The following is a 219,578-nucleotide window of genomic DNA, read 5'->3' as shown; positions in this document are numbered from 1 at the left end:
CGCGACGCCGACGTTGGCGACGACGTCTACGGCGGCGACCCGACCGTGAACGAACTCGAAGCGCGCGCCGCCGAGTTATTCGGCAAAGAGGCCGGACTCTTCGTGCCCTCCGGCACGATGGGCAACCAAATCGCCGCTCGCGTCCACACCGCCCCCGGCCAAGAGGCACTCGTCGATGCGAAAGCCCACGTCTACAAGTGGGAAGTCGGTGGTTTTGCCCAACTCTCCAGTCTTCAGGTTCGCGCCTACGACGCTGGCGAGCGCGGTGCGCCCACACCCGAACAGGTCCGCGAGGGTGCGAGAGAAGAATCGCTCCACATCGCCGGAACCGGCCTGCTCTGTCTCGAAAACACCCACAACGCCCGTGGCGGTATCGCCATCCCGAAAACCGATATCGACGCCGCAGCACAGGCCGCACACGACCTCGGGATTCCGGTTCACCTCGACGGCGCGCGCGTCCTCAACGCCTGTGTCGCACTCGACGAAGACCCCGTCGCGATGGCAGAACACGCCGACAGCGTGATGTTCTGTCTCTCGAAGGGCCTCGGCGCGCCGGTCGGGTCGATGCTCGTCGGCACCGAGGAGTTCATCGAAGACGCAACTCGCGTCCGCAAGCAGTTCGGCGGCGGCATGCGACAGGCCGGTATCATCGCCGCACCGGGTCTCGTTGCGCTCGAAAATATCGACCGCCTCGCCGACGACCACGCGAATGCAAAGATTCTCGCTGAAGGGTTGGATGCCGTCGAAGGCCTCTCGGTCCCGACGCCAGACACGAACATCGTCGTCGTCGATTCCGAGGCCGCAGGGATGACGTCGGACGAATTTGTGGAACTCTGTGAGTCTGTAGACGTTCTCGGCGGTGGATTCGGCGAGTACCACACCCGCCTCACGACGAACCTAAACGTCTCGCGCGAAGATGTCGAAGAAGCAGTCGAACGAATCGCCGACGCGGTCGAATCGCGGTAATCGAGCGTCTACCTACAACTCGGGTTCGATGTAGACGAAGTGGATGCGGTCGTCGGCTTCGCGCAGTTTGTCTTCGATGTCGGTGATGAGGTCGTCCATCTCTTCGACGTCGAGTTCGGGGTCGAAACTCACGTCGAGGGTGACGAGCAGTTTCTCGGGGCCGACGTACACCGCCCGGAAGTGGTCGATGTGGACGACGTGCGATTGGTCAGAGATGATTGTTTTGAGTTTCTGCTCTTCGTCGAGCGGAAGGTTCTCACCGAGGAGGAGGCGTTTGTTCTCCCACGCGAGCGCGACCGCGAAGCCCATGAGCATCACCCCGATGAGGAGCGCCGTGAGCGCGTCGAACATCGGGTTACCCGTCACCTCGGTCAGGCCGATGCCGACGAGTGCGAGCATCGCACCACCGAGTGCAATCGTATCCTCGGTGTAGGCCGTGAGCGTCGTCACGTCGCTCGTCTTGCGGAACGCCTCTCTGAGACCACTCCACTCGTACTCTTTGATTTGACGCTGGAGTTCGGCGTTCGCCTTGAGGTAGGCGTAACTCTCGAAGGCGATTGCGCCGAGGAGGATGGCGACGTTGATGTAGACGGGTGGGATGCTCATCCCGAGGAGAACGACTGCTTCACTGCCGCCGCTGTGGGCGGGGTGCATCAGCGCCTCGTAGCCGTGTTTCAGTGACTCCCAACCAGCGATACCGAACAGAAGGACCGAGACGAGAAACGAGTAGAAGAACTGTGCTTTACCGTACCCGAATGGGTGCGCTTGGGTAGCCTTGCGACCACTGTAGCGAATTCCGACGAGGAGAAAGACCTGGTTACCAGTGTCAGAGATAGAATGATAGGTCTCTGACAACATGGAGGGACTCCCGGTTGCGAGAAAGCCGAGGAACTTGAGGACGGCAATCGCCCCGTTTGCGAAGAGGGCGGCGATAACGACGGACGTACTGCCTGCCATGAGTGGGTGTCAGGCGCGTGTCGGATAGCTGTTCCGACGAGGGTTTCGGTCGATACGTTTCAGTCCCCTCGGTTTCTATACCGAGTATGCTCGTCCTCGTCTCCGACACCCACAGCACAGACTCCCACCGACTCTCTGGACGGACGCTCGAAGCCGTCCGCGAGGCCGACCTCGTCGTCCACGCTGGTGACTTCATGCGCGAATCCGTTCTCGACGCCTTCATCGACGAATCGTCGCAGTTGCTCGCCGTCTACGGCAACAACGACGACGCCGGAATTCGTGAGCGCGTCCCAGAAGCCCGCAACTTCACCTACGGCGGCGTCGAGTTCGCCATGACACATACACGTCGCGGTGGCGCAACCGCGCTCACGCTCTTCGGCCGCGAACGCGGTGCAGACGCCGTCATCTTCGGACACAGCCATCGACCGACGTTCGACGCGACGGGTGCGATTCCACTCCTCAATCCGGGAAGTCACGCCCAGCCACGCGGTAATCGAAAAGCACACGCAGAACTCGAACCGCTTCCGGACGGTGGCCTTCGCGGGCGACTCGTAACGGTCGATGGCTCGGTGTTCAAACGATTCACACTCGAACCGCACGGACGTAACTGAAAACGGCGTGGGAGGGCCGAAAAATCAGCGGGGCAGGTTGTGAAAACCTGTGGGGGCAGCTCGAGACTCCGACGCTGAGACGACGGGGGCAGGGGGCAACAGCGGGGTGGAACGAACCGTCGTCCGGCGGGCGTGAAGCCTCGTATTTACTCAGTAGACAGCGAGGCCCAAATACACACCGTAAGCTCAAATGGGCGTTTTAGTTACGGACGAGTCCGAGTCCAATCCACAGACAGAGGACCGTCACACCACCGAGGAAGAACAGGAGTCCGGGCGAGAGACTGGCGATAGTTTCGCCGATTCCCGGTGCGCCGCTCGTGAGCGCCATCGCCGTATCGGTGGCCTGCTGGGTCGCCTCTGGTGTGGGTGTCGGGGTTGCAGTAGCGGCCTGTTCCGTCATGGTTCGCGTCGCTTCGACTGCCTCTTCGGTGACCGCCTGTGTCGCCTCGGATGTCGTCGTCGCCTCCGCGATACTGTATCCACCATCGCCGCTCGATTCGGCCACCGTTTCGGCGGCGGTCGTCGGCGACGGTGTTGCAGTCGGCGTCTGTGTCGCTGTCGTCGCTGCATCGGTCGCCGTCTCGTTCCCGCCGGTGGACACCTGGTACGTGCCGTCTCCGCTCGCGGCCCCACCTGACTCCTCGCTTGCGCCGCTTGTCGCAACGAACGGGAAGATGTTCCCCGACTCCGCAAGCCGATTTATTACTGCCGCGCCGATGCCGAGGACGCCGACACCGCCGATGAGTTGTGAGAGTGCGCTTTTCAGCCCCGTCGTCTCGTCTGAGCGTCCGGCGACGACGACGAGCGCCCGGTCAGCGGGACCGAAGACGTTCATCTCGCGTCCTTTCTCGGAGTAGCGCATATCGACGACTTCGATGAGTCCGGCCTCTTCGAGGTTGCCGAGGTGGTACTGGACGTTCTGGAGCGACGTGTCCACCTTGTTCGAGAGGTCGGTCGCCGTCGCGGGCGATTCGTGAAGGTTGGAGAGGACGCTCCGAGCGGTCGAAGAGGAGATGGCGGCGAGTAACTCGTCGGCCTCGTCGCTGTCGAGACCGATGACGCGAGGGTCACGGTCGTCGGGTGCGTCGGGACCGTCGTCAGGGCCGGAAGAGGAGGGCAGGAGGTCGGCCATTGTTCGTCCGTACTCGGATGTTCCTGATGAGTGTTCGTGTTATTCTGCGTCCGCACGCCGAAATGGATATACGGTGGGGCCTCGGATTCCCGCCACATGACTCGCCCCTTGTTCGTAGACGGCGTCATCGACTTTCTCGCGGGTGACCCTGTGTTCACGGGGTTGCTCGTGGCGATGTTGCTCTTCGTCTTCTTCGGCTATCTTCTCGTCCGCCGGACGCTCTTGGGGTTACGAGAGGGATTCGACGAGGGACGCCGCCGTTGATATGACTGGACACAGCCGATTTTCAGGCTACGGAGACGTACTGTGGTAGCCGCTGCAACGCTTCTCGCGTTCGTCGTCGCCGCACTCGCCAGTCTCTTTATGGCGTGGGCAATCGGCGCTGGGTCGTCGGGCTCGACCCCGTTCGCGCCCGCAGTCGGTGCCAACGCCATCTCGGTGATGCGCGCCGGGTTCATCGTCGGCGTCCTCGGATTTCTCGGCGCAGTGTTACAGGGTGCGAACGTCACGAACGCCGTTGGCCGCGAACTCATCGGCGGTGTCGTCCTCACCGCCCCCGCCGCCGTCGTCGCTCTCTTGACCGCTGCGACCCTCGTCGCAGTCGGCGTCTTCGCGGGCTATCCAATCGCAACCGCGTTCACCGTCACGGGCGCGGTTATCGGCGTCGGCTTCGCACTGGGCGGGACTCCTGTTTGGCCCAAGTACCAGCAGATCGTGACGCTCTGGGTACTGACGCCATTCGTTGGCGGCGGTGTCGCGTACGCGACTGCCCGCGCACTCAGAAGTGACAGAATCTCCGAAACGTGGCTCGTCCCCGTTCTCGCCGGTGTCGTTGGCATTCTCGTCGCCAACATGGAGTTTGCGTCGCTCGGCCCGCCCGGTGAATCGGCGTCGATTGCTCGTATCACCGCGCTGTCGTTGGTGGGCGACGGGTCCGCACACCTGCTTTGGCTTGCCACCGTCTCGTTGCTCGTCGGTCTCGCCGGAACCGCGCTCGTCGCTCGCTGGATGGTGACCGACGAAAATCGCGCACAGCGGCGCTTTTTACTCGTCCTCGGCGGCCTCGTCGCGTTCTCTGCCGGTGGGAGTCAGGTCGGCCTCGCAATCGGCCCGCTCGTTCCCTTGCTCGACGCAGTAACCGTCCCGCTTCCCGCCCTGCTCGTCGGTGGTGGACTTGGGTTGCTTATCGGGTCGTGGACTGGTGCGCCACGCATGATTAAGGCGCTCGCACAGGACTACTCGACTCTCGGCCCACGGCGGTCGATTGCCGCGATGATTCCGTCGTTCGCTATCGCACAGACCGCAGTCGCACTCGGCGTGCCCGTCTCGTTCAACGAAATCATCGTCAGCGCAATTATCGGGTCGGGATACGCCGCCGGAAGTGCGGGTGTCTCGAAGCGAAAGATGCTCTACACCGTCCTCGCGTGGGTGGGGTCGCTCGCCCTCGCACTGGGTGTGGGATACGGCGTCTTTACACTCGTGTCGGGCATACTCCCGGTGTGAACGGTCGCAATCTTCAGGCTGACCTGGCGACGCTATTTGCGGCCCTCTGGGCTATCTTCGGTGTCTATCACATCGGGATGGCCATGGTCACAGGCATCTCGATTCGCGGATTCACTTTCGGCACAGTCGGGTTGGGAGCGTTCTTTCTCGCAATTCGGTTTCGGGCGCGTTCGAGTCGCCTCCGCCGAAACGTCGAGGCTCGGCGCGAACTCGTCTTTCTGACGCTCGTGTCGCTCGCGCTAATTTTGCTGTCGTTTACGCTCCTCGGCTGAGGAGTGTAGAAAGAGTGTGGTTCGAATCTACGCGTCGGGTTCGACTTCGGCCTCTTCTTCTTCTTCGTCGTCGTCGTCGAGACCAATGTTCGTCTCGATGCGCGCTTTCATGATGCGCGTGTTATCGACTTCTTCGATGCCGATTATCACGTCGTCGTAGGTGAGTTCTTCGCCCTCTTCGACGAGACGGCCCGCGCGGTTGAAGATGAATCCGGCGAGCGTCTCGAACTCTTCGCCCTCCGGGAGGTCGATTTCGAGTACTTCGTTCACTTCGTCGATGTTGACCTCGCCGCGGACGAGGAAGGTGTTCTCGCTAATCTCCTCGAACGGTTCTTCCTCGTCGCCTTCGAGGATGTCGCCGACGATTTCTTCGACCATGTCTTCGAGCGTGATGAGGCCCTCAGTGGTCCCGAACTCGTCGATGACGATGACCATCTGCATCCGCGTGTCCTGCATCTCGGCCATCAGTTCGTCCACGTTCTTCGACTCGGGGACGTGCAGGGTCGGCGAGACGATGTCTGCGAGTTTCACGCCGCGTTCGCCGTAGTACTTCTCACGGACGAGGTTGCGGATGTTGACGATGCCGATGACGTTGTCGAGGTTGCCGTCGTAGACGGGCACGCGTTCGTGGTCCGCCTGCACACACGTCTCGATTGCCTCGTCGATAGTGGCGTCTTTCGGCACGGCGGTCATGTCGAGACGAGGCGTCATGACCTCCTTCGCGATGGTCTTGTTGAACCGGAAGATGCGGTCCAGCATCTCGCGTTCTTCTTCTTCGATGACACCCTCGCGCTCGCCCGTCTCGATGAGATTTTGAATCTCGTCACGAGTGACGTACGTCGCTTCGATTGCAGTCTGTCCGCCCGTGATGCGGTTGATGAGCCTCGTCAGGTAGTCGAAGACGATGACCAGCGGCATCAAGAATAACTCGGCGTACTTGAGCGGGCGCGCGATGCGAAGCGACCACGACTCGGTGTGCTCGACGGCGTAGGACTTCGGCGCGCTCTCGCCGAACAGCAAGACGAGCGTCGTGATGCCGAGCGTCGAGATGAGTACGGACTGGCCGGGCGAGAAGTCGAGGACGGCCAAGAGTCCCGTGGCGAGCGCCGACATCGCGATGTTGACGACGTTGTTGCCGACGAGAATCGTGACGAGCAGACGGTGTGGGTCCTCTTTCAGTGCTTTGACTCGCTCCGCACCGGGAACGCCGTCTTCGACGAGGGAATCGACGCGGTGCTTTGCGAGCGAGAACATCGCGATCTCGGAAGACGAGAAGAACGCCGAGAGGGCGATGAGAATGAGAATCGCAATCGAACCAAGGATTGCAATCGTGAAATCGTCCAGCGGCACGTTCGAGGCCTGTATGGCCGCGATTTTGGTGGCTGGGAGCATATGAAGCGGCGACAAACCCATGTAACTACGAACACTTGCGCGGGGGCGAAATTAAGGGTTACTCCTTGCCAGACGGTGGCTGATGTCCATCGATTCGAGACTATGCTATGACATAGAGTGTCAGACTCGCTCGTTCCCACCAGTTCAGCGGAGCATCGACGTGACCGATATTGCGGCGCGGATGCCCGCGAGCGAAGCGCTTAGGCGACAGGATTTCTAATCGTGTGCCATGTCCGACGACCAGCCTGCGATTACCCTGTATCGGTTGCAGGCGTGCCCGTACTGCGAGCGAGTCGTTCGTGTACTGAACGAGAAGGGACTCGACTACCAATCGCGGTTCGTCGAACCGATGCACGCCGACCGGAACGTCGTCAAGCGTGTTTCCGGCAAGCGCAGCGTCCCAGCCATCGTAGACGAGAACACCGGCGTCACCATGTCTGAGTCGGCGAACATCGTCGAGTACCTCGAAAACACCTACGAGGAGGCCGCATAATGGTCGATTTCGACATCGTCGAACTCCCCGAACACGACGCACCTGGCGTCGGTGAGACGGCCCCGGACTTCACGCGACCACTCGTCAACCAAGAGTTCTGGGAAGACGCGTCACTGTCGGACCTTACCGACGAAGAACCAGTTCTACTCGTCTTCCATCCGATGGATGGCGCGTTCCCCACGACGTACGTCTGGAACAACCTGCGTGACCATGGCGTCCTCGAGGAGATTCGAACGGTGGGAATCTCGATTTCGTCGCCCTATGAACACAAGACGCTCCTCAAAGAGCGCGACGTCGATGCACAGGTCTTCTCGGACCCCGCTGCTGGCGTCGCCACCGAGTACGGTCTCGAACACGACCTCGACGCGATGAACGGCATCACGGAGCATCGACCCGCAGTGTTCCTCCTCGACGAGGACCGAGAGATTCAGTACCAGTGGGTCGCCGAGACGTGGCCGGACTTCCCCGACTACGACGAGGTTGCCGACGCGGTTTCCAGCCTGTAACCGCGCTTCGTCACGCTTTTTCTGACCGCTCACATCCGTCTCGATATGAGTGACGACATCGTGACGCAGGCCGCGAGTGCGATTCAGCACGGCGAGGCCGTCGTCTACCCGACCGAGACCGTCTACGGGATGGGTGCCGACGCGACGAACGCTACGGCTGTCGAACGCGTCTTCGAAATCAAAGGACGGAGCCGCGACAAACCACTCTCTGCGGGATTCCCTGATGTCGATGCCGCACTGGAGTACGTCGTCGCAACCGACCGCGAGGAAGCTTTCATGCGTCGGTTCCTCCCCGGTCCGGTGACCGTCGTCGTCGAACGCCGCGAGTCGCTTCCGGACGTTCTCGTCGGCGGCCGCGACCGGGTCGGTGTCCGTATTCCCGACCACGAACTCGCACAGCGACTCTTCAGTGAGGCCGGAACACCCGTCACCGCGACGAGCGCCAATCGCTCGGGAACTGGCTCGATTACGCACCCCGACCAACTCTCCGACGAAATCCGTGAACAGGCCGCTGTCGTCGTCGACGGCGGTGATGCCCCCGGAACTGAGAGTACGGTCGTGGACCCCGGACAGGGAATCATCCACCGTCACGGTGCGATGGCCGACGAGATTGCGGCGTGGTTGGACGAGCATTAGAACCCCAAGAGCGACTTCAACGACCGCGTTTTTACTCCACACATCGTCCGGTACTCGCACGACTCACACTTCGCTGAGTTCCCGAGTCGCGGCGGCACGAAATCCAGTGTTCGAGCAATCGTGAGCGCCCGCCGATAGGCCGCCGTGTTGTGAACCGTGAGCCGAACCGTTCGGACGATGCCGTAGGCTGGATACTCCACGATGGCCCGCTCGACTGCTTCTTCGCGCTCCCACGCGAGCGCCTTCGCCAGTCCGACTGCGCGAACTCGCTGTGGTTCCCATACGCCGCGTTCCGGTGGTTCGCCGGGCGAGACGAGTACTGGAATCGGTGGGTCACCGACGAGTTTGTGGGCGATACCGCGGCAGTCTTTCCCGGTCACGAGTGTGTCGCGGGCGAGTGGGTCGGTGATGTCGTCCCACACGTCTCGGTCGCGGAGTCGAGTGAGATTCGCTCGGTAGGTCGTTGGCGACGATGCAACCGGCGAACTTCGGAGTTCCTCGTCGCTCGCGGCGAGCAACTGTGGGTACTCGAACGCGAGGGTGCGAATCGAACTGACTTCGGGCGGTGGCGCTCGCTCGTCGTCCTGTCGCGCATAGTAGAGTTGACGCGGACAGTACGCGGCCCGAGCGAGTTCCGAGAGTGGAACCAACGACACGGCGGGTTTGGTCCCGTCATCTGGTATGAAGCTTCGGGCGGCATCGCTCGTTTTCCGCCGTTGTGTGGTTTATTACCTGTCTCTCCCTACGTGTGCCATGGCAGAGACGCCCTCCCTTTCGTCCATGCAGTTGACGCGCCCCGAGTTGGCGGTGTTCGTCTCCGGCGTCGCCAGCATGGGCCTGGAGATTCTCGCGGGACGACTCATCGCTCCGGAGTTCGGCAGTAGTATCTACACGTGGGGAAGCATCATCGGCGTCTTTCTCGCCGCGCTGAGCCTCGGCTACTATCGCGGCGGAAAACAAGCGGCGGTGCGGGCATCGAATCCCCGACTTGCCCGCCTGTTCGTTGCGACTGCGTTCTACGTGGCCGGGTTGATTCTCTTCGGCGAACTGATGTTGCAGTCACTCGCTGGGATTCCGCTTCCGAGTCGATTCGCGTCGCTCCCCGCGATTACCGTCCTCTTCGGGCCGCCGACCTACTTGCTGGGTTTCGTCAGCCCCTACGCCGCCGAACTGTCCGACCAAACCAACGTCGGTGCCGCTTCGGGTCACGTCTACGCTGTCGGCACGATTGGAAGCATTGTCGGCGCGTTCGCCACGACGTTCTTCCTCATTCCGACGCTCAGCGTCGCCGAAATTGGACTCATCTTCGGCCTGCTCTCGGTCGTAACGGCGCTCGCACTGCTTCGACCGAACATCGGTGGCGACGAAGCAGTCTGGAGCATCGCCGTGACGATACTCCTCGTTGCGGGCGCGGTCACGGGCGGTATCGGCCTCGACACCGCCGGAAACTCCGTCTATCATACCCAGACTGCGTATCAAGAGCTCCGCGTCGTCGATTCCGGCGGCACACGAACGCTCTATCTCGACGGCCAACCCCACAGCGCGATGGACCTCGACCAACCAACGCGGCACGTCTTCGACTACACGTCGCACTTCCATACGCCATTTCTCTACTCCGAGGACGTAGAGCGCGTACTCTTCGTCGGTGGCGGCGGGTTCACCGGCCCGCGGGTGTTTCTCGAAACCTACCCGAACGTGACCGTGGACGTGGTCGAAATCGACCCCGAAGTCGTCTCGACTGCCAAACAGTACTTCGCTATCGAAGAGTCTGACCGCCTCAACATCTACACGATGGACGGTCGCCGGTACCTCGAAGAGACCGACGAGACGTACGACGTCATCGTCCTCGACGCCTACCGGAAAGACAAGGTGCCGTTCGAACTCACCACCGTCGAATTCATGCAACTCACCGCCGACCGCTTGGACGAAGATGGCGTCCTCGTCGCCAACGTCATCTCTGCCCCGAGCGGCCCGGCCTCTCAGTTCTACCGCGCCGAGTACAAGACGATACAGCAGGTCTACCCGCAGGTCTACAGTTTCCCCACCGTGGGCGGTGTCGTCGTCCAGAACATCGAAGTCGTGGCCACGAAAGATTCGACGCTCGTCACCAGTGAAGAACTCCAAGCACGGAACGAACGCCGTGATATCGGCATCGACCTCTCGTCTGAGATTTCGTCCTACCGTAACAGCGAACCGACCGACGACGTGCCGATATTGCGTGACGACCGCGCGCCCGTCGATAGCCTGCTGGACCCGATGGTCGGCCAGCGATACGTCATCGCTCGCTCGAACGAGACTGACACGAACACGAGTGGGTCGAACACGACGCTGATTCGCCCCGTACAGTTCGGATAGCGTCGGTTAGTAGCTTGGACGAAGAACGGTGTCTCGACTGTTCTACAGGGGAAGACCAGCTATGCGACAGGGGAGCCAACTATGGCCAACCGTCTGGCAACTCGTCTTGATGGGCATCCATCAACCGAAGCAATGGCTCGATTTCACTGAACCGAGGGCCACGTTCAAGCGTCTCTGTTTCTCCATCCCAGTCGATGAACCGGTGATTGTTCAGTTTGGGAAGATGGGTGTGGATAAGTTTGAGTCGAAGTATATCGGGTTCATTACGCTCATGCGCGAGCAGATTTAGTTTGATTCCTCTGTTGGCTTCTGCTTGGGGAGTCACGAGTGCCCAGAGAATTCGACGACGGTACTCATTGCTGAGGATGTCGAACAGTTCACTGAGTGGAGTTGCTGTGGTTGTGCCGTTCATATATTCACACCGAATGGGTTTTGTGGAACTGTTCGCTAGCCGTGCGTCCCACGCGACCATCGCGCGAAGAGAAAAGGGAAGGTGCTGAGCGGAGTATTCCGCTTCAAGTGGCCTTCTCGGTGAGAACCAAACGCGTACTATTCGAGTTCCGTGTCATACGATAGTTTCTCACGGGGTAAGTAGCTGTTGCAGAGTGAGCGAATTCATACTAACGCAGGTCACTGTCACGTCCTTGCGCTGGACTCTGAGAGAATTGGATTGTACACGCCTTCGGCGTCGGCCCAACACAGCATAACGAGTGTTAACCGCCTGTAACGTCAACCGTCTGTATGTCACACTACAAGGCTACGTTCGCCATCGACTCAAAATCGGATTTGTACGCTGTACAACGGATGCTCGAACAAGTGTACGACACCGTTCGAGAAGAGTCTCGGCACGTCGAAGCGGGGACAGACGACGGAAGCAAACTCCTTCAGGAGTTCAACGTGCTTCGAGACGCGGTCCAGCGCCCATCGACAGGCAAACTGACGATTACCTACGAACGCTACGGCGATGAACTCGGTAATTGAGGGTGCGAACAATTCTCTCTTTAACTCTGTTCGATTGAGTACTGCCCGGTGAGTAATCGGACTCGGCCACGACGACACCTACAGTTCGGCGAGTCGGCGCTCCATCTCGGCTTCGACCGACGTGGTGAACTCGGACTCGGGTTCGTCCACTAACTCCAACCACTTGTCGATGTAGCCACTGACGCCGAGGAACCGGACTGCTTCGTAGATGGGCTTGCGCTCGGCGTATCCGCGAGGGAGGTCTCCTGCGACCGACCGATATCCGTCGTGCAGTGCGGAGACGAGGTGTTCCGGGTCGGACGACCGAAACGAGCCGAACTGTTGGCTCTGCGCTCGGTGTAGTTCGCGGGCAGGGTCGCCGATGTGGGTGATTTCCCAGTCCAAGAACCCGGTTTCGTCGTCTCTCTGGAAGGAGTTCGGTTGTGCCGGGTCGCCGTGAACGAGTGTCGCCGGTGCGGCGTCCAACACGTCACGATTCCGCAAGACGGCGTCTTTCACTCGGTCGAAGTGAGCGTCGAATCTGTCGTCTGAGGCGAGTCCACGCATCTGCTCGATTCGGCCAGAAAGCACGTCTGCCCACTGCCCACGCTCGAATTCGAGTTCGTTTGGACCGCCACCGACGATGTTCCCGTGGGCGTCGAACGTCATCGAGTGTACTCGGGCCAGTGCCGCCCCAACACTTCGGATAAGTTCGGTTTTGTCTCCGTCGTCCCACAGTTCCAAGACGACCTGCCCATCGACCGGTGCTGTCACGAGATACGGGATTTCGTGGTCTGGGTCGTGTGCGACGACGTTCGGTGTGGGAACCAACTCATCGGCCCCAACACGCTCGATAACTGCGCGCTCGCGGGCGATTCGGGTACTATCGCCGTCGACCGAGATTTTGGCGAAGACGTGTGTCCCGTCTTCGAACTCGACACCAACCGTGTGGTTGCTGTCGTTCCACGACGGGCCGGTGGCGTGCATCTCGGCGATGTCGCGGACGGGGAACGCGTGAGCGAGTGCGGATGCGACGCGACTGTCCATAGGTGGTGCTGTACGTCGTTCGTGGTGTACCTTGTGGTGATGCCCCGGTGACACGTGGTGGTGCTGAAATCGTTTTAGTAACTTCTGAAAAAGTTTCTTTTAGCCTGCTCACGTCCTTCCGGTGTGCTTCCTGTCATTCAGTCACTACTACTGGGGACACTCGTTCTCGACAGAGTGACGTCGGGAATGCTCGTTGTCGGTGCGATTCTCGTGGCCGCAATCGTGTTGTTCGTCACGGAGTGGCTTCCAATCGACGTGACGGCGATTGCGGTGATGGTCGCGCTCATGGTGTTGGAACCATGGACAGAGATTTCTGTGTCTGAAGGTATCTCCGGCTTTTCGAGTCCGGCGACCATTACGGTTCTCGCCATGTTGATTCTCAGTGCGGGTATCAGTCAAACTGGACTCGTCCAGACACTTGGTCGACGAATTTCGCGATTCTCCGGCGAGAGCCTCACCCGGCAGTTGGCCGCGACAATCAGTGTCGTCGGTCCTGTCTCCGGTTTTATCAACAACACGCCAGTCGTTGCGATTCTGGTTCCCGTCATCTCTGATGTCGCACACAAAGGAAAGACGTCGCCATCGAAGCTTCTCATCCCGCTCTCCTACGCATCACAGTTTGGTGGGATGCTGACGCTCATCGGCACTTCGACCAACATCCTCGCCAGTAACACTGCGGCACGACTCTCGGAGACGTACCCTGAGTTACACCCCTTTTCGTTCTTCGAGTTCACCACGCTCGGGGTCATCGTGCTCGTCACCGGGTCGGTGTACCTCGTCACCGTTGGCCATCGCTTGCTCCCCGAGCGAATTCCACCCGAAGAGGACTACGTCGAAGAGTACGAGATGGAAGATTACCTCTCTGAGGTCATCGTCGAAGAGGCGTCATCCATCGTGGGTCAGACTGTCGAAGAGATAATCGACCCCGAGATGTTCGACGCCCACATTCTTCAGCTCATCAGAGACGGCGAGCGCTTCTCTGACCCGCTAGGCGCGAAAGAGATACGCCCCGGTGACATGCTCTTGATTCGCGCCAGCAGAGAGACACTTCAACGTCTCGCTGTCGCCGACGACCTAACGATTCGGAGTTCGATTGACACGGCGTCAGATATCGAGTCACCACAGACGCTTCAGAGCATCCTCGAGGTCGTTATCCCAGTTCGTTCGACACTCGTCGGGGAGACACTCGATAGTTCGACCTTCCGCGAGCGATACGACGCAAACGTCCTCGCGCTACGTAGCCGTGGCGAGGTGTTTCGTGACCGACTCGAAGGACTTCGAATCCGTGCCGGTGACACACTGCTCATCCAAGCCGACTCAGGTAGTATCGACCGACTCGCACAGAACCGGGATTTCATTCTCGCCCAAGAGGCCCCGGAACCGGGCTATCGAACCGAGAAAATCCCCCACGCAATCGCCATCATGGTGGGTGTCGTCGGCTTTGTTGCGGTTCCGTGGGCCGCAGTCGGCGAGTCACTCGCGTCGGTGACTGGTCTACCACAGTTCCTCCTTCTCGCCGGGTTCCAACAGGATATCCTCGTTACTGCGCTGGCAGGAGTCGTCGCTATGGTCGTCGCCGGTGTGCTCAAACCCAACGAACTGTACAGCTCTGTGGATTGGAACGTCATCTTCCTCCTCGCTGGCGTGATTCCACTCGGCATCGCCCTCGAACAGACCGGAGCGGCGACACTGCTCGGAACCGGCGTCGCTGCCGCCGCGAACGTGTTTCCCGTCATCGTCGTCCTTTGGTTGTTCTACATTGCAACCGGCCTCGTCACCGAAGTTATCAGCAATAACGCGAGCGTGGTACTCATGATTCCCGTCGCTGCGGCCGCCGCAACGACGATTGGTGCGAGTCCGTTTTCGTTCGTCCTCGCGGTGACGTTCGCCGCTTCAACGTCGTTTCTCGGCCCTATCGGTTATCAGACGAACCTGTTCGTCTACGGTCCCGGCGGCTACAAATTCACAGACTACTTTCGCATTGGTGCACCGCTTCAATTACTGCTTTCTGTCGTCACCGTCGCAGGTATCGCGTTGATTTGGGGTGTGTGAGACCATCCCTCTCCTCGGGTGTTTCACCCTCGTCAGCTCAGCAACGAGTCGAACACTTTCCGCTCGGCAGTTCGGAGGTGTTGGTGGAACGTCGAGGGGCTGATGTCGAGCAATTCTGCGATATCTTCGCCCGAACTAGCTCGTGGCCACTCGAAAAAGCCAGCGTGGAAACTCGCTTCGAGGCTGGCGCGCTGGCGGTCGGTTAGTTCGTTGGTCAGCGTATCCTCGACGTCTGGTTCGAGCCGGTTCACCTGCCGCCGCGCGGTCATCTTGGTCCCTGGATACGCCGTCTGCACCACGTCGGTGATGGCTCGAACGTCTGTACCGGGCGGTAAGTGGAAACGAAGGTGAATCGTCCCATCGACGATACGTGATTCGACTACCTCACCGCCTTGTTCGGCGACTTCGGAAGTGACCGGTGCTTTCGAGAGTGAGATTTGGAACGTTTGCTCTCCTGAGGCAGACTCGCTGAGCGAGAGTTCGTCCCACCCCGAATTGGCCTCGAAGAGCTTTTTCAGTGCATCGAGGCCCTCGTCTGTGACTGTTCCGTAGGCGAGATATTGTTCCTCGCTCACCTCGACCGTTTTCTCGATCGTGACCGTCCCCTCCAGTTCCGACGAGATACCGAGTATCTCCCCAAAGTCAGGCGTTCGGAACTGAAGCTCGACGACTTCTTGGCTCATCAGTGCCCGCTTGCGCTCGATACTCGCAAACGAGTGACCGATGAGTTCTCCGAGGTGCGTGATCGCTCCCCGTTCGTCGTCGCCAAACGCACCGATTCGGTCCGTCGAAACTGTCAACACGCCGAATATAAGTCCCTCGTGGACGATGGGAATGCAGACGGTGGACCGAACCTGACTTTCGGTGAGGAGCGTCCGGAATAACTGGTCGGCAACATCGGCCGTGTCTGTCTTGCCTTGCATCCATTCGTCGGCAGCATCGTTGTGTCTGACTTGGACCGTTTGGGTTTGAAGTGCGTCGGCGACCATCTCACCGTAGGCCGTGCGACGTTCCGCATCGATAGAGAGGTCCATTCCCGAAATCTCGCCGCATCCCGAAGTCGCTTTGATGCGAACGCTATCGAGCGAGCGTTCGAGTTCTCCAATCCACGCGAATTGAGTGGTTTCAGTATCGGCGAATCGGTCACAGACTACCTGTTCGACCTCTGCTCGGGTCGATTGACTGATGACGGCGTCCGTGATGCCGTGAATGACGTCGTTCAGGTCGTTCAGTGCGACGAGTTGTTCGCGCCGACGTTCGAGTTGTCGCTCGCGCTCACGTCGCCGAGTCGTATCGCGGACCACACCAACGGTTCCGCCAAACAGGTCGTCGTTCGCTTTGCTCTCGGCTTTCGGTAACGGCGTAAACCGACTCTCGGCGTAGAATTGAGACCCGTCCGCCCGCTCGATTTCGGCTTCGAGCATCGCGTGGTCGTCGTTGCCGACCAGCGAGCGTGACCAGTCGGCCGCTTGCTTCGAAATTTCTTCGCCGACGACGAGCGAACAGTGCGCACCGAGCAACTCCGACCGACTGTACCCCATCATCTCACTGTAGGCCTGGTTGACTTTGGTGAAGTGATAGTCTTCGTCGAGGACGTACACCCCGTCGTCGATGGTTTCGACGATGGTCTCGTAATGTTCGAGTTGGCGCTCGTACTCCTGTCGATTAATCGCTGCGGTGAGAATGTGAGCGACCGATTGGACGAAGTTCACGTCGTGGTCGGTGAACGTTTTTCGCTCACAGTCGTGCGTTCCGAGAATTCCCCACGGGTCGTCGAATGGACCGATGATCGTACTGATTCCACTCAACACCTCGTGCGACGTCAGTAACTCAGGCCCGCTAAATCGACGCTCTTCGCTGAGGTCTTCGACGACGACCGGTTGTGCTGTTTGGAGGGTGTAGGCCGCCTGTGAGTCGTCTTCGGTGGCTGAGACACTCACGTGGCCGACGATACCGTCGTCCCACCCTGTTCCTTGCCGAAGTAACAGTTCCTCGTTCGACGCATCGAGTTCGAGGACCTTGCAGTAGTCGTTGCCGAGTGTGTCGGCGACGACGGTCGATACTCGCTGCATCAGACGGTCGATATCGCGGGATTCGAGCGCGAGGTGACCGAGTTCGGTAATGACTTCTTGCTGGCGAACCTGCGTTTCGATCTCTCGCTGGCGCTGTTTGCGTTCTCGGATGTCGCGGACGACGCCGACGCGACCGTATCTGTCGTCCCCCAGCGGAAGAAGCGCAAACTGGGTCTCTACCGGAATCTCTTGGCCGTCTTTCGTGACGAGCGTCGTCTCGACGGTCGTGACGCCGTCACCGAGTTCAACGAGGTCGTCACGTCGTCGCTCGGCCAACGCGAGGTCCGCTTCCGTCGTGACGAGCGACCCGTGTGCGCCGAGGAGTTCCGAACGGTCGTATCCAGTGAGTTCACACTCTGCTCGGTTCACCATGAGAAATCGACTCTCGTCGTCGACGATGTAAACGCCGTCTCCAATGGTTTCGATTGCTGCCTCGTACCGTGCGAGTTCACGGTTGTCTCTCGCGTCTCCGTTACTTGTTGTGGCCGTATCCAACGACGGACGCCACCAGACACGCCCGCGTGCCCCGACCTTTTTCGTTTCGAGCGCACCGGAATTGGCGAGTTGCTCTAATCGGTTGTACGCGGCGCGGCGGGTGCAATCGAGGTTGTCGCTCACCTCACGGGTCGTAAGCGGTTCACCGGGGTACTCAGTTCGCTCGAACACGGCGAGCGTCTCTGTAAGTCGCTCTTTACTTCCGCTCCCCATCGTAGTCCAGTGTCCTCGTCAACTCGCTTAGCTCTTCCGTCAACGGAAGCGGATTGTTGGAACATCTGATGAGTGGGTCGTCACACCCTTCTGTATAGTTAGCAAACACGGAATGAGTACCAAAATATTTGGGCGTCGGGGCTATTCGGAACGGCATCCACAAGCAAATAGCGATGAGCTCAGACTACCGACCGCACCCCCGACAGAATGCACTCAAACTGTGTGCGTGTTCGCCCTCCACGATTCGGGTCCTCGAAGAGCCCTTCCGACGGGCTATCTTGCGCGTGTTGCTGGAGCGAACCCCAGTTTCGACGACTGAACTGTCTTCGCTCCTCACGCTCGCACTCGCATCTGACATTTCGGATGGTAAGTCGCTGTCCCCTGACAGCGTTGCTATCGAACTCCATCACACCCACTTGCCAAAACTTGTGGCCGCCGGGCTGATAACCGTGGACGAAGACCGGGGTGTACTCTCTCTCCGGACACACCCCGACGTCGATGGCGGTCCACTCACCAAACAACGGCTGACGGCAGTTGGCCAAGCACAGTGGGACGTACTCGCCACGATCCACACTGATAGCCAACGGAGTGAACTCCTCAAACGACTCGACCAGTCTGAGGGAACCGAGACCCTGAGCGCAGTAGCGACAGCACTCGCCGAGGCGAATACGCCCGAATCTGTCCCCGCCTGCCCCGACGAGATTGCAATCTCTCTCCACCACTACCACCTCCCGGTCCTCGAGGAGGCTGGAGTGGTCACCTACGACGCTTCGGCCCACGAGATTTCGTACGCTGGAACAGAGCTATTCTCCCTCTCTGAACTCGCTTCAGCCCTCCGATAACGGAACTATCGAGTTCATTGCGTACAGGTCCCCACTGGCGCGCTTTGTGTTGACGACTTTTTGATTTTCTACACTCTCCAGCGTTCAGCGTACGCTGTCGGTACTCATGGTTAGTCGCTCGGCTGTCGTCCGAACCGGCCTATGTGGAGGGGACAAATTCTCGAGTACGAACGGTGTGGGCTACGCGTCGTTGCCGACGAAGGAGTGAGGCCACCCGGATTGTGAACCATGCCGAGACCTCACTTCGTTCGGTCTCGTCGGGTTCAAATCCGACTTTCGTCCACACACTGCGAACTCGGTGTCCCTCGTACACGCTACGCGATGCTCGGTAGGTGAGTTCGCATAGAAGTGGGACCGCCCGGATTGTGAACCTCAGTCGTTCCGCTTCGCTTCACTCCTTGGTTCAAACCGGTCGCTCGGATACGATTTACTCCTCACGTTTGTTCGTCGCAAAATCGGATGGGACCGCCCGGATTTGAACCGGGGTCACGGGCACCCAAGGCCCGAAGTATACCAGGCTAACCCACGGTCCCGCGTTTATTCGTCATGCCGTCTCGTTCTAAAGGGTTTCGTTCCGTCGTTTCAAACCAGTGGGAAGAAATACGCCACCCCGAGAGTCGTTACAACCGCGAATACCAGTTGGAGCGGTCCTCCAACGCGGATATAGTCCGTGAACTTGTAGCCGCCGGGACCGTAGACGAACAGATTCGTCTGATACCCAACGGGCGTCATGAACGCCGTCGATGCCGCGAACATGACCGCGACGACGAACGAGAACGGTCGCGCGCCCAACGTCGTCGCCGCTTCGATAGCGACTGGAATCATGAGTACGACACTCGCGTTGTTCGAGATGACGTTCGTCAAGAGGGCGGTCACGAGGTAGAACACGCCCAAGACGGCGAGTAGTGGGAGGAAATCGCCGGTCATGACGACCATCGACGCGAGCAACTCTGCGGCCCCCGAGTTCTCCATCGCGATGCCGAGGGGGATGACCCCGGCGAGGAGAAAGATAACGTCCCATTGGACGGCGTCGTACAGTTCGGTCGGGCGAAGACATCGGGTCACTACCATCAACAGTGCGCCGAGAAGCGCCGCGACGACGATTGGGAGGATATCGAGCGCGGCGAGACCGACGACGCCCGCGACGATACCGAGTGCGACTGGAATCTTTCCGTCTCGGTAGTCGTGGCGTTCGATTTCTTGGGCGACGATGAAGTCTCGATTCAGGTCGAGGCGTTCGACACTCTCGACGGTCGCCTGTACCAGCAGGGTGTCACCGACGCGGAGCGGAAGATTGTCCATGCGACGGCGAATGAGTTCGCCACCACGCCGGACAGCGAGGACTGTCGCGTCGTAGCGTTGGCGGAAACCCGCGGACGCGAGCGACTCGCCAACGAGCGACGAACCGGGTGCGACGACGACTTCGACGAGGTTCTGCCCTTTATCGGCAATTTCGAGGTCGTCTTCGGTGACCGTGATGGGCATGAGGTCGAGCCCCTCGACGTCGATGAGGTTGACGAGCGTGTTGCGGTCGGTCCTGACCGTGAACACGTCACCTGCTTGGATTTCTTTCGGCCCGAGTGGTTCGAGAAACACCGTCTCGCCGCGAATCAGTTGGAGCAAGTCGACGTCGAATTCCGTCTCGACGAGCGCCTTTTGCACCTGTTGTCCGATGAGTGGCGAGTCGGCGCGGACGACGACTTCCGTCAGGTAGTCTGCCATCTCGAACTCTTCTGTGAGGTCACGGCGCGGTTCGATGCGCATGGGAGTGAGCGTTCGCCCGACAGTCAGCAAGTAGACCATGCCGACGACCATCACGACCGCACCGAGCGCAGTGAACTCGAACATCGAAAACCCCGCTTCGCCTGTAATCCGCGAGTATACGTCGCTTGCAAGGATGTTCGTGGAGGTGCCGATGATCGTCAGCATGCCTCCGAACATCGAGGCGTACGAGAGCGGCAAGAGTAGTTTCGAGGGCGAGGTCCCGCCGCGTTCTGCGAGGTCGGTCACCATCGGGAGTAAGATAGCGACTGCGGCGGTGTTGTTGATAAAGCCGGAAATCGGCCCGACGAGACCGACAGTCGCACCGAGTTGCTTCAACTCGCTGTTGCCGGTGAATGTTGATATCTTCGCGCCGAGCATCTGGATAACGCCGGTTCGCTGGATGCCCTCGCTCAGAATGAACATCGCAAGCACCGTCAGTGTCGCCGTGTTCGCAAAGCCAGATAGTGCGTCGCCGGGGTACGACTCGAACAGCACGATTGGCTCTGCGAGTATGCCAACGGAGACCAGCGCCGCTGACGCCGGTTGGATGAGCATGAGCGTCACCATAATGCCGATTGCCGTCACGTCAACCGGAACCGGCTCGGTTGCAAACAACAGCAAGGCGAGAATGATAACGAGAAAGACGACGACGATACCCGGCGTAATCCCTACCACGCGCAGAGGGACGCGCTGGCACCCGAAAAGCGTGGCGGCATTGTGACCACTCCACACCGACAGCTCAGAAAACGTGACCGGCCGAAAACTGCTCTCTTATCGGCCTTCGTCGGCCAGTTCGAGGTCGGCAACGATATCGTAGGGCGACAAGCCATTTCGGATGCCGTTGAGGATGCGGAAGGCGTCGGCAGGCGAGAGGAAGTGCGACGTAATCGCGCGACCGAGCGGCGTCGGTTGGAGTCCATCGATGAAGTCCCATTCGAGCAGTTTCCCGACTGCGTGGGTGGTTGGGACATCGCCGAGCATCCTATCGTTGAGCGATTTTGCTTTCTTCCCGGCGACGACGATGTTTGCTAAGGTCTCTTCGACCGCCGAAGACTCGTCGTACACTGTTCGAACCTCCTCCATCTCGCCTTTCAGGAGTTTGAACGCGACTTCGTCTTCGGTCATCTCCATCGTGTTGTGATAACTCGCGTCGGGTTCGACGAGGAGATAGACGGTCCCTCTGTCGTGGTAGTCGGGTCGACCTGCCCGCCCAAGCATCTGGCTGAACTCTTGGACCGAGAGCCACTCGATACCCATCGCGAGCGTGTCGAAGATGACCTGCGAGGCCGGGAAGTCCACACCGGCGGCGAGCGCGGCGGTCGTGACGACTGCGGCGAGGTCCTGATTGGCGAACTGCCGTTCGACCCGCTTTCTGCGTTTGTAGTCCAACCCGGCGTGGTATGGCGCGGCGTTGTATTCGAGTTTACGCGAGATCTCGTGACACCGACGCCGCGAGTTGGTGAAGATAATCGTCTGCCCCCGGTAGCCTTTCGAGGACTTGGTGTCGAACGCCCGCTTGACGAGTCGGTTCTCAATTCGCGGTTTCTCCTGGCCGTTGGCGAACGTGACGTGGCGCTCGATTGGAATCGGGCGGTCTTCGTACTCGATGAGTTTGGCACGCAGATTCTCGCTCAGCCACTTCGGATTCCCGACGGTCGCAGAGAGGTAAATCCACTGTGCGCCGTCGTAGCCCTCGTGCTGACGAGTGCGCTTCTCGCAGTAGTACTTGAGCCGAGAAATCATCCCGTCGAGGCGGTGGCCGCGCTCTTCTTCTTTCAGGGTGTGGACCTCGTCGATGACGACGGTTCCGATGTCGCCGAGGTCTTTGCCCGTCCGGAGTGCGTGGTCGATACCTTCGTAGGTGCCGACGATAACGTCCGCGCCGGGGTCGAATCGGTTGCCGTCGTCGTTGATTCTGCTCGCGCCGACGCGAATCGTCACCTTCCCGAGGTGGCCGTAGCGTTCCTTGAAGTCCTCGTGTTTCTGGTTGGCGAGCGCGACGAGAGGGACCAGAAAGAGCATCTTCCCCTTGCCCTTGAGCATGCGGTCGATGCCCGCCATCTCACCGATGAGCGTCTTCCCTGTCGCCGTCGCACTCACGACGAGTTGGTCGTCGCCTTGGAGGAGGCCGTTGTTCACAGAGAGACTCTGTACCGGGAGGAGGGTGTCGAATCGTCCCGTCAGCATCGACTTCAGATTCGGATGGATATCCACGGAATCGGTTTCGACGAGGTCCACGTCCTCCGTCGTCGCACTGATGGTGTCGAACTTCGTGAGGTCGGGGTCCAACTCTCCTTGGAGGAGGTTCGTGATTTTCGTGAGGTCTTGGGTCTCGAAGAGGAGTTCTTCGAGGCGGTCCTGGGCCGCTCTCGTGAGGCCGCCAGCGAAGGAGAGTTCCTGTTCGAGTTCCTTGACGGCGCAGTCGTGGCAGATGTACTCGCGTTCGGCTTTGATGGCTGTATCGTCGGTAATCGGCGAGTAGCGACTGCTCGAAGAACACCGCCGACAGGTGCGGACGACGAGCGCCTCTAACTGGTAGCCGTCGAGCATCTCTTTCAGCTCTTGGCGGCCCGCCTGTGAGGTCTGTTGCGAGATGCGAATGCGCGATGCTGCGCGGGCGAGGTCGACGAACTTCGAGGGGTCGCGTGGGTCTTCCTGCCCCTTTCGCATGACGAGGAATCGCAGTGGACGCGGTCCGGCGTTCGTCTCTTTCAGTTCGAGTTTCCCGCGGAGTACCCGCTTGCCGTCTCGGCGGACGACGACGAGATAGTCTGCTCCCGTTTGGTGGAGAAAGAGCGTGTCCACGCGGGTGACCTGTTGAGACACGATAGGTGATATGGAGAGGGGCTATTTCAGCGGTTCGTCTGCGTCTTCGGCGAGAACGATTTCGTCGTCGCCGTTCGGGACCGCACAGAGGAACGAGCCTTCGTCGTCGGATTCGTTTCGATACCAGTGGACCACACCAGCAGGAATAAAGAGTGAGTCACCCGCTCCGACTTCGTACTCTTCGTCACCGATGCCAACGACGTAAGTTCCCGAGAGAACGTGTTGTTCGTGTTCGACTTCGTTGGTGTGCTTGGGCACTTCCGCACCAGCGTCGAGGACGAATCGGCGAATCGCGAAGTTCGGTGCGCCGTCCGCATCCGAGATGAGGACGCCCTTTTTCATCCCCGCGGCCGCGCCGACGGCGTCGTACTCGATGTCGTTGCCGCGTTTGACAACTGGGTTCGGTCGAGAATCGCTCATGTACTGCTAGGCATCACCGGCCCGCGTAAGCTTTCCCCTGTGAAACGAGCCTGATTGCTTAAGACCCTTCCACGGCTAGTAGCCGGTATGCGAGGTATTCGAATCGGAAGCGCCTTCGGCATCCCGATTAAGTTGGACCTGACGTTCCTCGTAGTGCTCCCACTCTTCGCGTGGCTCATCGGCACCGACGTGGCGCAACTCACCGCGCTCGTGAACGACCTCTTCGGTTCCACAATCGACGGGGCCGCGCTCGCCACGCCGCCGACCCAGTGGATACTCGGCACCGCCGCCGCGACGGGGTTGTTCCTCGGCGTGCTTCTCCACGAGTTCGGCCACTCGCTCGTCGCCATGCGCTACGGCTACACTATCGAGTCGATTACGCTCTGGCTCTTCGGCGGCGTCGCCCGCTTTACCGACATCCCCGAAGACTGGAAACAAGAACTCACCATCGCAATCGCGGGGCCGGTCGTCTCCATCCTCATCGGCATCGTCGCCTACGCCGGGTTCCTCGTCGCCCCGAGTTCCCTCCCCGAATTCAAGTTCGTCCTCGGCTACCTCGCGCTGATGAACATCACGCTCGCGGTGTTCAACATGCTCCCCGGGTTCCCGATGGACGGCGGGCGCGTCCTCCGGGCACTCCTCGCTCGCACTCGCCCGCACGCGAAAGCCACGCAGATGGCCGCCGAAGTCGGGAAGGTCTTCGCCTTCCTACTCGGCATCTTCGGGTTGTTCTTCAACCTCTTTCTCGTCGCGCTCGCGTTCTTCATCTACATCGGCGCGTCCGGTGAGGCCCAACAGAGCGTCCTCAAAGCGACGTTCCAAGACGTGGTCGTCCGCGATATCATGACCGCCCGCGAGAACCTCAGCACCGTCGAAGAGACGACGAGTGTCACCGACCTGCTCCAACAGATGTTCATCGAACGCCACACCGGCTATCCCGTCCTCCGAGACGGCGATTTGGTTGGTATGGTGACGCTCGACGACGCCCGCTCAGTGAGAGAAGTCGAGCGCGATGCCTACCGCGTCGAGGACGTGATGAGCCACGAACTCGCGACAATCAGCCCCGATGCCGACGCGATGGACGCTATCGCACTCATGCAAGAGCGCGGTGTGGGTCGCCTCCCAGTGATTGACGACGATGACGTCCTCGTCGGACTCGTCTCCCGGTCGGACCTCGTGACCGCCTTCAACATCATCCGCAGTCGTGGCTCACTCGATGCGATGCCGCGACCCGATTCGGGGCTCATCTCACCTCGCTAAGTTCGACTCTCTTTGGATTCTACTGCCAATTGCTCCGTCTCGAACAGTTCCATCGAGACGTTGGCTTCGAACCACGAACTCGCCGCATCGAGTTCTCTCTCGTCGCCTGCGGTGAGTTTGATCCGTGTTGGCCCACCCCGGTTCGGGTAGCTTCCGACCTCCACGTCGAACCGCCCCTGTACCTCGGTGAGTATCTCTGCAACTGCGCCCTCGGGGACGTTCGCGTACCACGACTGAGAGTGGCGCTCGCCTGCGAACCGCTCGGCGATGGACTCGAACATCGGTTTCATCTCTTCGGGGATGCCGGGCAGGACGTAGACGTTCCCCGCCAAACACCCGGGTGCGAGTCCCTCGCTATTCGGCAATACTTCGGCTCCTTCGGGCATCGACGCGTACCACGCCACGTCGAGTTCGAAGTCGATATCGGGCCGTCGTTCCAGAATCGCCTCGATTGTCGCTGTCACTTGTTCGGCCGCCTCGTCGTTGAGGACGAACTCTCTTCCCATCCCGGCGGCGACCGCTTCCATCGTGATGTCGTCCGGCGTCCCGCCCAACCCGCCGGTGACGATGACCGCATCGAAGGCGTCGCTCCACTCGGCAACAACGTCGGCAATGACCTCGTGGTCGTCGGGGACCGTCTGAACTCGTGTCACTGTCGCACCTCCCTCGGTGAGTCGCCGGGCTAACCACGTCGCGTTCGTGTTTTCGATATCACCCGCGAGCAACTCGTTGCCGACGGTGAGGATGGCGACCTGCATACGAGATTTGAGGCTCTCTCTGGTGATAGTCGTGGGGCTTTTCGTCGTCTCAACGATTATCTAATTGGCTCGCGTATGGTACCGTGCCACATTCGTGGTGGTGTTACCCGTGTCAAAACACGTAAACTGCCGAGAAGCCGGATTCGACTGTGATTTTGAAGCCGAATCCGACGATGACGACGAACTCGTACGAACCGTCCAAGAACATGCAAAGAAAGTTCACCACGTTGACTTTAGCAAGGACGACGTGATGGGCATCGCAGTCTCTGTGTGACTGCACTCGACTACATTTTCTCGGACTACGGTTGTCAGAAAATCAGGACTGGGACACTCGCCGAGTCGTCGTTTCGTTAACGAAGTACGTGGCTTCGTTAACTGAATCTGTTTCTAATTCGCCATTCGTGTAGTAGTACTCCTGGGTGACGTGAATGTAGTATCCAGAGTGTGTGACGTTTATGACCTCCGATGACGGCTGGTAGACCCCGTAGCTGTCGTAGTGGTCGATGTATCTGCGGGTCAGCTCGTCGTGGTCTGCCTCGGCCCGCGCTTTTGCCTCGTCGGCAGAAATATCGGGCGAGGCGAGTACGCCGCCGAGACATCCCGTCGTGAGGAATACCAAGGAGAGAACGAGAGACACTTTGGAGGGCTTCATAGCATTTTGTCAGATGGTGTGTAAATGAGTTTTCTGGGGTTTGGGACAGAGAAGAAGGAACACCACATCGGCTCAGTACCAGTACACCTGCCGCAACGTCGTCTCGTTCACAAAGTAGGTCGCTTCGTTGACGCCGTCTGCCTCTTGGTCGCCACTCGTGTACCAGTACTCCTGTTGGACGCGGACGTAGATGCCAGTCGATGAAACGTTCACAACCCCTGCATCCGGTCTGCCGACCCCGGCGTCGTCGTAGTGGTCGATGAGCGACCGGGTCTGTTCGTCGTGGTAGGTGATTGCCTTCGTTCGCGCCGTCCCGTTCGAGATGGTCGGTGTGGCGGCTTGGGTCGTAGTTGTCGTTTGTACTGTCGTCGATTGCTCTGTTTCGGCAGTTGGTGTTCCCCCGAGACACCCCGCTGTGAGAAGGAGAAAGGAGAAAATGAGAGACGCCTTGGAGGGTTTCATAGCGTGATGTCAGACGATGTGCAAATGAGCTTTGTGGGGCGTGGTACGGGGATGAAAATCCAACTGTGAGAATTGAACGCCACCCTTCGCGTCGCCGTTCGTCGTCTTGCTGGCTTGCCAAATACTTATGTCAATTACTTTTGTCTGAAATTTATGGGGTTTGACTTGTGTTTTTCTCGACGGCGGTTTCTTCGGGCCGGTGGTGCCAGTGCAATGTTGGGTTGCCTCGCTGGCTGTACCCAAACGGCCAGTGACGAGCCGACGCCTCCAACCGAGGTAACGACTGAAAGAACCGAAACAGAAACGAGTACACCATCGACATCGACCGAGACAACCACGCCTCACGATGACCGAAAAGTCGAGCTTAGCTCGGAGGTTTTTGCATCGTCTCCCAGCTCGGCACACGCCCCGACCGATGGATATGCGAGTGCGGACTGGCTCGATTCCACCCCACTCGAAGTCGTCAAAGTAACCAACCTCGACAACTACGACGAGGGCTCGCTTCGCTGGGCAGTCGAACGAACAGAGCCTCGGCTCATCGTCTTCGAAGTCGGGGGTGTCATCGACCTCGCCGGTTTTAATTTACGAATCAACGAAGAGAATGGGAACGTCGTTATCGCAGGCCAGACCGCGCCTGACCCTGGAATAACGCTCATCCGTGACTCGTTCGACGTTATCAACGCACAGAACGTGATTATTCAACACCTGCGCGTTCGCCCTGGGACGGAGACGGTGAGTTCAGAAGACGAGTGGGGGAACGAGGGCTACGCCGTCGATGCGATGAACGTCGGTGGCTCAGACGGACAGGAGGTCATCGTGGACCACTGTTCGATGACGTGGGGCTCCGACGAGGTACTCAGCACCAGTGGGCGGAACTCGACGGCCTCGAATCCCTTTACCATCGCCAACACGATTATCGCCGAAGGGCAGGCGAACACCCAAGTCCACCCCGAAGACGAGCACGCCTACGGCTCGCTCATTTCGGGTGGACACGACACGAGCATCATCGGGAATCTGTACGCAAATAATCACTATCGTAATCCGTACGTCGGTCGCTGGGTTGGGATTGATGCACAGGTCGTGAACAATCTCATCTTTAACTGTGGTGGCGGTGTCGTCGCCGATATCAACGGACGAAACCGACTCTCGATTATTGGAAACAAGGCGACGACGCCGGAACCAATCGAATTCGGTCTCGGTACCTACGGCGAACACGAAGACGAAGTGTACCTCGACGACAACCAGGGGCCCCGCGAATCGATGCCCGTGACCGGTGCGGACATCGAGTCAGTTACGCTCGCCGACGAGCCACCGATTCCACTGGGGTCGCTCACGCCTATTCCGGCAGCTGATGTCGAGGCCCACCACACGCAGTCCGTCGGTGCGCGACCTGCAGCACGAACGCCGCACGATGAGCGAATACTGACGCAACTAGCAGAGAGAGACGGGGCGTTCATTGATACGTTCGAAGACGTCGGTGGCTACCCAGACTTGGCTGAGACGACCCGAAAACTGAACGTCCCCTCCGACTCCGACGCACTCGGTGACTGGCTCTCCCAGCACACCAAAGCAGTTGAATTGCCAGCAGAGTCCCCTCCATCGTAGTGTGTTCGAATACCTGCCCGTGATGGCTTTCGCTGTACTGCTCGAGTGAAATTTGTAGAAGAGGTCCAGGTGCGAGAATTGAACGTTGGTCGCTCACTGCGTTCGCTCACGAGCTCAATTCTCTCCGTCGGACTTCGCATATTCCCGGTCGGTACTCGCGGTACTCACCGGCGTGAGTACACGCTCGAAGGTGTGAGAATATGAAGAAGGTCCAGGTGCGAGAATTGAACCCGCGTCTCAGCCTCCACAAGGCTGAAGGATAGTCCACTACCCCAACCCGGACACGCTGCAACCATTCCTAATTCGCTACGACTAAAATACGTTACGTTACGGGATTGGAGTGAGACGACTTCACAGTGCGAGCGACTACTGCACTGCTTTGAACGCGTGACTCCACGTCCCGAGATTCGACCCGACGCGAACCCACAGCGGAACCATCGCCTCCAAGTAGCGCGCAGATTTGATGTCGCCCACGTCCATCGCACTTGGCCACCCGAGTTCGACGAGAATCTCCTCAGTTCGCGCTTTCGCCCACTCGTCGTCACCGCAGATGAGCATCGGCGGCGTCTCTTCCTCGAATTCGGGGTCTACCATCTGACTGTTCGTCACGGTATTGAAGCACTTCACGACCGACGCGTCCGGGATTCGCGCCTGGATGCGCTCGCCGAGTGAGTCGGTGCCGCCGTAGAGGAGGTGTGCAGAGCCCTCCGAGAAGTCGAGCGGATTCGTCGCGTCGAGGACGAGCTTCCCTGCGAAGTTGTCAGGACCGGCCATGTCCACGACTGTCTCCGCGGCCTCGCCGAGGACGGCGATTACGACCACGTCGCCGTGACTCGCCGCCTCGTCGAACGTCCCGACAGAGACGGTTCCTGTCGTCTCGTCCGCCCACTTTTCGAGGTTGCCGGGGCTTCGAGTCCCGACTTTCACGTCCCACCCGTGGCGGGCGAATCCGCGTCCGAGTGCTTGCCCTACGTCACCGCTCCCGAGGATACCGATACGATTTGCAGCCATGCCAATTATTGATTTTTCAACAAGTTAAGCAGGTGTGTGAACAGTCTTGACAGTCGGAATCGAGTGGGATTCGAACGGGAGTCTTTTGGAGTGCGACCCGTTACAAGGTTCCAACAGTGGCCATCACGGACAAAATCTATCTGAAAAACCACCGGCAAATCGTCTCCCAACTGGATACGAACATCCCGAAGCGCGTCTTCAGCGGGGCGACCCTCGAAGTACTCTACTCCGGTGAGGGCCTCTCGAAAGTCGACGATGCGACGCGAGACCGGTTACTCGATTTCGCACAGGACTTCATGGACTGCGAGGACGCCGACGACATCTACACCGGCTATCCCGAGCGCAAGTTCATCGCCTACTTGCTCGACTTGCGGGCACAGGGCCTCGGTCCGGACGCCATCGTGGACGTGATGAGCGACGAGTACATGGTTTATGCCTACCCCGGCGACATCCTCTCTTTCTTGGACGACGCGGTTCGCACACTCGAATCGGTCGAGTCACTCGCGGGTGTCGAGAAGAATCGAGAAGCCGAAACCGAGGCACGACAGGCCAGAAAAGACCTCGTCGGGCCGCGTTGATGTGTTGGAGACGTAGGGTCGAACTCAGCCGAGTCGGAACGGCGGTTCGTCGCTCGGTGCGTCGAGGTCTTCGAGTTGGATGACCTCTTCGACGTCGTCGTCGTCGCTCTCGAGTTGCTCGTGCAGGTAGTTCACGTAGCGTTTGTGTTCTTCTAACTGCTCGCGGAGGTGGTCGGCTTCGAGTTCGAGACGCTCGTGTTCGCGGATGAAGCTCTTGGGAACCTCGATAGTCGGTGGGAACGATTGTTCTTCGCCGTCGCGGAGCGTTTCGAGTTCGTGTTCGGGGACGACCTGCACCTGTCCGTCGTGGGCAACTAACGTGTCCACGTAGTCGCGGAAGACGGCGGACAAGGAGATGTCTCGCTCTTCGGCAATCTCCCGAAGGGTCTCGAATGCGTCTTCGTTGACGCGGAACGAGATGGTTTTGTTCTTGTTGCCCATGATACCCGTCGCTGTGCAGGCCGTCCACTTAATGGTTTGTCAGACGAGCGGGATGCTCGTGGGAATTTCGTCAGTCGTGTCGAAAAATGGGCGTGTGCTGGTTGGAAATGGACCAGCGGGAGTTAGGCGCTGAGTTCGTCGGCCTGTTCGAGGCTTTCGAGTGCTTCGATGACGCTCTCGCTGTACGTCTCCACCGGGAAGTCGTAGTTCTCGCGCGCCATGCGAGCGTACTCGTTGCCTTCGTCGTCGAACGTCTCGATGCGTTCGAGCGTTCGCGCTGCGGTCTCGGTCACCCAGCGGTCGCGCGTCGCGGCATCGACTTCCGTAATCGATTCGGGGCGGACGGAGACGTTGATGTTGCCATCGTCGGTCTCGTAGGTTCGCGGCTTACCGACGACAGCGACGTACGCGGGCGCTTCGAGGTCACGAAGCGCGCTTGCGGCTTCTGGCTGGTACTGACCGGCGTAGACGAAGAACGTCCCCGTCGGGTCGACGATGCGTCCGCGCCAGTACTCGTTGTCTTCGCCGACGTCTTCTTTCTCGGTCAGCGTGCCGACGAGGAAGATGCGGTTCGCACTCTCACCCGTCGGGAGCAACAGGTAGACGGGTGCGCGCTCGTCGTCGGACTCTTTGAACGTGTAACCGGCGTCGTTGAACTCCTGTGCGAAGACGCGCCGGGCAACCTCTCGGGTAGGGATTTCGTTAGAACTCATTTACATCGACCTCGCTTTGATAAGCAGTTCTTCAGCATCTGTTGGCGCGCCGAGTTGCTCGACTTCGTCCGCAAGGACGTAGCGGCCGAACGTCGGCCCGTTGACGCGGTAGTAGACGCCGATGAGGTCGCCCCGCATCTCTTCTTCGACGATGGTGGTGTCGAGGGCGTCCATGGCCATCTGCTTTGCTTCGTCTAATTCGATGCCGGTCAGTTCTTCTGTCATCTCACGGTTGAAGATGACTTCGTGGACCTCGTTGCCGTCGTCGAGGACGGCCTTGATACGCAGGTCGAACTCGCCTTCGACGTTCCCGTGTTCGGAACAGCGTCCGTTCTGGAGGACGCGCGTGCAGTCCTCTTCGGGACAGCGTTTGATGAGACCACTCCCGGACTGGATGTCCACGAGCGCGCCATCGACGCTGGTCGAGTCGTCGCCGACTTCGATTTCTTCGTCTAATTCGGTGATGCTCGTCGTCCGGTTGAGCTTCACGGAGAAGTTGCCCTGGTACTCGTCGGTGACGACGTTCCCGAGGGCGTAGGACTTCCCTTCTTCGAGTTCGGGAAGTTCAGACGTCGTAAAGGAGACGAACTTGAGGCGGCCAGACTCGTCGCCGAGGAGGCCGACTTGCGAGATGGATTCACTGCGGGGGTCCCACAGCTCGACGACTTTTGCGCGCACATCGACCCACTGCTCGTCTTGGTCGATTTCGTTGAGTAAGATTTGCTCGTTACCGCCAGCACCGCCACCGAGTTGGTCGCGGTCGATGCCCGCTTCGTCGAGGTAATTGTTGACGACGCTGCGGCGTGCCTCGTCGACGGGCACACGGTATTCACTCACGAGCGCTTCGAGTCGTGCTTCGACATCTTCTTCTGAGATGTCTAGATGGTCCGAGAACTGTTCAGCTATCTCTGCTGCATGGGTTTGCAGATCGGTCATGGTTTTCCTCGCCTCCACCTTGGTTTCCATTGGGAGGCATACGACCGTTGGTTCCGTATTCATATAAAAAGTTGCAAAGCCGGGTGAAAGTGAACGTCACCCCCCGTAGAGCGAGGAATTGATAGGTTCGCGGTTCACATGACTGGGCATGGACGACCGCCTCGAAAGCATCATCCGAAGCGCCGCCCGCAACGCTGGCAAGCGGTACGAGGAGGTCAAGCGCGCCTACCGCGAGGGTCGCTCGGCACCCGACGCCGAATCGATACCCCGCGACGACGAAAACCGAGCCAAAATCGTCTGCCGTCGCCACGTCGAACGCCGTGCCGTCGCCCTCGACTCGAAGGGCCGACCTGCCTGCTTCGACCCCGACCACCCCGACTGTCAGGGCTGTGTCGAAGACATCCGTGAGGGTGTCATCGAGACGTGGTGAGGTTCTAAACGCCGCCGTGATTTTGACCCTCCCCCGCGTGGTCTCAGTATGGACCGCCCACTCGTCGCCCTCGTTCTCGCGGGCGGCACCGGCACGCGACTCTACCCTGCGAGCAGAAGCGACCGACCCAAGCAGTTTCTCTCCTTCGACGGCGAACAATCACTCCTCGAAGCGACCGTCTCCCGCGCCGACTTCGCCGACCACGTCGTCGTCGCCACCCGTCCGGAGTTCGCTGACGAAATTCCGTCACACGCCCCTGATGCGGACGTTCTCACCGAACCCGTCGCCAAAGACACCGGCCCGGCGCTCGTCTATGCGACCCACCGAATCGCCGCCGAGTACGACGACCCCGTAATTCTCGTCCTCCCGAGTGACCACCACGTCGGCGACGGCTTTTCGGATGCGATGCAGCGCGGTGCGCGCGTTGCCCACGAGACGAACTCGCTGGTCGCCTTCGGCGTCGAACCCTCCCGACCCGATACTGGCTACGGATACATCGAACCCGGAACGAGCTACGGAACTCACCGCGACCTCGCCGCCTTCCACGAGAAACCCGACGCCGAGACGGCATCGAGATACGTCGAATCGGGCTATCTCTGGAACGCCGGGATGTTCGCGTGGACGCCCGACGCACTCCTCACCGCCGCCCGCGACTCCCCGCTCGAACCACTCGTTGACGCCCTCGACGCCGGAACCCCAACTGCTGGATTCGAGGCCGTCACCGAGACGAGCATCGACTACGCGGTGATGGAACGCGTCGAAAACGCCGCTGTCGTGCCCGTCTCCTTCGCCTGGGACGATTTGGGTGCGTGGGACGCGCTCACCCGAGTTCTCCCCACCGACGCCGATGGAAACGTGGTCCTCGGCGACGACCCAATCGTGGTCGATTCGGCCGACAACGTGGTCGCAACCGATGGTACGAACGTCTCACTCGTCGGTGTCTCCGACCTCGCCGTCGTCGCGTGGGACGACCGAGTACTCGTGATTCCGAAAGCCGAGGCACAGCGAGTCAGAGAGGCGGTCTCACGACTGAAAGGCCGAGGTGACTTTTGAGACCACCGCTCGAGTAGTTTTACAATCTGGGGTTGGGACTCTCACTGTATGACTCGCGACTCGCGCGGTGTGTTGCTGTCGAAAGCGACAGACATCACCGCCGTTCTCATCACGGGCATTTGGCTGTCTGCGCTCTTACTTGGGTTCGTGTGGTAGCTCGTGGCGCTCTTGCTTGGCTACGTCGTCGTCCTTCCAATCGTGGATATGCTCACCGACGGCTATTCGAGTTCCTTGCCGGACGAGTTCGAGAAGACGTGGGACGAGACGTTCAACACTGACACAGAAGAGTCAGATAACGACCGACGAGAGACGACCAGCCGCGACCCACTCGACACCCTCCGCGACCGATACGCCCGCGGCGAACTCACCGACGAACAGTTCGAGCGAAAACTCGAACGTTTACTCGAAACAGAGTCGCTCGAAGACGTCGAAGAGCGTCTCGGAGAGCGCGAACGCGCTTAAATCGCCGAACTACGCACTTCTGAGCGTCCCGCCATCGACGGGGACGCACGCGCCGTTGACGAAACTCGCCTTGTCGCTGGCGAGGAAGGCAACGACGTCGCCCAGTTCCCGTGGGTCGCCGATTCGACCCATCGGAATCCCGTTCGACCACTCCGCGAGTCCTTCTTCGTAGGTGTCGTGATCGCCGCGTTCGACCGCCGCATCGACTAACTCCTGAATCCGACCCGTCTCGTGTGCGCCGGGGAGGACCGCGTTCGTTCGCACGTCGGGTGCGAGTTCCCACGAGAGCGATTTGACGAGTCCGATGACGCCTCGGCGGACTGCATTCGAGAGAATCAGGTCGTCTACGACTTCTTTGACCGTCCGCGAGGTGATACAGGTAACCGTTCCTTTGTCGCTCGCTTCGAGGTGTGGCAGTGCCGCTTTAATCGTCCAGACGGCGCTCATCACGAGCATATCGTACGCCCCGTACCAGTCTTTCTCGGTGAGGTCGGTGAATCCGCCCGGCGGGACGCCGCCTGCCGAGGTGACGACGTGGTCGATGCCACCGAACTCCTCGACGGCCGCTTCGACGAGTGCATCGAGTTCGTTCTTGCTCGTGATGTCTGTCTGGACACTAACTACATCGCCTGCAAGGTCGCTCAGTTCCGATTCGGTCTCGGCTAGTCGGTCGGCATCGCGCCCACAGATGACGACGTTCGCTCCCTCTGCTGCCAGTGCTTCGGCGCTCGCACGCCCGAGTCCGGCCGAACTCGCCGTGACGAGGGCGGTGTCGCCCGCAATTCCAAGGTCCATGGCTGGAGTGACGACGAGGGCGGTGAAAAACGTGGGCGTCGCGGAAGTCGAGAATCGGGCGCTGGGGTGCGAAGAATCAGGCGCTGGGATGCCGACGAACGCGAACCTGTCCGTCGCTGGTGACGCCGACGAAGAGTTGTTCTTTGACTTCTCGACCATCGACCGCATCGCCTGCCGCATCGGAGATGACTTTCATCAGGTCCGGGGCAGTGTGGCTGACTTTGACGCCGGAGTCGTCGCAGGCGTCGTAGATGAGCTTTGGAACGTCGTAGAGGTCGGTCTCCCCCGGCACTTCGACCCGAACCGGGGCAGTGAGCGTATCGACGAAGGTGACCGTCTCGCGCGCCTTTTCGATGTTGTTGCGGGCGCTCGCTTCGATGCTCGAGACGTTGGCCCGAGACGTGCCGAGAAACTCCGCAATCGTCGATTGGCGGACGCCCTGCTCGCGGAGTGCGAGGACTTCGGCCTGTCGCCGCGTGAGGATACTCGTCTCGGGGTCGAACCCTGCTCGTTCGAGCAGGTCGTCTACGTCGGGGACCGAATCGTCGGCGTCGCTCATACTCGGCGATAGAACGCGGGGGTGAAAAAAGATACAGCAGGCTGACTGTCCACAGTGCGTCGGAGACGCGGGGGGTTATTCGCCCCAGAAGTTGTCGCGGCTACCGAGGCGCTCGGGGCGCTTCGGTTTGCGGCGCTTGCGACCTTGTCCTTCGGATGCAGACGACGAGGATGACGAAGACGGGGAAGGCGACGATTCGTCATCTTGTTCTTCTTCCTCGGGGTCGAACGGCAGGCGCTCGATGACCTTCTTCGCGCGAGCGTGGCTTCCTTTCACTTGGTCGATTCGAACCACTGCGCGCGCATCGGGAAGCAGGCCGTCGATGAAGACGATAAATCCGTCTTCGGTTCGGCCAACACCGGCACCACTCTCGTGGATGTCTTCGACGGTGACGATGACCTCTTCGCCGGGTTTGACGGGTTGCTCTTTGAGTTCGTAAATCGGGCGTTCGTAGTGGTCACACCACTCTGCACCACCGCGGTCACTGTAGTACTGGCACCCCATACCAGCGATTCGTTCTGAGAAACTCGGGCACTCATCCGCAAGTGGACAGTCCGGCATGTTCGGAGGTACACGAGGGGTGCTCTAAACGCTTGCGGGTAGCCTTTCGGGCGTCGAAACGCTTTCCGTCGCTCGAACCAACCCGGATGCATGTCCCGATACGTCCCCGAAATCTCGCTCCTCACCGGGGTCTTTCTCGGCCTCTCTGCGACGCTTTCTGGGGTCGTCCTCACCGGTCGATTCTTCCCGTCGCTCCTCTTCGGCGTCGTCGTCTGTGTCCCCTTCGCCGCCTTCGGCGTCGTCCGCTCCGACGACCCGACAGAGGCGCTTCCACCGCGGGTTATCCTCGGCTTCGGCGTCGTCCTCGGCGGGTTGACCCTGCTCGCTGGACTCGTCGATACGCCTCGTGTTCCGTTCTTCTCCGCCCTGCTGGCCGCGCTCCTCGTCGCGCTTCCGACCGTCATCTACGCGGCGAAGTTCCACGCCGACGTGAATCCACTGTCGCCCATTCAGTCGCTCGTCGGGAGCGCCGTCGTCGGCGTGGTCTTTCTCGCAATTGCGCCACTCGTCGGCGCACTCAGCGCGGTTATCGGCCTTCTCGTCGGGCTTTCGGGTGCGCTCTACGCCGAAAACCGGGGATTCTCCCCGACACCCCGACAGCAACGACTCGGTATGGTTGCGGGCGTGGTTCTCGGGCTTGCAGTCGCGTCCTTTGGTCTCGTCATGCGACTCCCGTTGGCGGCGACGACGGCGGCCGCTGGGGTGTTGGTAATTGCGCCGAGTCTGTTCGTCGCAGTGACGGGGAGTGAGTAAGCGATGCGTTCCTTGTACTCCCCCCGATTGCTGACCGGTGCTGGACTGGTCGTCGCTGTCTGCGGACTACTGCTCTTTCTGAACGGAGTCGGAACTGCGTTGCACTTCATGTACGGGCAATCACATCCAGTCGCACCGAGGGTCGCATTTTCGTTAGAGATAGAACACACCGTCGGCGGGGCGCTCTTGCTGGTCGCTGGGTGTGGAATCGCGGTACGAAACTGGCTTCGGTAACGAACCGAGCGTAAAAATCAGGGAGTAAAATTCAGGCCAACGGCGTCCGTTCGACCACAGTCCCGTCGTAGGTCGGGTACTGCTCGACGATTTCGCCGTCTTCGACGTCGCCTTCTTCTATCATCTCTTCGAGGAGCCACCACGCGACTTCGACGTGGTTCGATTTGATGGTGTAGAACTCCTCGGGGACGCCGAGGTCGATGAAGGTCTCGGCTGGAGTATGCGTTTTCCCGTAGACGAGGGTGCCGTCGTCGGTCACGTCGTCGAAGGGGCGGCGGATGTTGCGGGCCATGCGCTTCAGGCGGTTACGGTGCTGGGCGGCGTCCTTGAACACAGACGTACAGAAGTAGACGCGCTCGTGGTCGCCCATCTCGTCGAGGATGGCCTGTTTCGAGCCATCGACCGCCGACATGTGGCCATCTTGGAGTTCGTAGCCCTTCTCCTGCATTCGGCGGTAGTTACCGTCCGACATCTCGAACTCGTTGATGTTACAGAACTCGGCGGCTCCTTCGTCGAGGAATTCGAGGAACTCGGGTTCGGCGCGGATACCGGGAATCTCGAACGCGGGAGTGAGTCCTTCCTCGCGGGCGATGTAGAGAATCTCTTCCCACTCGGTGCCGTGCATGTCGCCCCAGAGTTCGAGCGGCGGGTGGAAGCGAATCTCGTCCAGTCCGGCCTCGGCGAGACGGCGCATGTTCTCGCGCCCACCGGGGATTCCCGTGTAGAGGTGGATGTGGTGGTCCTCGCCGAACTCGTCTTTCAGCAGTGAGATGTAGTGACAGGTCTTGTCGAGCGCCTCTTGGGGTTCGCCGCCGGTGATAGACGACCCGAGTGCCTCCATGCGCTTTGCTTCCTCGATGACGTCCTCGTCGGATTCGACTAACCGCTCGTTGGCGTAGACGTCGGTGACGTTCTTGCGGTTCTCGCCGAGCGGACAGTAGAAACAATCGCGCTGGTCGCAGTACCCGTAGACAAACATTACCATCTTTCCGCCCATGGCGCACTGTTCGCAGCCCTTCGAAATCATTCGATTACGGATGTCTACTGGATGGAGCGTCAAAAGCCGTGCGAATCGTCTCGGTGAGGGCATACCATTAATAGCACACACGTGTCAATATCACAAAATGTATGTCGAGGACGTGATGGATTCGGGAGGCTCCATTCGTGTTCTTCTCGCTACCGACGACACTGGTTATAGGGACGAAATCGAGCAGTGTCTCGCGGCCAACGGCGAATTCAGTATCATCGATTGCACCGATTCAACGTCGATTTTAGAGCAGTTCGAACACCAGCCAGTCGATTGCCTCGTCGTAGACGACTCTCTGCACTCCACATCACCACTGGCCGTGATTCAGGCAGTCCGAGATGTCGATTCTTCTCTCCCGATTCTTCTCTTGGTCGGCACCGACGCGGACGAACTCGTTCGACAGACGCTGGCTCTCGACGGCGAGGTAACGTACGTCCCGAAAGCCGCCGAAACGGAGACGTTTGACCTTCTCACCAGTCGAATCTTCACCGCCATCGATACCGCCCGGCGCACGCAGGCACAATCGAACAAGCAGATGTGGTCTCGTGCGGTCGTCGAACACTCGCACGTCGGCTTGTTTGCACTCGAAGACGGGCGGGTCGCATTCGTGAACGACCACCTTGCGGACCTTCTCGGAATCTCCCCCGAGACTCTCATCGGCCAGCAGGTTTTCGGCGAATCCCCTTCGTTGCTCGACCTCGTCCACATCGACGACCGAACCCAATTCTCCCGGCAGATTTCGGCGATGGCAGACGACATCTCCCGCGATTCTCCTGCCGACCACTACACATTCGAATTTCGAGTTATTCAGGACGGAACCGACGCTGTCCGATGGCTCATGGTTCACGCGATTCCCGTCCCCACCGACGACGGTAACAGGAACGTCCTTGGCTACGTCACCGACCTCACCGACCGAATCACGCACGAACTCGAACTCGCACAACAGAACGCGCGACTCGAAGCGTTCGCTCACGTCCTCTCACACGATATTCGTGGTCCACTGGCGGTCGCCCAAGGATGGCTCGACCTCGCGCGCGAATCGTGTAAACCCGTTCACTTCGACCGTATCGAGCAAGCTCATACACGAATCACCGAACTCGTCGAAGACGTTCTCTCGCTCGCCCGAGACGGAGCGAACGAGAGCGACGAAACCGAGGTTGTCTTAGCGGACGCGGCGGCCGCTGCATGGGAGATGTGCGACACCGACGCTCTCGATGCGCGGTGTGAGGTTTCCGAACTTCCCATCGTCACGGGTGACGAAGGACAACTCAAACGCGTCTTCGAAAACCTGTTCCGTAACGCGATTCAGCACGGCACGACCGACGATGGTTCGCTCGTCGTCCGAGTCGGTCCACTTCCCTCCGCAGGTGGGTTTTACGTCGAAGACGAGGGAACCGGGATTCCAGAGGATATTCGAGACGACATCTTTCTCCCCGGTGTCAGCACGAAAAACCAAGAGATTGAGGCGGGACTCGGACTCGATATCGTCCAACACATCGTCGATATGAATGGGTGGTCGATTCGCGTTGCGGACAGTGAGAATGGAGGTGCTCGATTTGAAATCCTCTTCGACCCACTGGGAGATGAATACACGTCCGTGTAGGTCCACGCCGTCCCCTGGTGAGTGTGCGACCGCGCCCCCGAAAGCAGATATATCCCCACGGCATACTGGACGATAATGCTCTTGGTCCTCTGTGTCGACCTCGACGACGACCTCGGACGCAAGACGGGGTACAATACGCCCGTTATCGGGCGCAATCGCGTCGAGGAGGCAGCCGTGGCGCTCGCCACCGCCGACCCAGAGGATTCTGACGTGAACGTCCTCTTTCAGGGAATTCGCGTCTACGACCAACTGCTCGAAGACGAAGACGAAGAGGTCGAAGTCGCGGCCGTCACGGGACTCGAAGGCAGCGACGTGAAGGCGAACCGGGCAATCGGTGAGGAAATCGACACCGTTCTGGCGAGTCTCTCGACCGGCGAGTCGGTCCACGCTATCGTCATCACTGACGGCGCACAGGACGAGTCGGTCCTCCCAGTGATTCGCTCTCGGGTCCCTATCGATGGGGTTCGCCGCGTCGTCGTCCGACAGGCACAGAACCTCGAATCGATGTACTACACGATGAAGCAGGTGCTTGCGGACCCCGAGACCCGTGGGACGATTCTCGTTCCCCTCGGGATTCTGCTCCTCATCTATCCCTTCGTGACGATTGCGAGTTTCTTCGACGTGCCCGGCGCGGTCGTCCTCGGACTCATCTCGGCACTGCTAGGTCTCTACACCCTCTTCCGCGGCCTCGGCCTCGAAACCGCAGTCGATGACGCCGTCGAACGCGCCCGCAACGTCCTCTATGCGGGCCGTGTCACGATTATCACCTACGTCGCGGCCGCCGCGTTACTCGTCGTCGGTGGTTTCCGCGGTGTCGAACTTCTGCAACTCACCTCCGACCAGTTCGGTGGGAGTCTCCCACCGGGACTCATGCTCGCCGCCCTCGTCCACGGGTCTATCGAGTGGTTCGCCGCCGCCGGTATCACGAGCAGTCTCGGACAGGTGACCGACGAGTACCTCCACGACCGATTCAAGTGGCGTTATCTCAACGCGCCGTTCTACGTCGGTGCGATTGCGCTCGTACTCTACGCTCTCTCGGGATTCTTCCTACCCGCAGGCTTGCCGGGCGTCCAGACGGTCGGACTTACTGACCTCGCCGTCGCACTCACAGTCGGGACGCTTCTCGGCGTGTTGAGTACACTCACTTTCGCGGTTGCCGAGTCACGATACCCGACGACACCCGACGGAGAACAAGTAGTATAGAAATTAGCTTTCGCGGACGACGACGAACTCCGCGAGGTCACGGAGGTATTCGAGCGATTCTGAGTCATCGACACCCGACGAGTCGAGCGCGCGGAGTGCGCCATCGGCCTGTTCGCGGGCGCGACGGTTCGCCTCTTCGGGCGTGAGTTCTGTCACTTGCACCAGCGACGGCCGACCCATCTCGGCGTCTTGACCCGTTGGCTTGCCCAGTTCTTCGGCATCTGCGGTCGCATCGAGGACGTCGTCTCGAATCTGGAAGGCGACGCCGACACGTTCTGCGTACTCGCCGAAGGCTTCGACGACGTGGCTGTCGGCACCGGCGGCGACGGCACCGAGTTCGGCGGCCGCACGGAACAGCGCGCCCGTCTTTCGACGTGCGAGTTCCATGTACTCTTGTTCGTTCGAGGGAATCGCAACGAGTTCGACCGCTTCGCCTTCGCCGAGCTCGACCATCGATTCAGCGACGATTTGGGTTGCTCTGTCACTCGAAGAGAGAAGCGCGAACGCTTCGCCGAGCAGTCCGTCAGAGGCGATGATTGCCGAGCCGTATCCGTACTCTGCCCACGCGCTGGGCGTGCCGCGACGAATGTCCGACCGGTCGATGATGTCGTCGATAACGAGCGAGGCGTTGTGGACGAGTTCGACGCCGACCGCAAAATCGACTGCATCCTCAGGAGTGCCGCCGATGGCTTCGCAGGCTAAGATGGTCACGGCGGGTCGAACCCGTTTGCCCCCTGCGAGGGCGACGTGGTCGAGTTGGTCAGCGAGGTCCGACGGTTCGACCGTCGCAACGACCTCTTCGAGTCGGTCGTTTACCATCGCCACCCGGCGCTCCAAATATTCCATTGTCGGTTCGTAGGGTCCGGTAGGGAAGTACGTACCGGATTATCGGCAAACGCGAACCGCGAGACCGGAGCCCAATTAGACGGTTACTGTCTGATTCCCGCGCGGATACAGAGAAACGTCGTCGTCCCCGAAATTCGCTCGTAGGTTTCCGGCGCTTTTTCCCTGAATTGCTCGGTTGGTTTCGCTTCCAGCATGCGTTCGAGGACGAACCCCGCATCGAGAAGTGGGTTTACGATTTGCTCCATGGGTCGCCGATAGAACGTCACGTCAACGGGGTCGCCGAAGCCGTCCCACGTCTCTGTCACTTCTTCGACCGCGAAGTAGTCGTCCGGCTCCAACCTCGACGCGTCGTCGAACGGGTGCTGTGTCGAGAACACGAGGTTCCCACCCGACCGAAGCACACGCGCAAATTCCGAGAAGAGTGCGTTCCAATCTTCGACGTAGGTTATCGCCAGCGACGAGTAGATGAGGTCGAAGGAGTCGTCCGAAAATGGCAGTCGATGTCCGAGGTCGAGGCGGACGAACTCTGCGTCGCGGCCGACGCGCTCGCGTGCGTGATGGAGCATACGAGGGCTCAGGTCCACGCCGACGACGTTCGCGCCCTCGCTGACGAGGTGCTCGGTCGTGATTCCCGGACCACAGCCCGCATCGAGTACGTCTAACCCATCGAGATTCGGACAAAGCGACTGTGTTGCCGGGCGCTCCAAATCGGCGTTGAACGGTTTTTCGGGCGCACGTGCGGCGTACTCGTCGGCCATGGCTTCGTAGGCATCGAGCGCGACGGGAGATGGAGGCTCGGACATGAAGCGAGTGGACCCGCTATGGGTGCAAGTAGTCGTCGGAACGGTAGTAAAAAATGAAGTCGAAACGGAGTACGTCCTCAGTTGAACTGCTCGATAAGTTCTGAAACCACGTGCGACCACCTTTTTCCGTGTCTCACTTCGTTCGACCCGCAAAAATCTGGACCAAAAAGGTAGCGTGCTTAGCTAAACTGCTCGATGAGCTCAGGCACCACGTCGAACAGGTCGCCAACGACACCGTAGTCGGCGATGTCGAAGATAGGCGCGTCGGGGTCGGTGTTGACCGCGATAATCGTCTCTGCACCCTTCATACCAGCGACGTGCTGGACAGCGCCGGAGATACCGATTGCGAGGTAGACCTTCGGCGTGACGACCTTACCGGACTGGCCGACCTGCCGGTCCTTCGGGAGCCAGCCGTTGTCCACGATTGGACGCGAAGACGAGAGGGTTGCGCCGAGTGCGTCGGCGAGGTCTTGGACGAGTTCGAGGTTCTCTTCTTCCTCGATACCGCGGCCGACGGAGACGAGGATGTCGGCGTCGGTGATGTCGACGTCGCCGCTTCCGACTTCTTCGAAGCCGGTGACCGTCGAGCGAACGCGCGACTCGTCGAGGTCGAAGTCGAACGCTTCGATACCGGGTTCGCCTGCGTCTTCGGTGTCGTCCCATTCGCCGGGGCGGATGGTGACTGCGGCGCGGTCGGCATCGACTTCGATGGTGGATTGGACCTTCGAGGCGTACATCTCGCGGGTCGCCACGAGGCCGTCTTCGTAACCCAGTTCGATTGCGTCGGTCACGAGCGGGAGTTCGAGTACATCCGCGACGGCGGGCGCGTAGTCGAGTCCGTTGACGGTGTTGCCCATGAGGACGAACGTCGGGTCGAGTTCCTCGGCGAGCGCGGTCACTGCTTGGACGTACACGTCGTGGTTGAACTCGTCGCCTTCGGCGACGGTGTGGATCGCATCGACACCCGACAGCGAGAGTTCCTCGGCGAAGGCATCGACGTCGCCGCCGATGATGGCGAGATGGAGTTCTTCGCCTGCTTGTTCGGCGAGTTCTGCGCCTGCGGTCACGAGTTCGAACGACACGTCGCGGAGCGCACCGCGGCGGTGTTCGACGACTGCGAGGACGCTCATTGGGCACCCGCCCCCTTCTCGCGCAGCACAGTCGCAAGGTCGGCGGCCTGCGCTCCTGCGTCGCCGTCGAAGTAGGTCACGTCGGACTCGACTTCTGGTTCGTACACGTCGGCGAGGACGAGGTCGGATTCGACCGCCGAGGCGTCGAGACCGAGGTCAGACAACGACAGCGGCTTGATCTCTTTCGACTGGGCCTGCCGGATTCCGCGCAGACTCGCGTAGCGCGGTTCGTTGATACCCGTCTGAATCGTGAGGACGGCGGGCAGTTCCACGTCGGTGAGTTCTTCGACGCCACCTTCGAGTTCGCGGCGGACGTGTGCGACGCCACCATCGACGTCGAGGTCGAGGGCGTTGACGACCGCGGCCCACTCGAAGTCGATTGCAGAGGCGAGCGAGACGCCAGTTGCACCGAAACTGTCGTCGTTCGCCTGCACGCCTGTCAGAATGAGGTCGGGGTCCTCGTCGGCGACGACTGCCGAGAGGAGTTTTGCCTTTGCGCCAACGTCGAGGAGGTCAACGCCGTCGAGGGCGTCGTCCCACACGCGAATCGCGCGGTCCACACCTTTCGCGAGGGCCATCCGGATGGTCTCTTCGGACCGCTCCGGGCCGATGGTTACGCTGACGACTTCCACGTCGTCGTTCTCCTCGGCGATTTGGACGGCCTCTTCGACTGCGTACTCGTCCCACTCGTTGAGGTCGTAGTCGAGATACTCTTCCGCCACGTGTAGGCCGTCGAGTTGGAAGTCTTCTTCCACCTCGGCAACCTCCTTGACGGTTACGAGAACCTTCATCAACGTTCACTATTTTCGGCGGCGAATAAACGTTTTCGACCCGTGACTAGGATATCCCCCGACCGATTACTCGGTTACTTCGTTCTCGTCTGGGAGTGAAATGAGGTTCTCACGACCCAGACGGAGTTTCTCGACGCGTCCTTCGTCCGCCATCGAAGAGAGCAACTGCGAGACCTTCGCGTCGGACCACCCGGTCTCTTTGACGATGTTGGCCTGTTTCATTCGGCCACCGCTCTGCTCGAGCATGAATTCGACGCGCTCTTCGTCCGACAGGAGGTCGAGGTCGATGCCCGTTTCTTGGTCGTCCTCGCTCTCGTCTTGGTCTGGTTCTGCTATCGGCCCTTCCAGCGGTTCGTCACGCCGCTCGGGTGGGTCGTCGTTCCGCTCCGAAGCGACAGCAGACGCAGGTCCATCTCCGTTTTCTGGCCGCCGTCGGACGTACAAGACCGCAGCGACGGCAAAGAGCGCAACGACGCCAGCGCCGATGAGAATCCACTGTGAATCGAACGCGCCAGTTCCAGTCGAACGATAGCTCACTTCGAGTTCGTTCGGCGATTGGAACGTTCGTGGCCCTTCGACGACGATAGCGTTGTTTCGAATCGGGAGGCTCGTACTGTTGACTGCGTAGCCCGGTGGCGTCTGAATCGTGAGGTTCTGATTCGCCCGCAACGAGGTCAACCACGGTTCGTCAGACTCGGCGAGGAAGGCGTCTCCGAGTTGGAGTCCGCTGTTGGTGCGTTCGAGGAAGTTCGTCCACGTAAACGAGAGTCGAAGCACGCCCGTGTCGTTCTGGACGGTTCCTTGTCGAGTGACGTTCTCGATACTCATCGAGCGCCCGGTCTGTTCTTCGGCCGAGGACGCCACGCGCTCGAAGAGTTCGCCATCGAGTCCAACGTCTGTCTCACCGCTTTCGTACTCGCGCGCCAGCTGCTCGAACGCCGCCGTCTCGTTCTCGGTTTCGAGCATGTACCGCATCTCGATGCGCCATCTCGCCGACTGGTCGCTCCGTAACTCGACGGTGATGTCAGTCGTCGGTGCCTGGTCGAGCGTGGACTGTTGTGCGACGACTTGTGAGCCGTCGAGTGCTGCGTTCGACGTACCGTCCGCGCCAAGCGCGGCAGCGTCGACTGCGGCAACTGGTGTTACGACACCAGCGAGGAGTGTGAGGAGGGCAACGAGGGGGACGACGCTCCGCATATACGTGAATTGGTTTCGTGCGGCGATGAAAACGCTTTCCATCGACTCAACGTCATAATTCACGACGAACTGGCTCGCATCCAACAAGAGGGCCATTTTTGTATCGCCCCCGTGTAGCCTTCCACCAATGAAGGCCCTCCCCCTTGTTCTGGTCGTGGTGCTGGTGGCCTCGCCAGCCCTCGGCGCGGTCGGTCCAGAACCCTTCGCCGCTCCATCTGCGGACCTCGGAGAGACACAACCGATGCAGGTCGAAGGGTCGGCCAACGATACGGTTCACGTCCTCGATATTCCTGAACCACAGGTCGCACGCTCGTCGCTCGACGACGAACACGTCGACCTCGGCCCAGCACTCGGATTCTCTACGATTCACGCGAATGGTCGCCTCCAAACACTCACTTCTATCGAGCGAATCGAAGCGACCGAAGACAACAACCTCCGCCAGCAACAGATTCTCGGCGAGATAAACCGAATCGAACAGCGTACAATCGCTCTCCAGAGCCAGCAACAAAACGCACTTTCGGCTTACAATGCTGGTGAACTTTCTGCGCGCGGACTCATCGTCGAACTCGCTCGTATCGACGCTGAAGCACGCAACCTCAACGACCGCCGGACCGAACTCCGCGAACTCGCCATCGAAACGCCCGACTTCTCTGTCGATTCCGGTCGGCTTGCCGCACTGGAACGCGAACTCGATACGTTCACTGGGCCGGTCCGTGCGCAGGCCGCCGCAGTGATGGCTGGTCGTGCTGACCCGGGTCGTTTTTTCGTTCGAACGAGCGAGACTGGTGTCGTTCTCAGTACGATTGCCGACGGCACCTACATCCGCGAAGTCTACCGTTCGGACCTCCGTGACCGCGAAAATACCGGTGTGACGCCCGCGAGGGCACTCGACGTGGTCGCAGAGAACTACCCGACCATCTGGGAATCTCGTGCATCCGAAAACGGTGCGGACGTGGTCGGTGCAGGTGACAGCTATCTCGTTCGTATCTCCCACAGCACGGGTCAACTGTTCGCCTACGTCGACAGCGGAAGCGGACGTGTGTTCAAAGAAGCTCAAATCCGCCCGCTCAACAACGAGTTTGCCAGTGAACCGGCAACCCAGGTCAAAGATGGACTCAATCTCACAGTCTACCGAACGTACCCCGGCGGGCCGATGCGCATCACGCTCAACGAGAGTGCGACTGACAATCCAGTACGCGCGAACGTGACACTCGGCGTCGAAGCGAGCCAAGAGAGTACGCTCCTCGGTCGGACCGATTCTGACGGGAGTATCTGGACCCTCTCACCGGGGAGCAGATTCACGGTCACGGTCATCCGTGGAAATGCGGCAGTGGTCCTCACTGTCGAACCAACCGCAGTTCCAGAACTCGAAACGAACTCGACGAGTACCACCACGAACGTCGGTGACTCCACCGGCGGGAGCGAGTCTGGAACTGAGACGCCTGCAAGCGTCGCGCGCGCAATCGCGTAACGAAATCAATCGACACACCACACCCAATTCGAATCCACGCGAAGAGCCCACGTTCCTCCGAACCTTCATCACCGAAGACGCAGCCATGCCGACCCGATGGTACGGAACGTTTCGTCGGCAACCCGTGGTCTCTCACCGGTCTTCGGTGTCGTCTTGCTCGTCGGCACGGTGGTCGTCCTTTCGAGTGTCGTCGGTGTGATGGCACTGGAGATGGCGGCATCGACGCCGTCGCCGTCACAACCAGTGGCGCTCTCGCTCGACGTGACTGAGCAGACGATTGCGTTCACACACGAGGCAGGGCCACCGCTCGACGTTCGGTCGCTTCGGCTTACTCTCTCGGTGGACGGAACCCCACTGCGGTATCAACCACCGATTCCGTTCTTCGCTACTCGTGGGTTCTCTCCCGGTCCAACCGGGCCGTTCAACGCTGCGTCGGACTCGACGTGGACCGTCGGTGAAACCGCGAGTTTCGAACTGGCGGGGACGAACGCGCCAACAATCGAATCGGGGTCAGAAGTCGTGGTTCGGGTCTTCCAAGGCGACGCACAAATCGCGTCGCTCCGAGCGACTGTTGGGTGAGCGAACGACTCGTTACTGTGCGGAAAACGCGGAGCGTGTACTTACTCTTCGGGGGCGCGTGCGACAGTCACGATAGCGCGCGGGCTACCGGGTTGTCGCTGGAGGATGTGGTGTTCGATATCGACGAAGCCTGCGTCTTGGAACATGCGGTCGGCCTCTTCTTCGTCGTAGAACAGCATGATTGCGTCAGCGAGTTTCTGGAAGAGACCGGTCTTCGGGTAGTCGGGGCCGACGACGAGGACTTTGTTCCCTGGCTTGACGACGCGGCGGAACTCTTCGAGTGCGGTCACGGGGTTCGGCCAGTATTCGATAGAGCCCGACGACCAGATGGTGTCGAACGAGTCGTCGGCAAACGGCAGGCGCTCGGCGTCGCCGCGGTAGAATCGAACTTCGTCGTTCTTACCGAACTTCTTCCACGCCTTCTGCATCTGGTGGATACTCTGGTCGAGGCCGTGTACGTCGTCCGTGTAGCGAAGCAGGCCTTCAGTGCCGAAGCCGGTGCCACAGCCAACGTCGAGGACGCGGTCGCCCTGCTGGATGTCGAGCAGTTCGAGTGCCTCGTCGCGCATCTCCTCGTTCCAGATAAAGGGGTTGACCTGGTCGTACACCTTCGAGAGATACTTGTAGAACAGGCGCGCCCGCGCTTTGTTTTCGAGGACTCCCATTGGCGCGGGGTTAGGACTCACTCATGATAACGGTGCGGATTCATCGCGCACGTTCGTTCCCATACCGGCGCGGTCGCTCACTCCGTGTCAGCAACTTTCCGCAAACACCTTATACGGCGCTCGTGCAACGTTCCTGTGATACGAGTATGCCGAGACAAGAGGTTCTCGAAGAAATCAAATCGGTCGAGCAGGAGGCCGACGACATCGTTGAAAAGGCCGAGGCCGAACGTGAGGAGCTCGTCGCGGAGGCACGCCGCGAGGCGGACGAGATTCGCTCTGAAGCCGAAGATGAAGCGAACGAACTCGAGTCGGAGCGCTTAGCGGAAGGTCGTGAAGACATCGAGGAAGAGCGTGCGCGCATCCGTGAAGAGGGTGAAGAAGCCCGCGACGAACTAATTGAAGAGGCGGAAAGCCGCATTGACGATGCGGTCGAGTACGCCATCAGTACGTTCGAGGAGGCGGTGAATGCTCAGACCTGAACAAATGAGCAAGGTCTCGGTGACCGGTTCCAAGGGCATCATGTCCGAGGTCATTGAGGCGCTTCATGAGCTGAAACTGCTCCACGTCTCCGAGTACGACGGTTCCTGGCAAGACGAGTACGGCTTCGACTCCGGTAACCCAATCGAGGGTGCAGAGTCGGCGTCGGACAAACTCGTCACCGTCCGGTCGCTCAAGAGTATCCTCGGCGTCGAAGCGAACGACGCTGGCCGTCAGCGTATCGTCCCTGACGACGCGCTCGGCGAACCTCTCGAAGAGATTCGAGAGAAGGTCAACTCCCTCGACGACCGACGCTCGGAACTGGAAGGGAAACTCCGTGACGTCGAAGAAGAAATCGACGCGATGGAGCCCTACGTTGACCTCGGTCTCGACCTCGACTTGCTGTCGGGATACGACTCGCTCCAAGTCGTCGTCGGCCAAGGCAAACTCGACGCCGTCGAGCGCGCTGTCCTCGACGCCGACGACATCGACACGTTCGAAGTGTTCTCGGGCGAGAAAACACACGCCATCTTCGCACACCCCATTTCGGGTGCATCGGAGACGGCACTCATCGACGCGCTCGTCGGAACGGAGTTCACGACGCTCGAAATTCCGGACGCTTCGGGAAGCCCCGAAGAACACATCCGTGACCTCGAACAGGACAAGCGCGAGTTCGAATCGAAACTCGACACCGTCGAGTCCGAACTCGACGACCTGAAAGTCGAAGAAGGCGAATTCCTGCTCGCTGCTGAAGAGCGCCTCGCAATCGACGTGCAGAAGACCGAGGCACCGCTCTCCTTTGCGACGACCGAAAACGCGTTCGTCGCGGAAGGCTGGATTCCAACCGGCGACTACAACGCCTTCGCGAGCGCGCTGAAGGACGCCGTTGGCGAGCGAATCGACGTGGAAGAACTCGAACGCGCGCAGTTCACCCACGACGGCCACGACCACGCGACCGAAAGCGTCGCTGAGACTGGCGGCACCGCCGCGGCGACCGACGGTGGCGTCGTCACGATGGCGAACGACGAACCACCAGTGGTTCAAGAGAACAGTGGTGCGGTCAAGCCGTTCGAACTGCTCGTCCAGGCAGTCAGCCGACCGAACTACCACGAACTCGACCCGACGGTTATCCTCTTCCTCACGTTCCCGGCGTTCTTCGGGTTCATGATTGGGGACCTCGGGTACGGGCTTATCTACACCGCAATCGGATACTATCTGTACGCGAACTTCGACAGTGACGCGTTCAAGAGCATGGGTGGCGTCACCATCGCGGCCGGTGTGTCCACCATGCTGTTCGGTATCCTCTACGGTGAAATCTTCGGCCTGCACCTCATCACGGAGTACTTCTGGGTCGGAACGCTCGGCCTCGAACACCCGCCCATCGAGAAGGGTCTCTCGCCAGCGACCGCAGACTGGGCACTCGGTTGGCTCACCGTGAGCGTCATGGTCGGTATCCTTCACCTGAACATCGGGTACATCTTCGACTTCGTGGACCGGACGAACCTCCACGGTGTCAAAGACGCAGTCCTCGAAGCCGGTTCGTGGATTCTGATGCTCAACGGTCTGTGGATTTGGATTTACAGCCCCGCGCTCGGTGACATCCCACCGCGCTTCCTGTTCACGACGTTCGCCGCAGGCGGTGTCCTCCCAATCGGGTTCACCGGCTTCCCGGCAATCGTCGGCTGGGCTGGTCTCGGTGCGTTCTTCCTCGGCCTCGCGCTCCTCGCGATGGCTGAGCCCGCAGAACTCGTCGAGTTCATCAGCGTCCTCTCGAACGTGCTGTCGTACACTCGTCTTGCCGCAGTGTTGCTCGCGAAGGCCGGAATGGCGTTCGCAGTCAACCTGCTGTTCTTCGGGGCGTACGAACACCACGGCGAGTTCCACTTCCTGCTCAACTACGGGCCGGAGTACGCGCTCGAACATTACGAAGGAGCAGTCATCCTGTTCCCCGGTCTGATGCACTCCGGTGCAGCAGGGCTGGTTGGCGGACTCCTCGTCCTCGTCCTCGGCCACGCACTCGTCCTCGCACTCGGTGTCACGAGCGCCGGTCTGCAGGCAGTGCGTCTCGAGTACGTCGAGTTCTTCGGCAAGTTCTTCGAGGGTGGCGGCCGCGAGTACGAACCGTTCGGCTACGAACGGACGTTCACCACCGAAGACTGACACTCACTCGAACACCACTTTTTTCTATTTCGTCCAGTTAGCGACGCCGCTTTTCTGAGAAACCGGATAGACGGGCCGAGGGACCCGTTTTTCCCGAAGATTTTGGGAACCTTTATGAGACGCCTTGCTACACATACGAACGTTCGGAGACGACAATCCGGTACTTAGGAACACACAATGATCGAAGCAATTGAACCCCTCATGACTGCACTGCAGAGTGAAGCATCCGGTCCCGCCCTTACCGCCTCCGCCGCCGCGGCTCTCGCCGTTGGCCTCGCCGCTTTCGGCGCAGGCTACGCAGAGCGTGGCATCGGTTCCGCCGCAATGGGAGCCATCGCAGAAGACGAGTCTCTTTTCGTTAACGGACTGATTCTGACGGTCCTTCCCGAGACGCTCGTCATTCTCGCGCTGGTCGTTGTCTTCCTGGTCTAAACCACCCCTTCCTTTCCCATCATGAGTTTGGACAACGTCGTTGAGGATATCCGAGAAGAAGCCCGCGCACGTGCGGAGGAAATCAAAGAGAGCGGTGAGGAGCGAGCCGAAGAGATTCGCTCCGAAGCCGAAGCCGAAGCCGAAGCGCTCGTCGAAGAGCGTGAGGCCGCTGTCGAACGCCAGCTCGAACGCGAGCGGGAACAGGCAGTCTCGAGCGCCAAACTCGAAGCCAAGCAGGCTCGACTCGGTGCCCGCCGTGACGTGCTGGAGCGCGTCCGCTCTCAGGTCGAAAGCGAACTTGCCGACCTCGAAGGCGACCGACGTGAGGAGCTGACCCGTACGCTTCTCGACGCGGCATCGGTCGAATTCGAAGACGAAGACGAAGTCTCCGTCTACGGTCGTGCAGACGACGCCGACCTCCTCGAAACCATCCTCGCCGACTACGACGGTTACGAACTGTCCGGTGAGCGCGACTGCCTCGGTGGCGTCGTGGTCGAGGGCGCGAACTCGCGCGTTCGAGTGAACAACACCTTCGACTCGGTCCTCGACAGTCTCTGGGAGGACAATCTGAAGGAAGTGAGCACGCGACTATTCGACGACCAATGAGTACTGCAGGCGGCTCGAATCCAGAATACGTAATCGCTCGTGTTCGAGCGCGACGCAGTGCCCTGTTCGGGGACGAAGAGTACCGCAAACTGGTCCGTATGGGGCCAGCCGAAATTGCCCGCTTTATGGAGGAGTCTGAGTACGAACGTGAGATCAACGCACTGGGGAGTCGCTTCTCCGGCGTTGACCTCATCGAATACGGGCTGAACCAGAATCTGGCGAAGCAGTACAACGACATCCTTAGCTGGGCAGACGGCTCGCTCTACGGTCTCATCGCTCGGTACCTTCGGAAGTTCGACGCGTGGAACGTCAAGACCATCATCCGTGGCATCTACTCCGAGACCGACCGCGACACGGTCGAAGCCGACCTGATTCGCGCCGGTGAGTTCGATGACCGCCTCCTCTCTCGTCTGCTCGACGCAGTCGAAATCGAGGAAGTCATCGAGATTCTCTCGGGGACGATGTTCGGCGATGGTCTCGCGGCCGCCTTCGACGACTACGAGAACGTCGGCGTTCTCGTGCCGTTGGAAAACGCCATCGACCGCGCCTTCTACGAGCAACTGCTCGAAGGCCTCGTCGTCGGCGAAGAGGCACAGCAGTACCGCGAGTTCCTCGAAGCGGAAATCGACTTCCGTAACGCCCGCAACGCACTTCGTATCGCACGCAGCGGTGCCGACCTCGACCCTGTCGAATACTTCATTCAGGGCGGCACCCTGTTCCGTGCGAGCGAACTCGCCGCGCTGGCAAACAACCCGAACGAACTGGTCTCGAAGATTCGAGACAGTCGTTACGGTGACCGACTCTCCGGTGTACTCGCTGACCTCGAAGAGGCAGACAGTCTCATCGGCTTCGAGCGCGCCCTCGACGCGGCGCTCTTGAAGTACGCAGACTCCCTCGGGCACGTGTACCCACTTTCGGTCACACCAATCATCTCGTATATCCTCGCCAAGCAGCGCGAGGTAGACAACATTCGGGCTATCGCTCGTGGCCGCGAGGCCGGGCTTGACCCCGATGCAATCGAGGAGGAACTGGTCATCCTATGAGCCAGGAAATCGCAGTAATTGGCAGTTCGGACTTTACGACCGGCTTCCGCCTTGCGGGTGTCCGCAAGTGTGAGAATGTCCCGGACGACGAGAAGTCCGAAGCACTCGACGGAGCTGTGACCCGCACGCTCGAGGACGAGGACGTCGGCATCATCGTGATGCACGAAGACGACCTCGACTACCTCTCGCGCGGTGTCCGCCAGTCCGTCGAACGCAGTATCGAGCCGACACTCGTGACGCTCGGCGGGTCTGGTGGCGCAAGCGGCCTCCGCGACCAGATCAAGAGAGCAATCGGTATCGATCTGATGGACGAATAACAACAATGAGTCAGGCAACACAAGATTCCGTCCGCGAAGACGGCATCATCGCAAGCGTGAGTGGTCCGGTCGTGATCGCCCGCGACCTTGACGCCCGTATGAACGACGTTGTGTACGTCGGAAATGAAGGGCTGATGGGCGAAGTCATCGAAATCGAGGGCGACCTCACGACCATTCAGGTGTACGAGGAGACCTCCGGTGTCGGTCCCGGCGAACCCGTCGAAAACACGGGCGAACCGCTGACCGTCGACCTGGGTCCCGGCATGCTCGACGCCATCTATGATGGTGTCCAGCGTCCGCTGGACGTGCTCGAGTCCAAGATGGACTCGGCATTCCTCGACCGTGGTGTTGACGCACCCGGTATCGACCTCGAAAAGAAATGGGAATTCGAACCCGTCGTCTCCGAAGGCGACGAAGTCGAACCTGGTGACATCGTTGGTACCGTCGACGAGACGGTCACCATCGAGCACAAGGTCATGGTCCCGCCAAACTTCGAAGGCGGCGAAGTCGTCGCAATCGAGGCAGGCGAGTTCTCTGTCACCGAGGCAGTCGTCGAACTCGACAACGGCGAAGAAGTCACCATGCACCAGGAGTGGCCGGTTCGTCGTACCCGCCCATCCCAAGACAAGAAGACGCCCCGCGAACCCCTCGTTTCGGGTCAGCGTATTCTCGACGGTCTGTTCCCCATCGCAAAGGGTGGAACGGCCGCAATTCCGGGTCCGTTCGGCTCCGGGAAGACTGTCACTCAGCACCAGCTCGCCAAGTGGGCTGACGCAGACATCGTCGTCTACGTCGGCTGTGGTGAGCGCGGTAACGAGATGACCGAGGTTATCGAGGACTTCCCGGAACTCGACGACCCGAAGACGGGCAACCCGCTCATGGCTCGGACGTGCCTCATCGCGAACACGTCCAACATGCCTGTGGCAGCACGCGAGTCGTGTGTGTACACCGGCATCACCATCGCGGAGTACTACCGTGACATGGGCTACGACGTCGCGCTGATGGCCGACTCCACCTCCCGGTGGGCAGAGGCGATGCGCGAAATCTCCTCGCGTCTCGAGGAGATGCCCGGTGAAGAAGGGTACCCCGCGTACCTCTCGGCACGTCTCTCCGCGTTCTACGAGCGCGCAGGCTACTTCACGACCATCAACGGTCAGGAAGGTTCCGTCTCGGTTATCGGCGCAGTGTCGCCGCCGGGCGGCGACTTCTCCGAGCCAGTGACGCAGAACACCCTGCGTATCGTCAAGACCTTCTGGGCACTCGACGCAGACCTCGCAGAGCGTCGTCACTTCCCGGCTATCAACTGGAACGAGTCCTACTCGCTCTACCAGAACCAGCTTGACCCGTGGTTCGTCGAGAACGTCAAGGACGACTGGCCAGAAGAGCGCCAGTGGGCCGTCGACGTACTCGACGAAGAGGCCGAGCTGCGAGAAATCGTTCAGCTCGTCGGTAAGGACGCACTCCCGGAGGACCAGCAGTTGACGCTCGAAGTCGCTCGCTACCTTCGTGAGGCGTACCTCCAGCAGAACGCGTTCCACCCGACGGACACGTTCTGTGAACCGGAGAAGACCTACGGTATCCTCACCGCCATCCACACGTTCAACGACGAGGCGTTCAAGGCACTCGAAGCCGGCGTCACCGTCGAAGAAATTCAGTCCATCGACGCCGCGCCACAGCTGAACCGTATCGGTGTCCAGGAAGACTGGGATGCGTTCATCGAGGACCTCAAAGATGAGATTACGGAGCAACTCCGCGCACTGTACTGAACCATGAAAGAATACCAAACTATCACCGAAATCAGCGGCCCGCTGGTGTTCGCCGAAGTCGACGAGCCGATCGGTTACGACGAAATCGTCGAAATCGAGACGCCGCAAGGCGAGACCAAGCGTGGACAGGTCCTCGAATCCAGCGAGGGTCTCGTCGCGATTCAGGTGTTCGAAGGTACGACTGGTATCGACCGGAACGCGTCCGTCAAGTTCCTCGGAGAGACGCTCAAGATGCCCGTGACCGAGGACCTCCTCGGTCGCGTGCTCGACGGGTCCGGCCAGCCGATCGACGGCGGCCCAGACATCGTCCCCGACGAGCGTCACGACATCGTCGGCGCTGCAATCAACCCCTTCTCGCGCGAGTACCCCGAAGAGTTCATTCAGACGGGTGTCTCCTCGATCGACGGGATGAACACGCTCGTGCGTGGCCAGAAGCTCCCGATCTTCTCGGGCTCTGGACTTCCGCACAACGACCTCGCACTGCAGATTGCTCGTCAGGCAACGGTGCCTGAAGAAGGCGAGGGGGACGACGACGAAGGCTCCGAATTCGCAGTGATTTTCGGCGCGATGGGTATCACCGCAGAAGAGGCAAACGAGTTCATGGAAGACTTCGAGCGCACGGGCGCACTCGAACGCTCTGTCGTCTTCATGAACCTCGCGGACGACCCCGCAGTCGAGCGGACGGTCACGCCGCGTCTTGCACTCACCACCGCAGAGTACCTCGCGTTCGAGAAGGACTACCACGTCCTCGTTATCCTCACGGACATGACGAACTACTGTGAGGCACTCCGCGAAATCGGTGCGGCCCGTGAAGAGGTTCCGGGTCGCCGTGGTTACCCCGGTTACATGTACACTGACCTTGCACAGCTCTACGAGCGTGCAGGTCGTATCAAGGGTCGTGAAGGGTCTGTGACGCAGATTCCGATTCTCACCATGCCCGGTGACGACGACACGCACCCGATTCCTGACCTGACCGGTTACATTACCGAGGGTCAGATTGTGATGGACCGTGACCTCAACAGTCAGGGTCTCCGTCCACCGGTGAACGTGCTGCCGTCGCTGTCGCGTCTCATGGACGACGGTATCGGTGAGGGCCTCACCCGTGAGGACCACGCCGACGTCTCCGACCAGATGTACGCGGCGTACGCAGAGGGTGAAGACCTTCGCGACCTCGTGAACATTGTCGGTCGTGAAGCACTCTCCGAGCGCGACAACAAGTACCTCGACTTCGCCGAGCGCTTCGAAGAGGAGTTCGTCAATCAGGGCTACGACACCGACCGCCCGATTGCCGAGACGCTCGACATCGGTTGGGACCTCCTCTCGACGCTGCCGAAGACGGAGCTCAACCGTATCGACGAAGAGCTCATCGAAGAGTACTACAAAGAAGACGCCGACGCTGTCGAAGCCGAAGCGTAATCTCACAGTTTCTTTCTCTTTATCGACGCCGCGAGCGACAGCGTTTGCGACCAACAGCAGGAAGTGACACCGCCGCTGTCGTCGCCGTCTCCGTCGCCACATAGAACCTTATTCACCGATGACGTGTCCCCGGTATGCGCAGTTCTCACGGCATCCCGATTCGCGTCGTCGCACTCGTGGATGCCCCGTATCGCGACCGGGTCGAGGGCGTCTTGTCGCCGCTGTCGCCGGAGATTGTCGCGTCGGTTGCCGACGTTCACTCACGCCTTGCCAACGACCCACCCGAGTGCGTCGTCGTCGCCAGCGACGACCGAGCGCGAATCGAAACTACCCTCGCCGAACTCACCGACGTGCCGGTCGTCGTCGTCCAACCGCTCGACAGCGACCTCAGTGTCGCCGCGGCGTTCGATGCTGGGGCGGCGGATGTCGTCCCGATAACCGAGACAAACGTGTTCGCACGCCTGCCCGACCGAATCGAGAGCGTGGTCACCTGGCGACGCGACCACGAATCTGCGAGCGAGCGAATCACCGAAGACCTCAAAGAGCGCTCGATGGACGCCGCGCCGGTCGGTATCTCACTTGCCGACGCGTCGCTTCCTGACCAACCGCTCGTCTACATCAACGACTTCTTCGAGTCGATGACTGGCTACGGACCCACCGAGGCGTTGGGTCGCAACTGCCGGTACTTGCAAGGCCCCGAAACCGACTTAGAACACGTCGCCGAACTTCGTGAGGCCGTGAACGCCGAAACTCCGGCTTCGGTCGAACTCGTCAACTACCGGCGCGATGGCACGTCGTTCTGGAACCGTATCGACCTCGCCCCGATTCGTGACGAGAGGGGCGACGTCACCCACTTCGTCGGATTCCAGACCGACATCACCGAGCGCGTTCGCGCCGAAGAGGACGCCGCACGCTACGCCGCCGAAGTCGAAACCGAGCGCGCCCGACTCCAACGTCTCGTCGAACACATCGAAGGTTTGCTCGAAGACGTGACGAGCGTCCTCGTCCGGGCCGAGTCACGCGCCGAACTGGAGCAATCCGTCTGTAACCAAGTCGCGGCGACACCCGAGTTTGCCAGCGCGTGGATTGGTGGATTGGACCTCTCTCCCGACGCTATCGTCCCATCGGTGTGGTGCGGAACGGACACCGATTCGCTGACGACGTTACGTATCGACCGCGACGATGCGGACCCGGTCGCTGAGGCCGTCAGAACACAGACTGTCCAGACCGCGTACGACCCGACTGGTGGAATACACCCCGACGCGAACGTCCCATTTTCGGGTGTAATTGCAGTGCCGCTAGTCCACCGCGAGACGCTTTACGGCGTCCTCTGTGTCTACGCCGACGATGACGCCATCGAAGACGACGTGTACGTCGTCTTCGGAACGCTCGGTCGGGCGGTCGGTGCGGCCATCGACGCCTTCGAGAGTCGGCGCACGTTGCTCTCGAACGCGGTGGTCGAACTCGAAATCGACCTGCTCGAGCCGATGCAACCGCTCGTCGAGTTCGCCTCGCTCGTGGAATGCCGACTCGAATACGAGGGCGTTGTTTCGCACGACGACGGCACGGTGAGTCTCTTCGTTTCGATGACGCCAGCAGACAGACTTGACGACCTGAGCGACTCTATTTCTGGGATTCAGTCGGTGACGAATCTCGTCCAGCGCGACGGTGCAGGGCTCGCAGAAATTCGACTCGAATCGGGGTCGGTAATCGAACAAATCGCAGACAGCGGCGGGCGACTGTTCGACCTCGTTGCCGACGAAGATGGGTGTCGGGTGATGGTTGTCGTTTCTGACCGCGCTGTTGGGCGCGCACTGCTCGACGACCTCCGAACCGACCACGGTGACATCGAACTCCGCGCAGTCAGAGAGCGTGAAACCCCACCACAGACCCGTAGAGAGTTCGTCTCGGAACTCGGTGACGAACTCACTCCGCGACAGTACGCCGCCCTCCAGGTCGCCTACCTCGGCGGGTTTTTCGACTGGCCGCACGGCATCACTGGTGACGAACTCGCGGCGACGATGAACATCTCACGGGCGACGTACCACCAACACCTGCGGGCCGCAGAGCGAAAACTCGTCTCGCACTTTTTCGAAGCCACGCCAAGCTAACTTGTGGCTGGTCTTGACGTCGCTCTTTATTGTTCAGGAATACATCCGATTTTTCGAGTGAGTATTTGGTGGCAGTCACTGCGCAACCCGAGACCCAACCGCCCGGTGAAACACGCCGTGTTGCACGGCTTATCTTCGAATATACGTGGCTCGTCGTCGCGGTTGCCACCCTTTTGTGGTCAGTCGGTGGGACACTTCCGTCGGAGTATCGCTACGTCCCGTTGCTTTTGAGTATGGTCATCTTCGGTCTCCCGCACGGCGCGCTCGACCACGTGACGCTCCCTCGCGAACGCGGCACCAACCTCTCGGTGCGCTCGCTCGCAGTGGTTGGGTTATTGTATGCACTCTTCGCGACTGCCTACGCCGCCGTCTGGTTTACCGCCCCGACGCTCGCGTTCGTCACGTTCCTCCTCTTGACGTGGTTTCACTGGGGGACTGGAGACCTGTTTCCGCTCGTTCTCTTAGTCGAGCGAACCCACCTCGACACGCGACTCCAGCGGGTATTCGTCGCGACTGCACGCGGCGCGATTCCGCTTCTCGTTCCGATTATCGCCCACCCGGTGACGTATCGAGAAGCCGCAACTGCCGTCGTTCAACTGTTCGACCCGACTCTCTCACTGACGTGGTTGACCGCACCCACCTTTCGGACCGCGCTCGGAATCGGATTCACCGCGCTGACGTTGACTGCGTTGTTCGCTGGTCGCCTCGGCGTCGTCGATGCCGAGACGCGTCGCTCGTGGTACTACGACCTCACCGAGACGGCGTTGTTGATACTGCTCTTTGTCGTCTTGCCACCCATCGTCGCACTGGGAGTGTACTTCCCGCTGTGGCACTCGACGCGGCATCTCGCGCGGATTGCGTTACTCGACGACCGGACTGCGGGGCCGCTCCGCGATGGTCGAATCGGCACTGCCGCACTGAAACTCGGCATCGACGCGATACCGATGACGGTTGGTGCGCTCGTCATCTTCGCACTGCTCGCGGTTGCTGTCCCGACACAACTCGGGTCGATGCAAGACCTCGCGGACGCCTACCTCGTCTTGCTCGCCGTCTTCACCCTCCCTCACACGATAATTGTCACGTGGCTAGACAAAATACAGCACATCTGGTGAGATTCGACCTCGAATTTTGCCCTGAAGGCTTCGCACGCACGAGCGCGACAGTAAAAGATTAACACCACAGAAGAACAACCCCCGCCAACGATGGCCGAAGACGTCAAGCCGACTCGCAAAAATCTGATGGCGATTGAGGATCGCATCGAACTCTCCGAGCGAGGTCACGACACGCTCGAACAGAAGCGAGACGGTCTCATCATGGAATTCATGGACATCCTCGACCAGGCGCAGGACGTGCGCGCCAACCTCAACGGGGCCTACGACCACGCACAGGACACGATCAACATGGCGCGCGCCATGGAGGGCGACGTCGCCGTTCGCGGTGCCGCCGCCGCGCTCAAGGAGTACCCAGAAATCACGACGCAGTCGAAGAACATCATGGGTGTCGTCGTCCCGCAAATCGAGTCCTCGCGCGTCAAGAAGAGCCTCGACCAGCGTGGCTACGGTCTCCTCGGCTCTTCGGCCCGCATCGACGAGGCCGCCGACGCCTACGAGGAACTCCTCGAAGCAGTCATCCTCGCCGCAGAGGTCGAGACGGCGATGAAGAAGATGCTCGAAGAGATCGAGACCACGAAGCGCCGTGTCAACGCGCTCGAATTCAAACTCCTCCCCGAACTCTACGAGAACCAAGAGTTCATCGAGCAGAAACTCGAAGAACAGGAGCGCGAGGAAATCTTCCGGATGAAGAAGATCAAGGCGAAGAAGGAAGAAGAAGAGAAGGAAGCCCGCAAGGAAGCAGAGGCAGAAGCGGAAGCCGAAGCCGCCGCCGCGAACTAACGCTCTCTATCTCTCTCCCAATCGATTTTCACCACCCACCTCGTAGCCCTCGCTATGTCTTGTCCAATGTGTGGTGGTGACACGGCCGTCTTTGCCGTTCCCGAGGAACTGTCTGCGCACGCACCCGACGATACTGACCGAGTCGCACTCTGTGGTGACTGTCTTCGCGTACACGCGAGCGACGCTCCTGTCACGACCGATTCGAACCGGCCACTCGCGGAGATTGTTCCTGCTACCGACGGCGGCGCGGCGTTGGCGCTCGTGATTGGGATGCTCGATTCGCTCGCGCTCAACCGTGCGGCTATCGTCTCGTGTCTCGAATACGCGGAAGCAGAAGGTGTGGACGTGCATCTCGCATTAGCTCGGCTGGACGATTCAGTCCCAGCGGCGCACTTCGACATCGAGCGTCGAACTACACAACTTGATTCGTTTCTCGATTCGTGAGGAGGTAACATCGAGACGAGTCGGTCACCTCCGACCACGACAGACACACTTCCGAACCCCTTTTAGTGTGTTTGCGTAACCAGTGGCAGAGATGAATCGAATCGCGACCGAATTTGCGTGCGTCACCTTCGGGCCTCCGGACGAACTGCGATGGTGAGCGTGCGCAGTCGAATCGGTGGCGTCGCGGACGAAACCCGCGTCGTCCTCGGTGCAGTCATCGTCAGCACGTTCTTCATCGGATTCGGTGGGGGAGTTATCTTCCCGATATTGCCGAATCTCGGGGCTGTCCTCGGCATCTCGCCGTTTCTCGTGGGGATTATCCTGAGTGCGAATCGCTTCTCGCGGTTGGTCGCAAACGCTCCTGCCGGGAGTCTCGTGGACCGAATCGGGACACGTACGCCCTTCGTGGTTGGCATGTTCATCCAAGGACTCGCCACGTTCGGCTACGTACTCGCGATGGTTTCGCCGCTCCCCGAAGCGTGGTTTCTCACCGCTCGTCTACTGTGGGGTGCTGGAAGTGCGCTCGTCTTTGCGACTGCCTACACCATCGCCGCCGACGTGAGCGACGACGGGTCACGGGGGACGAACATGGGACTCATCAGAGGCGGCGTCCTCTTCGGGTTCCCGACCGGCGTGGTCATCGGTGGCGTCGTGAGCGAACTCACCACGACGGTCACTGCATTCGGCGTCGCCACCGTCTTCGCCTTTCTCGCCAGCATCGTCGCGTACGTGACAGTTCCCGAGACGCACGTCGAATCGGGACAGAACAAATCGGTCAAACCGTGGGATATCAACACCAGTCTCCCCGCACTCACCGTCGGATTGGTGAACTTCTCGGTTCTGTTCGTCTATATCGGTGCGCTGTTCGCCACGCTCGTGTTGTTTCTCAACCAGAACGACCTCAGCGTCTTGGGATTCGACGCCCAGGGCTCGTCGGGTATCTTCATGGGTCTCACCGTCGTCGCGGCGGGCGTTTCGATGTACTTCGGCGGCTACGTGAGCGACCAGCGTGGGTCGCGTATTCCGACGTTACTGTGCTTTTTGGGAGCGACGTCGCTCGGATTCGTCTTGCTCACGTTTGCGGACTCGAACCTGTCGTTAGCCCTCGCGTGTCTGTGTATTGGCATCGGACAGGGCGGGACGAGCGGGCCGTTGATGGCGCTGTTGGGTGACCTCATCCCCGACGACGAGATGGGTCGCGCCGTCGGGACGAGCAACGTCTTCGGCGACATCGGCGGTGGATTCGGCCCAATCGTCACTCTCCCACTAATCGATACCATCGGCTTCTCGCCGATTTATCTCGCCTGTGCGGTGTTGCCTATCGTCGCGGCCGTGATTCTACTCGGTGGCGTCCGTCGAGAGACTGGTCACTTCGTTCCGAACGTTCGCTGACTGGAGGCAAACCGTATCGAGACTGGTGTCTCCGGTCTCTCGCTGCGAAAGAGAAAAACGCCGAGGAGAGCGTGTTTAGACGCCGGTGGAGTAGCGAAGGATTCCGGCGATACCGCCGAAGGCGTCGTAGAGTTGTTCGCCTTTCTCGAAGTCCGTGCTGATGAACTTGGTCTCCGTTCCGCGCTGGTCGGCGAGATTCATCAGGAACTCGATGACGTCTTCGCGTTCTTTGAGTTCCGCCTCACCGCCGTCCTCGCACTCGTGGGAGGGCGTACTGTGGCGCTGGTCGATGAGTTCGTACTCGTCTTGGCCGTTGCAGTCGAAGATGGCGACGTCCTTACGAAGGTCCTCGGAGATGAGGAGTCGGTCCACAGAGCCCATGACGAGGTTCTTTCGCGTCGCTTCGAACCCGTAGGTGGACTCGTTGCCGCGGTGGAGTTTCTCGAAGAACTCCTCCATCTGCTTTTTGTCCTTGATGACTTCCTGGTCGGCGAGAGCCTCTTGTCCGGCATCGACGAGGTCGTAGAGGCCGGATTCGTCGGTGTAGGCGACGTCGAACTTGCCGACGACGAGGTCCTGAATCTCGTGGTGAAGGTAGTCGCCATCGAGGAACTCGTCTTTGGTCGGCGATGGGCCGCCGACGAGGACGCCGTCCATCTCGTGGCGCTTGGGGACGAACAGGTCGTTGGCCATGCCTGCGACTTCCTGATAGAAGTTGTCGATGGCTTCGAGGCGCAGACGGGCGAAACGCTGGGCGGACTGACCACCCTTTCGCTGTTTGCCGGGGACGAGCGACGAGGCGCTCTTGACCGGTTCGACGCGTTTGCCTTTCAGCCACCCGACGTTCGCCTCGCGGCGGTCGAGGACGACGAGGCCGAACAGGCCCTTGTCCATGAGCATGTCTTCGAGCGGTCCGGTGAGGAAGTTCGAATCACAGTGGTACCGGAACGACTGAATCGGCTCTGGTGGGCTATCGAGAACCTTCGTGACCATCGTGGTCTGTCCGCCGCCGGAGTTGACCGCGCCGGAGAACATGACGATACCGCGCTCTGGCGGGAAGGTGTCGTAGTATCGCAGACGGTCCTTGATACTCGTAAGCGCGTCTTGGACGTTCGTTCGCGTCTGTTTGGACTTGATGTTCGAGGCTTCGCTGTGTTCCGTGATGACGTGTTCGACCACGTCGGAAATCTGCTTGTCCTCGGGGATGTATATCGTGACGAGTTGGGTTCCGGAGCCTTCGTACTCTTTGAGGTCTTCGATGACCTTCTTGAATTCGTACTTCCGGCGTTCTTCACCCGCCTCCTCGGCGTCGCTACTCATTACTCCACATAGTCCGGCCAGTGGCTAAGTAACCTTTGACTGGTCGCGTCTCTCGGTATCATACGCCACGTTTTCCGCCGATTCGGTGGTCGGCTCGGTTCGGTGCCATGGTCGGAGAACCTTTATGTGCCTGTCACGGGTGGATTTCGACAGTAGCAATATGGCACGGGTCTACGCAGTCGCCAGCGCGAAAGGCGGGGTTGGAAAAACGACCACGACAGCCAACCTCGGAACCGTCCTCGCGATGGCCGGTCACGACGTCCTCGTCGTCGACGGCGACCTTGGCATGCCGAATCTCGCGTCCGCACTCGGCGTCGAACCCGACAGAACGACCCTCCACGACGTACTCACCGGCGATTCGCCGGTCTCTGAGGCGATTTACGAGGGTCCTGCCGGGCTCGATGTTCTTCCGGGTTCGCCGGCGCTCGAAGCGTTCGCCAAGGCAGAATCGACAGGACTGGAATCGATTATTCCCTCGCTGGAATCTCAGTACGACATCATCATCGTCGATACGGGTGCGGGACTGAGTAACGACACCTTCGTCCCGATGAAACTCGCCGACGAGGTGCTGTTGGTCTCGACGACCGAGCGCAGTTCGCTCGGCGACACTGAAAAGACGCGACAACTAGCCAAACGAATCGGCGCAGAGACGGTCGGTGTCGTCCTCACGCGCGTCGATCAGACGAATCCGAACGCCGACGAAGTCGCCTCTCGACTCGATGCGGGCGTCATCGCCGTCGTTCCCGAAGACTCCGCAATCCGCGAGGCGCTCAACAGCCAAGCACCTGCAGTGCTTCGTTCACCCGACAGTATCGCGTCGGCAGGCTACCGCGCGCTCGCAGAGGCGCTTATCGGCCAACCGGTCCCCGCACCGCAATCGGACGAATCGATGGACGACGAATCGGTGGCCGAGGCTGAGACTGTCGAGACGGCATCCGACCCAGAACCCACGCCCGAACAGACCGTGGTCGAGATGGACCACGATACGAACGACGGCGATGCTGAGGCCGACGCTGACGACGACGCGGAAGATTCTCTCTCTGAGTCAGTCGAAGAACCCGACGCCGTCGCCGAGTCGGACCCAGTACCCGCTGCCGAACCCGACCCAGAAGTGGTCGAAGAGCCGGAGTCTGTGCCGGACTCGGAACCTACGACAGAAGCCGAAACCCCGTCGCTCTCGTTCGATTCGAACCCCGAGTCACACGGCGAGGACGAGGAAGATGAGTTCTCTGAAGCGGATGCGATTCCGTTCTCGTCTGGGTCGGTTTCCGAACCTGCCGCGGATGGCGACGATACCGATGAACCGGTCGAAGAACCCGCTACCGCCGCCGCCACCGCCGACGTTGAGGCCGACGCCGACGAACTTGCACAGGAGTCCGAACCTGCGCACGACCCACTGGCAGAAGCCGCGCCAGCGCCGAGCGAAGACGAACCAGACCCACTGGCGGCTGACCCACTCGAATCGACCGATGATATCGGTCCGCTCGCCGATGCAGACGACGTTGCGAGCGTTACCGGCGGTCCGTCCCCCGACTCTACTCCCACCGAGTCGATGGCCGACGACCCCCTCGCGGCAGATGCCGAACCGATGGGAGAGCCACTTCACGAGGAGACGACGACGGAATCGGCTCCGGACCCGACGCCCGAAACGACCCCGGAACCAGACCACCAAGCCGCCGAGAACGACCCAAACGAACCAGTCAAATCCGAGAGCGAGACTGTCGCTCACGACTCGGCGTCGCAGGAGTCCGAATCACAGACGCCTGAACCGGCAGTCACTGACGAGAACGACGAACCACTCGTCGCCGAGGCGGAACCGACTACGTCCGAGGCGGAGGTCATCGAACACGAAGACGAAGAGACCGAAGACGAGGACGAAGATGGCGTCTACACTACGTCGCTGGTCGAGGAGATAGAGTCGTTGGACGACGACGAACCCAAAGAGAAGAAGAAGGGCTTTTTCAGCCGATTCCTCGGCTAACTCCTCTCGTCCGACGAAACGAGAGACCTTTTATTCGCGTCTGTGGAACGGCCTCGTATGGCAGAATCCGATTCGATACCATTCTGGTGGATCGTACTTTTCCTAGTCCTCGCGCTCGGTGCGGGCGGTGCAGTCGTCCTCGCCGTCGGCGGGTCGCTCATCTCGGCACTGGCGTCGCTCCCACTCCTCTTCTAAAAAATCGCTCGAACGCGGTTACATCGAGTTCGGGGCTTCCACGCCGAGAATCGAGAGCGCGTTAGCCACGGTGTTGCGGGATGCCTTGACGAGTGCGAGGCGTGCCGCACCGACTTCGGGTTCGGCATCGAGTACCGAACACTCGCGGTAGAACTTGTTGAACACTTCTGCGAACTCGCGGGCGAACGTCGCAATCGCGTGGGGTTCGAGGTCGTCAGCCGCCTCTTCGATGGCCGCTGGGAACCGCGCGACGACGCGGAGGAGGTCGCGTTCGGCCTGCGTGTCGAGTACCGAGGGGTCGATATCGTTGGCGTCGATGCCTGCGGCGTCGGCTTCGTTGACGATACCGCAACAGCGGGCGTGGACGTACTGGATGTACGGTGCGGACTGAGCCTCGAAGTTGAGTGCCTGGTCCCACTCGAAAGTGATTGCCTTCGCGGGCTGTTTGGAGACGATATCGTATCGGACCGCACCGATACCGACCTGTCGCGCGATGCGCTCGACGTCGTCTTCGGTGAGGTCGTCGTCGCGGATGCGGTCTTCCATGCGCATCTCGACTTCTTCGCGGGCGCGTGCGATTGCCTCGTCGAGGAGGTCGTCGAGCATCACGCCGGTGCCTTGGCGAGTGGACATCGTCTCGCCGCCGGGGAGATTGACCCACGAGTAGATGACGTTCTCCAGTTTGTCCACGTCGTTGCCGAGGATGTCGAGGGCGGCGCGGAGTTGTCCAGCCTGAAGTTTGTGGTCCTCGCCGAGGACGGTCACGGCGCGGTCGTAGTTGTCGAACTTCCACTCGTGGTGCGCGAGGTCGCGCGTCGTGTAGAGTGAGGTGTCATCGGAGCGGAGGAAGACGAGGTTCTTCTCGAAGCCGTACTCGTCGAGTTCGAGTTGCCAGGCGTCCTCTTCGTAGACGGCGTATTCGGTCTCTTTGAGGCGGTCTGCGAGGTCGCGGGTGCGCCCGTCGAACATGAAGCGGGTCTCTTTGACGAACTCGTCGAACTCGGCGGGGAGACGTTCGAGGCACTCGCGCATGCCGCCGAGGACTTGGTCCACGACGTTCTCGACGCGGGCGTAGGTGTCTTCGTCGCCTTCTTCGAGACCTTGCAGAATCGCCGTAATCTTCTCTTCGGCGGCTTCTGCGTCCGGTTCGTCTGCCTCTTCGAGGTAGGCGTTACCCTTGCGGTAGTAGCGCACGAGGTCGTATTCGATACGGTCGCGTTCGGGTTCGCCGTCGAGGTCCTCCTCGTCGAAGGTCTCGTAGGCCCACGTGAAGAGGGCCATCTGGCGACCGGCGTCGTTGACGTAGTAGTGGCGTTCGACGTCGTTGCCTGCGAATTCGAGCAGGTTAGCGACGGCGTCACCGATAACAGGGTTCCGAGTACGGCCGACGTGGACTGGGCCGGTCGGGTTCGCACTCGTGTGTTCGACGACGACGCTGTCGCCGGTCGATGGCAAGTGGCCGTAGTCGATATCGTCGGCCGCGTCTTCGAGCGTGTCGTCGTAGTAGGCGTCCGTAACGTGGAAGTTCACGTAGGGGCCTTGGGTATCGACCGCGCCGAGGTAGTCGTAGCCCTCGACGGAGATTTCGTCAGCGATGTCGATAGCAATCTTGGGTGGCGCAGCGCCAACGACACCCGCGAGTCGGAACGCCACGCTGGAGGCGAGCGTTGCAGGTACGTCCTCCGGTGGTTCCTCGACTCCGAGGTCGTCGGTGGGAAGGTCGAGCGACGAGAGCGCCGCAGAAAGCGCCGTCTCAACCTCCTCGCGGAACTGTCTGAACATGCACGCGGATTCACGGCAGTCGGCTAAAGGCCTTTCCGAACGCCCCGGAGCAGGCGCGTTCGCTCACGAACCTCATGACCTGTCCACCTGTACCATACTAGTTAGGTAGTATCGGTATTTCACTTGCAGGCCTCTCTCTATGTGCGACGGGGCACCTGCCGCCCCTTCGACCCACCCCACCACCAATGAGTCGATGTACCTACTGCAAGTCGTTCGTTTCCGGAAACTTCGTTCGCGTATTCGGTGACGACGATGGCAACGTCTACGCCTGTCCGAACTGCTCAGCAAACGAAGGAATCTCGGTTATGAGCGCCCGACGAAAGTCGAGTGTCATCTGACCTTCCTCATCCCTTCTGACCTCACCCTCCCTGTAACCGACGGACTTAGGAGCGACGCGACGAATCGTTGTACCAGAACGACTCTCGGGGCGGAACGTCACCGTTCTCGCGCCCATTCCATTTTTGGGATACATTCCATTTACGATACGCTTATGGCTCATCCATCCAAATAGTGAGATATGTCAGAATCGGCAGTCGCCGCTGTAGTTGGCTACGACGAGTTGGCCACGCTCAAACTCATCGCCCTCGACGGCGGCCGCTCCGGGCCGGTCAAGGTCTCCTGCGCCGGTCTCGCAACTCGACTGGATGTCTCGAATCAGACGGCATCCCGTCGCCTCCAGCAACTCGACGAAGCCGACTTCATCGACCGCGAAGTCGTCGCAGACGGCCAGTGGATCACGATTACAGAAGCCGGTGAAGGCGCGCTCCGCAAGGAGTACGCCGACTACCGTCGCATCTTCGAGACGCCCTCGACGGTCACGCTCGACGGAACTGTCACCGGTGGGATGGGCGAAGGACGCCACTACATCTCCCTGTCGGGCTACATGGAGCAGTTCATCGAGCGACTCGGCTACGAACCCTTCCCCGGGACGCTGAACGTCAAACTGACCGAAGACGCGATTCACGCCCGCGCGGGCATGTCGTCGCTCGATGCGGTCCCAATCGATGGCTGGGAAGACGACGAACGAACGTTCGGCCCGGCGACGTGCTATGCCGCACAAATCGATGCGGGCGACGAGACGTACGAACCGGTCCACATCATCGTCCCCGAGCGAACCCATCACGACGAGTCGCAACTCGAAATCATCGCACCCGACAAACTCCGTGACGAACTCGAACTCGAAGACGATGACTCGATTGCCGTCCGCGTCGAGGAGGTCGAATCCGAATGAGTCGCGCCACCGAAACCGACCTCGACGCGTTCGAGCAAGTGCGCGATGCCTTCGGCGCAGGCGACCCCGTCCTCATCCACGACTTCGACGACCGCGAAGGTGAGACGGACCTCGTCTACCCCGCAGCGTCGGTTGACCCCGCCGCCGTCGCTCGCATGCGTAACGACGCCGGTGGACTCGTCTGTGTCGCACTCGCCGACGACGTGGCCGAGTCTCTTGCACTTCCCTTCATGGACGACGTACTCGACCACCCGGCGACTGCTTCACACGACCTCGCCTACGACTCGCGTTCGTCGTTCTCCTTCACCGTGAACCACCGCGACTCGTTTACGGGCATCACCGACCGCGACCGGGCGATGACGATTTCACGCCTCGCTCCCGTCGCCGACGCCGCCCGCGCGGGCGACTACGACGCGACCGACTTCGGCAACGAGTTCCGCGCACCCGGCCACGTTCATCTGCTCCGCGGCGCGCCGAATCTCCTCGACGACCGCCAAGGACACACCGAACTCGGTCTCGCACTCGCCGACGAGGTCGACCTCCCGCCCGCCGTCGTCGTCTGTGAGATGCTCGACGACCACTCCGGTTCGGCACTCTCTGTCTCTGCGGCCCGCGAATACGCCACGCGACACGAACTCGCCTTTATCGACGGCGACAGCCTCCTCGACGAACTCGCCTAATCGAAGGTCTGAATTCGCTTACTGTCGCCACGACCACTCGGGTTTCCACCCGAGTACCTCGTTTGCTTTCTCGGTCGAGACGAGCGACTGATTCGCGCTCAATTCTGCTCGAATCTCTGCATCCGGATAGACCTCACGCGCGAGCGTCGCGGACGGGACCGGCGTACTCGTGTCTGCGGCCGCGAGCCAGAGGACTTCGTGCCCCTCGAACTCGGCTTCGATGGCGAGTCGAACTGCGCGCGCCGCGTCCTCACGACCGAGATAGGAAAAGAGGGTGTTGCGGGCGGTGTGGAAGAACCCCGCTTCTCGAAGTCCATCGAGTGACCGGTCCGACTCGGCGAACGTCGCTCGGGCCTCGTCCTCGCTCGGCATCCACGGGAAGCGGAGACTGGTGATGGTCTTCGGAGCGTCCGTTCTGCGAGCGAACCCATCCGCGGTCTGCTCGGCCAGTCGCTTGCCGAGTCCGTACGGATTCGACGGCGTTGTCCGATGAGATTCATCGACCGGGAGGTAGTCGATTCGCGCCGGGTCGGGTTCGAACCCCCCGCCGATGGCGCTCATGCTGGAGGCGAGGACGACGTGGTCGATATCGAGCGCGGCGGCGACTTCGAGGACGTTGTAGGTCGATTGGACGTTGCTCTCGAAGACGCGGTGGCCGGGGTCGTTCGTCGGCGTCGAAATCGTACCGAGGTGGACCACTGCGTCCGCATCGACGGCGGCGAGTGTGGCAGTCAAATCGCCCGAATTCAGGGCGTCCGTGCGGAAGTCGCGGTCGGCGACGACCGACCCGCCGCTCCTGCTAGCGTTGGTGACGGTGTAGCCGTGGGCTTGGAGATGTTCGATAACGGTCGGCCCGATGTTCCCGGTTCCGCCCGTGACGACGACGGAGTTGACAGACATACACCGAAGATGGATGTCACTGCCAAAATGTCTGAGGAACGGATGGACGGTTCGTCATGATTTTAGAGGGGGGCCTCCGAAAGCCTGTACATGGGATTCGACGACATGGATGTGTCCACGATTTGGATGAACGGAGAGTACGTGGACTGGGAGGACGCGAAGATTCACGTCCTCACGCACGGCCTCCACTACGGGACTGGCGTCTTCGAGGGCGTTCGCGCCTACTCGACAGACCGCGGTCCGGCAATCTTCCGCTGGGAAGAACACCTCGAACGGCTGTACGCCTCCGGCAAGCCGTACAACATGGAGATTCCGCACTCGCCCGAAGAACTCACCGAGGCGACGCTGGAAGTCATCCGTCGCAACGACCTCGAATCGTGTTACATCCGCCCCATCGCCTACTTCGGCTACGACTCGCTCGGCGTGAGTCCCCAGGACAACCCGACGGACGTCGCCATCGCGGCGTGGCCGTGGGGTGCGTACCTCGGCGAAGAAGCCCTCGAACAGGGTGTCGATGTGATGGTCTCTTCGTGGCGCAAGCACGCCTCCAGCCAGATTCCGACGAACGCCAAGACGACGGGTCTGTACGTGAACTCCCTGCTCGCAGGTGAGGAAGCCCGCCGCAACGGCTACACCGAAGCAATCGTCCTCAACAAAGAGGGCAACGTCGCAGAAGGCCCCGGCGAGAACATCTTCCTCGTCCGCGACGGCAAGATTCTCACGCCCGGTCTCTCGCAGAGTATCCTCGACGGCATCACTCGGGATACCGTCATCACGCTCGCCCGCGAACGCGGCTACGAAGTCGACGACAGCGCGACTATCAGCCGTGGCGAACTCCACACTGCCGACGAACTGTTCTTCACCGGCAGCGCTGCAGAGGTCACGCCGATTCGCAAGGTAGACAACGTCATCATCGGCGACGGGTCGCGCGGCCCGGTCACCGAAGAACTCCAGACTGCGTTCTTCGACCTCGTGGAACGTCGCACCGACGACCACGAAGAGTGGTTCACCTACGTCGACGAGCAGTAAACGCTGACTGCGACTTTTTCAAAAACTGCATTCGAGCGGCTAGCTCTCGGTTTGGGAGGCCGGTGCTTGTTCTTCTTTGACTTCGATATCGAAGTTGCTCGTGTGGTCTTCTTCGGCGAATCCTGCGGAGAGAATCCGCGTCAGTGCCTCTTCGACCCGTTCACCGGTCTCTTCGATATCGTCGGGTTCGACTTCCATCACGAATCCGGTCGTGATGTTCGGTGCAGTGGGCATGAAGATGATATCTTTGCCGTCTTTGGTCTTCTTTCCCGTCTTGAACGCCGTCATGCGGACGCCCGGCCACACTTCGAGGCGGACGGGTTTCTGGAGGTCTTCGGTCCCAGTGAGTGCAGTTTCCACTGCGAGTTTCGAGGCGTTGTAGAGAATGCGAACGAGTGGGACTTTGTTCATCGCGCCGTCGAGACCGGATTCGAGCAAGCGCCCTGCGGTGGTCCGCATGAGGTACCCCACCGAGAGGACGAGCATCAAGAACACCACGATGGCGACGAAGAAACCAGTCGGCTCAGGGAGGTTTCTGATGATTGGTAGCTTGACGATACTGGTGTACAGAATAGACAGGACGTACGTAATGACAAGAAGCGGAACGAGGACCACGAGCCCGCTTGCGAAATCGCGTCTCCACGAGGACATTGATACGCGGTAGGTGTACCCGTGGGCTTAAGGGGATTTCTAGTGACGACGCATCTTGCCCAGATTTCAAATTCCAACGATTGCGCGGAGTGCAAAGAGAGCATTCTCCTTGCGTTCGCGGACGCGACGATAGAAGTACGAGAACCACTTGCCGCCGTAGGGAGCGTACTGCCAGACTTCGACACCCTCGCCCGCGAGGTTTCGTTGTTCATCTTCGCGCACGCCCATGAGCATCTGAATCTCGTAGTCACGGTCGTACTGCGCGCCGAGTTCCTTCGCGTACGAAATCATCTTCGGGTCGTGACTGCCCACGGCGACGCCGCCGACGTACTCGTCGAAGAGGTACTCCAGCAACTCTTTGTACACTTCGTCCACTTTCGCCTTGTTCTTGTGTGCGATGTTGGCTGGTTCGTCGTAGGCACCTTTGACGAGTCGAATCTTCCCCGGCACGTCTGAGAGACGTTCGAGGTCGTCGGGCGTGCGCTTGAGGTTCGCCTGCACACAGAGACCCATCCCACCGTCGAACTCGCGGGCGAGTTCTTCGAACGCGTCGAGCGTCGCGTCGGTCGTCTCGTGGTCTTCCATGTCGCACCAGACGAACACGTCGTGTTCGTCGGCGGCCTCCGCGATGCGGCGGTAGTTCTCCGAGAAGACATCTGCGCCCATGTCGAGGCCGATTTGCGAGGGCTTGACCGAGACACAGGCGTCGAGGTCGGTTTCGGCGATGTCTTCGACTAATTTGATGTAGATGTCGGCGTCTTCGTCCGCAGGGCCGCGTTCGTGATAGTGCTCGCCGAGCAGGTTCAGAATAACCGCCACGCCGTCTTCGTTCATGCGTCGGGCGTGGTCGAGCGCCGCCGCCTCAGACTCTCCGGCGACGAATTTGCTCGCGATGGGCGGAATCATAATGGTCGATTGCAAGCGTTCGATTATCAGACTTACCATCCCTGCTTTGTGCGAAACCGCGCGACGACGCCCTGCTACGACAAACCGTCGGAACTTACATGTCTCCCACTAGACCACCCAGTATGGTCATCTCTCTTATCGTCACTGCCTTCTGGGCGATGTTGCCCGCCTATATTCCGAACAACGCCGCCGTCCTCGCTGGCGGCGGCCGCCCCATCGACGGCGGCAGAACCATGGGCGGCCGTCGCATCCTCGGCGACGGCAAGACGTGGCGCGGAACTGCGGCGGGAACGCTCGCCGGGTTAGCCGTCGCGCTCGCACTCAACGTGGTCCAACCAACCCTGTCTTCTCTAGTCGGTTTCTCTCTTCCTTCTTTCCCCGTCGCCGCCGGATTCGCCCTCGCCCTCGGCGCGATGCTCGGCGACATCGGTGCGTCCTTCCTCAAGCGCCGAACCGGGCGCGAGCGCGGCGCGGCCTTCCCCGGTCTCGACCAACTCGACTTCGTCGTCGGCGCGCTCGTTCTCGCCTTCGTTCTCGCCCCCGCGTGGTTCACCGCGACGTTTACGCTTCCGCTCCTCGCCGTCGTCCTCGTGATGACGCCCGTACTCCACGTCGTGACGAACGTGGGCGCGTATGTGCTTGGACTGAAGAACGAGCCCTACTAACCCACTTTTTTACTCCTCGGGGTCGCCTCCGGCGACCCGCTCGGAGCAAAAACCTGTCTTCGTGAGCGTCAGCGAGCGAAGGCTCGTGAGGCGCGAAGCGTCTCACGGTGGAGGAAAAAAGCCGCGAGACTCGGCCTTCGGACTCGCTCGCGGTGCAGTGGCTTGCATTCTTGAGTGAGTGATTTATGTCAATGCAGAATCCAATCTTGACTATGGAATTGCAGTACTCACGGCGACGACTCAGTGGCCGTGGCTTGGTCGTCGCCGGTGTCGGCGGGGCCGTCGTGCTGTACATTCAAAATTTTCCACTCGCTGGTGCGTTGCTCTTTCTTGGCGCGGTTGCTGGCGTATTTGCGCTCCTGCAAAAACAGAAAGCGTACGCAGTCTCGCTCGTTTTTGTGGGTTTTTACGCACTCGCAACCGCGTTCGTCGGCTTTCTCTCTCAGGGAGATTTGCTGCTCACGATACTGTATCTACTCCTCGCCGTCGTCGCACTCGCCCGTGGGTGGCAGGGTTTCAGATGATGGTGTAACTCTCCATACGCCCGAACCGCCCCGTTTAAGCGCCTCCCTGTTGCCTCTCGAAACAACATGGCGAACGACGAACTCATCGCGGCCCTGCGCGCGGCGAACGCGGTCCAGTTTGGCGAGTTCGAGTTGTCCCACGGCGGCACCTCGAACTACTACGTGGACAAGTACCTCTTCGAGACTGACCCCAAGTGTCTCGCACTCATCGCCGAGGCATTCGCCGAACTCGTCGCCGACGACGAGAAGCTCGCGGGTGTCGCACTCGGTGCAGTCCCACTCGTGGCCGCCACCGCGGTCGAGACCGAGAAACCCTACGTCATCGCGCGCAAGAAGGCCAAAGAGTACGGCACGGCCAAGCGCATCGAAGGCGCACTCGAAGATGGCGAAGAAGTCGTCGTTCTCGAAGACATCGCCACGACGGGCCAGAGCGCGGTCGATGCCGTCGAAGCACTCCGCGATGCTGGCGCAGTCGTAGACCGCGTTATCGTCGTCGTTGACCGCCAAGAAGGCGCTTCAGAACTTCTCGCGGAACACGACATCGAACTGCAAGCACTCCTCACCGCCGAAGACTTGCTCGCCGACGCCGACAACTGATACACGTCTGTGAGTAAGTAGCGCACAATCTACAATCGAAGTATTCATTTTTGTGCAAACGCGAACACGAGGGTATGAACAGAGCAGAGAAAGCCGCACTCCAGTTGCAGGCTGTCTCCGTCCTCCGGATGCTCAAGGAAACGCGGACCTACGACGAACTCGCCGCTCTCACTGGACTCCCGGCAGGTGACCTCAATCGCTACGTCAACGGCCACGTCCTCCCCGGCGTCGAACGCGCTCGTGAAGTCGTCGAAGGTGTCGGCCGCGACGCACTGTCCGACGAACTCGAAGCCCGCGTCCGATTCGACGACGAGGGCTACGTCGACAACTCCGGTGTCGTCTTCGACCAGTCTTTTCTCGACCTCATCGCACCCGTCGCCGCGAACGCGCTCAACCTCGAACGGCCCGACGTCGTCTTGACCGCCGCAACCGACGGGATTACCCTCGGTGCCGCGATGGCGAGCTACTTCGGCGCGCGTCTCGCCTACGCGAAGAAGTCGAAAGAGACGGCCGTCGAGGACTTCATCGAATCTCGCCAGCGTCTCGCCTCGGGTATCGAACTCACCTACTATCTCCCCCAGAGCGCCATCGACGCCGGACAGCGCGTCCTCGTCGTGGACGACCTGATTCGCTCCGGCGAGACGCAGGAACTCCTCGTGGACATCGCACAGCAAGCGAACGCCGATATCGCGGGTGTCTTCGCACTCATCGCCGTCGGCGACGAAGGTGTCAACCGCGCCCGCGAACTCACTGACGCACCGGTCGGCGCACTCAGTCAGTTCGAGTAATTCCCACGACGGACCGGGAACGCGGTCGCATTTCGACCCGTTTTCTCACTATTTTCACCATTTCTCACTCGAAAATAGTCACGCCCGTGTTGGTGGATTCTGTATTTCTCCGAAATTAATTCACGAACGTGCATATTTTCTGGTCTCTCAATGGTAATGCTTATGTGTGAATTGCAAGGTATGCTTACTCGTGCATCATGGGGCTTGTTGAATCCCTCTCAAACTACTTCGACGTGCATAAACACGGGTCCTCAGTTGGGACCGAGATAATCGCAGGTATCACGACGTTCCTGACGATGTCCTACATCGTTGTCGTCAACCCCGCCATCATGACGGGGATTCCAGACGCGAAACCGGGCGTCATCATCTCCGGATTCGCGCCGGGTCAGGTCCAGTCGATGCTTGCGGTCGTAACCATCCTCGCTGCCGCAATCGCCACACTGGTGATGGCATTCTACGCTAATCGACCGTTCGCGCAAGCGCCCGGTCTTGGCCTGAACGCCTTCTTCGCCTTCACGGTTATCGGCGCACTCGGCGTCTCCTGGCAAACTGCGCTCGCCGCCGTCTTCGTCGAAGGGCTGATTTTCATCGCCCTCACGGCCGTCGGCGCACGTGAAGCCATCATCAAGGTCTTCCCACAGCCGGTCAAGATGGCCGTCGGAACGGGTATCGGCCTGTTCCTGACGATTATCGGACTCCAAGCGATGGGAATCGTCGTGAACGATCCCGCGACGCTCCTCACGCTCGGCAACCTCGCTTCGAACCCCGTCGCAATCGTCTCCATCGTCGGCCTGTTCCTCACGTTCGCGCTCTACGCCGCGGGCATCCCCGGGTCGATTATCATCGGCATCGCCGCCACGACGATTATCGGATGGGCGCTCACCACGTTCGGTGTTGTCTCGCCCGAAGCTGGTCTCGTCGCTGGCTCCTCGGCCGCAACCTACGACATCACGCCGCTCGCCGGTGCGTTCATCTCCGGCTTCGGCGGCATCGAGGCGTTCAGTTTCGCCCTCATCGTTTTCACGTTCTTCTTCGTGGACTTCTTCGACACCGCGGGTACCCTCGTCGGCGTCGGACAGGCCGCGAACTTCCTCGACGAAGACGGTAACCTCCCCGACATCGACAAGCCACTCATGGCCGACGCAATCGGTACCACTGCGGGTGCCATGCTCGGCACCTCGACGGTCACGACGTACATCGAGTCCGCGACGGGTGTCGAAGAGGGCGGTCGCACGGGCCTCACCGCGCTCGTCGTCGCCGTCTTGTTCATCGCCTCGCTCGCACTCATCCCACTCGCAACCGCCGTTCCGCTCTACGCCTCGCACATCGCGCTCGTCGTCATCGGCGTCGTGATGTTGCAGAACGTCATCGACATCGAATGGGACAACATCACCCACACGATTCCGGCAGGCATGACCATCCTCATCATGCCCTTCACGTACTCCATCGCGTACGGCATCGCCGCGGGCATCGTCTCCTACCCGCTCGTCAAAGTCGCCGCCGGTGAGTACGACGACATCAGCGCCGGGCAGTGGGCGCTCTCTGCGGCCTTCTTCGTCTACTTCATCGTCCGGACTTCGGGCATGTTGCAGGCGACAATCTAACGGCGAAAATTACTTTTTATAGCCGTTTTCTTTCTCTCCGACGATACTGTCTGGTCGAGTTGAACTCACGGGACTCGGAACTGTCTGTAAAAATGACGGACAAAATACATTATATCGTGTATGCCGTCTCTTCTCTGGATGAAACTGCCCTCCAGACGCACCGTTCTCCGGTTCGGTGTGTTTCTCCTCATCGCTGCGTTGATTTCGCCAGCGGCAGTCTCCGCGGTGACGTACAATCCACAGACTGAACCGGACCTCGTGCCGGGGACGATTACGAGCCCTGCAAACGGTTCGACAGTCGTCAGCGTTCAGGGGTACACGTTCCGTGGGAATACGAACCCGAAGAAACCCGCTCGACTCATCTCGGTCGGCGAACGAGGGTCGCTCGAGTGGACGTACAACAGTACCACCGACGACCGTGGGTGGTTCTTCGACGTGGACCCGCTCCCGAACGGCAACCTGCTCGTCTCGTCACCTGTCCAAAAACAGACGGTCATCTTCGAATTAGACCCTGAGACGGGCGAGCGCGTCTGGGAGACGACACTCGATATGGACGACACCCACGACGTGGATTACCTCGGCGGCGACGAGTTCGTCATCGCCAACATGCGCGCGTGGAACGAAACCACGGGACAGAGTGACGACCGAATCGTCGTCTACAATCGCTCGACAGAGGAGATTACGTGGGAGTGGTACTTCAGAGACCACTTCCCCGAGGAGACTGACGGCGGCTTCAACGACGACTGGACCCACGTCAACGACGTGGACCCCATCGGCGACGGCAAACTGCTCTTGTCACCACGGAACTTCGACCAAGCGGTCGTCATCGACATGGAGACCGGCGAAATCGTCGAGCGCCTCGGCACCGACGACGACTACGAGATTATGAACGAGCAGCACAACCCCGATTGGTTGCTCAGCGAGAACGGCACGCCGACGATTCTCGTCGCCGACAGCGGAAACAACCGCGTCGTCGAGTACGCCAAAGAGAACGGCGAGTGGGTCCAAACGTGGTCAGTCGGCGAGAACATCCTCAACTGGCCGCGTGATGCCGACCGCCTGCCGAACGGAAACACGCTCATCGTGGACACGCTCAACCACCGCGTCATGGAAATCACGCCGACCGGCGAAGTCGTCTGGGAGTACTATGCGACGTGGGGTCCGTACGACGCCGAGCGAGTGGCTCACGGTGACGAGTCCTCGGGGCCGACTATCCGTGACCTCGGGGCGAGTGGAACCTACCCCATTACCGGAAGCGCGAACCTCACTGCCGGAAGCGGTGAGAGCGTGGGCTTCGTCGGACAGATGCGCGCGACCTTCGCGGGGACGGTACTCGAAGCCCCGATGAACGAGTTCGCAGTTCGGTGGGCGCACGTCACACCGTGGCTTCGACCAGTGTGGATGTCCGGGTGGGACTTCGTCTGGGTGATTTGCGGCGCACTCGTCGGCGGGGTTTGGCTCGTCGGCGAACTCGCCGTGGGTATCCGTCGGAAAATCGACCGGTGACGAACTCCAGGCTCACCCACCACCCACTGCTTTCGGCGGTGTGCATCTCGGCTGCACACGACCACGCCACTCTTTAGGTCGCCGTCCATACCAACAGGCGATGTCGAATCTCATCTTGTACGAACTCGAAGGCTGTCCGTACTGTGCCAAGGTCAAGAACAAACTCGCCGAACTGGGCCTTGAGTACGAGTCACAGATGGTCCCGCGTGCCCACTCCGAGCGCACGGAAGTACAGGAAGTAAGCGGCCAGACCGGCGTCCCCGTCCTCATCGACGAGGAACACGACGTGGATGGCATGCCCGAGAGCGACGATATCGTCGCATATCTGGAAGAGACCTACGGCTCCGCCGCGTAAGTTCGAGTTTTCGCGTCACCGACGACGCTCTTTTTCAAAAGAAGCCCTGAGCGTGTCGCTTACCCTTCGGCCGGGTCGCGGGCGCGTTCGCGAATCAGGTCGCGAATCAGGTCGGGGTCGTCGATGGCGGCGAGTTCCTCGCAACTAACGATGCCCGTCCCATCGACCGAGGTGCGCTTTTGGGTCTCTTCGACGAAGTATACCGAGCGCGTCTGCGTAATCTCACCCAGCGAGGACATGATTTCGGCGCGCTTCTGGGCGCTTCGTGTGAACGGCGAGTGACCTGTGAGCATGTTCGTTCGTTCGCGGCGGTCCTCGTCTTCGCTGACGGCTTTGAACGGCGCGCGAGCAGTGGGGTGGACTCTAAACCCGGCACTCGTGAGTACCGAGACGATGTGTTCGTCCGCGGGGTCCGCCGCGGGGTCTGCGGGCGTCGGTTCCGAATCCCGAACGTCGTCCGCCCCATCGAGTACGTCCACTGGGTTGGAGAAGGGCCGATTGAACAGGTCTTCGAGTTGGACCGCCACTTCGATGCTGGCGTTCATCCCGTCTTCGTACTTCGAGACGGTTCGGCGTGAGACGCCGAGTTCGGTCGCGAGACGGCCAAGGCTCCAGCCACGCTCTTTGCGCTCTTCGGCGAGGATGTCGCCATCGAGGCTCACGTACAGACCGCCGGGGGCGGCGTAGATGAGCGGTGGGACGCCCTCGACGAAGAAGTCCATCGCGGTGTCCGGGTTGATGACCGGGACGCCGTGACGGAAGTAGACGACACCGGGTTTGAGGTTCTCGTCGCGGGTGCGGAGGCCAATCACCAGTGGTGTCGCATTGAGGTACGACCCCAGTCGTCGCATCTCGGACCCGATGATGCCGTCGAAGGCGTCGATGTTTCCGAGTATCTTCAAGAGAACCAAGTCCTCACCTCTGCGTGCGGCAAGGTCGAAGCTCTTCGGCCGGATGGCGATGCGGTCGCTCACGACAAAGCCCGCGTCTTGGAGCATCGCGGCGACGTTACCAACCAGCGCTGACCGGGACATAGGGGGCATTAAGTGATTCGGCCCATAAAGCATTTTCCCCGTATCGAGGCTTGCGTCCCCTGATTACTCCGTGGTTCCCCACTCAGTTATATAGTTGAAACCGACCCGAAAGGTGTTACCCTGCGCTGAAGCTATCTCCGTTGATGACCGTCATCGGCCTCGACGACACTGACTCGCGCACCTTGGGGATGTGTACGACGTACCTCGCGACACTCGTCGCCGAGGCCATCGAAGCACACGGGGGACGCATCGAGCGGATGCTCTTGATTCGGTTGAATCCCGCCGTCGAACACAAGACGCGCGGGAACGCCGCACTGGCGATTCACACAGACTTCCCCGCAGGACAGGCCTTCGACCTCGCGCGCGCCGAACTCGAACGGTGGGCTGTCATCGACGACGAGCGAACCAGCCCCGGAGTCGTCGTCGCACCGGGGTCTGCCGATACGGTTCCGACGAACGTCACCCAGTTCGCACGCGACGCAGTCCGCGACTTTCACACGACCGATGACGCGGTCGAAACGGCCTCTCGGTCCGGGTTCCTCACGCAGGGATGGCACGGTGGCCGCGGCCAAATCGGGGCACTCGCGGCGATTGGCGCGTGGGCCGCGTTCGATACGTGGACCTACGAACACATCTCGTATCGAGAGTTTCATCGCTGTGGGACGCCGCGTGAGGTCGATATCGACTCGGTGTTCGAGTCGGCCGATGCTGGCTATCCGACTGCGTGGGACACCGTGGACCACGGCGAAGGCGAGGCCGTGTGCGTGCCGAACGCACCCGGCCCGATTCTACACGGGATTCGCGGCGACGACCCCGACGTGGTTCGCGACGTCGCCGAACACATCGACGCCGAACCCGTGGACCGCGAGGCGACATTTCTCACCAATCAGGGGACCGATATGCACCTCCAGCCGGGAGATATCGCCGACCTTCGAGACGGCCACGCCTACCGCGTGACTGGAAGCGTCGAATCCGACCCCGAGACGCGACGCGGCGGCCACGTCTTCTTCACGCTCTCGGACGACGACACGAACCTTCCCGTCGCGGCGTTCGAACCCACCAAACGCTTCCGAAACCGCGTTCGCTCGCTCCGCAGTGGCGACGAACTCACCGTCTGTGGCGAAGTGACCGACGGCACGCTCAAATTAGAGAAGTTTGCCGTCCGCGACCTCGTAGAGAGCGAGGAGACGACGCCGACGTGCCCCGAATGTGGGCGAACGATGAAGAGCGCGGGGCGAAATCAGGGCTATCGGTGCCGCGACTGCGGGACGTCTGAACCCGGAAAAGTCGAGACCGAAATCGAACGTGACCTCGAACTCGGGTGGTACGAAGTGCCGCCGTGTGCGCGACGACACATCGCCAAACCACTGGTTCGCGGCGGGTTCGACGCGGCAACGCATCCCGAACGCTGAGTTTTGAATTAAGAGTTGAGTTAGGACGACACCACCAGAATTTTCGTGTTCTCGCGACGGTCCACGAACGAACTTCCGGCAGGCGGTTTCACGTCCACGATGAGTGTGCCGTCTTCTCGGTTGGGACCGAGTTGCGGGTTAATATTCATCGTCACTTCCCCGCCACTTTCTGTTTCATCGTGTTCGACTGTTTCGAGGTCTGCTGTTCCCGATTTCACGATAACTGTCGCGCCCTCGACGGGATTGCCTTCGTGGTCAACGACGGTGAACGTGATATCCTGTGCGCCCGGCGTGACGACATCCGGAGAGGGCTTCACGTCGAGTTCCGACGTCGCCAACCCCTGCACGCCGGAGAGCATGTTGAGCATGACACTCATGCTGGCGACGCCGACGACGAGCGCGATAACGAGACGAATCGGGAGTCCTTCGATAGCGCGGGTGTCCGAGTTGAATGCTTCGAGCATAGACCGTCTGGTCCCGTGTTCACGTATAAACCCTCGTCCGGAGGTTCAAGTACGAAGTCGGGACCACTCCCGTCCATGCACGTCATTGGCCGCCACGAGGATTCGACCGGACCAGTGTGTGACCTCGGCGCGTACCGCGCCCGCGACGGGAGTACAGGGGCGTCTGTCGCGCTCGATATCGACCGACCACACGCCGCCGTCGTCGTCGGCAAACGCGGCGCTGGCAAGTCGCACACGCTGGGCGTCGTCGCAGAAGGCCTCGCACGTGCCCCCGGTGTCGCGCCCGTCGTCATCGACCCGATGGGTGTCTTCGATGGTCTCGTCGATGCCGACGCGCTGAACTCGGGGACAGTCCACCGAAATCCAACCATCCGTGCCGATGCGTTGCCGCCGCGAGCGTGGCCACTGATGCTCGGTCTGTCGCCGACCGAACCAGCAGGGTCGGCTATCTGGCGGGCTGCGACAGAAGCAGAGGCGCTCGACGGAATGCAAGAATTCGTCGCCGCCGCGGACGTGGCAGATTCGACACGACGTGCCGCCGCGAACCATCTCTCCCTTGCCGAGTCGTGGGGCGTCTTCGACTCCGACGGCATCGACCCAGTTTCGCTCTGTACACCCGCCCCCGACGTACTGGACCTCTCGGGTCTCGATAGCGAACCGGCACGAGCGGTGACCCGAGTCGTCGCTCGCGGCCTCTACGAAGCAAGAGTCGCTGACGAAGCCGAGACGATTCCGTGGCTTCTCATCGACGAGGCACACGCGTTCGCGGGCGACGTGGCTGCGCCCGCAATCGAGTTACTTCTCACGCGTGGGCGCACGCCCGGCGTCGGTGTCGTACTCGCAACCCAGCGCCCGTCAGCACTCTCGGACGTTGCCGTCTCGCAAGCCGACCTTCGAATCGTCCACCGACTCACTGCTGGTCCCGATATCGAAGCCATGGCCACGGCCGACCCGACGTACCTCGATGGAACGCTGACTGCGCGACTCCCACACGAACGTGGCTGTGCGCTCGTCGTCGATGACAGCACTGAATCGGTCCACGAGGTCCGTATTCGAGCGCGACGAACGAGAGACGGCGGGGCGACACCACGGGCATCTGAGTCGCCTGCGTGTTTCGAAACGGTCGAATAGCCCGCGTGAGCAGAGGGTGTATGGAACGGTCCGAACTGGCGCTCGTCGGTCTCGGCGGCTTCGTCGGCGCGATATTGCGCCACGCCGTCGCCGTCCTCGTCCCCGGTGCCGGTGGAACGCTCGTCGTGAACGTCCTCGGAAGCTTCGTTCTCGGCGTCTTCATCACAGCCATCACGTCTCGCCGTGCGCAGTTGCTTCTCGCAACCGGACTGCTCTCTTCGTTTACGACCTACAGCACCTTCGCCGTCCAAACCGCCTCGCTCACGACGTTCGGTGGACTGACCAACGTGGGTGCGAACTACGTCCTCGGATTCACCGCCGCGTTTCTCGGACTCGTCGTCGGGAGGAAGCGATGACGCCCGCGACGACTGCCGTCCTCGTCGGCCTCGGCGGCGTCTTTGGGGCCACCTCCCGGCACGTAATCGACCAGCAAATCATCGGTAAGTGGAGTACATTCACGGTGAACATACTCGGGAGCATCGCGTTGGGATTCATCGTCGCCGCACCAGTTGGCGACGCGGCGGCGACGATGGCGGGCACTGGGTTCTGCGGTGCGTTCACGACGTTCTCGTCGTTCGCGGTCGGTGTCGCCGAACTCCTCGATGCTGGTGAGTACCTGACTGCGGCGTGGTACGCCTTCGGGACGTTGCTGGCGGCGTTGGTTGGGGTTGCGATTGGTGGGGTTCTCGCTGGGGTCGTCGGCTAACAATCGAGGTCACTCGTCCGAAACCGTGAACTGAACGCCGAGCGCGTAGTCTGTCTCGAATTCCTCTCGCTCTTCTTTCTCACTCGTGATTCCCCAGTAGACGAACCGGTACGTTCCCGATTCGACGGGGCCACAGACGCCAAGTCCGTCGTGTGCGATGTCTTCGAAACCCGCCTTGGTGAACGGGAACTCCCACGTGAATCCCGTTCGCGGGAGGTGTTCGATTGCCACATCGATGAACGCCGCCGTCTCACCAGATTCCGTTCCGTACACTGTCCGCCACCCGTCTTCGTGCTTGTACTGCACGTCGAACTTCGACTGGATGCCCGACAATTGGGGGCTGAGCGTCGCATTCCGCAGTTTGCATCGAAACGTGTCTCCCAGTGCGAGTTCTCGTCGATTCACCGTGAGTTTGAACCCGCCGAACGGGCCGGGGCCTTCGACGATGTACCACGGTTCGAACGGTTCGTACCCAGCGGGGCACGACTTCGCTGGACCTGCGGAGCCTTCGTCTGTCGATGGCGTTGTGTTCCCGCCCACGGCTGGTGGCTCAGCACCGAGACATCCGGCGACTCCGAGACTGGTCACGACTGCGCCGAGGGACAGTGCCTCTCTGCGGGTGAACTGCATCCGTATTGGGAAATTGATGGGTGCAGTAAGTAGCTTGTGTCAGATGGGTTGTCTGTGTGGGTGGTGAGATAACTGTCTCACGTGTTCAAATCCCTCTGTCGGGGTTTACACATTCCAACCGACCGCTCGGCGACGAGACGCCTCGCTCAGAGGTTGGAAAGTAGAGAAACGCCCGGACCGGGATTTGAACCCGGGTCACGACCGTGACAGGGTCGTATGATGGGCCACTACACCATCCGGGCAGACTGAAGTGATTTGGAACGGAGAGCGCCCGAGCCGGGATTTGAACCCGGGTCACGACCGTGACAGGGTCGTATGATGGGCCACTACACCACCCGGGCCCTCCGTCTGCACTCAATCGTAACCGAGGTTTGTAGATAAGACTTACCATCTTCTCTGGCCTTGTCCCGCGGTACCGCGATTCCTGGCCCGAAAAGATATATAGGACAATCCCGGATGTCAAAGCGTGACGCATCACGCATTGACGCTGCGTGACCTCCGCTAGCCGCGCTTTTCTCAGACCAAGTTGGCAAGTGTTAAATGGCCTGGTCCCAAAATCTGCCGTAGTATCCCGTGACAGCTTCTCCCAGCACCCTGATAACCCATACATGGTAGACGTAAGCCAACACACACTGGTTCCGGAGCACACGCTTCTCGACGATGAGGACGTCGAGGACGTGCTGCAAGAGTACAACGTCAAAAAGACGAATCTTCCGAAGATTGTGACGAAAGACCCGGCGCTTCCTGAGGACGCGGAGCCCGGCGACGTCATCAAAATCGTTCGAGATTCGAGAACGACCGACAAGGCGGTCACATATCGACTGGTAATCGAATGAATCGACAAGCACGACGCGAAGTATCTCGAAAGTACTTCTCTGAAGAACGGCTCGCTGAACACCACTTCCGCTCGTTTAACGCCTTCCTCGAACGCGGCATGGAGGAAGTCGTCGAAGAAAAAGGCACCATCGAAACCGACATCGGCGACAAAGAAGGCGAAGAACCCGTCTACGTCGAACTCGGTGGCGTCCGCGTCGAGACGCCCCGTGTCCGCGAGGCAGACGGGTCCGAAGAACTGCTCTTCCCACAAGAGGCGCGCCTGCGTAACATCACGTACTCCGCGCCCGTCTTCATGGAGATGTCCATCGTCCGTGGCGGCGAGGAAGAAGAGGAAGTCGTCGTCGACAGCTCCGAGACGAAAGTCGGCCGCATGCCTATCATGGTCGGCTCGTCGAAGTGTAACATCGCAGAACTCTCCGACGAAGACCTCGTCGAAATCGGTGAAGACCCCGTCGACCCCGGTGGCTACTTCATCGTCAACGGGTCCGAGCGCGTACTCATGACCTCGGAGGACCTCGCACCCAACAAGATTCTCGCCGAGTACGACACGAAGTACGGCGACGAGATTCAGGTCGCCAAGACCTTCAGTCAGCGCCGTGGTTACCGCGCACTCGTTCTCTGTGAGCGCAACCGCGAAGGTCTGCTCGAAGTGTCGTTCCCATCGGTCTCGGGCAGCGTCAACTTCGTCACGCTCGTTCGCGCACTCGGTCTCGAATCTGACGAGGAAATCGTCCACCGCGTCTCCGACGACCCGGAAGTTGTGAAGTTCATGCTCGAGAACCTCGAAGAGGCCGACGTTCAGACCCAAGAACAGGCCATCGAGGCACTCGGCAAGCGCGTCGCTGGCGGCCAAGGTAAGAACTACCAGCTCAAGCGCGCCAACTACGTCATCGACCGTTACCTGCTTCCGCACCTCCACGAAGAGGGCGCAGAAGAAGAGGAAGTCCGCATCAACAAGGCGTTCTACCTCTGTCGGATGGCCGAGGCGTGTTTCGAACTCGCACTCCACCGACGCGACTCGGACGACAAAGACCACTACGCCAACAAGCGCCTCAAGGTCTCCGGCGACCTGATGAAGGACCTGTTCCGGACGGCGCTCAACAAGCTCGCACGTGACGTGAAGTACCAGCTCGAACGCGCGAACATGCGTAACCGCAATCTCACGGTCAACACCGTGGTTCGGTCCGACGTTCTCACCGAGCGTCTCGAACACCCGATTGCGACGGGTAACTGGGTCGGTGGCCGCTCCGGTGTGTCCCAACTCGTGGACCGCACCGACTACATGGGTGTGCTGTCCCACCTGCGCCGTCTGCGCAGCCCGCTGTCGCGCTCCCAGCCTCACTTCGAGGCACGCGACCTGCACGCGACCCAGTGGGGTCGCATCTGCCCCTCGGAGACTCCCGAAGGGCCGAACTGTGGTCTGGTGAAGAACTTCGCGCAGGCGATGGAACTCTCCCAGAACGTCGAAGACGAACAGGCACTGAAACGAGAACTCGCGTCGATGGGTGTCGAGGGTATCCCCGGCATCGACAGCATCGACGCCACCCCAGCGGACGACTAACATGGCTCAGGCACAGCGAGAAGCGAAAGTATACGTCAACGGTAGTCTCGTCGGGACGCACCCCGACCCAGAACAGCTCGCGGCACAGATTCGCGAGGCACGTCGCCGCGGCGACGTCAGTCAGATGGTGAACGTCTCTGTCAAAGAGCGTACCCGCGAAGTCATCATCAACGCCGACGCCGGACGCGCTCGGCGCCCCCTCATCGTCGTCGAAGATGGCGAACCCCTCCTCGACGACGAACACATCGAGGCCCTTCGCAACGAAGAACTCGACTTCGAAGACATGGTCAGCCGTGGCCTGGTCGAGTTCATCGACGCCGAGGAAGAAGAGGACATCTACGTCGGCGTCGACGAAGACGAACTGACCGAGGACCACACGCACCTCGAAATCGACCCACAGCTCATCTTCGGTATCGGTGCCGGGATGATTCCGTACCCCGAACACAACGCCTCGCCGCGTATTACGATGGGGTCGGGGATGATGAAGCAGTCGCTGGGTCTTCCGGCGGCTAACTACCGCATCCGTCCCGACACGCGTCAGCACCTCCTGCACTACCCGCAGTTGTCGATGGTCAAGACGCAGACGACCGAACAGATTGGCTTCGACGAGCGCCCGGCCGCACAGAACTTCGTCGTCGCCGTGATGTCCTACGAGGGCTTCAACATCGAGGACGCGCTCGTCATGAACAAGGGCTCGGTCGAACGTGCCCTCGCTCGCTCGCACTTCTTCCGTACGTACGAAGGCGAAGAGCGCCGGTATCCCGGTGGACAGGAAGACCGCTTCGAGATGCCGTCCCAAGACGTGCGCGGCGCACGCGGTGAAGACGCCTACTCGCACCTCGACGAAGACGGTCTCGTGAACCCCGAAACCGTCGTCGACGAGAACTCCGTCCTCCTCGGCAAGACCTCGCCACCGCGGTTCCTCGAAGAACCCGACGACATGGCAGGTCTCTCGCCACAGAAGCGTCGTGAAACCTCCGTGACGATGCGCTCGGGCGAGAACGGTGTCGTCGACACCGTCACCCTGATGGAGGGTGAAGATGGTTCGAAACTCGCCAAGGTCTCCGTCCGCGACCAGCGGATTCCGGAACTCGGCGACAAGTTCGCATCCCGCCACGGGCAGAAGGGTGTCGTGGGCCACCTTGCGCCGCAGGAAGACATGCCATTTACGGCAGACGGCGTCGTGCCCGACCTCGTCCTCAACCCGCACGCACTGCCGTCACGGATGACGGTCGGCCACGTGCTGGAGATGCTCGGCGGCAAAGTCGGCGCACTCGAAGGCCGCCGCGTCGACGGCACCGCCTTCCAAGGCGAAAACGAAGAAGAACTCCGCTCGGCACTCGAAGAACGTGGCTACCTCTCCTCCGGGAAGGAAGTCATGTACTCCGGTGTGACCGGCGAGAAGGTCGAGGCCGAAATCTTCGTCGGCATCATCTTCTACCACAAACTGTACCACATGGTGAGCAACAAACTGCACGCCCGCTCGCGCGGTCCGGTGCAGGTGCTTACCCGTCAGCCAACTGAAGGTCGTGCCCGTGAGGGTGGTCTCCGTCTCGGTGAGATGGAGCGTGACACCGTCATCGGTCACGGTGCCGCGATGGTCCTGCAGGAACGCCTGCTCGACTCCTCCGACAAGGAGAAAGTCTACATCTCCGCAGACACCGGCATGGTCGCCGTCGAGGACCGCGACCAGCGCCGCATTTACGACCCAGTTACCGGTGACGAAGACAACATCCACGAAATCGAGATCAGCTACGCGTTCAAGCTGCTGCTCGACGAGATGGTCGCCCTCGGCGTCCGTCCACGAATCGAACTGAAGGACGCGGTCTAAGTACACATGTCAATGCAGACACCCAAAGAAATCGGAAGCATCCAGTTCGGGTTGATGGACCCGGAGACGTACCGAGACATGTCCGCCACGAAGGTCATCACGGCGGACACCTACGACGACGACGGCTACCCAATCGACATGGGTCTCATGGACCCGCGTCTGGGCGTCATCGACCCCGGTCTCCAGTGCCGCACCTGCGGCCAGCACTCGGGTTCGTGTAACGGCCACTTCGGCCACATCGAACTCGCCGCACCGGTCATCCACGTCGGATTTACGAAGCTCATCCGTCGCCTGCTCCGTTCGACCTGCCGCGAGTGCGGTCGTCTCGCGCTCACCGACGAGGAAGCAGAGGAGTACCGTGGAAAGCTCAAGCGCACGAAGGAACTCGGCGACGACTGGAGCGACGTGATGAAAGCGGCAGTCCGGCAGGCCCGCAAGGCCCACCGCTGTCCGCACTGTGGCTCCGGCCAGCACGACATCAAACACGAGAAGCCGACGACCTACTACGAGGTCCAGAACGTGCTGTCGGGCGACTACTCGGAACTCATCGCCTCGGCGATGCAGCCCGACCCCGACGACGAGGACGACAACGGCATCGCGCCTGTCGACCTCGCCGAGAAGGCCGACCTTCCGGCAGAGCGCATCAACGAAATCCTCGCAGGCGAGTTCCGCCCAGTGGGCGACGACCGCAAGGCGCTCGAAAAGGCGCTCAGCATCGACCTCACCGAAGAGGACATGAACAAGCTGATGCCCTCGGATATCCGCGACTGGTTCGAGGACATCCCGGACGAAGACCTCGTCACGCTCGGTATCGACCCATCGCGCTCGCGTCCCGAGTGGATGATTCTCACCGTCCTGCCCGTCCCGCCAGTGACTGCCCGTCCGTCGATTACGCTCGACAACGGCCAGCGGTCTGAGGACGACCTGACCCACAAGCTCGTGGACATCATCCGCATCAACCAGCGGTTCATGGAGAACCGCGAGGCAGGTGCACCACAGCTGATTATCGAGGACTTGTGGGAACTGCTCCAGTACCACGTCACGACCTTCATCGACAACGAGATTTCGGGGACGCCACCGGCACGCCACCGTTCCGGTCGCCCGCTCAAGACGCTCAGTCAGCGTCTCAAAGGCAAGGAAGGGCGCTTCCGTGGTTCCCTGTCCGGAAAGCGTGTGAACTTCTCCGCGCGTACCGTCATCTCGCCGGACCCGACGCTTTCGCTCAACGAGGTCGGTGTTCCGGACCGCGTTGCGACCGAGATGACCCAGACGATGAACGTCACCGAGCGCAACATCGAAGAGGCTCAGCAGTACGTCCGCAACGGACCTGAAGCGCACCCCGGTGCGAACTACGTCCGTCGTCCGGACGGCCGCCGCCTGAAGGTGACCGAGAAGAACTGCGAAGAACTCGCAGAGAAAGTCGAACTCGGTTGGGAAGTCAACCGCCACCTCGTGGACGGCGACATCGTCATCTTCAACCGGCAGCCATCGCTGCACCGCATGTCGATTATGGCGCACGAAGTCGTCGTGATGCCGTACAAGACGTTCCGCCTGAACACCGTTGTCTGCCCACCGTACAACGCAGACTTCGACGGCGACGAGATGAACATGCACGCCCTCCAGAACGAGGAGGCCCGTGCAGAGGCTCGCGTCCTCATGCGTGTCCAAGAGCAGATTCTCTCGCCCCGCTTCGGTGAGAACATCATCGGCGCGATTCAGGACCACATCTCGGGAACGTACCTGCTGACCCACGACAACCCGCACTTCGTCGAGACGCAGGCGCTCGACTTGCTCCGTGCGACGCGCGTGGACACGCTCCCCGAACCCGCAGGCGAAGAAGACGACGGCACGCCGTACTGGACGGGCCAGCAAATCTTCTCCGAACTGCTCCCCGACGACCTGAACCTGCAGTTCACGTCGAAGGTCGGTGACACGGTCACCATCGAAGATGGTCAACTCATCGAGGGGACCATCGACGAGGACGCAGTCGGTGCCTTCGGTGGGGAAATCGTCGACATCCTCGCCAAGGACTACTCGAAGACGCGCTCGCGCATCTTCATCAACGAGATTGCCTCGTTGGCGATGCGCGCTATCATGCACTTCGGTCTGTCTATCGGTATCGACGACGAGTCGATTCCGGACGAGGCGACGGCGCAGGTGGACGAAGCCATCGACGCCGCCTACGACAGCATTCAGGAACTCATCGAGATTTACGAGGCAGGCGAACTCGAATCCCTGCCGGGTCGCTCGGTGGACGAGACGCTCGAGATGAAGATCATGCAGCGCCTCGGCAAGGCACGTGACTCTGCTGGTGAAATCGCAGAGGACCACTTCGCAGAGGACAACCCCGCAGTGGTGATGTCCAAGTCCGGTGCGCGTGCATCCATGCTCAACCTGACTCAGATGGCTGGCTGTGTCGGCCAGCAGGCAGTTCGGGGCGAGCGCATCAACCGCGGCTACGAAGGCCGCACGCTCAGCCACTACAAGCCAGGTGACCTCTCGGCAGAAGCACACGGCTTCGTCGAGAACTCCTACCGCGCTGGTCTCACCCCACGTGAGTTCTTCTTCCACGCGATGGGTGGCCGCGAGGGTCTCGTGGACACGGCAGTCCGTACCTCGAAGTCCGGGTACCTCCAGCGTCGTCTCATCAACGCACTCTCCGAACTCGAAGCACAGTACGACGGTTCCGTCCGCGACACCTCCGGTACCATCGTGCAGTTCGAATTCGGTGAGGACGGGACGAGTCCGGTGAAGGTTTCGTCGGACGACGAGACGCCAGTCGACGTGGACGCCATCGCGGACCGCGTCATGGACTCGGAGTTCTCCTCCGACGAAGAGAAAGAACGCTTCCTTGGAGAACGCGCACCGCCGACGAACCTCTCCGAACACGCCGAACCGCGCATCAGCTCCCGTGCGGAGGTGGAATCCGATGACTGAAGAAATCGAACCTTCGAACTACGAATACGTCGATGACGAACTCATCGACCTCGTCGAGTCCAAAGACCTGACTCGACGACTCAAGGACCGCATCTACCAGACCATCGAAGAGCGCGAAGGCGTCTCCTTCGAGCAAGCGACCGAAATCGCACAGGCAGTCGAGACCCGCTACCTCGACACGCGTGTCGACCCGCTCGACCCCGTCGGAACCGTCTCTGCTCAGTCCATCGGTGAACCGGGGACGCAGATGACGATGAACACGTTCCACTACGCGGGTGTCGCAGAGATCGACGTGACGCAGGGCCTGCCGCGCCTCATCGAACTCGTGGACGCGCGTAAGACGCCGGACACACCGATGATGACGGTCTACCTCGAAGACGACTACGCGGTCGAACGCGACCTCGCACACCAGGTCGTCTGGGACATCGAATCCACGAAGATTCTCGCACTCGGTGACATCTCGACGAACGTGGCCGACATGGTCGTCCAAATCGACCTCAACGACGACACGCTCCAAGAGCGCTGGCCGACCTACGACGATGTGGGCGTCATCGCGAGCGAAGTCGCCGAAACCATCGAAGACGCACTCGGCGTCAAGACGCGCCGACAGGGAACCATCATCGAGTTCGGTCCCGAGACGCCGAGCTACCGGCGCCTCCTCCAACTCGTCGAGGAACTCCGCGAAATCGTCTTCAAGGGTATCGAGGAAGTCTCGCGCGTCGTCATCCGCAAAGAGCAGAACGAAAAGACGGACGACGAAGAGTTCGTCCTCTACACCGAAGGGTCGGCCTTCGGCGACGTACTCGCTATCGAGGGCGTCGATGCCTCGCGGACCACCTCGAACAACATCCACGAGGTCTACAAACAACTCGGCGTCGAGGCCGCCCGCGAAGCCATCATCAACGAGACGATGAACACGCTCGAAGAACAGGGTCTCTCCGACGTGAACATCCGTCACCTGATGCTGGTCGCAGACATCATGTGTAACAACGGTGAAATCGAATCCATCGGTCGTCACGGGATTTCGGGTTCGAAGGAGTCCGTCCTCGCCCGCGCAGCATTCGAGGTTACGGTCAACCACCTCCTCGATGCGGCAATCCACGGCGAGAAAGACGACCTCGACGGCGTCATCGAGAACGTCATCGTCGGCAAGCCGATTGCAATCGGCACTGGTGACGTGAAACTCCGCATGGGCTCTATCGAGGCCGACGATGTGGACACGACGGCCGCTGTCGAACCCTCTGACGACTAACGATGAAAATCACGCTGTCGGACGCGGCCCGTCGCTACATCGCCCTCTTCGAAGAGGAGACTGAGGCGACAGCGCGGGACTGCCTCGTCTTCGACGACCGCGTCGTCTTCCTCGTTTCGGCGGGGGAGATGGCGACGGCTATCGGACCCGGCGGGAGTGAGGTGAAAGCCCTCGAAGAACGCATCGGTCGCCGCGTCGAACTGGTCGAAGACGCGGACACGCCCGAGGCGTTCGTCGCAAGTGCGCTCGCACCGGCGGCCGTCCGGCACGTGACCATCTCGCGGCAGAACGACGTCGTCGCGTACGTCGAAGTCGCAACCGAGGACCGTGGCGTCGCCATCGGTGGCGGCGGCAAGACTATCGAAACGGCGCGAACCCTCGCACGACGACACTACGACATCGACGACATCCAGTTGACCTGAACTGGACCACACTCTTTTAGTGACGCCGCCCGCCCGAGTAGCCATGCTGTCGTTTGGTGTGGAGTCAGTCGGACAGTTGGTCTCATCTTCCCTCCAGATAGATTTCGGCCCGTTTCTCGCCTACGAAGACCTCGCAGGGGCACTCGTCGGGTTCGTCGCTGGCGCGCTCATCAGCGGATTGTTTCTCGTCGCCGACCCCGATTTCAACGTCGGTGACTGGATTTCGTGGCCCGGTGGCGAGGGCGTCGTCGAAGCGGTCGATTTCCGCGTCACGCGCGTGCGGACAATCCAATAACGAGACGCTCACCGTCCCTAACACGGAACTCACGACGAACGCGCTCGTCAGGCCCTACGGCCGAGAACGCTACCGAATCACCGAGCGAGTGGATATCTCCTACCGCGACGACGCGGAGTTGGCTCTGCGCGAACTGGTCGAGACGGCCCGTGAGGACGACCGAATCCTGGCGGACTCCGAACCGACCGCTCGAATCATCCAGTTCGCCGATAGCAGTGTCGGCCTTAGAACGGAGTTCTGGGTGGTCTCACCGATGGATGTGGACCTCGTAGACGTTCGCTCGAAGTTCAGGCGTCGGGTGAAACGCCGGTTCGACTCAGAGGGGCTGACCCTCGGTCCGTCGTCGGGCCGTGACGTGAGCGGCCACCTCGACGTGGACATTGTAAACCATTGACACACCAGCGACGAATAACCACTTCTCCGGGCACGTTAGTCCCTCTTCGCCATCGTGCGTCCGTCGTTCTGGTCAGTCTCATTTCGTGAAACGTCCTCAGATTCGTCCTTAGGGGTCGCTAATGGCCACTGAATCCGTTTCGGCAGATTCGAAAAGGGAGGCTTAAGTAGCTCCATTTGGAAGTTGTGTTCACTATGGCAAACGGCAAATACGCCGCGCGCAAGCTCAAAAAGGACCGGCAGAAGCGCCGATGGTCCGACTCTGAGTACGCGCGCCGTGAGCGCGGTCTTGGCAAGAAATCTGACCCGCTCGAAGGCGCACCGCAGGGTCGCGGTATCGTCCTCGAGAAGGTTGGTATCGAAGCAAAGCAGCCGAACTCGGCAATCCGAAAGTGTGTCCGTGTTCAGCTCATCAAGAACGGAAAGCAGGTCACTGCATTCTGTCCTGGTGACGGTGCAATCTCGTTCATCGACGAGCACGACGAAGTGACCATCGCCGGTATCGGTGGTGCAAAGGGTCGTGCAATGGGTGACCTTTCCGGTGTCAACTACAAGGTTGAGAAGGTCAACGGTGTCTCGATGATTGAACTCGTCCGCGGTAACGCAGAGAAGCCGGTGCGATAAGATGTCTGAGAACGAATCCCCCGAACCCGAGTCCCCCGCAAGCAGCGAGGAAGCAAAACAGAACGCGCTTCTGTTCGGTGTCTACGACGTCTCGGAAATCGAGTACACCGAGCCTGGCATGGACCGCTACATCAAGGTCACGCCGATTGCCCACACGATGGGCCGCCACGCCTCGAAGCAGTTCCAGAAGAGCGAAATCAGCATCGTCGAGCGCCTCGTCAACCGTCTGATGCAGACCGAAGACAACACGGGTCACAAGCAGAAGACGATGAAGATCGTCAAGGAAGCGCTCGCAATCGTCGACGAGCGCTCCGACGAGAACCCGGTTCAGATCCTCGTCCGCGCTGTCGAGAACGCAGGTCCCCGCGAGGAGACCGTCCGCCTTAAGTACGGTGGCATCTCCGTCCCGCAGGCCGTCGACGTCGCACCCCAGCGCCGTGTTGACCAGGCCCTGAAGTTCATCGCAAAGGGTACTCTCAGCGCCTCGTACAAGTCCAAGACCAGCGCTGCCGAAGCACTCGCAACGCAGCTCATCGGTGCCGCCGACTACGACCTTCAGTCTGGGCCAATCTCCCAGAAGGAAGAGCGCGAACGCGTCGCACAGGCAGCCCGATAATCTATCTCTCTCTCTTTCGTTTTTCGCCTCGGTGAGCGACTGCTCTGTCTGTCGCGGGTAGTGTTTCGCTGGTACCCACAGCCTCACTACGCCGTCAGTCGGCGGCCACCGACGGGCCAACGACGTAGCGCCGGACGACATCGACGAGTGTTCGGCGGTACTCGCTCTTCGAGGGGTCCTCAGCGAGCGTCCGGAAGTGTTCTTTGAACGTCTCCAGCGAGATGTTCGGCGCGTCGTCCGCGGCTGCGTGCGCGAGGTCGTACAGTCGGTGGTCGGGTGAGATGAGGTCGTGACGTTCGACGAGTGCGAGCGCGAACGCGGCGTTGACTGCGGTGATGTCTGGGTCTGAGCCGGGTGTGACCAGTTGATACTCGGGACTAATCGTGGTCTGTGGCCGGTTCATCAACGACGCCGCGAGTTGCGATTCGAGGAACTGGACGAGTTTGTCCGCGGGCGCGACCGCGAGCGTCAAGTCGTCGGCGTAGATGTCTTTGCAGTGATTCGCAATCTGGTAGCAGTGAGCGAGTTTTCGGCGTTCGACCGTCCGCCCCGCGAGGGCGAGAAAGACGGCTTCTTCGGTCGATTGGAAGTGAGAGACGTGCCGCTCTTCGTTCCGAGCCACGTGCGACAGTTCGTGCAAGGCGAACTCGCGCGCCATCGCGCTCGTTGCGGCCTGCCGAGAGATATTGAGTACGTGGTGGTCTTCGTAGTGACCGACCCACGTCCGCGAGTCAGGGTCGTCGCGGACGTTGACGAAGACGGGGTACTCGACAGAAAACTCGGTTTCGAACACGTCGGCGGCGCTCAAGAACGGGTCTGCGGGTGCGCCTCCGAGTACACGGAGGTCCATCTATTGTGTGTATTGTTGTCATGGAACATGACTCTTCCGACCAGATGGATACTGCGCATCTCCGACCAACTCCGTTCTCGTTCCGTCTCTGGAGTCATTCCGTCTATCATGACAAAAATGCTCATACCCCGGGAGTAGGGGGCCTGACGAGGGGGATTCCGCTCGGCAAAAACACTACTCTTTTGACCCTCCTGCCGGTAGACCCCTGTATAATGGGCCGACGAAAGAAAATTGTCCAAGAATGTGAGAAATTGATGGACAAGCCGGAACAGATCCGGAACATCGCCATCGCTGCTCACGTCGACCACGGTAAGACAACCCTCTCCGACAACCTCCTCGCAGGTGCAGGCATGATCTCTGACGAGACTGCTGGCCAGCAACTTGCGATGGACACGAAAGAGGACGAGCAAGAACGTGGTATCACCATCGACGCGGCAAACGTTTCGATGACCCACGAGTGGGAAGACAAGAACCACCTCATCAACCTCATCGACACGCCGGGCCACGTCGACTTCGGTGGCGACGTGACGCGCGCAATGCGTGCTGTCGACGGCGCACTCGTCGTTGTGGACGCTGTCGAGGGCGCAATGCCGCAGACCGAGACGGTTCTGCGTCAGGCCCTCCGCGAGGGTGTCAAGCCCGCACTGTTCATCAACAAGGTCGACCGCCTCATCAACGAACTGCAGGAAGGTCCCGAGGAGATGCAGCAGCGTCTCGTCGACGTCATCTCCGACGTTAACGAACTCATCCGCGGGATGACCGAAGAGAAGGACTACGACTGGACGGTTTCGGTCGAAGAAGGCACCGTCGCCTTCGGGTCCGCTCTCTACAAGTGGGGTGTCTCCATGCCGTCGATGCAAGAGACCGGTATCTCCTTCGGCGACATCATGGAACTCGAACGCGCTGGCGACCGCCAGGAACTCCACGAGCGCACGCCGCTCTCGGACGTCGTTCTCGACATGGTTGCGGAGCACTTCCCCAACCCACTCGACGCCCAGCCCCGTCGTATCCCGACGGTCTGGCGTGGTGACTCCGAGTCCGAACTCGCACGACAGATGCGCGAAGTCGACGACGACGGCGAAGTCGTCTTCATGGCGACCGACATCTCGATGGACCCCCACGCGGGCGAAATCGCAACCGGTCGTCTGTTCTCCGGTACCATCCGCAAGGGTCAGGAACTCTACGTCTCCGGTACCGCAGGCAAGAACCGCGTCCAGTCCGTCGGTGTCTTCATGGGTGGCGAGCGCGAGGAACTCGACCGTGGCGTCCCCGCAGGGAACATCGCCGCAGTCACCGGCCTCCGCGACGCTATCGCTGGCTCGACCGTCTCGTCTGTCGAGATGACGCCGTTCGAGTCCATCGAACACATCTCCGAGCCTGTCATCACGAAGTCCGTCGAGGCAGAGCGCATGGACGACCTTCCGAAGCTCATCCAGACGCTTCAGCAGGTCGCAAAGGAAGACCCGACCATCCGTGTCGAAATTAACGAGGACACTGGTGAGCACCTGATCTCCGGTCAGGGCGAACTCCACCTCGAGGTCATCACCCAGCGCATCCGCGACAACCAGGGCATCCCGGTCCGCACCGGTGAGCCGATTGTCGTCTACCGCGAGCAGGTTCAGGGCAAGTCCCACGAAGTCGAGGGTGTCTCCCCGAACCGCCACAACAAGTTCTACATCACGGCGGAACCCCTCTCGCAGGACATCGTCGACTCCATCAAGCTCGGCGAAATCTCGATGGACATGCCCGAACTGGAGCGCCGTGAGGCACTGCAGGAAGCAGGCATGGACAAGGACACCTCCCAGAACGTCGAACACATCCACGGGACGAACATCCTCATCGACGACACGAAGGGTATCCAGCACCTGAACGAGACGATGGAACTCGTCATCGAGGGTCTCGAAGAGGCACTCGACGACGGTCCACTCGCCGCAGAGCCCGTTCAGGGTACGCTCCTGCGTCTCCACGACGCAAAGCTCCACGAGGACACCATCCACCGCGGTCCCGCACAGGTTATCCCTGCAACGCGTGACGCGGTCCACCGCTCGCTCATCGCGGGTCAGGTCAAGCTCCTCGAACCCATCCAAAACGTCCGCATCGACGTTGCCTCCGAATACATGGGCTCGGCATCCGGCGAGATTCAGGGTCGCCGTGGCCGCGTCGACGACATGTACCAAGAGGGTGACCTCATGGTCATCGAGGGTATCGCACCCGTCGAAGAGATGATTGGCTTCTCCTCCGACATCCGCTCTGCGACCGAAGGTCGCGCATCCTGGAACACGGAGAACGCTGGCTTCCGCGTCCTCTCGGACAACCTCCAGCGCGAGAAGATCATGGAGATTCGAGAGCGCAAGGGCATGAAGCTCGAACTCTCGCAGGCTATCGACTACATCTAAGCGCGACACATCGCGCCTTTCTTTCGTTTATTCTCCCACCAGCGACAGCACTATCGTGTCGGGTCATCGGTCCTTCGACATGTCTGCTGGAAAAAAGCCGTTCGAGCCGAATTAGAGCGATAAGCCTGCCCAAGGAACCTCCCCTTCGCTGACGATGTTCTCTGGGGCTAGCTCGGGTGCGGCCAACACGGTTCCGGCGTTCGGGATTTCAAGTGGGCCGTAGTCGTCTGTGGGGACCTCGTCGCCATCGGAGACCACGATTCGCATGACCATGCCAAGCTCCAGGTGTGGAAGGCAAAGCAGGTCGTAGACGCCCGGTTCTGTGAACCGATAGAGCCACGCGTCGCCGTCGACGACGGGCGGTGACGTAAAGCCATACTCAGTCGGCACCCGTTGTGGGAGCGTGAATATCGGTGGTTCGCTGAACTTCGGGTGGAACGACGTCACGGTGTGGAGTCCAAAGCCGACTCTAAACTCCACAACTTCGTTTGGATTTACGGCCAACCCAACCGGGTCGAAGATGAACTCTGGGAGTTCGTCTCCCGACTCCGGGGTCGCTGTCTCTGTGGTGGTTGCTGTTTCTGTACTCGCTGTCTCGGTCGTCGTGGTGTCTGTGGTCGTCTCCGTCGATTCGGTGGTCGCAGTCTCCGTCGTGGTCATCTCCCCGCCGCCCATCTCTTGGGATGCAGGGTCGACCGGGAACCCGTCGTACGCCCCACCCTCGTTGATGGTCACGACGACAGTGTGGTCCACGAGGCCCGGTGGGACGGATTCGTCTGCGGAGTACGGCGCACCGTACACCTCGTCGATTTGGGCCGATTGGGCGCTACTCGCTGTTGCTGTTCCACCGATGGTCGATGCGACTGCTCCCACCCCGAGCAGTTTCATCAGTGTTCGGCGTCTTATTCCGTAGTTTTTCAAGGCCTCTATCAGGTCAGTATCACTGAGTGTGAGGCCGTCTTGCTTCGATTTCTCGCCCATAGGAAATTCTCTTCTCCTCACCCAACCGCTTGACGAGTCAAGTGGCAGGCACGTAGATAATCGATGTAAGAGGACTTTGGTACGCAATAGATACCCTCGATATGTGTGACTTAAATATGATTTATCGCGTGTTAGCACTGTCAGGAATGGTGTCAACCGGTCCGGCGACTGGATGCGTGGTTATGACCGTGTGAAATGCCATCATTGTCTGATTTCCGGCAAACTGTGTCATCTGCGAAGGCTTATACCGCGTGGCCGAATGACGAGTAGGTATGCGTAGGGGCACGTATCCCGACTCCCGGCGCGACGACGCGAAACCACCGCAGAGCCACGCGTCGCCGACAACACGGTCGGGGCGTCCCACGGAGGTGGTCAGATGAGCGCCCAAGACGTCGAGCAAGAGGAAACCGAGACCGATGGTGGCGAACTGCCACAGGCACACACCATCCGACTCGAACTGGTCGACGAACCCGGCCAGTTGCTCGATGCGCTCAAACCCATCGCCGACAACGGTGGTAACCTCCTCTCGATTTTCCACGAACGAGGAAACCTCACGCCGCGCGGCCACATCCCGGTCGAAGTGGACCTCGAATGTCTGCCCGCGCGGTTCGAGACGATTGTCGATGCGGTCCGCGACGCTGGCATCAACGTCATCCGCGCGGATGCCGAACACTTCGGCGAGGAACTCATCTTGCTGCTCGTCGGTGACCTCGTCGATTCGGACCTCTCTGATACGCTTCATCGCGTCGAGGAGGCCGCAGACGCCACGGTGACGGATTTGTCGCTGTCGGCTCCCTCGGGGACGCAAGAACACTCCAGTGCGCGCCTGCGGCTTGCGACGCGCTCTGGGAAGTCTGAGGTGGTACTCTCGGTCGTTCGCGACATCGCGGTCGAAAAAGACCTGCACGTCATCGAACCGCTCACGGAGGAGACCGCATGAGCCTTCGACTCGCGGTCCTCGGTGCGGGTGCAGTCGGCAGTTCGGTCCTCGAACTCGCGGGCGAGTACGGCCACGAAGTCGTCTCGTTCGCAGACTCGTCCTCCTCGGTCTCGGACCCCGATGGACTGAATCCACAGCGCGTTCTCGAACGGAAAGCACAGGAGGGCGTCGTCGGCCCTGACGACGCCTCAGTGCTGTTCGACAGCGACTACGACGTGTTAGTCGAAGCGACGCCGACGACGCTCGGTGACGCAGAGCCGGGCTTCTCGCACGTCGAGCGCGCGCTCGAAGCGGACAAGCACGTCGTCCTCGCCAACAAAGGGCCGGTCGCAGAACGCTACGGCGACCTGCGCGCGCTCGAAGCACAGAGCAAAGGTCGCGTCCAGTTCGAGGCCGCGGTCGGTGGTGCAATTCCTATCCTCTCGACGATTGCGGACCTCGGCCCGTCACAGGTTACGGCCGCGCGCGGCGTGTTGAACGGGACGGCCAACTTCATCCTCTCGCGCATGGCCGCGGAGGGACTCGACTACGAACACGTTCTCGCCGAGGCTCAGGACCTTGGTGTCGCGGAAGCCGACCCGACGTTCGACGTTGACGGCATCGACGCGGCGCTGAAGTTCGTCATCCTCGCAAACGTTCTGAGTGATGGAGATGCCGAATACCGCCTCGACGACGCCGACGTCGAAGGAATTCGAAACGTTCCCGGCACGGCACTCGACCTTGCCGCAGAAGACGGGCGGACGGTTCGGCTCATCGGCGAGGCGACCCCGTCGGGTGTGCGCGTCGCGCCGCGTCTCGTTCCGACCGGCTCTGCCTTGGCCGTCACTGGCACACAGAATATCGTGCAACTTGAGACCACACACGCAGGCCAATTGAACGTCAGCGGTCGTGGTGCGGGTGGTCCAGAGACGGCAACCGCGGTTCTTTCGGACGTCTCTCGATTAGAATAACCGCGTTTGAGGCCTCGAGACCGAGCTTTTTGCGACAATTAGATCGGGCGCCATTTCTTGACACTCTGACCCATGGTATGGTTCGGCAAATCGCAGTACGGCGCTTAGACGGCCTGTAGTGCGTATCGAAATCGTTTTAGGGGTTTCAGCAAAAACATCCCCCACAGAGCGCCTTAGCGCGTGAACATACCAATGAGCGACAAACCCCACCAGAACTTGGCCATCATCGGCCACGTCGACCACGGTAAGAGTACGCTCGTCGGCCGACTCCTGTTCGAGACCGGTTCCGTCCCGGAACACGTTATCGAGCAGCACCGAGAAGAGGCCGAGGAGAAAGGCAAGGGCGGATTCGAATTCGCCTACGTCATGGACAACCTCGCAGAAGAGCGCGAGCGCGGTGTCACTATCGACATCGCCCACCAGGAATTCGACACTGACGAGTTCTACTTCACCATTGTCGACTGTCCCGGTCACCGCGACTTCGTCAAGAACATGATCACCGGTGCCTCGCAGGCTGACAACGCAGTTCTCGTCGTCGCAGCTGACGACGGTGTTGCACCTCAGACCCGCGAGCACGTCTTCCTCGCCCGTACCCTCGGTATCGGCGAACTCATCATCGGCGTCAACAAGATGGACGTCGTTGACTACAGCGAAGACTCCTACAACGAGGTCAAAGAACAGGTCTCGAAGCTCCTCAAGCAGGTCCGCTTCGACGCAGACAACGCGACGTTCGTCCCAATCTCGGCATTCGAGGGCGACAACATCGCAGAGCGCTCCGAGAACACCTCCTGGTACGACGGAGACATCCTCCTCGAAGCACTCAACAACCTGCCAGCACCGCAGCCACCGACGGACGCGCCGCTGCGCCTGCCTATCCAGGACGTTTACACCATCTCGGGTATCGGTACCGTCCCTGTCGGACGTATCGAAACCGGTACGATGAGCGCTGGCGACAACGTCTCCTTCCAGCCGTCTGACGTTGGCGGCGAAGTGAAGACCGTCGAGATGCACCACGAAGAAGTTCCCCAGGCCGGTCCTGGTGACAACGTTGGTTTCAACGTTCGTGGCGTCGGCAAGGACGACATCCGCCGCGGCGACGTTTGTGGCCCGGCTGACGACCCGCCAAAGGTCGCCGAGACCTTCAAGGCACAGGTCGTTGTCATGCAGCACCCTTCGGTCATCACCGCTGGCTACACGCCGGTCTTCCACGCCCACACGGCGCAGGTCGCGTGTACCATCGAGTCCATCGACCAGAAGCTCGACCCCGCATCGGGTGAGGTCGCAGAAGAGAACCCTGACTTCATCAAGTCGGGCGACGCTGCAATCGTGACGGTCCGTCCGCAGAAGCCGCTCAGCATCGAGCCGTCTGGCGAGATTCCGGAACTCGGCAGCTTCGCTGTCCGTGACATGGGTCAGACCATCGCGGCCGGCAAAGTGCTCGAAGTCAACGAGCGATAACGATGCAACAGGCACGCGTTCGGCTCGCCGGCACGAGCCCGGAAGACCTCGACGAGATCTGCGACGACGTTCGCGAGATCGCAAACAAGACGGGCGTCAACCTCAGCGGGCCGATTCCGCTGCCCACGAAGACGCTCGAAGTCCCTACCCGCAAATCGCCTGACGGCGAGGGGACCGCGACGTGGGAACACTGGGAGATGCGCGTCCACAAGCGCCTCATCGACCTCGACGCTGATGAACGCGCTCTGCGCCAGCTGATGCGCGTTCAGGTTCCCAACGACGTCAGTATCGAGATCGTCCTCGAGGACTAAGCAACGGTTCTGTCCGACATTTCGGACACACCGTCCTGATAGCTCCGTGCTATCATTTGCGGCTGTCGAGGCGCGCGTCCGGAGGACTCTGCCTCCGAGCTGGTTACAGCGCTAAGGCGCGTGTCATCTCACACTCTTCGACACGCCGAGACAGCGCCCCTGTACTGCCATCGTGCGATTGCGATGGGTTGAAACAGAGGGTATAAATGCATCCCACGACTCCGTGGGAATGAGGGCTCGTAGATCAGTGGCAGATCGCTTCCTTCGCAAGGAAGAGGCCCCGGGTTCAAATCCCGGCGAGTCCATCGCCGTTTTCACAACGTTCTGAAGGTCCGAGAAACATCCGTCTCTCGGCCTGTAGCCGCATCGTTCACCGAACAGCACCCGCAAAAAACAGATTTCAAAAATCGAGTTCCTGTTTCTACCAAGTCCGGGTTCTCGCAGTTGGTCCATTTCACGGAGGGATTTGCGGCATGAGCTACCTCCCGAAGTGCCACGACTGCGACGCCGAGATGCCGGAGCCAATCGACTCGAAGCACACGGCACAGAACCTCGCAGACTTCCACGCCGACAGTGCAGGCCACCGCGCCTACGTTGAGGAGGTCGATCCCCGATGAGTTCCAGCGAGCGACTACACGCGAAGTGTCTCCGCTGTGGTTGGCACGTCCGGGCGAACGACTGGATGGCCGCCGATCTCGTTGCAGACGCGCACGCAGACGAGACGGGTCACGAGACGACGACTATCTCTGACGGAGAACTGGAGTTCTCGAAGGCATCTGAGGTCGGTGGTTCGGCATGAGCACGGACGAACCCTCGGCTGGACAGCCCGCAGGTCCGTCTCTCGACCACCTCGAAGTCGTCGCGTTCAGGAAGCTTCTCAACACGCTCGCCGTCCCTGACGAAGACGAGCGGATGGATGCGGAGCTAACCCCACTCGACGCCGCCGGTCGCATCATCGACCGTCTCGACCGCCTCGAAAGCGAACTGGAACAGGAACGGGAAGCACGAAAGCGTGCCGAGCAGGTCGCGCAGGACGCACTGGCGATGAGCAAGCAGATCGACGACGGACGCCGCCCGGACGGTGGCCCGTCGAAGAAGGAGGTCGCAATGCGCATCGCCCGAGACGAGGTTATCGTCCAGACTGCGAAGGGGAAGAACGCGGGCGCACGCAACGCCGCAGGGAAGCGAGCAGACCGTATCGGGTCCGTGTCGAACTCAGAGGTCCAAGCGATGGCTCGACCACAGCACGACCTTCACTGGCAGTCTGTGGACGATGCGTGGAAAGAACTCGTCTCGACCTTCGAGGCGTTCCACGTCGATGACTCGGGCGACGAAAAGCGGCTCACGGTGAACCCCGAACTTCTCGGCGGGTCGCTCGTTCGGACGGTCGAGCGTTCTGTGGGTCGGAGTGACCTCGCCAAGCGACTTGTTGGTGACTCCAAGAGTGACGGGGGTCGATAGCCGATGAAACACACGTCGGATCGTCCACCACCGATTCAATAACTAAGAATACAGCAGTACAGCCTCTCGTAAGCAACTATTCATTAGTCGTAGGTACGTCGGTCGGAGCGTCGTCGGAGCGTTGTCGGTGCGGGTTTTCTGGGTGCTTGGTGGCTTCGAGGCCGCCAACAAGTCGCTTGGCGGGTTCTCTATTGGGACTAACGACTACCCTCCGCTAATTTAAACCCGTTTGAAACCAATCAGGCATTAAGAATGAGTGGAGATAAAGAGTGTTTTGTCATTTGCCCAATTGGTGATGAAGGGAGTGAAACACGAGATGATGCCGATAAACTCATGGAGTATATTATCAACAAAGCAGTTGAAGAATTCGGGTATACCACAAATAGAGCCGATGAAATGCCAGAACCGGGTAATATCACGACACAGATTATTGAGAAAGTAATCGAAAGTGAACTTGTAATCGCAGACCTAACAGACCATAATCCAAACGTCTTCTACGAATTGGCACTCCGCCATGCTACGGGCAAACCCTTTATTCAATTAATCGATTCATCTCAAAGTATTCCATTCGACATCTCGGAAGTGCGTACCATTCATTATGATTTTGATGTCCGAGACGCAGACCGAGCTTCTGAAAAAATAAAAGCACAGATTGAAGCAATAGAACAGGACGACTCTGAGATTGAGAATCCCATATCTCGTGCGGCAGATATGAAATCTTGGCGTGAGAGCGATGATCCAGTTGAGAAGAGCCTTGTAGAGATCTTAGAAAGAATTGGATCCTTAAATAACCGTGTCGAAGGGGTTGAGAAAGAAATTAAACAATCATCTACAAAAAGTCGTCATTCAAAAACCAAGGTTCCTACTTTCTCAGAGAGTACCACGTTATATGATGTTGATAGGGACGAATTCATTGTACCTCAACAGTCTATTGATGAAGTGTTTGACTCTATTGAATCTGATTCAGAAAATAATGAATAAAGTCCCAAAAATTCAATTGTCTCAACTATCTGTTTTGTCCTCTTTCACGAGCCACTGCAAATATTCGATGGTAGCCTGCCAAGGTAAGTACCAGCCACAATGGTAATTCTACTGTCTGCGTCAAACCCTCAATCATCGTCCACGACCTCACCACCATCGGGAATATACACGTTCTCCAGTCGCCCAATGCGCGAGCGAACAGCCCGAAGATCATCCTGAATCGTCGCCTTCACCTCGCGGATATACCCTGCAAGCATGATCAAGAGCAGCGAGACTACTGGATCGGTCGTCTTCAGCAGCAGGTCGAGTAGTTCACTCATTGTCACCACCTGCGACTGCCACTCCCAATTCGAGCAGCGGGGAGACGAGATAGAGAACGACCAGTGACCCAACCGCGATGAGCAGGATTTTCGTCTTCGTCTCGGCGGCACTGTGCGTCTCACCCTCGCGTTCGGCGACTACATCGACAACACTGCCTTCCGAACCCCACAGTCCGGGGCCGAACAGGTCGATAGAATCCTCCCTGCCGTTCAGCGTGCCGTCGTACTCCATCACCGCGTCGTAGGCCGAGCGAGCGAAGTCGCCCCTGAGGAACCGATTGTGGTAGGTGTCCGTCTCCGAGTCGTTTCCTTCGCCCGTTCGTCCAACGTCGGCGAAGCCGCCGCCAACCTCGTCGTCAAACTGCCGACCGATGGATTCGTCTACCGAACCGGCGAGATGGTCGAGACCGCCCGCGATGGAACCGAAGACGCTCAACGTGAGTCACCACCGCCGAGCATCCCGAGTAGTCCAACGAGAAGGGCGATGAAGACAGCCACAACCCCAAGGGTAGCGGCTCCGAAACCACCCTGCGAACCGGGTTGCACCTCACCCATTCCCGCGAGGTCTTCGCGGAGGTCACGGATCGCCTCCTGGACGTTACCGAGTTCGCCCACCGAGGACGACGGCGTGCTTCCGCCGAGCAGGTCCGAGACGTTCTGCCGAATCTCATCGACGGTTCGATTCGTCCGGTCGGTATCGACTGAAGCCGAACCGTCTGGGTTGATCGTCACCTCGTCGCCGTCGCTGTTCTCGTTCGGGTCAGGACTGACGATATCGTTCGTCGGCGTTCCTGCACCCGGCATCCCAGATTCCGAGTCGTTCAGGTCGTCGTCGGAAACGAGATCGTCGTAGGTCTGCCGGTCGTCGTCATCATCGTCGCTGCTGGACGACGATCCCCACGTCACTGCAGGGTCGTCCAAAACCGAACCAACGTCTGTGCTACTGCCGCCTTCGATATCGTCTGGTGTGATGAGCATCGCTAGTTACCTCCGCTAACCGCTGCAATCTCGGCATCGAGGAGTTCCTGATACCGTGACCGGACAGATTCGGCTTCTGAATCCGAGAGTTCGACCGGGTAGACGGTCTCTCCGGTAACCTCGGTCATCGCCTGCGTTGCGAGTTCGTCCGCACGAGTCTGCGTGACGCCGCTTCCGCTGGGTGCAATTGGATGCCAGCAGAGTTCGACGCCCTCGACGTTCCGCGTGTAGAACGTCATAGCTTCCACCCCCGGATGATCATGATTGCGGGTTCGCCACCCTCGGTCAGTTGGTCGCCCTCGAACAACCACGTCCCTTCCAGTTCAGGGACGGAATCGAGGTTCCGCGAGGACGTTGCCGAGACACTCGTTCCGTTGATGTTCATACTCGTCTCGTAGTTGGTCGTCTGAGCGAACAGGCAGGACGTGATGTACCACTTGTCGCCAGTGGGGACAGTGACGGATTCGCCTGCAGCGGTGTCGATTTTCAGGCGTTCGGCGTCGTTGTAGATCGCGCCGCCTGCAGCCTTCGGACTCACGAAGCTCATTCGCCAGCCCACCCGCCTGCGAGACGTGCTGCAGTGCCGTTCGGGTCACGGAACTCCACGGTGTCGATCTCCCACTTATCGACTGCGACGACGCTACCTGCGAGAGGGAAGTCGAAGGTATCGCCGCCAGTCGTCGTGATGTGGGCGACGATATCGCCTGCGGTCGTGATGATGAGTTCCTGAATCGTCTCCGCCGGATTCAGCGAGTACGGATAGGCCGAACCGTCGAAGTCGAAGGCATCGCCGTGGGCATAGTTGTCCGTCTCGACGGTCCCTTGCGTGCTCGTAGCGAGGATACCGCCCGACCCACGGACTTCCTGACTGAATTGCTCAACACCCATCAGAACACCCTCCGTAGGTGGCTGAGAAAGGAGTCGAACGGACGTGCCGCACCTCCGGCACGGTCGATAGCCATGTCCACTGCGTAGTCGTAGGTGTTCGATTCATCGACGTTGCGCACCTCGACGCCGAGGACTTCGCCTTCGTGGACGGCTTCGCTCGTCGGAAAGATCCAGTAGTCGTTGTCCCCGTCGATGAAGTCCTTCCCGCGAAGCTCGACCAGGGGAACTCGGTCACGGTATCCCGGCTCGCCACGCTCGATGAACGGAACGACACGGAGATCGAGGCGCGGACCTTGGTAGATTCGCACCGCCACCTCCTCGACAGTCGCATCGTTTTGGAGGGTGTACGTCTCTGTCTCCACGTCGTCAGGGCCGACACTTCCGCCGAAGCGGAGGCTACTCTTGCGGTCTGCGTTAGATGGCATGAAAGAGGGACCTCCGAGTTAGCCGAGCTTCCCGTAGTAGATACGGGCGCTGGATGCGCTCGGGTCGATCTCGACGCCATCGGATGCAGGGTCCGCGATGACACGGAGTTGAATCCGCTGGTCCTCGCGTGCGATAGGTGCGAGGGCGGGCATGATGGGTCGCTCAGTGCGCGGGTCGCCTGCAGCATTGGCGAGGGTTTCGAGGTCGCCGATGGTGTAGCGGTGAAGCACATCGCGGCCTTCCGAGTCGGTGATAACTGCTTCGAGGTCGCCCTGGACTGCGTCACCCGCCGTACCGGTGCCGTTGCCCGACGCCTTCAGCTGGGCGTAGATGTGCGAGGCGTTGCCCGCCTGCTTGTTCCGATAGCCGAAGCCCCAGAACAGGTACTTGTCGGCGGGACAGGTCTCCTCGTAGACAACGATATCGTTGCCTGCGCGGAGGGTCGTCTGCTTGAACATCGCCCCTTTGACCGGACGCGAGTTACCGCCCTCTGCGAGTTCGGTGTTGTAGCTGAGTGGCGTTGGCACGCTTACTCACCTGCCACCGGGATGCCGGTCCCCTGCTCGACGCCGGTCGTCTCCTTTGCCTTGTCGTAGAGCCACGTCCCCGCGCCCATGACGGCGAGGAAGAGCATGACCCCGATCGTTGCGAAACCGAGGTTCTGTGCCGATTCTCCGGGTTCGTCCGTATCGACTTCCGTGTCGAGGAACGGAACACCAACTTTTGGCATTGCATTCGATCTGATGGGTGGGTGTTCAAAAGCCGAATATGCAGTGTACAGCACTCAATGCTCAATAATTGAGTGTTGAGACTGGTAGGCGTTTCATATAGTCACGTCGAGATGAATGTTCCATGCCCGTACTTGGCTATCCGACACTCGTTCTTGGGGCGCTCATCGCCTACCTTCGGGCGTCTGAGGATGCACAACCGTTCGTTAGGAATGCGTTCGTTCTCGGCGTTGCAGGCGAGTGTGGCGCACTCACTGGTATCGTACACACCACTGGTTCAGTGGGGTCGAGCATCGCTGCAGGACTCAATTTTGTGGTGGGGACTGTCGCATGAGCGGCGGAACCTACGAACCGAAATCAGCCACAGACCAGCAGTGTGAGCACTGTGGACTGTATTTCCGCGCACAGGGAATCCACAATCACGAGTCTTCGTGCTACCTCCAAGACCACGACACGATGATTCAGCCACTCGATGACCCAGTTTCAGTACGCGAGGCTGAGTCCCCGACACTGGACGAATCGCCCGACGTGGAAGTGCCGGACACTGAGCCGTCTATCGAGGCTGTGACTGACGGGGGCAATCCCGCGCTCGATGCCCCGGAGCCTGCCGAGGGAGTCGTCACGGACGGGGGAAGGCCGGAGGAACCGGAGTGTCCGGACTGTGGAAGCGACCGCTACGGTGTCGTAGACGACCACCGCCGCGCACTGCCGACGTGGGCGCACGAGTACGACTACATCTGTGCCGACTGCAAGGAGGTCTACAATGCCTGAAGGCCCGCCGTCGCCCGGTGAGATGCTGTCTTCAGAGGAAGCAGTGGCGGCGTCCCACGCCGCTGCAGAGGGCGCACCCGCAGAGGAAACGATGGGGTCGGCATCTACAGTCCGTGACCTTCTGTTTGCGACCGAGCCGCATCGCTCGCTCGACGCGATGGAATCGCCGTGGGACCCGGAGCGCGGTGGTCCGAAGCGACTGGTTCGCGGGTTGATGAAGATGGCCGACGTGGACGGCATTCCCGCTATCGTGGACGTGGGGCTTGGTACGCTGGAGACGTTCGTGGTCATGCGCGAGCGCGTGGAACAGACCCAACAGGCGCGTGAGGACGGACAGGACGACGAGCAGGGCATTGACCCCGACCTCGCGGCGCTGGTGTCGTCAGGAGAGCAGTAATGGACCGGTATCACGTCACGGTCGTCGGGGATTCTGGGTCAGGAAAGACCACCTTCCTCCGCGAGATGCACGACACGTTCCCCGGCCTGTCGATCTGGATAGACGACACCGACGCGGGTGGCATCTCCGGGCGCGACCTCGAGGACGCTACCACGGTTTACTCCGCAGCGGAGGCTCGACGAGCGACCGCCTCGCGCATCCGGTGGGTGTGCGACGACGCGATGGACGTGATTGAGCATGTACGCGCCATCGCGCACGAGTACTACGAACAGACCGGCTATCCCGTGCAGGTCGTCGTAGACGAAGCACACCGCCACCTCCCCGACTCGAAGAAGGAATCCAGCGCGAAGGTCAACACGCTGGCCGCGATGCTCCACGAGGACCGAGACAAAGGCGTCAAGGTCGTCATCGCCTCGCAGGACCCGCAGGACTTCTACTATCCGCCGGTCAAGCAGTGCAAGTACCTCGTCTGGGTCGGTGCGCCCTCGACGTTCCACCGGGGGTTCATCCGCTACTACAATCTCAAAGATCTCGACGGCGACGGTCTACCCTCGGATCGGTGGCAATACGTCGTCATCCGACCGACTGAGCCACCGAGTGCCGTGTATCGGGGAGAGACGAAGGAGGTGTACGGATGACCTTCGACGTTGAACTGTTTCGCTCGATCGTAGATTCCTGCCTTCCGTTCGCTATCTCGTTCGGGTGGGCCTACGGGATGGGTCGCTTCGCAAAGCGGGGGTGGGTTGACGGATGAAGATCGTCCGAATGCGCGACCTCTCGCGGCGTCAGCAAGAGCGACTGCAGAGCGGTGAGACAGGCTACCTCGCCGAGCAGTTGGTGGCAGAGGTGTACGGTTTGGACCACAAGCCCGACGAAGCCGACTGGTACGATTGCGTGCATCCGAACAGTGCCGCGAAGACGGAGGTCAAATCGACGTCGGTGCGGATCGGCGAGAAGTATCCTGCTCGAGGTCGCTTCCGGCTTCGACGTGATCAGACGCGATCACTACTCTCGTCGGATGCTCGCGGGGTTGCGTGGTACGCCTTCGTGCTGTACGACTTCGAGAAAGGCGAGATACGGATTCGACGGGCGAAGCCCTCGACGGTGAATGCATGGGTGCGTGAGGCTGGTGGGTGGAACGAAGCGGGCCACGAGGAGTTTGAGAAGCAGCGGAAAGCCTCCCTGCAGACAGTATTGAACTGACGGATGTAAGTAATCTGTACTGTCAGTCTAAAAAGACTTATATGACTAATTGAATATTCATCACTTATGGATGAAACAAAATTCTATTTTGGTCGTATCAGTTTCAAGCATCAATTGCAGGGTCTTGATGACTTTGCTGAGGGGGCGGAAGAATTTAACAAGGTTGACCGAATTCGAGAACGTCTGCTAAAATATACAAAATCGACAGAACCTGTCTATGCTGACGAAGATGCAGTATGGAGGTTTGGTCGAGTTGAGGAACACGGAGAGACGATTATTGGACGCTTTGGTAAGGTCTTCACTGATCAGCCGATGCAGTTCGATGACGATGAAAAAGACTTCGTCCAATCTGATGATAATGAAGAGATTGCAGACGTTTCTCACTTTATCATTTATCCAAGTAAGAATGTCATCGCATTTAATCGTAAAAAACACATCGGACACAAGCAGTTTGTAAAGGTCTTCGCTGCAGGGTACGGGAACTTCTACGGGATGCCAGAAGGCATCACGATCAGCCTGCTAAAGAACAGTATTGAGGTTGAAGAACTACTCTCTGTCGCCGAGCGAATTCACGAACTTGACTTCGATCTTGTTCCAACCAACCCAATCAGAGACGATGAAATGAAAGTGCTAGACGAACCAATGCGAGAGATTGGTGCTGACGAATTTAGTATTGCCGCAGAAAGCGAGACTGGCTCGCTGAACCCTCGAAATTCATTCGTTCGCTCCGGCTTCGCTCTCAGCAATAATGGATACGGTGACTTCAAAATCACCTATGAGGTTGGTGGTGAAACAAAATTCTACGATTCACGAGATAAGCCTGCAACGCTTGAAATTGAGGAGCCCGACGGAATCGGCGGCTTGCGCGTCTCTTCAGAAACAATATTCAATCAAGTTAAACAACTTACAATCTCAGAAGACTAGCGATTGATATTTTCTTCAACAATCTGGTCGAAGTTGAGGCGTTCTTCCTTCATGAATTGGATTTGTTCGTCAATGCTGTCCAGCAATACACTGACCCACTCTGCGATAATTTGCTGATCGTCGGTCGGTGCTGACGATGAAACAACGAATGGTGAATGTGCAGTTACTCTAGATGGGACGGTTTCCGCGAATATTTCATCTTCTGCACGGATCAGCTCCTCATCCTGTGTAACTCTCCCAATTACTGCTTCTGTGTCCACTTCCTCGTCAAATTCAATTTTGAATACTGTCTCTGGACCTTCGTAATCTTCGCGTCCGTTGAGGCCCGCGTGCCAACTTGGGTCACCAAGATATGAAATTGTCACTCCTATTCCAGACTTCTTCAATACTGTTTCAACACTGTTTGGGCCACCGTTTATCGAATTTCCGTTTCCGTACCCTTGTTGAAGTTGCATTTCGATGAAACTCTCCAACTTAGTTATCGTCTTTTCCATGTCCTTGAGATCCACTCTCCGGATATCTTCCTCAACAGACTCTACGGAACCTGAAATATTTTCCAGACTCTTCGATACCTTGCTCATCCTGTCAATGTAGAATACCAGAAGCCCAACCAGGACGAACGCTGCAGCCACCCCCTGTACAATCGCCCCGATTTGTATTTGTAACATAATTGTAACTGGAGATTGTTTGACTTAATAATTCTCCGAAAGTGTTTTTATCATACTAAATAACTCCGTCATTCGCTATTTGCACCAGCCTCTCGCTTTCGTCGCTCAACTTCTCTCTTTACGGCAGCTTCGATCAGTTCTTGGCGCTTGTCGTACTGGTACGGCTCATATACCTGATCGAGAACTTCCTCCACCTGCATAACCGACTTTATCGCGTAGCGATACCACGCGCTCTTAGCCTGTCCGTACACCAATCGGCTCTCGACATAGTCTTCTAAACTATCATCAAGCTGGAAACTCGCGCGGGCCATCTTTCACTAGTGAATAATTCATTGACTTACTAATAGGTGAAGGTTCATAACCTGCTGAAGCTGCTTATTCTGGTGAATTCGGTCGTCTTGAAGACGCTTGTCCAACTCATATATTTGAATTAACATTCTTCATAAGATGCACCAGGTTGAGCAACAATTAAGTTTCACCAGTTGGTTAGTGACTAATGCAATGGCACTTAGCGTGAATGTCACCATCTCCATGCCGCCGGAGATGGTCGAGAAGATCGACGGACAAAGCCGAAGTCACGGGATGAGCCGAGCGCAGTATGTTCGCCACCTCATCCAGCAAGCACCGGATTCACCGTTTGACGAACCAGACCTGCAGCTCAACCAGAGTTCGCAGGTAGACGCTTAGAACGGGGGACAAGGAGCCTTGGAAACGTACCTTCCCCCCATTCAGATTCATCCGCGCGGCGCACGTAAGCGTGCCGCTCGGGAGGTGTCTGAATGACCGACCTCGAACCACTCGCTCCCGAAGAAGGCGTCGAGCGATTCATCGCCTACCGCGAGCCGTCGGTTCGGAAATCGACCCTGCAGAACGCGAAGACCCGTCTCGGTCACTTCCTCGATTGGTGTGAAGTCGCGGGTCTCGACAACCTCAACGACCTCACCGGACGGAAGTTGAACGACTTCGTTGCGTGGCGGCAGGGCGAAGTCGCGCCGATCACGCTGCAGAAGCAGATCAGTAGCGTGCGTATGGCGCTCGATTTCTGGGCCAACCTCGATGCCGTCGAACCCGGCCTGCGAGAGAAGATACACGCGCCCGAACTCCCCGACGGAGCCGAAGCGCGTGATATCCACATCAAAGGAGTCACCGCACAGGCTGTTCTCGAATATCTGGACCGCTACCAGTACGCGAGCCGGATGCACGCCATCATGGCGCTCATCTGGCGTACTGGGATGCGGAGAGGCACAGTGTGTTCGCTCGACGTGGACGACCTCCACGAAGACGAGCACGCTATCGAAATCAACCACCGCCCGAAGACCGGCACGGCACTGAAGAACGGCAACAAGGGCGAACGCTGGATCTACCTCGGTCCTCGCTGGACGCAGGTAATCAGCGAGTACATCAGCGAGAATAGAAACCCGATTACCGACGACTACGGCCGTCGCCCCCTGATTACGACGCGCTTCGGGCGCATCACGGGCGACACCGTCTACAAGATCGTCAACCGAGCCACCCAGCCCTGCGAGTACGGGATGCCGTGTCCACACGACCGTGACCCAGTTACTTGCGAGGCTCGCGGTCCAAACAGTCTCCCAAACAAGTGCCCATCCTCGAAGTCACCCCACGCGGTTCGTCGAGGACACATCACGCACTACCTCTCGGAGGACGTTGAGCCGGAAATCATCTCGGAACGTTCCGACGTTTCGCTCGAAATCCTGTACCAACACTACGACGCACGCACCGCCCGCGAGAAGATGGAAGTTAGAAAACAACACCTACCACAATGAGTCAAGAAGTCGCTCCCCGGCGAGTCCATTTCTGAACGTAGTGAAGAAATGGCGAGCCGAGCGTTTGGCTTGCCAAACGCGTGGATTTGAAGCCCTGCCAGTCGCGCACAGCGAACGAAGTGAGCGAGCACGTCTGGCTTTGGGTTCAAATCCCGTGAATGAAGTTCACAACCTTCGGTTTGCTCAGTCCCTACGAGTCTACTATTCTCTTCGCTATCACACTCTGAGCAGTGGCTCCGTCAGGACTCCGTCTCGCCCTTTCGGTGTCGTCAAAGTCGTGCCTGTTCGAGACGGGAGGTGAGCGAACGGGATGATTGGGTTTCAAATACTTATCTTCGAAAATCCTCGAAATCAGAGGGATAAGAAGCCTGATCGAATCATTTCGAACTTTCATCTTCTTTTTCAGGGATTAAGTAGAATTTCAGTGATTCTATGAGAGTGTTTTTGACCTGAGTAGTTTCAGAACGATCAACCTTTGTGAGCATACTTGCAGATTGGATTATTCCTGCGATAAATACTAACGAAAGGACCAGAGTTGATGATGTAGCGAATCGAATCGCGAGGTCGTTCATTGTTAAGTCAGCCACTATTTGTCTTCGGGGACCGACTACAGCCTCGGCTGAAAATAAAAGTAACAGAATGGCTGGTGTCAGCACGAGGTTTCTAATGAAAACTCGTGTTTTGTTCGGTTTGTCATATATGAGGTAGATGGCAATCAGGAATGCAAGAACAAATAACACTGATGATATTGACTGGACCATTTCAAATCCTTCAGGAATTGTAACTGCAGCAAATGCCAGTATGAAAACGATTACTGTGGGTCCATCAACTGAGCGACGGATGCGAGTAAACTGAGCAACCTGTTCGCGTTGAATTTTAGATGATATCGACTCATAGGACATAATCAATACCAACCCAAGAGTTGGAATCACAACACCTGCACTTCTAGTGATGAAAATTGTACTGAATATTAGTACCGCTAATCCGGTATGCTCAACGCCTTTCTTTGCAGTGTTGACGCATTGATCCCATCTATGTTTTAGCTCTCCAACTAATGCAGAATTTTGTTGAAACATCTGGTGGTACTCGTCGGATAATTCCTTTTTTATTTTACTTATTGAACCACAACGAGGTTCCTGTAACTTGGAATTCTTTCTCAGTTTTGAGAGTCTTTGTAACTCTAGTGCTTGACTTGGAACCTCAATGATTAGCTTCCTTAGTCCCGAATATAGTGCAAAAGATAGAGAAATGAATAAGAAAACCACTATAAGCTGGGCGATTTCTTGCTGAAAAACATTTGACAATTCTTGGACCGTTGATTCTACTGATGCTCCAGAAACCAGGCTCGAGATCTCATCTGCACCCGTACGGATACTCAACGAGAGTGCTGCAATTACGATACCAAAAGTGGTCAGTATCGTTCTGAGTAACCTACTAGCACGCTTTGCGATTTCGTTTTCTGTCTTTGCTTGATCGGTGACCTTTCTTTGTAGCTCAAAATACCGGATTGATTCCCAACTCTCTCCTGGCCAGAGACTATGTTGGTTTTGAGTTGATGGCCTTTCTGTACTATCTTCCACTTTTACTTCACTCATGTATTGTTTTCAAATAGAACTCCACGATTGATCCAGATTGGTGGGCAATAGGATAGCCCCTGTGTGTATTCCTTGGAGTAACTATCTATTTTCAAGAAGATATGCAATACTGAAAAAACTTCACGTGAAAATATGGCACTACCATATTAAGAAAAATCCTCAATCCCCCAAACCTGACAACGACTCTATACTCTCTTCCAACCAACTACCTCCACATGCCCAGTTTGAAACGCCGCGTGTGGAAAGTCGTCGCCCCCGAGACGAAAGACCACACAGGCCAGCGAATCGACTCCGCCAAACTCGTGTTGGCGACGCTGAACGTGGTCGCCGTCATCTTTCAGAGCGTCGATTCCCTCTACGATGCGGTCCCACTGTTGTTCCAAGGATTCGCCGTCGTGTCGGTCTTGCTGTTCATGGCGTTGTACGTCGCTCGCCTGTGGGCCGCACCACCCACACAGGAGTACGGTGGGACCGAAGGCCGATTGCGACTCGCCCGGCGACCCTTCGCACTCCTCGATTTGGTCGTCATCGTGGTGTTCTGGGTCGAAATCCTGTTTCTCGGCAACACGTTGGGAGGCGTTCGCGTACTCTGGTTCGCACGGGTTTTTGACCTCCCGCGATTCAAGCGCTCCCGAGCGCGATTCAGTCGGGTCATCGCTGCCCAGCGCGAAGACCTCGCAATCGCCTTTAGCGGGATGGGGATGCTCGTCCTCCTGTCCTCGACGCTCATGTTCTTCGTCGAGAGTCGCGCCCAACCCGTGAAGTTCGGGTCGATTCCCGCCGCGCTCTGGTGGGGTGTCGTGACACTCTCGACCGTCGGCTACGGTGACGTGATCCCGATGACGCCACTGGGTCGCCTCCTCGGAGGGATTACGACGATTGGTGGCATCGCCTTCTTCGCACTCCCGGCGAGCATTCTCGCGGCGGGATTCCTGACCGAACGAGAGCGAGAACAACGAGAAGCCACCACGACAGCTGCTGACTCTCCAACGCAATGCCCACACTGCGGGGAGTCTCTCGACCCCACTGGGACGGCGCAGAACTGAGACGAGCGCGCAGACTCGATAGTGACTCACTCGAACTGGTGCCGTACTATCGGATAATCTCAAATAACCTTGGATAAATAGCATTTCCCATTGACAAGTGTGGCAATTCAGACCAATATGCGTGTGTTTGTCATTGTCAGAACAGAATTACTATATCCACCAACTTGGAATTGCTGAATAATGTCGAGCGTGATTCGAGCATTACACGTAGATGACGACCCTAATTTCGGGGAGTTAACTGCGGTGTTCCTCGAACGCGAGAACGACCGACTCAGCGTGGAGTCTGAGACGAACGCAGGAGATGGGTTATCCCGACTGGCCGAGCGCGATATCGACTGTGTCGTCAGCGACTACGATATGCCCGGACAGAACGGAATCGACTTTCTCAGAGCAGTCCGCGAGGAGTATCCCGAACTTCCGTTTATCCTGTTTACGGGCAAAGGCTCCGAAGAAGTCGCTGCCGACGCGCTTTCGGCGGGAGCGACCGACTACATCCAAAAAGAGAGTGGTACCAGCCAGTACACCGTTCTCGCCAATCGAATCACCAACAGCGTCGCTCAGTATCGTGCCCGACGCCAGTCTGAACGCGCCAGCCAGCGGCGACGGTTGACGCTCCGGCAAATCACCGACGGATTCATCGAGTTGGACGACTCGCTCACCGTCACGGACGTGAACGAGCAGGCGGTCGAACTCACGGGACTCTCGCGCGAGGAACTGTGCGGAATGAGCTACCGTAGGTCGTTTGCCGAACATAGCTCAGACCAGTCACTCGTTGAGTACGAGCGCGTCCTCCGAACTGGCGACCCGAAGATAATCGAGGCCCAGTCGGATATCAACGACAGCCAGTGGCTCGAAGAGCGCATCTTTCCCACCGAACACGGCGATGGTATCTACGTCTACTTCTGTGACATCACCGAGCGCAAGAAGCGCGAGCAAAAACTGGAGGCGCAAACACGACAGCTACAGGGCGTCCTCGACAGCGTGCAGGCCGCCCTCTGGATGCGCGATACCGAGAGTCGGTTCATCTTGATGAACCAGAACTACCGTGACCGATTTACTATCGACAGCGACGCGGATGTCGCCGGGTTGCGTCCAGAAGACCTGTTCACACCGGAACTCGCTGCACAGTTCAGAGCGAACGACGAGCGTGCAATCGCTGCGGGCGACTTCATCGAACTCGAAGAAGAAGTCGAGACGGTCGAAGGGCGGCGCGTGTACCTCTCGAGAATCACACCCCTGTTCGACGACGATGGCGAGGTGTTTGCGACAGTTGGGGCCGCCGTCGATATTACCGTTCGAAAAGAACGCGAGCAAACCCTGACGGCACTCCACACCGCCGCACAGAAAATCGAGCAATCGACCGACGAGCAGACCGTCTACGAGACGCTCATCGAAACCGCTGAGAACGTCCTCAACTTCGACCTCGTCGCGGTCGATATCGAACAGGATGGCTACCTGATTCAAGAGGCGTGGAAGCTCAACACCGACAACGAGGGCTACTACGAGAAGACTTCTCTCGAAGAGAACATGACCTTCGCCGCACGGGCGTACAACCGCCAAGAGACAATCGTCGTCGACGACCTTCGAGAGTCGGATATCACGCCCGCAGACCCTGACTACCGGTCGGCCATAACCGTCCCGATTGGCGAGTTTGGGACGTTCCAGGCAGTGTTCAGCGAGACCAACGCGTTCGACGAGAACGACCAAGAGTTCGCTGAACTGCTCGTGGACCACGCCCGCGTAAAACTCGCGCAATTCGATGGCATCTTCGGCACAGACGACTGAATTCTCGCAGGCAACGATTTCACTTCCACCGAATCGTTCACTTTCACTCCGCCCTTGGCGGACCCTCTTAACGCATCATTGCAAGGCCATCGTATGGAAACAGAACCGGGTGAACCGCCATCGGACCCTTCTGCTCTCTTCCGAGACCTCGTCTCGACGCTGCGCGAGACGCGACGAGGCGTCTACCAGCATCGAATGGCGCAGGCGCTCCTCCAGAAAGACGCCAACGGCGCGCGACTCGTCGGTCTCTCTGCCGACATCGAGCGCGCGGTGTTTTTCAACCCTGCCTCGCAGACCTTGGAGTCGATTCCGTTCGACCGCGAAGGAACACGCGAATCGGACGCCGAGGTTCTCTCCTCACAACTGAGCGACCCCGCGTCGTGGGTCGAAACCCACACGACACGACTGGGGTGGATTCATCCGCACTTTCGATGGGTGTGTGGATTGGAAGACGAATGTGTTCGACCGTGAAGAATTAAACACCCTCACTGCACAGGATACTCGTATGAACGACGAAGAACTGGACGAACTTCGCTCCTCGCTCACGCCTCACGAGTCCAGCGGCGGCGTCACCACCTACCGCAACACCGTCGCTATCGCCTGTCCGGCCTGCGAGAAACCCTTCGACGACCTGGTCGTCTGCGAGGACGACTACAACAGTCTCGAACTGAGTATGATGTTAGACCTCTGTGTGACGACCCACGACGGCGACGTACTCCTCTTTACGCACAAACAGTAGCCAGACACGGAATCGCGTTCAGACACGGAACCGCTGTCAGTCGCTCCACCCGACGGTCACGCGCTCGTCGTCTATCGTCGTCTCGTTCGCAATCGTATCAGCTTCGACGAGGCCGAAGATGACCCACGTGAGCGCCGCGGAAATCACACCACCTGCGATACCTGCGCGCAGGCCGTTCTTCCAGCCACCGGTGATACTCCCGACGGCGAACGCGACGAGAAAGCCAACTGCGCCGTCAGCGAGTGCTACATGCAATCGGTTCATACGCTCACAACGCACTGGAAGACGAAAATTGTAGTCGGCCCGTGTGGGCCATTCGAACGTGGTCAGTCGTCGCAACGACTATTCTTTCGGCGGCAGACCCTTGTCGTTGATGACGTCGCCATCTTCGTCGATGGTGACGATGCCGCGGTTGTTGACCGCGTAAGGGTCTAAGCCGACTTCTTGGAGGAACTGCTTGTAGAGACGTTCTGCCGTCTCGGCGTCTTTCTGGCGGTCAGAAGCCCGGTCACAGAGTTCTACGAGGTCTTCGGGCACGTCGTTCTCGTGGACGATCCAGTGGTTGATGAGGTCCGAGAGACGGCGGATGGGCGACGTGAAGTGCCCGTAGATGTCGAAGTTGAGCGCGTAGTGGCCGCCGAAGGGGTCGTTCATGTACTTCGCACGGGGCATCACCTTGAGCACGGCGCGCTGAACCTTGTTGAGCGTTCGCGAGTTCGCGCTTTCGAGGGCGTCGTTGACGGCCTTTCGAGGTTCGTCCCACGAGGTGGACTTGATGCTCACGCCGTCGAGTTCCGTAATCTCACGGAGCGCCTTGTCCCACTGGTCGGGCGTGGGTTGGGGGTGAACGCGGTACATGGCTTCGACGCCGCGGCTCCACATGAGTTCGTGCGTGACGGCCTTGTTCGCTTTCAGCATGCACTCTTCGATGATGGTGTGCGCGCGGTCACGGCTGGGGTTGAGGACGAGCGACCCGTCTTCTTTCCGCTGCTCGTGCAGTTGGTCTGCGAGGTCGTAGACCAGTGTGTTCTCCTCGTGGAGTGGGAGTTCGGGGTCGTCGAGGCGGTTCTCACACTGCGTGTAGGTGAGGCGCTCGTTGGAGTGGATGACAGATTTGTAGATGTCGATGGACTCGAACGAGAGGGTGTCCTTCTTGATTTCCATCTCGACGGTGTGGGCCAGTCGGTCCTCGTTGGGGACGAGCGAACACACTGTCTCTGCGAGTTGGGGTGGGAGCATGTGGATGGTGTAGGCGGGGAGGTACACCGTGTTCCCACGCTTGACGGCTTCTGCCCACATCTCCGAGCCGGGGTGGACGTAGTGGGTCACGTCGGCGATGTGGACCCACAGCGTGTACGTCTCTTCGTTCTCACGGATGCTGATTGCGTCGTCGAAGTCCTGTGCGTCGACCGGGTCGGTGGTCCACGTCGTCAGGTCTCGAAGGTCTTGGCGGTGTTCGAGTTCGTCTTCGATTTCGGCTTCGACACCCTCGGTGCGGGCGCGTGCTTCCGAGCGCACTTCTGGCGGGAATTGGTCTCGAATTTCGAACTCTTCGAATAGCTCCTCGCGCTTATTTTGGAGATGTCGCGCGAGTTCGGCGTCGATTTCGACCGGCCCTTGCCCTTCGGCGGTCCCGGCGTACGCCTGCGCGTCGTCTGACATAGCCCCGACTAAACGGGGCAGGGAGAAATGCGTGTCGGGCACGCGCTTGGAAAAAACGAATAAATCACGTCAATCGCATCGGCGACGTTTCGGTGACTAACCTCAGCGTTCGTGTTCTTCGGGTGGGTCGTATCGTTCTTTGACGGCGCTGAAATACCGGTGGAGGAATTCCTCTTGGGAGGTGCCGTGTTCTTCGATATCGACGAGGAGAGATTCTAGCTCTTCGCGTGGCTGATGGCAGAGCCCGCGGTAGCAGGATTTACAGAGGTGTTCGAACCGCTTGCCGTGTCGTTCCCAGCGGTTCCCCTCTTTGTCGTATTCTCGCGCCGCCGACCGAAGGACAGAATCGCCACACGAAATGCACACGACTGTCGTTCGGTCCCGGTTTGTCCGGGAGCGCCACATACCGATGTGGTGGTTCCAGCCGTACTTATCGTTTGTTCCGCGGCGTCCGACGCGCGTCACACGAAGACGGGCTAACTGCCGACTCATTCGATGACTAAAACTGTCGAACGCCGACACGGAACGGGCGATTTATCGGCCACGGGCGACGATTGTGGTGTATGAAAGTCAAATCTCGCCATCACCTCCGAAGCGACGAAATCGACTCGTTGAAAGCCTCGATTCAGGGCTCTCTCGGCGTCGAACTCGACGGTGACGCCTTCGAAGACGTCGAACTCGCCGACGCCGACTACGACCTCGTCCTCGTCGATGGCGAACCCGCCGTCATGTACATCGGCGACGAACCCTTCTTGACGGTCAAAGGTGCGAACCTCTTCCCACCAACAAAGCGCATCGTGACCGTCGATTCGGGTGCCGTCTCGTTCGTCTCCAGTGGTGCCGACGTGATGCGCCCGGGTATCACCGAAGCAGACGAACTCATCGCCTCCGGCGACCTCGTGGCTATCGCCGAAGAGACCCACGGAAAAGTCCTCGCGGTCGGGCGCGCACTCGAAGACGGCGACGACCTCGTAGGCGACTCCGGCAAGGTCATCGAGTCGATTCACCACGTCGGCGACGACCTCTTCGAATTTTCGGTCTAACTACGCGCCCGCGTTCTCGTCGTTATCGACCTCATCTGCGTATTTCTCCAGGGCCGCCTCGTAGCCCTGTGTCGCCTTCTCGAACGTCTCACGGAGGTCCACAATCGGCGTCTCGGTCGCATCGACGCGCAGGTCGTTGTAGTACGGGTCCATCACCATCTCTTCTGTCGTCTTCACGATGAGCGCCGCACTCTGGATTTCGAGGTCCTCGCGCTTGTCGCCGCCCTGTTCGTGGCCTGCTTCGAGTGCGTCGATGAGTCGCTTGGCCAGCGGGTCGTCGCGGTCGCTGGATTCGTAGGTCTCTGCTGTCGCTTCGATGACCGACTCGCCGGTGAGCAGGTTGCCCGCGACGGTGTAGTTCGGGCCTTCGACGTGACCGAACCAGTCGAGACACTCGTCACCCGAGAAGGCGAACGTTCCTTGCGCGCCGACACCGTGGAGTTGTCGCTTCTCGCGTCCGTCGTCGCTGCTGAGAAGCGACTGGAGCGCGACTTCGACGCCGAGGCCGTTGTTCAGGTGTTCGATACCCTTCGCTCCGAGTTCGACGTTGACGAGCGCCTGTGTTGCGACCGCGCCGTGTTCACTTGCAAACGGACAGAGTGTCCCGACACCGGGGAGGCGCGTCGTCACGGCCACGCCAAACCGTCGTTGCGACTCTCCCTCGTCGTCCGTGTACTCCTCGTGGACGCAGATACTGAATGTCATACGCGCCCCGACGAGGGGGATGCTAAAACACGCGCTGAAACCGGTTGCCGACGCCGGTTCCGTCTCGAAAATCTAATTCCACGTGTGAAAGTGTCGAATACTAGACTCTCGTCTGACGCAAGAACTAACCCAGTTGTCCCGTTGTAGGTACTATGGGCATCATGAGCAAGATTCTCGGTGGTGGGGGTTCCCGTACAACCGAGGACTACGTCGAACTCGACTTAGACGACTTCGACACCGCCCGCGGCGAGGCCGGAATCTCGGTCCACATCGCGGACATCGGTGGCCAGCAAGACGTCATTGCCATCAAAGACGCTGTCTACGACGGTGACCTCGTTATCGCGGACATCACGCGACATACGACCAGTGACAGCACGATGGAACACATCATCGACGACCTCCAGCAGGTCGCACACGAAGTCGATGGCGACATCGTCCAAAAGGGCGACGACCAGATTATCATCACGCCAACCGGCGTGAGTATCTCACGAAAGAAAATCACCTCCTAAGCGGCTGTTTTTCGCGGAGCTTCCACGTTCGTTCGCGGCTCGAACATGCGGGTCAAATGACCCGAACCGATGGGTATTCGGTCCCGAAGTTCATAGTGAAATCAGAATGAGCAAGGACTACATCGAGGTTCGTGGTGCCGAAGAGCACAACCTCAAGGACCTCGACGTCCGCATCCCCCGCGAGACGTTCACCGTCGTCACCGGACTGTCGGGCTCGGGGAAGTCGTCGCTCGCGTTCGACACGGTCTACGCCGAAGGCCAGCGACGCTACATCGAGTCGCTGTCCGCCTACGCCCGTAACTTCCTCGGGCAGATGGACAAGCCGAAAGTCGAGGCTGTCGAGGGACTGTCTCCCGCCATCTCCATCGACCAGAAGAACGGAGCCAACAATCCTCGGTCTACGGTCGGGACGGTCACCGAACTTCACGACTACCTTCGCCTGCTGTATGCCCGCGTCGGCACGCAGTACGACCCTATCACGGGCGAAGAAGTCGGTGAGCAGTCCGCACAGGACATGGTCGAACAAATCCTCGAACTCCCCGAAGGCACACGCGCGATGATTGCCGCGCCGGTCGCCCGCGACCAGAAAGGCGAGTTCAAAGACCTCTTTTCGGAACTCGTCGCAGAAGGCTACGCCCGCGTCGAGGTCGATGGTGACTCCTACGACCTCTCGTTCGAGACGCCCGAACTCGACAAGAACTACGACCACACCATCGACGTCATCGTCGACCGCATCAAGGTCTCGCCCGAGTCGCGTTCTCGGATTGCGGACTCGGTCGAAACCGCGCTCGACAAGGCAAACGGCGTCTTGAAACTCATCGTCCCCGACCCGCCGGAAGACCTGCCTTTCGCGTCGAATACGCGTTCGACGGGCGCACTCGGCGACGAGGGTGAAGCCGACGACCGACTCGTCGTCGAATTCTCGGAGGAACTCGGCAACCCCAACTCGTCGTTCCGCTTCTCTGAAATCGAGACCCGGTCGTTCTCGTTCAACAGCCCGCACGGGGCATGTCCCGAGTGTGAGGGCCTCGGCAAGGCAAAAGAGGTGGACCCGGACCTCATCGTCACCAACCCCTCCCAAAAGCTCAAACACGTCTTCGAGCCGTGGAGCTACAACCGCACTTACTACCGGCGACAAATCGACTGTGTGGCCGACCACTTCGGCGTCAGCGTGAACACGCCGTTCGAAGACCTCGATGAAGAGATTCAGGATGCGTTCCTCTTCGGAACGACCGAAGACGTGGTCTTCGAGTGGACGACGAAGAACGGCACGCGCCACAAGGAACACCCATTCGAAGGTGTCGTCACCAACCTCGAACGTCGTTTCATCGAGACGGACTCCGACCGCACGCGCGACCACATCGAGGACTACATGGCCATCACGACGTGTCCCGACTGTCAGGGGTCGCGCCTCAAAGAACAGTCTCGCTACGTTCGCGTCGGCGGCACCTCGCTCCCCGAGGTCAACCGCATGACTATCGGCGGCGCACTGGAACACTTCGAAGGCCTCGAAGCCGACCTCTCCGAGCGCGAGAAAACCATCGCCCAAGAGATTCTCAAAGAGATTCGCGCCCGACTCGGCTTCATGATGGAAGTCGGTCTCGACTACCTCACCCTCGACCGTGAGGCGGCGACCCTCTCCGGCGGCGAATCACAGCGGATTCGCCTCGCTACACAGGTCGGCTCTGGTCTCGTTGGCGTTCTCTACGTCCTCGACGAGCCATCTATCGGCCTTCACCAGCGCGACAACGACAAACTCCTGAACACGCTCGAAGGCCTGCGCGACCTCGGTAACACGCTCATCGTCGTCGAACACGACGAGGAGACGATGCGCCGGGCCGACGAAATCATCGACATGGGCCCCGGTCCGGGCAAGCGCGGCGGCGAAATCGTCGCACAGGGCGATTTTGATGATATCGTCGCCGCCGACAACTCGCTGACTGCCGATTACCTCTCGGGTCGAAAAGACATCGACGTGCCCGAGGAACGACGCGAGGGTGACGGCGAACTCACCGTCCTCGGTGCGCGCCAACACAACCTCAAGGACCTCGATGTGCCCATCCCACTCGGGACGTTCACCGCGATTACGGGCGTCTCCGGGTCCGGAAAGTCCACGCTGATGCACGAAATCCTGTATAAGGGTCTCGCGCGGACGATGAACGACAACACCTCCGTGGACCCCGGCGAACACGACGAAATCGCAGGCTACGACCAAATCGAGACGGTTCGACTCATCGACCAGTCGCCCATCGGTCGAACACCCCGGTCGAACCCCGCGACTTACACGGGCGTCTTCGACTACGTGCGCGAACTCTTCGCCTCTACCAAGCTCTCGAAACAGCGCGGCTACGAGAAGGGCCGATTCTCCTTCAACGTCAAGGGCGGCCGCTGTGAGGAGTGTAAAGGACAGGGAACGGTCAAAATCGAGATGAACTTCCTCTCGGACGTGTACGTCCCCTGTGAGGAGTGTCACGGGGCGCGCTACAACACCGAGACGCTCGATGTCACCTACAAGGACAAGACCATCGCTGACGTACTCGGCATGGAAGTCGATGAGGCACTGGAGTTCTTCGAGAGCAACTCGCAGATTCGACGCCGCCTGCAACTTCTGCACGACGTGGGTCTCGGCTACATGCAACTCGGCCAGCCATCGACCACGCTCTCCGGCGGTGAGGCCCAGCGCGTCAAACTCGCTGAAGAACTCGGCAAGCGACAGAGAGGAGACACGCTCTACCTCTTGGACGAACCGACGACGGGCCTCCACAAAGAAGACGAGCGCAAACTCATCGACGTACTCCAGCGCCTCGTGGACAACGGAAACACCGTCGTCGTCGTCGAGCACGAACTCGACCTCGTGAAGAACGCCGACCACATCATCGACCTCGGACCCGAGGGTGGCGCGGGCGGCGGCACCATCGTCGCCAGTGGCACCCCCGAATCGGTCGCACAGGAACCAGACTCACACACCGGGCGCTATCTGCGCGATTACCTCCCCGACGTGGATAAAGAAGGACCGCGGTCGGACCGCCGTAAACCGGCGAAAGTCTCCAACGACGACTGACTCATTCGCTCGATTTCGTCTCGACGGCGTCTTTTTCTGTTGGATACGCCGGGATTCGCGGATTACCGAGAACTCTCCCGAGCGGTGCGAGTACCGCGAACAGGTAGTTGATTGGACCGGTTGCGCGACTCACGTCGCGGAACTCGTGAATCCACGGTGCAATCGCCAGCAAATCCCCCTCAGCTCCCTCGCCGAGTTTGCCAGCGCGCATCAACGCGTACTCGCTCGTGAGGAACTCGACGAACCGTCCCGGTGGGGTGACCGTTCCGATGACTCGGGAACCCTCTGCCTCGGTTCGGAACGTGTGTGGCGTCCCCGGCGGAACGACGAGTTTCTCACCCGCCGATAGAACGTGTTCCTCGCCGCTGACGGTGACGTAGAGTACGCCGTCTTGCACCTCGAATTGCTCTGTCGCAGTCGGGTGATAATGCATGGGTGGCCCGCCCGTGTGTGGCATGGTCGTCACCTCGATTTGCAGGTACTCTCCGCCGGTCTCTGTTGGAAGCTTCAGAAACGTGATTGTACTGCCGTCTACTGGATTTGAGATGGTTCTCGGAATTTCCATAGAAGTGGTACGTAGCCCACCGGGATAATGCGATTTCACGGTTTCACAGAATGTCTATCCAACCGCTCAGCGCCGCCGCCACCACCAAATCCCTACCCCAACGAGTGCGATGACGATGACGGCGACGGGAACGACGGGGAACGTCGTGGTCGGTTCGACGATTTCGACCGGAATCTGTTGGGTACCCGTCGCGAGCAGTCGTCCGTCCTCGTCGCGGTAGCTCACGTTGACGGCGACTGCTTGCGTTTTGGCGACCGCTTCGTCGCTGACTTGCAGGTCGAAGACGACCAGTCTCGTCTCCTCGGATTCCAATCGTGGGATGAACGCGACGGCGTCGTCGCTCGAAAGCGGCGGTTCAGCCCCGATGCGGACGGTCACGTCGGTCTGTGGCGTCGATTCGGTGTTCGTCACCGCGAGGACGAGTCGTCCCGTCGAGTCCACTTCGAACGTCGCGTTTCTGGGTGCGACCGTGATAGCCGGGTCGCGCGCGCTGACCGATACGGTCACGTCTGTTTGGTCTTGACTCCGATTGTTGCCAGCTGATGCGCCATACTCGATAGCGAACGGGAGTCGTCGAACGCCGGGTGAGGTTCCTTCGTTGAGTGCAATCGAGTACTCGAACTGGGCGGTCTCACCGGGTCCGAGCGTTCCAACCGGAACTTCGCTGTCGATTGGGACGACTGTGGGGTCTTGGGAAGCTAACCGGAGAACGACATCTTCGGCGGTGGTGTCGCCGGTGTTCTCGACGGTTCCTTCGATACGGCCAATCCCGCCGGGGCGCAGGTCGCTCTCGGTGACTGCGAGGTCGAACGACGCGCCTGCTTGCGGACTCACACCCGAGACGAGTCGCCGCGAGGTTCGCTCTTGGCCATCTTCGTCGCGGTAGGTGACGACAGCAGTGATGGTGTAGGGTCGGACGAGTGCGTCTTCTGCGACGCGAGCGCGGACTTCGATGGATTTGTTCTCACCTGCGGCCCAGTCGCCGACGAACGTCTCTGCTTGTGGCGTCCCGGCTCCGAAGGTAATCTCGGGGTCGGGAGAAGAGAGCGTCACTGTGGCGTCGGTCGCACCGACGGTTCCGACGTTTTGGAGTTCGAGCGTGACGCTCCCGGCATTGCCGACAGAGAGACTCGACCCGGTGGAGACGACTTGGAATGCCGGGCGACGTTCGACGACGACTTCGAGCGTCTCGGTGATTCTTCGATTCCGCTCGGTCGTCTCGACGTTCGACCCATCGACGAAGACCGAGGAGGTGTAGTCGTAGGTAAAGCGAACTGGAATCTCGTACGTTCCGGGCTCGGCATCTTCGTCGACGCGGACGGTGAGCGGGACCGGACCGGAGACGCCCTCGGGGACGGTTCCAACCGGGTATTCGCCACTCACGACGGTAATCGGTCCAGACGAAGACGCTTCCAGGGTCACCGCACGGGCCGTCTGGACGAGCGCCTCGTACTGTTCCGGCCCGTCCATCGTCACCCGGCCAGTGTTGACGACGAACGCCTGGACGGTGGTCTCTGTCCCGGCCACGAGTCGGTTCTCCGGGGCGATGACGGTGAGGTCAGGATTCCCGCTAATCCGCTCTGCCGCCGCGGCCGTTCCAACAGTTCCGAGGGGTCCGATGAGGGATGCCACGACGAGGAAAGTCACGAGAATCGTGGCACTCGCACCGGGAGTAAGTCGAGTCATTGTAGGTACCGATGGCGAGAGCGTTGCCGCTCGGCTACGAAAGATACGCGTGGCATGACATTAACTTCTATACAAAACACGTCGCGCAAGAGATAGGTTACTCGCCATCGTATCTCACGTATGGCAGCCCCCGCCATCGACATCCACGGCCTTACCAAGTACTATGGCGACGTTCGCGGTGTCGAAGATCTTACACTCTCTATTCCTCGTGGCGAGTTGTTCGGATTTCTCGGCCCGAACGGCGCGGGCAAGTCCACGACGATTCGCCTCTTGCTCGGCTTTCTCGCGCCAACGGACGGCACGGCGACGATTCTCGGCACCCCGCTCGAAGACAAAGACGCATTTCAGCACACGCGAGCGAACATCGGTCACATCCCGAGCGACCCGCAGTTCTACGACGACGTGACGGGCAAGAAGACGCTCGACTACCTCGCTCGACTTTCGGGCGACGAACGACGAGACGAACTCCTCGAACGGTTCCCGGTTCCATTGGACCGGCACGTCCGGGCCTTCTCGCGAGGGAACAAGCAAAAACTCGCTATCGTCCAAGCGTTCATGCACGACCCCGAATTGGTCATCATGGACGAACCGACGACTGGATTGGACCCGCTCGTCCAACAGGAGTTCTACGAATTTCTCCGCGAGGAGCGTGACCGCGGTGTGTCGGTGTTCTTCTCGACCCACATTCTGAGCGAAGTCAGAGAGGTCTGCGAGCAGGTCGCCATCATCAGAAAGGGGCGTCTGGTCGCCGTCGAAGCCATCGACGACTTGCTCGCCCGAAGTGGGAAGGTAGTCACCGTCCAAACGAGCGACCCAATCACGCTCTCGGATTTCGAATTCGAGGAGACCATCGACGCACGAATCGAACCCGATGGCTCGCTCAGACTCGTCATCTCGGGCAACTACGACCACCTCGTCGATGTCCTCGACGGTTACCACGTCGCCGACCTCGAAGTTCGTGAGACGGCCATCGAAGACGTGTTCATGCACTTCTACGACGACACCGAACTCGAAGCCGACCCACAGCGAACACGCGAACCCAGCGAGGCCCCCGATGCGTGAACTCGACGTGGCGCGATTCGAGTTAGCACAGCGTCGTCGGAGCATCGTCATCGTCAGCGTGCTTCTCGTCGCAACCGTCGGGCTGACCATCGCAGTCTTCCCCTCGTTCGGCCAGTCAGACGTGAACTTCAACGAACTCTTGGAGTCGTATCCGGACGCCTTCCAGTCCGCGTTCGTCGGGAGCGTCACCGACATCACGTCACTCGATGGTTACCTCGTCATCGAGTTGTACCAGTTGGTCTGGTTGCTCATCGTCGGCGGGTACTTCGCGTACTCTGCAGGGTCGCTCATCGCGGGCGAAGTAGACAACCGGTCTGCCGAGTTCGTCCTCGTTCGACCGATTTCGCGGACGCGATTCGTCCTCGGGAAGTTCCTCGCGATGATTCCGACGGTTGCAATCGTGGACCTCATCGTCCTCGCCGCCGTCCTGCTCGGTGCCGCACTCATCGAAGAGGAGTTGCGACTCTATCGCCTCTTGCTCGTCCACCTCGTCGGCGGCCTGTATCTCCTCGCGTGCGTCTCGATTGGCTTGCTCGCGTCGGCGTACTTCCAGCGCGTCCGCAGAGCACAGGGGGCTGCACTCGGTGCCATCTTCGGGACGTTCTTTCTCGACTCGATAACGACGGACACAGATTACGAGTTCCTCGGGTCGCTCTCACTGGCGCGCTACATCGACCCCGGTGACCTCCTCATCCTCGGCGAAATCGATTGGGGTGGCGTGGCCGTCCTCGTGGTGGCGACGTGCGTATTCGTCGTCCTCGCTGCCGAGATGTTCGAGCGTCGAGACCTCTCGTAGGCGTTCTCCTGTTGTCATCTCGCTCACTCATTGTCATCTCGCTTATACGTCTCCTTCGCGTATCCCACACATGCAGCTCTATGCGGCCGTTGACGGCACATTGCTCGTCATCTCCAACCCGCGCGGCGACCCGAGTGTCGCCCAGCAGTTCGATGCAGAACGCATCGAGTGCGTCGCGGCCGACGCACGCCGACCCGGTCGTGCGTTTTGTGGAACGTTCGATTCGGGCCTCTACCGGACGACCGACGCCGGAGAGACGTGGTCCGCTATCGGCGAGCGGATGTTCTTCGAGTCGATTACGAGCCTCGCCATCTCGCCTGCGGACCCCGATACGATATACGTCGGTACCGAGCCTTCCGCAGTCTATCGTTCGACCGACGGCGGCGAGACGTGGCGGGCGCTCACCCCGCTCACGTCGCTTCCGTCGGCCTCGACGTGGGCGTTTCCGCCGCGACCCCAGACACATCACGCACGCTGGATAGAGGTGGACCCTGTCGACCCCGACCACCTCTTCGTCGCGGTCGAGGCGGGTGCGCTCGTCCAGTCGTTCGACGACGGTGAGACGTGGGAAGACCGCGTTTCCACCTCGCGCCGAGACACGCATTCGATGGCGACCCACGCCGATACGCCCGGTCGAATCTGGGCGGCCGCAGGCGACGGCTACGCCGAAAGTGACGACGACGGCGAGACGTGGACGTATCCGACCGAAGGCCTCGAACACGGCTACTGTTGGAGTGTCGTCGTCGATGCCGACGGCCCGGAGTCGATTTTGCTCACCGCCGCGCGGAGTGCCATGCACGCCCACTCACCGCGGTCAGCAGCGTCATACCTGTACCGCCGCCGCGATGGTGGCCCGTGGGTTCGCCTTTCGGGGAACGGACTTCCAACCGGCAAAGGCGTCACGCGGTCAGTCTTGAAGGCCACTGATGTCGGTGGCGAGTGCTTCGCCGCGAACGACCACGGCGTCTATCGGACGACGAACTTCGGTGACACGTGGTCGAAACTGGATATTCCGTGGCGGACACCGCCACACACCGCGGCGGGTTTGGCGCTCGGATAAGCACGGAAGCGAGAAGATTCTTAGCGCGTCGGCACAAGCCCCCGAACATGTATGATTTCGCCGTGGTCGGCGTGGGACCTGCGGGTGCGCGATTCGCCCGCCGTGCCGCCGAATCGGGGTACGACGTCATCGCCTTGGAGAAAGGTGAGGTCGGCACCCCGCTCGCGTGTTCCGGGCACGTGAGTACGGATATCTGGAATTTTGTCCCGGACGACGCCCGCGACCACCTCTTTCAGAATCGCATCTTCGGTGCCGACTTTCACGTCGGTGGGCCGAACTCGACGGCCTATCCCTTCTACAAGAAGACGGAAGTCTCCAACGTCATCGACCGTATCGAACTCGACCGAACGCTTGCCGAGTGCGCCCGCGAGGCCGGGGCCGACGTTCGAGAAGGCCACACTGTCACCGCTATCGAAGAACTCCACGATAGGGTCCGGCTCACCGTGAGCGTCGCGGGCGAGTCGGGAACCGTCTCGTTCGACGCGAAGATGGTCGCCGGATGCGACGGCCCTGCCTCCCGTGTTCGTCGTTCTTTGGACCTGCCCGAACCGACCGAGACGCTCCACGGCGTGCTGGCGTTCGACCCCGAACCCGACCACGGCGATTTCGTCGATGTCCATCTCACCGTCCCTCGATTCTTCGCGTGGCGCATCCCTCGCGGCGACGCAGGCGTCGAATACGGTCTCGCCGCCCCGCCGGGTGCTGAAGTCCGCGAGATGTTCGACGCACTTACCCGGACCTACGACGTGGAGACCGAACACTTCTGTTCGGGCGCGATTCCGATTGGCCCGCCAAAGAAAACGACGACGCGCCGGGGGTTCCTCATCGGCGACGCGGCCGCGCAGACGAAGCCCTTCACCGGCGGCGGAATCTTATATGGGATGACGGCCGCAGATTGCGCTGTAGACACTATCGACCCCGACGACCCCGACTCGCTCGCCGCCTACGAATCAGCGTGGCGTGACGAACTCTCGACCGAGATTCGACTCGGCCACCTCGTGCGCAAGTGTTACTCGTTCCCAGAATGGCTCCAGCACGTCGGCCTCAAATCCCTCTCTGGAGAGATTGGCGTCCACATGGACAAACCGAGTTCGTTCTTCTCGCGCGAACACCTGAAAAAGCTCTTGTAAGCTATTCCGGATACGTCGGAATCCGCGCGGAGCGCGCGTTGCCTTCGACGAACGGGAGCGATTCCCGCGTCGCAGGCACCTCTCGGCCGTCGATTTCGACCGCGAACTCGTCGGCGTCGCTGTCGTACGGGACGAACGCGAACGCAATTGCGGAATCCAAGACTGGACTTTCGACGGCACGGGTGATTTCGCCCACAACGTCGCCGTCTGCGAGTACCTTGTCGCCGCCTTCTGGGAGTTCATCGACTTGCAGACCGACCAGCCGACGCGACGGTTTGCCACGGTTTTCGACCTTCGAGACGACTTCTTGGCCGACGAAACAGCCCTTGTCGAAGTCGAGCGCGTTGCGGAGGCCGAGGACGTTCGGAATCTGGCCGCGCAATTCGGTTTCGAACAGCGGGGTTCCGGCCTCGGCGGTGAGGCTCTCCCACGTCTGATAGCCGACGGGGACTGCGGGGTTGCCGTAGATGAGCAAGGCTTCGAACACGTCTTCGGCGTCCTTCGCGCGGCAGATGATGTCGTAGCCCTCTTCGCCGGTTGGGTTGTCGCTGGCGATGACGGTGACGCCGTACTCGCCGCCGATATTCCCGCGGACGAAGGAGAGTTCGGGTTCGGGCGCACCGGCGTTGGCGAGGACGCTCGCAACTTTCTCGGTCGCGTGCTTGCCGTGGACGCCGAAGACGCCGAACTCGTCGGAGGCGTCCCGGATGCGGACGCGCTGGAGGAACGTCTTGGAGCGCCACTCTTCGACGAGGGGTTCGGCGCGGTCCGGCGGGGTGAAGATGAGCAGTCGCTCGCCCGCGTTGTAGATGTACATCTCCGTCTCGATGCGGCCATCGGGGTCGAGAAGAAGGGCGTAGGTTCCCTGTCCGTCTTCGGTTGGAACCGTGTTCGTGACGATGTTATCGACGTATTCGATGCGGTCGTCACCTTCGACGACGACGACGCCGTAGCCGTGTTCGATGACGCCAACACCGTTTCGGACGGCGCGATGGGTTCGTTCGGGGCGACCGTAGTGGCTGACGACCGTGACGCCACCGCGCGACTCGAACGTCGCGCCGTGGGCCTCGTGGATGTCCGCGACGAGTGTCATGGCTATCGCTTTGGTGGCGACGAATAAAACCCTCCCACTCTCGATTACAGGCCGAGTCGTTTCCGAAGGCGGTCCAACAGCGACGTGTCCTCTTTGACCGCCTCGCCGGGGTCGGGGACGACGCGCTCGTCGGGGTGGATAAGTACGCGCTGTTGTGACTCTTCGACGACGATGAGTTCCTCAGATTTCAGTGCGGCGAGCGCGTCTTCGAGCGTGTCGATATCTGCATCGACCGCTGCTCGCAGTTCGAAGACGGTCATGCCCTCTTCGTGTCTGTCCACGAGTGCGTCGAGGACCGCGACTTCGATATCACGGCGATTCCGAAACTCCCGCCTCGCTTTCATAACCCACATATCGCTTGCCGGTGGTTTACCTGTACCGCCTTTCTGAGCGGAGTATCTGCCCCCTCGTCTGACGCACGTCTGACCGAGAGGGGGTAGCTTTTTGTTCCCGAACCCCGGAAATCTCGCGTAATGGGACTTACGTGCCGTCTTCTTGGGCACTCCTTCGGAGATACCGAGACAGAACGGGAGCGCGAAGAACGCGGCGACGAGGTGGTTGTATCGGTTCGAGAGATACAGGTGTGTTCGCGGTGCGGACACGAACACGTCGTCAGCGAGAACAAAGAGGTCACGGCGATTCGGTCACCCGAAGAAGTCGGGATGACCGACGGCGAGGCCGACACCGTTGCCGCTGGATTCGAACCTGCAGAACCGAAACCGGGCGAATCGAATGATGACGACGCGGTCATCGAAACTGCACCGGACCCGGTGACTGAGGCCGAACAACAGGCCCCGGAACAAGTCGCCGAGACCGACGCCGATGCTGCAGTAGAGGCCGACGAACCAGTCGAAGAAGTCGAAGCCGAGGCCGAGACTGAAACGCTCGACGAACCGCCGGTCACCGACGACGCAATCATCCTCGACGACGACGGAGCGGACGAACGCGACCGGACGCAGTGGCCCGACGACGTCGAGGTCGAAACCGAAGACCCGGCACCGACGCCGACCGATGGTGACGATGCCGAGTTCATCGACGCCGACGCGGAAGCGGGCGAGACCGATACCGGTGAGTCGCGCGACTACGGCGCGTGGCCTGACCCACCGGGAGAAGACGAAGGATTCGACGCCCGACCCGACGACGGTGAACTATCGTCTATCTCGTTCAGTGGCGGTCTGACACCCGAGTCGAACGACGCTGCAAACGCCGAGTCGAACGGCGAGTTCATCGAGGCACCCTCGGGGAGCGACGACGACTTCGTCCGCGCGAGCGAGACGTCGCGCAACACCGACGTACCGGACGACGCCGTCGAATACTACTGCCCGAACTGCGGACACGCACGCGGTGCATCGTCGTCGTCGATGCGCGCCGGAGACATCTGTCCGGAGTGTCGCAAAGGCTACATCGCCGAGCGACAGGCATAGCCACCGACACCACGTCGCAGACGCGACGAGTCACGAAACAGGTAAACCGTCCGCTATCGAAACCCTGGCCATGAAGGAGTACAAAATGCGCCGTGGGGAGACGCTCGAAGAGCGAATTCCGGACCTGAAAGCGACCGTTGAGGACTACTTCGGCCCAATCACGGGAACCGAGGACTTCAAGGGAAGCGACCTGTTCGTCATCGGCGAACCGAAGAACCCCGTGTTCAAGCGCGTCGTCGTCGGTGCAGTCAAGTACAGCGGCAAGAAGGACCGTCTCGCAGTCAACTTCGAAGAGGCGGACCCGACGCAACTCTCGCCCGACGAGCTCGAAGCAGCAGGTGAGGCCGTCAACGCGAAGAACGAATTCTTGCTCGAAGCAACTGGCCGTGATGCGAAGTCGCGCCGTGACTCGATGAAGCGCTCTGTCGAGGACGACGCGCCCGACTACTGAACGTCAGCTATCGATTCATTCCTCCTCGAACCCTTCTCACGAGCGGTGCGGCTATCGTTCTTCGACCAGTTCAGAGATAATTACATGTTGGTGGGGTCACTATCTCTCAGACGAAGCGCCGAGCGACTGTGGTACGAAATATTATTTCGAAATTGAGTAAAATACGTCGATACGGTTAAGTGACAGTCAATCGAACGGGTGCCCAATGGCTATCGAGACCATCTTACTCGCTGTCGGCCCGAGCGACGCCGACCGTATCGACCGACTCGCCGAAGAGGTAATCGACATCGCAGGCCCGACAGGTGCGACTGTCGTTCTCGGCCACGTATTCACGAAAGACGAGTACACCGACGCGCTCGACAATCTCGATTTCGACGTCACCGCCGAGGAAGTCTCCGCGGACGACGTTGCCCGACGCCACGCGACGGTTCGAAAACTCGTCTCGAAACTCGACGCCGAGGACATCAGCTACGACGTCCGAGGCAGTGTGGGCGACCACGGCGAGAAAATCGTCGAACTGGCAACCGACGTCGATGCCGACCAGTTACTCGTCGGCGGGCGCAAGCGCTCTCCGGCGGGGAAGGCAGTCTTCGGTAGTGTCGCCCAAGAAGTGATGCTGTCGTCGCCGTGTCCGGTTACGTTCATCCGCGAAGACACGAAGTGACCGACTGACTACGAACGGGACACAGAGCGCTAACCGAAGAACGCGTTGGTCACCGATAGTGCCGACTGTTGGATATCGAGAGATATCTACATACCTTAGCGAGACAACACATCTCCATGGACTACGAAATCGAGTACCGACCATCGTTCGCACTAGTGACTGTCTCGCTCGAACAGGGCGAATCTGTTCGCTCCGAAGCAGGCGCGATGGTGAGTTATTCCGACGGCATCGAAATCGAGACGGCCGCCCGCGGCGGACTCTTCGGGTCGCTCAAACGCAGCGTCCTCGGCGGCGAATCGTTCTTCCAGAACACGTTCACCGCGACGGTACCCGGCGAAGTCTCGTTCGCGCCACCGCTCCCGGGCGACATCATCGCACACGAACTCGATAGGGAAGTCCTCTACGTCCAATCCGGGTCGTACCTCGCATCCGACGTGGACCTCGAACTCGACACCTCCTTCGGCGGCGCGAAGACGTTCTTCGGGAGCGAAGGCCTGTTTCTCCTGAAACTCGAGGGCGTCGGCGAGGCGTTCTTATCGAGTTACGGGGCGATTCACGAAGTCGAACTCGGTGAGGACGAGAAGTATACGGTCGATACCGGCCACATCGTCGCCTTCGACGGGTCTACAAATTTCAACGTCGAGCGCGTCGGCGGCCTCAAATCGACGCTCTTCAGCGGTGAAGGGCTCGTCTGCACCTTCAGAGGCCCGGGCACGATTTGGCTCCAATCACGGAGTATGGACGCGTTCCTGTCGTGGCTCATCCCACAACTCCCCTCGACCAACGGCACGCAATGAGTGTGGGAATCGCTACCGCGTTGCGAGTAAATTAGCGCGAATCCCTCTCAGTTAAGTGTCGGGCGAATCCCTATGGAGACAATGGCGTACTACGTGGGTGTCGATCTCGGGGCGACAAACGTCCGTGCGGTCGTTGCCGATGGTGAGGGAACGATACTCGGACAAGCCCGCGACCGAACGCCGCGAGGTCCAACCGGCATTGCGGTCACCGAAGCGGTCCTGAACGTCGTTCGTGAGGCATGTGACGAAGCGGACATCGAACCAAAAGAGGCCGTCGCGGCCGGTATCGGTGCGATTGGGCCGCTCGACCTCGCCGAAGGTGCGGTCGAAAATCCGGCGAACCTCCCCGACACCATCGACAGAATCCCACTCACTGGTCCGATTTCTGTACTGCTCGACACCGAAGAGGTCTACCTCCACAACGACACCAACGCGGGCGTTATCGGCGAGCGCTTCCACTCCGACCGCAACCCCGACGACATGGTGTATCTCACCATCTCCTCGGGTATCGGCGCTGGTGTCTGTGTCGATGGCCACGTCCTCTCCGGATGGGATGGCAACGCGGGCGAAGTCGGTCACATGACGCTCGACCCGAACGGATTCATGACGTGTGGCTGTGGTCACGACGGCCACTGGGAAGGCTACTGTTCTGGCAACAACATCCCGAAGTACGCACTCGAACTCTACGAAGAAGACCCAATCGACACTGCTCTTCCGGTCGAAGACCCCGACTTCTCTGCGGTCGACGTGTTCGAACACGCTGGCGACGACGAGTTTGCAAGCTACGTCGTCTCGCAAGTCGCCCACTGGAACGCGATGGGCGTCGCAAACATCGTCCACGCGTTCGCTCCCCTCGTCATCTACGTCGGCGGCGCGGTGGCGCTCAACAACCCCGAACTCGTCCTCGACCCCATCCGCGAACACATGAGTGAGATGGTCATGTCCAACATTCCGCAGATTCAGTTGACGACGCTCGGCGACGAGGTCGTCGTCGAAGGCGCACTCGCCAGTGCGATGACGAACGGAACCGGCGACCGGTCACGCCTGCGGTAACTCCGATTCACGCTGTTTTGGTCACAGAACGCTGTTGAATCACACGTACACTCTCTCGATTGTTCTCAATACCGATACTCTGCCTGGTCTCACTAGTCGATAGGTAGTGCCCGCAAAGTGGCTGTATACCGATTCGTTATCTCGTCTGATATTCGGCGGCGCATGCTTATATGGGAGGTCGAAATACCACTATTCGTGCACCTCGGTGCGGCTTGCTTTGCAGGCCGATAATTCGACGCTCCGTCCCCGTCGATGCGAACGGTGCACGGACGTTCCACCGGAAGCAAGGGGCGGATGCTGGTCGGCTCCCACCACCACCACGCCGACCGCACGACGCCGAAGGGATTCCCACCCACCCACCCATCCCTCTTGGCGTCACCACAGTTCTCGAATGTGACTCTGACAACCGGTAGAGCCGTCCAACTTTTGTTCCCTCCTCGCCGAGTGCCAGTGTGAACCGTCGCCAGTTCCTCCGTGTCGTCGGCGGTACCGCCCTCCTCGGGAGTGTCGGTACAGTCGGCCACTCGGCAGCACATCCGGGCCCGTTCGAACCACTCGGTTCGGTCGATATCGACGGTGCGAAAGAAGCTGTCGTCTCAGCTGATGGCCAGACCGTGTTCGTCGCCGCAACGACTGGCTACGCAGTCGTCGATATCTCTGCCCCCGACCGCCCGGAACTCATCGCAGAACGCCGTGACCTCCTCGCAGACCGCGAAGATGGCCCGTTTCGCGGTATCTACGACGTCAAACTCGATGGTGAGACGTTGGTCGTCGTCGGCCCGGCGAACCCACTTCCCGGGTCTCTGTCCGGCGTTCTCGTGGTCGATGTTTCGGACCCTGCATCTCCCGACGAAATTGGTTTCTACGAGACTGACTTTCCCATCCACAACTGTTTCGCCGAAGACGGACGTGTCTATCTCACCGCGAACAACGGCGAGGACAATCCGCTCGTCGTCCTCGATATCGCCTCGGGCGACGAACTCGGGCGCTGGTCGCTCCTCTCCGAAGACGACCGCTGGGCCGACGTGCGAACCACGATTTGGGCGATTCACGACGTGTGGGTCCAAGACGAAGTTGCGTACGTCGCCCACTGGGACGCCGGAACGTGGATTGTCGATATGTCCAACCCAGCGAACCCCACTACTCTCACCGCACTCGAACCCGGTGACCCCGAGGCACTCGCGTCGGGCACGCGAACCGACCTGATTCGCGCCGGTCGAACGCCCCCCGGCAATCACCACTTCGTCGCGACGAACGACGCGGGAACGCTCCTCGGCATCGGCGTCGAATCGTGGGCCTACGAAGTCGAGACCGAAGACGAGGCGACGGAACTCGTCGCCGGCCCCAGCGGTGTCTCACTCTGGGACATTTCGACACTCGACGACCCGACGAAGCTCTCGACAATCGACCCGCCACAGAGCCCCGACCCGACCTACGGCGGTGTCTGGACCACTGCCCACAACTTCGATTTCCACGACGACCGCCTCTACACGTCCTGGTATCGCGGCGGCGTGAAACGACACGATATCTCCGACTCGTCTGACCCCATCGAACTCGCGTGGTGGCGCGACCCCGACACGGCCAGTTTTTGGACCGCACAGTACGCCTACCCCTTCGCCGACGAGGGCGTCTTCGTCGCGTCCAGTTGGGGTGTGGACGACGACGCGGGCGCACTGTACACCTTCCCCGACCACACCGGCGAGCAACTCGACCCGCCAACGCTCGTTCCCGAGACGACCACCGAGTCGCTCGTCCAGACGGCCACGCCGACTGCGACAGAAGCACCGACCACAACCGCCTCACGGACAGAGACGCCCGGCTTTGGCTTGGGGGTTGGTGTGGCCGGGCTTGGAACCGCGGGCTGGTGGTATCGAACTCGTGGCCGCGGTGACTGACCGAATCTATCACGAACAACCGTCACACGCTTTCTCTCGCCCGATACTGAGTCAGAAGAACCGCACCATTCTCATACGTGGACCTCTAAGCACCGTAGTATGAGTGACGAGTCGGAGACGCTCAAAGAACGTGTCGAGCGCTGGATGGTCGGGCAGATGCCCATCATCCAGATGCACGGGGGCAACAGCGTCGTCCGAAAGGCCGACCCTGAATCCGGAGAAGTCGTCGTCGAACTCGGCGGGGCCTGTGCTGGGTGCGGAATTAGCAACATCACCGCACAGAACATCCAATCTGACCTCATTATGAAGTTCGACGAAATCGAAGACGTCCAAGTGAAAGTCCCGAGTTCGGGCGACCACGGCAGCAGCACGGTCGAAGGCGGTCGCGGCGGGGAGTTGCAGTTTGGGAGCGAAAGTCCCGACCACTTCTGACCCACTTTTTTACGGTTCGGGGTCGCCTCGGGCGACCCGCTCACCGCAAAAACCTGGAGGAAAAAAGGCGGCTACTCCCTTCGGTCGTAGCCGAAGAATAATCTGGATTCGAAGGCTTGCGGGTTTCTACTTCGACAGCGCGCTTTCCAAACTCGACGCCACCGACCGGGCTTTCTCGGCTAACCCCTCCGAGATGTGGCCTGCTTCGACTGCTTCGTCGAGTTCGTCGTCATCGACGCGCTCTACCGTTCCGTCGGCGTGTTTGATGACATCGACGTGCAGGTCGATGTAGCGAATCTGGTTCGGGAAGCACTCGACGGGCGTACAGATGTTGACGTAGGTGCCTTTGACCGTCCCTTCGGAATCGCGGTAGACCGTCGGATACCACCAGCGACCTTCGCGGAACTTGGTCGTCGCCGTGTCGCCCGATTCGCGCGGGACTTCCAGTGCGTCGTAGGTGCCGCCACCGGACATCTGTCTTCGCAGTTCGATGGTGCCCGCAGGGTCGCGCTTTGTCACCTCGCCCGACCCGAGGACGATGAGTCGGCCATCTGGTTTCCCGTGGCCGATAGAGACTCTATCACCTTCGAGTGGCCCGAATTGGGCGGTTACGACATCGAAGGGGAACTCGCCGTTTTCGCTTCCGAACTCACCACAGAGTGCTTCGGCAAGGTCAACACCCGAGGATGCCGCTTTCGACCCGGCTTTCGTTCGGTGGTGGCCGGGCATCGTCGTCGCCACCTCTCTCCTATACCCATCGAGTTCGAAGCGCGTCTCGCGGCCAAACCAGACCCACGCCGTCTGGGTTGGTGCGGCCAGTTCTCGGGGCGCTTCGATTGGTTCGTCCAGTGCTGAATCCAGCGTCGCGGCGATGTCGGCGGCCCGGTCGAGTGCGTCGTTGAGCGCGCCCATGTCGGCATCGACGGCGTCGCGTTGCCAGCGAATTCCCCAGCCTTCGGGTGGGTCGCCGCCGAGTAGGTCGGTCATGCCTGCGAGTTCGCGCGCGGCGGCCTCGTCGCGGGTATCGACGCGAACGCCTTCTGTGCCCGGAACGAGGGTTGCGAGCCCGGCCAGTGCGTGAATCTCGCCAGTCAGTTCGGCGCGGTGGTCCGCCCACGGCGGCGACGACTCGGCGACCTGCACGCGAACCTCGTCGCCGGTTTCGACGCGACCATCGTACTCGTCGTAGGGGAGGTACCCTGTCGTCTCGCCGAGGTCGCAGACTGCGCCGCCGCCCAAGGTTTCGGTCACGCGGGCGTCGAACACTGCGCCAGTTGGCGCGGGGTCGTCCCACGCGAACGCGTCGATAGCGAGGTTCTGGAGGATGGTCGTCGCAGTGGAGACGTCGCGTGCGGTCCCTTCGAGGCCGACGCCCTGTCGCTTGTTGGTCGTCTCGATGGCGACGTCGTGGTCGGCACTCTCGAACTCGGTGTCGAATCGGTCACGAATCGGCCCGGAGGCCTGAACCACGTCGTGGTCGGCATCGAGAAACATCTGCGTCAACGCCGTCGAGTAGATGCCGCGGACGCGGACCTTCATAGGTCGTCTGCGTCGCGGGCGAACCGGACACGCGAATCGACGGTCGGCCCGAGCGTGAGTTCGACAACGTCAGCAGAGAGGACGCGCCCGCTCTCGATGGGCACGCCCCACGAGTCGAATTTGAGGTAGCCGCGAAGCGACGCGCCGTGAGTGTAGAGGTCCACGTGGTCGATTTCGTGTTCGGCGATGTCGCTCGCGCTGTGGGCCATCTCCATATCCGAATAGTAGGTCCCGCCATCGGCGAAGAACGCCGCGAGTTCGTCCGCATCTTCCTGCACTGCTTCTTTCACCAATTCGGCGGCCTCACGGAGTTCCTCGGTGTCGAGTCCCACCGCGCGGAGCGCCGCCTGTTCACGGGGGTCGAAATGCATATCCCCGTGTTTGTCTCGGGGGGTTTAACTTCGGTTGGTCGTCGGCGACAGTGCCGCCTGCCAAAGGTATTACCGACTTCAGGCCGAGATATTGAACGATGGACGAACGACGAGACCCAGTCGAACGTGCCGCCAGCGGGTCGATGGACCTCTACGACATCGCAACGTGGGAGGAGCGGACGTCAGTAGACGGGTTGGCAGTCGCACTGTATCGGCTCTTGGTCGCGTCGACGAGGGCAATCGTCATCGGACTCGCGCTGGTTATCCTCATCGGTATCGGCGGGCTTTCGGCTATCACCGACCCGCAAATCGGGGCACTGACGTTGCTCTCGGCGCTCCCCGCACTCGGCCTTGCGGCCTACGTCTACACGACCGACGTAACGGAGAACGAACCGCTGTCGCTGATGGTCGTGACGTTCCTTCTTGGTGTCCTCACCGCGACGTTCGCGGCGATTGCCAACTCGTTGCTGAGCAACGCTGGCCAAGTCATCGCTGGCGAACTCAACCTCGCACTCGGCTTTGCTGGTTCTGTCATCTTCTTCTACCTCGTGGTCGGCCCCGTCGAGGAGTCGGTGAAACTGCTTGCAGTCAGGCTGTACGCGTATTCAAACGAGAAGTTCGACGCTGTCGTCGATGGGGCAGTATACGGCGCGATGGCCGGACTCGGCTTTGCGACCATCGAAAACGCACTCTACATCACGCGCAACCTCGCCGAATCGGGGCTCGACCTCGGCGTGGCGAGCGCACCGGCTATCATCGGTGCTGGTGGAACGATTACCGCTGTTCGCGCGCTCGCCGGACCGGGACACGTCATCTACTCCGCTATCGCTGGCTACTACCTCGGCCTCGCGAAGTTCAACAAGGAGAACGCTGGCCCAATTATCATCAAAGGATTGATTCTTGCCTCGTTGGTCCACGCGACGTACAACTCGACGGTCGGTATCGGGTCGGGTATCATCGCGTCGGTGACTGGAATCGGTGGCGTCGCCGCGTTCCTTATCTACGTCATCATCTACGACGGCATCTTCGGGCTCTATCTCATCAGAAAGATTCAGCGGTACAGCAACGCCTACCACGACGCTCACGACAAAGGCCCGAGCGCGGCGGCGTTCGGACCAGAACAGACCGAATTCGAGGACTAGACCGAGTTCGAAGACTAATCAGTCGCGTAGGGCGTCTGCGTAGCCTTCGAGCATCGATTCGACGTACTTTGCGACCACGTCCACTTCGACGTGAATTGGGTCGCCGACCGACTTCTCCGAGAGTGTCGTCAGGTCGTAGGTCGTCGGGATAATCGCCACTGCGAAGTCGTCGTCGCGGCGGTCTGCGACGGTGAGACTGATACCATCGAGACAGACAGACCCTTTCTGGACGACGTATTTCCCGATGGATTCGGGCAAGTCGAACTCGAAGAACCAGTCGTCGCCCACTTGCTCGATCGCCGTTATCGTCGTCGTGCCATCGACGTGGCCTTGGACGATGTGGCCGTCGAAGCGCGCGCTCGCCGCGAGCGCCCGTTCGAGGTTCACGATGTCGCCTTCTTCGACGACTCCGAGATACGTTTTCTCGACGGTTTCAGCGGCGAGAAACACGTCGAACCAGTCGTTGCCGAACTCTTCGACGGTGAGACAGACGCCGGAGACAGAGATGGACTGTCCGTGGTGTAAATCGTCGAATGCAACGTCAGAACGGATGCGGAGTCGGCGACCACCTTCGGTGTCGGTCACACCGGTGATTTCGCCAGTCCCCTCCACGATTCCAGTGAACATACTCGCGGGTTTGGGCGGCGTCGGTTAATGGCTATCGTTTCTGTTCACCATCACGTTTTCGTGATGTTCCAGTTCGACCATAGCGTTTTGTCGTCGTCGCCCACAGAGTGTGTATGGACGTTCTCGCTCGGCTTCGAAGCAGTTTCGTCACTGGGCTGATTCTCGTCACCCCACTCGCGGTGACGCTGTTCGTCTTGCAGTTCGCCTTTAGTCGCATCACTGCGGCGCTTCGTCCCCTCGTCCGGCAGGTGACACCGTTTCTCGCCAGCGCGCTCAACTACTCGGGAGATATCGTCTTCATCTCGCAAGTGCTGTCGGCGCTCATCATCGCCGCGACGGTTACGATACTCGGCTATCTCACATCGATTTCGCTCGGCCAACGACTCTTCGGGAGTTTCGAACGCGGTGTCAAACTGGTCCCGCTCGTTCGCACCATCTACTTCGGCGTTCGACAGGTCTCCGAATCGTTGACCGAACCCACCGCTGGCTACGAACGCGTCGTTCTCGTCGAATTTCCACGAAAAGGTGTCTACTCGATTGGGTTCGTGACGAACGACGCACCGAACGCTATCGGCAATGCGGTCGGCGAAGATCTCTTTACCGTGTTCATCCCCCACAGCCCGAACCCGACTGCGGGGTCGCTCATCATCGTCTCGCCCGACGAGGTTCGAGAACTCGATATGCCGGTTCGTCGCGGCCTTCGCCTGCTCGTCACGACCGGTCTCAGCGTCGAGGACCCCGACACACTCCCGTCCGGGCCTGCTGGCTACTCGCCGCAAAACGGTCACGAGTATCACACCGAGGGGTCCCGTGCGGAGTAGCCACGGACGACACCGTCCCTAACGTCCATCTCGTCGTCTCCACCCGCGATGTTTTTACTGCCCGGTGAGCTACCGGCGAGCAATGCGACTCGGAATCTTAGAGATGATTGGTCTCGGGGCAACGCTCATCTTCGCTATCCCAGTCGGTATTTTCGGGTTGACGCTGCTCGCCGACGGTCGGATGACACTCGGCGGTGGCATGGTCGCTCTCGCCATTCTCATGGTTGCACTGCCGAAGTTCCTCACGATGCCGCAAGACATCCCGGCGATGGCCGTCGAGAAAGTCGTCGGCTCGGCCACGAAAGACCCAGACGAAGAAGAGTAGCAAGCGTAGCGGAGAACTGAAACAGCGAGACGAGTCGCTCAGGCCCACCCAGACGGGTCGAGGACGGTTGGTGTGTCTCCAAGGATGCGCGGTTCGTCCTCGCCAACTGTGATTACGTCGGTGAGTTCGACGCGCCCGTGGTCGGAGTTCGAGACGGCCGCGCGGATTCGAAGGACGTTGTTCTCGACTAATTCTACGTCTCCATCGAGCTTCGGGGCTTCGCGTAACGAGAGACCGATGCCGCCGCCAACGTCACGTGTCACTTCGTCGGCCATCGAGAAGCCGAACGCGGCCGTCTCGGCGCGGATTTCACTGCCGACGAAGCCTGCATCAGCGCCCGGTTTCGCTTCGATGAGTGCGACCTTACGGGCGGCGTCGCAAGCGACGTGGGCTCGGCGCTCCCACCCACCGTCGCTGTCGATGACGAAGGTCCGCGCGAGCGCGCCGAAGTAGCCGTTCGACCCGCGTGGGCGAACCGAGACGACGATGGGTTCGCTGGGTGCGAGTTCGACTGCGCTCGTGTCGTCTTCTGTTCCTGCCGAAACCGTCGTGTTCCCAGCGGAATCGACACCTTCGGCGGCGAGAATCGCGTTCACCTGCCTTCGTAGGCGTTCTGTCGAGAGCGGCGCATCGTCCCAGACGAGCGCGTCGTCTTCGATGGTTGTGGCCCCGAGAATCGTGGCCGCGCGAGTGAGTGCGCGACGTGCCGCTCGCTGGACTGCTTCGATGGCGTCGATTTCTGTCTCTTCTTTCGTCGCTCTCGCGTCTGTGAGCGCCGTTGTCGATTCGAGTTCGTAGCCTGCGCCTTCGAGATGGAGTGCCGCGTCGTGTGGGAGATAGCGTGGCACGAGGACGGTGTTGCTCTCTCTCGTCCTTTCGGCGTCGAGGACAGCACTCGCGGCTTTTCCTGCCGGTCGGTCGTCGGTTCGGACAGACACATCCGGCATATTCGGGTGTTCGACACCGGACGGGACGCGGACGTGCGTCTCGTCAGCGACGCGAACGACTGCGACTTCGGCGTCGAACTCGTGGCCGGTCAGGAATCGGACATCCGCGTCGTCGCCGCGACAGACGTGGACGAATCCAACCGCATCACGGTCGGCGAGTGCGGAATCGACTGCCTCAGCGCCGCGCGAGTCGAACACGTCTGCTTACGCCTCGGGCTGGGGTGCGGACTCTTCTTGGACTTCTTCGACGAGGTCCTGTACGTCTCCCTCGCGGATTTCGTTGTGAAGGAGGACGCTAACCGGCAGGGTTGGCGCGCCGCTCACGAGGTCTTCGAGGATGATGAGGCGCTCGCGGGCACGCGACATGCCGACGTAGAAGACACGGCGCTCGTTGTCCGTGATGAGCGGCACGGGGTCGGTCGCCGAGGTGAACTCTTCGATACCGTGGGCTTCGAGTTCCTCTTCGGAGACGGAGGCAGCCATCTGCTCGACCACCTTCTCGGTCAGGTCGGTCGCCATGAATACGTGGTCTGCCTCACGACCCTTGGCGGAGTGAATCGTCCCGACGCGGACGCGACTCGGGTCCATGCCCTGGTACTTGCCGCTGAAGTAGGCATCGACGGACTTGCGCTGGAAACTCGTGACCTTGCGAACCATGTCGCTGGCCGACTGGCCGTCGGGAACGAAGGGAGCGATGTCTTTCACTTCGTCCACGGTGAACTCGAGTTCCGTGATGTCGTCGACGTCTTCCGACTCTTTTCGCTCGTCGATGAGGTCGAAGAGTTCGTCGCGCTCGTTGGTGCCGAACGCCGAGGATTTCAGCATGTCGGCGAGACGGCGGGCTTCGAGACCATCGACCGGTTCGCCCTCCGCGATTGACTCAATTGCGCGGACGTACTGCGTGAGTCGGTCGGTCCACATGCGCTGGTCGGTCAGCGTCGAGAACGGAATTCCAAGCGGGAGGAATTCATCGATGAACTGGAACATCTGATAGCGCGCACGGAACAGGAGCATAATCGTCCCCTCGTCCTGTTCGACCGTGTAGCGGACGTTGCGCGCGAGTTCGAGCATCGACGGACTCGGAATCGCTTCGACTGCCCCGCCTTCTTTTCGGGGCTTGAGGTCCTTCTCTTGGCGTTTGTCGATGTGGCGAATCTCTCGATTGACGACGTTGAGGACGTTCGATGGCAGACGGTACGAATTGGGAAGCACCTCATCTTCGTCGCGCTGGGCGTCGAGCAGCAGGTTCGGGTCGGCACCCTGCCACGCGTAGACGACCTGGTCGTCGTCGCCAGCGATGAGGACGCCCTTCATGTGAGGTTTCCACTCTTCGTACACGTCGTACTGGAGGGTCGTAATGTCCTGGAACTCGTCGATGATGAGGTAATCGACGTTGGGGACGAGTGCGCGCTGTTTGACGCGTTCGAGCATGTCTGCGAATCCGACGAGACCGTGTTCGCCCTTGTAGGCGCGCCACGCACGGATGGCTTCGGGGATGTCCACGCGGTCGTCGCTGGAGGGCCACGTCGGCGTGTACTTGTTGCCTTCTTGGGCGTTCGGGTCGATTTCTGGGGGGAGACGGACTTCTTCGACGTTCCACTGGAACGGCACGTCGTACCAGTCGGCAACGTCGCGGCGGGTGCGCTGAAGCCACTGACTCGTCGCGATGACTTTGTTCCCAATCGTCGTCGAGCGCGAGGTTCGGCGGCCACCGCCGTACTCGTCTTGATATTCGATGCCGTAGTCCTCACAGAACTCTTGTTTGTTCTTCTCGCCGACGACGTCGTTTCGCGAGAGCCCGAGCAGTTCGTAGGCCTTCGCGTGCATCGTCGAGACGTTGCCCTTCAGCGAACGCGGGTTCACGTCGAGTCGCTCAGAGAGGCGGTCGCGAACCTCTGCTGCTGCGGCGCGCGTGTACGAGACGACGAGAATGTCGCGGACGGACACGTCGTCTTGGTCTAAAATCGTCTCGACCTTGTCGAGCAAGGCCGTAGTTTTCCCGCTCCCCGGTCCCCCGAACAGTCGGGTTACGGTCGGGTCGGATTCGCTCATTGTCCACGTTCAGGGTCTAACGTGTGATAAACGACGTGCTTCTCTCGGCGTAGTGTACTGTGTCTGATTGTTGCAGTTCTGCGTTGTTCGGTGATGCCACTCATCGGGGTGAAAAAAATCGACCCACGAAGGGGTCAAAAGTGGTACTTAGGTGGTCAATCCGGAGTTCAGACCTCGGGCAGCCAGCCACAGACGGAACATGTTGACGCCCCTTGACTGTGTAGTGCCCCACACTCGGGACACTGGAGTTTGTTATAAGATCGGTCCCAGCGTGCCGGTTCTGTCTCGTGACCGCGGTCGGCCAAGAACTGGTCGAACATATCGTCACTGGGTGCTGAGGCCATACATGCCATGATAAGACATACCACTATTTAATTCCTACGGCATTTTCTGCTGAGACTATCAAAAACGGGGAGTATTCGGCTCAGCTAGATGTCGTACAGTTCGGCGTACTTGGCTTCGACGTAGCTGAGGAAGTCGTCTGCGGCGAAGTCTTCGCCCGTTGCGAGCTTCACGAGGTCGTTCGTCTCGTAGCGACGCCCACGCTGGTGGATGTTCTCGCGGAGCCATTCACGCAGGTCGCCAAATTCGCCTGCGGCAATTTTCTCGTCGAGGTCGTCGATGTCCTCGCTCGCAGATGCGAACAACTGGGCGGCCATAATCGAGCCGAGCGAGTACGTTGGGAAGTAGCCGAAGTTGCCGTAGGCCCAGTGGATGTCCTGTAGACAGCCCTCGGTGTCGGTCTCGGGTCGAATTCCAAGGTACTCCTCGTATTTGTCGTTCCACGCTTCCGGCACGTCCTCGACATCGAGGTTGCCCGAGATGAGTGCGCGCTCCAGTTCGAACCGAATCACGATGTGCAGGTGGTAGGTGAGTTCGTCCGCTTCGACGCGGATGAAGTTGTCCTCGTACACCTGATTGGCGGCTTCGTATGCCTCTTCGACGGTCGCGTCGATGTCTGGGAAGTGCTCGGTGAACGTCGGCATGAAGTGTTCCCAGAAGCCGTGCGAGCGCCCGACGTGGTTCTCCCAGAGACGCGACTGCGACTCGTGGACCGAGAGGTTGCGACTCTCACCGAGCGGCGTGCCGTAGTGTTCGTCCGGCAGCCCGAGCGTGTACAGTGCGTGACCGAACTCGTGGATAGTCGAGAAGAGCGACCCGAGAGGGTCAGACTCGTCGTATCGCGTCGTCACGCGGGCGTCGAACTGCGTGCCCGACGAGAACGGGTGGGGTGCGGTGTCGAGACGGCCGCGTTCCCACGGGTAGCCCAACGTGGAGAGCGCGTCGCGGGCGAGTTCCTCCTGCTCGTCCGCCGGATACTCGCCTTCGAAGGCGTCCACGGCGAGTTCGACGTCAGAATCGCGGATGTCTGCAATCATCGGGACGAGGACTTCGCGCACTTCGGCGAGAATCTCTTCTGCCTGTTCGAGCGGGAGACATGGCTCGTAATCTTCGAAGAGGACTTCGTATGGGTCGCGGTCGGGGTCGATGTACTCGGCGTACTGGCGCTTGAGTTCGACGTGTTTCTCCAGATGCGGGGCGAACGTCGAGAAGTCGTCTTCGGCTTTCGCTTCCTTCCACGACGGAATCGCCTCCGAGGAGGCAGCCGAAATCTGTTCGACCAGTTCGCTCGGGACGCGTGCCGCGCGCTCGTAGTCGCGGCGGAGTTCGCGCACCACGTCTGCCTGTTCGTCCGTCAGGTCCGACGCTTCGACTTCGTCCAAGAGGTCGCCAAACTCGTCGTCGGTGAGGAGTTCGTGACTCAGTGCCGAGAGCGTGGACATCTGCTGGGAGCGCGCAGGCGTCCCTTCGTCGGGCATGACGACCTGCTGGTCCCACGAGAGTAACCCGGCCGCGTTTTGGATGTTGGCGACGCGTTTGTACTTCGCGAGCAGTCGGTCGTAGGCCGACGCCTCTTCGGTGGAGGTTGCTGCCATTGTCTGTCGATGAGTGCGCCGTGGTATTAAATCGCAGGAGATGGGGTTTCGGTCAGGCGTTGGTCACGAGTTTGCACGTTTCCTGTCTATAAGGCAAGTTTCGTGCGACTCACGTCGGGATAGGATAGATATTGGTCAACAGAAGCGTCGAGTTGTCTTCTCAACGAGAATCCTCTTCAACTCCTACAAAGCGTGATTATCCCCCTACAACTGCTGCGAACAGGAAAATAAGGGGACTAACGAGGATCTCCACTAACCCAACTGCTTGTGTCAGTCGTAGTTTGACTGGTCCTATCTCCCCAAAGAGTGTACTGTGACCGAACGCCCAGTCGAGATACTGCTTTGGCCGAAATAGACACGCAAATCCTTGTATGAGAATAAGAGATCCAAAAATAAACAGGCCCACTGAGAGGACATTGACCATGGTTGAATTTATTTTCTGAATGTCTTGTACATTACCACTGTTTATTTAAACTGGGAATTTTTTCAAACACCAATTATTCAGACTGAGAACCATCTATGCATCAGTATACTCTTTGGACTATGACATTATTCATTTTGATAATTAAGACAAAATAGATATATTTGATATGAATAATTTCATTAACAGTGACAGAAAAAGAGTACCACGAGGACAAAATCTCGCGTCGTTCACTAATGAAATCTGCTGCGCTTGTACCGTTAGCAGGAGTGCCTAACACCACCGGGTCAAACCTGTTTAATACGGGGGAGAATCGAACTGGTCTGGATTCGGGTGAGTCTCTTACTGTCTTTTCGGATGATTTCTCATCGAATACACTCAATGAATACGATGTTCGTGAACAGGTTGGCTCTCCGTTTATGGGGAGCCACGGTTCTGTAAGCTACTCGTCTCAAAACCAGTGGCTCAACGTTTATAGCCCGAACAACATTCGAATGTACCTTACCAAGAGCGGCATTTCGTTTCCAGAAAGTGGATTCGTTCGGTACGAGGTGGACATCCTTCGTGACTACCACCGAACGGACGCAGTCATACTTCGGCTCAAGGAAGATGAGGAGAACTTACTGGAATGGCGTGTCGCCGGGAGAGCCTACGACAACAGGCTTGGATGTATCCGCGATGGGGAACGTATCTTCAGAGAGGAGGGCCCCGGTACTGTTGGGCCATCTTCAGAGACGTACACTGTCGAAGCCCGGTGGACCGATTCGTCGATGACGCTGTCGGTCAACGGTGAAGAGTTGCTCTCGAAATCCTTCGACACGACGGTTATCGACCCGACTTCATTTGAGTTGGGAATCTACCAAGCGAATGCACGATTGCGGTCGATAACGGTCGGTAGCGATAGTTCTCCTGTTCTCGACATCAGCCAAGCAATCGGAGAGAAGGAAGATTACGCAGCGTATCTCTACTCTGCAACGGATGGCTTCGTTGACGAACGAACTGAAGTCGAAGCGGCGCTCTCTGAACTCGAACAGGCGGTCGACCAGGGCGACATAACGTCTGCTCGTGCGATGGATGCAATCGACCGGTTGAAACTGGGAGAATCGATTACGGAGATTTCGATGGCTGGGGCGCTTCCTGGGACACCTCGGGCACTAGATGACACACGATTCGGTGTCCCTGGTCGTGAGACTGCCCTTCAGCAAGATTATAACATTGCTGAGAGACTTACAAAATCGTTAATCAATACTCTTGTGAATCTCGGATTTGCAGCTATCGCACTCGCGGATTTACCGCTCAAATTATTGAAATGGGCAGGATCTGTGAAAATAAAGTCTTCCGAAATCAAATTTTTAGCGAAGGAGTTCTCTGATTCTTCACTGCATAAAGTAGCTAAATGGTTACTGGGAAGAGGCCCAATTTCTGAGTCAGACTACTTCCTCACTAGTTTTATCCAGAGTATTGATGAGGTATCCAAGTCGCTTTATCGACTCGCAGAATCTGGGGTAATAACTACTTTGAGATTCCTTGATGAAAAAGAAAAATTAGTCAGAGATCTCATTGACTCAACTTCTAGTTGGATTCTTAAGGTGATATTTGAAGATAAACCGTACAATCTCTGGCAAAACAAGCCGTCAATTTCTGAATCACTGGCGAATCTTACCAGTGTAGCACGTCCAGACGAGAACTCAGAGATTGATATTTCTGGTTCGCGTCAAACAGCGATTGAAAGAACAGAGTACTATCGAACTGAAATCCAAGTACAATACAATAAAACATCTGATACTGTTGATTCATTGCTGGGCTTGGCAGACGCTGCAAGCGTAATTGGCCCCATGATAGAAATTGCCGCATACGGGTTAGCAATTTTCACAGGAGGGTTGACTGCGCCCGTTGGGATAGTTGCTGGATATGTATTTGACGCTGTGGCTGGTGCTTTTTCAGCTGGTGCAGCGCTATCATGTTTCAACGGCCTCGACGCGGTCCGCGCACAACACGCCAAAGCACTCGACGAAATCGCCACGGGAACCACGGGGGCGATGTAAATGTCGAGCGAAGCTATCATCGACGCACTCGCACGGTTCGAACAGAACGTCGAAAGCGACCAGGCCGCCGCAACAGACGCGCTAGCTGAGTTGGTCACTGAGTATTCTGAAAACCGGGTCTCAGAAGAAATCTTCACGCGCCGCGCTGCGACGTTACCGGGGACACTCACCGAGAAAAGTGCCAGCGATAAAGTGAACGACCTGATGGGTGCTTCGGTAACGGCCGGATTCCAGCGTGCTGGATTCATCACGAGTGGTGCCACGGTACTCGAAACAGGCGACGAAAGCGAGTACGAAACGGTCAAAAACCATGCTCGTCAGCTCAGAGAGACTGAAGAGCAGTATCTCGCCGCAAGCAAGGACGCAAAGGCTATCGTCGATTCTGCGTCACTCCCGCCAGTCATCGAACTCTTCTCGTTCTCGCCAACGGAGGAAGTACTCCCGAAAGGAGCTACCGATGACGTGACTGGTGAAGTCACGAACGTCGGCGACGACCGTCTCGAAGCGATCGAGTACGATATCGAAGCTGAGGATGGAATTTCGGTCCGCGCGACGAGTGGACTCGTCGAGTCACTCTCTGCGAACGCGAGACATCAGGCGACACTTCGAGTCGAAGGTGTCAGAACGGGCCGACACTCGCTGACCGTGGTTGCCACTGGTGTCGAAGACAAGACGCGAAGCTATGCAGAAGTGACCCTGACGGTCCGAGACAAGTCACAACTGTTGGCTGGGGCAATCGAAATCATTCGCGGAATGGTCGATAGAATCGACGAGAGTACACTCAATCGCGGCGTGAAAAATGCGCTCACGTCGAAGCTTGAAACCACCGAGAAGAAGGTCCTCCGTGGTCAAGATGCTGCATTTGCTGGCAAGGCAAAGAAAGCAGACCGCGAGATTTCGACCGCTAGCAACACCGTCTCCGCATTCGCAAATCAAATCGAGAACGACGGCCTCGATGCGAACCAATCCGGAAAGAAGAACAGCAATAGCAAGTCACACATCCCTGCACAGTTGAAGAACGTTCTCTTGGGGCAAACTGCATCGTTGGAAGAGTTACTGAATCAGGCGGAAGTCGCGGCACTGTAACTGCACACTTCTCTATCACGTACCGGGTGAATACCCGGTTGCGTACGTTGTTTTACCACCCCGCTACAACATCCCGATACGTCTCGTAACACCGCTCCAGAACATCCACAGAGACGCTCTCGTTCTTCGTGTGGGCCTCACCGGGCGAGGATGGTCCATACACGACACATGTCGTTCCCTCTTGTGCAAGCCACCCAGCGTCGGTCGCGTGGGGTTTCGTCACCTGCTGTGGCTCTTCGTCGCCGCGTGCTTCGTGGACTTTCTCTGCGGCCTCGAAGACCCGGTTCGCAAAGTCGGCGTCGTCGCAGGCCATCGGCGGGAGGTCTTGTTCGACGACCCACTCGACGCCTTCGACACTCTCTGTCTGCTTGAGGTCGGCGTAGCCGCCGGGGACGGTTCGCTCGTCGATGATGACTTCGCACGTATCAGGGATGACATTCCACGCGCTCCCGCCGTCGATTCCGGTGACGGCGATGCTCCCTGAAACTGGGTTTCCAAGCACCTCGGCGTCGGGGACCTCCAACTCTCGAATGATGTCCACGGCGTCGCTGGCGCGGTAGATGGCGTTCTCACCTTTCTCGGGTTCGCTGGCGTGGCACGCGGTTCCCGAAACTTCGAGGATGCTCGCCCGGCGGCCACGATGGGCGACGACGAGGTCGGTTCGGTTCGGTCCCGAGTAGTTGGTCGAGCCTTCGGCGACGACGGCGTAGTCGATTTCGAGGCCGTCTTCGAGGGCCGCCCGAACGCCGATGCCACCCAACTCTTCACCGACAAACGAGGCGAAGACGACTTCTTGACTTGCCTCTTCGGCCGCGTCGCGGAAGGCGAGCATGGCGGCCACGTCTGCACCTTTCATGTCGGCGGCACCACGGCCGTAGATTCGTCCGTCCTTCGTTTCGACGATGTACTCGCCGTCGTCGGTCGTCTGGCGTTCGGCTGGTGGAACCACATCGTGGTGGCCAACGAGCGCGAGCGACTCTCCCTCGCCAGCGTTGACTCGAGCGAAGACGTTGCCAGCCTCGTCGCGGGTGACCTCTGCGTCAGTCTCGTCGCGGAGCCACGACTCCATGAAGTCGCCTGCGGCGGTTTCGTCCTCGTGGCTCGGAATCGAGACGAGGTCCACCGTCAGGGTCGAAAGTTCGTCCATGGCGGGAGGAAGAGATACCTCGTGAAAAGCGTGGCCAATGCGGGCATTTGTCAGCGATTCCGCCGCCCGCGTGCCCGCGCTACCTAAAAGCCTTATCCGTGCGCCATACAAATCGGAGTCCATGAAGATAGTGCCGGACACGAGCGCGGTCATCGACGGTCGCGTGTCCGAGCGAGTTGAGGATGGGTCGTATGCGGGTGCCGATATTCTGGTGCCCGAAGCGGTCGTCAGCGAATTGGAGTCGCAAGCCAACGACGGACGGGACACTGGGTGGGATGGACTCTCGGAACTCCAGCGTCTCGCCGAGTTCGCCGACGAGGGCGAGATTTCGCTTCAGTACCTCGGTCGGCGTCCGACCTCGGACGAGACGAGGGGTGCCCGCGAGGGCGATATCGACGCACTCATCCGCGATTTTGCCGCCGAACACGACGCGACGTTGCTCACGAGTGACAGCGTTCAAGCAGAAATTGCGAAGGCCAAGGGCCTCGCTATCGAACACGTCGAACCAGTCGTTCGCGGCTCTGGTGGCCTCATCATCGAGCAGTTCTTCGATGACCAGACGATGTCCGTCCACCTCAAGACGGACACGAGGCCGAAAGCAAAACGCGGCGATATCGGCGACATGCACTACCAACTCATCGCCGAGGACGCGACCGACGAGAAGACGATGCGCGAGTGGGCAGACGACATCGTCAACTCCGCCCGCGCCTCCCCCGACGGCTTCATCGAACTCTCCGAGCCGGGCATGAACATCGTCCAGTTCCGCGATTTCCGCATTGCAATCGCTCGACCTCCCTTCGCCGACGGCATCGAAATCACGGCGGTTCGACCCATCGTCAAGACGGAACTCGACGATTACGAGTTCGCCGACGAACTCCGTGACCGCCTCGCCGAACGCCAGCGCGGTGTCCTCATCGCCGGGTCGCCCGGTGCGGGTAAATCCACGTTCGCCCAGGCAGTCGCCGAATTCCTCAACGACAACGACTACGCGGTCAAGACGATGGAGAAACCGCGTGACTTGCAGGTCGGCCCCGAAATCACTCAGTACACTGCCCTCGCTGGCGATATGGCGAAGACGGCTGACTCACTCCTCCTCGTCCGCCCCGACTACACCATCTACGACGAGGTTCGCAAGACCAAGGACTTCTCTGTCTTCTCGGACATGCGTCTCGCCGGTGTCGGGATGGTCGGCGTCGTTCACGCCACCCGCGCTATCGACGCCCTCCAGCGCCTCGTCGGCCGTGTCGAACTCGGCATGATTCCGCAAGTCGTGGACACCGTCGTCTACATCGAGGCCGGACAGGTCCACACCGTCTACGACGTGACGACGCAGGTGAAAGTGCCCGAAGGACTCGCCGCCGAGGACCTGGCACGCCCCGTCATTCAGGTGCGCGACTTCGAGACGAACACGCCAAAGTTCGAGATTTACACGTTCAACCGTCAGGTCGTCACGGTTCCGCTCGGAGACGGCGGCGAGAAGAGCGAAACAGGCGTCTCTCGACTCGCACGACAGGAAATCGAACGTGAAATTCGCTCCATCGCTCGCGGTCACGTCGATGTGCAGTTGAAAAACCAGAACCGCGCCGTCGTCTACGTCGATGACGACGACATCTCGTACGTAATCGGTAAAGGCGGCGGTCGAATTTCTGACGTCGAAGACCGACTCGGTATCGAAATCGACGTTCGGACCCACGACGAGAACCCAGCGAACAAGGCACCGGGCGTCGGCGGTTCGAGCAGTTCTGGTGGGTCGTCCGCTCCGTCGTCGTCAGGGACGACCGCAGAACCGTCGAGCGGTCTCGTTGTCACCCCGGAAATCACCTCTCGGCACATCATCGTCCGAATGGACGGCCACGTCGGCGAGACGGTCGAAGTCCGCGCGGACGACGAGTACCTCTTCACGGCGACGGTCGGTCGCGGCGGCGACATTCAAGTCTCGCGCGGCAGCGCCATCGCTGACGAGTTAGAGAACGCAATCGACCGAAAGTTGCAGATTACGGTCGTTCCGGCCTGACCGAAACGAACCGCTCGCTGCGTTTCGATGCCCGGGTAGTGGTTCGACGCGTCGCAACGGAGAACAGAGTGCGAAGCGGCGGACGATTCGTTATTCGACGCAGCAGGCGTTTTCTTTGCCGCCGTCGGCTTGGACCTTCGCTTGCTCTTGCTGTGGTGCGGCGTCGGTGAGTTGATAGAGGTTCTGTCGAGCGTCAGCGAAGTATACGTCCTCGTCGACGATGTCGATGCCTTCCAGTCGTTCGAGTGCGTAGCGGACCGTTCGAGCAGAGAGCATCGACTCTTCGACGATGCCCTTCTGGGTCAAGGGGCCGTTATATTCGAGTACCTTGAAAACAAGCTTCGCACTCGGTGGGAGTTCATCGAGACTCTCCTCTTCTGTTCCAGCCATCGTTACGAATTGAAAGCCGCAACAAGCTTAAATCTTCTTGGCTGGGACTAGCCGACAACGCTATAGTGCCTGCTGGACGGCAGAACGAACGCCTTTTCATGCCCGATATCGCAGTGGAACACATGGCTACGGAAACGCAGACCGGACTCTCCAAACATATCCGGGGAGTAACGGTTACAACACTCGCTTGTCTCGCCGGTGTGGCCGCCGCGCTGGTCTCCGGTGTGCTGGTGGGGACAACTGTCACCGCCGCGACGAACAACGTGGCAGTGGGCGTCCTCGGGGCGTTCGTACTCGCACAGTTCCCCGTGCTTCGCGTCATCGGCATCGACGTGAACGGGTTCGGTGTGAAAGATTACCTGTACGTCGTCTTCATGACGTTCTCGCTCTGGTTCATCTCGTTCGCGATTCTCCTCACCTCGGGTGTTCAGCTCTAACCATGGCTGACCACAGTATCGCCGTCGTCGACCTCGACCGGTGTTCGCCGGACCGATGTAGCTACGAGTGTTCGAACTTCTGTCCGCCCAACCGGACGGGCAAAGAGTGCATCACACTTCGTGGCGAAGACGCCGAACAGGGCGGCCCCGACCAAGTCCGCATCTCCGAAGAAATCTGTCTCGGAGAGACCTGCGGTATCTGTGTCGAGAAGTGCCCGTTCGACGCCATCGAAATCATCAACCTCCCCTCCGAACTCGACGAAGAGCCAACCCACCGCTACGGCGAGAACGCCTTCTCGCTCTACGGGCTTCCGGTACCCGAAGCAGGTTCGGTCACGGGTATTCTCGGACCGAACGGGATTGGTAAGACGACCGCCGTTCACGCCCTCGCAGGCGAGATGGTCCCCAACCTCGGGAACTACGACGACGAACCGTCGTGGGAAGCGGTCCTCGACCGCTTCCGCGGAACCGAGCTTCAGAACTACGTCTCGAAAGTCCGCGATGGCGACGTGAGTGTCGCACGAAAACCGCAGTACGTGGACCAGATTCCGAAGCAGTTCGACGGGAAGGCACGTGAACTGCTGGAAGCGACCGACGAGCGCGGCGCACTCGACGAGTACATCGAGCGTCTCGATATCGGCCCGGTCGTGGACAACGACATCGATACGCTCTCCGGCGGCGAACTCCAGCGTGTCGCGCTCGCTGCGACGCTCGCCCGCGACCGCGACTTCTACTTCCTCGACGAGATTTCGCCCTACCTCGACATCGGCCAGCGCGTCACCGCGGCCCGTCTCATCCGCGAACTCGCCGAAGAAGAAGACCGCGCGGTTCTCGTGGTCGAACACGACCTTGCAATCCTCGACCTGCTCGCAGACACGCTCCACGTCGCGTACGGTAAACCCGGCGCGTACGGTGTCATCACGGACCCCAAATCGGTCCGTAACGGCATCAACGAGTACCTCAAGGGCTACCTCTCGAACGAGAACATGCGGATTCGGCCCGAGGCCATCACCTTCGAGGAGCACGCTCCGCGCGAGACCACGAAGGCAGAACCCCTCATCGAGTACCCCGACATGTCCAAGTCCTACGGCGAAGGCGAGTTCTCGCTCGACGTCGATGCCGGGACTATCCACCACGGCGAAGTGCTGGGTATCGTCGGTCCCAACGGGATTGGTAAGTCCACGTTGGCGAAGATGTTCACTGGGGCGCTCACGCCCGACGAGGGCGAACTCGACTTCTCGCTCGACATCTCCTACAAGCCACAGTACGTCGAAATCGACCAACCGATGCGCGTCGATGCGTTCCTCTCGTCGATTACGGACCAGTTCGGCTCGTCGTACTGGAACACGGAAGTTGCGAACCCACTGCAACTCAACCGCATCATGGAGCGCAACCTCACCGACCTCTCCGGCGGTGAGCGCCAGCGCGTCGCTATCGCGGCGTGCCTCTCACAGGACGCCGACCTTTACCTGCTGGACGAGCCATCGGCCCACCTCGACGTCGAACAGCGCGTGCAGGCAACCTCCGCAATTCGGCGCTACGCCGAGAACCACGACGCGACGGTCATGGTCATCGACCACGACATCTACATGATGGACCTGCTCGCCGACCGCCTGATGGTCTTCGACGGCCAGCCTTCCATCGAGGGTCACGCCTCGAAGCCACAGGAGATGCGCGACGGCATGAACGACTTCCTGTCGGACCTCGACATCACGTTCCGCCGCGACGAGCGCACCCAGCGCCCGCGCATCAACAAGCCCAATTCGCAACTCGACCGCGAGCAGAAACGCTCCGGTGAGTACTACTACGCGAACTAACCACCCTGCGTTTCCGTTCTCGTTCCACCCTGCGTTTCCGTTCTCGTTCTCCCGATTCCCGTTCTCACGCGTTTCTGACCACGTAACACCGGTGTCACGTAGCTCGATTGATGTTACGAGGATCGCTTTGTACGTCCCGCGCGAAGAGAGGGTATGTCCAACACTTCAGCTGATACCGGTGTGCTTCCCGCTTCGACACACCTCGGCCGTATCGCCCTTCGCGTGGGTTCACTCGACGCTGTGGTTCCCTTCTACCGCGACGTTCTTGGGTTCGAGGCCGAGCGAGCCGATTCACGAGCAATCCTCTCGGCCGGAGACTCTCCACTCGTCGTCCTCGAAGAAGACGCCGATGCCCCACGTCGCGCCCGCGACGAAGCAGGTCTGTTCCACCTCGCCGTTCGTGTCCCGACTCGCGCGGCACTCGGTGACGCACTCCGGCGCATCCAAGACGGGGCACAACTCTCGGGGGCGTCCGACCACCTCGTGAGTGAGGCGCTGTATCTGCGCGACCCGGAAGGCAACGGCATCGAAGTGTACTGGGACCGACCCAAATCCGAGTGGCCGCACAACGACGACGGCACGGTTGCGATGGACACCCTCCCGCTGGACCTCGGTGACGTACTCGAAGAAGCAGTGGGCGACGACTCACTCCCAGCGGAAACCGACCTCGGTCACGTTCACCTCGAAGTCACTGACCTCCCGCAGTCGGTCGAGTTCTACACCGAAGGGTTGGGAATGAACCTCCGGAACGACACGTATCCGAGCGCGGCGTTCGTCGCCGCGGGCGACTACCATCACCACGTCGGCTTGAATCGCTGGAACAACCGACGAAAGGGAGTCGAGGAGAGTCGAGGAATCGAGTGGTTCGAAGTCGTCGTCGCGGACGCCGAGGCCCGAAGCGCGGTTACAGACTCACTCGAACAGGCTGGTTTCGATGTCACCACGTCGGATGGCGTCCACTCGGTCAGCGACCCCGATGGTATCGAAATTCGACTGATTCAGGCCGACTAACCGGTCACTTCTGCCGAACGAATCATTTTGTCGTTGGTCGTCCAACACGTTGTATGGACTCTCACGCAGGGAGCGACGCATCGGCCGGGTTTACACTGCGGAGTCCGGCCTTCGACGACGGGAGCGAGATTCCGCGAAAACACGGCTACACGAAGCAGAACACGAGTCCGCCGCTCGAATGGGATGGTGTTCCGAGCGACGCGGTATCGTTGGCACTGGTGATGGACGACCCTGACGCGATGAAACCTGCCGGGCAAGTGTGGGACCACTGGGTCGTCTGGAACATCGACCCGGCGACGACCGAGATTCCCGAAGGGGCCACTCCACCGGGTGTCGCTGAGGGGACCAATAGCTATGGAACGCGAGGCTACGGCGGCCCGAACCCGCCCGATGGAGAACACACCTATCGGTTCGTCCTCTACGCGCTCGATAGAGAACTCCCACTCGAACCCGGTGCGACGAAGGCACACCTCGAACGCATGATTGAGGGCCACGTCATCGACGAGGCGCGACTCACTGGAACCTACGCTCCGTAAAACGCTCCGTAGAAATCGCTCTCAGCTACTCGACTCGCTCGACAACCGCACCCGTGGGTGCCTCTCGGAGTGTCACATCGAAGCCGAAGGCGCGAATCACCTCGATGTTCGTCCGCACGTGGTTCGTCACCTCCGGAACGGAGATTCTCCCACCAACGAGTGCGACCCAGACGAGTAGTTGGTCGGCCATGTATCGGTCGAGTGGGGCGTCGCTCGCCATCCAGTCGCGGAACTGTTGGACCGTTTTTGCCCCGACTCGCTCTGCTGGCACGCCTTTCTCGCCGTAGGCGTTGAACCCTGCAATTGCCTCGCCCGCGTGTGCGACGAGGACGACGACGGTCCCCGGTGAGCTACTCTTCGCGTAGGTTGCAGACGTGGTAACCGGGGCTTCGATTCCACTCTCCGCCAGCGCGTCGGTGACTCCCGATAGCTGTCGATGCGCGACGTTTGCCGACCGGAGCGACTCGCTGGCAACCGAGTAGCAGGTGAGTTCAGACACCGGGTCGCGTGCCGATGCGAAGTCGAGTGGCGTCGAATCGGCCGGATAGACCGTCATCGACAAGCGACCGCCACCTGCGGGGTAGAAACCGCGCCTTCGAACGTCGATGTCGAACTCGACCCCGAACTTCCCACACAGCGGTCGCTTGACGTACTGAAGGTAATCTACCGGAGGCGACCAGCGAACGTCGGTGCCGCCGGTGACAGTCAGTTGCAGTGGTTCCTCGAGGGCGACGGCAACGGGAAGGAGCGTCTCACAGACGAGCGTCGTGCTTCCGGCGGTGCCGACATCGACGTCGATTGGGTCTGGCCGAACGGTGTTCGGCGTGAATCGAAGCTTCGACGAGCCCTGTTTCGCGCCTTCGACGCGTGAGTCAGAGACGGCTTCGGCGACCGAAACGCACGCGAGGTGTTGGGCTTTCAGCCCTGGACTCGGCCGCGTCGCTCGAATCGCGGTCATCTCGAAGGGTTCGCCGGTGACCACAGAGAGGGCGAGCGCAGTACGGAGGAGTTGGCCGCCGCCCTCTGCGCCGTCGATTCGAATCATTGGCCGACTCGGTGCGTCGCAGTCGGTGGTGAACGAGACGGCTGTCTGAGCATGTGTGAACGAATGCGAACCGAGACGAAAAACGAGCGGGGTTTAGTGGAGGAGTCGGCTACACGTACCGCAGAGATTCTCTTCTTTCACATCGACTTCGCGGACGGTCGGCGAGAACGACATCACGCACTTGCTGTTGTCGCAGTGTTCGAGGCCGAACGTGTGGCCGATTTCGTGGACGACTTCCTTGCGAACACGGTCGGCGAACACGTCTTCGGCGGGCTTGGTGGTGATGCCGCCGTCGGTCGATGTCTGGAGGCGATACGTCGAGATAACAGAGCCGTTGCCGTTGAGATACGCGAGTCCGAAAACGTAGTTCCGCCGTCGGTAGTAGAGGTCTTTTGCAGTGATTCCGATGTTCTTCTCGCCGCGCCCGACACGACTCGCCAATTCGATGAACTGCTCGGCCCGGTATTGGTTGCGACTTCGGTCAAACGCACCCTCCGGTATGGACTGATTCGCGTGGACGGTCACGTCACAATCGTAGACGGACCGAAGCCCCGCGGAGGCCTCCCGCTTGACTCTCGCGGGGATGTCTCCGATGGGTACGATATCGACAAGCATAGCAGGCGTTAAGCGGGCGCCGGTGATAAATATCCCGCCGTGAGAAATTCGCTTCGCGATGCCATCGTCACGCAGTTGGTTGATTACGAGCGAGTACTCGAAGTCGGCATCGGTCGCAACCCCGCCGTCGCCGAAACACTCGCCACCCGCGGCGTCGATGTGACCGCAATCGACGTTCACGAGATGCCAGTTCCCGACAGCGTTCGCTTCGTCGTTGACGACGTGTTTTCGCGCGAAGACGCCGCCAACCTCGGACCCTACGAGGGTGTCGATGCAATCTACGCGCTCAACTTGCCTATCGAACTGCATCGACCCGTTGCGACCATCGCACGCCGTGCGGGTGCGGAGTTCTACTTCACCACACTGGGCTACGACGAACCGTCGATTCCAACCAGTCGAATCTCGCTGGACGGCGATACGCTCTTCGTTGCGACGGATGCGCCCGGGCGACGCTAACTCCTGTACTGCTGAATCAGAACCCAGCCTCCGGAGAGAACACCGACCAACAGGAACGCCGCCGCGAAGAACGCGTGCTGAGTTCCAAGAGCGGACGAGAGACCGAGAAAGTCAGTTCGGTTTAGGTAGCCGAGCCCCACGAATACCCCAACCACGACCGCCGCAGCACCGGTTCGCATTCCAAGTTCTTTGAGCGCGCTCTTGATGCTCATCTCGCCGCCTTTGTCACCAAGTGTGAGTTCGACCGGGGCTAAAAAAGAGTAAGGCACTTTTCGCTCCGCCTCTCGCATTCCGTATGAACGCGGACACTGTCGTTCTCGATATCGACGGCGTGCTACTCGATGTGGCCGATTCCTACCGGCGGGCGATTATCGAGTCTGTCAAACGCCTCCACGGTGAGACCATCGGACGCGAGGACGTCCAACTGTTCAAGAACGCAGGCGGGTTCAACAACGACTGGGAACTTACCTACGCCGCGGCACTGTACGTTCTTCTCTCCCGACAGACCGAGATTTCGATTGCTGAATTCACCGATGCAATCCACACAGAAGGCGGCGGGTTGGAGGCCGCAAAGGCGGTCGTCGAAGCCGAACTTTCCGACCCCGATATCGTCTTCGACGCGTGGAATCCTGAGGAGTTACGCGACGTGTTTCAGGCGCTCTATCTCGGTTCTGAACTCTTCTCCGAACTCGAAGGCGGCGAACCGCCGTTCGATGCTTCTGGATATATCCACGACGAACCTGTGATTCTCCGACCGGAGACGCTCGAATTCCTCGCTGACTACAACGTCGGCGTCGTCACCGGTCGCCCCTCCGCGGAGGCCGATATCGCACTGGACCGCGCGGGCGTCGAACTCGACGACGACCACCGATTCACGATGGACGACTGGGACCACGGAAAACCGCACCCGAAAGCCCTCGTGACCGTGGCCGAACGCCTCGGTTCGGAACAGGTTGTCTTCGTCGGCGACACCCTCGACGACGTGAAGACCGCGCTCAACGCCGAAGCCACGGACGACTCGCGCGTCTACTACGGCGTCGGCGTCCTCTCTGGTGGTCTCACGGGCGATAACGGGCGACAGAAGTTCTCCGAAATCGGTGCCTCGGCGGTCATCGAGGACGTGAACGACTTGGATGAAATCCTCGACTGATGGGCGACTTTCGTGCGTTCGTGATGACGTTGCTCGCGTTCGACGCCCTCATCGTCGTTGTCGGGTCGCTCGTCCTCCCACCGGACCCTGCGAGTCAGGTGTTTCTCATCGCGCCCGCGTTGCTCACCGCGCCCGTCTTCGCGTGGTGGTTGGTGTATCGAGATGGGTTCGCGCGGTTGCAGGGTGCGGTGGAGTCGGACGACGATGGTGAGTGAATTATTCGTTCAAGAACCAACCTCTGCTTTTGATGATTGATGGGAGTGCAGAAATCACCGTGAAAACCACCACTCCCAGCGCCGCCCAGACCCGGATTGAGTGGGGCGCTGTTTCGAGACCAGTGAACACTAAACCTGGTGAAAATACCAAAAGAACTGGCACGAGCGTCCCGAGAGCAATTAGAGATAACCAGAGGGATGCCAGCAAGATTAAGAAAGAAAGTGCAGCCAACGTTCCCAACACGGCAAGATAGGCAATGGGAAAAAGAATCGATTCCCCAGTGATCTCAATTACCTGACCAGGTGCCAGAATCGTTTGATATTGCGGTAGTTCTGGAATTGTCAAAATTTCATATATGAAATACAGATCAAGGCAAAAGACGACTACAATGACTAACATTGCTTTGTACGGTTGACCGAGATATGGCCGAATACTGTCTTTCACCTCTCTTTGGAACAACTGAATTCCGCCATAAAGTACAACGGCAAGTACGAAATGCAGAGCCAGCGCAAGAGTGTATGGCCACACGTATTCACCCGATGAGAACATCGGGACTGCAATCAACAGGTCAACAATCGCAACCCCTACAATCGCTGAGATCGGTCGCCTTTCGGCTGTGCGTCCTTCATCGCGCTTACGAACAATCGATGTAATTGATGTAATTTGGTGAATCTTTGAGTGAAGCGTCTCGTGGAATGAAAATATCACGCTTGCTAGCAAAGCTCCTCTCGCAATCACCGGAAATCCAGATGAAACGAATGACAAATATAAGACAATCCCCAGAATAGTATATACGATTCTTACTCGATAACTATCCAGGAGTGAGCAAATTGATCGCACGAGCGCCGTCTTTCGCTCAATGGACCCATCTGACTCAGCAGGTTCGTTTATTGACATAGTGTGTATTCAGACTCATTCCTAGTAAGAGCCTTGTGATTTCTGACACAATTTCTTCGATGTCTGCAGTCGGAAACGCGTTCTTACTCAACCCCGACAAGCAGATACCGAGTCAAAATTTCAACTGCACAACACAGGCAGAACCGTCCGGTCGCGTAATTCTTTAGCACACCCCGTCCTCTGTACGAGGTATGCGAATTGCACTTCTCGGCGGCACCGGCGATATCGGCGAAGGCCTCGCCCTCCGCTGGGCCTACGACACGGACCACGAGGTCATCATCGGCTCGCGCGACCCCGAAAAGGCGCGCGAGAAAGCCGACGAGTACGAGACCGAGCTTTCGAGTCGCGCCCGCGACGTAAAAATCAACGGCTTCACCAACGAGATGGCCGCAGACCGCGCGAGCGTCGTCGTCCTCTCGGTGCCTCCGTACCACGTCGCTGACACCATCGACGCGGTCGCCGACTCGCTCTCCGAAGGCGACATCCTCGTTACGCCCGCGGTAGGTATCAAGCGCGACGACGACGGCTTCCACTACCACGCGCCGAAAGCCGGGAGCGTCACGGCACTCGTCGTCGATGCGGCCCCGGAGGGCGTCCCCGTCGTCGGCGCGTTCCACAACCTCGCCGCAGGCCGACTCGCGGACCTCGATGCGGACCTCGACATTGACACCCTCCTCATTGCGGACGACGACGACGCGAAGGAGACGGTTCGACTGCTCGCTGATGGTATCGAGGGACTCCGCCCGCTCGACGCCGGTGGACTCGCGAACGCCAGCGAAATCGAGGCACTCACGCCACTCCTTATCAACGTCGCCCACAACAACAAGGGCATGAACGACCTCGGCGTTCGCTTCCAATAAGTCTCAGAGCAAACGCCCGAACAGATTCACAATCGAATCGCTTCAGAATCGACTTTTCAGTTCTTCTCGGAGGTCGTCGAGCGACACGTCTTTCATCGACAGTAACACGAGCAGGTGGTACACGAGGTCGGCGCTCTCGTAGCGGAGTTCGTCGGTGTCGTCGTCTTTCGCGGCGAGAATCGTCTCGGTCATCTCTTCGCCCAGTTTTTCGAGAACGTAGTTCTCGCCTTTCTCGTGGGTGAAGAGCGTCGTCGTGTAGGAGTCCTCGGGCAACTCGGCCTTTCGAGATTCGATAGTCGAGAAGAGTTCGTCGAGTACCTCGTCGGTCGGCGTGTCGGCGTCCATACCGGCGAGTTGCGGGGTGAGAGATAAATACGCGTGGGTCTCGCGCTGTCGCTCAGGCTTCGACTGCCAGTTCCTCGAAAAATGCGAGGTCGTGAAGGCGGCTATCGGGTGTCAGTTCGGGGTGGAACGAGGTTCCAATGATTGGGCCATCGCGGACGGCGACCGGGTTCCCGTCCCACTCGGCGAGGATTTCCACGTCGTCGCCCACTTCGTCGATGAGTGGGGCGCGAATGAACACCGCAGGGAATGGAGAGTCGAGCCCGTCTACGTCGAGCGGGGCTTCGAAGCTATCGACCTGTCGACCGAAGGCGTTGCGGTCCACGGTCACGTCGAGGAGGTCAAGCGTCTGGACGCGCTCGTCTTTGGCGTCTCGGGAGGCGACGATGAGACCGGCACAGGTCGCAAGAACCGGCTTTCCGGCTTCGACGTGTGCTTTGATTTCTTCGTCGATGCCTTCGCGCGCGAGAAGTCGAGAGATGGTCGTGGACTCTCCGCCGGGCATCAACAGCACGTCGCAGTCGGGGACGAGTCCTGACTGACGGATTTCGACGATATCGGCTTCGACACCGTGTGCCTCGGCGGCGTGTTCGATGGCGGCGGCGTGTTCCGAGACATCGCCTTGGACGGCGATGACACCGGCGCGTACGGTAGACATAGATGAGACTCAGAAACGCGAGGACAAAAACCGTCCGTTGGTGAATTGCCGTTAGAACGCGAGGGCGTTCAGCACCAGAATGCCGATGCCGAAGAGGGTTCCTGCGGCGACGACGGCTTTCGGGTCGAGACGAATCGCGTTGCGGTCCTCTGCGTCGAAGTACCGAACGAGACCGGCACTCGACATCAGGCCGCCGCTGTTCTGACCTTTGCTCATGTCTCACCGTCTGTGCGTGCCCTGCCTAAACGTTTCGGCTCGATGCGAGCGACGGTGAGTAATCCTTATGCACCGAGGCAAGCAACCTCCGGCGGGATACCATGACCGTTCGACTCTTAGACTTCTACGCGGATTGGTGTGGACCGTGCAAAACGCAAGACCCGATTCTCGACGAACTCGAATCCGACTTCGAGGCCGTCGAGTTCGAGAAGGTAGACGTTGATGAAGAACAGGACGTGGCCAACCAGTACCAGGTTCGGTCGCTTCCGACGCTCATCATCGAGAACGACGACGGTATCGTGGACCGTTTCGTTGGCGTCACCCAGCGTGACGACATCGAATCTGCGCTGAAGCAGGCAGGCGCCTAAGCGTCCGACCGGTTTCAGTACATCTCTTCGATACCTTCGTGGTGAGCCACAGCGCTTCGTCTCGCAAGCGTTATAGGAACGTGGTAGGGACTGTTGTGTATGGCTAACGACGCTGCGACGAAGCGGACGCTGGAGAAGCAGATCTGCATGCGCTGCAACGCGCGAAACTCGAAGAAGGCAAAGAGCTGCCGCAAGTGCGGCTACAAGCACCTTCGACCCAAGTCGAAGGAACGCCGCGCAGCCTAACTGGTCTGTCTTTTTCCTTCGTCTATTGACGGTACAACACGACGAGTACTGCTAAGAGCGCAATCTGTACGATTTTGTCCACGACGCCGCCGATACCGAAGATGTTCGGCCAGTTCAGCAAGAGGTAGAGGACGATTTGGCCGAGGACGAATGGAATCCCGAGACCGATAGCGAGGCGTCGCGCCCGGTCGCCCCCGCGGAGGACCGCGACGATTCCAGCCGCAAAGCCCGCGGCCGCCCCAATAAACGCGATACCCAGTGGGTCGGCGAGATTCGAGGCGAGCGCCGCCGCTCCGAGGACGAGGTGAATCAGCCCTGTCAGTGCGGCGAGGACGACAGCGACGTAATCGAGCCGGGTGAGTGATCTCCGAGTGACGCTCTCTGTCGCCATCTCACGCCTCCGGGTACTTCGGCTTGCGTTCTTTTGCTCGACTCAACGCCCGCTCGATAACGTCGCGGACGGTGTCGCCGTCGTCCTCGTTCGTAAACACGTCGCCGTGACCCGCGTATAGTTCTTCGACACCCTCGGGAAGGCGTTCGAGCAGGGTTTCGAGGCTCGTGATGAGTCGTTCGCGCGACTGGCCGGACATGTCGGTCCGCCCGAAACTACCGTCGTCGTACGCACCGTCGTTGTAGACGACCACGTCACCCGAGAAGAGTACCCGGTCGCTGACGAGCGAGATGTGGTCGGCGGCGTGGCCGGGCGTGTAGACGACGTCGAACGTTTCGTCGCCCATCTGGAGTTCGTCACCATCGTCGAGGTTGTGGGTCCGAAGCGGGTGGTCGCTGTAGGCGTACACGTCGGGGTCGAACTGTTCGACGACCGACTCCAGTTCTGCGATATGGTCGGAGTGCTGGTGGGTGATGACGAGAGCGTCGAGGTGGTCCGTATGGTCCGAGACGACCGATTCGATGCCTTCCATCGCTCCGGCATCGACGAGGACGGTTCGTTCGCCAACGAGGAGGTAGGCGTTACAGGTGAACACCTCGGCGTCTGCCGTCACAGGGATGATTTCCATACCCCATGTACGCGCTCGATGGAAAAAAGCCGTGGGCACCGACAACCGAGACTAGAAGACCAAGGCAAGGGTGTCACGACGAACGTATCACTCTCTGCGCGGTCCGTGTTTTGTTACCACCGACAGTTGCGCGGCAAATCATTTTTCCATGTCAACCTCGTAGGTACACATATGGGATTTGGGAGCTACGACGAGTCTGAGCAGAGTTCCAACGATGTCGATTTCGACGAAGACGAGGGAGTCAACACCAGCGAATCGGAACACGAAGGAACGGTCGATTTCGAAATTGGCGCGTCGAACGACGAGTTGCTCGACCGCCTCGAAGAGATGAAAGAGGAGTGAAACCCGGCACCCGCGCGCTCGGAATCGCTGAATCCTACGGAGGAACCGAGCGGGCGAACTCGACACCAGCGACCCATTCTTTGCCAACCAACGCCGCCAGTGGCGATGCTCCTCGAAGTACCATCTGCGGTGCGGTCGTCCGCGCTGACCGCGTGGTCGATGGTCTCGCGTTCGACTATTGGACCGTCGGCGGTGACGACGCCACCGATGCAATCTGCCGCGTGTGGGAGACGCTGGACCGCGAAGACGTGCGATACATCCTCATCTCTGGAATCGCCCCAGCGTGGTTCAACCTCATCGACCTGCACCACGTCGCGGCCGAAACCAATCGCCCCGTTATCTCCGTCTCGTTCGAGCAGAGCGAGGGTCTCGAACCCGCGCTGAACGAGCAGTTCTCCGGCGACGAACGCGAGTGGCGACTCGAACGCTACCGCAACGCACCTACGCGAACTCCGCTCGAAATCGATGGTGAACAGGTGTTCGTCCGGGCAGTCGGATGCGACGATGACACCGCCGCCCGCGTCGTTCACGCGTTCACTCCCGAAGGTGGGCGACCCGAACCCCTTCGCGTGGCACGGATGGCCGCCCGCGCCGCACGCCGGTTCGGTGGAAATTAAGCGTCTGCCGTCTTTCTCCGAGGCATGGACCACATGGAGGGCCTTTGTGTGACCGACTGCGAGCGGTGCCCCGCACTCGTCGATTCACGAAGTCGCATCGTCAACGGCGTCGGCCCTGAAGATGCGAATCTGCTGTTTCTCGGCGAGGCACCCGGCGCGAAAGAAGACGAGGGTGGTGAACCCTTCGTCGGCCGCTCTGGGAGCGTTCTGGACGACGCACTCCGCGATGCCGGACTCGCCCGCGCCGACGTTCGTATCACCAACTGCGTTCGCTGTCGCCCACCGGACAACCGCGACCCGACGAGCGAGGAACTCTCGAACTGCCGTGGTTACCTCGCGCGCGAACTCGAACTCGTCGAACCCGAACTCATCGTGACACTCGGCAAGGTACCCTCGCAGAATCTACTGGAGAGAAGCGTCGCCATCACGTCCGAATCCGGCTCTGTCGTCGATGTCCGAATCGGCGACCGTTCGTATCGCGTCCTCCTCTCTGTTCACCCTGCGGCGACGCTCTATGACCGCGGTCAGCGCGACGGCTTCTTCGAGACGATTTCGCGGGCGGCGACCCTCTCTGGACTGTCCGACTCGTCGGACGGCCAAGCAAGTCTCGGCGACTTCTGAGGATTAGAACGCGAGGTCGGAATCGGCTTCGTGGGAGACCCTCTCTTCGTTCGGTCCGCCTTCGGCCTGCTCTTGCTCTGCCCGCTCTAGTCGTTTTCTCGCACGGGTGTGTTCGCGCACGTGAGCGGCGATATCGAGTACTGATTTCACGACGACCATCACGACCAGCGCCGCGACGGGTGTTCCAGCGCCCGCGACGAGGAATGCCCCGAAAAGAATCGTCAGGTGGAGGACGATGACGCGTTTGTAGGGTTCGGCCATCTGCCCACCGGGCGAGATGTGTCGATACTCCTCGCGGCCGACGAAATTTGTGAGGAGCGACCCACCGTGGGTGAGGAGCGTGACACCAGTGGCAAGAAGGACTGGAAGGAGGGGAACGCCGCCGAGTGAGCCTCCGGTAAAGAGGTCGAACGTCCAGACGAAGACACCGTGGACGACCCAGAAGATGCCGTAGTGCATCGCAAAGAAGCCCGCAATCGGGACGTTCGACGCGTAGAAGTGAATCCCGTCTCGTGGGTTCGCTGGTGGGTGACATCGACTTGCTGGCCGTTGATTGTCAGCGACATGTTCGACCCAAACGTCCCGTTTTCGCTCCCACTGGCGAGCAATACTTTTGGGACGTTGAGCAGGCCAATCACGCCGCTTTCGAGCCAATAGACGACGAGCAGGGCTTTGAGACTCCACCCAAACCAGAGGACACCCACGAGTGGAACGAGATTCGCGGCCACCAGCGCGAGAAGTGCAATCGGTGACGAGTCTCGTGGTGACCACTGCATGCAACTCGTATCGCGCCGAACCGAGAAAAAGCGTTACCGCGTGAGAACGTCGGGTTACTCCCACATCGAGCGTGCCATGCGCTGTGGGAACTCGATGACGAGTTTGAGGAAACTGGTTCCCTCTTCCTCGCCGCGAATGTAGGAGCGAACGCGCTGGCTGACGAACTCCACGGAGACGACGAGCAGGAAGATGACGAGAATTGTCGCCATCATGTTCGTGTACTTGAACAGTTGTCGTTGCGTCTGGAGGATGTAACCGATACCGCCACCGCCGACGAGACCCATCGTGACGGCAATTCGGGTGTTGATTTCGAGGATGTACATCGTCCACGCGATGAATGGCGTGAACACCTGCGAGAGCATCCCGAAGACGACGGTCTGACGGCGGTTTGCACCGGTCGATTCGATGGCCTCGATAGGCCCGTCTTCGACTTCTTCGAGCGCGTCGGTGAGCGAGGTCTTCATCTCGGATTCGAGTTCCGCACGCATGATTATGGGTGCGCGTGGAATCGGGTCAGATGCAGCGAGCAGTTTGAGTTCGGGCGTCTCGGTCCCGAGGTCGCCGTCGTTCTCTGCGGAGGTTTCGAGGAACTCCTCTGGGAACTGGTCTTTCGGGACGTGTGGTGCCGTCGAGAACGCACCGGTTCCGGCGGCCATCACTTCGTCACGGTTGACGAGCGTCTCGCGGGCAGTCGAGTGGTCGGACCACTGGCCCTGGAAGTTCCCCGGGTCTCCGTCGGGTGCGTTCCCCGTATCGAGACCGGCCTGTTTGAGCATGTAGAGGGGGAAGAGCGACCCACTCGTCGAGAGACGGTCTGCAAACGCAATCGTCTCACCTTCGAGGTCTGCGATTTCTTCGATACCGCTGTCCGGCGTCGTCGTGAGGAGCGAGAAGTACTTCGCTGCGCCGTAGGCGACACGGATACCCATGACTTCGGTCACGCCTTCGTTGCCACCCTGAATGGCAATCGTCGGCGAGGAGTCGGCGATGTCCGCCTGCCCGGACTTGAACGCCTGATACACTGCGGAGTAATCGGCGGCCACTTCGGACTCGATAGTCACGTCGGACTCGGACTCGAGATACGCGAAAAGCGGCTGATACTGTTGTTTGATGTCAACGTCGGATTCCGAGGGCGTCAGAAGGAACGTCACTGAATCCGACCCACCACCAATACTACCGATACAACCACTGAGTCCTGTCATGCCGAGTGCGCCTGCGACACTGGCTTTCTTCAGGAAACTTCGTCGGAAAGATATGTGATTCGTCCAGAATGTATTCTATATTGAAATTAAGCTTTCCTATTATTTCTCCAGATTGGTACACATATAAACCTGAAACTCAATCTCCGTGATAAAACATAGAACTGTCTGTTGATTCTCGAATTTCCCACGCTATCGCCGAGACGGAAACTCACTTGGCACTCCCCACGAAGAGACACGTATGAGTACATCGAAGCCACCCGAAGAGACGCTCGCCGACGTGGTAATCGTCGATTACGGGCTTGGAAACCTTCGGAGTGCAATGCGCGGACTCGAACGCGCCGGGGCGAACGTGACCATCTCCGACGACACGGCCGATTTCGCCGACGCCGACGGTATCGTCCTCCCCGGTGTCGGTGCGTTCTCGGAGGGCATGGAGAACGCCGGGCCATTCCGTGAGGCACTCGCCGACGCCGCCGACGATGGCACGCCAATTTTCGGTATCTGTCTCGGTATGCAGATGCTCCTCACCTCCTCCGAAGAGGCCGAACACGCCGGAGAAGGCGAAGTCGAAGGGCTGGATTTCATCCCCGGCGACAACGTCAGATTCGCGGAGGGCCAGAAAGTCCCGCACATGGGCTGGAACGACCTCACGGTTACACGCGACCACCCAATCGTGGAGGGCGTCGATGGGGAATACGCCTACTTCGTCCACTCTTACTATGCGAAACCAACCTCCGAAGACGCCATCGTCGCCACCTCCGACTACGGCGTGGAGTTCCCCGCAGTCGTCGCCAACGAGGACGGCACGATTTTCGGCACGCAGTTCCACCCCGAGAAGTCGGGTGAGACAGGTCTCAAAATCCTCCGCAACTTCGTCGAATTCTGCGCCAGTCGGTAAGCTTCGGACTCGCCTGCTCTCGCGTCATCGTCTGCCGCCCCCGACGCCCTTTTGTCGGCGCTGAGTGAAGGAGGCCCCATGCAGGTTGTCACGCTCGGTCCCGCAGGGACGTACTCACATCGTGCCGCCCGTGCGGTCGCCGACGACGTGGAGTTCAGAGAATCAGTCTCGGCTATCGTCGATGCCGTCGCCGATGGGTCGTTCGACCGCGGCGTCGTCCCCATCGAAAACAGCATCGAAGGAAGCGTCACCGAGAGTCTCGACGCGCTCGCCAACTCCAAGGTGAGTGTCACCAAGGAAATCGTCACGCCGATTCGACACGCGCTTCTCGCCCAAGGCCCCGACTTCGACGTCGTCGCCAGTCACTCGCAGGCGCTCGCGCAGTGCCGCACGTATCTCGAAGAGAACTACCCCTCCGTGAGACTCGAGGCTGTTGCGAGTACGGCCCGCGGTGTCGAACGCGCCCGCGAAGACTCCTCTATCGCCGGTATCGGGCACCCGGACAATGCGACCGGTGCTGATGGTGATGACCTCGAAATCATCGCCGAAGACATCCAAGACCGTTCGTCGAACGCGACGCGGTTCCTCGTCGTCGCCCCCGAGTCTGCACGCTCGGATGCTGGCGGGAAGACCTCACTCGTCGTCTATCCGAACGCCAACTACCCCGGACTGCTCCTCGAACTGCTCGAAGCGTTCGCCGAGCGCGATATCAACCTCTCGCGTATCGAGTCGCGTCCGAGCGGCAACCGTCTCGGTGACTATCTCTTCCACATCGACGCCGACGCTGGTCTCTACGAAGAGCGGATGCAGGGCGCACTCGACGAAGTCGAAGGCATCGCCCGCAACGGGTGGGTTCGCGTCCTCGGGTCGTACGATACCCAACACGTGTTGTACTGAGTCCCCCGCGATGACTCTCCCTTTTTGAGTTCTAATCCGACGAATATCCTGCCGAGAGAATCTGTAGCGTGCGAATTGCTATTCCAGTTCCGGCAACGATTATATCCTCAGACGGCATGTATTGTTCTCGGTGAAAAACCCATGATGCGACGAACGAACCCGTTTGATGATTTCGAATCGATGTTTGAACGAATGTCTCGCCAGTTCGAGGACATGGGTCGGCAGTTCGACCGCTCGGGCATGATGCCCTCGATGCACACCCACGACATCGACATCGACGTCGCCGACCACGACTCCGAACTCGTCATCTCGGCGGACCTCCCCGGATACGAAAAAGATGACATCTCGCTCTCGATTGCGAACCGCACGTTGACCATCGACGCCTCCCGCGAGATGACCGAAGAACTCGCAGAAGGCGAATACCTCCGCCGCGAGCGCCGTCACGAATCTGCTCGCCGCACCGTCCGGCTCCCCGTCGCAGTCGACGAAGAGAACACCAGCGCAACCTACCGCAACGGCGTTCTCACCGTGACTCTCCCCAAACTCGATGTCGAACCCGACGACTCGCACCGCATCGACATCGACTGAGCGCGTCTCGGTCGAACGACTGGCGTGTGATGATACGTGGTCGTGGTGAACTGGACAATGATGGATCTTGATGGGTAATGGGTGTTGGTGACACCCAAAATTCGGCAGTTATTTTTCGCGTTCGCGTCAGCAAAATTTGCCTCAATCTGACAGACTGGGAAGTCGGGTATAGGAGTTATTTTAGGTCGGGGTACCTCTACAACGGATATGGACTACGACCCGCAGGAAATCGAAGCGCGTTGGCGGGAGCGCTGGTCAGAGAACGGCCGATACGAGGCCGACCCGGACGCAGACGCCGACGACGCGACGTTTATTACGGTCCCATATCCGTATCCCAGTGGCGGCATGCACATCGGACACGCACGGACGTACACCGTGCCCGACGTGTACGCCCGCTACCGACGACAACAGGGCGACAACGTCCTGTTCCCGATTGGCTGGCACGTCACCGGCACGCCGATTATCGGTGCTGTCGAACGCCTGAACAAGGGCGAAGAAAAGCAACTCTCTGTCCTCAAAGACACCTACAACGTCTCCGAAAGCGAACTCTCTGAACTGGAGACGCCGATGGGGTGGGCCCGCTACTTCATCGAAGAACACTACAAGCAGGGCATGCAGTCGCTCGGTCTCTCCGTGGACTGGCGTCGTGAGTTCACGACGAACGACGAGCGCTACTCGAAGTTCATCGAGTGGCAGTACTGGACGCTCCGTGACCGCAACCGTCTGGAGAAAGGCCTGCACCCCGTCAAGTTCTGTACGAACGAAGAGCAACCAGTCACGACCCACGACCTCTTGGAAGGCGAGAACGCCGAGTTCCAAGAGTACACCCTCGTTCGATTCGGCTGGGAACGCGACGGCGAGAACGTCGTCGTCCCGATGGCGACCTTGCGCCCCGAAACGGTCCACGGCGTCACGAACGCCTACATCGACCCCGAAGCGACCTACGTCGTCGCGGACGTCGATGGCGAGACCTGGTTCGTCTCCGAGTACGCCGCCGACAAACTCGAATATCAGGCTCACGACGTGGAGATTCTGGAGACCGTCGAAGGTGCCGAACTCGTCGGTTCGAGCGTCGAGAACCCCGTCACCGGCGACGACGTACTCGTCCTCCCCGCATCGTTCGTCGATGCCGACAACGCGACGGGCGTCGTCATGTCTGTCCCGGCACACAGCCCCGACGACTACATCGCCCTGCAAGAGGCGAAAGCCGACGCCGCATATCTCGAATCGTTCGGCATCGACCCTGCCGACGTCGAAGCTATCGAGCCGATTCCGATTCTCGACATCGACAGCGAAGACGGCGAGTACGGCGAGATTCCCGCCAAGTCGGCAGTCGAGAGCCGCGGCATCGAGTCCTCAGACGACCCCGAACTCGAAAAAGCGACCAAGGACCTCTACAACAAGGAGTTCCACGCCGGTCGCCTCAAGGAGTTCTACGGCGACTACGCGGGCGGTCTGGTCGAGGAAGTCCGCGACGACTACAAAGCCGACGGCATCGACGCCGGACAGTTCGGCGTCATGCAGGAGTTCTCCGAGGAAGTCATCTGTCGCTGTGGTGGTGACGTCGTCGTCGCCGAGCAGGACACGTGGTTCATCTCCTACGAGGACGAAGACTGGAAGGAAATCGCCCACGACGTCGCAGACGGTCTGGACGCCATCCCGGACAGCACCCGAGACGAGTACCACCACACTATCGACTGGCTGAATGGGTGGCCGTGTATCCGAAATTACGGTCTCGGTACCCGCCTGCCGTGGGACGACCAGTTCGTCATCGAGCCCTTGTCGGACTCGACTATCTACATGGCGTACTACACCATCGCCCACCGCTTGCAGGACATTCCGGTCGAAGAACTCACCCGCGAGTTCTTCGACACGCTGTTCTACGGCGCTGAAGCGGTCGATGAGCCGAACGAGCGTGCGCTCGAACTCCGCGAAGAGTGGAACTACTGGTACCCGGTCGATTACCGCTTCAGTGGGAACGACCTCATCACGAACCACCTGACGTTCTACCAGTTCCACCACGGCGAACTGTTCGACACCGAGTACTGGCCACAGGGCATCGTCATCATGGGGATGGGTCTCCTCGAAGGCCAGAAGATGTCGTCTTCGAAAGGAAACGTCGTCCTCCCCGGTGAGGCAATCAGCGAGTACGGTGCCGACACCACGCGGTTCTTCCTGCTCAACTCTGCCGAACCGTGGCAAGACTACGACTGGCGGTCCGACCTCGTTGGCTCGGTCCAAGACCAGCTCAAGCGCTTCTGGAACCGCGCACAGGAGATTATCGCCGACCCCGGTCCGGAAGACCAACCAGAACTGGAGACGGTAGACCGCTGGCTCCTGTCGAAACTCAACGACACCATCCGCGTCGCAACCGAGTCGATGGACGAAGCCGAGACGCGCTCGGCCAGCCAAGCCGCGTTCTACAACTTCGAAGAAAACCTGCGCTGGTATCGCCGCCGCACGGACCTCGACCGACCGGGCGCGAAGTGGACGCTCCGGACAGTTCTGGAGGCCCGCCTGCGCCTGCTCGCCCCGTTCATCCCGTTCATGACGAACGAACTCCACGAGCAGTTGACCGGCACGCCAGCCGAAGACGTGCCGTGGCCGACCCCAGATGAGGAGTTCGACGACGACGCCGTCGAACTGCAAGAACAGCAGGTCGAACACCTGACCGAAGACGTTCGTGACATCATCGACGTGACCGACACCGACCCCGACACGATTCGGGTCTACGTCGCCGCCGACTGGAAGCGCGACGTGTTCGAAGTCGTCGTCGAGAACGGCGACAACGTCGGGGCTGTCATGGGACAGGTCATGCAGAACCCCGACCTCCGCGAGAAGGGCAACCAGGTCAACCAACTCGTCCAAGACCTGGTCGGGCAGAGCCGTGGACAGGACGAAGAGGCGCTCCGCGCCAAACTTGCCCTCGACGAACTGGCGACCTACGAACACGCCGCTGACTTCCTCAGCCGCGAGTTTGAGGCCGACATCGAAGTGTACGCCGAGGACGGCGACGACCTCGTGGACCCCGCCGACCGCGCCTCGAAGGCGATTCCGTTCCGCCCGGCGATTCACCTCGAATAACGCACGCTTCCTGCGTTTCTAATTTCCCTCTGTGATAGTTAGTCGGAGAGCGCCGCTGAAACGCCGTTTCTCGACTGAAAATGCAACTTCACCCCTAGAGTTACGTTATCACGCGTGATAGCTCGAGCATGCATCAGTGCAAGGAGTGTGAAGTAGAGATGTATCGAATCGACGAGGAAACCCGCTCAGACCTCGAAGATCGGCGTCGATACGAATGTCCCGAATGCGGGAATGTCGTCGAACGCGCAAAGTATCGACATCGGTAACGTCGCCAGACATCTTATTCTCTCAGCACACGTACGTGAGCGTATGAGCGACGCAGACACTCCTTCACTTCCACGTCGGATTTACAAGACCGTCACGCCGGAGACAGGCACGCGGCCGGACGCCGAAATGGACGTTATCGGATGGTCGATGTTCCTCGCACTGCTCATGTTGTTACTCCCGCTCTTGCCATTCATCGCTATCGTCTACGCGGTGACCAAACTCATCGAGTTCGTCACACCGCGACAACCCGGTCAGGTGTAGAAAAGAATGCCAGACAGCGCGTAGGGTTTACTCGTCCGAGAGACCGAGCAGGTCGAACGCGTAGCCGTTCTCGTTCTCGATTGCGTGTTCGTAGGCGACGTGAGCGGCCGCAACGTCCTGAATTGCGAGACCGGTAGAGTCGAAGACAGTGATTCCGTCTTCGTCGGTTCGGCCATCTTTGTCGCCAACGACGATTTCACCGATTGCACCGAAGATGTCGTCGTCGGTGAGGACGCCCTCGTGGTACGGGACGTTGATTTCGCCCGAGTGAGTCGTCTGTGCGTGGTCGTCGATGACGAGTTTGGCGTCGAGCAGAACCTCGTCGGCGAGTTCGTGCTTGCCCTCGGCGTCGGCACCCATCGCGTTGATGTGAGTGTGCTCGCCGACTGCTTCGCGGGGGACGATTGGGTTCTCGACGGGCGTCACAGTAGAGAGAACGTCGCACTGGGCGGCCTCTTCGATAGAGCCAGCGCGGATGTCGAACTCGTCTTCGAAGGCGTCGATGAAGTCGGCGACGCGCTCTTCGTCGAGGTCAGAGATGACGACTTCCGTGATGTCACGGACTTCGCTGATAGCACGGAGTTGCGTGTAGGACTGGACGCCAGCGCCGACGATACCCATCGAGGAGGCGTCTTCGACGGCGAGGTGGTCGGTGGCGACGGCGGCGGCCGCACCCGTTCGGAGCATCGTGAGTTCCGTCCCGTCGAGCAGTGCGAGTGGGAACGCCGTCTCGGGGTCCGAGTAAATCATCGTCCCCATCACGGTAGGGAAATCGAACTTCTCGCCGTTGTCGGGGTGGACGTTGACCCACTTGATGCCCGCGGCGTCCCAGTCACCAGCGTCCAAGTACGCAGGCATCGACCGGAAGTCGCCGTTGTACTGCGGCAGGTCGATGTAGGATTTCGGTGGCATCTGTGCGTCGCCCAACTCGTAGGCGGCGAAGGCGTCTTCGATAGCCGAGATGAGTTCCGGCATCTGAACGTTCTCGTGAACGTCTGCCTTGTTCAAGAGCAGCGTCTTGCGCATGGACTCACGTTCCCACACCTGCTACTTAGGTTGTTCTATTTCTGGACTATACTCTAAGTCTTAATCTGAAAGTGAGAGAATACTCTAAATCATTCAAAATGCGAGTGGTTCACACGGTTAGCTGTCGTTCGATTCGAGGACGACTTCGACAGTTCGTTCTCGCTCGATTCCCACTGCTTGCAGGTAACAGGTCTCTGTCGAACGGCTTCCGCTGTATTTCGAACTGTCCAGTTCGACGGTCGCCGTCGCCTCTGTACTTGCTTCGATAGGAAGCTCGACCCGCTTTCTCGAATCTCGGTGTGGTTCACCATTCGTCATGCGAACCACCGCTCGAAAGACACCATCGACGGACGCGGTGTTTCGAACAGAGAGCGACACCTCGGTTGCGTTTCCTCGGACGACTTGCTCAGGAACGTCGAACGCGTCGAGTTCGAACGTGGGTCGTTCGCTCCCAATCCGTGCTTTCGCGTCGGCAGGGAGGTCCCATTTGACGACTGTCTCGTCTTGGGTGAATTGGAGCGACAGGTCCGATGCCGAATCGAACGCCACCGGAACGGTGAACACTAACCACCCAGTTACCTTCGGCGTCGCGTCGTACGCATCTGTGGTGATTGCTTCGTCTGGAATGAGTCGTTCCAGCGGCGTGTCGGCAACCGACTCCAGCGCAGCGAACGTCTCATCACCAGCGACCAGTTCGAACGCGTCTCGTGGAGGGGTTGGTCCAGAATCGGCGTACGCGTTGATGTTCACGAAGACGACCCACTCGTCTCCGAGTCGTTCGAGTGCATATGGGTCGTCGTGTTCGTACGGGTCGTCGTACTTGGAGTAGAATAACGTGGCCTGTGGATGCACGTTCTTCGGCGTGACAGTCACACCGTTAATCGTCGTCTCAGCCCCGAAGGGGAGTCCTTCGACTGATGGCGTTTTCGTCGCTGTTTCTGTGGTCTCGTTCTCGTCCACATCTCCGTCCTGAGATGGAGAGAGGCTACTGAGACACCCAGCGAATCCGAGCGTGGCCCCAAGCCCCGCACTCGCTTTGAGAAACTGGCGTCTAGAGGGCATAGCCGCCGCTACTCGGAAATCTGGTATAGGTCTTCTGTCCCAACGTGAGAAAGGCTGAGTCGTTTACAATACGAGAATATCGCACAGTTAGGCGTCGTCCGATTTGGAGACGACTTCGACAGTTTGCCTGTGGTTGTCTGCTCCTGTTTTCAATTCGCACGAAAACTTCGCTCCCGGTTCTCTCGTGTAAATCGAAGGCAGTCGTTTGGCCGTCGCTGCTTCCGCACCCACTTCGAGCGGTAACAGAACCTCGTAGAACGCGTACATTCCGGTCGTGTTGATGCAGCCTCGGAAGAGACCATCGACGGGGCCCATGTTCCGGGCGGTGACTACTAGCTCTGTTTCCTCGCCACGAGAAACCTGCTCTGGGACGTCGAAAGAGACGACCTCGAACGTGGGCCGGGGTCCGGCGATTCGTTCTTTCGCGTCGTCGGGAAGGTTCCAATGAACCACTGGTTCATCGGAGCCGAATTGAAGTTCGAGGTCCGATGCGGATTCGTATTCTTCGGGGACAGTGAACGCTATCCATCCACCGCCACCCGACTCCGGGCTGTACTCGTTCGAGACGATTCTTTCGTCAGGAGAGATGGTGCGGAGTGGTGCATCACCCACTTTTTGCAACGGTGTGAACTCGTCGTCTCCAGCGACCAGTCGGAATGCGTCTCGTGATGGGGGTGCCCCCGACTCCGAACGAGCAAACACACTCACGAACACGACCCATTCGTCGTCGAGCCGTTCGATTGACGCGTGGTCGACGTTCGAGACGTAGAAAATCGACGCTTGTGGGTGTCCCTTTGCAGGGGTGACAGTCACGTTGCCGGTGGTGGCTTCTTCCCCAAAAGCGAGCGGTTCGCGGTCTGACTGCGGGAGTTCGCCGAGACACCCAGCAAGTCCGAGTGCGGCTCCAAGTCCTGCTCCGGTTCGAGCAAGATACTGGCGTCTGGAGGGCATAGCCGCCGCTACTCGGAAATTCGGTATATGTCTTCTGTCTAAAATAACGTGATTTGGTGTGCGGTTCGGGGTCAGGGAGGTGTGTAGGTGCTACTGGCCTACTTTCACATGGCGCCGCCCATGCCGCCCATACCGCCCATGCCACCCATGCCGCCGGGTGCGCCGCCTTCGTCGTCGTTGCCGCCGGTGGAGAGGTCACCAGCAGCGATGATGTCGTCAATCTTGAGGACGAGGTTCGCGGCTTCGGACGCAGACGCGATGGCCTGCTCTTTGGCGTGGGCCGTCTCGACGATACCTGCCTCGAAGGAGTCTTCGACTTCACCGGTGAAGACGTTCAGGCCAGCGCGGACCTGACCGTCTTCGTGGGCTGCGCGAAGGTCCACCAGTGTGTCGATGGAGTCGAGACCGGCGTTCTCAGCGAGGACTCGAGGAACGAGTTCGAGTGCGTCGGCGAACGCTTCGACTGCGAGCTGCTCGCGTCCGGAGACGGAGTCAGCGTAGTCGCGGAGGCGCGAAGCGAGTTCGACTTCGATGGCACCGCCGCCAGCGAGGACGCGGCCATCGGAGACGGTCGAAGCGACGACGTCGAGTGCGTCCTGCACACCGCGCTCGAGTTCGTCGACCACGTGGTCGGTCGAACCGCGGAGGAGGATGGTGACACCGTGGACGTCGTCGCCCACGCCTTCGACGTAGAACAGTTCGTCGTCGTCGTCGCGGCGGATGGATGCGACGCCGAGGTCTGCGGCTTCGACGGAGTCGAGGTCCGTGACGATGGAAGCGCCGGTGATGTTCTTGAGGAACTTCACGTCGGACTTCTTCGTGCGACGGATTGCGAGGATGCCCTGCTTTGCGAGGTAGTGCTGTGCGAGGTCGTCGATGCCCTTCTGGCAGAAGACGACGTCAGCACCGGACTCGACGATTTTCTCGACCTTTGCTTTCAGCTGAGCCTCTTCTTGGTCGAGGAACTTCTGAAGCTGGTCGGGGCTCTCGATGGAGACGTTCGTGTCGATGTCCGTCTCTTCGACTTCGACGGGCTCGTTGAGGAGCAGAACGTCGGCCTCGTCGAACTGGGTCGGCATGTCGTCGTGGACGGGGTCCTTGTCGATGACGGCACCGGTGAGGAGTTCAGACTCCGAAGCGGAGCGACCCGTCTGGGTTTCGAGCGAGATGTTCTGGAGGTCGACGACGTGCGAGCCATCTTCGGCTTCGACGGTGACCTGCTTGACCGCGCGGACGATGAGGTCGGCGAGGAGTTCCTTGTTGAGTTCGGAGCTCTTGCCGGTCATCGACGTTTCGGCGACCTTCTTCAGGAGGTCTTCGTCGTCGGGGTCGATGCGCTCTGCGATGTCATCGACTTCTTCGCGGGCCTTCTCGGAGGCGAGGTTGAAGCCACGAATGATGGCCGTCGGGTGGATGTCCTGTTCGAGGAGGTCCTCTGCGTTCTTGAGGAGTTCACCCGCGATGGCGACAGCGGTCGTCGTCCCGTCGCCTGCTTCGTCTTCCTGTGTTTCGGCGACTTCGACGATCATCTCGGCCGTCGGGTTGTCGATGTCCATCTCTTTGAGGATGGTCACACCGTCGTTGGTGATGGTCACGTCGCCCATCGAATCGACGAGCATCTTGTCCATCCCTTTCGGGCCGAGTGTCGAGCGTACTGCCTGTGCGACTGCACGAGCGGCACGGATGTTGTAGGCTTGCGCATCGCGGTCCTTGACGCGCTGGGAGTCTTCGCCGAGAATGATCATCGGCTGACCCTGCTGCATTCGCTGGCTCATAGACATCGCCTGATTGTTTGTGCTTCTATATAAATCTGATGCAGGCGCTATTTTCGAAAGTCCCGGTAAATTACACACTGCAACGATAGGAAACAGGAGACAGTGGCGACTTTTGGGTGCCTCCCTTGGCAATCGTGACAACACTTGTCATTACCCGGTAGGTGGCCACCAAGTGGCTCTTTATATACTATTTTTCGACTGGTTCTTTCCAGTGAATCGTGACCGTGCCGACAGCGAATGCGTCGTCTCCGTCGCCATCGCGGACGATTTTGAGAGTGTTCGTCCCACCGACGAGTTCCGCGCCCGTGATGGTGTCCGCCCAGTATTGCCACCCTTCGTTCGGTGGGATGTCGAATCCAGAGAGTGATTCGCCGTTGATACGAATCTCGTGACCGTACTCACTCACGTCGAAGGCTTGGATACCGACGTACGGCTCTTGGGGGTCGTCGGTCGGAACGTCAAACTCGAACTTCTTCGTTTCGTCGCCGCAATCTTCGGCCCATTCGACGTCGAGCGACTGCCCATCGGGGTGGAGGTGCGCCCCTACGAAGACGGTCGCGTAGTTTGCACGGTGTGACACGCTCTGGGGGTTTCGAGTGCGTTGATAAAAAGGTGGATAGCGGGCCGCGGGTTATTCGTCGTCGGGAAGTTCGTCAGCGATGAACTCCCCACCGAGTTCGTCGAGTGGCGGCTCGTTAGATTCACCGTCTAACACCTCTAACTCCTGCTCATACAAGGTCGCATCGAGCTGCGCCTGCTTGTTGAGCCCTTTCTTCTCTCGGCCGGATTTGGTGTCAGGCATTGTCAACCGTGTCATCTACTCCCATGGGGATGAATGTTTTGCACACTTTGGTAATATATTGAAATTCAGGATTCAGGATGTATCGGGTATGAGTCGCAAGCCTGTGGCCGAATGAGGTGTTTTCGGGACAGGCGATTGCAAAATGTGGTTCGAGAGGTGGCCGACGGGATTTGAACCGCAGTCGCAAATCAGAGATTTGCTCCTTGGCTCAAATCCCTCTCGTCAGCGCTTCACGAAAACGGCCGCCTGCAACACGACGAGACGCGTCGCTTGAGGGCGTAGTTTTCGGAGAAAGCGCCAGGAGAGGGATTTGAACCCCCGATCCCAAAGGGAACACGCTTTCCAGGCGTGCGCCTTACCGCTCGGCCATCCTGGCTTACACCCAAACGTATCCGGGTGACTAATTTAAGCCCTTCCTTTCGATTCGATTCGCGGTTCGATGACATACGTCACGCCCGCGACGACGACACCGACGACGAGTGCCAAGGCGACGCCCGCGACGAGCGAGAGTCGCGGTCCAACCCCGGAGAGGACTGCACCCTGCGCGAGGACGCCGACGAGGAACATCCCGACGACGCCCCACAAGAGCGCAGACTTGACGGTGGGGCTCACTCCTCGTCGACGACAGCCACTGCTTCGATTTCGACGCCGACGCCCTTGGGCAGGTTGGCGACTTCGACCGCCGAACGCGCCGGTGGGCTCTCGCCGAAGTACGTCGCGTACGTCTCGTTCATCTCGGCGAAGTCGTCGATGTCGCCGAGGAAGACGGTCGTCTTCAGCACGTCGTCGGCGCTCGCACCAGCCTCTTCGAGGATAGCCATCACGTTGTCGAGCGACTGGGTCGTCTGCGTGGCGATGTCTTCGTCGTCGAGCAGTTCACCGTCCGGTGTCAGTGGAATCTGCCCCGCCGTGAAGAGCAGCGAACCGTTCGTCGTTGCTTGGCTGTACGCGCCGACTGCTGCCGGTGCTTCGTCAGTCTCGATAATCCGCTTCATGTCCGGCAAGATTCGCCAATCGGTGATAAAATAGGCGGGAAGTGTTCAGTCGAGAACGGCGACTTCGTATCCCTCTGCTCGGAGTGCTGCGAGCAACTCGTCTACGTGGTCTGGCCCGCGCATCTCCAAGTCAATCTCGACTTCGGTCGCGTTCAGCGCAATCTTCCGTGAGGTTCGGTCGTGGCGAACTGCGTAGATGTTGGCCTTCTTGTCGGCGATGATTTGGATGAGGTTTTCGAGCGACCCCGGACGGTCCTTGAGTTCGGTTCGAATCTTCAGATAGCGCCCCGTCTCGACGAGGCCGCGCATGACGACGGTCGTGAGCGTGTTCATGTCGATGTTCCCGCCACACAGTGCGGGGACGATGGTCTCGTCTTCGTCGTAGTCGAACTTGTCGAAAATCAGGGCCGCGAGGGCGACAGCGCCCGCCCCCTCGACGAGCGTCTTCGAGCGTTCGAGAAGATAGGTGAGTGCGACGGCAATCTCCTCGTCGGAGACGGTCACGACCTCGTCGACGCGTTCCCGAATCACGTCGAACGTTCGGTCACCCATCCGACGGACGGCAATCCCGTCTGCAATCGTATCCACTTCGTCGAGTTCCTGAATCGACCCTTTGTTGAGTGAGTCGGCGACGCTGGAGGCGTGTTCGGCTTGGACGCCGATGACCCGCGCCTCGGGGTGGAGTGCTTTGACCGCAGTCGAGATACCGGAGATGAGTCCACCACCGCCGATAGGGACGATGACCGTCTCGAGTTCAGGGCAGTCCTCGACGATTTCGAGGCCAATCGTCCCTTGACCAGCCATCACGTACTCGTCGTCGAACGCGTGGACGTAGGTTCGATTCTCTTCGTCTTCGATTTCGTGGGCTTTGTTCTGGGCTTCGTCGTAGTCGGCCCCGTAGAGAATCACGTCGCCACCGTAACGTTCGGTGGCTTTGACTTTCGTAATCGGTGCGTGTTCGGGCATCACGATTTTCGAATCGACGCCTGCGCGGGTTGCCGCGAGCGCGACACCCTGTGCGTGGTTGCCCGCACTTGCGGTGACCACACCCGCCGCCTTCTCCTCCGCAGAGAGTGTCGCGATGCGGTTCATCGCTCCGCGAATCTTGAACGAACCGGTCCGTTGGAAATTTTCGAGTTTGAGGTGTACGTCGGCACCTGTCATGTCCGAATAGGTGTGCGAGTATTCGAGCGGTGTGCGTCGCGCAACCGTCTCGACGCGCTCGCGGGCGTCTTCGACGTCCGAAAGAGAGAGCATAATCTGGAGTCTACGTTACCACTGTTTAATCGTTCGGGAAAGATTTGCCGCGCCATCGGGTGAGTTTTCGGCGACGCGAAGCGATATCTCTCGCTCAGCGTGTTGGGATGGGGGAAATGGGGGAACGCACGCGTGTGACGTGCACCTTCCACTCTAACGCCCGTGTATATAAACATCCCCCACCCGGAGCGAAAGTGAAATCGCAAGACAGCAGCGAGGTCAATCTCGTGTCTGACAGGTGTCGTCCACGTGTCGTTCTCAGTATGAATAATTGACACTTCGGTCACCAACTGGTCTGTGACCCTCTTCCGGTTTCGGTACGGTCATCTGTCCATCCCTCAAGAATCGGGTATGGACCCTGGCCGCCTGCGCGCAGTTTGGCGGCGCATCTTCGCCCTCGCGTGGCCCGTGATGGCCGAGCAAACGTCACGGACGGCGATGCGAACGGTCGATGTGGCCGTCACTGCGGCGCTCTCTCCAGCCGCAGTCGTCGCTATTGGCCTCGCAGACCTCTACGCGCGCTTTCCGCTCCGCATCGGTCTCGGTCTCGGGAGCGGTGCAATCGCGCTCTCCAGTCAGGACACGGGGAGTGGTGCAGACACAAACCGGAGCGAAGCGATACAAACTGCACTCTTACTCGCGTTTCTCGCCGGACTTCCGTTCATCGCGTTCGGATTTCTCCTCGGCGACGTTGCAATTGGAGTGTTCCCAGCGAGCGAGCGTGCCGTCCAACTCGGCACGACGTATCTCGCGGTCGTCTTCGCTACTGCTCCCGCCCGCCTCCTCGCGCTCGTCGGGGCACGCTCACTCCAAGGAATTGGTGACACACGGACACCGATGGTCGTGAACCTGTTCGCCAACGTCCTCAACATCGGTCTCTCGGTCGGCCTCGGGTTCGGACTCTTTGGACTCCCGGCACTCGGCGTCTTCGGCGTCGGCCTCGCAACCTCGACGGCCAACGTCGTCTCCGCGAGTTTGCTTCTCTTTGCCCTCTTTCGGCCTTCCTCGGCGATTGGATTCGTCCGCCCGCGCGACCGAACTGTTGCGACGCAGTTGGTGGGTATCTCTGCTCCCCGCGTCGGCGAAGGTATCGCGGCAGAACTCGCGGAGTTCCCGTTCAACGCCCTCTTGCTCGGCTTCGGCGACGCCGTCAACGCTGGTTTCCAAATCGGTCGGCGCGTCTACCAGCAGGTCACCGGCCCACTGGCACGCGGTTACAGTGTCGCCGCCAGTATCCTCGTCGGCCAAGCGTTGGGCGAGGGTGACCGCGAACGCGCACGGTTCAACGGGGCCGCAGTTGCACTGCTCTCGGTCGTCACGGTCGGCGGAATCGGATTTCTCCTCGCGGCGTTCGCCGAACCCGCCGTGGGATTGCTCGGCACCGGCGGCAACGACGCGGACCTCGCGTGGGCCGTCGAGTTCGCTATCGCCTACGGACTCGCTGCGCCCGGTCTCGCACTCTTCGTCGGTCTCTCGGGGTCGTTACAGGGCGCGGGTGCGACACGCATTCCCTTCGTCGCCCGCATCACGGGCATGTTCGGCTTCTTCGTCGGCCTGTCGTACCTGCTGGTCGATGGCTTCGGGTTCGGTCCGCTCGGCCCGCAACTCGGCATCATCGCTGCCTTCTCGTGGATGGGGTTGTTTCTCCTCGTCGCGTTCAGGTACGTCGCGTGGGCCGACCACGCCGACACACTCATGCGCGAACGTGGCAGCGTCGGCGCTGACGCTACGGAAGACGATTAAAAAAGAAAAAACCCCCGTGCCGTGCCCTGTTCGTTCTACCGTTCGTCCAGCCCTGGGAACTCGAGGTCTTTGTCGCCCGTGTAGCGCGCGCGTGGGCGGATAAGGCGGTTGTCCTCGTACTGTTCGAGGACGTGTGCAATCCAGCCACCGACGCGTGAGACGGCGAAAATCGGAGTGTAAAGGTCGATTGGGATTCCCATCTGGTAGTACGTCGAAGCCGAGTAGAAGTCCACGTTCGGTGCGAGGCCCTTCTCTTCGCCGATGTACTCTTCGATGGCGACGGACATGTCGTACCACTTCATGTCGCCTGCGGCCTCACCGAGCGCCTCAGACTTCCCGCCGAGAATCTTCGCGCGCGGGTCTTTGACGTTGTAGACGCGGTGACCGAAGCCAGCAACTCGCTTGCCGTTTTCGAGTGCATCCTCGACCCACTCGGTGGGGTCCATGTCGCTGTCGTCGATTTCCTTCAGCATCTTCATGACGTTCGCGTTCGCGCCACCGTGGAGCGACCCTGCGAGCGTGCCAACTGCAGAGGTCACTGCACTGTAGAGGTCCGACAGCGTGGATGCCGTGACCGTCGCGGAGAACGTCGAAGCGTTCAGGCCGTGGTCGGCGTGGAGAACGAGTGCCATATCGAACGTCTCGGCCAGCACGTCGTTCGGCTCTTCGCCGTTGAGCATGTAGAGGAAGTTCGCCGCGTGGCCGAGGTCTTCTTTGGGTTCGACGTAGTCGTCGCCGCGGCGGAACCGTGCGTAGGCCGCGAGTACCGAGGGCGTCTTTGCCGTGATGCGCTTTGCCTTTTCGAGGTTGGTCTCGCGGTCGGTGACGTCCTCGAAGTCGGCGTCGTCGTCGTAGGCCGACATCGCAGAGACCAGCGTTCGGAGCGCCGCCATCGGCGCTTCGTCCTGTTCGGCGAGTTCGCGTGTCACCTCGAGAATGCCGTCACCGAGGTCACGGTGGGCGGCCAGCCCTTCGGAGAACGCTTCGAGTTTCTCACTATTCGGCAGTTCCCCGTGCCAGAGGAGATAGAGTACCTCTTCGTAACTTGCGTCACGCGCGAGGTCCTCGATAGCGTAGCCACGGTAGATGAGTTGGCCTGCGTCGCCGTCGATGAAACTAAGTTCAGACTCCGCAACCAGCACACCTTCCAGCCCCCGTTTTAATTCGCCTGACATACCCAGAACGTTGCTTACCATATCAAAAAAGCGTTATCGTTTTGTTGTATATGTTATCGACTGCCACACACTTCGTAGCGGTGTCAGGTCGCTCGATTTTCAGCACGTCACGTGCCAACGCGCAGTTCGTCGTTTGTCGAAAATTTAGCCGTGTTTAAATATGGGTTGCGTGTGCATGTCTCACCCTCACAGGTCATATCAGATGACGGCGTACAGAGTACGAACAACGTGCCACCGATATTCCTGACAAGTCTTTTAGCGTCGCGTCGTGAAACCGGGCGCATGAACCCCGAGGACGTCGAGTACGAACCCGTCAGCGTGAAGGCGGTACTCGCGGAGATGAAGGACACTGCCGAGTTGCTCATCGACCTCTCGTACTCGTCGGTCCTCCACGCCAACGAAGACCTCGCGTACGCCGTCCTCGCGCTCGAAGAGCGGATGGACATCCTCCAACTGCAAGCGCGCATGAGTCTGATGATGGCCGCGCGAAGCCCCGAAGACGCCGAAGAACTCGCCCCCGTCCTCGGCGTCGTCGGTGCCGCAGAGAAAATCGCCGACGCCGCGGGCGACATCGCGAAGGTCGTCATCGAGGACATTGGCCTCCCGGATGCGATTCGCGCGGCGCTCCCCGAGGCAGTCGAGACGACGATTCGCTGCGAACTCACCACGTCGTCGCCGTACTCGTCGCAGACGCTGGGCGAAATCAACATGGAGACCGAGACGGGCGTCCGTGTCGTCGCCATCTACCGGGGCGACGAGTGGGTGACGAACCCCAACCACGAGACGGTGCTTCGGGCCGACGACGTACTCCTACTCCGCGGCCGCGACGAAGGACTCCAGACCGTCTACGAGACGGCCACCGGGTCGCCCTACGACCAACCAGAAATCGAGGAACCGACCATCCGCGACCTCGAACGCGCGGTCGATTCTATCGTCCTCATGAAGGACATGAGCGAACTCGCGGTTGACCTCGCCTACGGGGCCGTCCTCTTCGACAGCGAGGGCGTCGCCGAGGAAGTCGAAGAACTCGAAGCCGAGGTGGACGCGCTCAAATCCCGCTTCGAAGCGTGGACACTCCGCGCGGCGAGTCGCGTCGAAGACCCCGTCCAACTCCGTGGTCTCGTCCACATCGCCAGTGCGACCGAGGTGATAAGCGACGCCGCACTGGAAATCGCCGAGGGCGTCCTCCACGGCATCGACGCACACCCCGTCGTCGCCGCCGCCGTCAAGGAATCGGACGAGGTCATCATTCGCCTCCGCGTCGCCGACGGCAGCGCCCTCGCAGACGCGACGCTCGGCGACCGGCGCGTCAAGTCCGAGACGGGCATGCGCGTCATCGCCGTCCGCCGACAGGGGCGCAAGGAGTGGGTCGTCTCGCCCGGGTCGAGGACGCGACTCAACGCCGGTGACGTTATTATCGCGAAGGGCACCCGCGCCGGTGCCGAGCGATTGGGCGAACTCGTCGGCGACGAGCGCGAGTTCGACGAGTAGTTAGACTTCTTTGCTCAGCCGATACGCCGAGACGATTGTCAACACGGCAGTGACCAAGAGTGCCGTCGCCGACGCGAGGACGAACGCGAGGATGAGGAACCAGCCTTCGGGGCCGAGCCCGGGGTACTGACGCGTGCCCGCGAAGGGTCCGAAGAGTTCGAGGACACGAACGAGGTAGGCGCTGACCGCGAGGACGACCCCGGCCACGAGGCCGATACCGGCGTTTCGCGGGACGTTGAGCGCCTGCACGAGTCCACTACTCGGCGGGCGCTCCGGAATGTCGTCTGTCACAATTTCCAGTTACGACCCACAAACTAAAGCGACACCGCTTTTCCGTACTGCGCTGACGGGACCGAATTTCTAAAGGGAGGTGGGTCCAACCTTGGCGGTATGACTACTGTGGGAACTGCGTCTGCGGCCCCCGGGGAGATGGCCGTTGGCCGCCTCGAAGTGGGAGAATCCCGAGACGGTGGGACGGTCGGCCTCCCTGTCGCGGTCATCAACGGCGCGAAATCCGGCAAGACGCTCTACATCCAAGCCGCCTCCGACGGTGACGAACTCAACGGCGTCGGCGTCATCCAGCGCCTCGTTCCGCAACTCGACCCAAGTGAGATTTCCGGGACGATTCTCATCGTCGGTATCGTCAACTACCACGCCTTCCAGGTCGCCCAACACCGCAATCCCATCGACGACCGAAAGATGAACCGAGCGTATCCCGGCGACGAGCGCGGTACCTCCTCTGAGCGCATCGCCGACGTGACGTTCAAAGTCGCACGCGGGGCCGACCTCATTCTGGACCTTCACCAGGGCTCGACGAGTCAGATGATAAACGAAGTTCGCGTCCGGTGTGGCCGTCACCACCGAATGCACGCCGAATGTCTCCGTCTCGCCAAGACGTTCGGCTGTGGCTACGTCCTCGACCAGAAAGGGCCGGACGGTCAACTCGCCCGTGCCGGACCCGACGCCGGAATCCCGACTATCGACCCCGAACTCGGCGGCTGTGTCGGGTGGGACGAAGAGAGCATCCAACTTGGTGTTCGCGGCGTCCACAACGTCCTCCGCGCCTACGGCTTTCTCGACGGCGACGTGAACCGCGACCCACAGACACGCGCCCGCGGATTCGACCAATACGGCTCGCCATCGGGCGGTCTCGTCCGATTCAAGCGCGCACTCGGTGACGAAGTGAGCGCGGGCGACGTCCTCTTCGAAATCACCGACGTGTTCGGCCAACTCAAAGCCCGCGTCACTGCCGACCACAGCGGCATCTTCTGGCGCGCCCGGCGACTCCCACAGGTCGCCTCCGGCGAGTACGTCTGCTCTGTCGGTATCGACATCGACAACTACTGACCATGTCAGCCGACACCTCGCTCCCGCCAACCCTTCGCCTCTCGTGTCCCACCTGCGGAACCACCTACGAGGCGTGGCGCTGGCGCTGTTCCTGTGATAGCCCGCTCGATTTCGAAACCTCGTTTCTCCCCGCCGTTTTCGACCCCACCGAGGCCAACATCGACCTCCGGCGCGGGTTGTGGGCGTTCGAAGACTTCCTCCCCACCGAACCGCACGCCACACTCGGCGAGGGAATGACACCGCTCGTCGATGCGCCCGAGTGGGACGCCGCGTTCAAACTGGAGTATGTCTTCCCCACCGGGTCGTTCAAAGACCGCGGCGCGACGACGACGCTTTCGCTCGCCCGCGAGTTGGGTGTCGAGCGCGTCGTCGAAGATTCTTCAGGCAACGCTGGTGCGGCGATTGCGACCTACGCCGCACGCGCCGGAATCGACGCCGAAATCTACGTCCCGCGTTCGGCGAAACGGTCGAAACTGAAAGCTATCGAGCGCGCCGGAGCGACGCCAGTTCGCGTCGAAGGCTCTCGCCAAGCCGTCACCGACGCCTGCGTCGAAGCCGTCACCGACGGCGACGCGTGGTACGCGAGCCACGCGTGGAACCCTGCGTTCTTCGCGGGAACCGCCACGTTCGCCTACGAACTCGCCGCCCAGCGCGACTGGGAGGTTCCCGATGCAATCGTCACGCCGCTCGGCCACGGGACGCTCTTTCTCGGTGCGTATCGCGGGTTCAACGCGCTCTACGAAGCGGGCTGGATAGACGACGTTCCACGCCTCTACGGCGCACAGGCCGCAGGCTACGCCCCGATTGCGGACAAGCTTCATCGCTCCACCGGCGAGACGAACGACGTTGCGGACGGGATTCAAATCCAAAACCCGGTTCGTGAGTCCGAAATCATGGCCGCCCTCGACGAAACCGGCGGCGACGCAATCGCGCTCTCTGAGGCCGCCGTCGAAGACGAACTCGACCGCCTGCACAGACACGGCTTCTACACCGAACCGACGTGTGCAGTCGCACCCGCTGCCCTCCACCAGTTGCGGGCGACAGGCGAAATCGAACGCGACGACGACGTGGTCGTTCCACTCACGGGAAGCGGGTTGAAGAGTTAATCAAAATCGAATTATTACGCCCGCGGTCGCGGGGTGTCGGTTCCACGCTCGGCCGCCATCGCACCCTTGTAGGTGTTGATGCCGAGGGCTCTGTTGAGCGGGCACTTCTGTGTGACTGCAGTCACGGTGAGGACTGCGCCGACGAGGAGTGCCACGACGGCGATGGTGGCCTGGAGCGTGGCGGTTGCGATTACCAGCAGACCGCCGAACATCGCTAGGGCGACGAGAATCAGCACTGGGCCGAGTACCGCCCGCGCGATGCGGTCGTATCCACCAACGTTCTTCTCCATGGGTGTTTCACCAGTTCTAGATAGAGCGTGTGAGAAATAGCATTCGTCGCCGGTTCTCGGAGGAGTAGAACCGTGACACTCTATGGGGCTGTCACTTACAGTGCTACCGCGCGCCCCAGTCGATCCACTCTTGTTCCCACCCCGTCCCTGCGTGCCAGCCTCGGCCTTCGTATTCGGGGTCTTCGCGCTTGGTTCGGTTGCGGACGATGCTCCCGGTCTGTTCGCCATCGACGAGCAACGGTTTAAACGAGATTGGGCCGAAGTCCTCGGCCACAGCACCGTCTTCGAACGCGATGAGTGTCTGGTCGCCGATGCCAATCGGCATGACGAGTCGGCCATCGTCTGCGAGTTGGCCGAGCAACTGTCGGGGCGGGCGAACCGCCGAAGCCTCGACCAGAATGCGGTCGAACGGGGCGTACTCGGGCAATCCATCTACTCCATCGCGGCAATCGACCAGCACGCCGCCGTAGCCCGCGCTCTGGAGGTTCGAGCGGGCCGCGTAGACGAGCTTTCGGGTAATATCGACGGCGTGGACGTTGGCGTCGCCGACGATTTCGGCGATGAGGGCGGCGGTGTAGCCCACGCCAGCCCCGACGACGAGAATAGTGTCGTCGGGGTCGGGAGAGAGCGCAGAGACCAACCTCGTGGCGGTACTCGGTGAGAGAATCGTCGTCCGCGTGTCCCGATGCTCACCCGTTCGGTTCTCGTAGGGTGCATCGGCGACGAACTCGTGGCGCGGGACAGTACGGAGGGCGAGGCCGACGGCCTCGTCGAGCGGGCCGAGCGATAGCTCTAACCCATCGACCATGTCCTCGCGCAACACGTCGAAGTCCATGTTCGTCCTCGGCGTCCGTCGTTAATGAACCGCACGCTCGCACACGATTGCTTGCGCGTCGGTCCCCGGAATATCGCGAATCGTCGGGCGCTCGAACCCGGCGTCGGAAACCCACTTTCTGACCTGTTCTTCGTCGTAGCACTCCCCACGGCCATATGCGAGCGCATCGACCGCGCGCTGGGTCGTCGTCGCCACCGAACACCGGTTCGACAGCGCGTCGATGAACACCGCTGTTCCGCCGGGTGCGAGCGCATCGTAGACGGCTTCGACGACTCGCTTGGCAGAGTCTGGGTCGTGGCCCACGAACGCGTCGTCGGCGAACACGAGGTCGAACTCGGAAACTGGGGGATTCGTCACGTCGCCCGCAACGAGGTCGATTCCGGCACGAGAGAGCAGTGGTCGAACGATTTCGACCATCTCACCGTCGTCGAGGAAGGTCACGTCGTAGCCGCGAGCGCGGAACTCGCGGGCGAACACGCCGGATTTCCCGCCAAAATCGAGGACGCGCTCGGCACGTGGATTCGCACGGACGGCGGACGTCACGCACGCTCGAACGACCGCTTCGTCGGTTGCGTCGTGCGCGCCGAGTCGGTTTCGTGCCCAGTCGTCTGGGAAGGGCGGCGCGTCTCCAGTCGCCATCGTCTCCGGAAGCGCGGCGTAGAGCGAAAACCGGTCGAGTGCGTTGGGCAGGCGGCCAATCGAGCGCACGTCGCGCTTGGCGAGAAAGCCCAATGCGCGATTCGTAATCTCGAACTCGTCGCCGACGCGCTTGATGAAGCCCATCGATTCGAGTGCATCGACAGTGAGACGCGCCGCTCGGGGGTCGATTCCTGCTTCGTCTGCGACTTGCTCAGCGGTGCCTGCGTTCGTCGTCAGCGCGTCGATGACGCCGCTCTCGCGGGCGGCCCACAAGAGTGCGAGCGATTCGATAGAAAACCGTGAGCGGTCGCGGGTCGGCATGCCTGTCCGGATGCAGGCCAGCACAAAAACACGTTCTGATGGTCGTTCGAAAGAGACCCGGTCTGCTTACCAGGCGGACCACGCCGACGAGGATTCGTCGCGGGTGTAGACGCGTTTTGCGTCCTTCGCGTAGACCATATCGCCGGGGTGGTCGAGTTTTCCGTGGCGGTACTCGGGCGCGTCGGCGCGGACGACGAGGCCCTCGACTTTGACCTCTTCGTCGCCGAACTGTTCGGACTCGCCGACGACGAACTCGTAGTCGCCGGGGACGTTGACGGTGATACTGCGGGTCTCTTCGTTGTAGCCGTCACCTTCCTTCGGGTGGATTGTGACGTTGACTTTCACGTTGTCCACGACGCGAGTCCAGACGGTTTTGATATCCTTCACCAGCGCCTCTTCGACGCGCTGTTCGGGGCCGACTTGGATGCCCGTGATGCGGACGAGTTGAATCGCTTCGGGGGTATCGACGATGAACTCGTCGCCCATCTCGATGGTCGCCTCTTTCGGTGCCGAGACGGTCGTGGAGACGGACGAGCCGTCCTGCGAGACGACGACGTCCATGTCGATTTCGTCCGGGACTTCGATTTTCTCTTTGTGGACGTGACCGCACTCGGTGCAGCGGACGGTCGAGTGACCGCCGGGCTTGAGCACCTCGTGGACGGTGGGGTCGGAGGGTGAACACGTCGGACAAGAGAGTGGGACGCGTTCACCGGCGTCGGGTAGGCTCATACGGTCGGATATCCGTTCAGGGCGTAAAAACCCGCCTTTCTCCTCGTGCGCGTGGGAATCGGTGCCGCGGCGTCCGAGCCATTTTTATGTCGAACAGCTAACGTCTCACCATGCCTTCCCCGACCCGTCGCCGATTTCTCGCCACGCTCGGCGCGTCCGCGCTGGTGACGACGGTGGGGTGCCTCTCGGGAATCCAAGACCGCCCAACCTACGACGGAATGTGGTCGCGCTACGGGGGCGATGACGCCCGAACGGGTGCAACACCCGGAAGGGGGGTGGAAGGAGACCTTTATCCCGCGTGGCGAACCGAGGTGTTCGATGGCTTTCCGACGAGTTCGCCCGTCGTCTCCGATGGCGTCGTCTACTACTTGCACACGCGGGGTGGCTACGATACCGAACACGAGTCGGTCGTCTCGGCGTACGATGCGAAGACGGGCGAGGAACAGTGGCGAACCACTGTTTCTGTCGCCGACAGAGAAGAAAATCGGTTCCATCATGACTCGGTCGTAGTCGAGAAGGACCGACTCTACGCCCGGACGTTCGAAGGGCTACACGCGCTGGATACTAACGGGAACCTTCTGTGGACCGAACCGATTCCGACGACCGACCAACCGTGGCCAGTTATCGCGCCACCCATCGTCTCCGATGAACTGGCGATTACTGCAACTTACGGGGACCGAGAACCACCCGTACAGGTCGTCGCGCTCGATTCCGAGACCGGCGACCCGGTGTGGGAGGCGGGGTTCTCGACACGACGGTTTCCGTGGACATTGTCCGCGTTCGGTGACACCGTGTACGTTCCCTTCTTCGGCGGCGATTCGGGTCTCGTCGGACTCGACATCGCAACCGGCGAGCGACTGTGGGAGCGGTCGATGCCGATTGCCGGACCCGTGACGGTGACCAACCAGACGATTCTGACCACGGTGAGCGAGAACGTGGCTGGGAGCGACAGCGACCAGCGATACGTGGTCGCTCTCGACCGTCGAAGCAGAGAGGTTCGTTGGAAACACGCCGCGAGAAAGTGGTCCACCGCTGGCGTCGCAACCACGGCAGGGCTCGTCTACTACTGTGACGACAATCGCCTGCTCGCTCGCCGACTCGACACCGGGGAACTGGAGTGGTCGTTCGGGCCGGACCCGCTGGTGATGTTCGATTGGACGCCCGCTATCATCGGTGCGACAATTTACGTCGTCGTCGAACACACCGACGAGGAGCGAACGCCGAACTACCTCTACGCGCTCGACACCTCGACCGGCGAAGTTCGCGGGGTCGGCAAACTTTCTGTCTCGGCATCGCCATCGGGTCTCGCACTGGTCGATGGCGCACTCTACGTCGCACTCGGAAATGGCGAACTCCGGTGCTACGAGTCGTGTGCGACAGCAATCGCCGGGGAGTGTCTCCTCGGCTGAAAAGAGAGACTAGGGCTGCGGAAGTTCGACTTCTTCGCCGTCAGCGTACACCGTCGGCTTGCGGATGATGCCATCGAGGTGGAGCGGTGCGTCGGTGTCGCCGCCGATGCCCGCGTCGTCGCCGATAGCGATGTGGACCGTCCCAGCGGCCTTCTCATCGAGGAGGACGGAGCCGACGAGGTCGGTCACGCCGACGTTGGTTCCAATACCGATTTCGGCGAGGTTGTAGGCGTCTTGGCCGACCTCCTCGGCGGCGGTTTCGACCTGTTCGCGGATATCGTCGTCGGAGATGCGGGTGACAAAACCGTCCTCGACTTCGAAGCGGAGTTCTTGGTCGTCGTCGAGCAGGCCGTGCGGCATCATGGTCCCGTCAACGACGTAGGTGCCCGTGGCAGATACGGGGCTGAGGAAGATTTCGCCCGCTGGGAGATTGGAGAAGGAGCCTTCGTTGGCGATGTAGCCCGTGTCGGCGAGCCATTCGCGGTCACCGCGGACGAAGGTGATGTCCGTTCCTTTCTCGGTCGTCACCCGAACTTCGTCGGCCTCGCCGACTGCTTCGAGCATCTCTTTGCTGTGTCGGTAAATCTCGTCGTAGTCGGCGTCGAGACCGGTCACGAACACTTCTTCGGTGATTCCGGGAAGGGTTGCACCGCGAGCGCCCGCATCGCAGGCGGCCCCGCGTGCGCGAGTGTGACTCAGGCTCTTCGTCGTCGGCGCGAGGAAGGCGTCGGCGTTTGCCATCGCGGCGGCAACCGGTGCTGGTGGCTCTTCGCCGTGTTGGTTGCCCGGTGGGTAGCGAATGATGGAGACGTCGTCGGTCACCTCGGCGGCGACTTCGTAGAGTGCTTCGCCAATCGTTTCTCGTTTGTCGTCGGTGACGACGACGAGCGACTCGTCGGCTTGGAGGTCGAGACACTGGTGAATCGCCGTCTCGCTGGCGGCCCGGAGGTCCGCATCGGAGTAGGTCATGAATGTGCATGGTGTGTCTGGTCGGTTAGGCATTCCCATCTGTGACCAAACGCCGCCGTAATGCAACGATGGCCCTCGATTTCCCCCGTTTGACCCAACTTCACTCGCCTCAGAGATAATCGAGCGAGTCACTCGGTTGAGAGTTAATTTCTGGCTTCTAACCATCGAAATAACTATGTTCGGTGAAAGAGGTCATGTATGCATGATACGAGTGGGAGTCAACGGCTACGGTACAATCGGAAAGCGCGTTGCCGATGCCGTAGAGGCGCAACCCGATATGGAAATCATCGGCGTCGCCAAGACACAGCCCAACTTCGAAGCACACACCGCGGTCGAACGTGGCTATTCGATGTACGCCGCGATTCCCGAACGAGCGCCCCTGTTTTCTGAAGCGGGTATCGAACTCGCTGGCGAAGTAGACGAACTCGTCGCCGAAGCCGACGTAATCGTCGACTGTACGCCCTCCGGAATCGGCGCACGCAACCGCGAACTCTACGAAACCCACCACACGCCCGCAATCTTCCAAGGCGGCGAAAGCTCGGACGTCGCCGAGGTGAGCTTCAACGCTCGCGCCAACTATGACTCGGCCCGCGACGCCGACTACGTCCGCGTCGTCTCGTGTAACACGACCGGTCTCTCGCGCATCATCGCTCCCCTGAAAGAAGAGTACGGCGTCGAGAAAGTCCGTGCGACACTGGTTCGCCGCGGTGGCGACCCCGGACAGAACTCTCGGGGGCCAATCAACGACATTCTTCCCGACCCAATCTCGGTTCCTTCGCACCACGGCCCCGACGTGAAGACCATCTTCCCCGACCTCGAAATCGACACGCTTGGACTGAAAGTCCCGGCGACGCTGATGCACGTTCACGCCCTCAACGTCACCCTCGGTGACGACGTGACGGGCGCACACGTCCGCCAACTGCTCGAAGGCGAGAACCGCGTGTACGTCATTCCGGAGGGCCTCGGCATCGACGGTGCTGGCAAACTCAAGGACTTCGCACTCGACGCGAACCGCCCGCGCGGCGACATGTGGGAGAACTGTGTCTGGGGCGAGTCCATCGGCGTCTCCGGTCGTGACCTCTATCTCTTCCAGGCAATCCACCAGGAATCCGACGTGATTCCGGAGAACGTGGACGCGATTCGCGCCATGTTCGAACTCGAAGACCAGAAGACGAGTATGGAACTCACAGACCGGCGTCTCGGCATCGGCATCTCCGGCGACCCTTCTGGGTTCTCTGAACAGGCGCGCGCAGAGTTCGCCGACGACTAGTCGGTCCGTCTGTTCACCCGCAGTTTCGCGCTCTTTTCTGTCCGTCGCTCAAATCGTCTCGAACGCGACGTTCTCTGTTGCGAGGTCGATTACGGCGACGTGGAACGCTTCGTCTGCCCCCGGAATCGGGAGGCCACCGGGATTGACGTGCGTCGTCGCCCCGTAGTAGTCGAGCGACCGCTCGTGGGTGTGGCCGCGAAGCACGTACTCGTAGGCGTCGGATTCGAGAAGCGTCTCGACGAGGCCAGGTTCGGTCCCGTGATACACCGCGATGTCCTTGCCGTCGATGGTCAGGTGGGCGAAATCGTCGTGATAGGTGCCAAAGGAGTTTACAATCTCGCGGAGTTTCCACTCGCCGTCGTTGTTGCCGCGGACGGCGTGAAATTCGAATTCGGCGTCGAACGGCGTGGCCGAGAACGGGGCGACGATATCACCGCAGTGGACGACGACATCGACGTTCTCCCGTTCGAAGTGTTCGACTGCGGCGTGGACGTACTCGAGGTTATCGTGCGTATCGGAGACGACACCGAGTTTCATACCCCACCATTTGCTCGCCACGGACATCAAATTTCATAGACATCTATTTCACGGAGTGCCACACGTCGTGTAGATATACCACAGAGTATGGTGGCCGTGACACTCGAACTGACTGGAATCTTTGTCGCCTTCGTCGGTGCTGTCGTGTTGCTCTCTGGGCGAGTCGAAAAGCCACATCCGGAGAGTAATTGGCTCGGCGTCGTGGCGCTGGCACTGTGCTACTCGGTAGTCGCGCTCGCCGTCGTTCGAGTGGTGAGAATACTACTCTTGTCTGCGAAATAGCTGAAGAAACGCGCGTGTTTAGTCTTGTTTCAGCACTTCGACGCCCGCGAGCGGTGCGCCGGTGAGTGCGCGGATGTACGCACCGCCAGCGATAGAGACGTGGCCGAAGTCGTCTTCGTCCATGCCGTACATCTCGATTGCGCGCGAGGTGTCGCCGCCACCGACGACGGAGAAACAATCGGTCTCGGAGATTGCTTCGAGGACGCCCACCGTGCCGACGGCGAAGCGTTCGTCTTCGAACAGACCGAGTGCGCCTTTGACGAAGACTGCCTCAGAGTCGCGGATGATGGGGTCGTACTCGTCGACGGTCATCGAACCAACGTCGAGGTACGGGCGGTCTTTCTCGGTGATGTTTGCGACGGCGATTTCACCGCGGTCCTCGGTTTCGTCCTCGTAAGCGAGGTCCACGGCGAGTTTGATTTGGTCGCCACGTTCGTCGAGGAGGGACTCGATAGTTTCTCGATTCGCCTCCCACTGGTCGTCGAAGAAGTCCATCCCTTCGAGGTCGAATCCGACTTCGTTGCCCGCGGCGCGCAAGAACAGTTCGCCCGCGATGCCACCGAGCAAGAACTGGTCTACCTTGTCGCCGAGGTTGTTCATCACGTCGATGACGTCGGTCGCTTTCGTCCCGCCGACGACCATCGTCACCTGCCCGTCGAACTCGCGTGTCGCAATCGAGGAGTTAGCCTGATATTCGGATTCCATCACGCGACCCGCATACGCGGGAAGTTCGAGTGCGAATCCGACGAGTGAGGCGTGCGAGCGGTGGGCCGCGGAGTAGGCGTCGTTGATGTAGGCGTCGAAGTGGGGTGCGAGCGTCTGGACGAACTCGGTTTCAGCTTTGACTTCGGGGTCTTCCTCGGGGAGTTCGTCGTCGCACATGCGGACGTTTTCGAGCAGGAGAACCTCGCCCGCGTCGAGCGACTCGATGGCCTCGATGGCCTCGTCGCCATAGGTGTCGGCGACGAATTTCACATCCTTCCCGATGTGTCCCGACAGGATGTCGGCGTGCTGTTCGAGCGAGACGAAGTCGTCGTCGCCGGGTCTGCCTTGGTGGGCCATGAGGACGACACGGTGGCCGCCGTCGGCGAGTTCTGCGACCGTCTCGGCGTGTCGGTCGAACCGTCGGTTGTCCTGTACTTCACCGTCTTCGACGGGTGAGTTGAGGTCGAGACGAACGAGTACGCGTTGCTCCGGGTCGAGGTCGTCGAGCGTGTTGAACATAGTTGGGAAAACGTGGAGGTGTTACTTAGTGGTGGGGAGGTTGGCCCGGAAATCGGGCCGAGTCAGTCAGTCCGGGGAACCAGTGTAGTGGTGCTTACTGGTGGGTGATGAAGTGAGCGACGTCGAGCATCCGGTTGGAGAAACCGTACTCGTTGTCGTACCACGTCAGAATCTTGTAGAGACCGCCGTCGTTGACCTGGTTGGTCGTGTTGAGGTCCACGGTGCTGGAGAACGGCAGGCCGAGGATGTCACGCGAGGTGACTTCGTCGTCGGTGTAGCCGAGGACACCTGCGAGCGGGCCGGAGTCTGCGGCCGCGCGGAATGCGTTGTTGATTTCCTCGACAGAGGGCTTGTCTTCGAGTCGGACGACGAGTTCGGTGAGCGACCCGTTGACGACGGGGACGCGAATCGCCATGCCGTCGAGTTTGCCGTCGAGTTGTGGCAGAATCTCGGTGGCGGCCTGTGCGGCACCAGTCGTCGTCGGGACGATGTTCTCGGCGGCCGAGCGGCCACGACGCTGCTTCGAGTGGGGGCCGTCGATGAGGTTCTGGCTGCCCGTGTAGGCGTGGACGGTCGTCAAGAGACCGTTCTCGATGCCGAACTCTTCGTCGAGAACCTTCGCAATCGGCGTGACGGAGTTCGTCGTACAGGAGGCGTTGGAGACGATGTCTTCGCCTTCGTACTCGTCGTGGTTGACACCGTAGACGAGTTGTTTGACGGGTTTGTCACCCTTCGGTGGTGCCGAGATGACGACCTTCTGTGCACCTGCTTCGAGGTGAGCCGAGGCGTCTTCTTTCGTCCGGAAGATACCGGTACACTCCAGAGCCACGTCCACATCGAGTTCGCCCCACGGCAGTTCAGCGGGGGACTGGATGTTGTAGAGACTCACCGAGGTGCCGCCGATAGTCAGCGCGTCACCGTCGAGTTCGAGGCCGTCGAGACGTCCGAGGACGGAGTCGTACTTTGCGAGGTATCGCATGTCCTCGAAGTCCATGACGTCGTTGATGCCGACGAGTTCGACTTTCGGATTTTCGAGGACGGCACGGAAGATGTTCCGGCCGATTCGCCCGAATCCGTTGAGTGCAACCCGCACCACGTCCGATTCGTCCACGTTCGCGCCCGCACTAAGGTAGGATTTTTCACTCATGTTCGAGTAGTATCCACGTAGCTATCGGAGAGGAATCAGTATATCTGTTTCGGTAAATCCGGCGTAATCGAACGTTACCTTTCAAAGACAATCATGAATCTCACACAAGCAATCACATTCGCGCAGTAACCGGCGGCGTGCGTCGAGATTCGGACCCGTCGAAATGAACCGCACGACGCCGTCTCATGGCGATATGCTATCATTTGGTTGTCGTGGCCAGAAGCGTTATAGCCTCAGATTTCATAGCGGCCCCCATGGTCAGAGACGACCGTGACGACCCGTTCGATAACATCTTCGACGAAATCGAACGGATGATGAATGACATGACTGGAGGCAACGCCGGGTTCGCCTCCGAAACCCACATCGACGTATTTGATGAGGGTGACACACTCCGACTCGTCGCGGACCTCCCGGGCATCGACAAAGACGCTATCGACCTCAAGTGCGATGGAGAAACGCTTACGATTAGCGCCGCTGGCGACCTTCGAGAGTTCGACGAGCGCATCCGCCTGCCGGTCCGCGTGGACGAACACTCCGCCAAAGCGACGTTCAACAACGGCGTTCTGCAGGTCACGCTCGACCGCGCCGAGGACTCCGCTGCAATCGACGTCGAGTAACGAATCGCGTCTTATTCTGAACTTTTTGCAACCCGCTCGATGAGCGCCGCGAGCGTGTCGAAAAAGCCCGAATCGTACTTTCCAGCGTCGTCGATAGTCGGCCGGGCGTTCGTCTCCGAGACGACGAGTCGCCCGTTCGATTCGAGCAGGTCCACGCCGAGATAGCGAATCCCCAACGTATCGGCCACCGCCTCGGCCAGTCTTCGATGCTCGTCGGGTACGTCGATGCCAACCGCGTCGGCCCCGCGGTGGACGTTGTGCTTCCACCGGCCATCGTCTCTCGCATCGTTCGAGAGTCGGCGTTCGACGCCACCCATTACCTCACCATCGAGTACCATGATTCGGTAGTCGCGGGCGCGCGGAAGCCACTCTTGGACGAGATAGGATTTGTCGCCCGTCGCCCGGAAGTCGTGGACGAGGTTCTGGTGGTCGATGATACCGAGCAGGGAGTCCACGTCGTGGGCTTTGGCGATGCCGACGCCTCGCGTGGTCGAGTTGGGTTTGACGACGAGCGGGAAGTCGAGACCTGCAGATTCGATAGCGGAGACGAGTTCGTCGTCGTCGATTGGGTTCGAGACGGCGATGGTCTTCGGAACGGGGATGTTCGCGCGCGAGAGTGCGGCGATGACGCCACCTTTGTTCCGCGAGGTGAGAATGTCTTCGCGCGTGTTCACCCACGGAATGTCGTAGCGAGCGTCGATGACACCGCCTTCCATCATCCGTGAGGGGTAGACGAAGCCAACGTCGAACTCGTCAGTGGGTGGGCGAGCGAGGTCGAGCGCGAACTGCTTGGCCGGGAGGTGTCCGACCTCGATTCCACGCGCTGCGAGCGGGTCTCGCATGCGCGCGAAAGTTTCGCTCGTGGTCGTCACTGCGAGTCGGAGCATACGCTACCAGAGAAGCGATACGGGAAAAGTGGTTCGTGCGATTACGCGACGAGGAGTTCCTCACCACGCTCGACGGTGATGCGGCACGGCGGCGACATCTTGTTGTAGGCGCGGCGGAGGGCGTCCTTCGCGGTTGCGGCGTCTTCGACCTTGCAGTAGATGCTGAAGACGGTGTCGCCGCGTGGGATGCGGGCGGCCGTCCCGACGACCTTACCGAACGACTGGCGCATTCCGTCGGAAACACGGTCTGCACCTGCGCCGGTTGCCTGCTTGTTCTCGCGGATGACGTGGTGCGGGAACTTGCGCAGAATCATCTTGTACTGCTTCTCGCCTGCGTGCTTGAGCATGAGACGGTTTGCCGACAGACGTGCGGATTCGAGCGAGCCGTGGCGAATCTGAACGTCTTCGTCGACCTTCAGGCTAATCTCGACGGGGTAGTCTTCGGCGTCCGCCTGCAGGTCGCCCATGTTGTGCTGTGCGATTTTGGAACCGGGAATGCCCGTGATGTACTCGCGTCGCGTGTACGCCGGGTTCTTGATTTCCCGGTACATAGAGGCGGGTTTGTCTGACATAGTTACTTGTGAGGTCTGAGGGTCACACGGGCTAAAAACGCTTCGAAGCATCGTTCGGGAATCACCACCTGCGACCGCCCGGCACACCGATTTTCCCGCCTCGTGATACCAAGAGACATACTTATCAAACCGGTTTGCCTCGGTCCACACGATGATTCTCGTCTGCGATACGATGCCGACCGACGGCCCGCAGTACTTCACCGACGCGCTCGCCACGCTCGCTCTCGAAGGCCGTGAGGGTGCAGTACACTCGATTCCGCAAGAGGGAATTCCCGACCTCCCGGGCGTCGATGCCGTCATCATCACCGGTAGCACCGCAGGTGTCTACGAGACGGCCGACCGACCGTGGATCGACGACGGGCGCGCACTCGTTCACGAACTCGTCGAGCGCGAAATCCCGACCTACGGCGTCTGTTTCGGCCACCAACTCGTCAACGACGCGCTCGGTGGGACTGTCGAAGCAGGAGACCAGAAACGCGGAATCGTCGATGTCGAATTAGATGATCCGCTCTTCGACGATATCTCGAACCAGATTCCGATGGTCCACGGCGACTACGTTCTCGAACCGGGCGACGAGATGGAGACGATTGGCGCTGCATCCTACTACGACCACCTCGCAACTCGGCACACCGATGCACCCGTCTGGACTACACAGTACCACCCCGAGTTCACCATCGAACTGCTCGACCGCATCGCCGACGACTTCGGATGGCCAGAAGACGAAGCCGACCGCGACTTCGGGAACGTCACCGCCGACAAAACAGTGTCCAACTTCGCTCGACTCGCCGGAATCGACTGATTAGGTGTCGTCCTCGGCGGAGTCTGTTTCTTCTTCTCTCTCGCCGGTTTCGACTGGCGGTTTCCCTGTCTCTGGGTCCAGTGCGACGAACTCCAAGCCTTCGCGCTCCAGCATGGCCGCCGCGCGGTCGGTAACCGAAGGGGCGACGAGAATCCCGCGAACAGGCTCGTCGTCGCCGAACTCGCGTTTGAGCGCATCGACGTATCTCCGTAACTGGCTCGCCGCTGATGGGCCGACTCGCCGTCGCTTCAACTCCACGACGACGGGGACTCCGTCGCTGTCTTCGCCGAAGATGTCGAGCGCGCCAGCGTCGCTCTGGCGTTCTGTTTCGAGCGGTTCGAAGCCCACTTCGAGAACCGACGGGTCGGCGAGAATGTGCTGACGAAGGTCTTCTTCGCTCCCGGCGAGTTCGAGGTCACTTCGGTCGTTGACGGCGTAGGCGGCACACTGCTCGATTCGGTCGAACCACACGTCGAGTCGTTCGTCGGGGTTCGAGCGCGTGCTTCGAACGCGGAGTTGGCCGTTGCGGACGTTCACCGTGTGCGTACACCCCGGTGGTTGCCAGTTGACAGGCGTGCGCTTTTCGTCGGTGTGGACGAGAATCGACCCGTCGGGTTTCAAAATCACCAATCGGTCGCCGGGGCCGAGTTCGCTCGTCGCTCGCCCGTCGTAATCGACCGTACACCGACCGAACATCGTGATGAGGTCGCCGCGCTCGATGGCCGCTTCCAGATGAACGAGTGCATCGCGGTGCGTCGGTCGATGGAGTGTGTTCACCGTCATCTGGGTGTCGGCTTGCGCTTTGTCGCCACCGGGGATAAGCCCCTCGTCGTGGACGGTGGCTCTCGGTACTCACGTTCTTCTCGTTCTCGATGCTCACTCATCTCTCGTTGTTGTCATGCTTATGCTGATCCCGTGCGTACTACTCACATGGTTCCGGATTTCGCAGAACTCAGTGGCTCCGAAATGGACGACGAGGATATCTCGCACCTCCTTCGACAGGAGGGCGTCGGGGTTCTCTCGCTCGCTGATGAGGGCACCGCGTACGGAATCCCACTGTCGTTCGGCTACGACGAAGAGAACAATTCTCTGTACTTCATGTTCCTCCAACCCGGCGAAACCTCGAAGAAAGTAGCGTTCGCTGAGCGGACCGAACACGCCTGTTTCACCGTCTGGGAAGCGCAGTCTCGATACGATTGGCGAAGTGTCGTCCTCGACGGGACGCTCCACCGCGTCGAACACGGCGATTGGCACCGCGTCGAAGAGGTCCTCGGTGACAACGCGTGGTATCCGAGCCTCTTCTCTGAGACCGAACCGATGCAGGATATCCTCGTCTGGGAGTTCCGCATCGACGCACAATCCGGCCAACAGAGCAGAGGAAGCTAACGACCGAGCCAAAACCGATGCACGCCCGTGATTCTTCGTCACTTCGCGCTACGATTCGAGCGGGTGTGAACGAACCAAAGTGGCGAATGCTCGCCGTCCTCTCGTTGGCGGAGTTGTTCGCGATGTCGCTGTGGTTTAGCGCGAGCGCCGTCGCGCCACAACTCGCTGTCGTGTGGGGGTTGTCGGCCACACAAGCCGCGTGGTTGACGACGGCAGTCCAGTTCGGATTCGTCGCCGGTGCGCTCGTCTCCGCCGCGCTCACACTCTCTGATGTCATCCCGACTCGGTATCTCTTCGCCGCCTCGGCACTGGTTGGTGCGGGCGCGACGCTGGCGCTCGCGACCGTCGTCCAGTCTGCGTTCGTCGCGGTTGGTCTTCGATTCGTGACGGGTGTCGCACTCGCCGGTGTCTACCCACCGGGAATGAAACTCATCGCAGGGTGGTTCCGACGAGGCAGAGGGCTGGCGATTGGCACGCTCATCGGTGCGCTCACGATAGGAACCGCACTGCCGCACCTACTCCGCGCACTCGGCGGCATCGACCAACCGCGACTCGTACTTATCGGCGCGGCGGGATTCGCAACCCTCAGCGCACTCCTCGTTCTTCTCGTCCGCCCCGGCCCGTATCAATCGCCTGCCGCCCCATTCGACCCCGGTGCAGTCCGCCGCATCCTCGGTGACCGACCGACGCTGCTCGCCAACCTCGGGTATTTCGGCCACATGTGGGAGCTGTACGCCGTGTGGACGTGGATTCCGCTCTTTCTCACAATCTCGTACGAGGCGTCCGAGAGTCCACTCGCAACGCCGACTGCCGCCGCGCTCACTGCCTTCGGAACGATTGCCATCGGCGGACTCGGCGCGCTCGTCGCCGGACGGGCCGCAGACCGCTGGGGCAGAACGACGATAACCGCCGCGAGCTTGGTCATCAGCGGCACTGCCTGCCTTCTCGCTGGAGTCGTCTTCGGCGCGTCCCCGCTCATCGTCACCCCGTTCGTCCTCGTGTGGGGGTTTGCTATCGTCGCGGACTCTGCGCAGTTCTCAACCGCCGTTTCCGAACTCGCGGACCCGAGCTATATGGGAACCGCGCTCACGCTCCAGACTGCGCTTGGATTCTTCCTGACCGTGTTCACGATTCAACTCACGCCCATCATCGCCGAGGTCGTCGGTTGGCAGTGGGCGTTTGCCCCCTTGATTGTCGGTCCCGCCGTGGGCACGCTGGCGATGTTGCGACTGCGACGAATTCCGGCCGCAACCAAGCTCGCTGGTGGGCGTGGCTGAGCAGGTCTCGACTGGTCGCCCGTACTGCCACCGTTTCGTGAGTGTCTCGGCGGCGGCACTGTTATCCTGCTGAGTGACGTTCGAATGGTCGTATGCGCCGGACGACGCTTCGGGAGGGTCGAAAGATTGCGAGAGCAGTCAGAACGACGAACCCCACGCTCTCCGGCATCCACCACGAGCCTTCGGCTGAAATCCTCGAACTCACCGGCGCGCCGTTTCTCGACGTTGCGGACGTTCACGACCGACTCTCGGCACTCGAAGCACTCCTCTACGACCGTGGCGACCGACGGGCCGCCTTTCTCACAATCTACGCCCGCGTGACGAGCGAGGTCAAAGACGGCATCGAAACCGGGTCCTTTCACGACTCGGCATGGGTCACCGACTACCTCGTTACATTTGCTGACCACTACCGTCGGGCGTTCGATGCCTTCGAGCGTGGCGATACTACGGTCGTCCCCGACCCGTGGCAACTGTCGTTCGAAACCGCTCTGGCAGGCGACTCGCTCGTCCTCCAAGACGTCTTGCTCGGCGTCAACGCGCACGTGAACTACGACCTTGCGCTCGCGCTCCACGAAGTCGGTATCGACCCAAACCGCACACAGAAGTACGAAGACCATCGAGCAATCAACCACGTCCTTCAGCGACTCGTGGACGAAGAGCAAGACCTCATCGCCGAGCGATACGCCGCCGGAGTGGCGGTACTCGACGACTCACTCGGCCGACTCGACGAGGCGCTCTCGTTTTTTACGCTCCGAGAAGGACGCCGCAATGCATGGCGCGGCGCGGTTGCACTGACCGATATTCGGTACGAAACACTCAGACGTGGCGTTCGGTGGTACCTTCGAAGTCTCACCCTCGGTGCTGGACAGTTAATTCTCGTCCCGACTTCGACATCGATAGTCGGAGAGCGGTTGAAGCGCCTCGAAACGGGTGAATCGGGGTAGTCGAGCGTGTGTGAGCGGGATATTCAGTTGACTCCTTTTCACCGTGCGCTGGAGTATGGGCCGTTGTTGAGGTTGGGCATTTACTTCCCGGATTTGAACCTCACTCGCAACGCGATTCACGGCTTCGCCGTTCGTCTTTCTGCGGCACTCCGTGTCGCACATTGCTCGCTGATTCAGAATCCACTCGGGAGCATTATCACTGCTCACGTGGTTCGCAGGAAAATGCCGCCTCCCGGATTTGAACCGAATCGAGACGGACCGCTCGTTTCACTCGCGGTTGCGACTCGCCGGGTTCAATCGGTCGGCTCGCACGTACAGACACCAACACGCTCGCTTCGCTCGGTGGTTGGTGTCAGAGAAGTGCCGCCTCCCGGATTTGAACCCCAGTCGTTCCGTTTGCTGGCGCTCACTTCACTCCTTGATTCAGAATCCGTTCGGGAGCATTTTCACTGCTCACGTCGTTCGCAGGAAAATGCCGCCTCCCGGATTTGAACCGGGGACAGCTCGATCTTCAGTCGAGTGCTCTCCCAGTCTGAGCTAAGGCGGCGCACTCACACAGAGGCGAAGGAACCTAAAAAACGATTCGAATCTCTATGCCTCGTCGCGTTCTGGTCGATTCCACCCCGTCACATCACTTGGAATGAGTTCACCGTTGACCTTCCAGTTACGCGGGCGGAACGTGATGGCCGTAATCCCCACGTAGAACGTGGCCACCAGACCGGTGACGACGGTACCGGGAATACTACCGATTCCTGCACTCACCAAGAGATTCGCCGTGTCGGTGTAGGCCGTCAGCTGGATAACCCACGCGACGAGCATCACGACGAAGAGCGGGAGGTACACCCGCCGAAGCCGGTGTGCGAGGGCCTCCTCGAAAGACATCTTCATGTTCGGCATCCGATAGTCGTTTCCGAGTTTCTGCCGCCAATTCTCGTCGACGACGCCACCTTCCGGGTCGAGCGCGTAAGCGAAGACGTTCTGCTGGAACATCCGGACGCGAGAACGCCAGATGTCGTACGCACGGAAGCGTCGGGCCTCGATACACAGGAAGATACTGAGCGTGACGACACCGAGCAAGATGATGTAGTGGGGGTGCGTTTGTGCGGAAAACGACCACGTCAGGATACCTGCCATGAGCGTAATTGCCCAGTTGCTCGTTCTATCGAGTCGCTCTCGCCACAATTTCATACGGTGGATTTCTCCACGATAGAGGTGTGCAAACGACGATCCCGGTCCCATCGTCTCGTCGAACAGGCCCTCTCCAATGTGTGAGTCGGCGGGACCCGGAGCGTCTATCTGCTCCTGCTCGTCGCGCATTGTTGTTCATTTTATGCACAACTGGCAAAGGATATGAGCCTTCTGACTCGTTCGAATTTCTGCACACGACACCGATACGGGTCCGAGACTTGCCAGTAACGGGTGTGAAAAACGGAAGAAAGTTCGTCAGTGTGTGAAGTTCAGCGGTGGAACGTCGGCCTGTTTAGAGGCGGGTGACGTTCTTCGCGCGGGGGCCCTTGGGGGCCTGTTCGATGTCGAATTCGATTTCCTGACCCTCTTCGAGGTCTGGACCGCCAACATCTTCCATGTGGAAGAAAACGTCGTCGTCCGCGTCCTCAGTCGAGATGAAACCATAGCCGCCAGTGTCGTTGAAGAAATCAACCGTACCTTTCGCCATTGCTTTTGAACAGTGCCGGGTGAGACAGATAAGTCTTGTGCAATTATATGCCAACCGCAGGACGTGTATCGAATCTGCCTCTCAAAATAGCACAAGTCACTCCCAGTTGTGCGCTTACGTAGTCGGATTCGGCTACTAATTGCGATTTGTGCCTCTGATTGTTGGATTTCTCCGAAGAACCACCGCTCCGTAAAGAGCTGGTTTCTTCACCCCCTATTGCTCGTACCCATCGCCTATTTGCTGGCTTCTCAACCCACTCTGTGGTAGATACGAGTTGCTTAGGTTGCCAATTAGTTCCAAAAAAGTAGGATGAACTCCCTTACAGAGGTTTGACGCGTCTGGTTTGAGTGATTCTGTGTTTAGACCTCACAGATTTCCTCTCCGTCGTCGTCGTCTTTGCCGTCGTCTCCGTGGTCGCCATTGTCGCCGTGGTCGCCATTGTCGCCATTGTCGCCATTATCTTCGTCCTTGCCGTCGTCACCTTGGTCATCGTCGTTGGAGGCTGGTTCACAGGTGATTGTGATTGGCTCGTCCAAGTCGAGCGAGATGCGGTCTGGGGACTCAAGGTCTCCGGTGAGGATTTCCCACGCGGTGAGGTCCGCGAACCCGTCCTGATACAACGAAGCGTCTTCGTTGAAGAACGGGGTGACGGTGATGGAGAACGGGCCATCGAGATAGCCTAAGACACCACCGTCGGTTCGGGCAGCGGCCCAGCGCCAGTCGATAAGCCGGTTCGCTCCAGTGGTGTCCCAGTTGTCGTAGTTCGTACTCGCGCGTTGGCCGGTGTTGGGGTTGATGTAGTAGTCGTCTCTAACGAGCCATTCGAGGCCAGCCGGGAGGTTGGCGTACTCAATCGTGATTGCGCTCTCGCCACCTTCGTACAGTTTTCCGTGGACGATAACGAGGCTCAGGCCGTTCGGTCCGTGGTACAGGAACAGCACTGAACTGCCTTCGCGCTGGAGGTATTCGGTCCCGATTGAAGCGAAGTACGGACCCTCTCCGGGGTCGGTTCCACCGTTATCTGCCGCGTTGAGTTCTGGAATCCGAAGGTCGTAGAACTCTTCGACTGGGTCTGTTCCAACTAAGGGGACCAGTTCGTAGGTTTCGTTCCCCTGTGTGACTGTACACACGAGGCCATCCGAACTCGACTGGTCGCTAGTGGAAAAGTGGGTTGCGTGACTCGACACTTTCCCGGCGACTTGCCCTGTAATGAGGCCAGTCCCGAGTACTACGCCGATTCCTTGTAGGAGGGCTCGCCTTCGAATCGAAGGGGTCCGTCTCGGCACTTGCTGTTCCTGAGACATAGCCATATAGTGTTCCCATTGTCACATTGTTATTGAGACTCCCAAATCGCTGTATTTCGCGGTTACAATACTGATAAGATGTTTAACAGGCGCTTGTCCTCACGCAGAAATTAACTCTTTTCGCTGAGTTATGTTGTGGCTTCCTGCGCCCTCTATCTGGTTTTTTAACCGGCTATACGTCTTCCTAGCCGTGATCCCATCCGAAGTTAATCTCGGCAGAAATTCTACGCTGGAAGCCTAATCGGTGGTCCAACGCAACTAACCTTCTTACTGTGTGATTTTCCGTCCGATTGGTTCTTGTATCGATCTGGTATTACGCCTGGGAGATTTGGTTTGAACTGACGTTTCAGACTCCACTATTCGGGGTTAGGACTTGTCTCCGCCTCAAATCCATTTACATATGGGTTGCTTAGCTATCTGATTTGTTGATATTCTGTACCATTGTCGTTTCAACGCACCCCGAAGTCGCTGGGTACAGTCGGGGAGATGGCACTCTCTGGCGGGTGACTTCTGAACTGTATCGGCCACAGTCAAGTCTCTTAGTGAGGACAGTGTGACCGCATTGATGCTCCTGATAACATCGAAAAATCGTTATCATGTCTCCTGTTGTACTCTTTACCCCCGAGGGGAGAGTGAGAGGAACAATGACGTTACAAGTCGAGTGTAACACAGCCGTTTCGGGTTGTGTATTCATGATGCGGACCGAAGATGAGGACAAGGACCGACTGCTTCGCGCCACACAAGAACACGTTCACGAACAGCACGGGAAAGACTTCAGCCTCGAAGAAATCGAAGAGCAGTACGTGAAGTCTGTCGAAGCGTAGTGTGGGTGTGCTAAACACCCCCTGTTTTTGGGTATTGGTCGGACTATTCCACCGACGTTTGTCCGACACGCTCTGTCTCTCAGTAGTTACTCCATTCGACTCTGTGTCGATTGCAGACCCACCACGCTCGCTTCGCTCGGTGGTTGGTGTCAGAGAAGTATGCCGCCTCCCGGATTTGAACCCCAGTCGTTCCGTTTGCTGGCGCTCACTTCACTCCTTGATTCAGAATCCGTTCGGGAGCATTTTCACTGCTCACGTCGTTCGCAGGAAAATGCCGCCTCCCGGATTTGAACCGGGGACAGCTCGATCTTCAGTCGAGTGCTCTCCCAGTCTGAGCTAAGGCGGCTTGCATTCTTCCGAAGCCGGACAGAGGGAAAAAGGCTTTCGAATCGACCGTCGGCGACGAGTTACCTTCGTCGTCCTCCGCGAGGGACCGATTGTGCCCGCTCTGCCCGCTCTCGAACGCCTTTGAGCAATGCTCGCTCGCGCGCGAACTGGAGTGGCTCGACGACGAGTTGGTTCATCACCCGCTCACCGAGTGTCCGTGGTTGCGACTGAAACCGAACGATGAGCCTCGTTGCACCGGGGCCAACCCGCCGCAACGCGAACGTCCACGTTGCCGTACTCGAACCTGTCTCCCACCCGGGCGTACTCAATACGAGCGTTCGCCCCGGGTCGATGACTGCGACTGAGAAGGCTGGCAGTCCCGATACTACCGGTCCAAGCAGGACTTCGTCTCCCAACGAAAGTTGCCCGTCCGTGCCGTGTGGGTTATGACTCCGTATAGAAAAACCGAACCAATCGCCAAACTCGGGGCCTTCCATCGGATTGTGTGCCTCGTGCCCGAGTTGGATAACGCGTGCCCAGACCGCCAGTGGGGGTGCTGCAATCGTGATTGCCCGTGTCGTACTCAACGTCGCGTCCGCGACGAAATCGTCGCCCGGAAGCGGAGTGCCTGTTTCGTCGTCCGTTGCCCCCCACCGACTGTGCCACGGTCGGAGTGCCAGTAAATACGTTCCTGTGGCGGCCGCACCTACAAGTCCCAGTGCTTTTGCCGTCCGTTTCGTGCCAATGCCCATTTTTGTGCCAATGCCCATTTTTGCCCTCGCGTTGACCCACTTAGCGGGAGGGCATGATAACCCTACTCACAAGATGTTTATCAAGTGTTCAATCCTCGACAGACGGCGGTCCAAATCGCCACTCCGAGGGCCGCCCCGACGCCGTTCGCAACGAAATCAGCGAGGCTGAAGCTTCGATACGGCAAGAATCCCTGTACGACTTCGATTCCTGCACCGTACACGACGGCAATTCCCGCACTGACGAGCAACAGCCGTCGCGTCTGCGCGTCGAGCGCCGAGGCGACCCCCGCGCTCAGGATAGTGTATCCAATCGCGTGTAGCCACTTGTCCGCGCCGACGAGCCCGAAGGGGCCTGTGGTTGCCATCTCTTGGCTGCCCCCCGGTGGGTTGACCACGGAGGCGACGAACACCGCGAGGGCGTAGCCGACGACTGCGAGCGTTCGGCGTGGGCGTCGTTTGAGGGCTGTGGAGGGTTTCACACTCTGTGTCGGCGTGGGGGAGAGAAAGGGTTGTTTGTGTGGAGTGGTCGGGCCGAACTTCGGTCGCTATCGCTCCATGACCCAAATTCTCGTTGCCCACACGACTGCCACAGACTCCTCGCTGCTCACACTCCCGTTGTTCACACGCTCAATACGCAACTTCACAGCCCCGCCGTTCTGAGATCATCGACTCTCTCAATTCAGTTATTCCGACTCTCACCCTGTGTGACGGTGTTTTAGTGTGGTTGCCAATAGCACATGTCTGCCAAATGGATGGACAGGAAAATTTATATAAATAATATGATTGTATGCCATATGGCATTCTCCTTCGCTCGACTCATTGCGGTTTTTTTCTCGATTCTCATCATCTCGTCGTCGGTCGGTTCAGCGGCGATTTCTGGTCCAGACGGCGGCGTACTTCAGGTCGACGCTGATTGGCTGTCGGCCAGTGACGACGCTTCTGACGGGACTTCTGTACAGTATAAGCCCGGGGAAGAACGGAGTACACAGGAATCAGGCGAACAGTCCAAGAAGAGGGGTAATCGAGGCAACGATCAGGATTCGAAACAGAAGGGGAACAGTTCTCGTGAAGATCAGCGTTCAGGAGATGAAAACCAACGCCCTGAGAAGAAGAACGAGAACTCGAACGAAAGCGATCCGAAAAATGCGGGCAAGGACAACAGCAAGGATACGGACAACGGCAAGGGCAAGGGCAAGGACAAGGGCAAGGACAACGGACACGCACAGGACGATTCTACGGATAATCGAGCGAATCAGGGTGACGTGAGGAAGGACGCGAGCAATGCCGACCGAGAGAAGCAAGACAAGCGTGGTGGTTCCGGCGCCGACGAGAGCAACAGAGCGCACGAAAAAGATGGAGAGAAGGAGGCCCGCCACGGTCCAAAAAAAGACAGACAATCGGGCTCATCGAACTCTACTACCCCGCAGCCGGGTTGGGCGCTCGATGGAAACAACACGGTCGGTCTTGGTCCCCAGATAGCACTGGGTTTATCACGTGAGGAAGGATTTGGAGGTTCTTCACCTGAACTCACATCGAATAATTCGACATCGCTTGCGAAACCTCAGCGCATCGTCGTCCCGCAGACACGAGCGAGTGCACAAGCATATCGAGACGCCGCTATCGCACATCTCGTTGCCTCTACGGCCGGTAACAGGAATAAAATCGAACGCTCTGTGAGCGAGTTGGAAGCGTCGTACGGATACCATCTCGACGAGAACAGAACGACTACTGCTGCCATTTTCCGTGTTGATCACAAGGTCGCTTCGTCCGCCATCACCTCTGCACCGAATGCAACTGGAGCGCTCATCGCATCAGACCGTGAATTCGCGTTGCAAGCGCTCGCCGATGCCGAACACACTCGCACAGCCCTCGACGAACGTAATCTTTCGTACAACCGTACCGCCGTCGCTGCGCACCTCGATGAAGCACGACGTGCGCTCGAACAGGCGAACCGTGTCCAAGAGCGCTCACCAAGGCCAGTCGGTGCAATAGAGCATTATCGGCGTGCGTGGACTGCTTCCCAACGTGCCATCGATATCATGGACGAAGCCGTCGAGCCTCAAGTCGTACTTTCTACCGGTTCTGACTTCCCACACGACAAGCCAATAAACCGTTCAGTATATGCGAGCGTGTTCGATGTTCGGCCATACGAGATAGACGTCAAATTCCGTATCGACAACGAAAGTCACGAATTCGATTTGACGGAGACTACTACCCCAGCGACGACTGTTCAGTTCAATAGAACGATTTCGGTTCCACCTCAAACGCTCGGTAACACGTCCACTACCCGTGTGACCGTCAGTGCGGTAGACCCTGGTGACGACGTAGCAGATAATGGCTACGATTCGGAAGACCAGTTAGATATCCACCATGTCCAACACTCTTCGGCCTCTGTTGGGTTCGACGGTGACGGGCTTCCAGACGAATACGAGCGGCGAGTTGTAGGGACAGACCCGTTCGACCCTGACAGCGACTCGAACGAGACAGACGCAAACGAGTCTAGCAATGGGTTGGTTGACGGGCTCGAAGACCTCGATGGCGACCGTGTCACTACGTTCTACGAGTTTAAGTCTGGAACTAACCCATTGAGCCGAGACACCGATGGTGACGGTCTCTTCGACGACTTCGAACTACGGACGAGTGCCCTGAACGCCACGAAGGCTGACACGGACGGAGATAGTCTACTGGACGCCAAAGAAGACCTTGACGGAGATGGCTTACCCGCATTGAGTGAGCAGGATAACGGAACGAGCCCTGAACTGGTCGACACCGATTTCGATCAGTTGACCGACGCCGAAGAGGTGTTGGACCACGGAACCGACCCCTTACTCCCCGACACTGATGGGGATGGCCTACTCGACAGTGAAGAACTCGAACTCGGGACTAACCCACTGGTCGTTGACTCCGATGGCGATGGCGTCTCCGACGGGAATGAGACGTTCATTACCGAGACAGCCAACGAATCGCTCGGTACGTCCATCACTGTCCAAGGAAAGGGGAACGCAGCGAAGACAGTCTCGGTCGAGCCAAACCCGGAGCCATCACTGAATAATTCGGTTGTCGCGAACGCGAGTGCTTCGAAGATGGTCTCTATCGAGGCGGGGCCCGAGGTCGAATCAGCCAATGTCACACTCGACTACGGCGTTGGAGGGGTTTCGAACGAATCTGACTTGGCAGTGTTCAGGTACAACCGAAGTAAGCAGACGTTTGTCAAGCTCGACTCTCGAACCGACGCTAAGTCGAACACTGTCACTGGCAAGACAGAAGAGTTTGGAACGTTCGTAGTGTTCGAGCAATCCGCATGGGCAGTACAGTTTGCGGACCCGCTCCCAACAAATTGGAGTGACACAGGCAAGATAGCGGATAAAAATCTCTGGTCGTGTTTCGGTGAAAACGACCCTACGTGTGAAACCTCCAGTGACGAAGTGACCGTGGGAGCCCAGTCTACCGAGAAGAAATCGGTTGCAACCCTTCAGTTCGGCATCGCTTGCAGGATGAATGCTGATGGCGAGTGTATTCCCGAAAGTGAACTTGAGGACGACGATGGGGATGGCGTCATCAATTACGACGACGAGTGTGACACGACACCGGGTGCGGGCACAAACGGCTGTCCAATCGATTCTGACGGGGATGGGATTCGAGATTCAGAGGACACGTGTCCGAACGAGGCAGGGACGTACTTCGGTGGTTGCCCGTTAGATAGCGGAGACGAAGATGACGAGGACGACGGAAACACTGGCGGGGACGACGACGATGACTATGACCCCTCCCCTCCGAGCGACGACCCTGACGCCGACGACCCGACCAAGCCTATCGACGAGGGAGAACGGGTCTCGAACTCCACGTATGGTCGGTCGCTGACGTTCTCGAATGCGAAAGAGATTCGCCTCGAAGCAGAAGTATCAGGCCAAGCGAAAGGGGAACGTTCCACTGCGATGTTCGTCATCGTCGACGAGGATCGTGAGATTACAGAATTATTCGAAATTACTGGAGAAGGTGACGATAGCTCTCGCAGTGATTCTGATACGATTCGTCGTGACCTCTCCGAATTCGCGGGCGAAAGGGTCTCGTTCCGCCTCGTCGCGTTGAACGACTCGCAAGTGACCCTCGAATCGATGCGCATCTCCTACGACACTGATGGCGACGGATTAGCCGACTCTGTCGAAACTGGCGGGATTCGAACTGGTCGAGGAGAGACGTATTTCACCGACAAATACAACGCAGATACAGACGGTGACGGGCTTTCTGACGGCCAGGAAGTCGGTGTACGAACGCTGAACGACTACGGGCAATACTTCCGACTCGAGAGTAACCCGGTGCAGAGCGACTCTGATCGAGATGGGCTTACAGACTACGAAGAGACGCGTGTCTGGTCAGAACTCGACCCTCTTTCGGTGAATACCGATAACGATGCTTGGTCAGATTACGAGGACCCCAATCCTACGGTCTACGATGAGGTACAACAAGATGCATCTGATGTCTCCATCATCGATGCCAGCGGCAATTACGCCGCCAACGCCGCGAGGGGGGCATTCTACGGGGAATATGGTATCGTCAAGGACCTTGAAGGCTCACACTCGCTCGAATACTTCGGTGGGTGGCTAGCCTTCAGTATCGTCCCTGTTGCAGACGCAGCAGCAGACACTCGTGACTGTGTCGTCTGGACGAACGAGACGGGTGCGAACATCCTCGACTGTGGCGGTGCCGGAGTGAGCGTTATCACGAGTGGTGGGACGGTTCTCGGCGCTGTCACCTCGTGGACCGGCGTCGGTGCTGGGGTTGCCGCTGGGAGCTTTGCGATCGATACCGCCGAAGACGTTACCGATGCGACGGTCATCACGGTCAAA

Annotated in this window: 238 protein-coding genes, 8 tRNA genes and 4 pseudogenes (2 of these 250 cut by a window edge); 139 read left to right on the top strand and 111 right to left on the bottom strand. The window is 59.8% G+C overall.

All coding sequences use genetic code 11. From position 1 onward, the window contains the following. Window positions 1-966, top strand: the 3' portion of a protein-coding gene (locus ACK509_RS07725) for a threonine aldolase family protein (protein ID WP_410765902.1). Its footprint begins 60 nt before the window's first position; only the last 966 of its 1,026 coding nucleotides appear in the window; its start codon lies off the left edge, out of view; it ends in the stop codon at window positions 964-966. A gap of 12 nt (window positions 967-978) precedes the next feature. Here ACK509_RS07725 and ACK509_RS07720 read toward each other — a convergent pair whose 3' ends face one another. Next, the gene (locus ACK509_RS07720; protein ID WP_410765901.1) at window positions 979-1,923 is read right to left on the bottom strand and encodes a cation diffusion facilitator family transporter; all 945 of its coding nucleotides are present in this window, start codon (window positions 1,921-1,923) and stop codon (window positions 979-981) included. Between the two features lie 86 nt (window positions 1,924-2,009). On the opposite strand from ACK509_RS07720, the gene ACK509_RS07715 reads away from it, so the two are divergent. After that, window positions 2,010-2,534 (top strand): metallophosphoesterase, encoded by a 525-nt coding sequence (locus ACK509_RS07715; RefSeq protein WP_410765900.1) that lies wholly within the window; start codon window positions 2,010-2,012, stop codon window positions 2,532-2,534. A gap of 199 nt (window positions 2,535-2,733) precedes the next feature. Here ACK509_RS07715 and ACK509_RS07710 read toward each other — a convergent pair whose 3' ends face one another. Next, a complete protein-coding gene (locus ACK509_RS07710) occupies window positions 2,734-3,666 on the bottom strand; it encodes an ArsR/SmtB family transcription factor (RefSeq protein WP_410765899.1) in 933 nt (310 codons plus the stop codon). Between the two features lie 96 nt (window positions 3,667-3,762). Between ACK509_RS07710 and ACK509_RS07705 the strand changes: the two genes are divergently transcribed. From ACK509_RS07705 to ACK509_RS07695, 3 genes are read left to right on the top strand one after another with little or no spacing between them, the layout of a single operon-like run. Next, complete coding sequence (locus ACK509_RS07705; RefSeq protein WP_410765898.1) at window positions 3,763-3,930, top strand: hypothetical protein; 168 nt, start codon at window positions 3,763-3,765, stop codon at window positions 3,928-3,930. A gap of 42 nt (window positions 3,931-3,972) precedes the next feature. Further along, window positions 3,973-5,169, top strand: coding sequence for an anion permease (locus ACK509_RS07700; protein WP_410765897.1), 1,197 nt, complete (start codon window positions 3,973-3,975; stop codon window positions 5,167-5,169). Continuing rightward, window positions 5,166-5,441, top strand: coding sequence for a hypothetical protein (locus tag ACK509_RS07695; protein ID WP_410765896.1), 276 nt, complete (start codon window positions 5,166-5,168; stop codon window positions 5,439-5,441). Before ACK509_RS07700 ends, ACK509_RS07695 begins: the two co-directional genes overlap by 4 nt. Before the next feature lie 27 nt (window positions 5,442-5,468). On the opposite strand, the gene ACK509_RS07690 is transcribed toward ACK509_RS07695, so the two are convergent. Next, complete coding sequence (locus ACK509_RS07690) at window positions 5,469-6,854, bottom strand: hemolysin family protein (RefSeq protein ID WP_410765895.1); 1,386 nt, start codon at window positions 6,852-6,854, stop codon at window positions 5,469-5,471. 208 nt (window positions 6,855-7,062) lie between these two features. Between ACK509_RS07690 and ACK509_RS07685 the strand changes: the two genes are divergently transcribed. The 3 genes from ACK509_RS07685 to ACK509_RS07675 are packed head-to-tail and all read left to right on the top strand — an operon-like array spanning window position 7,063 to window position 8,468. Continuing rightward, window positions 7,063-7,326: a glutaredoxin family protein gene (locus ACK509_RS07685; RefSeq protein WP_410765894.1), complete on the top strand. Its 264-nt coding sequence runs from the start codon at window positions 7,063-7,065 to the stop codon at window positions 7,324-7,326. Continuing rightward, on the top strand, window positions 7,326-7,832 hold the full coding sequence (locus ACK509_RS07680) for a redoxin domain-containing protein (protein ID WP_410765893.1): 507 nt from the start codon (window positions 7,326-7,328) through the stop codon (window positions 7,830-7,832). Before ACK509_RS07685 ends, ACK509_RS07680 begins: the two co-directional genes overlap by 1 nt. Window positions 7,833-7,877: 45 nt before the next feature. Continuing rightward, window positions 7,878-8,468: an L-threonylcarbamoyladenylate synthase gene (locus ACK509_RS07675; protein ID WP_410765892.1), complete on the top strand. Its 591-nt coding sequence runs from the start codon at window positions 7,878-7,880 to the stop codon at window positions 8,466-8,468. Here the strand turns inward: ACK509_RS07675 and ACK509_RS07670 are convergent. Beyond that, complete coding sequence (locus tag ACK509_RS07670; RefSeq protein WP_410765891.1) at window positions 8,465-9,124, bottom strand: hypothetical protein; 660 nt, start codon at window positions 9,122-9,124, stop codon at window positions 8,465-8,467. The genes ACK509_RS07675 and ACK509_RS07670 overlap by 4 nt on opposite strands. A 97-nt stretch (window positions 9,125-9,221) precedes the next feature. Between ACK509_RS07670 and ACK509_RS07665 the strand changes: the two genes are divergently transcribed. From ACK509_RS07665 to ACK509_RS07655, 3 genes are all read left to right on the top strand, one after another. Then, window positions 9,222-10,823: a spermidine synthase gene (locus ACK509_RS07665; protein ID WP_410765890.1), complete on the top strand. Its 1,602-nt coding sequence runs from the start codon at window positions 9,222-9,224 to the stop codon at window positions 10,821-10,823. 61 nt (window positions 10,824-10,884) lie between these two features. Then, window positions 10,885-11,112 carry a hypothetical protein gene (locus ACK509_RS07660; RefSeq protein WP_410765889.1) on the top strand — a complete coding sequence of 76 codons (228 nt, stop codon included), beginning with the start codon at window positions 10,885-10,887 and terminating at the stop codon, window positions 11,110-11,112. 452 nt (window positions 11,113-11,564) lie between these two features. Further along, complete coding sequence (locus ACK509_RS07655) at window positions 11,565-11,804, top strand: hypothetical protein (RefSeq protein WP_410765888.1); 240 nt, start codon at window positions 11,565-11,567, stop codon at window positions 11,802-11,804. Window positions 11,805-11,882: 78 nt separating this feature from the next. Here ACK509_RS07655 and ACK509_RS07650 read toward each other — a convergent pair whose 3' ends face one another. Further along, window positions 11,883-12,770, bottom strand: a complete 888-nt coding sequence (locus ACK509_RS07650) for a phosphotransferase family protein (protein ID WP_410765887.1) — start codon at window positions 12,768-12,770, stop codon at window positions 11,883-11,885. A 246-nt stretch (window positions 12,771-13,016) separates the two neighbouring features. Between ACK509_RS07650 and ACK509_RS07645 the strand changes: the two genes are divergently transcribed. Beyond that, a complete protein-coding gene (locus tag ACK509_RS07645; RefSeq protein ID WP_410766263.1) occupies window positions 13,017-14,882 on the top strand; it encodes an SLC13 family permease in 1,866 nt (621 codons plus the stop codon). A 32-nt stretch (window positions 14,883-14,914) separates the two neighbouring features. On the opposite strand, the gene ACK509_RS07640 is transcribed toward ACK509_RS07645, so the two are convergent. Further along, window positions 14,915-17,662: a PAS domain S-box protein gene (locus ACK509_RS07640; RefSeq protein ID WP_410765886.1), complete on the bottom strand. Its 2,748-nt coding sequence runs from the start codon at window positions 17,660-17,662 to the stop codon at window positions 14,915-14,917. Window positions 17,663-17,835: 173 nt separating this feature from the next. Here ACK509_RS07640 and ACK509_RS07635 point away from each other — a divergent pair, with 173 nt between their 5' ends. Next, a complete protein-coding gene (locus ACK509_RS07635) occupies window positions 17,836-18,504 on the top strand; it encodes a hypothetical protein (protein ID WP_410765885.1) in 669 nt (222 codons plus the stop codon). Between the two features lie 460 nt (window positions 18,505-18,964). On the opposite strand, the gene ACK509_RS07630 is transcribed toward ACK509_RS07635, so the two are convergent. The 4 genes from ACK509_RS07630 to ACK509_RS07615 form a co-directional block, all read right to left on the bottom strand. Then, window positions 18,965-19,037 (bottom strand) — tRNA-Pro (locus tag ACK509_RS07630). A 49-nt stretch (window positions 19,038-19,086) separates the two neighbouring features. Beyond that, complete coding sequence (locus ACK509_RS07625; RefSeq protein ID WP_410765884.1) at window positions 19,087-20,943, bottom strand: SLC13 family permease; 1,857 nt, start codon at window positions 20,941-20,943, stop codon at window positions 19,087-19,089. A gap of 96 nt (window positions 20,944-21,039) precedes the next feature. Beyond that, window positions 21,040-23,094: a DEAD/DEAH box helicase gene (locus ACK509_RS07620; protein WP_410765883.1), complete on the bottom strand. Its 2,055-nt coding sequence runs from the start codon at window positions 23,092-23,094 to the stop codon at window positions 21,040-21,042. Window positions 23,095-23,115: 21 nt separating this feature from the next. After that, complete coding sequence (locus ACK509_RS07615; RefSeq protein ID WP_410765882.1) at window positions 23,116-23,514, bottom strand: cupin domain-containing protein; 399 nt, start codon at window positions 23,512-23,514, stop codon at window positions 23,116-23,118. Between the two features lie 87 nt (window positions 23,515-23,601). On the opposite strand from ACK509_RS07615, the gene ACK509_RS07610 reads away from it, so the two are divergent. Continuing rightward, complete coding sequence (locus ACK509_RS07610) at window positions 23,602-24,774, top strand: M50 family metallopeptidase (RefSeq protein ID WP_410765881.1); 1,173 nt, start codon at window positions 23,602-23,604, stop codon at window positions 24,772-24,774. Here ACK509_RS07610 and ACK509_RS07605 read toward each other — a convergent pair. Continuing rightward, the gene (locus ACK509_RS07605; protein ID WP_410765880.1) at window positions 24,771-25,532 is read right to left on the bottom strand and encodes a competence/damage-inducible protein A; all 762 of its coding nucleotides are present in this window, start codon (window positions 25,530-25,532) and stop codon (window positions 24,771-24,773) included. The genes ACK509_RS07610 and ACK509_RS07605 overlap by 4 nt on opposite strands. A 109-nt stretch (window positions 25,533-25,641) precedes the next feature. Between ACK509_RS07605 and ACK509_RS07600 the strand changes: the two genes are divergently transcribed. Beyond that, window positions 25,642-25,806, top strand: a complete 165-nt coding sequence (locus ACK509_RS07600) for a DUF1059 domain-containing protein (protein ID WP_410765879.1) — start codon at window positions 25,642-25,644, stop codon at window positions 25,804-25,806. A gap of 42 nt (window positions 25,807-25,848) precedes the next feature. Here ACK509_RS07600 and ACK509_RS07595 read toward each other — a convergent pair whose 3' ends face one another. Together ACK509_RS07595 and ACK509_RS07590 are read right to left on the bottom strand one after the other, a co-directional pair. Further along, window positions 25,849-26,184 carry a hypothetical protein gene (locus tag ACK509_RS07595; RefSeq protein ID WP_410765878.1) on the bottom strand — a complete coding sequence of 112 codons (336 nt, stop codon included), beginning with the start codon at window positions 26,182-26,184 and terminating at the stop codon, window positions 25,849-25,851. A gap of 72 nt (window positions 26,185-26,256) precedes the next feature. Further along, window positions 26,257-26,646, bottom strand: coding sequence for a hypothetical protein (locus ACK509_RS07590; RefSeq protein WP_410765877.1), 390 nt, complete (start codon window positions 26,644-26,646; stop codon window positions 26,257-26,259). A gap of 213 nt (window positions 26,647-26,859) precedes the next feature. Between ACK509_RS07590 and ACK509_RS07585 the strand changes: the two genes are divergently transcribed. Then, window positions 26,860-28,251, top strand: coding sequence for a polysaccharide lyase family 1 protein (locus ACK509_RS07585; protein WP_410765875.1), 1,392 nt, complete (start codon window positions 26,860-26,862; stop codon window positions 28,249-28,251). 209 nt (window positions 28,252-28,460) lie between these two features. Here the strand turns inward: ACK509_RS07585 and ACK509_RS07580 are convergent. After that, window positions 28,461-28,533 (bottom strand) — tRNA-His (locus ACK509_RS07580). A gap of 84 nt (window positions 28,534-28,617) precedes the next feature. Further along, window positions 28,618-29,262 (bottom strand): NADPH-dependent F420 reductase, encoded by a 645-nt coding sequence (locus ACK509_RS07575; RefSeq protein WP_410765874.1) that lies wholly within the window; start codon window positions 29,260-29,262, stop codon window positions 28,618-28,620. 116 nt (window positions 29,263-29,378) lie between these two features. On the opposite strand from ACK509_RS07575, the gene ACK509_RS07570 reads away from it, so the two are divergent. Continuing rightward, complete coding sequence (locus ACK509_RS07570) at window positions 29,379-29,840, top strand: DUF5814 domain-containing protein (protein ID WP_410765873.1); 462 nt, start codon at window positions 29,379-29,381, stop codon at window positions 29,838-29,840. Between the two features lie 24 nt (window positions 29,841-29,864). Here the strand turns inward: ACK509_RS07570 and ACK509_RS07565 are convergent, their stop codons facing one another. From ACK509_RS07565 to ACK509_RS07555, 3 genes are all read right to left on the bottom strand, one after another. Continuing rightward, window positions 29,865-30,281 carry a ribbon-helix-helix protein, CopG family gene (locus ACK509_RS07565; RefSeq protein ID WP_410765872.1) on the bottom strand — a complete coding sequence of 139 codons (417 nt, stop codon included), beginning with the start codon at window positions 30,279-30,281 and terminating at the stop codon, window positions 29,865-29,867. A 122-nt stretch (window positions 30,282-30,403) separates the two neighbouring features. Next, entirely contained in the window at window positions 30,404-30,994 is a 591-nt protein-coding gene (locus tag ACK509_RS07560) for an RPA family protein (RefSeq protein WP_410765871.1), read from the bottom strand. Continuing rightward, on the bottom strand, window positions 30,995-31,930 hold the full coding sequence (locus ACK509_RS07555) for a replication factor A (RefSeq protein WP_410765870.1): 936 nt from the start codon (window positions 31,928-31,930) through the stop codon (window positions 30,995-30,997). 148 nt (window positions 31,931-32,078) lie between these two features. Between ACK509_RS07555 and ACK509_RS07550 the strand changes: the two genes are divergently transcribed. The 3 genes from ACK509_RS07550 (at window position 32,079) to ACK509_RS07540 (ending at window position 33,875) form a co-directional block, all read left to right on the top strand. Continuing rightward, window positions 32,079-32,360, top strand: a complete 282-nt coding sequence (locus ACK509_RS07550) for a hypothetical protein (protein ID WP_410765869.1) — start codon at window positions 32,079-32,081, stop codon at window positions 32,358-32,360. A gap of 48 nt (window positions 32,361-32,408) precedes the next feature. Continuing rightward, entirely contained in the window at window positions 32,409-33,413 is a 1,005-nt protein-coding gene (locus ACK509_RS07545; protein ID WP_410765868.1) for a mannose-1-phosphate guanylyltransferase, read from the top strand. Window positions 33,414-33,572: 159 nt separating this feature from the next. After that, window positions 33,573-33,875 carry an SHOCT domain-containing protein gene (locus tag ACK509_RS07540; protein WP_410765867.1) on the top strand — a complete coding sequence of 101 codons (303 nt, stop codon included), beginning with the start codon at window positions 33,573-33,575 and terminating at the stop codon, window positions 33,873-33,875. A gap of 9 nt (window positions 33,876-33,884) precedes the next feature. Here the strand turns inward: ACK509_RS07540 and ACK509_RS07535 are convergent, their stop codons facing one another. The 3 genes from ACK509_RS07535 to ACK509_RS07525 all read right to left on the bottom strand — a co-directional run bounded on the left by ACK509_RS07535 (window position 33,885) and on the right by ACK509_RS07525 (window position 35,790). Next, entirely contained in the window at window positions 33,885-34,670 is a 786-nt protein-coding gene (locus ACK509_RS07535; protein ID WP_410765866.1) for an SDR family oxidoreductase, read from the bottom strand. A gap of 76 nt (window positions 34,671-34,746) precedes the next feature. Next, on the bottom strand, window positions 34,747-35,229 hold the full coding sequence (locus tag ACK509_RS07530; protein WP_410765865.1) for a Tfx family DNA-binding protein: 483 nt from the start codon (window positions 35,227-35,229) through the stop codon (window positions 34,747-34,749). 75 nt (window positions 35,230-35,304) lie between these two features. Further along, window positions 35,305-35,790: a TRAM domain-containing protein gene (locus ACK509_RS07525; RefSeq protein WP_410765864.1), complete on the bottom strand. Its 486-nt coding sequence runs from the start codon at window positions 35,788-35,790 to the stop codon at window positions 35,305-35,307. Between the two features lie 90 nt (window positions 35,791-35,880). Between ACK509_RS07525 and ACK509_RS07520 the strand changes: the two genes are divergently transcribed. Both ACK509_RS07520 and ACK509_RS07515 read left to right on the top strand, forming a co-directional pair. After that, a complete protein-coding gene (locus ACK509_RS07520) occupies window positions 35,881-36,543 on the top strand; it encodes a hypothetical protein (RefSeq protein WP_410765863.1) in 663 nt (220 codons plus the stop codon). A 3-nt stretch (window positions 36,544-36,546) separates the two neighbouring features. Continuing rightward, window positions 36,547-36,777 (top strand): hypothetical protein, encoded by a 231-nt coding sequence (locus tag ACK509_RS07515; protein WP_410765862.1) that lies wholly within the window; start codon window positions 36,547-36,549, stop codon window positions 36,775-36,777. 31 nt (window positions 36,778-36,808) lie between these two features. Here the strand turns inward: ACK509_RS07515 and ACK509_RS07510 are convergent, their stop codons facing one another. Next, window positions 36,809-37,804 (bottom strand): radical SAM protein, encoded by a 996-nt coding sequence (locus ACK509_RS07510; protein WP_410765861.1) that lies wholly within the window; start codon window positions 37,802-37,804, stop codon window positions 36,809-36,811. A 115-nt stretch (window positions 37,805-37,919) separates the two neighbouring features. Between ACK509_RS07510 and ACK509_RS07505 the strand changes: the two genes are divergently transcribed. Further along, window positions 37,920-39,407: an ATP-binding protein gene (locus ACK509_RS07505; protein WP_410765860.1), complete on the top strand. Its 1,488-nt coding sequence runs from the start codon at window positions 37,920-37,922 to the stop codon at window positions 39,405-39,407. Between the two features lie 75 nt (window positions 39,408-39,482). Then, complete coding sequence (locus tag ACK509_RS07500; protein ID WP_410765859.1) at window positions 39,483-40,610, top strand: DUF373 family protein; 1,128 nt, start codon at window positions 39,483-39,485, stop codon at window positions 40,608-40,610. 3 nt (window positions 40,611-40,613) lie between these two features. Here ACK509_RS07500 and ACK509_RS07495 read toward each other — a convergent pair whose 3' ends face one another. From ACK509_RS07495 to ACK509_RS07475, 5 genes are all read right to left on the bottom strand, one after another. Next, window positions 40,614-41,456 carry a polyprenyl synthetase family protein gene (locus tag ACK509_RS07495; protein WP_410765858.1) on the bottom strand — a complete coding sequence of 281 codons (843 nt, stop codon included), beginning with the start codon at window positions 41,454-41,456 and terminating at the stop codon, window positions 40,614-40,616. Between the two features lie 83 nt (window positions 41,457-41,539). Then, window positions 41,540-42,259, bottom strand: coding sequence for a class I SAM-dependent methyltransferase (locus ACK509_RS07490; protein WP_410765857.1), 720 nt, complete (start codon window positions 42,257-42,259; stop codon window positions 41,540-41,542). Window positions 42,260-42,438: 179 nt separating this feature from the next. Continuing rightward, the gene (locus ACK509_RS07485) at window positions 42,439-43,389 is read right to left on the bottom strand and encodes an electron transfer flavoprotein subunit alpha/FixB family protein (RefSeq protein ID WP_410765856.1); all 951 of its coding nucleotides are present in this window, start codon (window positions 43,387-43,389) and stop codon (window positions 42,439-42,441) included. Further along, window positions 43,386-44,180, bottom strand: coding sequence for an electron transfer flavoprotein subunit beta/FixA family protein (locus ACK509_RS07480; protein ID WP_410765855.1), 795 nt, complete (start codon window positions 44,178-44,180; stop codon window positions 43,386-43,388). Before ACK509_RS07480 ends, ACK509_RS07485 begins: the two co-directional genes overlap by 4 nt. A 66-nt stretch (window positions 44,181-44,246) precedes the next feature. Next, window positions 44,247-45,377: a helix-turn-helix transcriptional regulator gene (locus ACK509_RS07475; RefSeq protein ID WP_410765854.1), complete on the bottom strand. Its 1,131-nt coding sequence runs from the start codon at window positions 45,375-45,377 to the stop codon at window positions 44,247-44,249. A gap of 127 nt (window positions 45,378-45,504) precedes the next feature. On the opposite strand from ACK509_RS07475, the gene ACK509_RS07470 reads away from it, so the two are divergent. Continuing rightward, window positions 45,505-46,848 carry a hypothetical protein gene (locus ACK509_RS07470; protein ID WP_410765853.1) on the top strand — a complete coding sequence of 448 codons (1,344 nt, stop codon included), beginning with the start codon at window positions 45,505-45,507 and terminating at the stop codon, window positions 46,846-46,848. Window positions 46,849-46,944: 96 nt separating this feature from the next. Continuing rightward, window positions 46,945-47,427 carry a type IV pilin gene (locus ACK509_RS07465; protein WP_410765852.1) on the top strand — a complete coding sequence of 161 codons (483 nt, stop codon included), beginning with the start codon at window positions 46,945-46,947 and terminating at the stop codon, window positions 47,425-47,427. 41 nt (window positions 47,428-47,468) lie between these two features. On the opposite strand, the gene ACK509_RS07460 is transcribed toward ACK509_RS07465, so the two are convergent. Continuing rightward, window positions 47,469-48,092 carry a methyltransferase domain-containing protein gene (locus ACK509_RS07460; protein ID WP_410765851.1) on the bottom strand — a complete coding sequence of 208 codons (624 nt, stop codon included), beginning with the start codon at window positions 48,090-48,092 and terminating at the stop codon, window positions 47,469-47,471. A 146-nt stretch (window positions 48,093-48,238) separates the two neighbouring features. On the opposite strand from ACK509_RS07460, the gene ahaH reads away from it, so the two are divergent. The 13 genes from ahaH (at window position 48,239) to ACK509_RS07395 (ending at window position 62,148) form a co-directional block, all read left to right on the top strand. Then, on the top strand, window positions 48,239-48,571 hold the full coding sequence (gene ahaH, locus ACK509_RS07455; RefSeq protein WP_410765850.1) for an ATP synthase archaeal subunit H: 333 nt from the start codon (window positions 48,239-48,241) through the stop codon (window positions 48,569-48,571). Window positions 48,572-48,575: 4 nt separating this feature from the next. Then, window positions 48,576-50,729 (top strand): V-type ATP synthase subunit I, encoded by a 2,154-nt coding sequence (locus tag ACK509_RS07450; RefSeq protein ID WP_410765849.1) that lies wholly within the window; start codon window positions 48,576-48,578, stop codon window positions 50,727-50,729. 177 nt (window positions 50,730-50,906) lie between these two features. Further along, window positions 50,907-51,161 (top strand): F0F1 ATP synthase subunit C, encoded by a 255-nt coding sequence (locus ACK509_RS07445; RefSeq protein WP_410765848.1) that lies wholly within the window; start codon window positions 50,907-50,909, stop codon window positions 51,159-51,161. Between the two features lie 21 nt (window positions 51,162-51,182). Then, on the top strand, window positions 51,183-51,767 hold the full coding sequence (locus tag ACK509_RS07440; RefSeq protein ID WP_410765847.1) for a V-type ATP synthase subunit E: 585 nt from the start codon (window positions 51,183-51,185) through the stop codon (window positions 51,765-51,767). Then, window positions 51,764-52,810 (top strand): V-type ATP synthase subunit C, encoded by a 1,047-nt coding sequence (locus ACK509_RS07435; RefSeq protein ID WP_410765846.1) that lies wholly within the window; start codon window positions 51,764-51,766, stop codon window positions 52,808-52,810. Before ACK509_RS07440 ends, ACK509_RS07435 begins: the two co-directional genes overlap by 4 nt. Continuing rightward, the gene (locus ACK509_RS07430; RefSeq protein ID WP_410765845.1) at window positions 52,807-53,127 is read left to right on the top strand and encodes a V-type ATP synthase subunit F; all 321 of its coding nucleotides are present in this window, start codon (window positions 52,807-52,809) and stop codon (window positions 53,125-53,127) included. The genes ACK509_RS07435 and ACK509_RS07430 overlap by 4 nt, the downstream gene beginning before the upstream one ends. Before the next feature lie 5 nt (window positions 53,128-53,132). Then, window positions 53,133-54,893, top strand: coding sequence for an ATP synthase subunit A (locus tag ACK509_RS07425; protein ID WP_410765844.1), 1,761 nt, complete (start codon window positions 53,133-53,135; stop codon window positions 54,891-54,893). A 3-nt stretch (window positions 54,894-54,896) separates the two neighbouring features. Continuing rightward, complete coding sequence (locus ACK509_RS07420; protein WP_410765843.1) at window positions 54,897-56,309, top strand: ATP synthase subunit B; 1,413 nt, start codon at window positions 54,897-54,899, stop codon at window positions 56,307-56,309. A 134-nt stretch (window positions 56,310-56,443) separates the two neighbouring features. Continuing rightward, window positions 56,444-58,420 (top strand): bacterio-opsin activator domain-containing protein, encoded by a 1,977-nt coding sequence (locus tag ACK509_RS07415; protein ID WP_410765842.1) that lies wholly within the window; start codon window positions 56,444-56,446, stop codon window positions 58,418-58,420. A gap of 68 nt (window positions 58,421-58,488) precedes the next feature. After that, the gene (locus ACK509_RS07410) at window positions 58,489-59,532 is read left to right on the top strand and encodes a Brp/Blh family beta-carotene 15,15'-dioxygenase (RefSeq protein WP_410765840.1); all 1,044 of its coding nucleotides are present in this window, start codon (window positions 58,489-58,491) and stop codon (window positions 59,530-59,532) included. Window positions 59,533-59,622: 90 nt separating this feature from the next. After that, complete coding sequence (locus ACK509_RS07405; RefSeq protein ID WP_410765839.1) at window positions 59,623-60,312, top strand: V-type ATP synthase subunit D; 690 nt, start codon at window positions 59,623-59,625, stop codon at window positions 60,310-60,312. A gap of 54 nt (window positions 60,313-60,366) precedes the next feature. Beyond that, entirely contained in the window at window positions 60,367-60,756 is a 390-nt protein-coding gene (locus ACK509_RS07400; protein ID WP_410765838.1) for a DUF6276 family protein, read from the top strand. Between the two features lie 150 nt (window positions 60,757-60,906). Continuing rightward, window positions 60,907-62,148, top strand: a complete 1,242-nt coding sequence (locus ACK509_RS07395) for an MFS transporter (RefSeq protein ID WP_410765837.1) — start codon at window positions 60,907-60,909, stop codon at window positions 62,146-62,148. A 75-nt stretch (window positions 62,149-62,223) separates the two neighbouring features. Here ACK509_RS07395 and prf1 read toward each other — a convergent pair whose 3' ends face one another. Continuing rightward, entirely contained in the window at window positions 62,224-63,468 is a 1,245-nt protein-coding gene (gene prf1, locus ACK509_RS07390; RefSeq protein WP_410765835.1) for a peptide chain release factor aRF-1, read from the bottom strand. Between the two features lie 160 nt (window positions 63,469-63,628). On the opposite strand from prf1, the gene minD reads away from it, so the two are divergent. After that, window positions 63,629-65,449, top strand: a complete 1,821-nt coding sequence (gene minD / locus ACK509_RS07385; RefSeq protein WP_410765834.1) for a cell division ATPase MinD — start codon at window positions 63,629-63,631, stop codon at window positions 65,447-65,449. Window positions 65,450-65,506: 57 nt separating this feature from the next. After that, window positions 65,507-65,644, top strand: a complete 138-nt coding sequence (locus tag ACK509_RS07380) for a hypothetical protein (RefSeq protein ID WP_410765833.1) — start codon at window positions 65,507-65,509, stop codon at window positions 65,642-65,644. Window positions 65,645-65,662: 18 nt separating this feature from the next. Here ACK509_RS07380 and argS read toward each other — a convergent pair whose 3' ends face one another. Continuing rightward, complete coding sequence (gene argS / locus ACK509_RS07375; protein WP_410765832.1) at window positions 65,663-67,426, bottom strand: arginine--tRNA ligase; 1,764 nt, start codon at window positions 67,424-67,426, stop codon at window positions 65,663-65,665. 517 nt (window positions 67,427-67,943) lie between these two features. Between argS and ACK509_RS07370 the strand changes: the two genes are divergently transcribed. Together ACK509_RS07370 and ribB are read left to right on the top strand one after the other, a co-directional pair. Then, the gene (locus ACK509_RS07370) at window positions 67,944-68,657 is read left to right on the top strand and encodes a DUF120 domain-containing protein (protein ID WP_410765831.1); all 714 of its coding nucleotides are present in this window, start codon (window positions 67,944-67,946) and stop codon (window positions 68,655-68,657) included. After that, entirely contained in the window at window positions 68,654-69,337 is a 684-nt protein-coding gene (gene ribB / locus ACK509_RS07365; protein WP_410765830.1) for a 3,4-dihydroxy-2-butanone-4-phosphate synthase, read from the top strand. The genes ACK509_RS07370 and ribB overlap by 4 nt, the downstream gene beginning before the upstream one ends. An 18-nt stretch (window positions 69,338-69,355) precedes the next feature. On the opposite strand, the gene ACK509_RS07360 is transcribed toward ribB, so the two are convergent. Further along, on the bottom strand, window positions 69,356-70,237 hold the full coding sequence (locus ACK509_RS07360; RefSeq protein ID WP_410765829.1) for an NAD-dependent epimerase/dehydratase family protein: 882 nt from the start codon (window positions 70,235-70,237) through the stop codon (window positions 69,356-69,358). 90 nt (window positions 70,238-70,327) lie between these two features. Between ACK509_RS07360 and ACK509_RS07355 the strand changes: the two genes are divergently transcribed. Then, window positions 70,328-71,266 carry a branched-chain amino acid transaminase gene (locus ACK509_RS07355; protein ID WP_410765828.1) on the top strand — a complete coding sequence of 313 codons (939 nt, stop codon included), beginning with the start codon at window positions 70,328-70,330 and terminating at the stop codon, window positions 71,264-71,266. Window positions 71,267-71,305: 39 nt separating this feature from the next. Here ACK509_RS07355 and ACK509_RS07350 read toward each other — a convergent pair whose 3' ends face one another. Beyond that, a complete protein-coding gene (locus ACK509_RS07350) occupies window positions 71,306-71,917 on the bottom strand; it encodes a DUF502 domain-containing protein (protein ID WP_410765827.1) in 612 nt (203 codons plus the stop codon). Between the two features lie 66 nt (window positions 71,918-71,983). After that, window positions 71,984-72,823, bottom strand: a complete 840-nt coding sequence (locus tag ACK509_RS07345; RefSeq protein ID WP_410765826.1) for a proline dehydrogenase family protein — start codon at window positions 72,821-72,823, stop codon at window positions 71,984-71,986. A 122-nt stretch (window positions 72,824-72,945) separates the two neighbouring features. Here ACK509_RS07345 and ACK509_RS07340 point away from each other — a divergent pair, with 122 nt between their 5' ends. The 7 genes from ACK509_RS07340 to ACK509_RS07310 all read left to right on the top strand — a co-directional run bounded on the left by ACK509_RS07340 (window position 72,946) and on the right by ACK509_RS07310 (window position 78,862). Further along, window positions 72,946-73,488, top strand: a complete 543-nt coding sequence (locus tag ACK509_RS07340) for a CDP-2,3-bis-(O-geranylgeranyl)-sn-glycerol synthase (protein ID WP_410765825.1) — start codon at window positions 72,946-72,948, stop codon at window positions 73,486-73,488. 212 nt (window positions 73,489-73,700) lie between these two features. Continuing rightward, the gene (locus tag ACK509_RS07335) at window positions 73,701-74,012 is read left to right on the top strand and encodes a hypothetical protein (protein WP_410765824.1); all 312 of its coding nucleotides are present in this window, start codon (window positions 73,701-73,703) and stop codon (window positions 74,010-74,012) included. A gap of 66 nt (window positions 74,013-74,078) precedes the next feature. Beyond that, window positions 74,079-74,609, top strand: a complete 531-nt coding sequence (gene pyrE, locus ACK509_RS07330; protein ID WP_410765823.1) for an orotate phosphoribosyltransferase — start codon at window positions 74,079-74,081, stop codon at window positions 74,607-74,609. Between the two features lie 74 nt (window positions 74,610-74,683). After that, the gene (locus ACK509_RS07325; protein ID WP_410765822.1) at window positions 74,684-75,397 is read left to right on the top strand and encodes a phosphoribosyltransferase family protein; all 714 of its coding nucleotides are present in this window, start codon (window positions 74,684-74,686) and stop codon (window positions 75,395-75,397) included. Between the two features lie 197 nt (window positions 75,398-75,594). Continuing rightward, window positions 75,595-77,001 (top strand): NCS2 family permease, encoded by a 1,407-nt coding sequence (locus ACK509_RS07320; RefSeq protein WP_410765821.1) that lies wholly within the window; start codon window positions 75,595-75,597, stop codon window positions 76,999-77,001. A gap of 138 nt (window positions 77,002-77,139) precedes the next feature. Beyond that, on the top strand, window positions 77,140-78,507 hold the full coding sequence (locus ACK509_RS07315; protein WP_410765820.1) for an aryl-sulfate sulfotransferase: 1,368 nt from the start codon (window positions 77,140-77,142) through the stop codon (window positions 78,505-78,507). A gap of 100 nt (window positions 78,508-78,607) precedes the next feature. Then, window positions 78,608-78,862, top strand: a complete 255-nt coding sequence (locus ACK509_RS07310; RefSeq protein WP_410765819.1) for a glutathione S-transferase N-terminal domain-containing protein — start codon at window positions 78,608-78,610, stop codon at window positions 78,860-78,862. 59 nt (window positions 78,863-78,921) lie between these two features. Here the strand turns inward: ACK509_RS07310 and ACK509_RS07305 are convergent, their stop codons facing one another. Continuing rightward, on the bottom strand, window positions 78,922-79,896 hold the full coding sequence (locus tag ACK509_RS07305; protein WP_410765818.1) for a transcriptional regulator: 975 nt from the start codon (window positions 79,894-79,896) through the stop codon (window positions 78,922-78,924). A gap of 143 nt (window positions 79,897-80,039) precedes the next feature. Between ACK509_RS07305 and ACK509_RS07300 the strand changes: the two genes are divergently transcribed. Further along, a complete protein-coding gene (locus ACK509_RS07300; protein ID WP_410765817.1) occupies window positions 80,040-81,308 on the top strand; it encodes a DUF1743 domain-containing protein in 1,269 nt (422 codons plus the stop codon). A gap of 20 nt (window positions 81,309-81,328) precedes the next feature. Here ACK509_RS07300 and ACK509_RS07295 read toward each other — a convergent pair whose 3' ends face one another. Continuing rightward, window positions 81,329-81,772: a carboxypeptidase regulatory-like domain-containing protein gene (locus tag ACK509_RS07295; RefSeq protein ID WP_410765816.1), complete on the bottom strand. Its 444-nt coding sequence runs from the start codon at window positions 81,770-81,772 to the stop codon at window positions 81,329-81,331. A 75-nt stretch (window positions 81,773-81,847) separates the two neighbouring features. On the opposite strand from ACK509_RS07295, the gene ACK509_RS07290 reads away from it, so the two are divergent. The 3 genes from ACK509_RS07290 to ACK509_RS07280 are packed head-to-tail and all read left to right on the top strand — an operon-like array spanning window position 81,848 to window position 83,609. After that, complete coding sequence (locus tag ACK509_RS07290; protein ID WP_410765815.1) at window positions 81,848-82,903, top strand: ATP-binding protein; 1,056 nt, start codon at window positions 81,848-81,850, stop codon at window positions 82,901-82,903. A gap of 20 nt (window positions 82,904-82,923) precedes the next feature. After that, window positions 82,924-83,259: a CrcB family protein gene (locus ACK509_RS07285; protein WP_410765814.1), complete on the top strand. Its 336-nt coding sequence runs from the start codon at window positions 82,924-82,926 to the stop codon at window positions 83,257-83,259. Continuing rightward, window positions 83,256-83,609 carry a fluoride efflux transporter FluC gene (locus ACK509_RS07280; protein ID WP_410765813.1) on the top strand — a complete coding sequence of 118 codons (354 nt, stop codon included), beginning with the start codon at window positions 83,256-83,258 and terminating at the stop codon, window positions 83,607-83,609. The genes ACK509_RS07285 and ACK509_RS07280 overlap by 4 nt, the downstream gene beginning before the upstream one ends. 9 nt (window positions 83,610-83,618) lie before the next feature. Here the strand turns inward: ACK509_RS07280 and ACK509_RS07275 are convergent, their stop codons facing one another. The 3 genes from ACK509_RS07275 to ACK509_RS07265 all read right to left on the bottom strand — a co-directional run bounded on the left by ACK509_RS07275 (window position 83,619) and on the right by ACK509_RS07265 (window position 84,580). After that, the gene (locus ACK509_RS07275; RefSeq protein ID WP_410765812.1) at window positions 83,619-84,239 is read right to left on the bottom strand and encodes a hypothetical protein; all 621 of its coding nucleotides are present in this window, start codon (window positions 84,237-84,239) and stop codon (window positions 83,619-83,621) included. A gap of 169 nt (window positions 84,240-84,408) precedes the next feature. Continuing rightward, window positions 84,409-84,481 (bottom strand) — tRNA-Asp (locus ACK509_RS07270). Window positions 84,482-84,507: 26 nt separating this feature from the next. Beyond that, window positions 84,508-84,580, bottom strand: a tRNA-Asp gene (locus ACK509_RS07265). Window positions 84,581-84,847: 267 nt separating this feature from the next. Between ACK509_RS07265 and ACK509_RS07260 the strand changes: the two genes are divergently transcribed. The 9 genes and pseudogenes from ACK509_RS07260 to ACK509_RS07220 all read left to right on the top strand — a co-directional run bounded on the left by ACK509_RS07260 (window position 84,848) and on the right by ACK509_RS07220 (window position 95,007). Next, window positions 84,848-85,075, top strand: a complete 228-nt coding sequence (locus ACK509_RS07260; protein ID WP_410765811.1) for a DNA-directed RNA polymerase subunit H — start codon at window positions 84,848-84,850, stop codon at window positions 85,073-85,075. Continuing rightward, window positions 85,072-86,637: a DNA-directed RNA polymerase subunit B'' gene (locus tag ACK509_RS07255; protein WP_410765810.1), complete on the top strand. Its 1,566-nt coding sequence runs from the start codon at window positions 85,072-85,074 to the stop codon at window positions 86,635-86,637. The genes ACK509_RS07260 and ACK509_RS07255 overlap by 4 nt, the downstream gene beginning before the upstream one ends. Window position 86,638: 1 nt before the next feature. Beyond that, a complete protein-coding gene (gene rpoB / locus ACK509_RS07250) occupies window positions 86,639-88,468 on the top strand; it encodes a DNA-directed RNA polymerase subunit B (RefSeq protein WP_410765809.1) in 1,830 nt (609 codons plus the stop codon). Window positions 88,469-88,480: 12 nt separating this feature from the next. Beyond that, window positions 88,481-91,405, top strand: coding sequence for a DNA-directed RNA polymerase subunit A' (locus ACK509_RS07245; protein ID WP_410766262.1), 2,925 nt, complete (start codon window positions 88,481-88,483; stop codon window positions 91,403-91,405). Further along, window positions 91,398-92,657 carry a DNA-directed RNA polymerase subunit A'' gene (rpoA2, locus tag ACK509_RS07240; RefSeq protein ID WP_410765808.1) on the top strand — a complete coding sequence of 420 codons (1,260 nt, stop codon included), beginning with the start codon at window positions 91,398-91,400 and terminating at the stop codon, window positions 92,655-92,657. Before ACK509_RS07245 ends, rpoA2 begins: the two co-directional genes overlap by 8 nt. Before the next feature lie 2 nt (window positions 92,658-92,659). Further along, entirely contained in the window at window positions 92,660-93,079 is a 420-nt protein-coding gene (locus ACK509_RS07235; RefSeq protein WP_410765807.1) for a NusA-like transcription termination signal-binding factor, read from the top strand. A 154-nt stretch (window positions 93,080-93,233) separates the two neighbouring features. Further along, window positions 93,234-93,768: pseudogene (locus ACK509_RS07230) on the top strand (mechanosensitive ion channel family protein); the annotation flags it as partial. A 194-nt stretch (window positions 93,769-93,962) separates the two neighbouring features. Further along, window positions 93,963-94,391 carry a 30S ribosomal protein S12 gene (locus tag ACK509_RS07225; RefSeq protein ID WP_004058161.1) on the top strand — a complete coding sequence of 143 codons (429 nt, stop codon included), beginning with the start codon at window positions 93,963-93,965 and terminating at the stop codon, window positions 94,389-94,391. Window position 94,392: 1 nt separating this feature from the next. Beyond that, window positions 94,393-95,007 carry a 30S ribosomal protein S7 gene (locus ACK509_RS07220; RefSeq protein WP_410765806.1) on the top strand — a complete coding sequence of 205 codons (615 nt, stop codon included), beginning with the start codon at window positions 94,393-94,395 and terminating at the stop codon, window positions 95,005-95,007. A gap of 94 nt (window positions 95,008-95,101) precedes the next feature. Here the strand turns inward: ACK509_RS07220 and ACK509_RS07215 are convergent, their stop codons facing one another. Beyond that, window positions 95,102-95,857, bottom strand: coding sequence for a DUF5781 family protein (locus ACK509_RS07215; protein WP_410765805.1), 756 nt, complete (start codon window positions 95,855-95,857; stop codon window positions 95,102-95,104). A 212-nt stretch (window positions 95,858-96,069) separates the two neighbouring features. Between ACK509_RS07215 and ACK509_RS07210 the strand changes: the two genes are divergently transcribed. After that, the gene (locus ACK509_RS07210; RefSeq protein ID WP_410765804.1) at window positions 96,070-98,253 is read left to right on the top strand and encodes an elongation factor EF-2; all 2,184 of its coding nucleotides are present in this window, start codon (window positions 96,070-96,072) and stop codon (window positions 98,251-98,253) included. A 111-nt stretch (window positions 98,254-98,364) separates the two neighbouring features. On the opposite strand, the gene ACK509_RS07205 is transcribed toward ACK509_RS07210, so the two are convergent. Continuing rightward, window positions 98,365-99,141 carry a hypothetical protein gene (locus ACK509_RS07205; RefSeq protein ID WP_410765803.1) on the bottom strand — a complete coding sequence of 259 codons (777 nt, stop codon included), beginning with the start codon at window positions 99,139-99,141 and terminating at the stop codon, window positions 98,365-98,367. Window positions 99,142-99,610: 469 nt separating this feature from the next. Between ACK509_RS07205 and ACK509_RS07200 the strand changes: the two genes are divergently transcribed. From ACK509_RS07200 to ACK509_RS07160, 9 genes are all read left to right on the top strand, one after another. After that, window positions 99,611-100,174: an amino acid-binding protein gene (locus ACK509_RS07200; protein ID WP_410765802.1), complete on the top strand. Its 564-nt coding sequence runs from the start codon at window positions 99,611-99,613 to the stop codon at window positions 100,172-100,174. Next, window positions 100,171-101,124, top strand: a complete 954-nt coding sequence (locus tag ACK509_RS07195; RefSeq protein WP_410765801.1) for a homoserine dehydrogenase — start codon at window positions 100,171-100,173, stop codon at window positions 101,122-101,124. The genes ACK509_RS07200 and ACK509_RS07195 overlap by 4 nt, the downstream gene beginning before the upstream one ends. Before the next feature lie 192 nt (window positions 101,125-101,316). Beyond that, entirely contained in the window at window positions 101,317-102,582 is a 1,266-nt protein-coding gene (tuf, locus tag ACK509_RS07190) for a translation elongation factor EF-1 subunit alpha (protein WP_410765800.1), read from the top strand. Between the two features lie 2 nt (window positions 102,583-102,584). Then, window positions 102,585-102,893 carry a 30S ribosomal protein S10 gene (rpsJ, locus tag ACK509_RS07185; RefSeq protein ID WP_390224694.1) on the top strand — a complete coding sequence of 103 codons (309 nt, stop codon included), beginning with the start codon at window positions 102,585-102,587 and terminating at the stop codon, window positions 102,891-102,893. Window positions 102,894-103,126: 233 nt separating this feature from the next. Beyond that, window positions 103,127-103,198 (top strand) — tRNA-Ala (locus ACK509_RS07180). Window positions 103,199-103,366: 168 nt separating this feature from the next. Beyond that, window positions 103,367-103,510 carry a hypothetical protein gene (locus ACK509_RS07175; RefSeq protein ID WP_410765799.1) on the top strand — a complete coding sequence of 48 codons (144 nt, stop codon included), beginning with the start codon at window positions 103,367-103,369 and terminating at the stop codon, window positions 103,508-103,510. Next, a complete protein-coding gene (locus tag ACK509_RS07170; protein ID WP_410765798.1) occupies window positions 103,507-103,692 on the top strand; it encodes a hypothetical protein in 186 nt (61 codons plus the stop codon). The genes ACK509_RS07175 and ACK509_RS07170 overlap by 4 nt, the downstream gene beginning before the upstream one ends. Then, window positions 103,689-104,354, top strand: a complete 666-nt coding sequence (locus ACK509_RS07165; RefSeq protein ID WP_410765797.1) for a hypothetical protein — start codon at window positions 103,689-103,691, stop codon at window positions 104,352-104,354. Before ACK509_RS07170 ends, ACK509_RS07165 begins: the two co-directional genes overlap by 4 nt. A gap of 252 nt (window positions 104,355-104,606) precedes the next feature. Next, entirely contained in the window at window positions 104,607-105,335 is a 729-nt protein-coding gene (locus ACK509_RS07160) for a hypothetical protein (RefSeq protein ID WP_410765796.1), read from the top strand. 128 nt (window positions 105,336-105,463) lie between these two features. Here ACK509_RS07160 and ACK509_RS07155 read toward each other — a convergent pair whose 3' ends face one another. Genes ACK509_RS07155 through ACK509_RS07115 form a run of 9 tightly spaced genes read right to left on the bottom strand, consistent with a single transcriptional unit; the run spans window position 105,464 to window position 108,677 of the window. Further along, window positions 105,464-105,655 carry a hypothetical protein gene (locus ACK509_RS07155; protein WP_410765795.1) on the bottom strand — a complete coding sequence of 64 codons (192 nt, stop codon included), beginning with the start codon at window positions 105,653-105,655 and terminating at the stop codon, window positions 105,464-105,466. Next, entirely contained in the window at window positions 105,648-106,091 is a 444-nt protein-coding gene (locus tag ACK509_RS07150) for a hypothetical protein (protein ID WP_410765794.1), read from the bottom strand. Before ACK509_RS07150 ends, ACK509_RS07155 begins: the two co-directional genes overlap by 8 nt. Next, on the bottom strand, window positions 106,088-106,633 hold the full coding sequence (locus ACK509_RS07145) for a hypothetical protein (RefSeq protein ID WP_410765793.1): 546 nt from the start codon (window positions 106,631-106,633) through the stop codon (window positions 106,088-106,090). Before ACK509_RS07145 ends, ACK509_RS07150 begins: the two co-directional genes overlap by 4 nt. Window positions 106,634-106,635: 2 nt before the next feature. Next, window positions 106,636-106,872 (bottom strand): hypothetical protein, encoded by a 237-nt coding sequence (locus ACK509_RS07140; RefSeq protein ID WP_410765792.1) that lies wholly within the window; start codon window positions 106,870-106,872, stop codon window positions 106,636-106,638. Beyond that, entirely contained in the window at window positions 106,869-107,180 is a 312-nt protein-coding gene (locus ACK509_RS07135; protein WP_410765791.1) for a hypothetical protein, read from the bottom strand. The genes ACK509_RS07140 and ACK509_RS07135 overlap by 4 nt, the downstream gene beginning before the upstream one ends. Then, complete coding sequence (locus ACK509_RS07130; RefSeq protein WP_410765790.1) at window positions 107,177-107,521, bottom strand: hypothetical protein; 345 nt, start codon at window positions 107,519-107,521, stop codon at window positions 107,177-107,179. The genes ACK509_RS07135 and ACK509_RS07130 overlap by 4 nt, the downstream gene beginning before the upstream one ends. Next, complete coding sequence (locus ACK509_RS07125; RefSeq protein ID WP_410765789.1) at window positions 107,521-107,946, bottom strand: hypothetical protein; 426 nt, start codon at window positions 107,944-107,946, stop codon at window positions 107,521-107,523. Before ACK509_RS07125 ends, ACK509_RS07130 begins: the two co-directional genes overlap by 1 nt. 18 nt (window positions 107,947-107,964) lie before the next feature. Then, the gene (locus ACK509_RS07120; protein WP_410765788.1) at window positions 107,965-108,474 is read right to left on the bottom strand and encodes a hypothetical protein; all 510 of its coding nucleotides are present in this window, start codon (window positions 108,472-108,474) and stop codon (window positions 107,965-107,967) included. A gap of 2 nt (window positions 108,475-108,476) precedes the next feature. After that, the gene (locus ACK509_RS07115) at window positions 108,477-108,677 is read right to left on the bottom strand and encodes a sugar kinase (RefSeq protein WP_410765787.1); all 201 of its coding nucleotides are present in this window, start codon (window positions 108,675-108,677) and stop codon (window positions 108,477-108,479) included. 122 nt (window positions 108,678-108,799) lie between these two features. Here ACK509_RS07115 and ACK509_RS07110 point away from each other — a divergent pair, with 122 nt between their 5' ends. From ACK509_RS07110 to ACK509_RS07085, 6 genes are all read left to right on the top strand, one after another. Next, window positions 108,800-109,009, top strand: coding sequence for a hypothetical protein (locus ACK509_RS07110; RefSeq protein ID WP_410765786.1), 210 nt, complete (start codon window positions 108,800-108,802; stop codon window positions 109,007-109,009). Beyond that, window positions 109,006-109,446: a hypothetical protein gene (locus ACK509_RS07105; RefSeq protein ID WP_410765785.1), complete on the top strand. Its 441-nt coding sequence runs from the start codon at window positions 109,006-109,008 to the stop codon at window positions 109,444-109,446. Before ACK509_RS07110 ends, ACK509_RS07105 begins: the two co-directional genes overlap by 4 nt. After that, on the top strand, window positions 109,439-109,843 hold the full coding sequence (locus tag ACK509_RS07100) for a hypothetical protein (RefSeq protein ID WP_410765784.1): 405 nt from the start codon (window positions 109,439-109,441) through the stop codon (window positions 109,841-109,843). Before ACK509_RS07105 ends, ACK509_RS07100 begins: the two co-directional genes overlap by 8 nt. Further along, complete coding sequence (locus ACK509_RS07095; protein WP_410765783.1) at window positions 109,843-110,481, top strand: ATP-binding protein; 639 nt, start codon at window positions 109,843-109,845, stop codon at window positions 110,479-110,481. Before ACK509_RS07100 ends, ACK509_RS07095 begins: the two co-directional genes overlap by 1 nt. Window positions 110,482-110,593: 112 nt before the next feature. Continuing rightward, on the top strand, window positions 110,594-111,046 hold the full coding sequence (locus ACK509_RS07090; RefSeq protein ID WP_410765782.1) for a hypothetical protein: 453 nt from the start codon (window positions 110,594-110,596) through the stop codon (window positions 111,044-111,046). 66 nt (window positions 111,047-111,112) lie between these two features. Next, window positions 111,113-111,970 carry a hypothetical protein gene (locus tag ACK509_RS07085; RefSeq protein ID WP_410765781.1) on the top strand — a complete coding sequence of 286 codons (858 nt, stop codon included), beginning with the start codon at window positions 111,113-111,115 and terminating at the stop codon, window positions 111,968-111,970. Here ACK509_RS07085 and ACK509_RS07080 read toward each other — a convergent pair. After that, entirely contained in the window at window positions 111,967-112,638 is a 672-nt protein-coding gene (locus ACK509_RS07080; protein ID WP_410765780.1) for a hypothetical protein, read from the bottom strand. The two genes, ACK509_RS07085 and ACK509_RS07080, sit on opposite strands and share 4 nt — an antisense overlap. Window positions 112,639-113,139: 501 nt before the next feature. Between ACK509_RS07080 and ACK509_RS07075 the strand changes: the two genes are divergently transcribed. Continuing rightward, entirely contained in the window at window positions 113,140-113,325 is a 186-nt protein-coding gene (locus tag ACK509_RS07075; RefSeq protein WP_410765779.1) for a ribbon-helix-helix domain-containing protein, read from the top strand. Window positions 113,326-113,417: 92 nt separating this feature from the next. Then, entirely contained in the window at window positions 113,418-114,425 is a 1,008-nt protein-coding gene (locus tag ACK509_RS07070) for a tyrosine-type recombinase/integrase (protein WP_410765778.1), read from the top strand. A gap of 377 nt (window positions 114,426-114,802) precedes the next feature. Here the strand turns inward: ACK509_RS07070 and ACK509_RS07065 are convergent, their stop codons facing one another. After that, window positions 114,803-116,020, bottom strand: coding sequence for a hypothetical protein (locus ACK509_RS07065; protein WP_410765777.1), 1,218 nt, complete (start codon window positions 116,018-116,020; stop codon window positions 114,803-114,805). A 215-nt stretch (window positions 116,021-116,235) separates the two neighbouring features. Here ACK509_RS07065 and ACK509_RS07060 point away from each other — a divergent pair, with 215 nt between their 5' ends. From ACK509_RS07060 to ACK509_RS07045, 4 genes are all read left to right on the top strand, one after another. Beyond that, window positions 116,236-117,066, top strand: coding sequence for an ion transporter (locus tag ACK509_RS07060; RefSeq protein WP_410765776.1), 831 nt, complete (start codon window positions 116,236-116,238; stop codon window positions 117,064-117,066). A gap of 180 nt (window positions 117,067-117,246) precedes the next feature. Then, window positions 117,247-118,851: a PAS domain-containing protein gene (locus tag ACK509_RS07055; protein ID WP_410765775.1), complete on the top strand. Its 1,605-nt coding sequence runs from the start codon at window positions 117,247-117,249 to the stop codon at window positions 118,849-118,851. A gap of 93 nt (window positions 118,852-118,944) precedes the next feature. Beyond that, complete coding sequence (locus ACK509_RS07050; RefSeq protein WP_410765774.1) at window positions 118,945-119,322, top strand: hypothetical protein; 378 nt, start codon at window positions 118,945-118,947, stop codon at window positions 119,320-119,322. 34 nt (window positions 119,323-119,356) lie between these two features. Continuing rightward, window positions 119,357-119,590: a hypothetical protein gene (locus tag ACK509_RS07045; protein ID WP_410765773.1), complete on the top strand. Its 234-nt coding sequence runs from the start codon at window positions 119,357-119,359 to the stop codon at window positions 119,588-119,590. A 36-nt stretch (window positions 119,591-119,626) separates the two neighbouring features. On the opposite strand, the gene ACK509_RS07040 is transcribed toward ACK509_RS07045, so the two are convergent. The 3 genes from ACK509_RS07040 to ACK509_RS07030 form a co-directional block, all read right to left on the bottom strand. Then, entirely contained in the window at window positions 119,627-119,854 is a 228-nt protein-coding gene (locus ACK509_RS07040) for a hypothetical protein (protein WP_410765772.1), read from the bottom strand. Window positions 119,855-119,932: 78 nt separating this feature from the next. Further along, a complete protein-coding gene (locus ACK509_RS07035) occupies window positions 119,933-121,252 on the bottom strand; it encodes an RNB domain-containing ribonuclease (RefSeq protein WP_410765771.1) in 1,320 nt (439 codons plus the stop codon). A gap of 102 nt (window positions 121,253-121,354) precedes the next feature. Next, window positions 121,355-121,657, bottom strand: a complete 303-nt coding sequence (locus ACK509_RS07030) for a hypothetical protein (protein WP_410765770.1) — start codon at window positions 121,655-121,657, stop codon at window positions 121,355-121,357. Between the two features lie 158 nt (window positions 121,658-121,815). Here ACK509_RS07030 and ACK509_RS07025 point away from each other — a divergent pair, with 158 nt between their 5' ends. Continuing rightward, entirely contained in the window at window positions 121,816-122,295 is a 480-nt protein-coding gene (locus ACK509_RS07025; RefSeq protein WP_410765769.1) for an RNA-binding protein, read from the top strand. Here ACK509_RS07025 and ACK509_RS07020 read toward each other — a convergent pair whose 3' ends face one another. Then, window positions 122,296-123,000, bottom strand: a complete 705-nt coding sequence (locus tag ACK509_RS07020; protein WP_410765768.1) for a DUF1028 domain-containing protein — start codon at window positions 122,998-123,000, stop codon at window positions 122,296-122,298. 152 nt (window positions 123,001-123,152) lie between these two features. Here ACK509_RS07020 and sepF point away from each other — a divergent pair, with 152 nt between their 5' ends. Further along, on the top strand, window positions 123,153-123,509 hold the full coding sequence (sepF, locus tag ACK509_RS07015) for a cell division protein SepF (protein WP_410765767.1): 357 nt from the start codon (window positions 123,153-123,155) through the stop codon (window positions 123,507-123,509). 106 nt (window positions 123,510-123,615) lie between these two features. Beyond that, window positions 123,616-126,570, top strand: a complete 2,955-nt coding sequence (gene uvrA, locus ACK509_RS07010; protein ID WP_410765766.1) for an excinuclease ABC subunit UvrA — start codon at window positions 123,616-123,618, stop codon at window positions 126,568-126,570. Window position 126,571: 1 nt separating this feature from the next. Here uvrA and ACK509_RS07005 read toward each other — a convergent pair whose 3' ends face one another. After that, complete coding sequence (locus ACK509_RS07005; protein ID WP_410765765.1) at window positions 126,572-127,135, bottom strand: cupin domain-containing protein; 564 nt, start codon at window positions 127,133-127,135, stop codon at window positions 126,572-126,574. Between the two features lie 66 nt (window positions 127,136-127,201). Next, window positions 127,202-128,821, bottom strand: a complete 1,620-nt coding sequence (locus tag ACK509_RS07000; RefSeq protein WP_410765764.1) for a COG1361 S-layer family protein — start codon at window positions 128,819-128,821, stop codon at window positions 127,202-127,204. 120 nt (window positions 128,822-128,941) lie between these two features. On the opposite strand from ACK509_RS07000, the gene ACK509_RS06995 reads away from it, so the two are divergent. From ACK509_RS06995 to ACK509_RS06980, 4 genes are all read left to right on the top strand, one after another. Then, complete coding sequence (locus ACK509_RS06995; RefSeq protein WP_410765763.1) at window positions 128,942-129,883, top strand: ABC transporter ATP-binding protein; 942 nt, start codon at window positions 128,942-128,944, stop codon at window positions 129,881-129,883. Beyond that, on the top strand, window positions 129,876-130,679 hold the full coding sequence (locus tag ACK509_RS06990) for an ABC transporter permease subunit (RefSeq protein WP_410765762.1): 804 nt from the start codon (window positions 129,876-129,878) through the stop codon (window positions 130,677-130,679). Before ACK509_RS06995 ends, ACK509_RS06990 begins: the two co-directional genes overlap by 8 nt. 70 nt (window positions 130,680-130,749) lie before the next feature. After that, window positions 130,750-131,739, top strand: coding sequence for a WD40/YVTN/BNR-like repeat-containing protein (locus ACK509_RS06985; RefSeq protein ID WP_410765761.1), 990 nt, complete (start codon window positions 130,750-130,752; stop codon window positions 131,737-131,739). A 47-nt stretch (window positions 131,740-131,786) separates the two neighbouring features. After that, window positions 131,787-132,869 (top strand): geranylgeranyl reductase family protein, encoded by a 1,083-nt coding sequence (locus ACK509_RS06980; RefSeq protein WP_410765760.1) that lies wholly within the window; start codon window positions 131,787-131,789, stop codon window positions 132,867-132,869. A 1-nt stretch (window position 132,870) separates the two neighbouring features. On the opposite strand, the gene ACK509_RS06975 is transcribed toward ACK509_RS06980, so the two are convergent. Together ACK509_RS06975 and ACK509_RS06970 are read right to left on the bottom strand one after the other, a co-directional pair. After that, the gene (locus ACK509_RS06975) at window positions 132,871-133,962 is read right to left on the bottom strand and encodes an aminomethyltransferase family protein (RefSeq protein WP_410765759.1); all 1,092 of its coding nucleotides are present in this window, start codon (window positions 133,960-133,962) and stop codon (window positions 132,871-132,873) included. Between the two features lie 44 nt (window positions 133,963-134,006). Further along, the gene (locus tag ACK509_RS06970) at window positions 134,007-134,306 is read right to left on the bottom strand and encodes a DUF6432 family protein (protein ID WP_410765758.1); all 300 of its coding nucleotides are present in this window, start codon (window positions 134,304-134,306) and stop codon (window positions 134,007-134,009) included. Between the two features lie 129 nt (window positions 134,307-134,435). On the opposite strand from ACK509_RS06970, the gene ACK509_RS06965 reads away from it, so the two are divergent. The 7 genes from ACK509_RS06965 to ACK509_RS06935 all read left to right on the top strand — a co-directional run bounded on the left by ACK509_RS06965 (window position 134,436) and on the right by ACK509_RS06935 (window position 140,678). Beyond that, window positions 134,436-135,386: a hypothetical protein gene (locus tag ACK509_RS06965; RefSeq protein ID WP_410765757.1), complete on the top strand. Its 951-nt coding sequence runs from the start codon at window positions 134,436-134,438 to the stop codon at window positions 135,384-135,386. 70 nt (window positions 135,387-135,456) lie between these two features. Further along, the gene (locus ACK509_RS06960; protein ID WP_410765756.1) at window positions 135,457-135,837 is read left to right on the top strand and encodes a DUF5611 family protein; all 381 of its coding nucleotides are present in this window, start codon (window positions 135,457-135,459) and stop codon (window positions 135,835-135,837) included. Window positions 135,838-136,042: 205 nt separating this feature from the next. Then, window positions 136,043-136,501, top strand: coding sequence for a universal stress protein (locus ACK509_RS06955; protein WP_410765755.1), 459 nt, complete (start codon window positions 136,043-136,045; stop codon window positions 136,499-136,501). A gap of 116 nt (window positions 136,502-136,617) precedes the next feature. Then, window positions 136,618-137,298, top strand: coding sequence for a TIGR00266 family protein (locus ACK509_RS06950; protein WP_410765754.1), 681 nt, complete (start codon window positions 136,618-136,620; stop codon window positions 137,296-137,298). An 81-nt stretch (window positions 137,299-137,379) separates the two neighbouring features. Next, window positions 137,380-138,351: an ROK family protein gene (locus ACK509_RS06945; RefSeq protein ID WP_410765753.1), complete on the top strand. Its 972-nt coding sequence runs from the start codon at window positions 137,380-137,382 to the stop codon at window positions 138,349-138,351. 452 nt (window positions 138,352-138,803) lie between these two features. Next, the gene (locus ACK509_RS06940) at window positions 138,804-140,246 is read left to right on the top strand and encodes an LVIVD repeat-containing protein (protein WP_410765752.1); all 1,443 of its coding nucleotides are present in this window, start codon (window positions 138,804-138,806) and stop codon (window positions 140,244-140,246) included. Window positions 140,247-140,345: 99 nt separating this feature from the next. Further along, entirely contained in the window at window positions 140,346-140,678 is a 333-nt protein-coding gene (locus tag ACK509_RS06935) for a NifU family protein (protein WP_390224574.1), read from the top strand. Window positions 140,679-140,804: 126 nt separating this feature from the next. Here ACK509_RS06935 and ACK509_RS06930 read toward each other — a convergent pair whose 3' ends face one another. Both ACK509_RS06930 and ACK509_RS06925 read right to left on the bottom strand, forming a co-directional pair. Further along, a complete protein-coding gene (locus ACK509_RS06930; RefSeq protein WP_410765751.1) occupies window positions 140,805-142,217 on the bottom strand; it encodes a DUF402 domain-containing protein in 1,413 nt (470 codons plus the stop codon). After that, on the bottom strand, window positions 142,214-142,588 hold the full coding sequence (locus ACK509_RS06925) for a hypothetical protein (protein ID WP_410765750.1): 375 nt from the start codon (window positions 142,586-142,588) through the stop codon (window positions 142,214-142,216). Before ACK509_RS06925 ends, ACK509_RS06930 begins: the two co-directional genes overlap by 4 nt. Window positions 142,589-142,686: 98 nt before the next feature. Here ACK509_RS06925 and ACK509_RS06920 point away from each other — a divergent pair, with 98 nt between their 5' ends. Further along, window positions 142,687-143,730 (top strand): PrsW family intramembrane metalloprotease, encoded by a 1,044-nt coding sequence (locus tag ACK509_RS06920; RefSeq protein ID WP_410765749.1) that lies wholly within the window; start codon window positions 142,687-142,689, stop codon window positions 143,728-143,730. A gap of 18 nt (window positions 143,731-143,748) precedes the next feature. On the opposite strand, the gene ACK509_RS06915 is transcribed toward ACK509_RS06920, so the two are convergent. Continuing rightward, on the bottom strand, window positions 143,749-144,357 hold the full coding sequence (locus ACK509_RS06915) for a riboflavin synthase (RefSeq protein WP_410765748.1): 609 nt from the start codon (window positions 144,355-144,357) through the stop codon (window positions 143,749-143,751). Window positions 144,358-144,470: 113 nt separating this feature from the next. Here ACK509_RS06915 and ACK509_RS06910 point away from each other — a divergent pair, with 113 nt between their 5' ends. Together ACK509_RS06910 and ACK509_RS06905 are read left to right on the top strand one after the other, a co-directional pair. Continuing rightward, a complete protein-coding gene (locus tag ACK509_RS06910; RefSeq protein ID WP_410765747.1) occupies window positions 144,471-145,178 on the top strand; it encodes a DUF502 domain-containing protein in 708 nt (235 codons plus the stop codon). Between the two features lie 82 nt (window positions 145,179-145,260). Next, entirely contained in the window at window positions 145,261-145,503 is a 243-nt protein-coding gene (locus ACK509_RS06905; RefSeq protein ID WP_410765746.1) for a hypothetical protein, read from the top strand. A gap of 38 nt (window positions 145,504-145,541) precedes the next feature. Here the strand turns inward: ACK509_RS06905 and ACK509_RS06900 are convergent, their stop codons facing one another. The 4 genes from ACK509_RS06900 to ACK509_RS06885 all read right to left on the bottom strand — a co-directional run bounded on the left by ACK509_RS06900 (window position 145,542) and on the right by ACK509_RS06885 (window position 150,439). Continuing rightward, window positions 145,542-146,648, bottom strand: coding sequence for a M24 family metallopeptidase (locus tag ACK509_RS06900; RefSeq protein WP_410765745.1), 1,107 nt, complete (start codon window positions 146,646-146,648; stop codon window positions 145,542-145,544). Between the two features lie 6 nt (window positions 146,649-146,654). Further along, the gene (locus ACK509_RS06895; RefSeq protein ID WP_410765744.1) at window positions 146,655-148,502 is read right to left on the bottom strand and encodes a UvrD-helicase domain-containing protein; all 1,848 of its coding nucleotides are present in this window, start codon (window positions 148,500-148,502) and stop codon (window positions 146,655-146,657) included. A gap of 167 nt (window positions 148,503-148,669) precedes the next feature. Further along, window positions 148,670-148,846 (bottom strand): HVO_0416 family zinc finger protein, encoded by a 177-nt coding sequence (locus ACK509_RS06890; protein ID WP_410765743.1) that lies wholly within the window; start codon window positions 148,844-148,846, stop codon window positions 148,670-148,672. Window positions 148,847-148,930: 84 nt separating this feature from the next. Next, window positions 148,931-150,439 (bottom strand): carboxypeptidase M32, encoded by a 1,509-nt coding sequence (locus tag ACK509_RS06885; RefSeq protein ID WP_410765742.1) that lies wholly within the window; start codon window positions 150,437-150,439, stop codon window positions 148,931-148,933. A gap of 609 nt (window positions 150,440-151,048) precedes the next feature. On the opposite strand from ACK509_RS06885, the gene ACK509_RS06880 reads away from it, so the two are divergent. Beyond that, window positions 151,049-152,905, top strand: coding sequence for a hypothetical protein (locus ACK509_RS06880; RefSeq protein WP_410765741.1), 1,857 nt, complete (start codon window positions 151,049-151,051; stop codon window positions 152,903-152,905). Next, window positions 152,906-153,991 (top strand): hypothetical protein, encoded by a 1,086-nt coding sequence (locus ACK509_RS06875; protein ID WP_410765740.1) that lies wholly within the window; start codon window positions 152,906-152,908, stop codon window positions 153,989-153,991. Window positions 153,992-154,043: 52 nt separating this feature from the next. Here the strand turns inward: ACK509_RS06875 and ACK509_RS06870 are convergent, their stop codons facing one another. Next, the gene (locus tag ACK509_RS06870; protein ID WP_410765739.1) at window positions 154,044-155,138 is read right to left on the bottom strand and encodes a M20 family metallopeptidase; all 1,095 of its coding nucleotides are present in this window, start codon (window positions 155,136-155,138) and stop codon (window positions 154,044-154,046) included. Between the two features lie 121 nt (window positions 155,139-155,259). Between ACK509_RS06870 and ACK509_RS06865 the strand changes: the two genes are divergently transcribed. Next, on the top strand, window positions 155,260-157,152 hold the full coding sequence (locus tag ACK509_RS06865) for a PINc/VapC family ATPase (RefSeq protein WP_410765738.1): 1,893 nt from the start codon (window positions 155,260-155,262) through the stop codon (window positions 157,150-157,152). Window positions 157,153-157,242: 90 nt separating this feature from the next. Here ACK509_RS06865 and ACK509_RS06860 read toward each other — a convergent pair whose 3' ends face one another. Continuing rightward, on the bottom strand, window positions 157,243-157,542 hold the full coding sequence (locus ACK509_RS06860; protein WP_410765737.1) for an ArsR family transcriptional regulator: 300 nt from the start codon (window positions 157,540-157,542) through the stop codon (window positions 157,243-157,245). Window positions 157,543-157,664: 122 nt separating this feature from the next. Here ACK509_RS06860 and ACK509_RS06855 point away from each other — a divergent pair, with 122 nt between their 5' ends. From ACK509_RS06855 to ACK509_RS06840, 4 genes are all read left to right on the top strand, one after another. Then, entirely contained in the window at window positions 157,665-157,979 is a 315-nt protein-coding gene (locus ACK509_RS06855; protein WP_410765736.1) for a hypothetical protein, read from the top strand. A gap of 2 nt (window positions 157,980-157,981) precedes the next feature. Beyond that, window positions 157,982-159,796 carry a ribosome biogenesis/translation initiation ATPase RLI gene (locus tag ACK509_RS06850; RefSeq protein WP_410765735.1) on the top strand — a complete coding sequence of 605 codons (1,815 nt, stop codon included), beginning with the start codon at window positions 157,982-157,984 and terminating at the stop codon, window positions 159,794-159,796. A 153-nt stretch (window positions 159,797-159,949) separates the two neighbouring features. Then, window positions 159,950-160,807 carry a VOC family protein gene (locus tag ACK509_RS06845; protein ID WP_410765734.1) on the top strand — a complete coding sequence of 286 codons (858 nt, stop codon included), beginning with the start codon at window positions 159,950-159,952 and terminating at the stop codon, window positions 160,805-160,807. Window positions 160,808-160,860: 53 nt separating this feature from the next. Next, window positions 160,861-161,343, top strand: a complete 483-nt coding sequence (locus tag ACK509_RS06840) for a YbhB/YbcL family Raf kinase inhibitor-like protein (protein WP_410765733.1) — start codon at window positions 160,861-160,863, stop codon at window positions 161,341-161,343. A gap of 25 nt (window positions 161,344-161,368) precedes the next feature. On the opposite strand, the gene rtcA is transcribed toward ACK509_RS06840, so the two are convergent. Together rtcA and ACK509_RS06830 are read right to left on the bottom strand one after the other, a co-directional pair. Continuing rightward, window positions 161,369-162,388, bottom strand: coding sequence for an RNA 3'-terminal phosphate cyclase (gene rtcA / locus ACK509_RS06835; RefSeq protein WP_410765732.1), 1,020 nt, complete (start codon window positions 162,386-162,388; stop codon window positions 161,369-161,371). Window positions 162,389-162,481: 93 nt separating this feature from the next. Next, window positions 162,482-163,003, bottom strand: a complete 522-nt coding sequence (locus ACK509_RS06830; RefSeq protein ID WP_410765731.1) for an archaemetzincin family Zn-dependent metalloprotease — start codon at window positions 163,001-163,003, stop codon at window positions 162,482-162,484. A gap of 39 nt (window positions 163,004-163,042) precedes the next feature. On the opposite strand from ACK509_RS06830, the gene ACK509_RS06825 reads away from it, so the two are divergent. After that, on the top strand, window positions 163,043-163,459 hold the full coding sequence (locus ACK509_RS06825; RefSeq protein ID WP_410765730.1) for a UPF0146 family protein: 417 nt from the start codon (window positions 163,043-163,045) through the stop codon (window positions 163,457-163,459). On the opposite strand, the gene ACK509_RS06820 is transcribed toward ACK509_RS06825, so the two are convergent. After that, on the bottom strand, window positions 163,456-163,728 hold the full coding sequence (locus ACK509_RS06820; protein ID WP_410765729.1) for a hypothetical protein: 273 nt from the start codon (window positions 163,726-163,728) through the stop codon (window positions 163,456-163,458). The genes ACK509_RS06825 and ACK509_RS06820 overlap by 4 nt on opposite strands. Before the next feature lie 26 nt (window positions 163,729-163,754). On the opposite strand from ACK509_RS06820, the gene ACK509_RS06815 reads away from it, so the two are divergent. After that, window positions 163,755-164,609: a TIGR01548 family HAD-type hydrolase gene (locus ACK509_RS06815; protein ID WP_410765728.1), complete on the top strand. Its 855-nt coding sequence runs from the start codon at window positions 163,755-163,757 to the stop codon at window positions 164,607-164,609. Continuing rightward, window positions 164,609-164,824, top strand: coding sequence for a hypothetical protein (locus ACK509_RS06810; RefSeq protein ID WP_410765727.1), 216 nt, complete (start codon window positions 164,609-164,611; stop codon window positions 164,822-164,824). The genes ACK509_RS06815 and ACK509_RS06810 overlap by 1 nt, the downstream gene beginning before the upstream one ends. A gap of 1 nt (window position 164,825) precedes the next feature. On the opposite strand, the gene ACK509_RS06805 is transcribed toward ACK509_RS06810, so the two are convergent. Beyond that, on the bottom strand, window positions 164,826-165,722 hold the full coding sequence (locus ACK509_RS06805; protein WP_410765726.1) for a hypothetical protein: 897 nt from the start codon (window positions 165,720-165,722) through the stop codon (window positions 164,826-164,828). 191 nt (window positions 165,723-165,913) lie between these two features. Between ACK509_RS06805 and npdG the strand changes: the two genes are divergently transcribed. After that, window positions 165,914-166,582: an NADPH-dependent F420 reductase gene (npdG, locus tag ACK509_RS06800; protein WP_410765725.1), complete on the top strand. Its 669-nt coding sequence runs from the start codon at window positions 165,914-165,916 to the stop codon at window positions 166,580-166,582. A 42-nt stretch (window positions 166,583-166,624) separates the two neighbouring features. Here the strand turns inward: npdG and hisE are convergent, their stop codons facing one another. Genes hisE through ACK509_RS06785 form a run of 3 tightly spaced genes read right to left on the bottom strand, consistent with a single transcriptional unit; the run spans window position 166,625 to window position 167,798 of the window. After that, window positions 166,625-166,927, bottom strand: coding sequence for a phosphoribosyl-ATP diphosphatase (hisE, locus tag ACK509_RS06795; protein ID WP_410765724.1), 303 nt, complete (start codon window positions 166,925-166,927; stop codon window positions 166,625-166,627). Between the two features lie 52 nt (window positions 166,928-166,979). After that, on the bottom strand, window positions 166,980-167,582 hold the full coding sequence (gene pdxT, locus ACK509_RS06790; RefSeq protein WP_410765723.1) for a pyridoxal 5'-phosphate synthase glutaminase subunit PdxT: 603 nt from the start codon (window positions 167,580-167,582) through the stop codon (window positions 166,980-166,982). 51 nt (window positions 167,583-167,633) lie between these two features. Then, complete coding sequence (locus ACK509_RS06785; protein WP_410765722.1) at window positions 167,634-167,798, bottom strand: preprotein translocase subunit Sec61beta; 165 nt, start codon at window positions 167,796-167,798, stop codon at window positions 167,634-167,636. A gap of 98 nt (window positions 167,799-167,896) precedes the next feature. On the opposite strand from ACK509_RS06785, the pseudogene ACK509_RS06780 reads away from it, so the two are divergent. Further along, window positions 167,897-168,166 (top strand): annotated as a pseudogene (locus tag ACK509_RS06780) (thioredoxin family protein); the annotation flags it as partial. 99 nt (window positions 168,167-168,265) lie between these two features. Continuing rightward, on the top strand, window positions 168,266-168,412 hold the full coding sequence (locus tag ACK509_RS06775; RefSeq protein WP_390224515.1) for a 50S ribosomal protein L40e: 147 nt from the start codon (window positions 168,266-168,268) through the stop codon (window positions 168,410-168,412). 22 nt (window positions 168,413-168,434) lie between these two features. Here the strand turns inward: ACK509_RS06775 and ACK509_RS06770 are convergent, their stop codons facing one another. Both ACK509_RS06770 and ACK509_RS06765 read right to left on the bottom strand, forming a co-directional pair. Then, on the bottom strand, window positions 168,435-168,803 hold the full coding sequence (locus tag ACK509_RS06770; protein ID WP_410765721.1) for a hypothetical protein: 369 nt from the start codon (window positions 168,801-168,803) through the stop codon (window positions 168,435-168,437). A gap of 1 nt (window position 168,804) precedes the next feature. Then, on the bottom strand, window positions 168,805-169,431 hold the full coding sequence (locus ACK509_RS06765) for an MBL fold metallo-hydrolase (RefSeq protein ID WP_410765720.1): 627 nt from the start codon (window positions 169,429-169,431) through the stop codon (window positions 168,805-168,807). A gap of 171 nt (window positions 169,432-169,602) precedes the next feature. Between ACK509_RS06765 and ACK509_RS06760 the strand changes: the two genes are divergently transcribed. From ACK509_RS06760 to ACK509_RS06750, 3 genes are read left to right on the top strand one after another with little or no spacing between them, the layout of a single operon-like run. Continuing rightward, a complete protein-coding gene (locus tag ACK509_RS06760) occupies window positions 169,603-169,773 on the top strand; it encodes a DUF5786 family protein (RefSeq protein ID WP_390224510.1) in 171 nt (56 codons plus the stop codon). Continuing rightward, on the top strand, window positions 169,770-170,390 hold the full coding sequence (locus tag ACK509_RS06755; protein WP_410765719.1) for a DUF99 family protein: 621 nt from the start codon (window positions 169,770-169,772) through the stop codon (window positions 170,388-170,390). The genes ACK509_RS06760 and ACK509_RS06755 overlap by 4 nt, the downstream gene beginning before the upstream one ends. A 24-nt stretch (window positions 170,391-170,414) precedes the next feature. Further along, a complete protein-coding gene (locus ACK509_RS06750; protein WP_410765718.1) occupies window positions 170,415-171,011 on the top strand; it encodes a uracil-DNA glycosylase family protein in 597 nt (198 codons plus the stop codon). 3 nt (window positions 171,012-171,014) lie between these two features. Here the strand turns inward: ACK509_RS06750 and ACK509_RS06745 are convergent, their stop codons facing one another. The 3 genes and pseudogenes from ACK509_RS06745 to phnD form a co-directional block, all read right to left on the bottom strand. Then, window positions 171,015-171,470: a DUF6498-containing protein gene (locus tag ACK509_RS06745; RefSeq protein WP_410765717.1), complete on the bottom strand. Its 456-nt coding sequence runs from the start codon at window positions 171,468-171,470 to the stop codon at window positions 171,015-171,017. 182 nt (window positions 171,471-171,652) lie between these two features. Further along, window positions 171,653-171,787: pseudogene (locus tag ACK509_RS06740) on the bottom strand (DUF6498-containing protein); the annotation flags it as partial. A gap of 54 nt (window positions 171,788-171,841) precedes the next feature. Beyond that, a complete protein-coding gene (gene phnD, locus ACK509_RS06735; protein ID WP_410766261.1) occupies window positions 171,842-173,044 on the bottom strand; it encodes a phosphate/phosphite/phosphonate ABC transporter substrate-binding protein in 1,203 nt (400 codons plus the stop codon). Between the two features lie 184 nt (window positions 173,045-173,228). Here phnD and hisH point away from each other — a divergent pair, with 184 nt between their 5' ends. From hisH to ACK509_RS06710, 5 genes are all read left to right on the top strand, one after another. After that, window positions 173,229-173,888: an imidazole glycerol phosphate synthase subunit HisH gene (gene hisH, locus ACK509_RS06730; protein ID WP_410765716.1), complete on the top strand. Its 660-nt coding sequence runs from the start codon at window positions 173,229-173,231 to the stop codon at window positions 173,886-173,888. Between the two features lie 78 nt (window positions 173,889-173,966). Next, the gene (gene pheA / locus ACK509_RS06725; protein WP_410765715.1) at window positions 173,967-174,785 is read left to right on the top strand and encodes a prephenate dehydratase; all 819 of its coding nucleotides are present in this window, start codon (window positions 173,967-173,969) and stop codon (window positions 174,783-174,785) included. A gap of 141 nt (window positions 174,786-174,926) precedes the next feature. Continuing rightward, window positions 174,927-175,373, top strand: a complete 447-nt coding sequence (gene hsp14 / locus ACK509_RS06720; RefSeq protein WP_410765714.1) for an archaeal heat shock protein Hsp14 — start codon at window positions 174,927-174,929, stop codon at window positions 175,371-175,373. A gap of 207 nt (window positions 175,374-175,580) precedes the next feature. After that, window positions 175,581-178,457 carry a leucine--tRNA ligase gene (gene leuS, locus ACK509_RS06715; RefSeq protein WP_410765713.1) on the top strand — a complete coding sequence of 959 codons (2,877 nt, stop codon included), beginning with the start codon at window positions 175,581-175,583 and terminating at the stop codon, window positions 178,455-178,457. Window positions 178,458-178,766: 309 nt separating this feature from the next. Further along, a complete protein-coding gene (locus ACK509_RS06710; RefSeq protein WP_410765712.1) occupies window positions 178,767-178,985 on the top strand; it encodes a hypothetical protein in 219 nt (72 codons plus the stop codon). Between the two features lie 27 nt (window positions 178,986-179,012). Here ACK509_RS06710 and ACK509_RS06705 read toward each other — a convergent pair whose 3' ends face one another. From ACK509_RS06705 to ilvA, 10 genes are all read right to left on the bottom strand, one after another. Next, entirely contained in the window at window positions 179,013-180,011 is a 999-nt protein-coding gene (locus tag ACK509_RS06705) for an ornithine cyclodeaminase family protein (protein WP_410765711.1), read from the bottom strand. A gap of 117 nt (window positions 180,012-180,128) precedes the next feature. Beyond that, entirely contained in the window at window positions 180,129-181,073 is a 945-nt protein-coding gene (locus tag ACK509_RS06700; RefSeq protein WP_410765710.1) for a twin-arginine translocation signal domain-containing protein, read from the bottom strand. 87 nt (window positions 181,074-181,160) lie between these two features. Beyond that, window positions 181,161-182,024: a hypothetical protein gene (locus tag ACK509_RS06695; protein WP_410765709.1), complete on the bottom strand. Its 864-nt coding sequence runs from the start codon at window positions 182,022-182,024 to the stop codon at window positions 181,161-181,163. A gap of 104 nt (window positions 182,025-182,128) precedes the next feature. Continuing rightward, window positions 182,129-183,769, bottom strand: a complete 1,641-nt coding sequence (gene thsB, locus ACK509_RS06690) for a thermosome subunit beta (RefSeq protein WP_410766260.1) — start codon at window positions 183,767-183,769, stop codon at window positions 182,129-182,131. A 217-nt stretch (window positions 183,770-183,986) separates the two neighbouring features. Continuing rightward, window positions 183,987-184,379 (bottom strand): hypothetical protein, encoded by a 393-nt coding sequence (locus tag ACK509_RS06685; protein WP_410765708.1) that lies wholly within the window; start codon window positions 184,377-184,379, stop codon window positions 183,987-183,989. Window positions 184,380-184,430: 51 nt separating this feature from the next. Beyond that, the gene (locus ACK509_RS06680; RefSeq protein ID WP_410765707.1) at window positions 184,431-184,601 is read right to left on the bottom strand and encodes a hypothetical protein; all 171 of its coding nucleotides are present in this window, start codon (window positions 184,599-184,601) and stop codon (window positions 184,431-184,433) included. 295 nt (window positions 184,602-184,896) lie between these two features. Further along, window positions 184,897-184,977: transfer RNA gene (locus ACK509_RS06675), tRNA-Ser, on the bottom strand. Window positions 184,978-185,006: 29 nt separating this feature from the next. After that, window positions 185,007-185,213 carry a hypothetical protein gene (locus ACK509_RS06670; RefSeq protein WP_410765706.1) on the bottom strand — a complete coding sequence of 69 codons (207 nt, stop codon included), beginning with the start codon at window positions 185,211-185,213 and terminating at the stop codon, window positions 185,007-185,009. Continuing rightward, entirely contained in the window at window positions 185,210-185,596 is a 387-nt protein-coding gene (locus tag ACK509_RS06665) for a RidA family protein (RefSeq protein WP_410765705.1), read from the bottom strand. The genes ACK509_RS06670 and ACK509_RS06665 overlap by 4 nt, the downstream gene beginning before the upstream one ends. Window positions 185,597-185,641: 45 nt before the next feature. Next, window positions 185,642-186,853, bottom strand: coding sequence for a threonine ammonia-lyase (gene ilvA, locus ACK509_RS06660; RefSeq protein ID WP_410765704.1), 1,212 nt, complete (start codon window positions 186,851-186,853; stop codon window positions 185,642-185,644). 351 nt (window positions 186,854-187,204) lie between these two features. On the opposite strand from ilvA, the gene ACK509_RS06655 reads away from it, so the two are divergent. Then, complete coding sequence (locus ACK509_RS06655; RefSeq protein WP_410765703.1) at window positions 187,205-188,596, top strand: MATE family efflux transporter; 1,392 nt, start codon at window positions 187,205-187,207, stop codon at window positions 188,594-188,596. 35 nt (window positions 188,597-188,631) lie between these two features. Here ACK509_RS06655 and citZ read toward each other — a convergent pair whose 3' ends face one another. Then, a complete protein-coding gene (gene citZ / locus ACK509_RS06650) occupies window positions 188,632-189,771 on the bottom strand; it encodes a citrate synthase (protein ID WP_410765702.1) in 1,140 nt (379 codons plus the stop codon). Between the two features lie 282 nt (window positions 189,772-190,053). Here citZ and ACK509_RS06645 point away from each other — a divergent pair, with 282 nt between their 5' ends. Continuing rightward, window positions 190,054-191,262, top strand: a complete 1,209-nt coding sequence (locus tag ACK509_RS06645; RefSeq protein WP_410765701.1) for a potassium channel family protein — start codon at window positions 190,054-190,056, stop codon at window positions 191,260-191,262. Here the strand turns inward: ACK509_RS06645 and ACK509_RS06640 are convergent, their stop codons facing one another. Next, window positions 191,263-191,553, bottom strand: a complete 291-nt coding sequence (locus ACK509_RS06640) for a hypothetical protein (protein WP_410765700.1) — start codon at window positions 191,551-191,553, stop codon at window positions 191,263-191,265. Between the two features lie 99 nt (window positions 191,554-191,652). On the opposite strand from ACK509_RS06640, the gene ACK509_RS06635 reads away from it, so the two are divergent. After that, on the top strand, window positions 191,653-192,609 hold the full coding sequence (locus tag ACK509_RS06635; protein ID WP_410765699.1) for a succinylglutamate desuccinylase/aspartoacylase family protein: 957 nt from the start codon (window positions 191,653-191,655) through the stop codon (window positions 192,607-192,609). 2 nt (window positions 192,610-192,611) lie between these two features. Then, on the top strand, window positions 192,612-193,715 hold the full coding sequence (locus ACK509_RS06630) for a threonine synthase (protein WP_410765698.1): 1,104 nt from the start codon (window positions 192,612-192,614) through the stop codon (window positions 193,713-193,715). Window positions 193,716-193,729: 14 nt separating this feature from the next. On the opposite strand, the gene ACK509_RS06625 is transcribed toward ACK509_RS06630, so the two are convergent. The 4 genes from ACK509_RS06625 to ACK509_RS06610 all read right to left on the bottom strand — a co-directional run bounded on the left by ACK509_RS06625 (window position 193,730) and on the right by ACK509_RS06610 (window position 196,529). Beyond that, window positions 193,730-194,005, bottom strand: a complete 276-nt coding sequence (locus tag ACK509_RS06625) for a DUF2892 domain-containing protein (RefSeq protein ID WP_410765697.1) — start codon at window positions 194,003-194,005, stop codon at window positions 193,730-193,732. A 103-nt stretch (window positions 194,006-194,108) separates the two neighbouring features. Beyond that, window positions 194,109-194,840 (bottom strand): protein-L-isoaspartate O-methyltransferase family protein, encoded by a 732-nt coding sequence (locus tag ACK509_RS06620; protein ID WP_410765696.1) that lies wholly within the window; start codon window positions 194,838-194,840, stop codon window positions 194,109-194,111. A gap of 21 nt (window positions 194,841-194,861) precedes the next feature. Next, on the bottom strand, window positions 194,862-195,800 hold the full coding sequence (locus ACK509_RS06615) for a class I SAM-dependent methyltransferase (RefSeq protein ID WP_410765695.1): 939 nt from the start codon (window positions 195,798-195,800) through the stop codon (window positions 194,862-194,864). Between the two features lie 66 nt (window positions 195,801-195,866). After that, window positions 195,867-196,529 carry an HVO_0476 family zinc finger protein gene (locus ACK509_RS06610; RefSeq protein WP_410765694.1) on the bottom strand — a complete coding sequence of 221 codons (663 nt, stop codon included), beginning with the start codon at window positions 196,527-196,529 and terminating at the stop codon, window positions 195,867-195,869. 110 nt (window positions 196,530-196,639) lie between these two features. On the opposite strand from ACK509_RS06610, the gene ACK509_RS06605 reads away from it, so the two are divergent. Then, window positions 196,640-197,938: a PQQ-binding-like beta-propeller repeat protein gene (locus tag ACK509_RS06605; protein WP_410765693.1), complete on the top strand. Its 1,299-nt coding sequence runs from the start codon at window positions 196,640-196,642 to the stop codon at window positions 197,936-197,938. Between the two features lie 9 nt (window positions 197,939-197,947). Here the strand turns inward: ACK509_RS06605 and ACK509_RS06600 are convergent, their stop codons facing one another. Further along, on the bottom strand, window positions 197,948-198,907 hold the full coding sequence (locus tag ACK509_RS06600) for an aminopeptidase (RefSeq protein ID WP_410765692.1): 960 nt from the start codon (window positions 198,905-198,907) through the stop codon (window positions 197,948-197,950). A gap of 202 nt (window positions 198,908-199,109) precedes the next feature. On the opposite strand from ACK509_RS06600, the gene ACK509_RS06595 reads away from it, so the two are divergent. Continuing rightward, complete coding sequence (locus ACK509_RS06595; RefSeq protein ID WP_410765691.1) at window positions 199,110-200,177, top strand: type II glyceraldehyde-3-phosphate dehydrogenase; 1,068 nt, start codon at window positions 199,110-199,112, stop codon at window positions 200,175-200,177. 48 nt (window positions 200,178-200,225) lie between these two features. Here the strand turns inward: ACK509_RS06595 and ACK509_RS06590 are convergent, their stop codons facing one another. Continuing rightward, window positions 200,226-200,714 (bottom strand): metallophosphoesterase, encoded by a 489-nt coding sequence (locus ACK509_RS06590; RefSeq protein WP_410765690.1) that lies wholly within the window; start codon window positions 200,712-200,714, stop codon window positions 200,226-200,228. Between the two features lie 87 nt (window positions 200,715-200,801). On the opposite strand from ACK509_RS06590, the gene ACK509_RS06585 reads away from it, so the two are divergent. After that, the gene (locus ACK509_RS06585) at window positions 200,802-200,996 is read left to right on the top strand and encodes a hypothetical protein (protein WP_410765689.1); all 195 of its coding nucleotides are present in this window, start codon (window positions 200,802-200,804) and stop codon (window positions 200,994-200,996) included. An 18-nt stretch (window positions 200,997-201,014) separates the two neighbouring features. Here ACK509_RS06585 and ACK509_RS06580 read toward each other — a convergent pair whose 3' ends face one another. Further along, window positions 201,015-202,220 (bottom strand): phosphoglycerate kinase, encoded by a 1,206-nt coding sequence (locus ACK509_RS06580; protein WP_410765688.1) that lies wholly within the window; start codon window positions 202,218-202,220, stop codon window positions 201,015-201,017. Window positions 202,221-202,314: 94 nt separating this feature from the next. Beyond that, a complete protein-coding gene (gene gap, locus ACK509_RS06575; RefSeq protein ID WP_410765687.1) occupies window positions 202,315-203,367 on the bottom strand; it encodes a type I glyceraldehyde-3-phosphate dehydrogenase in 1,053 nt (350 codons plus the stop codon). A 254-nt stretch (window positions 203,368-203,621) separates the two neighbouring features. On the opposite strand from gap, the gene ACK509_RS06570 reads away from it, so the two are divergent. After that, the gene (locus ACK509_RS06570) at window positions 203,622-203,984 is read left to right on the top strand and encodes an Hsp20/alpha crystallin family protein (protein WP_410765686.1); all 363 of its coding nucleotides are present in this window, start codon (window positions 203,622-203,624) and stop codon (window positions 203,982-203,984) included. 11 nt (window positions 203,985-203,995) lie between these two features. Here ACK509_RS06570 and ACK509_RS06565 read toward each other — a convergent pair whose 3' ends face one another. Beyond that, window positions 203,996-204,871, bottom strand: a complete 876-nt coding sequence (locus ACK509_RS06565) for a RimK family alpha-L-glutamate ligase (RefSeq protein WP_410765685.1) — start codon at window positions 204,869-204,871, stop codon at window positions 203,996-203,998. Window positions 204,872-204,912: 41 nt separating this feature from the next. Then, window positions 204,913-205,443, bottom strand: a complete 531-nt coding sequence (locus ACK509_RS06560; RefSeq protein WP_410765684.1) for a 50S ribosomal protein L16 — start codon at window positions 205,441-205,443, stop codon at window positions 204,913-204,915. Window positions 205,444-205,594: 151 nt separating this feature from the next. Here ACK509_RS06560 and ACK509_RS06555 point away from each other — a divergent pair, with 151 nt between their 5' ends. Next, window positions 205,595-206,242, top strand: a complete 648-nt coding sequence (locus ACK509_RS06555; protein ID WP_410765683.1) for a type 1 glutamine amidotransferase — start codon at window positions 205,595-205,597, stop codon at window positions 206,240-206,242. Here the strand turns inward: ACK509_RS06555 and nucS are convergent, their stop codons facing one another. Continuing rightward, window positions 206,243-207,025 (bottom strand): endonuclease NucS, encoded by a 783-nt coding sequence (nucS, locus tag ACK509_RS06550; protein ID WP_410765682.1) that lies wholly within the window; start codon window positions 207,023-207,025, stop codon window positions 206,243-206,245. A gap of 147 nt (window positions 207,026-207,172) precedes the next feature. On the opposite strand from nucS, the gene ACK509_RS06545 reads away from it, so the two are divergent. The 3 genes from ACK509_RS06545 to ACK509_RS06535 all read left to right on the top strand — a co-directional run bounded on the left by ACK509_RS06545 (window position 207,173) and on the right by ACK509_RS06535 (window position 209,849). Next, window positions 207,173-207,628: a pyridoxamine 5'-phosphate oxidase family protein gene (locus ACK509_RS06545; protein ID WP_410765681.1), complete on the top strand. Its 456-nt coding sequence runs from the start codon at window positions 207,173-207,175 to the stop codon at window positions 207,626-207,628. 86 nt (window positions 207,629-207,714) lie between these two features. After that, window positions 207,715-208,905, top strand: a complete 1,191-nt coding sequence (locus tag ACK509_RS06540) for an MFS transporter (RefSeq protein ID WP_410766259.1) — start codon at window positions 207,715-207,717, stop codon at window positions 208,903-208,905. A 92-nt stretch (window positions 208,906-208,997) separates the two neighbouring features. Beyond that, complete coding sequence (locus ACK509_RS06535; RefSeq protein WP_410765680.1) at window positions 208,998-209,849, top strand: DUF5995 family protein; 852 nt, start codon at window positions 208,998-209,000, stop codon at window positions 209,847-209,849. A gap of 473 nt (window positions 209,850-210,322) precedes the next feature. Here ACK509_RS06535 and ACK509_RS06530 read toward each other — a convergent pair. The 4 genes from ACK509_RS06530 to ACK509_RS06515 form a co-directional block, all read right to left on the bottom strand. Beyond that, a tRNA-Phe gene (locus ACK509_RS06530) sits at window positions 210,323-210,396 on the bottom strand. Window positions 210,397-210,440: 44 nt separating this feature from the next. Next, window positions 210,441-211,166: a DUF2270 domain-containing protein gene (locus ACK509_RS06525; protein ID WP_410765678.1), complete on the bottom strand. Its 726-nt coding sequence runs from the start codon at window positions 211,164-211,166 to the stop codon at window positions 210,441-210,443. A gap of 163 nt (window positions 211,167-211,329) precedes the next feature. Next, entirely contained in the window at window positions 211,330-211,524 is a 195-nt protein-coding gene (locus tag ACK509_RS06520) for a cold-shock protein (RefSeq protein WP_390224433.1), read from the bottom strand. Window positions 211,525-211,883: 359 nt separating this feature from the next. Beyond that, window positions 211,884-212,654, bottom strand: a complete 771-nt coding sequence (locus tag ACK509_RS06515; protein WP_410765677.1) for a hypothetical protein — start codon at window positions 212,652-212,654, stop codon at window positions 211,884-211,886. An 818-nt stretch (window positions 212,655-213,472) separates the two neighbouring features. Between ACK509_RS06515 and ACK509_RS06510 the strand changes: the two genes are divergently transcribed. After that, window positions 213,473-213,652: a DUF1059 domain-containing protein gene (locus ACK509_RS06510; RefSeq protein ID WP_410765676.1), complete on the top strand. Its 180-nt coding sequence runs from the start codon at window positions 213,473-213,475 to the stop codon at window positions 213,650-213,652. 272 nt (window positions 213,653-213,924) lie between these two features. On the opposite strand, the gene ACK509_RS06505 is transcribed toward ACK509_RS06510, so the two are convergent. The 4 genes from ACK509_RS06505 to ACK509_RS06490 form a co-directional block, all read right to left on the bottom strand. Further along, window positions 213,925-213,998: transfer RNA gene (locus tag ACK509_RS06505), tRNA-Phe, on the bottom strand. Window positions 213,999-214,059: 61 nt separating this feature from the next. Next, on the bottom strand, window positions 214,060-214,749 hold the full coding sequence (locus tag ACK509_RS06500; RefSeq protein ID WP_410765675.1) for a hypothetical protein: 690 nt from the start codon (window positions 214,747-214,749) through the stop codon (window positions 214,060-214,062). Window positions 214,750-214,811: 62 nt separating this feature from the next. Beyond that, window positions 214,812-215,210, bottom strand: a complete 399-nt coding sequence (locus ACK509_RS06495; RefSeq protein WP_410765674.1) for a VanZ family protein — start codon at window positions 215,208-215,210, stop codon at window positions 214,812-214,814. 1,332 nt (window positions 215,211-216,542) lie between these two features. After that, window positions 216,543-216,692, bottom strand: a complete 150-nt coding sequence (locus ACK509_RS06490; protein WP_410766282.1) for a hypothetical protein — start codon at window positions 216,690-216,692, stop codon at window positions 216,543-216,545. 78 nt (window positions 216,693-216,770) lie between these two features. Here ACK509_RS06490 and ACK509_RS06485 point away from each other — a divergent pair. After that, window positions 216,771-217,622: pseudogene (locus ACK509_RS06485) on the top strand (hypothetical protein); the annotation flags it as partial. Between the two features lie 192 nt (window positions 217,623-217,814). Then, window positions 217,815-219,578, top strand: partial view of a hypothetical protein gene (locus ACK509_RS06480; RefSeq protein WP_410766258.1) — the 5' portion only. It continues 993 nt past the right edge of the window; 1,764 of the gene's 2,757 nt are visible here — the first part of the coding sequence; its start codon is at window positions 217,815-217,817; its stop codon lies beyond the right edge, outside the window.

The sequence above is a fragment of the Haloferax sp. DFSO60 genome (assembly GCF_046557615.1).
Lineage (GTDB): Archaea > Halobacteriota > Halobacteria > Halobacteriales > Haloferacaceae > Haloferax.
This window is presented reverse-complemented; position numbering and strand designations above follow the sequence as displayed.

Excerpts from the sequence above, each read along its gene's own strand:
- ACK509_RS07000 (WP_410765764.1), bottom strand. The coding sequence starts at position 128,821 with ATGACTCGACTTACTCCCGGTGCGAGTGCCACGATTCTCGTGACTTTC.
- ACK509_RS07520 (WP_410765863.1), top strand. The coding sequence starts at position 35,881 with ATGTCCCGATACGTCCCCGAAATCTCGCTCCTCACCGGGGTCTTTCTC.
- ACK509_RS07475 (WP_410765854.1), bottom strand. The coding sequence starts at position 45,377 with ATGCGGAGCGTCGTCCCCCTCGTTGCCCTCCTCACACTCCTCGCTGGT.
- ACK509_RS06525 (WP_410765678.1), bottom strand. The coding sequence starts at position 211,166 with ATGCGCGACGAGCAGGAGCAGATAGACGCTCCGGGTCCCGCCGACTCA.
- ACK509_RS06760 (WP_390224510.1), top strand. The coding sequence starts at position 169,603 with ATGGGATTTGGGAGCTACGACGAGTCTGAGCAGAGTTCCAACGATGTC.
- pheA (WP_410765715.1), top strand. The coding sequence starts at position 173,967 with ATGCAGGTTGTCACGCTCGGTCCCGCAGGGACGTACTCACATCGTGCC.
- ACK509_RS06840 (WP_410765733.1), top strand. The coding sequence starts at position 160,861 with ATGGACTCTCACGCAGGGAGCGACGCATCGGCCGGGTTTACACTGCGG.
- ACK509_RS06615 (WP_410765695.1), bottom strand. The coding sequence starts at position 195,800 with ATGCCGACCCGCGACCGCTCACGGTTTTCTATCGAATCGCTCGCACTC.
- ACK509_RS07505 (WP_410765860.1), top strand. The coding sequence starts at position 37,920 with ATGGATTCGGGAGGCTCCATTCGTGTTCTTCTCGCTACCGACGACACT.
- ilvA (WP_410765704.1), bottom strand. The coding sequence starts at position 186,853 with ATGCTCTCTCTTTCGGACGTCGAAGACGCCCGCGAGCGCGTCGAGACG.
- pdxT (WP_410765723.1), bottom strand. The coding sequence starts at position 167,582 with ATGTCTACCGTACGCGCCGGTGTCATCGCCGTCCAAGGCGATGTCTCG.
- ACK509_RS07485 (WP_410765856.1), bottom strand. The coding sequence starts at position 43,389 with ATGAGCGTCCTCGCAGTCGTCGAACACCGCCGCGGTGCGCTCCGCGAC.
- ACK509_RS06995 (WP_410765763.1), top strand. The coding sequence starts at position 128,942 with ATGGCAGCCCCCGCCATCGACATCCACGGCCTTACCAAGTACTATGGC.
- ACK509_RS07030 (WP_410765770.1), bottom strand. The coding sequence starts at position 121,657 with ATGTGGCGCTCCCGGACAAACCGGGACCGAACGACAGTCGTGTGCATT.
- ACK509_RS06630 (WP_410765698.1), top strand. The coding sequence starts at position 192,612 with ATGTCAGCCGACACCTCGCTCCCGCCAACCCTTCGCCTCTCGTGTCCC.
- hsp14 (WP_410765714.1), top strand. The coding sequence starts at position 174,927 with ATGATGCGACGAACGAACCCGTTTGATGATTTCGAATCGATGTTTGAA.
- ACK509_RS07565 (WP_410765872.1), bottom strand. The coding sequence starts at position 30,281 with ATGGGCAACAAGAACAAAACCATCTCGTTCCGCGTCAACGAAGACGCA.
- ACK509_RS07430 (WP_410765845.1), top strand. The coding sequence starts at position 52,807 with ATGAGCCAGGAAATCGCAGTAATTGGCAGTTCGGACTTTACGACCGGC.
- nucS (WP_410765682.1), bottom strand. The coding sequence starts at position 207,025 with ATGACGGTGAACACACTCCATCGACCGACGCACCGCGATGCACTCGTT.
- ACK509_RS06605 (WP_410765693.1), top strand. The coding sequence starts at position 196,640 with ATGCCTTCCCCGACCCGTCGCCGATTTCTCGCCACGCTCGGCGCGTCC.
- ACK509_RS07415 (WP_410765842.1), top strand. The coding sequence starts at position 56,444 with ATGCGCAGTTCTCACGGCATCCCGATTCGCGTCGTCGCACTCGTGGAT.
- ACK509_RS07370 (WP_410765831.1), top strand. The coding sequence starts at position 67,944 with ATGTCAGAATCGGCAGTCGCCGCTGTAGTTGGCTACGACGAGTTGGCC.
- ACK509_RS07245 (WP_410766262.1), top strand. The coding sequence starts at position 88,481 with ATGCAGACACCCAAAGAAATCGGAAGCATCCAGTTCGGGTTGATGGAC.
- ACK509_RS07005 (WP_410765765.1), bottom strand. The coding sequence starts at position 127,135 with ATGGAAATTCCGAGAACCATCTCAAATCCAGTAGACGGCAGTACAATC.
- ACK509_RS06765 (WP_410765720.1), bottom strand. The coding sequence starts at position 169,431 with ATGGAAATCATCCCTGTGACGGCAGACGCCGAGGTGTTCACCTGTAAC.
- ACK509_RS07130 (WP_410765790.1), bottom strand. The coding sequence starts at position 107,521 with ATGGGTGTTGAGCAATTCAGTCAGGAAGTCCGTGGGTCGGGCGGTATC.
- ACK509_RS07440 (WP_410765847.1), top strand. The coding sequence starts at position 51,183 with ATGAGTTTGGACAACGTCGTTGAGGATATCCGAGAAGAAGCCCGCGCA.
- ACK509_RS07275 (WP_410765812.1), bottom strand. The coding sequence starts at position 84,239 with ATGCAGTTCACCCGCAGAGAGGCACTGTCCCTCGGCGCAGTCGTGACC.
- ACK509_RS07550 (WP_410765869.1), top strand. The coding sequence starts at position 32,079 with ATGGACGACCGCCTCGAAAGCATCATCCGAAGCGCCGCCCGCAACGCT.
- ACK509_RS07060 (WP_410765776.1), top strand. The coding sequence starts at position 116,236 with ATGCCCAGTTTGAAACGCCGCGTGTGGAAAGTCGTCGCCCCCGAGACG.
- ACK509_RS07660 (WP_410765889.1), top strand. The coding sequence starts at position 10,885 with ATGCGACAGGGGAGCCAACTATGGCCAACCGTCTGGCAACTCGTCTTG.
- ACK509_RS07210 (WP_410765804.1), top strand. The coding sequence starts at position 96,070 with ATGGGCCGACGAAAGAAAATTGTCCAAGAATGTGAGAAATTGATGGAC.
- thsB (WP_410766260.1), bottom strand. The coding sequence starts at position 183,769 with ATGATCATTCTCGGCGAAGACTCCCAGCGCGTCAAGGACCGCGATGCG.
- ACK509_RS07555 (WP_410765870.1), bottom strand. The coding sequence starts at position 31,930 with ATGACCGATCTGCAAACCCATGCAGCAGAGATAGCTGAACAGTTCTCG.
- ACK509_RS07640 (WP_410765886.1), bottom strand. The coding sequence starts at position 17,662 with ATGGGGAGCGGAAGTAAAGAGCGACTTACAGAGACGCTCGCCGTGTTC.
- ACK509_RS07320 (WP_410765821.1), top strand. The coding sequence starts at position 75,595 with ATGGGGCTTGTTGAATCCCTCTCAAACTACTTCGACGTGCATAAACAC.
- ACK509_RS07450 (WP_410765849.1), top strand. The coding sequence starts at position 48,576 with ATGAGCAAGGTCTCGGTGACCGGTTCCAAGGGCATCATGTCCGAGGTC.
- ACK509_RS07495 (WP_410765858.1), bottom strand. The coding sequence starts at position 41,456 with ATGGAATATTTGGAGCGCCGGGTGGCGATGGTAAACGACCGACTCGAA.
- ACK509_RS07575 (WP_410765874.1), bottom strand. The coding sequence starts at position 29,262 with ATGGCTGCAAATCGTATCGGTATCCTCGGGAGCGGTGACGTAGGGCAA.
- ACK509_RS06590 (WP_410765690.1), bottom strand. The coding sequence starts at position 200,714 with ATGAAACTCGGTGTCGTCTCCGATACGCACGATAACCTCGAGTACGTC.
- ACK509_RS07125 (WP_410765789.1), bottom strand. The coding sequence starts at position 107,946 with ATGCCATCTAACGCAGACCGCAAGAGTAGCCTCCGCTTCGGCGGAAGT.
- ACK509_RS07075 (WP_410765779.1), top strand. The coding sequence starts at position 113,140 with ATGGCACTTAGCGTGAATGTCACCATCTCCATGCCGCCGGAGATGGTC.
- ACK509_RS06875 (WP_410765740.1), top strand. The coding sequence starts at position 152,906 with ATGTCGAGCGAAGCTATCATCGACGCACTCGCACGGTTCGAACAGAAC.
- ACK509_RS07135 (WP_410765791.1), bottom strand. The coding sequence starts at position 107,180 with ATGAGCTTCGTGAGTCCGAAGGCTGCAGGCGGCGCGATCTACAACGAC.
- ACK509_RS07350 (WP_410765827.1), bottom strand. The coding sequence starts at position 71,917 with ATGTCCTCGTGGAGACGCGATTTCGCAAGCGGGCTCGTGGTCCTCGTT.
- rpsJ (WP_390224694.1), top strand. The coding sequence starts at position 102,585 with ATGCAACAGGCACGCGTTCGGCTCGCCGGCACGAGCCCGGAAGACCTC.
- ACK509_RS07260 (WP_410765811.1), top strand. The coding sequence starts at position 84,848 with ATGGTAGACGTAAGCCAACACACACTGGTTCCGGAGCACACGCTTCTC.
- ACK509_RS07445 (WP_410765848.1), top strand. The coding sequence starts at position 50,907 with ATGATCGAAGCAATTGAACCCCTCATGACTGCACTGCAGAGTGAAGCA.
- ACK509_RS06885 (WP_410765742.1), bottom strand. The coding sequence starts at position 150,439 with ATGGCAGCAACCTCCACCGAAGAGGCGTCGGCCTACGACCGACTGCTC.
- ACK509_RS06565 (WP_410765685.1), bottom strand. The coding sequence starts at position 204,871 with ATGCTCCGACTCGCAGTGACGACCACGAGCGAAACTTTCGCGCGCATG.
- ACK509_RS06815 (WP_410765728.1), top strand. The coding sequence starts at position 163,755 with ATGAACGCGGACACTGTCGTTCTCGATATCGACGGCGTGCTACTCGAT.
- ACK509_RS07340 (WP_410765825.1), top strand. The coding sequence starts at position 72,946 with ATGGTCATCTCTCTTATCGTCACTGCCTTCTGGGCGATGTTGCCCGCC.
- ACK509_RS06785 (WP_410765722.1), bottom strand. The coding sequence starts at position 167,798 with ATGAGCAAAGGTCAGAACAGCGGCGGCCTGATGTCGAGTGCCGGTCTC.
- ACK509_RS07680 (WP_410765893.1), top strand. The coding sequence starts at position 7,326 with ATGGTCGATTTCGACATCGTCGAACTCCCCGAACACGACGCACCTGGC.
- ACK509_RS07170 (WP_410765798.1), top strand. The coding sequence starts at position 103,507 with ATGAGTTCCAGCGAGCGACTACACGCGAAGTGTCTCCGCTGTGGTTGG.
- ACK509_RS07225 (WP_004058161.1), top strand. The coding sequence starts at position 93,963 with ATGGCAAACGGCAAATACGCCGCGCGCAAGCTCAAAAAGGACCGGCAG.
- ACK509_RS06935 (WP_390224574.1), top strand. The coding sequence starts at position 140,346 with ATGAGTGACGAGTCGGAGACGCTCAAAGAACGTGTCGAGCGCTGGATG.
- ACK509_RS07720 (WP_410765901.1), bottom strand. The coding sequence starts at position 1,923 with ATGGCAGGCAGTACGTCCGTCGTTATCGCCGCCCTCTTCGCAAACGGG.
- ACK509_RS07255 (WP_410765810.1), top strand. The coding sequence starts at position 85,072 with ATGAATCGACAAGCACGACGCGAAGTATCTCGAAAGTACTTCTCTGAA.
- ACK509_RS06865 (WP_410765738.1), top strand. The coding sequence starts at position 155,260 with ATGAAGATAGTGCCGGACACGAGCGCGGTCATCGACGGTCGCGTGTCC.
- ACK509_RS06560 (WP_410765684.1), bottom strand. The coding sequence starts at position 205,443 with ATGTCAGACAAACCCGCCTCTATGTACCGGGAAATCAAGAACCCGGCG.
- tuf (WP_410765800.1), top strand. The coding sequence starts at position 101,317 with ATGAGCGACAAACCCCACCAGAACTTGGCCATCATCGGCCACGTCGAC.
- ACK509_RS07290 (WP_410765815.1), top strand. The coding sequence starts at position 81,848 with ATGCACGTCATTGGCCGCCACGAGGATTCGACCGGACCAGTGTGTGAC.
- ACK509_RS07470 (WP_410765853.1), top strand. The coding sequence starts at position 45,505 with ATGAAGGCCCTCCCCCTTGTTCTGGTCGTGGTGCTGGTGGCCTCGCCA.
- ACK509_RS07510 (WP_410765861.1), bottom strand. The coding sequence starts at position 37,804 with ATGATTTCGAAGGGCTGCGAACAGTGCGCCATGGGCGGAAAGATGGTA.
- ACK509_RS07530 (WP_410765865.1), bottom strand. The coding sequence starts at position 35,229 with ATGAGCGACGCCGACGATTCGGTCCCCGACGTAGACGACCTGCTCGAA.
- ACK509_RS07095 (WP_410765783.1), top strand. The coding sequence starts at position 109,843 with ATGGACCGGTATCACGTCACGGTCGTCGGGGATTCTGGGTCAGGAAAG.
- ACK509_RS06535 (WP_410765680.1), top strand. The coding sequence starts at position 208,998 with ATGCGCCGGACGACGCTTCGGGAGGGTCGAAAGATTGCGAGAGCAGTC.
- ACK509_RS07140 (WP_410765792.1), bottom strand. The coding sequence starts at position 106,872 with ATGACGTTCTACACGCGGAACGTCGAGGGCGTCGAACTCTGCTGGCAT.
- ACK509_RS07300 (WP_410765817.1), top strand. The coding sequence starts at position 80,040 with ATGACCGTCATCGGCCTCGACGACACTGACTCGCGCACCTTGGGGATG.
- ACK509_RS06580 (WP_410765688.1), bottom strand. The coding sequence starts at position 202,220 with ATGTTCAACACGCTCGACGACCTCGACCCGGAGCAACGCGTACTCGTT.
- ACK509_RS06920 (WP_410765749.1), top strand. The coding sequence starts at position 142,687 with ATGGACGAACGACGAGACCCAGTCGAACGTGCCGCCAGCGGGTCGATG.
- ACK509_RS07480 (WP_410765855.1), bottom strand. The coding sequence starts at position 44,180 with ATGAAGGTTCTCGTAACCGTCAAGGAGGTTGCCGAGGTGGAAGAAGAC.
- ACK509_RS06595 (WP_410765691.1), top strand. The coding sequence starts at position 199,110 with ATGATACGAGTGGGAGTCAACGGCTACGGTACAATCGGAAAGCGCGTT.
- ACK509_RS07515 (WP_410765862.1), top strand. The coding sequence starts at position 36,547 with ATGCGTTCCTTGTACTCCCCCCGATTGCTGACCGGTGCTGGACTGGTC.
- ACK509_RS06510 (WP_410765676.1), top strand. The coding sequence starts at position 213,473 with ATGACGTTACAAGTCGAGTGTAACACAGCCGTTTCGGGTTGTGTATTC.
- ACK509_RS06540 (WP_410766259.1), top strand. The coding sequence starts at position 207,715 with ATGCTCGCCGTCCTCTCGTTGGCGGAGTTGTTCGCGATGTCGCTGTGG.
- ACK509_RS07395 (WP_410765837.1), top strand. The coding sequence starts at position 60,907 with ATGGTGAGCGTGCGCAGTCGAATCGGTGGCGTCGCGGACGAAACCCGC.
- ACK509_RS06570 (WP_410765686.1), top strand. The coding sequence starts at position 203,622 with ATGGTCAGAGACGACCGTGACGACCCGTTCGATAACATCTTCGACGAA.
- ACK509_RS06520 (WP_390224433.1), bottom strand. The coding sequence starts at position 211,524 with ATGGCGAAAGGTACGGTTGATTTCTTCAACGACACTGGCGGCTATGGT.
- ACK509_RS07090 (WP_410765782.1), top strand. The coding sequence starts at position 110,594 with ATGAAGATCGTCCGAATGCGCGACCTCTCGCGGCGTCAGCAAGAGCGA.
- ACK509_RS06895 (WP_410765744.1), bottom strand. The coding sequence starts at position 148,502 with ATGAGCGAATCCGACCCGACCGTAACCCGACTGTTCGGGGGACCGGGG.
- hisH (WP_410765716.1), top strand. The coding sequence starts at position 173,229 with ATGAGTACATCGAAGCCACCCGAAGAGACGCTCGCCGACGTGGTAATC.
- ACK509_RS07165 (WP_410765797.1), top strand. The coding sequence starts at position 103,689 with ATGAGCACGGACGAACCCTCGGCTGGACAGCCCGCAGGTCCGTCTCTC.
- ACK509_RS07460 (WP_410765851.1), bottom strand. The coding sequence starts at position 48,092 with ATGGGAGTCCTCGAAAACAAAGCGCGGGCGCGCCTGTTCTACAAGTAT.
- ACK509_RS07705 (WP_410765898.1), top strand. The coding sequence starts at position 3,763 with ATGACTCGCCCCTTGTTCGTAGACGGCGTCATCGACTTTCTCGCGGGT.
- ACK509_RS06705 (WP_410765711.1), bottom strand. The coding sequence starts at position 180,011 with ATGCGCAAGACGCTGCTCTTGAACAAGGCAGACGTTCACGAGAACGTT.
- prf1 (WP_410765835.1), bottom strand. The coding sequence starts at position 63,468 with ATGAGTAGCGACGCCGAGGAGGCGGGTGAAGAACGCCGGAAGTACGAA.
- ACK509_RS07325 (WP_410765822.1), top strand. The coding sequence starts at position 74,684 with ATGAACAGAGCAGAGAAAGCCGCACTCCAGTTGCAGGCTGTCTCCGTC.
- ACK509_RS06945 (WP_410765753.1), top strand. The coding sequence starts at position 137,380 with ATGGCGTACTACGTGGGTGTCGATCTCGGGGCGACAAACGTCCGTGCG.
- ACK509_RS07080 (WP_410765780.1), bottom strand. The coding sequence starts at position 112,638 with ATGTTACAAATACAAATCGGGGCGATTGTACAGGGGGTGGCTGCAGCG.
- ACK509_RS06910 (WP_410765747.1), top strand. The coding sequence starts at position 144,471 with ATGGACGTTCTCGCTCGGCTTCGAAGCAGTTTCGTCACTGGGCTGATT.
- ACK509_RS06830 (WP_410765731.1), bottom strand. The coding sequence starts at position 163,003 with ATGCTTGTCGATATCGTACCCATCGGAGACATCCCCGCGAGAGTCAAG.
- ACK509_RS07665 (WP_410765890.1), top strand. The coding sequence starts at position 9,222 with ATGGCAGAGACGCCCTCCCTTTCGTCCATGCAGTTGACGCGCCCCGAG.
- ACK509_RS06610 (WP_410765694.1), bottom strand. The coding sequence starts at position 196,529 with ATGAGCCTACCCGACGCCGGTGAACGCGTCCCACTCTCTTGTCCGACG.
- ACK509_RS07305 (WP_410765818.1), bottom strand. The coding sequence starts at position 79,896 with ATGTCCCGGTCAGCGCTGGTTGGTAACGTCGCCGCGATGCTCCAAGAC.
- ACK509_RS06950 (WP_410765754.1), top strand. The coding sequence starts at position 136,618 with ATGGACTACGAAATCGAGTACCGACCATCGTTCGCACTAGTGACTGTC.
- ACK509_RS06960 (WP_410765756.1), top strand. The coding sequence starts at position 135,457 with ATGAAGGAGTACAAAATGCGCCGTGGGGAGACGCTCGAAGAGCGAATT.
- ACK509_RS07025 (WP_410765769.1), top strand. The coding sequence starts at position 121,816 with ATGAAAGTCAAATCTCGCCATCACCTCCGAAGCGACGAAATCGACTCG.
- ACK509_RS07155 (WP_410765795.1), bottom strand. The coding sequence starts at position 105,655 with ATGAGTGAACTACTCGACCTGCTGCTGAAGACGACCGATCCAGTAGTC.
- ACK509_RS07635 (WP_410765885.1), top strand. The coding sequence starts at position 17,836 with ATGAGCTCAGACTACCGACCGCACCCCCGACAGAATGCACTCAAACTG.
- ACK509_RS07215 (WP_410765805.1), bottom strand. The coding sequence starts at position 95,857 with ATGGACCTCCGTGTACTCGGAGGCGCACCCGCAGACCCGTTCTTGAGC.
- ACK509_RS06620 (WP_410765696.1), bottom strand. The coding sequence starts at position 194,840 with ATGGACTTCGACGTGTTGCGCGAGGACATGGTCGATGGGTTAGAGCTA.
- ACK509_RS07655 (WP_410765888.1), top strand. The coding sequence starts at position 11,565 with ATGTCACACTACAAGGCTACGTTCGCCATCGACTCAAAATCGGATTTG.
- ACK509_RS06915 (WP_410765748.1), bottom strand. The coding sequence starts at position 144,357 with ATGTTCACTGGAATCGTGGAGGGGACTGGCGAAATCACCGGTGTGACC.
- ACK509_RS07420 (WP_410765843.1), top strand. The coding sequence starts at position 54,897 with ATGAAAGAATACCAAACTATCACCGAAATCAGCGGCCCGCTGGTGTTC.
- ACK509_RS07110 (WP_410765786.1), top strand. The coding sequence starts at position 108,800 with ATGCCCGTACTTGGCTATCCGACACTCGTTCTTGGGGCGCTCATCGCC.
- ACK509_RS06980 (WP_410765760.1), top strand. The coding sequence starts at position 131,787 with ATGTATGATTTCGCCGTGGTCGGCGTGGGACCTGCGGGTGCGCGATTC.
- gap (WP_410765687.1), bottom strand. The coding sequence starts at position 203,367 with ATGAGTGAAAAATCCTACCTTAGTGCGGGCGCGAACGTGGACGAATCG.
- pyrE (WP_410765823.1), top strand. The coding sequence starts at position 74,079 with ATGGCGAACGACGAACTCATCGCGGCCCTGCGCGCGGCGAACGCGGTC.
- ACK509_RS07100 (WP_410765784.1), top strand. The coding sequence starts at position 109,439 with ATGCCTGAAGGCCCGCCGTCGCCCGGTGAGATGCTGTCTTCAGAGGAA.
- uvrA (WP_410765766.1), top strand. The coding sequence starts at position 123,616 with ATGAGCAAGGACTACATCGAGGTTCGTGGTGCCGAAGAGCACAACCTC.
- ACK509_RS07310 (WP_410765819.1), top strand. The coding sequence starts at position 78,608 with ATGTCGAATCTCATCTTGTACGAACTCGAAGGCTGTCCGTACTGTGCC.
- rtcA (WP_410765732.1), bottom strand. The coding sequence starts at position 162,388 with ATGATTCGAATCGACGGCGCAGAGGGCGGCGGCCAACTCCTCCGTACT.
- rpoA2 (WP_410765808.1), top strand. The coding sequence starts at position 91,398 with ATGACTGAAGAAATCGAACCTTCGAACTACGAATACGTCGATGACGAA.
- ACK509_RS07020 (WP_410765768.1), bottom strand. The coding sequence starts at position 123,000 with ATGACATTCAGTATCTGCGTCCACGAGGAGTACACGGACGACGAGGGA.
- ACK509_RS06930 (WP_410765751.1), bottom strand. The coding sequence starts at position 142,217 with ATGAAGGTCCGCGTCCGCGGCATCTACTCGACGGCGTTGACGCAGATG.
- ACK509_RS06990 (WP_410765762.1), top strand. The coding sequence starts at position 129,876 with ATGCGTGAACTCGACGTGGCGCGATTCGAGTTAGCACAGCGTCGTCGG.
- leuS (WP_410765713.1), top strand. The coding sequence starts at position 175,581 with ATGGACTACGACCCGCAGGAAATCGAAGCGCGTTGGCGGGAGCGCTGG.
- ACK509_RS07040 (WP_410765772.1), bottom strand. The coding sequence starts at position 119,854 with ATGAACCGATTGCATGTAGCACTCGCTGACGGCGCAGTTGGCTTTCTC.
- ACK509_RS07545 (WP_410765868.1), top strand. The coding sequence starts at position 32,409 with ATGGACCGCCCACTCGTCGCCCTCGTTCTCGCGGGCGGCACCGGCACG.
- ACK509_RS07285 (WP_410765814.1), top strand. The coding sequence starts at position 82,924 with ATGGAACGGTCCGAACTGGCGCTCGTCGGTCTCGGCGGCTTCGTCGGC.
- ACK509_RS07235 (WP_410765807.1), top strand. The coding sequence starts at position 92,660 with ATGAAAATCACGCTGTCGGACGCGGCCCGTCGCTACATCGCCCTCTTC.
- ACK509_RS06555 (WP_410765683.1), top strand. The coding sequence starts at position 205,595 with ATGATTCTCGTCTGCGATACGATGCCGACCGACGGCCCGCAGTACTTC.
- argS (WP_410765832.1), bottom strand. The coding sequence starts at position 67,426 with ATGTTCAGACAGTTCCGCGAGGAGGTTGAGACGGCGCTTTCTGCGGCG.
- ACK509_RS06635 (WP_410765699.1), top strand. The coding sequence starts at position 191,653 with ATGACTACTGTGGGAACTGCGTCTGCGGCCCCCGGGGAGATGGCCGTT.
- ACK509_RS07380 (WP_410765833.1), top strand. The coding sequence starts at position 65,507 with ATGGCAGAATCCGATTCGATACCATTCTGGTGGATCGTACTTTTCCTA.
- ACK509_RS07465 (WP_410765852.1), top strand. The coding sequence starts at position 46,945 with ATGGTACGGAACGTTTCGTCGGCAACCCGTGGTCTCTCACCGGTCTTC.
- ACK509_RS07035 (WP_410765771.1), bottom strand. The coding sequence starts at position 121,252 with ATGTCAGACGACGCGCAGGCGTACGCCGGGACCGCCGAAGGGCAAGGG.
- rpoB (WP_410765809.1), top strand. The coding sequence starts at position 86,639 with ATGGCTCAGGCACAGCGAGAAGCGAAAGTATACGTCAACGGTAGTCTC.
- ACK509_RS07675 (WP_410765892.1), top strand. The coding sequence starts at position 7,878 with ATGAGTGACGACATCGTGACGCAGGCCGCGAGTGCGATTCAGCACGGC.
- ACK509_RS07105 (WP_410765785.1), top strand. The coding sequence starts at position 109,006 with ATGAGCGGCGGAACCTACGAACCGAAATCAGCCACAGACCAGCAGTGT.
- ACK509_RS06500 (WP_410765675.1), bottom strand. The coding sequence starts at position 214,749 with ATGGGCATTGGCACAAAAATGGGCATTGGCACGAAACGGACGGCAAAA.
- ACK509_RS07690 (WP_410765895.1), bottom strand. The coding sequence starts at position 6,854 with ATGGGTTTGTCGCCGCTTCATATGCTCCCAGCCACCAAAATCGCGGCC.
- ACK509_RS07055 (WP_410765775.1), top strand. The coding sequence starts at position 117,247 with ATGTCGAGCGTGATTCGAGCATTACACGTAGATGACGACCCTAATTTC.
- ACK509_RS06805 (WP_410765726.1), bottom strand. The coding sequence starts at position 165,722 with ATGTCAATAAACGAACCTGCTGAGTCAGATGGGTCCATTGAGCGAAAG.
- ACK509_RS07615 (WP_410765882.1), bottom strand. The coding sequence starts at position 23,514 with ATGAGCGATTCTCGACCGAACCCAGTTGTCAAACGCGGCAACGACATC.
- ACK509_RS06665 (WP_410765705.1), bottom strand. The coding sequence starts at position 185,596 with ATGAAGCGGATTATCGAGACTGACGAAGCACCGGCAGCAGTCGGCGCG.
- ACK509_RS07490 (WP_410765857.1), bottom strand. The coding sequence starts at position 42,259 with ATGTCCGAGCCTCCATCTCCCGTCGCGCTCGATGCCTACGAAGCCATG.
- ACK509_RS07560 (WP_410765871.1), bottom strand. The coding sequence starts at position 30,994 with ATGAGTTCTAACGAAATCCCTACCCGAGAGGTTGCCCGGCGCGTCTTC.
- ACK509_RS06625 (WP_410765697.1), bottom strand. The coding sequence starts at position 194,005 with ATGGAGAAGAACGTTGGTGGATACGACCGCATCGCGCGGGCGGTACTC.
- ACK509_RS07585 (WP_410765875.1), top strand. The coding sequence starts at position 26,860 with ATGTTGGGTTGCCTCGCTGGCTGTACCCAAACGGCCAGTGACGAGCCG.
- ACK509_RS07045 (WP_410765773.1), top strand. The coding sequence starts at position 119,357 with ATGAACGACGAAGAACTGGACGAACTTCGCTCCTCGCTCACGCCTCAC.
- ACK509_RS06750 (WP_410765718.1), top strand. The coding sequence starts at position 170,415 with ATGGACCACATGGAGGGCCTTTGTGTGACCGACTGCGAGCGGTGCCCC.
- ACK509_RS07595 (WP_410765878.1), bottom strand. The coding sequence starts at position 26,184 with ATGAAGCCCTCCAAAGTGTCTCTCGTTCTCTCCTTGGTATTCCTCACG.
- ACK509_RS06600 (WP_410765692.1), bottom strand. The coding sequence starts at position 198,907 with ATGACCTACTCCGATGCGGACCTCCGGGCCGCCAGCGAGACGGCGATT.
- ACK509_RS06710 (WP_410765712.1), top strand. The coding sequence starts at position 178,767 with ATGAGCGACGCAGACACTCCTTCACTTCCACGTCGGATTTACAAGACC.
- ACK509_RS07355 (WP_410765828.1), top strand. The coding sequence starts at position 70,328 with ATGGGATTCGACGACATGGATGTGTCCACGATTTGGATGAACGGAGAG.
- ACK509_RS06975 (WP_410765759.1), bottom strand. The coding sequence starts at position 133,962 with ATGACACTCGTCGCGGACATCCACGAGGCCCACGGCGCGACGTTCGAG.
- ACK509_RS07315 (WP_410765820.1), top strand. The coding sequence starts at position 77,140 with ATGAAACTGCCCTCCAGACGCACCGTTCTCCGGTTCGGTGTGTTTCTC.
- ACK509_RS07715 (WP_410765900.1), top strand. The coding sequence starts at position 2,010 with ATGCTCGTCCTCGTCTCCGACACCCACAGCACAGACTCCCACCGACTC.
- ACK509_RS06680 (WP_410765707.1), bottom strand. The coding sequence starts at position 184,601 with ATGCCTGACACCAAATCCGGCCGAGAGAAGAAAGGGCTCAACAAGCAG.
- ACK509_RS06905 (WP_410765746.1), top strand. The coding sequence starts at position 145,261 with ATGCGACTCGGAATCTTAGAGATGATTGGTCTCGGGGCAACGCTCATC.
- ACK509_RS07205 (WP_410765803.1), bottom strand. The coding sequence starts at position 99,141 with ATGAAACTGCTCGGGGTGGGAGCAGTCGCATCGACCATCGGTGGAACA.
- ACK509_RS06810 (WP_410765727.1), top strand. The coding sequence starts at position 164,609 with ATGGGCGACTTTCGTGCGTTCGTGATGACGTTGCTCGCGTTCGACGCC.
- ACK509_RS06955 (WP_410765755.1), top strand. The coding sequence starts at position 136,043 with ATGGCTATCGAGACCATCTTACTCGCTGTCGGCCCGAGCGACGCCGAC.
- ACK509_RS06585 (WP_410765689.1), top strand. The coding sequence starts at position 200,802 with ATGGTGGCCGTGACACTCGAACTGACTGGAATCTTTGTCGCCTTCGTC.
- ACK509_RS07115 (WP_410765787.1), bottom strand. The coding sequence starts at position 108,677 with ATGCCAAAAGTTGGTGTTCCGTTCCTCGACACGGAAGTCGATACGGAC.
- ACK509_RS07065 (WP_410765777.1), bottom strand. The coding sequence starts at position 116,020 with ATGAGTGAAGTAAAAGTGGAAGATAGTACAGAAAGGCCATCAACTCAA.
- ACK509_RS06890 (WP_410765743.1), bottom strand. The coding sequence starts at position 148,846 with ATGGCCTCAGCACCCAGTGACGATATGTTCGACCAGTTCTTGGCCGAC.
- hisE (WP_410765724.1), bottom strand. The coding sequence starts at position 166,927 with ATGGACGCCGACACGCCGACCGACGAGGTACTCGACGAACTCTTCTCG.
- ACK509_RS06770 (WP_410765721.1), bottom strand. The coding sequence starts at position 168,803 with ATGGCGACAGAGAGCGTCACTCGGAGATCACTCACCCGGCTCGATTAC.
- ACK509_RS06695 (WP_410765709.1), bottom strand. The coding sequence starts at position 182,024 with ATGCCCTCCAGACGCCAGTATCTTGCTCGAACCGGAGCAGGACTTGGA.
- ahaH (WP_410765850.1), top strand. The coding sequence starts at position 48,239 with ATGCCGAGACAAGAGGTTCTCGAAGAAATCAAATCGGTCGAGCAGGAG.
- ACK509_RS07360 (WP_410765829.1), bottom strand. The coding sequence starts at position 70,237 with ATGTCTGTCAACTCCGTCGTCGTCACGGGCGGAACCGGGAACATCGGG.
- ACK509_RS07610 (WP_410765881.1), top strand. The coding sequence starts at position 23,602 with ATGCGAGGTATTCGAATCGGAAGCGCCTTCGGCATCCCGATTAAGTTG.
- ACK509_RS07685 (WP_410765894.1), top strand. The coding sequence starts at position 7,063 with ATGTCCGACGACCAGCCTGCGATTACCCTGTATCGGTTGCAGGCGTGC.
- ACK509_RS06985 (WP_410765761.1), top strand. The coding sequence starts at position 130,750 with ATGCAGCTCTATGCGGCCGTTGACGGCACATTGCTCGTCATCTCCAAC.
- ACK509_RS06870 (WP_410765739.1), bottom strand. The coding sequence starts at position 155,138 with ATGGACGAACTTTCGACCCTGACGGTGGACCTCGTCTCGATTCCGAGC.
- ACK509_RS07085 (WP_410765781.1), top strand. The coding sequence starts at position 111,113 with ATGGATGAAACAAAATTCTATTTTGGTCGTATCAGTTTCAAGCATCAA.
- ACK509_RS07500 (WP_410765859.1), top strand. The coding sequence starts at position 39,483 with ATGCTCTTGGTCCTCTGTGTCGACCTCGACGACGACCTCGGACGCAAG.
- ACK509_RS07295 (WP_410765816.1), bottom strand. The coding sequence starts at position 81,772 with ATGCTCGAAGCATTCAACTCGGACACCCGCGCTATCGAAGGACTCCCG.
- ACK509_RS07605 (WP_410765880.1), bottom strand. The coding sequence starts at position 25,532 with ATGCAGGTCGCCATCCTCACCGTCGGCAACGAGTTGCTCGCGGGTGAT.
- ACK509_RS07645 (WP_410766263.1), top strand. The coding sequence starts at position 13,017 with ATGCTCGTTGTCGGTGCGATTCTCGTGGCCGCAATCGTGTTGTTCGTC.
- ACK509_RS06965 (WP_410765757.1), top strand. The coding sequence starts at position 134,436 with ATGGGACTTACGTGCCGTCTTCTTGGGCACTCCTTCGGAGATACCGAG.
- citZ (WP_410765702.1), bottom strand. The coding sequence starts at position 189,771 with ATGTCAGGCGAATTAAAACGGGGGCTGGAAGGTGTGCTGGTTGCGGAG.
- ACK509_RS07200 (WP_410765802.1), top strand. The coding sequence starts at position 99,611 with ATGAGCGCCCAAGACGTCGAGCAAGAGGAAACCGAGACCGATGGTGGC.
- ACK509_RS06970 (WP_410765758.1), bottom strand. The coding sequence starts at position 134,306 with ATGAAAGCGAGGCGGGAGTTTCGGAATCGCCGTGATATCGAAGTCGCG.
- ACK509_RS07160 (WP_410765796.1), top strand. The coding sequence starts at position 104,607 with ATGAGTGGAGATAAAGAGTGTTTTGTCATTTGCCCAATTGGTGATGAA.
- ACK509_RS07525 (WP_410765864.1), bottom strand. The coding sequence starts at position 35,790 with ATGCCGGACTGTCCACTTGCGGATGAGTGCCCGAGTTTCTCAGAACGA.
- ACK509_RS06860 (WP_410765737.1), bottom strand. The coding sequence starts at position 157,542 with ATGGCTGGAACAGAAGAGGAGAGTCTCGATGAACTCCCACCGAGTGCG.
- ACK509_RS06700 (WP_410765710.1), bottom strand. The coding sequence starts at position 181,073 with ATGCCCTCTAGACGCCAGTTTCTCAAAGCGAGTGCGGGGCTTGGGGCC.
- ACK509_RS07195 (WP_410765801.1), top strand. The coding sequence starts at position 100,171 with ATGAGCCTTCGACTCGCGGTCCTCGGTGCGGGTGCAGTCGGCAGTTCG.
- ACK509_RS07400 (WP_410765838.1), top strand. The coding sequence starts at position 60,367 with ATGTCTTGTCCAATGTGTGGTGGTGACACGGCCGTCTTTGCCGTTCCC.
- ACK509_RS07590 (WP_410765877.1), bottom strand. The coding sequence starts at position 26,646 with ATGAAACCCTCCAAGGCGTCTCTCATTTTCTCCTTTCTCCTTCTCACA.
- ACK509_RS07175 (WP_410765799.1), top strand. The coding sequence starts at position 103,367 with ATGAGCTACCTCCCGAAGTGCCACGACTGCGACGCCGAGATGCCGGAG.
- ACK509_RS06855 (WP_410765736.1), top strand. The coding sequence starts at position 157,665 with ATGGCTACGGAAACGCAGACCGGACTCTCCAAACATATCCGGGGAGTA.
- ACK509_RS07650 (WP_410765887.1), bottom strand. The coding sequence starts at position 12,770 with ATGCACGCCACCGGCCCGTCGTGGAACGACAGCAACCACACGGTTGGT.
- ACK509_RS07280 (WP_410765813.1), top strand. The coding sequence starts at position 83,256 with ATGACGCCCGCGACGACTGCCGTCCTCGTCGGCCTCGGCGGCGTCTTT.
- ACK509_RS06850 (WP_410765735.1), top strand. The coding sequence starts at position 157,982 with ATGGCTGACCACAGTATCGCCGTCGTCGACCTCGACCGGTGTTCGCCG.
- ribB (WP_410765830.1), top strand. The coding sequence starts at position 68,654 with ATGAGTCGCGCCACCGAAACCGACCTCGACGCGTTCGAGCAAGTGCGC.
- minD (WP_410765834.1), top strand. The coding sequence starts at position 63,629 with ATGGCACGGGTCTACGCAGTCGCCAGCGCGAAAGGCGGGGTTGGAAAA.
- ACK509_RS06545 (WP_410765681.1), top strand. The coding sequence starts at position 207,173 with ATGGTTCCGGATTTCGCAGAACTCAGTGGCTCCGAAATGGACGACGAG.
- ACK509_RS06925 (WP_410765750.1), bottom strand. The coding sequence starts at position 142,588 with ATGCATTTCGACCCCCGTGAACAGGCGGCGCTCCGCGCGGTGGGACTC.
- ACK509_RS06655 (WP_410765703.1), top strand. The coding sequence starts at position 187,205 with ATGGACCCTGGCCGCCTGCGCGCAGTTTGGCGGCGCATCTTCGCCCTC.
- ACK509_RS07070 (WP_410765778.1), top strand. The coding sequence starts at position 113,418 with ATGACCGACCTCGAACCACTCGCTCCCGAAGAAGGCGTCGAGCGATTC.
- ACK509_RS07710 (WP_410765899.1), bottom strand. The coding sequence starts at position 3,666 with ATGGCCGACCTCCTGCCCTCCTCTTCCGGCCCTGACGACGGTCCCGAC.
- ACK509_RS06775 (WP_390224515.1), top strand. The coding sequence starts at position 168,266 with ATGGCTAACGACGCTGCGACGAAGCGGACGCTGGAGAAGCAGATCTGC.
- ACK509_RS07345 (WP_410765826.1), bottom strand. The coding sequence starts at position 72,823 with ATGATTCCGCCCATCGCGAGCAAATTCGTCGCCGGAGAGTCTGAGGCG.
- ACK509_RS07335 (WP_410765824.1), top strand. The coding sequence starts at position 73,701 with ATGGAATTGCAGTACTCACGGCGACGACTCAGTGGCCGTGGCTTGGTC.
- npdG (WP_410765725.1), top strand. The coding sequence starts at position 165,914 with ATGCGAATTGCACTTCTCGGCGGCACCGGCGATATCGGCGAAGGCCTC.
- ACK509_RS07050 (WP_410765774.1), top strand. The coding sequence starts at position 118,945 with ATGGAAACAGAACCGGGTGAACCGCCATCGGACCCTTCTGCTCTCTTC.
- ACK509_RS07145 (WP_410765793.1), bottom strand. The coding sequence starts at position 106,633 with ATGCTCATCACACCAGACGATATCGAAGGCGGCAGTAGCACAGACGTT.
- ACK509_RS07435 (WP_410765846.1), top strand. The coding sequence starts at position 51,764 with ATGAGTACTGCAGGCGGCTCGAATCCAGAATACGTAATCGCTCGTGTT.
- ACK509_RS06645 (WP_410765701.1), top strand. The coding sequence starts at position 190,054 with ATGAACCCCGAGGACGTCGAGTACGAACCCGTCAGCGTGAAGGCGGTA.
- ACK509_RS07425 (WP_410765844.1), top strand. The coding sequence starts at position 53,133 with ATGAGTCAGGCAACACAAGATTCCGTCCGCGAAGACGGCATCATCGCA.
- ACK509_RS07220 (WP_410765806.1), top strand. The coding sequence starts at position 94,393 with ATGTCTGAGAACGAATCCCCCGAACCCGAGTCCCCCGCAAGCAGCGAG.
- ACK509_RS06745 (WP_410765717.1), bottom strand. The coding sequence starts at position 171,470 with ATGCACTACGGCATCTTCTGGGTCGTCCACGGTGTCTTCGTCTGGACG.
- ACK509_RS06845 (WP_410765734.1), top strand. The coding sequence starts at position 159,950 with ATGTCCAACACTTCAGCTGATACCGGTGTGCTTCCCGCTTCGACACAC.
- ACK509_RS07405 (WP_410765839.1), top strand. The coding sequence starts at position 59,623 with ATGGCCGAAGACGTCAAGCCGACTCGCAAAAATCTGATGGCGATTGAG.
- sepF (WP_410765767.1), top strand. The coding sequence starts at position 123,153 with ATGGGCATCATGAGCAAGATTCTCGGTGGTGGGGGTTCCCGTACAACC.
- ACK509_RS07535 (WP_410765866.1), bottom strand. The coding sequence starts at position 34,670 with ATGGACCTTGGAATTGCGGGCGACACCGCCCTCGTCACGGCGAGTTCG.